The sequence below is a fragment of the Butyrivibrio proteoclasticus genome (assembly GCF_900115735.1).
Classification (GTDB): domain Bacteria; phylum Bacillota; class Clostridia; order Lachnospirales; family Lachnospiraceae; genus Butyrivibrio; species Butyrivibrio proteoclasticus_B.
This window is the reverse complement of the sequence record NZ_FOXO01000001.1, coordinates 1-230,686: the sequence shown is the minus strand read 5'-3', so window position 1 is coordinate 230,686 and position 230,686 is coordinate 1. Positions and strand designations below refer to the sequence as shown.

The 230,686-nt window shown below is 37.5% G+C and carries 182 protein-coding genes and 1 pseudogene (1 of these 183 cut by a window edge); 9 read left to right on the top strand and 174 right to left on the bottom strand.

The annotated features are described in order from the left end of the window. The 57 genes from BM146_RS00935 to BM146_RS00645 all read right to left on the bottom strand — a co-directional run. Window positions 1-738 carry the 5' portion of a hypothetical protein gene (locus tag BM146_RS00935; RefSeq protein ID WP_207649883.1) on the bottom strand. It extends 87 nt beyond the left edge of the window, so only the first 738 of its 825 coding nucleotides appear in the window; the start codon lies at window positions 736-738; the stop codon falls past the left edge of the window. A 201-nt stretch (window positions 739-939) separates the two neighbouring features. Beyond that, window positions 940-2,109 carry a glycosyltransferase gene (locus BM146_RS00930; protein WP_074882980.1) on the bottom strand — a complete coding sequence of 390 codons (1,170 nt, stop codon included), beginning with the start codon at window positions 2,107-2,109 and terminating at the stop codon, window positions 940-942. Beyond that, on the bottom strand, window positions 2,106-3,218 hold the full coding sequence (locus tag BM146_RS00925) for a glycosyltransferase family 1 protein (protein ID WP_074882978.1): 1,113 nt from the start codon (window positions 3,216-3,218) through the stop codon (window positions 2,106-2,108). The genes BM146_RS00930 and BM146_RS00925 overlap by 4 nt, the downstream gene beginning before the upstream one ends. A 269-nt stretch (window positions 3,219-3,487) precedes the next feature. Then, window positions 3,488-4,507, bottom strand: coding sequence for a glycosyltransferase family 39 protein (locus tag BM146_RS00915; protein WP_083413339.1), 1,020 nt, complete (start codon window positions 4,505-4,507; stop codon window positions 3,488-3,490). Between the two features lie 170 nt (window positions 4,508-4,677). Then, entirely contained in the window at window positions 4,678-5,082 is a 405-nt protein-coding gene (locus BM146_RS00910) for a hypothetical protein (protein WP_177201550.1), read from the bottom strand. Between the two features lie 258 nt (window positions 5,083-5,340). Continuing rightward, window positions 5,341-7,596: a YfhO family protein gene (locus BM146_RS00905; protein WP_074882971.1), complete on the bottom strand. Its 2,256-nt coding sequence runs from the start codon at window positions 7,594-7,596 to the stop codon at window positions 5,341-5,343. Window positions 7,597-7,627: 31 nt separating this feature from the next. After that, complete coding sequence (locus BM146_RS00900) at window positions 7,628-8,461, bottom strand: SDR family NAD(P)-dependent oxidoreductase (protein ID WP_074882969.1); 834 nt, start codon at window positions 8,459-8,461, stop codon at window positions 7,628-7,630. Between the two features lie 9 nt (window positions 8,462-8,470). Further along, on the bottom strand, window positions 8,471-10,213 hold the full coding sequence (locus BM146_RS00895) for a thiamine pyrophosphate-binding protein (protein ID WP_074882967.1): 1,743 nt from the start codon (window positions 10,211-10,213) through the stop codon (window positions 8,471-8,473). Window positions 10,214-10,218: 5 nt separating this feature from the next. Beyond that, window positions 10,219-11,637 carry a lipopolysaccharide biosynthesis protein gene (locus BM146_RS00890; protein WP_242949314.1) on the bottom strand — a complete coding sequence of 473 codons (1,419 nt, stop codon included), beginning with the start codon at window positions 11,635-11,637 and terminating at the stop codon, window positions 10,219-10,221. A 71-nt stretch (window positions 11,638-11,708) separates the two neighbouring features. Further along, window positions 11,709-12,836: a polysaccharide pyruvyl transferase family protein gene (locus BM146_RS00885; RefSeq protein WP_074882963.1), complete on the bottom strand. Its 1,128-nt coding sequence runs from the start codon at window positions 12,834-12,836 to the stop codon at window positions 11,709-11,711. Between the two features lie 72 nt (window positions 12,837-12,908). Then, complete coding sequence (locus BM146_RS00880; protein ID WP_074882961.1) at window positions 12,909-13,523, bottom strand: hypothetical protein; 615 nt, start codon at window positions 13,521-13,523, stop codon at window positions 12,909-12,911. Further along, a complete protein-coding gene (locus tag BM146_RS00875; RefSeq protein ID WP_074882959.1) occupies window positions 13,516-14,841 on the bottom strand; it encodes an ATP-binding protein in 1,326 nt (441 codons plus the stop codon). Before BM146_RS00875 ends, BM146_RS00880 begins: the two co-directional genes overlap by 8 nt. A 103-nt stretch (window positions 14,842-14,944) precedes the next feature. Then, the gene (locus BM146_RS00870) at window positions 14,945-16,066 is read right to left on the bottom strand and encodes an EpsG family protein (protein WP_074882957.1); all 1,122 of its coding nucleotides are present in this window, start codon (window positions 16,064-16,066) and stop codon (window positions 14,945-14,947) included. 12 nt (window positions 16,067-16,078) lie between these two features. Next, entirely contained in the window at window positions 16,079-17,152 is a 1,074-nt protein-coding gene (locus BM146_RS00865) for a glycosyltransferase family 2 protein (RefSeq protein ID WP_177201549.1), read from the bottom strand. Between the two features lie 34 nt (window positions 17,153-17,186). Next, complete coding sequence (locus BM146_RS00860) at window positions 17,187-18,323, bottom strand: glycosyltransferase (protein ID WP_083413338.1); 1,137 nt, start codon at window positions 18,321-18,323, stop codon at window positions 17,187-17,189. Window positions 18,324-18,559: 236 nt separating this feature from the next. Beyond that, window positions 18,560-20,152 (bottom strand): YveK family protein, encoded by a 1,593-nt coding sequence (locus BM146_RS00855; RefSeq protein ID WP_074882954.1) that lies wholly within the window; start codon window positions 20,150-20,152, stop codon window positions 18,560-18,562. 47 nt (window positions 20,153-20,199) lie between these two features. Beyond that, a complete protein-coding gene (locus BM146_RS00850) occupies window positions 20,200-24,147 on the bottom strand; it encodes an MraY family glycosyltransferase (RefSeq protein WP_074882951.1) in 3,948 nt (1,315 codons plus the stop codon). Between the two features lie 549 nt (window positions 24,148-24,696). Further along, entirely contained in the window at window positions 24,697-26,667 is a 1,971-nt protein-coding gene (locus BM146_RS00845; RefSeq protein ID WP_074882949.1) for a hypothetical protein, read from the bottom strand. Between the two features lie 4 nt (window positions 26,668-26,671). Then, on the bottom strand, window positions 26,672-28,675 hold the full coding sequence (locus BM146_RS00840; protein ID WP_074882947.1) for a hypothetical protein: 2,004 nt from the start codon (window positions 28,673-28,675) through the stop codon (window positions 26,672-26,674). A 62-nt stretch (window positions 28,676-28,737) separates the two neighbouring features. Beyond that, window positions 28,738-32,088 carry a glycosyltransferase family 2 protein gene (locus BM146_RS00835; protein ID WP_074882945.1) on the bottom strand — a complete coding sequence of 1,117 codons (3,351 nt, stop codon included), beginning with the start codon at window positions 32,086-32,088 and terminating at the stop codon, window positions 28,738-28,740. 4 nt (window positions 32,089-32,092) lie between these two features. Next, entirely contained in the window at window positions 32,093-33,334 is a 1,242-nt protein-coding gene (locus BM146_RS00830; RefSeq protein ID WP_074882943.1) for an ABC transporter ATP-binding protein, read from the bottom strand. Window positions 33,335-33,342: 8 nt separating this feature from the next. Next, window positions 33,343-34,305, bottom strand: coding sequence for an ABC transporter permease (locus tag BM146_RS00825; protein WP_242949313.1), 963 nt, complete (start codon window positions 34,303-34,305; stop codon window positions 33,343-33,345). Window position 34,306: 1 nt separating this feature from the next. Next, window positions 34,307-35,845, bottom strand: coding sequence for a class I SAM-dependent methyltransferase (locus tag BM146_RS00820; protein ID WP_074882941.1), 1,539 nt, complete (start codon window positions 35,843-35,845; stop codon window positions 34,307-34,309). Between the two features lie 42 nt (window positions 35,846-35,887). Further along, a complete protein-coding gene (locus tag BM146_RS00815) occupies window positions 35,888-36,979 on the bottom strand; it encodes an acyltransferase family protein (protein ID WP_074882940.1) in 1,092 nt (363 codons plus the stop codon). A gap of 26 nt (window positions 36,980-37,005) precedes the next feature. Continuing rightward, window positions 37,006-39,672: a glycosyltransferase gene (locus BM146_RS00810; RefSeq protein WP_074882937.1), complete on the bottom strand. Its 2,667-nt coding sequence runs from the start codon at window positions 39,670-39,672 to the stop codon at window positions 37,006-37,008. Next, window positions 39,635-40,792: a glycosyltransferase gene (locus BM146_RS00805; RefSeq protein ID WP_207649882.1), complete on the bottom strand. Its 1,158-nt coding sequence runs from the start codon at window positions 40,790-40,792 to the stop codon at window positions 39,635-39,637. The genes BM146_RS00810 and BM146_RS00805 overlap by 38 nt, the downstream gene beginning before the upstream one ends. A gap of 266 nt (window positions 40,793-41,058) precedes the next feature. After that, on the bottom strand, window positions 41,059-41,979 hold the full coding sequence (locus BM146_RS00800; protein ID WP_074882934.1) for a glycosyltransferase: 921 nt from the start codon (window positions 41,977-41,979) through the stop codon (window positions 41,059-41,061). 25 nt (window positions 41,980-42,004) lie between these two features. Next, window positions 42,005-43,114, bottom strand: a complete 1,110-nt coding sequence (locus BM146_RS00795; protein WP_074882932.1) for a glycosyltransferase family 4 protein — start codon at window positions 43,112-43,114, stop codon at window positions 42,005-42,007. Next, window positions 43,111-44,505 (bottom strand): sugar transferase, encoded by a 1,395-nt coding sequence (locus tag BM146_RS00790; protein ID WP_083413337.1) that lies wholly within the window; start codon window positions 44,503-44,505, stop codon window positions 43,111-43,113. Before BM146_RS00790 ends, BM146_RS00795 begins: the two co-directional genes overlap by 4 nt. A gap of 100 nt (window positions 44,506-44,605) precedes the next feature. Continuing rightward, a complete protein-coding gene (locus BM146_RS00785; RefSeq protein ID WP_074882930.1) occupies window positions 44,606-45,361 on the bottom strand; it encodes a glycosyltransferase family 2 protein in 756 nt (251 codons plus the stop codon). A gap of 118 nt (window positions 45,362-45,479) precedes the next feature. Beyond that, window positions 45,480-45,779 (bottom strand): hypothetical protein, encoded by a 300-nt coding sequence (locus BM146_RS00780; RefSeq protein WP_074882929.1) that lies wholly within the window; start codon window positions 45,777-45,779, stop codon window positions 45,480-45,482. Window positions 45,780-45,789: 10 nt separating this feature from the next. Beyond that, window positions 45,790-46,131, bottom strand: a complete 342-nt coding sequence (locus tag BM146_RS00775; RefSeq protein WP_074882927.1) for a DUF5674 family protein — start codon at window positions 46,129-46,131, stop codon at window positions 45,790-45,792. Window positions 46,132-46,251: 120 nt separating this feature from the next. Further along, window positions 46,252-49,455: an O-antigen ligase family protein gene (locus tag BM146_RS00770; protein ID WP_074882925.1), complete on the bottom strand. Its 3,204-nt coding sequence runs from the start codon at window positions 49,453-49,455 to the stop codon at window positions 46,252-46,254. 68 nt (window positions 49,456-49,523) lie between these two features. Beyond that, complete coding sequence (locus tag BM146_RS00765; protein WP_074882922.1) at window positions 49,524-51,395, bottom strand: hypothetical protein; 1,872 nt, start codon at window positions 51,393-51,395, stop codon at window positions 49,524-49,526. 71 nt (window positions 51,396-51,466) lie between these two features. Beyond that, entirely contained in the window at window positions 51,467-52,699 is a 1,233-nt protein-coding gene (locus tag BM146_RS00760; RefSeq protein WP_074882920.1) for a lipopolysaccharide biosynthesis protein, read from the bottom strand. Beyond that, entirely contained in the window at window positions 52,689-53,522 is an 834-nt protein-coding gene (locus tag BM146_RS00755; protein WP_074882918.1) for a glycosyltransferase family A protein, read from the bottom strand. The genes BM146_RS00760 and BM146_RS00755 overlap by 11 nt, the downstream gene beginning before the upstream one ends. After that, window positions 53,509-53,865 (bottom strand): DUF2304 domain-containing protein, encoded by a 357-nt coding sequence (locus BM146_RS00750; protein WP_074882916.1) that lies wholly within the window; start codon window positions 53,863-53,865, stop codon window positions 53,509-53,511. The genes BM146_RS00755 and BM146_RS00750 overlap by 14 nt, the downstream gene beginning before the upstream one ends. Next, window positions 53,862-54,575, bottom strand: coding sequence for a glycosyltransferase family 2 protein (locus tag BM146_RS00745; protein ID WP_074882913.1), 714 nt, complete (start codon window positions 54,573-54,575; stop codon window positions 53,862-53,864). The genes BM146_RS00750 and BM146_RS00745 overlap by 4 nt, the downstream gene beginning before the upstream one ends. Before the next feature lie 37 nt (window positions 54,576-54,612). Next, entirely contained in the window at window positions 54,613-55,812 is a 1,200-nt protein-coding gene (locus tag BM146_RS00740) for a class I SAM-dependent methyltransferase (RefSeq protein WP_074882911.1), read from the bottom strand. A gap of 85 nt (window positions 55,813-55,897) precedes the next feature. Next, entirely contained in the window at window positions 55,898-57,013 is a 1,116-nt protein-coding gene (locus BM146_RS00735) for a glycosyltransferase family 4 protein (protein WP_074882909.1), read from the bottom strand. Then, on the bottom strand, window positions 57,010-58,098 hold the full coding sequence (locus BM146_RS00730) for a glycosyltransferase family 4 protein (protein ID WP_074882907.1): 1,089 nt from the start codon (window positions 58,096-58,098) through the stop codon (window positions 57,010-57,012). The genes BM146_RS00735 and BM146_RS00730 overlap by 4 nt, the downstream gene beginning before the upstream one ends. A gap of 22 nt (window positions 58,099-58,120) precedes the next feature. Then, window positions 58,121-58,780, bottom strand: a complete 660-nt coding sequence (locus tag BM146_RS00725) for a DUF4214 domain-containing protein (RefSeq protein ID WP_083413336.1) — start codon at window positions 58,778-58,780, stop codon at window positions 58,121-58,123. 12 nt (window positions 58,781-58,792) lie between these two features. Further along, window positions 58,793-59,236 carry a hypothetical protein gene (locus tag BM146_RS00720; protein WP_074882903.1) on the bottom strand — a complete coding sequence of 148 codons (444 nt, stop codon included), beginning with the start codon at window positions 59,234-59,236 and terminating at the stop codon, window positions 58,793-58,795. 19 nt (window positions 59,237-59,255) lie between these two features. Next, window positions 59,256-60,443, bottom strand: a complete 1,188-nt coding sequence (locus tag BM146_RS00715; RefSeq protein WP_074882901.1) for a glycosyltransferase family 4 protein — start codon at window positions 60,441-60,443, stop codon at window positions 59,256-59,258. A 2-nt stretch (window positions 60,444-60,445) separates the two neighbouring features. Continuing rightward, entirely contained in the window at window positions 60,446-61,618 is a 1,173-nt protein-coding gene (locus BM146_RS00710) for a glycosyltransferase family 4 protein (RefSeq protein ID WP_242949312.1), read from the bottom strand. Between the two features lie 36 nt (window positions 61,619-61,654). Continuing rightward, window positions 61,655-62,929, bottom strand: a complete 1,275-nt coding sequence (locus BM146_RS00705; RefSeq protein WP_074882898.1) for an ABC transporter ATP-binding protein — start codon at window positions 62,927-62,929, stop codon at window positions 61,655-61,657. Continuing rightward, window positions 62,929-63,705, bottom strand: coding sequence for an ABC transporter permease (locus tag BM146_RS00700; protein WP_074882896.1), 777 nt, complete (start codon window positions 63,703-63,705; stop codon window positions 62,929-62,931). The genes BM146_RS00705 and BM146_RS00700 overlap by 1 nt, the downstream gene beginning before the upstream one ends. Window positions 63,706-63,713: 8 nt before the next feature. Beyond that, window positions 63,714-64,649: a GDP-mannose 4,6-dehydratase gene (locus BM146_RS00695; protein ID WP_074882893.1), complete on the bottom strand. Its 936-nt coding sequence runs from the start codon at window positions 64,647-64,649 to the stop codon at window positions 63,714-63,716. Between the two features lie 194 nt (window positions 64,650-64,843). Beyond that, entirely contained in the window at window positions 64,844-65,551 is a 708-nt protein-coding gene (locus BM146_RS00690; protein WP_074882891.1) for a glycosyltransferase family 2 protein, read from the bottom strand. 21 nt (window positions 65,552-65,572) lie between these two features. Then, window positions 65,573-67,537: a hypothetical protein gene (locus BM146_RS00685; protein WP_074882890.1), complete on the bottom strand. Its 1,965-nt coding sequence runs from the start codon at window positions 67,535-67,537 to the stop codon at window positions 65,573-65,575. 156 nt (window positions 67,538-67,693) lie between these two features. Further along, window positions 67,694-70,897, bottom strand: a complete 3,204-nt coding sequence (locus BM146_RS00680; protein ID WP_074882888.1) for a leucine-rich repeat protein — start codon at window positions 70,895-70,897, stop codon at window positions 67,694-67,696. 267 nt (window positions 70,898-71,164) lie between these two features. After that, window positions 71,165-72,271 carry a glycosyltransferase family 4 protein gene (locus tag BM146_RS00675; RefSeq protein WP_074882886.1) on the bottom strand — a complete coding sequence of 369 codons (1,107 nt, stop codon included), beginning with the start codon at window positions 72,269-72,271 and terminating at the stop codon, window positions 71,165-71,167. Further along, entirely contained in the window at window positions 72,268-73,398 is a 1,131-nt protein-coding gene (locus tag BM146_RS00670) for a glycosyltransferase family 4 protein (protein ID WP_074882884.1), read from the bottom strand. Before BM146_RS00670 ends, BM146_RS00675 begins: the two co-directional genes overlap by 4 nt. Before the next feature lie 13 nt (window positions 73,399-73,411). Next, window positions 73,412-74,512: a glycosyltransferase family 4 protein gene (locus BM146_RS00665; protein ID WP_207649881.1), complete on the bottom strand. Its 1,101-nt coding sequence runs from the start codon at window positions 74,510-74,512 to the stop codon at window positions 73,412-73,414. Between the two features lie 46 nt (window positions 74,513-74,558). Further along, entirely contained in the window at window positions 74,559-77,168 is a 2,610-nt protein-coding gene (cps2T, locus tag BM146_RS19925) for a beta 1-4 rhamnosyltransferase Cps2T (protein ID WP_083413334.1), read from the bottom strand. A 210-nt stretch (window positions 77,169-77,378) separates the two neighbouring features. After that, the gene (locus tag BM146_RS00650; protein ID WP_074882878.1) at window positions 77,379-78,989 is read right to left on the bottom strand and encodes an AAA family ATPase; all 1,611 of its coding nucleotides are present in this window, start codon (window positions 78,987-78,989) and stop codon (window positions 77,379-77,381) included. Window positions 78,990-79,460: 471 nt separating this feature from the next. Then, complete coding sequence (locus tag BM146_RS00645) at window positions 79,461-80,540, bottom strand: DUF6236 family protein (protein WP_074882876.1); 1,080 nt, start codon at window positions 80,538-80,540, stop codon at window positions 79,461-79,463. A gap of 420 nt (window positions 80,541-80,960) precedes the next feature. Here BM146_RS00645 and BM146_RS00640 point away from each other — a divergent pair, with 420 nt between their 5' ends. From BM146_RS00640 to BM146_RS00630, 3 genes are all read left to right on the top strand, one after another. Continuing rightward, a complete protein-coding gene (locus tag BM146_RS00640; RefSeq protein ID WP_074882874.1) occupies window positions 80,961-81,905 on the top strand; it encodes a tyrosine-type recombinase/integrase in 945 nt (314 codons plus the stop codon). A gap of 285 nt (window positions 81,906-82,190) precedes the next feature. After that, complete coding sequence (locus BM146_RS00635; protein WP_074882872.1) at window positions 82,191-83,615, top strand: IS5 family transposase; 1,425 nt, start codon at window positions 82,191-82,193, stop codon at window positions 83,613-83,615. A gap of 288 nt (window positions 83,616-83,903) precedes the next feature. Continuing rightward, complete coding sequence (locus BM146_RS00630) at window positions 83,904-84,884, top strand: D-alanine--D-alanine ligase family protein (protein ID WP_074882870.1); 981 nt, start codon at window positions 83,904-83,906, stop codon at window positions 84,882-84,884. Here the strand turns inward: BM146_RS00630 and BM146_RS00625 are convergent. The 13 genes from BM146_RS00625 to BM146_RS00560 all read right to left on the bottom strand — a co-directional run bounded on the left by BM146_RS00625 (window position 84,868) and on the right by BM146_RS00560 (window position 97,007). Beyond that, on the bottom strand, window positions 84,868-85,824 hold the full coding sequence (locus tag BM146_RS00625) for a hypothetical protein (protein ID WP_143087382.1): 957 nt from the start codon (window positions 85,822-85,824) through the stop codon (window positions 84,868-84,870). The genes BM146_RS00630 and BM146_RS00625 overlap by 17 nt on opposite strands. Beyond that, window positions 85,791-86,996 carry a hypothetical protein gene (locus BM146_RS00620; protein WP_074882867.1) on the bottom strand — a complete coding sequence of 402 codons (1,206 nt, stop codon included), beginning with the start codon at window positions 86,994-86,996 and terminating at the stop codon, window positions 85,791-85,793. The genes BM146_RS00625 and BM146_RS00620 overlap by 34 nt, the downstream gene beginning before the upstream one ends. A gap of 4 nt (window positions 86,997-87,000) precedes the next feature. Further along, window positions 87,001-87,825 carry a TIR domain-containing protein gene (locus BM146_RS00615; RefSeq protein WP_083413332.1) on the bottom strand — a complete coding sequence of 275 codons (825 nt, stop codon included), beginning with the start codon at window positions 87,823-87,825 and terminating at the stop codon, window positions 87,001-87,003. Between the two features lie 2 nt (window positions 87,826-87,827). Further along, window positions 87,828-89,486 carry an AAA family ATPase gene (locus BM146_RS00610; protein ID WP_074882863.1) on the bottom strand — a complete coding sequence of 553 codons (1,659 nt, stop codon included), beginning with the start codon at window positions 89,484-89,486 and terminating at the stop codon, window positions 87,828-87,830. Window positions 89,487-89,714: 228 nt separating this feature from the next. Then, window positions 89,715-90,278 (bottom strand): toll/interleukin-1 receptor domain-containing protein, encoded by a 564-nt coding sequence (locus BM146_RS00605; protein WP_074882861.1) that lies wholly within the window; start codon window positions 90,276-90,278, stop codon window positions 89,715-89,717. Window positions 90,279-90,287: 9 nt separating this feature from the next. Further along, window positions 90,288-91,718, bottom strand: a complete 1,431-nt coding sequence (locus BM146_RS00600) for an SIR2 family protein (protein ID WP_074882858.1) — start codon at window positions 91,716-91,718, stop codon at window positions 90,288-90,290. A gap of 21 nt (window positions 91,719-91,739) precedes the next feature. After that, window positions 91,740-92,225: a TIR domain-containing protein gene (locus BM146_RS00595; RefSeq protein WP_074882856.1), complete on the bottom strand. Its 486-nt coding sequence runs from the start codon at window positions 92,223-92,225 to the stop codon at window positions 91,740-91,742. Window positions 92,226-92,237: 12 nt separating this feature from the next. Continuing rightward, a complete protein-coding gene (locus BM146_RS00590) occupies window positions 92,238-93,401 on the bottom strand; it encodes a toll/interleukin-1 receptor domain-containing protein (protein ID WP_074882854.1) in 1,164 nt (387 codons plus the stop codon). A 328-nt stretch (window positions 93,402-93,729) separates the two neighbouring features. After that, window positions 93,730-94,311 (bottom strand): hypothetical protein, encoded by a 582-nt coding sequence (locus tag BM146_RS00585; protein WP_074882852.1) that lies wholly within the window; start codon window positions 94,309-94,311, stop codon window positions 93,730-93,732. Continuing rightward, window positions 94,277-94,657 (bottom strand): hypothetical protein, encoded by a 381-nt coding sequence (locus tag BM146_RS00580; RefSeq protein ID WP_074882850.1) that lies wholly within the window; start codon window positions 94,655-94,657, stop codon window positions 94,277-94,279. Before BM146_RS00580 ends, BM146_RS00585 begins: the two co-directional genes overlap by 35 nt. A 110-nt stretch (window positions 94,658-94,767) precedes the next feature. Further along, window positions 94,768-95,454 (bottom strand): TIGR02391 family protein, encoded by a 687-nt coding sequence (locus tag BM146_RS00575; protein ID WP_074882848.1) that lies wholly within the window; start codon window positions 95,452-95,454, stop codon window positions 94,768-94,770. A gap of 816 nt (window positions 95,455-96,270) precedes the next feature. Next, complete coding sequence (locus BM146_RS19805) at window positions 96,271-96,798, bottom strand: GNAT family N-acetyltransferase (RefSeq protein WP_207649880.1); 528 nt, start codon at window positions 96,796-96,798, stop codon at window positions 96,271-96,273. Between the two features lie 50 nt (window positions 96,799-96,848). Continuing rightward, entirely contained in the window at window positions 96,849-97,007 is a 159-nt protein-coding gene (locus BM146_RS00560) for a rubredoxin (protein ID WP_074882847.1), read from the bottom strand. 249 nt (window positions 97,008-97,256) lie between these two features. On the opposite strand from BM146_RS00560, the pseudogene BM146_RS20375 reads away from it, so the two are divergent. Continuing rightward, a pseudogene (locus BM146_RS20375) lies at window positions 97,257-98,198 on the top strand (Rieske 2Fe-2S domain-containing protein); the annotation flags it as partial. Between the two features lie 93 nt (window positions 98,199-98,291). After that, entirely contained in the window at window positions 98,292-98,933 is a 642-nt protein-coding gene (locus BM146_RS20370; protein ID WP_074883160.1) for a flavin reductase family protein, read from the top strand. Window positions 98,934-99,115: 182 nt separating this feature from the next. Here BM146_RS20370 and BM146_RS00545 read toward each other — a convergent pair whose 3' ends face one another. The 15 genes from BM146_RS00545 to BM146_RS00475 all read right to left on the bottom strand — a co-directional run bounded on the left by BM146_RS00545 (window position 99,116) and on the right by BM146_RS00475 (window position 119,441). Further along, window positions 99,116-100,198, bottom strand: coding sequence for a hypothetical protein (locus tag BM146_RS00545; protein WP_177201546.1), 1,083 nt, complete (start codon window positions 100,196-100,198; stop codon window positions 99,116-99,118). 55 nt (window positions 100,199-100,253) lie between these two features. Next, window positions 100,254-101,987 carry a glycosyltransferase family 4 protein gene (locus BM146_RS00540; RefSeq protein WP_242949311.1) on the bottom strand — a complete coding sequence of 578 codons (1,734 nt, stop codon included), beginning with the start codon at window positions 101,985-101,987 and terminating at the stop codon, window positions 100,254-100,256. Continuing rightward, entirely contained in the window at window positions 101,984-102,751 is a 768-nt protein-coding gene (locus BM146_RS00535) for a glycosyltransferase family 2 protein (protein ID WP_074882843.1), read from the bottom strand. The genes BM146_RS00540 and BM146_RS00535 overlap by 4 nt, the downstream gene beginning before the upstream one ends. A gap of 52 nt (window positions 102,752-102,803) precedes the next feature. Next, window positions 102,804-104,345 carry a hypothetical protein gene (locus BM146_RS00530; RefSeq protein WP_074882841.1) on the bottom strand — a complete coding sequence of 514 codons (1,542 nt, stop codon included), beginning with the start codon at window positions 104,343-104,345 and terminating at the stop codon, window positions 102,804-102,806. Window position 104,346: 1 nt separating this feature from the next. After that, window positions 104,347-105,570 (bottom strand): hypothetical protein, encoded by a 1,224-nt coding sequence (locus BM146_RS00525; protein WP_074882837.1) that lies wholly within the window; start codon window positions 105,568-105,570, stop codon window positions 104,347-104,349. A 15-nt stretch (window positions 105,571-105,585) separates the two neighbouring features. After that, window positions 105,586-106,710 (bottom strand): hypothetical protein, encoded by a 1,125-nt coding sequence (locus BM146_RS00520; RefSeq protein ID WP_143087380.1) that lies wholly within the window; start codon window positions 106,708-106,710, stop codon window positions 105,586-105,588. Window positions 106,711-106,844: 134 nt separating this feature from the next. Next, complete coding sequence (locus tag BM146_RS00515) at window positions 106,845-107,519, bottom strand: retron system putative HNH endonuclease (RefSeq protein ID WP_074882833.1); 675 nt, start codon at window positions 107,517-107,519, stop codon at window positions 106,845-106,847. After that, window positions 107,516-108,817, bottom strand: coding sequence for an AAA family ATPase (locus tag BM146_RS00510; RefSeq protein WP_074882831.1), 1,302 nt, complete (start codon window positions 108,815-108,817; stop codon window positions 107,516-107,518). The genes BM146_RS00515 and BM146_RS00510 overlap by 4 nt, the downstream gene beginning before the upstream one ends. Window positions 108,818-109,117: 300 nt before the next feature. Further along, window positions 109,118-110,299 (bottom strand): hypothetical protein, encoded by a 1,182-nt coding sequence (locus BM146_RS00505; protein WP_074882829.1) that lies wholly within the window; start codon window positions 110,297-110,299, stop codon window positions 109,118-109,120. Next, window positions 110,287-111,342, bottom strand: coding sequence for a hypothetical protein (locus BM146_RS00500; RefSeq protein ID WP_143087379.1), 1,056 nt, complete (start codon window positions 111,340-111,342; stop codon window positions 110,287-110,289). Before BM146_RS00500 ends, BM146_RS00505 begins: the two co-directional genes overlap by 13 nt. Window positions 111,343-111,479: 137 nt before the next feature. Next, entirely contained in the window at window positions 111,480-112,490 is a 1,011-nt protein-coding gene (locus BM146_RS00495; protein WP_083413331.1) for a hypothetical protein, read from the bottom strand. A 2-nt stretch (window positions 112,491-112,492) separates the two neighbouring features. Then, complete coding sequence (locus BM146_RS00490; protein ID WP_074882825.1) at window positions 112,493-113,821, bottom strand: flippase; 1,329 nt, start codon at window positions 113,819-113,821, stop codon at window positions 112,493-112,495. A 142-nt stretch (window positions 113,822-113,963) separates the two neighbouring features. Beyond that, on the bottom strand, window positions 113,964-116,639 hold the full coding sequence (locus BM146_RS00485) for a YfhO family protein (protein WP_074882823.1): 2,676 nt from the start codon (window positions 116,637-116,639) through the stop codon (window positions 113,964-113,966). After that, entirely contained in the window at window positions 116,626-117,867 is a 1,242-nt protein-coding gene (locus BM146_RS00480; RefSeq protein WP_074882821.1) for a hypothetical protein, read from the bottom strand. The genes BM146_RS00485 and BM146_RS00480 overlap by 14 nt, the downstream gene beginning before the upstream one ends. Before the next feature lie 2 nt (window positions 117,868-117,869). Further along, window positions 117,870-119,441: an ArnT family glycosyltransferase gene (locus BM146_RS00475; RefSeq protein ID WP_074882817.1), complete on the bottom strand. Its 1,572-nt coding sequence runs from the start codon at window positions 119,439-119,441 to the stop codon at window positions 117,870-117,872. 360 nt (window positions 119,442-119,801) lie between these two features. On the opposite strand from BM146_RS00475, the gene BM146_RS00470 reads away from it, so the two are divergent. Next, the gene (locus BM146_RS00470; protein ID WP_143087378.1) at window positions 119,802-120,692 is read left to right on the top strand and encodes a hypothetical protein; all 891 of its coding nucleotides are present in this window, start codon (window positions 119,802-119,804) and stop codon (window positions 120,690-120,692) included. Between the two features lie 16 nt (window positions 120,693-120,708). On the opposite strand, the gene BM146_RS00465 is transcribed toward BM146_RS00470, so the two are convergent. From BM146_RS00465 to BM146_RS00410, 12 genes are all read right to left on the bottom strand, one after another. Further along, on the bottom strand, window positions 120,709-121,593 hold the full coding sequence (locus BM146_RS00465; protein WP_177201544.1) for a hypothetical protein: 885 nt from the start codon (window positions 121,591-121,593) through the stop codon (window positions 120,709-120,711). Between the two features lie 68 nt (window positions 121,594-121,661). Continuing rightward, a complete protein-coding gene (locus tag BM146_RS00460; RefSeq protein WP_074882811.1) occupies window positions 121,662-122,390 on the bottom strand; it encodes a hypothetical protein in 729 nt (242 codons plus the stop codon). Between the two features lie 191 nt (window positions 122,391-122,581). Then, on the bottom strand, window positions 122,582-123,874 hold the full coding sequence (locus BM146_RS00455) for a DUF6020 family protein (RefSeq protein WP_143087376.1): 1,293 nt from the start codon (window positions 123,872-123,874) through the stop codon (window positions 122,582-122,584). A gap of 23 nt (window positions 123,875-123,897) precedes the next feature. Beyond that, on the bottom strand, window positions 123,898-124,383 hold the full coding sequence (locus BM146_RS00450) for a hypothetical protein (protein WP_074882808.1): 486 nt from the start codon (window positions 124,381-124,383) through the stop codon (window positions 123,898-123,900). Window positions 124,384-124,617: 234 nt separating this feature from the next. Beyond that, complete coding sequence (locus tag BM146_RS00445; RefSeq protein WP_074882806.1) at window positions 124,618-125,631, bottom strand: hypothetical protein; 1,014 nt, start codon at window positions 125,629-125,631, stop codon at window positions 124,618-124,620. Window positions 125,632-125,635: 4 nt separating this feature from the next. Beyond that, complete coding sequence (locus tag BM146_RS00440) at window positions 125,636-126,577, bottom strand: glycosyltransferase (protein WP_074882804.1); 942 nt, start codon at window positions 126,575-126,577, stop codon at window positions 125,636-125,638. Window positions 126,578-126,620: 43 nt separating this feature from the next. Continuing rightward, on the bottom strand, window positions 126,621-127,160 hold the full coding sequence (locus BM146_RS00435; RefSeq protein ID WP_242949310.1) for an acyltransferase: 540 nt from the start codon (window positions 127,158-127,160) through the stop codon (window positions 126,621-126,623). A 38-nt stretch (window positions 127,161-127,198) separates the two neighbouring features. Further along, window positions 127,199-128,803, bottom strand: coding sequence for a hypothetical protein (locus BM146_RS00430; protein ID WP_074882800.1), 1,605 nt, complete (start codon window positions 128,801-128,803; stop codon window positions 127,199-127,201). Further along, window positions 128,785-130,800, bottom strand: coding sequence for a hypothetical protein (locus BM146_RS00425; RefSeq protein ID WP_207649878.1), 2,016 nt, complete (start codon window positions 130,798-130,800; stop codon window positions 128,785-128,787). The genes BM146_RS00430 and BM146_RS00425 overlap by 19 nt, the downstream gene beginning before the upstream one ends. A gap of 56 nt (window positions 130,801-130,856) precedes the next feature. Beyond that, window positions 130,857-133,118 (bottom strand): 6-pyruvoyl-tetrahydropterin synthase-related protein, encoded by a 2,262-nt coding sequence (locus BM146_RS00420; protein ID WP_207649877.1) that lies wholly within the window; start codon window positions 133,116-133,118, stop codon window positions 130,857-130,859. 134 nt (window positions 133,119-133,252) lie between these two features. Continuing rightward, window positions 133,253-134,314 (bottom strand): hypothetical protein, encoded by a 1,062-nt coding sequence (locus tag BM146_RS00415; protein WP_074882795.1) that lies wholly within the window; start codon window positions 134,312-134,314, stop codon window positions 133,253-133,255. Between the two features lie 13 nt (window positions 134,315-134,327). Continuing rightward, window positions 134,328-135,617 carry an MBOAT family O-acyltransferase gene (locus tag BM146_RS00410; RefSeq protein ID WP_242949309.1) on the bottom strand — a complete coding sequence of 430 codons (1,290 nt, stop codon included), beginning with the start codon at window positions 135,615-135,617 and terminating at the stop codon, window positions 134,328-134,330. Between the two features lie 256 nt (window positions 135,618-135,873). Between BM146_RS00410 and pseC the strand changes: the two genes are divergently transcribed. Further along, window positions 135,874-137,067 carry a UDP-4-amino-4,6-dideoxy-N-acetyl-beta-L-altrosamine transaminase gene (pseC, locus tag BM146_RS00405; RefSeq protein WP_074882791.1) on the top strand — a complete coding sequence of 398 codons (1,194 nt, stop codon included), beginning with the start codon at window positions 135,874-135,876 and terminating at the stop codon, window positions 137,065-137,067. Window positions 137,068-137,129: 62 nt separating this feature from the next. Here the strand turns inward: pseC and BM146_RS00400 are convergent, their stop codons facing one another. The 3 genes from BM146_RS00400 to BM146_RS00390 form a co-directional block, all read right to left on the bottom strand. Beyond that, a complete protein-coding gene (locus BM146_RS00400) occupies window positions 137,130-138,602 on the bottom strand; it encodes a glucosyltransferase domain-containing protein (protein ID WP_074882788.1) in 1,473 nt (490 codons plus the stop codon). 124 nt (window positions 138,603-138,726) lie between these two features. Next, window positions 138,727-138,924, bottom strand: coding sequence for a DUF6465 family protein (locus BM146_RS00395; RefSeq protein ID WP_074882787.1), 198 nt, complete (start codon window positions 138,922-138,924; stop codon window positions 138,727-138,729). Window positions 138,925-138,975: 51 nt separating this feature from the next. Continuing rightward, window positions 138,976-139,161 carry a hypothetical protein gene (locus BM146_RS00390; RefSeq protein ID WP_074882785.1) on the bottom strand — a complete coding sequence of 62 codons (186 nt, stop codon included), beginning with the start codon at window positions 139,159-139,161 and terminating at the stop codon, window positions 138,976-138,978. A gap of 100 nt (window positions 139,162-139,261) precedes the next feature. On the opposite strand from BM146_RS00390, the gene BM146_RS00385 reads away from it, so the two are divergent. Further along, on the top strand, window positions 139,262-140,503 hold the full coding sequence (locus BM146_RS00385; protein ID WP_074882783.1) for a sensor histidine kinase: 1,242 nt from the start codon (window positions 139,262-139,264) through the stop codon (window positions 140,501-140,503). A 9-nt stretch (window positions 140,504-140,512) separates the two neighbouring features. Here the strand turns inward: BM146_RS00385 and BM146_RS00380 are convergent, their stop codons facing one another. The 9 genes from BM146_RS00380 to BM146_RS00340 all read right to left on the bottom strand — a co-directional run bounded on the left by BM146_RS00380 (window position 140,513) and on the right by BM146_RS00340 (window position 150,701). After that, window positions 140,513-141,244, bottom strand: coding sequence for a lysophospholipid acyltransferase family protein (locus tag BM146_RS00380; RefSeq protein WP_074882781.1), 732 nt, complete (start codon window positions 141,242-141,244; stop codon window positions 140,513-140,515). Beyond that, the gene (locus BM146_RS00375) at window positions 141,237-142,280 is read right to left on the bottom strand and encodes a 5'-3' exonuclease (protein ID WP_074882779.1); all 1,044 of its coding nucleotides are present in this window, start codon (window positions 142,278-142,280) and stop codon (window positions 141,237-141,239) included. The genes BM146_RS00380 and BM146_RS00375 overlap by 8 nt, the downstream gene beginning before the upstream one ends. A gap of 30 nt (window positions 142,281-142,310) precedes the next feature. Then, a complete protein-coding gene (locus BM146_RS00370) occupies window positions 142,311-144,590 on the bottom strand; it encodes a 6-pyruvoyl-tetrahydropterin synthase-related protein (protein ID WP_074882777.1) in 2,280 nt (759 codons plus the stop codon). Further along, window positions 144,587-145,225 (bottom strand): cytidylate kinase-like family protein, encoded by a 639-nt coding sequence (locus BM146_RS00365; protein ID WP_074882776.1) that lies wholly within the window; start codon window positions 145,223-145,225, stop codon window positions 144,587-144,589. The genes BM146_RS00370 and BM146_RS00365 overlap by 4 nt, the downstream gene beginning before the upstream one ends. 211 nt (window positions 145,226-145,436) lie before the next feature. Beyond that, on the bottom strand, window positions 145,437-146,147 hold the full coding sequence (locus BM146_RS00360; RefSeq protein WP_074882774.1) for an ABC transporter ATP-binding protein: 711 nt from the start codon (window positions 146,145-146,147) through the stop codon (window positions 145,437-145,439). A gap of 233 nt (window positions 146,148-146,380) precedes the next feature. Next, complete coding sequence (locus BM146_RS00355) at window positions 146,381-147,136, bottom strand: ABC transporter ATP-binding protein (RefSeq protein WP_074882772.1); 756 nt, start codon at window positions 147,134-147,136, stop codon at window positions 146,381-146,383. Beyond that, window positions 147,136-148,185 carry a branched-chain amino acid ABC transporter permease gene (locus BM146_RS00350; protein WP_074882770.1) on the bottom strand — a complete coding sequence of 350 codons (1,050 nt, stop codon included), beginning with the start codon at window positions 148,183-148,185 and terminating at the stop codon, window positions 147,136-147,138. Before BM146_RS00350 ends, BM146_RS00355 begins: the two co-directional genes overlap by 1 nt. Before the next feature lie 36 nt (window positions 148,186-148,221). Continuing rightward, window positions 148,222-149,106: a branched-chain amino acid ABC transporter permease gene (locus BM146_RS00345; RefSeq protein WP_074882768.1), complete on the bottom strand. Its 885-nt coding sequence runs from the start codon at window positions 149,104-149,106 to the stop codon at window positions 148,222-148,224. Window positions 149,107-149,492: 386 nt separating this feature from the next. After that, window positions 149,493-150,701 (bottom strand): ABC transporter substrate-binding protein, encoded by a 1,209-nt coding sequence (locus BM146_RS00340; protein ID WP_074882766.1) that lies wholly within the window; start codon window positions 150,699-150,701, stop codon window positions 149,493-149,495. A gap of 175 nt (window positions 150,702-150,876) precedes the next feature. Between BM146_RS00340 and BM146_RS00335 the strand changes: the two genes are divergently transcribed. Continuing rightward, complete coding sequence (locus tag BM146_RS00335; protein ID WP_074882763.1) at window positions 150,877-151,389, top strand: hypothetical protein; 513 nt, start codon at window positions 150,877-150,879, stop codon at window positions 151,387-151,389. A gap of 271 nt (window positions 151,390-151,660) precedes the next feature. On the opposite strand, the gene BM146_RS00330 is transcribed toward BM146_RS00335, so the two are convergent. The 65 genes from BM146_RS00330 to BM146_RS00005 form a co-directional block, all read right to left on the bottom strand. Then, entirely contained in the window at window positions 151,661-151,927 is a 267-nt protein-coding gene (locus tag BM146_RS00330) for a hypothetical protein (RefSeq protein WP_074882761.1), read from the bottom strand. A gap of 316 nt (window positions 151,928-152,243) precedes the next feature. Further along, window positions 152,244-153,110, bottom strand: coding sequence for an ROK family protein (locus tag BM146_RS00325; protein ID WP_074882759.1), 867 nt, complete (start codon window positions 153,108-153,110; stop codon window positions 152,244-152,246). 47 nt (window positions 153,111-153,157) lie between these two features. Continuing rightward, window positions 153,158-154,405, bottom strand: coding sequence for a glycoside hydrolase family 88 protein (locus BM146_RS00320; protein ID WP_074882758.1), 1,248 nt, complete (start codon window positions 154,403-154,405; stop codon window positions 153,158-153,160). A 158-nt stretch (window positions 154,406-154,563) separates the two neighbouring features. Beyond that, a complete protein-coding gene (locus BM146_RS00315) occupies window positions 154,564-156,087 on the bottom strand; it encodes a lipopolysaccharide biosynthesis protein (protein WP_074882756.1) in 1,524 nt (507 codons plus the stop codon). 142 nt (window positions 156,088-156,229) lie between these two features. After that, window positions 156,230-157,159 (bottom strand): alpha-1,2-fucosyltransferase, encoded by a 930-nt coding sequence (locus BM146_RS00310; protein ID WP_074882754.1) that lies wholly within the window; start codon window positions 157,157-157,159, stop codon window positions 156,230-156,232. A gap of 39 nt (window positions 157,160-157,198) precedes the next feature. Next, window positions 157,199-158,416, bottom strand: coding sequence for a polysaccharide pyruvyl transferase family protein (locus BM146_RS00305; protein ID WP_242949308.1), 1,218 nt, complete (start codon window positions 158,414-158,416; stop codon window positions 157,199-157,201). A gap of 33 nt (window positions 158,417-158,449) precedes the next feature. After that, window positions 158,450-159,550, bottom strand: coding sequence for a glycosyltransferase family 2 protein (locus BM146_RS00300; protein ID WP_074882750.1), 1,101 nt, complete (start codon window positions 159,548-159,550; stop codon window positions 158,450-158,452). Continuing rightward, window positions 159,550-160,956, bottom strand: a complete 1,407-nt coding sequence (locus tag BM146_RS00295; RefSeq protein ID WP_074882748.1) for a DUF3329 domain-containing protein — start codon at window positions 160,954-160,956, stop codon at window positions 159,550-159,552. The genes BM146_RS00300 and BM146_RS00295 overlap by 1 nt, the downstream gene beginning before the upstream one ends. Window positions 160,957-161,013: 57 nt before the next feature. Then, window positions 161,014-161,970, bottom strand: a complete 957-nt coding sequence (locus BM146_RS00290; RefSeq protein WP_074882747.1) for a glycosyltransferase family 17 protein — start codon at window positions 161,968-161,970, stop codon at window positions 161,014-161,016. A gap of 40 nt (window positions 161,971-162,010) precedes the next feature. Then, on the bottom strand, window positions 162,011-163,075 hold the full coding sequence (locus BM146_RS00285) for a glycosyltransferase family A protein (RefSeq protein ID WP_074882745.1): 1,065 nt from the start codon (window positions 163,073-163,075) through the stop codon (window positions 162,011-162,013). Continuing rightward, on the bottom strand, window positions 163,072-163,833 hold the full coding sequence (locus BM146_RS00280) for a DUF5672 family protein (RefSeq protein ID WP_242949307.1): 762 nt from the start codon (window positions 163,831-163,833) through the stop codon (window positions 163,072-163,074). Before BM146_RS00280 ends, BM146_RS00285 begins: the two co-directional genes overlap by 4 nt. A gap of 29 nt (window positions 163,834-163,862) precedes the next feature. Continuing rightward, a complete protein-coding gene (locus tag BM146_RS00275; RefSeq protein ID WP_074882743.1) occupies window positions 163,863-164,906 on the bottom strand; it encodes an alpha-1,2-fucosyltransferase in 1,044 nt (347 codons plus the stop codon). A 19-nt stretch (window positions 164,907-164,925) separates the two neighbouring features. Then, on the bottom strand, window positions 164,926-166,719 hold the full coding sequence (locus BM146_RS00270) for an ABC transporter ATP-binding protein (protein WP_143087374.1): 1,794 nt from the start codon (window positions 166,717-166,719) through the stop codon (window positions 164,926-164,928). A gap of 18 nt (window positions 166,720-166,737) precedes the next feature. After that, window positions 166,738-167,610 (bottom strand): alpha-1,2-fucosyltransferase, encoded by an 873-nt coding sequence (locus BM146_RS00265; RefSeq protein WP_074882740.1) that lies wholly within the window; start codon window positions 167,608-167,610, stop codon window positions 166,738-166,740. Between the two features lie 146 nt (window positions 167,611-167,756). Continuing rightward, window positions 167,757-168,845, bottom strand: a complete 1,089-nt coding sequence (locus tag BM146_RS00260; RefSeq protein WP_074882739.1) for a hypothetical protein — start codon at window positions 168,843-168,845, stop codon at window positions 167,757-167,759. A gap of 49 nt (window positions 168,846-168,894) precedes the next feature. Continuing rightward, window positions 168,895-170,421: an MBOAT family O-acyltransferase gene (locus BM146_RS00255; RefSeq protein ID WP_074882737.1), complete on the bottom strand. Its 1,527-nt coding sequence runs from the start codon at window positions 170,419-170,421 to the stop codon at window positions 168,895-168,897. 25 nt (window positions 170,422-170,446) lie between these two features. After that, complete coding sequence (gene asnB / locus BM146_RS00250; RefSeq protein WP_074882736.1) at window positions 170,447-172,363, bottom strand: asparagine synthase (glutamine-hydrolyzing); 1,917 nt, start codon at window positions 172,361-172,363, stop codon at window positions 170,447-170,449. A gap of 15 nt (window positions 172,364-172,378) precedes the next feature. Continuing rightward, the gene (locus BM146_RS00245) at window positions 172,379-174,169 is read right to left on the bottom strand and encodes an HAD-IIIC family phosphatase (RefSeq protein WP_074882734.1); all 1,791 of its coding nucleotides are present in this window, start codon (window positions 174,167-174,169) and stop codon (window positions 172,379-172,381) included. 19 nt (window positions 174,170-174,188) lie between these two features. Continuing rightward, window positions 174,189-175,397 (bottom strand): glycosyltransferase, encoded by a 1,209-nt coding sequence (locus BM146_RS00240; protein ID WP_074882732.1) that lies wholly within the window; start codon window positions 175,395-175,397, stop codon window positions 174,189-174,191. 26 nt (window positions 175,398-175,423) lie between these two features. Beyond that, the gene (locus BM146_RS00235) at window positions 175,424-176,173 is read right to left on the bottom strand and encodes an SDR family oxidoreductase (RefSeq protein WP_074882730.1); all 750 of its coding nucleotides are present in this window, start codon (window positions 176,171-176,173) and stop codon (window positions 175,424-175,426) included. Beyond that, window positions 176,170-176,607 carry a MaoC family dehydratase gene (locus tag BM146_RS00230; RefSeq protein ID WP_074882728.1) on the bottom strand — a complete coding sequence of 146 codons (438 nt, stop codon included), beginning with the start codon at window positions 176,605-176,607 and terminating at the stop codon, window positions 176,170-176,172. Before BM146_RS00230 ends, BM146_RS00235 begins: the two co-directional genes overlap by 4 nt. A 15-nt stretch (window positions 176,608-176,622) precedes the next feature. Next, window positions 176,623-176,862, bottom strand: coding sequence for an acyl carrier protein (locus BM146_RS00225; protein ID WP_074882726.1), 240 nt, complete (start codon window positions 176,860-176,862; stop codon window positions 176,623-176,625). Window positions 176,863-176,939: 77 nt separating this feature from the next. After that, window positions 176,940-178,844 (bottom strand): asparagine synthase (glutamine-hydrolyzing), encoded by a 1,905-nt coding sequence (gene asnB / locus BM146_RS00220; RefSeq protein ID WP_074882724.1) that lies wholly within the window; start codon window positions 178,842-178,844, stop codon window positions 176,940-176,942. Between the two features lie 39 nt (window positions 178,845-178,883). Then, window positions 178,884-179,639, bottom strand: coding sequence for a polysaccharide deacetylase family protein (locus BM146_RS00215; protein WP_022772706.1), 756 nt, complete (start codon window positions 179,637-179,639; stop codon window positions 178,884-178,886). 15 nt (window positions 179,640-179,654) lie between these two features. After that, window positions 179,655-180,809 carry a glycosyltransferase gene (locus tag BM146_RS00210; protein WP_242949306.1) on the bottom strand — a complete coding sequence of 385 codons (1,155 nt, stop codon included), beginning with the start codon at window positions 180,807-180,809 and terminating at the stop codon, window positions 179,655-179,657. Beyond that, a complete protein-coding gene (locus BM146_RS00205) occupies window positions 180,766-181,701 on the bottom strand; it encodes a methionyl-tRNA formyltransferase (protein WP_074882720.1) in 936 nt (311 codons plus the stop codon). Before BM146_RS00205 ends, BM146_RS00210 begins: the two co-directional genes overlap by 44 nt. A 421-nt stretch (window positions 181,702-182,122) precedes the next feature. After that, entirely contained in the window at window positions 182,123-183,322 is a 1,200-nt protein-coding gene (locus BM146_RS00200) for a glycosyltransferase (RefSeq protein ID WP_074882718.1), read from the bottom strand. Next, window positions 183,322-184,767 carry a glycosyltransferase gene (locus BM146_RS00195; RefSeq protein ID WP_074882717.1) on the bottom strand — a complete coding sequence of 482 codons (1,446 nt, stop codon included), beginning with the start codon at window positions 184,765-184,767 and terminating at the stop codon, window positions 183,322-183,324. Before BM146_RS00195 ends, BM146_RS00200 begins: the two co-directional genes overlap by 1 nt. A gap of 101 nt (window positions 184,768-184,868) precedes the next feature. Further along, complete coding sequence (locus BM146_RS00190; protein ID WP_074882715.1) at window positions 184,869-185,612, bottom strand: DUF2334 domain-containing protein; 744 nt, start codon at window positions 185,610-185,612, stop codon at window positions 184,869-184,871. Between the two features lie 180 nt (window positions 185,613-185,792). Next, the gene (locus BM146_RS00185; protein ID WP_074882713.1) at window positions 185,793-186,767 is read right to left on the bottom strand and encodes an SDR family oxidoreductase; all 975 of its coding nucleotides are present in this window, start codon (window positions 186,765-186,767) and stop codon (window positions 185,793-185,795) included. Between the two features lie 226 nt (window positions 186,768-186,993). Beyond that, window positions 186,994-188,310, bottom strand: coding sequence for a nucleotide sugar dehydrogenase (locus BM146_RS00180; RefSeq protein ID WP_074882712.1), 1,317 nt, complete (start codon window positions 188,308-188,310; stop codon window positions 186,994-186,996). A 146-nt stretch (window positions 188,311-188,456) separates the two neighbouring features. Beyond that, window positions 188,457-189,548, bottom strand: a complete 1,092-nt coding sequence (locus BM146_RS00175) for a glycosyltransferase family 4 protein (RefSeq protein WP_074882708.1) — start codon at window positions 189,546-189,548, stop codon at window positions 188,457-188,459. Window positions 189,549-189,565: 17 nt separating this feature from the next. Beyond that, the gene (locus BM146_RS00170; RefSeq protein WP_074882706.1) at window positions 189,566-190,555 is read right to left on the bottom strand and encodes an ATP-grasp domain-containing protein; all 990 of its coding nucleotides are present in this window, start codon (window positions 190,553-190,555) and stop codon (window positions 189,566-189,568) included. 27 nt (window positions 190,556-190,582) lie between these two features. Beyond that, window positions 190,583-191,224: a sugar transferase gene (locus tag BM146_RS00165; RefSeq protein ID WP_074882704.1), complete on the bottom strand. Its 642-nt coding sequence runs from the start codon at window positions 191,222-191,224 to the stop codon at window positions 190,583-190,585. Window positions 191,225-191,330: 106 nt separating this feature from the next. Continuing rightward, entirely contained in the window at window positions 191,331-192,602 is a 1,272-nt protein-coding gene (locus BM146_RS00160) for a DegT/DnrJ/EryC1/StrS family aminotransferase (protein WP_074882703.1), read from the bottom strand. After that, window positions 192,602-194,539 (bottom strand): polysaccharide biosynthesis protein, encoded by a 1,938-nt coding sequence (locus BM146_RS00155; protein WP_074883147.1) that lies wholly within the window; start codon window positions 194,537-194,539, stop codon window positions 192,602-192,604. The genes BM146_RS00160 and BM146_RS00155 overlap by 1 nt, the downstream gene beginning before the upstream one ends. A 2-nt stretch (window positions 194,540-194,541) precedes the next feature. Next, on the bottom strand, window positions 194,542-197,166 hold the full coding sequence (locus tag BM146_RS00150; protein ID WP_074882701.1) for an O-antigen ligase family protein: 2,625 nt from the start codon (window positions 197,164-197,166) through the stop codon (window positions 194,542-194,544). Between the two features lie 63 nt (window positions 197,167-197,229). After that, entirely contained in the window at window positions 197,230-198,906 is a 1,677-nt protein-coding gene (locus tag BM146_RS00145) for a DUF6020 family protein (RefSeq protein WP_143087373.1), read from the bottom strand. Window positions 198,907-198,926: 20 nt separating this feature from the next. Next, on the bottom strand, window positions 198,927-199,871 hold the full coding sequence (locus tag BM146_RS00140; protein WP_074882697.1) for a glycosyltransferase family 2 protein: 945 nt from the start codon (window positions 199,869-199,871) through the stop codon (window positions 198,927-198,929). Further along, window positions 199,868-200,383, bottom strand: coding sequence for a GNAT family N-acetyltransferase (locus tag BM146_RS00135; protein WP_074882696.1), 516 nt, complete (start codon window positions 200,381-200,383; stop codon window positions 199,868-199,870). Before BM146_RS00135 ends, BM146_RS00140 begins: the two co-directional genes overlap by 4 nt. A gap of 30 nt (window positions 200,384-200,413) precedes the next feature. After that, complete coding sequence (locus BM146_RS00130) at window positions 200,414-202,177, bottom strand: glycosyltransferase family 39 protein (RefSeq protein ID WP_074882694.1); 1,764 nt, start codon at window positions 202,175-202,177, stop codon at window positions 200,414-200,416. Between the two features lie 15 nt (window positions 202,178-202,192). Then, the gene (gene rffA / locus BM146_RS00125; RefSeq protein ID WP_074882692.1) at window positions 202,193-203,329 is read right to left on the bottom strand and encodes a dTDP-4-amino-4,6-dideoxygalactose transaminase; all 1,137 of its coding nucleotides are present in this window, start codon (window positions 203,327-203,329) and stop codon (window positions 202,193-202,195) included. Between the two features lie 26 nt (window positions 203,330-203,355). Continuing rightward, a complete protein-coding gene (locus BM146_RS00120; protein ID WP_074882689.1) occupies window positions 203,356-203,811 on the bottom strand; it encodes a GtrA family protein in 456 nt (151 codons plus the stop codon). Between the two features lie 13 nt (window positions 203,812-203,824). After that, window positions 203,825-205,570, bottom strand: coding sequence for a hypothetical protein (locus BM146_RS00115; protein WP_074882688.1), 1,746 nt, complete (start codon window positions 205,568-205,570; stop codon window positions 203,825-203,827). Beyond that, window positions 205,564-206,676 carry an acyltransferase gene (locus BM146_RS00110; protein WP_074882686.1) on the bottom strand — a complete coding sequence of 371 codons (1,113 nt, stop codon included), beginning with the start codon at window positions 206,674-206,676 and terminating at the stop codon, window positions 205,564-205,566. The genes BM146_RS00115 and BM146_RS00110 overlap by 7 nt, the downstream gene beginning before the upstream one ends. Further along, a complete protein-coding gene (locus tag BM146_RS00105; protein WP_074882684.1) occupies window positions 206,673-208,421 on the bottom strand; it encodes an ABC transporter ATP-binding protein in 1,749 nt (582 codons plus the stop codon). Before BM146_RS00105 ends, BM146_RS00110 begins: the two co-directional genes overlap by 4 nt. A 20-nt stretch (window positions 208,422-208,441) precedes the next feature. Next, window positions 208,442-209,512, bottom strand: coding sequence for a glycosyltransferase family 52 (locus tag BM146_RS00100; RefSeq protein ID WP_074882682.1), 1,071 nt, complete (start codon window positions 209,510-209,512; stop codon window positions 208,442-208,444). Between the two features lies 1 nt (window position 209,513). Beyond that, window positions 209,514-210,572, bottom strand: a complete 1,059-nt coding sequence (locus BM146_RS00095) for a glycosyltransferase family 2 protein (RefSeq protein WP_074882680.1) — start codon at window positions 210,570-210,572, stop codon at window positions 209,514-209,516. Then, window positions 210,569-211,654, bottom strand: a complete 1,086-nt coding sequence (locus BM146_RS00090; protein ID WP_074882678.1) for a PseG/SpsG family protein — start codon at window positions 211,652-211,654, stop codon at window positions 210,569-210,571. The genes BM146_RS00095 and BM146_RS00090 overlap by 4 nt, the downstream gene beginning before the upstream one ends. A gap of 11 nt (window positions 211,655-211,665) precedes the next feature. Beyond that, entirely contained in the window at window positions 211,666-212,739 is a 1,074-nt protein-coding gene (pseI, locus tag BM146_RS00085) for a pseudaminic acid synthase (RefSeq protein ID WP_074882676.1), read from the bottom strand. After that, the gene (gene pseF, locus BM146_RS20255) at window positions 212,740-214,668 is read right to left on the bottom strand and encodes a pseudaminic acid cytidylyltransferase (RefSeq protein ID WP_083413327.1); all 1,929 of its coding nucleotides are present in this window, start codon (window positions 214,666-214,668) and stop codon (window positions 212,740-212,742) included. Window positions 214,669-214,739: 71 nt separating this feature from the next. Next, complete coding sequence (locus BM146_RS00070) at window positions 214,740-215,957, bottom strand: ATP-grasp domain-containing protein (protein WP_074882674.1); 1,218 nt, start codon at window positions 215,955-215,957, stop codon at window positions 214,740-214,742. Between the two features lie 43 nt (window positions 215,958-216,000). Then, window positions 216,001-217,566 carry a hypothetical protein gene (locus BM146_RS00065; protein ID WP_074882671.1) on the bottom strand — a complete coding sequence of 522 codons (1,566 nt, stop codon included), beginning with the start codon at window positions 217,564-217,566 and terminating at the stop codon, window positions 216,001-216,003. After that, window positions 217,563-218,570: a glycosyltransferase family 2 protein gene (locus tag BM146_RS00060; protein WP_074882667.1), complete on the bottom strand. Its 1,008-nt coding sequence runs from the start codon at window positions 218,568-218,570 to the stop codon at window positions 217,563-217,565. Before BM146_RS00060 ends, BM146_RS00065 begins: the two co-directional genes overlap by 4 nt. Then, window positions 218,563-219,798: a hypothetical protein gene (locus tag BM146_RS00055; RefSeq protein ID WP_074882665.1), complete on the bottom strand. Its 1,236-nt coding sequence runs from the start codon at window positions 219,796-219,798 to the stop codon at window positions 218,563-218,565. Before BM146_RS00055 ends, BM146_RS00060 begins: the two co-directional genes overlap by 8 nt. 10 nt (window positions 219,799-219,808) lie before the next feature. Continuing rightward, entirely contained in the window at window positions 219,809-221,002 is a 1,194-nt protein-coding gene (locus BM146_RS00050; RefSeq protein ID WP_074882664.1) for a glycosyltransferase family 4 protein, read from the bottom strand. A 9-nt stretch (window positions 221,003-221,011) separates the two neighbouring features. Continuing rightward, window positions 221,012-222,289 (bottom strand): glycosyltransferase family 4 protein, encoded by a 1,278-nt coding sequence (locus BM146_RS00045; protein WP_074882662.1) that lies wholly within the window; start codon window positions 222,287-222,289, stop codon window positions 221,012-221,014. Next, window positions 222,286-223,230, bottom strand: a complete 945-nt coding sequence (locus BM146_RS00040; RefSeq protein ID WP_074882660.1) for a glycosyltransferase — start codon at window positions 223,228-223,230, stop codon at window positions 222,286-222,288. The genes BM146_RS00045 and BM146_RS00040 overlap by 4 nt, the downstream gene beginning before the upstream one ends. Window positions 223,231-223,240: 10 nt before the next feature. Beyond that, entirely contained in the window at window positions 223,241-224,353 is a 1,113-nt protein-coding gene (locus BM146_RS00035; RefSeq protein ID WP_074882658.1) for an EpsG family protein, read from the bottom strand. Continuing rightward, entirely contained in the window at window positions 224,354-225,163 is an 810-nt protein-coding gene (locus tag BM146_RS00030) for a glycosyltransferase (protein WP_074882657.1), read from the bottom strand. 15 nt (window positions 225,164-225,178) lie between these two features. After that, window positions 225,179-226,264 (bottom strand): YveK family protein, encoded by a 1,086-nt coding sequence (locus BM146_RS00025; protein ID WP_074882655.1) that lies wholly within the window; start codon window positions 226,262-226,264, stop codon window positions 225,179-225,181. A gap of 29 nt (window positions 226,265-226,293) precedes the next feature. Further along, window positions 226,294-227,700 (bottom strand): sugar transferase, encoded by a 1,407-nt coding sequence (locus tag BM146_RS00020; RefSeq protein ID WP_074882653.1) that lies wholly within the window; start codon window positions 227,698-227,700, stop codon window positions 226,294-226,296. A gap of 18 nt (window positions 227,701-227,718) precedes the next feature. Further along, the gene (locus tag BM146_RS00015) at window positions 227,719-228,468 is read right to left on the bottom strand and encodes a glycosyltransferase family 2 protein (RefSeq protein WP_074882651.1); all 750 of its coding nucleotides are present in this window, start codon (window positions 228,466-228,468) and stop codon (window positions 227,719-227,721) included. Beyond that, on the bottom strand, window positions 228,468-229,400 hold the full coding sequence (locus BM146_RS00010) for a glycosyltransferase family 2 protein (protein WP_074882649.1): 933 nt from the start codon (window positions 229,398-229,400) through the stop codon (window positions 228,468-228,470). Before BM146_RS00010 ends, BM146_RS00015 begins: the two co-directional genes overlap by 1 nt. Before the next feature lie 168 nt (window positions 229,401-229,568). Beyond that, complete coding sequence (locus tag BM146_RS00005; protein WP_334292721.1) at window positions 229,569-230,510, bottom strand: GDP-L-fucose synthase family protein; 942 nt, start codon at window positions 230,508-230,510, stop codon at window positions 229,569-229,571. Window positions 230,511-230,686 lie beyond the last annotated feature (176 nt).

The window sequence follows — 230,686 nt, the reverse complement described above, 5'->3', positions numbered from 1 at the left end:
TTGCGTATTCTTTATAGATATTTCCGGATTAAAAAATTGTTTGCTTTTTTTATGTGATTTAACCTCTAGCCCCAACCATTTAATTAAATCAAACGTTGTCTCATCATATCTATAAATCAAATCCTCAAACTGAACAAAATGTACTTGTGTGGTATACATATTCTCGGTTTTTCTATGCGCTCTGGTATACTCATACCAATCACAAAATACTTCAGCCTCATGTGGAATAAGACCTGATTTCCAAACATACTTATCAAGAACAAAAACGTCTCTTGGATCCCGGTCTACTACCACAGTCTGTATATTGCCATTAAAATAGCGCAAGTATCTTTCAAGATTATTAGGTGGTAGTAACTGATCAACCATAACAATATCTTTGTCATTTGGTTTCACGGATTCAAATAACGAATCAATATAGTTACGGGTTGCTTTTAGAAATTTTTCTTCTGTTGGATGAGAACAATACGTAATCTCATTTTTCATTGTATTAAGCTGTCTATCTGGATTATTCTTCCAAATTGTCATATGAAGCAGCTTATTTACTATTCTCTTCTTGAAATAAAACCAATTTCCGCGGTCATATAAATCATACATCCACCACCCAGCATATGAAAAATCCGTCAATGCATCAATGTATTCATAAGAAGCCTCTTTCCATTTATCTCCAAAAAAGCCTGTATATTTAGAGCCAAACATATTGCCACTATAGAAATCCACAAGCTTTTTGTATCTTTTCAAAGCGTGTCCAGAATTGTGTCTATTAAAACACTCTACCAAATTGAACTCAAGATCTGATATACCATCCGGATCCTGGATAAATCTAAATTCCTCATTTGTAAAGTCAAAAACGTTATCAAATTCCGATACAAAATCAGTTATAGCACTGGAACCAGTCCCATAGTAACTTGAACAAGTAATAAATCGCATTTCTTTTCCCTTTTAAATTTCACTGATGAACTTTTCTAGTTTGTCTATTGCAACTTCAGGCGCAAAATCTTTAATACGTTTTCTGCCTTTTTCTTGCAATTCACTTCTCAGATTCTGATCATCATACAATCTCCCAACATTGTCTCCTAGCTCTTTCCAATCATATATAGGACTGATCAATCCGCATTCATTATTTCCAAGGATTTCTCTTACTCCAGGAATACTATCCGTTGAGGCGATAGGAACTCCATATGCCATAGCCTCTAACAAAACTGTAGGAAGTCCTTCCATAGGGCTTGAATGAACATATACATGCGCAGCTGAATAGTAATTTTGCATATCAAAACAATTACCCAAGAAATGAATATAATCATCAGCCTGTTGCTCTTTTACAAATTTTTCAAGCATTTCTCTATTAACACCATCACCCGCCAGTAAAAGATGTATATTCTCATTTCTCTTTTCATTAAGATACTTAACTGCTAAAATAGCAGTTTTCTGATCCTTATCATGCGCAAGACGCCCCGCCATCAATACAAACTTGCCGTATTTATCTTTCAAATCCTGTATTTTTGCTTTATCCAGCTCTTTATCCTTAATTGCAACAGGGTTATAGATAAGTTCCTTTTTTATTCCGTTTGAGTCATTAAATTTTTTGCAGGTAATGTCACATAATTCTGAAAGACATACTAAATTTTTGATTTTATTATATAAAGCAAAATATCCATCAGATATCACCTTATACTCAAATTCAGAGCCATGGAGCCAAGCTATCTTTTTCTTAGCCCCACCACAAGATGCCACCAACATCAGATCATTAAAATGTCCAGAAAAAGCAATAGCTACATCTGCTTTTGCAACAACATTTCTTATCCTCACGTTCACTAACTTTCGTAACTGATAAAGAAAGGATAAGCCAACTGCTATATTAGCATATAATAATGCTCCACCAATCCCTTTTTCAACTATTCTGGCATATCGATATGGAACCATATATCTTGGAAGATTCATCTCATAAACTTTACATCCTTTTGGTAACTGTGGATACATATCTTTAAGCGAAGGCGTAACATTGATTACTGAAACGTCATGTCCTCTATTTACCAAAAGATTAATATAGTCAATACCAACCCTCTCTATACCGCCTACCTGCAAACCATCAAAAACAAAAACTAAATTCATCTATTTCCTCTGTAAATTTCCGTTAATCTTTTTACTGTAACTCCAATATCATATCCTGATGATATTATACAATCTTTTACATTCCGTCTATTATCATCGCCAATCATCTCATCCAAAGCTTTAGCCCATTCCTCAGCTGTATTATTCAAGCTCATTCTTCTTAGTTTGGGACTAATATCAGTTTCTGTAGTTATAGCATCTGATATTAGACAAGGCAAGTCAGCTGCCTGTGCTTCAACTAGTGTAACAGGAAGCCCTTCATAGTGAGACGGAAAAAGAAGTACATCAAACGCACTAAATAATTTATTGGCATCTCCACGACTACCAAGGAAGCGGACATTATCAGATATTCCGAGATTTTTTGCTTTCTGAATTGCCTCTTCCATTAAAGTCCCCTTGCCTGCCAGCGCCAAAACAGCATCAGGGTGTTTTTTTAAAAAAACAATGAAAACATCAAGAATAAAAGAATGATTCTTGGGATATGTAAAATTCCCGACATGTCCTATAACAATCCTATCATTCCAATGTTCTTCTTCTCTAATAGTTTTTCTAGAATTATCATCATATAAAAAGTTATCTGTAATTATTCCGTTGCTGACTATCTCATAATTGCCATCATCACCATATAGCCACTTTCCTGCTGCATCTGAGCAAGCTAACCTTACTATCGGCATTTTATTCAAAATAGGGCGACACAAAAAATGAGCCCTCAAATGATATAGCGTACTAGTAGAATGTGAGTGAACAACTACTGTCTTAAAACCAGCTAATTCTGCAGATAATGCATCAAGCATAGCATCCATAGCATGCTGAGTATGTATATGAAAAGTAGTATACTCCTTACTCAAAGGGGACAGATAACGCTTTAATTTGAAAAAATTAAGGAAGCGCTTGATTGGCCCTCCACGCATTATCTTTGAAAAATGCCTTACATTACCGCCAAGAGATCTTATTTCCTTGTCATAATCACCTTCACGATTCTCGGTGACAAGAAAATCAAACATAACTTGATTTCTATCTATACTTCTAAAAACATTCATTATAAATGTCTCTTCACCAGCTCTGTCCATAATAGATACGTAATGAAGAACTTTATTTACATCTTGCATTTTCACACCATCTTACCATCTGTATTCGCCACTTGATCGGGCAAATACACTATTATCATTCTAAATATGATTGAAAACGATACAACCATAAAAGGAATAATTATAATGAACAGTCGTCCCCAATCACCAAATGAACCGCTAATATTTCCAACAATTATTGATAACATCCCACCAGCCAAACCCATAGTCAATAATGGTACTTCTCTATCTTTTATCCACTTATATATAGACATCACTAACATAAATAAGCAAATACAAAATGATAAATTTTATTTTGTAAAGCCTCCATTGATAATATTAAAATATGCCCTTATCCCTTTGGGATGAGCAAAAACCGCAAAGCTAGACCTTCCAGCATCCAGCATCAATCCAAAATTATATTTCAAAAATGCTATTCGATTAGAATTAATGCAATAATCTGCAAACTCTTTTAGCTCACGATATCCCCCTACCAACTCAAGTACTTTATCTGTAGCTTTAAACACACTTGTGTCAGTCTCTAAGACAGATGATATACTATTCACTATTTCAGCATCGTAATAATTCATATAAAGACCCGAATCTATAGCTTTATATGCAGGATGATAAACTTGAAGCGTAGAAAAGCCCCATATTCCTGTTTGAACTCTGACCCAGTATATTACTGCAATATATATAACCAAGATCGTAGCAGTAAAAGCTGACACTTTTGCTAAATTCTTCCTTCCTGACATTTTCATAAGAACAAGTAGCATCAAAAAATCTATAGTATATAAAAACAATGCCGTCTTTGTAAAAAATCCAGTCAAACTGAATATGACTGCAAGCAAACCATCTTTTTCATTTTCTTGAACAATATATCGAACAGAAAAGAAAATAAAAAAACATGTAATTGATAGAGCAAGCGATTCAGAAAGAATTACCAAGTCCCAGTTAACCACTACTGGTGAAGTTCCATATATAAATGCTAAAATGTAACTAATATCGCTGTTTACTTTTGATTTCATAAAGATAGCATTTAGCGCTTCTTCAATAGTCTTCCTCAAAACAACTACAGCCACAAAACCTATTACAATCTGAAAAAAAATAACACCTAAATAGTACTTTTCGTCAAATATGTATTGAAAAAAATCAATGAAAACCGGATATAGTGGCCCCCTTAAACATCTAGAAAGGCTGTAATCTATATAGCTTTTACTATCGTTATACAGCACTGGTATCTCTAAAGAAAAGTGCAAAAACAAGCGACAAACAATCAGTGTGCTCCAATACAGCACAGTCTTCGAAATATTATTATTACAAAGCTTCATATACTTTCCTCAGTTGTATTGTATTTGCTATAAGCTCGTGTACATGATTTAACAACCCTTATTTATCATAAATATTCTTTCTTGGCATACTCAATATATGCTATCAGTAATATGTTGAGCAGCCTTATAAATTGAAGCACAGTCTCTGGTAATAATTCCTGAATAATACACTACAGAAAGCATAACACTAAAAAAAGGGCAATGCCTAACATCATACAAACAATCAATCTATCTCGTCTTAGATTTCCGTTTTGTAATGCATTTGATTCACAAAATTTACGCTTAGCCCATTTTTCAGATGCCCTTGATACAAACTCATTCCAATACAAAGCCAAAACAAAAAGTGAAAAACCAAATACTATATTGCCTTTTTCAAATGTTCTAATTATTGGGAGCCCAAAGAATATGATAGCAATAACAACATCCCCACAAAGTACTTTAACATTAAAGCCGTCCATATATTTATTGTTCTTCCCATCTCTTAAAACATATACTGATACCAACACTAATATTATTTGAAATAGTTGAATTGAAAAATATCTGTCGTATATTGTTATACACTCATTACCAACCATGGAAAAAAAGTAAAAAAGATAACCAGCGAAAAGTCCATTTTTCTTGTGTATAAAGAGTATATATGATAACTAGTAACGTGATTATGATAAAAGGAACTCTAACAACATTTTGATAAAGTGTTACATACACAATAATCATACATATGGCAAGAAAAATAACATCAAAACATTTTAAAAGTTGTCGTATAACATGATTAAAGTATATGTTTTTTGTCAAAATAGAGCCTCCCTCAAACACATCCTACATGTATGATTATTTCATTTATTATCATTCTCTTTTAAAAACAAGGAAGTAAAGCAATATATACAATACAAAATTAAACACATAATACTAACGATTATTCCCAATGTAAATCCTGGTGTACTATATGTAAATTCAACAAAATGATTACCTGAAGGAACCTCTATCACCATCATTCCTGCAGAATTAATGATATTTGTTTCATTCCCATCAACCTCTGCCTTCCATCCTTGCTCAAATGGAACACTAAAACAAACTAAACTATTATCTAGAAAATTTGTTGTACAAGAAAAACCATTTTTGTCTCTAAAAAATTGACTGACTTGTTTTTCTTTTGTCTTTTCAATAAGCGTTTTTAGATCAATTGTATTGATATTTTCTTGTGCAACAATGTCATATTCTTCGCATAAGAATGAATTACTGTCATTAACAATCACCGCCGACATTAAAACTTTTGCTCTATTTTCAATAGGCAAACTCTGAATATCCTCTTCTAACACAACACTATTAACAGCAAATCCTATTGGGCATGCTTCAACTTCATGTAGATATAATGTCATATCACCTGATGAGTATTCTCCAAGATTTGTTTCTCCTTCATCCCTTGATAAATAATACTTTCCACCTAATAGTTCTGATAATCCTTCTATTGTAGATTTTATCATTCTTGTATTTGACGATTGCGTATACCCAAACAATCTATCAAGTTCAACTATTGATGCCTCCACAGTAGAAGAAAATGAACTCGTACCATTTGCCTCTCCTGGAAGCGTGATGAGATTATCAGATGCTATAAATCTATATTGTTCGTTTGGCGTTTTTATATTTGTCGCAATACTGTACTTATTTATATAATTTATCTCATAGTCATCAGCATTTTTTACACAATAATCCTTTATAGAAAAACTTGTTGTAAACAGGCAAAACAATGATGTCATAATTAACAATAGAATATAATTATTTTTCATGTATGATGCTATAAAAATAATTACTGCACCAAATATAGTTATCATACATAAAAAAAACAATTTGTTATAATCAAAAATAATACTCTCATCTGATTCTTTAGACCAAGAAACATTACATATTATTACTGTATATAATAGCGCACTTAAGCCATATAAAACACTAACAAATCTAAGCTCAATAGAATTGTCACTATCCAATACAGTAGCAGTAGCCAGCGACATTAACAGTACTAATCCAAACCACCACCTAAAGTTCCCCTCTCTAAATAATAGAAATACCGAGGAGGCAATTGGCGAAAAACTTATAAGTAATAGTACAACAATCATTTTCCCCAACCATGAGTGAAAATCTTTTTTTAAATATACAAAAACAGGAATTAATCCAAACATAGGAATGTACAAAGACATCGATTTCCAATTATATTGATTTAATATAGAAATATTATTTTGAGCTTCAGCTGGAAATATAAAATTCTTAATAAGGAACAAAAAATCTCTTGAATTCCAAACTATATTCTCCAAATAAATGCCCAAACTATTTCTAGGATTGCTCATTATATAAATAATATTGGGCAGAAATAGCATTGCAGCCATTCCAACTCCTAGTACCCCCCCGATTAATGGATAGGCAATTTTACTAAGAGTCAAACCATATTTTGGAGACTTTATAACAAAATAAAAAATCATAAAAATAACTTCTATGACAAAGAAATAATAGTTGCAAACACAATTAATAAAAACTGCAAGTGGGAAAATAAATCTATACCTAGATTTATTTTCCATAAGTAAGTCTATGCCCAATAATAACAATGGAAAAAAAGCTACTACGTCATGAAAATGATAAAATTCAATATTTATACTCTGAAAACCAGAAAATGCATACAGAAGCGCACCTATTATTGCCCACTTTTTATCATTAAGATATCTAACAATATAAGCAAATGATGTTATACTCGCTGTAATATACTTCAACACCCAAATAAAAGTCACAACATATGGAAAACTATTTGCAGGAAAAAGCATCGATAGCCAAAAAAAAGGACTTCCTAATTCATAGAAACTCATTCCATGTATTGTAGATGTACCCAAATCAAGGTTCCACATCCATGAATTAATTCCATAATTTTGTATTTGCTTGTGCAGAGCAACTGTAAAAGGAATTTGCTGAGCATTAAAATCATCTGCCAGGAGAAAAAAGCCATCATTTTCTATTGCCCTTGGAATTAGAGCACCGCCAGCACATATCAGAGTTAGTACAACCAATAAGCCAATATATTCAAGCTTCTTTTTACCTTTTATATCCATATATACCTCAAAAAGTATTTTAGTAATACTATTATTTATGTAGACTAATCGTCCCAGATCCACCAGAAATATAATATGTATCGCCTACTATCAAATCACCATATCCGCTAACCATAAAACCAGCAAGTCTCGCAACTTCTTGCGGTAACGCGTACCTTCCAATTGGACTGCTAGAATGACTAATATCACCATCAGAATCTTTGCCAAGCATAGGAGTTGCGGTTGGACCAGGCGCAAGTGCATTAACAATGATGCCATATTTAATAAGTTCATCTGCCAATCCTTTTGTCATTCCTGTTATAGCCCATTTTGAAATAGCATATGGTTGAGAAGCTGGCCTTAACGCTGAAGCTGATGACAGGTTTAATATATGTCCCTTTATTTTCTTACTTATCATAATTTTGGCAACTGATTGAGAAAGAAAATAAGTACCTTTTAAATTAATATCCAAAATGTCGTCAAAAGTACACTCATCAACTTCTAAAAATGTTTTTGAATTGTTGATTCCAGCGCAATTAACCAAAATATCTATTCCATCATTTGGGGACATCTCACAAACTTCCCTAACCTTTTCTGAAAACAGCTGAATTTCTTTCATATTTAGAACAATATATCTCAGATTATTTAAGCCCTTTCCATTACAAATCCTAGCAAGTTTATCTTCGCTTGTTCCTGCAATAACCACAAAGCATCCTAGCCTGAGTAGTTCTTCAGCTATAGCATAGCCGATGCCTCCGCTCCCACCTGAAATCAATGCTGTTTTCCCTTTTAGTAATTCCTCCTCCTTGACCGGACTTGGTACAGAGATTATTTCTTTTGTTCTTAGTAGGCGTAATGTATTTTGAACTTTTGATTTGATTCCCATATTTATCCTTCAATCTCTACCCAATATTCTTTTTAGCACATGAACACCGCTTTCACCAAGAACACTTTTTGCCATATCTTTTGCCGAAGAAGCCACTCCACCACATGCATTGATAATTAGTTCAAGTGCTCTACTTTCATCTTCTGTAGTGGTAAATACCTCAAGAAGAATTGGTTTATCTTTTTTATCAGCACTAAAGAATTTATCTTTCACTTCTTTGAATTCATCTTTATTTGATGCACAAAAATAATCAAAACCTAAATCCTCTGCATAATGCTTAAGAAGATTGCTAGATTTGTTCCCAAAGTGCCGTGCAGCACAAATGAATTCATCTGCATATTCACCTATTGGTGCGCACCAATTTCCATAATTTCTGAATTCGTTACCTTTTCCATTATTAACCACAATCAGTCTGATATTTGCCCCTATATCCCTATTTCCAATAGCATTTAAATCATAAAAGAAAGCTAAATCCCCTACAATGCCAAAATATAGCTTGTTTTTATCCGCCAAAGAAGCACCTATCATCGATGAGACACATCCGTCTATGCCAAATCCTCCAGTATTACAGAAACCGAGTACTCCTTCATTTAGCTGAAAATAATTCCACGTTCTTAGTGAATTAAGAATGCCAAAATGTACAGCAGATCCCTTAGGAATCATCAACGATGATTGACTTGCTATCCATGCGTTGGAAAATGGTAACTCTGGAAGCTGTTTCTCTATAACTTCACATTCCTTTTTCCATTCCTGATAATACGTAGTAAGCTGGACTGATTTCCCTCTTCTAATCATTTCCTCAAAAAATGCTTCCTCATCACTTTGAACAAGCACTCTTAAATGCTTAAATGTATCCTTATGGCGTCCATCAGGACTAACTCTCCATACAATATTGGGTTCAATTTGCATATAGGCACCTGACATTTCCCCAATATGTATAAGGAAATCAATTTTTAAGCATGCAGATCTATTCGTCCTTTGAATAGACATCAAGTTAGGAAGAACACGATATTTCCCCCAATAATTGCTAGTATGATCACATAAAACCACTCCGTTGTATAATTCGCAGAATTTTTCGAGTAATTCTATCTGCTTTTGTTCCCATTTCAAATGGGCCCCTACAAATACGGCTACTTTATCCTGTTTTATATCTGGAATGTTCTCTGTATTAGAATAAAACTCCACCATAGGAACATCTGGTAATTCTTTCACACTGAAATCTGGTGAATACGTTGTTTCCAAATCAATATGAACTGGTCCTCCGCCGTTTTTTCTGAGATCAATTAAGGCATGATTTATTAGATTGATAGCTGCCCATTCCTTTTCTTCATTGAAAATTGTCTCAATATAGAAGCTTGATTTTAGAATATCGTTAGGTTTCGATGATCGATCTAATACTTGTGGTATATTTTGCCCCACACGCTCCCTTGGTTGCGTTGAAGTTATCGCCAAAACCGGAAGATTTCTATAAAAGGCTTCTGTTAGTCCAGGCATATAGTTCCTAGACGCAGTAGCTCCAGTACAGTTGATTACAACTGGCTCTTTAGTTTCTGCTGCCAGTCCACATGCCATATATGCAGCAGATCTTTCATCTACTGAAGAATAAAGATTAAAATATGAATCATGTTGTACACTAGCTGTAAAACATATATTTGTACTTCCTGGGCTTATTATTATATTTCTAATATTATGTTTTTTCAGCAAGGAAATCAGAATTTGTGTATTTCTTTCACTTGTGTAATTAATATCCATATATCTCATCCTTTTCTTTCAGATAGTATTGCTTTTACATGTCTAATAATCATTTTATGTCTCACCAATATAGTACCAATAAATGCTAAAACTGAAACATATCTGACAAGTGGTAATTCATAAGTGAATAGCAGTGCAAAACCTGCTATTATAAAAACAAACGACATTAGCAAGATAATTCTAACATCATATACTTTTTCATTTTCTAAGTTTTTATTTATTAGTATTCGCATAAATAAATAATGAAAAACTGCATAGAATATAAAACATACCAAAGTAGTATAGCCCGCCGCATAATATCCATATATCTTTAAAAATATAAAGTTCAGAATAATATTTAATATTGCCCCTATCAAAGTTGCAATAGTTATGTATTGAGTTTTTTCATAGTAAAATTCAAAGACAGCGAAGAATGTATACAAAAATGAAAAATAGACACTCATTGCTACTGGCGGAATTACCCATATTGCTTCAGCATATTCACCTGGAGCAAAAAAAGCAACTAATTCTGGAGCTAATGCAATTAGTGCTAAATTCACTATAGCAATTACCGCAAATGCAGGATATGCAACCTTCTTTATTGAAGAAGCTTCATTATTCTTAATTTTTTTGTAAAGCCATGGCTCAATTGTTTGCATCATAGCAGAATTAAACACTGTCATAATTTGAGATATAGAATATGCCAAACTATATATACCAGCCTGACTAGTCCCGATCATTCGCTCAATCATTATTCTATCTGCGCTATTAAGAACAGTTTGAGATAAATAATGCGGAATAAGCGGAATGTTAAAAGTTAATGCATATTTCCATATTTCCAAAGAAAAAAAACAATGTCCACGTATCATGTGTTTAGCAAATAACAAAGGGTAAAATGCTACGTTTACCAAAACCATCCCTATTATTCTTGCATTTACCTTATCATCAAATGTGAACATAAGTACCATCTGAACGACAGGCAACAATATCGATGTAATTATTGATACTATCGCCAATCGCCTATACTCTAAATCCACTCTCTGTTCTGCAGCCCAAAAACTAAAAACACCATTAGTCCATATTATTATCAGCATGCAAAGCATCTGAAAAGTTGTTAAATGAAGTAGATTATTAAAATATCTATGAAAAAGCAAGTAAAAACAAGTCCATACAATCACAAGAGTAAACATTAACCCTTGCATTGAAGATGTAAACCTGTTCTTATCTTCCTCATATATCACCAAACCACGAACATATACGCCAAAAAAAAGGTTGAACGTGGTTATAATTGAAATAATACCAAACCATGAATAGAATACGCTAAATTCTCCATATTCTGATGTTGTCATCAGCCTTGTAAATATAGGAGTTGTAATAAAAGATATACCTCGCTGAAGAAAAGCACATATCAAAAACCAAAAAGAAGCCTTAATCTCTCTTGGCATTACGCTATATTTTACTTTTATTTTATTAAACATTTTTTCCACGTTTGCTGCGTTTAACAACAAACACCTTTCTAAATACTATCTATCAAATCTTTTAAAGCCATTTTATAAAATCTCTCATATAACACACTGTCATTCATAATTCTAATATTCTCGTCTTGTATTTCCTTCGCCATTTCATACGCTTCATCCAAACTTGAGGCAAAACGAACAGCCTTACTATCATATAATCCCTTAAACCACTCAATCGCAGACGTAACCTTGTGATCGTTTGTTTTTATGACTATAACTGGTGTGTTTGAAATCAGTGAAAAAATTGTCCCATGATATCTATCAGTTATGATGCATTTGTATTGAGCAAATTGTGTAATTTTGTCATTGATTTCTTGTTCAAGATTTTTAAATACCTTTTCTGCACTATGTAAACTATTAGTATCAGTTTCATCTACTCTCTCAAATGCAAAACCAAGCTTTCCTTTTAGATTATCAAGTTGCTCTCTACTGTAATACTTTTCATCATCATCTCTTACGCAAAGAAGCACTCCCTTGCGTTCTCCCTCAACTCTTATACGTCCTATCAGTGATGTTACAATATCAGGAAAGCATGCAAGTCTAGACTCATCAATAAAACTCAACGCTTTTTTATACGATATATTATCTCTAGTGATAAACCTTAGTCTTGAACAATTCTCAAATATCTTCTTAGTGCATTCCACATCCTTATTATCATCCAATTTCACTGTTTGAGGCAGGACAATAAGAGCGTTATGCGAAAATTTCTTAGCAATATGCAAGTGCATGAGATGATCCGGGTTATTGTGTCTTGTGCAATACCCACTTTGAAACAAAATTAAATCATCATTACTTATTATGTTCTCCATAAAAGTAATAAATTTGCTATCAAAAGTTACTCTTGTTTTTGCTTCTATTAAAATGCGATTTGGATAATTATCATTAACCCACATTCTAGTACAATATGTCTGAGCTATATCACCCAAATTATTATGTTCGGGAATCCCGAAATAAAACACCTTAAAATCCTCTCTCCTTACTCTCCTATACTTACCTATAAGTTCATTAGCCATTCTTCGTCTACAAATATACTCTTTAATAATCCTAATAGGTGTAAAAAAGAAACGAGCAACACAAAAAGCTGCTTCGTTTTTCATAATTGTATTTCTAATTGATTCATAATTCATATAACTTCTCTACTCTCCAAAATAGTCCAATATATATTATTGGTATATTGTAAAAGAACAAAATCTCTAAAACTACTCCAATCTTTCTTTGAGAATTTTCCTTAATTCCGATTCCGTTGCAACAAATGCTTCTTTGTATAGATACTTTTCAATTTTCAACATAAAATCAGTTTTGTAATGTAATCCAGCTAATTCAGCCTCTTCAACTCTCTCCTTCGATAAAAAATCCTTTTCCGGATTAAAAACCAAAATGTAAGTAATATGCTCCTTTGCAAACAACAACGGATTATCAGTATATAGCGGAATATTACTTTTCATTTCATCAAGTATATCCATAATCATGTGCCATACTTGATAAGCTTTTTCATTAACACTATCTTTAGTGTTTCTTACCGACTGATTTTTGAACTCAATAAATATCCAATCTTTATTTTTATCAACAAGCATCGCATCTGTAGATGCTATAGAGTCAGATTTTTTATTTGACTCAGGCCATCTTGCAATCCTATATGGATATTGCGCTAAGGTATCTAATGAAATTGCTTTAAACTCTCCTTGCTTATGATATACTAGGACACCGTTATTATCGTCCAAAGACAGCGTACTTAAATCACCAAGTAAAGGACAATTATCATACTTTCCCGCAAATTTTTCAAAGACTTCTAATACATCCTTCTGGTTATCCATTCATACTCCAACTTTCCCACTCTTCTTCTTCCAAATCAAGATCCATACTCGGTTTAACCATATGCTTATATATTTCATTTAGATTAGCCGTTGTGTCGCTGAATGAAACATCCCCATTCGGATCTATGTTAGAAATATAGTAATTGCATCTATTAGCTATAGCATGCTTTCTTGAATAGAATTCTAGAGAACGCAAAAACTTCGAGCTATGTGTAGTAACTATGATATGAAAATCAAAGCATTTCTGAAGAAGAACGACTAATTCTGCATAAACTTTCTGCCACTCAGGATGCAAGTGTATTTCCGGTTCATCTAATATTACTACATCCTTATCATTCATAATTCCTGTATCTATCAATCTTTTTATAATAGCAAAAGATTTTAGACCAGTAGATAAAGAACGTATATCCAAAAAGCCTTTTTCAGGTACTTCATACTCATATTTTTGTCTGCGCAGAATTTTTCCAGGTATGACTTTATTTAACACACTAATTATGTCATTAGTCTTCTTATCTGCCAGAATTTCTCTGAGAGCTTTATCTGAATCATCAACCGCATCATCCAACATTCTACTATACAATCTGTTTTCGTACGAAGGCTGTCCTCCCATACCAACAAAGTTGCTATCTTCTGTGTTTAACCTGTCTATAACAAATGGGTTATCAATATAGAAAGCCTTGTTTTTCAAAACCACTTCAGATTTGAAATCATTACAAATATTATTCTGAAATTCACATCGTATCTCTTTATCCTTTATATAAATAGTCAAATTTGCTGGCTGATTATTAGCAATATTATTAATGTTACCATTAAACATACTGTCAAAATTATTTGTTATTATTCGCCTTTCATACACATCATCAGATACATCCATTACACTTTTTATCGTATTTGCCAAATCATCGATAATCTGATTTTTCTTTGTAAGATAAGCATCGCTCTCAGATACCATCTCAAAAAAATACTCATTGCAAATCGTATCTATTTTTTGATACAAAACGCCCTTTATTTCATCTTTAGTCATCTTATCTGTTAACTGTCGCAAAAATCCATACGTATACCCTGTAATATCAAATCCGCCAAAAGGTAATTCTTCCAATCCAGTAGAATCCAACACTTTAGCCATTCCATTTAGCATCATATTCAACTTACTGGTTCTCATTTTCCCTTTGATATCAGTAACAGATGCAAATACAGCATCGATAGCCTTACCAACTGTACTTTTCCCTGAATTATTAGGGCCAACAATTATGGCTATACCATCAATATTTATTTCGGCATCACTAATTTTGGCGAAATTGGTTAGTCTTAATCTCATATATTGTCCTCGTTTATTATATGTAAAATTAGTCCGCTTTTTAATATAATATATTTTTAAGTTTTTTCTTTAAAAATGCCTGCTTCACCAGATTTGATTATTTTCAAATTGATAATCCCCATATTGTTGTATATGGCATTAATGTTTCACCAAGGTAGTACTGCGAAATCCATATATAAAATCTGGCAGAGCAATATACATACAATGCCATATCAAACAACATTTTGCTATCTTTCACCCATTTATACGAACTGCGAAAATAATACGGAGCAATAATAATTAGCGGCAACATTATTGCTTGCATTCTTCCGAAAATTGTTATAACATATCCCATCAGCCCAAATAAAAATCCCATACAAAGATAAGCAAAACTTAATCTATCAAAATTATTATCTTGTTTTTTAGCTTTACCATAATGATAAAGAATGAACAATGGAATATAATACACAAATTGTTCAAGTCCAAAACTAATACTTTCTGTTGCTTTATATACATAATAACGTTCAGATGCCGCAAATTTAGCATACACATCATTTCTAAGGAGAGCAGAAGAAACAAGCATAACAACAATTCCCATAATCAAATGTCTTTTTTTGATTTTATTGAATGTCATATATATATAAGGTATCACTAAAATCAATACACTCCTATGCATAAATGCCGCGGCAAAAATTAGCAACAAGCTTTTAATGTTTTTCTTTTCATAAAGTGCATCAAATACAAAAAAAGAAATGGATACAGCCATATACTGTCTAATTGCAGAAAAACTATTAAAATAAAACAGGCAAAGATAAACAAACACTGCCTGCGAAACATTAGCCTTATCCCTATATTTCCATATCAAATAAACAGGTGGAATTACTGTTATGACAGCTACCAGCATCAAAAAAACGCAGTAAGAATTAAATGTATTTTTTACTACTACATTCAACAATATATAAAGTGGCTCAATAGCATAATCGCGAAAGCCATGAAATGTATCGGCACTCATGAAATCTAGCCAATACCCTGCACCAATCTTGACATCCGTTCCTGTCAAACTTATGCCCTTAATTGTTATCAGCAATATTGCTACACAAGATAATCCTATAGGAATATGTCTGCTCGCTCCCACTACTTGGACAGAAAAACATCTTGTACCAAATGTCCTTGTTAATAACACACAAAAAAATATAATAAAAATATAAAAAATAAATGTTGCATTGCTCCATTCAGCTGCTACCATCTATCACATTCCTCAACTAAACAACTTAAATATTTTCCTTGTAAAACCATATCCTAAAAGACTTGTCAAAATAGCCATCTTTACTTTCGATTTAGTTTTCGGATTTTTTAGTACTTGACATTTATTTCTATCAATAAATAATTCTATTTTCTTTTGGTCTTTTGATAAATAACTAGGTAACATCATCAATATTGTAAAAGCAATATTGACACACCTTGATATCAACGGTTCGTATATGCTTGAGTTTTTATTTACATCTATCAATTCTTCCAGCTTTTCAATTGTCTTCATCATCTGTGGTTTAAAGTTTCTAGAAATACTACCTTCATGTTCATAATAATTGTAGGCATTAAAATCTAAGTACTTCCCTCGACTACATTTCATGATATAGTCAAAGTTAAATTTAAAATCTTCTGCAATTATCATATCTGCATCAAAACGTTGGTTACCAATTATATCTTTTCTATATAGCTTTCCCCAAACTGCATTTGTTTCAATACATGCAAATTTGGGAGTCATGTAACAAAGATAATCTATACATCCAACTTGATCACGTATTTCATACCCTTTCATCACTGCATAAAATTGTGTGCAGGTGTTCTTAATGTGTCTGCATCCACATGCTACAAAATCAATTCCTTTAACGTTTTCTACCATCTCAGCAATTGCATTTTCAGCCATTGTGTCATCACTATCAATAAATATGATATATTCTCCATTGCATTCATCAATACCTCTGTTTCTTGCTACTGAGACTCCAGAATTATTTATATGCAAAACTTTTGTTCGCGCATCTGCAATCTCATCACACAATTTTGCGCAATCCCACTCAGAACCATCATCCACTATAATAAACTCAATATTGTGATATGTTTGTCTCTGTACACTACGAACAGCCTTTTTTAATAAGTCGCCTTCCGTATCATGCACAGGCATTATCACAGACACTAACTCCCGTACTATTTTATCCTCCTGAACAGTCTCTGAATAATTAGCGAAATGATCACTAGTTCTATCGCATACAAAATCCTCCTCCGCAGAGTATTCTGTGGATTTTAAATTCCTTATAGCTAACCGCTGCTTCATTAACTCATCCTTGCCTATACTAAACATCCATTCTTCATATGTTTGATTGATATTGCATTCTTATGGCATTTAAATACCAAGTTTCAAGTTTTGGAACTTGTGTTTTTATATTATAATTATCCGCACTCTTAGTTAGTTGTACATCCATATCAGCTACGGCGATAGCAACTTCAGCCCACTTATCAGGAGATGTATCCATGTCCATATATCTACATCCATTACTAATTACCGCTTCTCGCGGTATTGCCTTTGAGATTACAACCGGAACCCCCGAAACTTGACTTTCTATCGTTGTCATAGACAAGCCCTCAAAAACTGATGGAATAATCAATACATCGTTCACACGATAATATTTCTCAGGATTAGTGACTTTCCCCACCATAACAACATGTTTTTCTAACCCTCTTCTTATTATTCCTTCTTCTATCTCTTCATGAAGCTCTCCATCACCAACCAATAAAAGCACCGCATCGTTTCTTCTATTTAGAACTTCTCTAAATACATCAAGTAAAAACTGATGATTTTTAGCATATGTAAATCTTCCTATGTGACCTACTACAAACTTTCCATCCACCTTTAGGTCTTTCCTCAGCTGCCCAACTTCCGCATCAGATACTCTAAATTTCTCAAATTCCACCGCATTTTTAAGAACATACACTCTCCCCGCGTCAAAATCTTTATCACCGAACATCCAACGCCCAGCCTTTTCTGAGCAGGCGAAATAATGCGTAGAAAATAATTTTGCAAAACAGCGCAACAGCTGCTTGGCAGCATTCCTTTTAAATTCATTTCCACCTGGAACACTATGATTGTGCGCAATTCTTATAGGCACATGTTCTCTCCAAGCTGCATACAAAGGAAATACTGACAACGTGTTAAGATGAGAATGAACTATTGTATATTTTTCTGTTCGCAAAAAAACTCTAAGCTGTTTTATATACTCATTTAATTGTTGATACGGTGGAAGCTTAATAAATCTTGCTCCCATATCAATCAACTCTTGAGGCGGCTCTACTGTGGAATCAGCATCGTAATAAAAATCAAACTGAAACTTGTTATGATCAATTGCTCTATAATAATTAAATACAACAGCTTCTACTCCACCAGCCCACATCTTACCAATAATATAAGCAATTCGAATAGGTGTGCTATTCTCTATTTTATTTTTCACTTTGTACAACTCTCCCTACCCATCAATAGTGTAATCTTTAGCCTTTCCCACTATCTAGATATCCTTAAATCTTATTTTATTTTTAATGTAATGCTACATTCCTTTAGCTTCTATACTAATTCATTAGTAGAAAACTCACTCGTAAACACCCATTTATAATGTTCGTTTTTTTATTAAAGACATATTATTATACATCATTTTCTTCTCATTACAAACAAAAGCATCCGTTCCCACAATCATTCTAAAACAACTGTTCCTAAAACTATAATTCCAAACTTATCACATATTTCAAGCATCTTTGCAATACCGTCGTACCTTGACTTACCAGCTTCTTCGACCAATACCACTGCATTTGAATTATAAAGCTTCTCAAGAGATTCAGCATCAAATAAAGGTGAAGGTCCCGTACTATACTCAATGCCTTCAATGCCAGACTTCTCCTCGAGTCCTATCTTTAGGTTCTTCTTAAATTCTTCTGTTCTTTTAAAGTTTCCAACACTGGTTATGTAAAGGCTCTTATAACCATTCCTCTTAATCCCCAATTCAATGGATGAAATAGTTATATCCATCGCATCTGCTGCAGAAAGATTTCCATCATGCACTTCAAATAGTGCATCAATAAACCTATCAACTCCACTAAAGAATTTGTTATATCTATTCTCATCTCTGACAACGCCAAATACCGAAAGTTTGAACATATCCGTAATATCCCTCCTAGATTTAATCTTGGGAGACATGACATAAAGTATTCCATAAACGCATAGTATCAGAAAAAGACCTGCCAAAGCACCGATAAGTATCATTTTAACATTAAGAGAATTTGAGGGGACCATCACCACATTCTGTTCGCTTTCCTCAGCTTTTTCAGACACTGAAGCAGATGCTCCCTCTGTTGTTGCGTCAGTAGTAAGCGAAGCCTCCTCTGCAGTCTCTCTCTTTGCTATTGCAAGAGGATCCGCTTCTTCAGCATTTTGGCTTTCCTCCTTAACAGTTTTCAAAAGCGCTGCATAATATGCCTTTTGATCAGCATTCATAGCACTCGATACCTGCTGCATACTCTTCTCTATTCCTATAAGCGTATCATTATAAGCTTTTTGTTGATCCAAAGTTCCCACATTATATGACTCATAGTACGTTGACTGCACTTTAGAAATGTTGTGCTCATACTGGTTCTGAACAAACGTCACCACTTCATTGATTTTTTTATCAAGTATCTTGATTATAGCCTCGCACTCTTTTTTAGATGGAGCATTCGCCCACACCGTCATAATATCAAGGCCAGTCTTGTTACATCCGTAGATTTCCATGACAAATCCATCATCATATTCCCACCCATTTGCACTCTTTATTTCTTTTATAACTGATGAATCATAAATAGCATTTTTATAAAGGTTTACTATATTATCGACATTTGTGACAGTCGATTCATTAGGCACATTGTCATCATTAAAATCACTAATTTTATATGTATATACATAGTTAGGTACATGATATGCGTCATATTGAAATACTATTGATTTCTCTTTAAGGCTGGATCTGCTTTCATAATTTTTCTCATATCCAAGATAAGTCTCAACTGCATTGACAGCTTCTAACTTTTCATTAGTGGTTAGTTTTTTTCCAAGCACTGCAAGGCTACTCTCATCTATGGGTGTAACAAGTTCTCCCTTATCATTAATTACCACCGGCACCTTCTTATAGTATCCATATATTCCCATGGCAAGCATGCCTATAAGCATAAATGCAAAAGCCACCCTCCATTTTAAGAGAAGATAGTGCAAAAGGTCTATCAGATCAATCTCAACTTCATCCCTATAATCATAGCTCATAAAAATCTATTCTCCTCTAATTTACCAATCATACAATAAGCATATTTTTATTCTTCCCTTACAACAGAACCATCAATATCATTATATATCTTCTTTATAATATTTCCTGCCTCATCATAAATAAAGTCAATACTGCTGTACCCCTCTGAACGAATAGTTAGCTTTCCATCGAGACCATAAAACTCTTTTTGAATAAGCTGTTTTTTTTCATTGTAAGTAAGACTTACATACCAGAACTGCCCCCCGTAAAGAACCGGATTATTATTAACATCATAATACCTTTCAATTGTATTATTACCTGCACTATCATATTCATATTCTACAGAAGACCAACCTTCTGCAAAAATCACAGGCGAATCATTTTCATCATAATAATCCTCTCTGATAATCTGATTTAAGTCGTTGAATATTCGCCTTACAATAGCATACCCCCAGACGTTAGTTGTTAACTCACCATCTGCATCCAGAAATGCAATTGTAATGAGATTACCTTTATCATCATATTCCTTATTATAGCCATATGCTCCACTAGCAAGTGCTATAGGTTCATCATCGGTACCAAAAAATTCCTCATGAATGATTTGATTTTTTTCATTGTAAATGCGCTTTACACAATAGTATAGGTTATTGTATAGAGCAGGATTTCCATCAACATCATAGTAACACTCTGCAATACATTTTCCAGCCTCATCATATTCGTATTCAACTGCAGCACATCCATTTTCAAGCAATATTGGCTTGCCTTCAACATCACAATATTCCTCTCTAACAACTTTTTTATTGTCATTATATTCCATTTTCACACATGAATACCCTTTAGAAATAATGACCGGCTCCATCTCTGAATTCAAGAATGTCTTTGAAGAAATATTTCCTGCCTCATCATATTCAAAGTTAATACCAAAGTAGCCATCAGGTTGTTCGAACTGTTGTCCATCTAATCCATAATATTCCTCATGAATTTTTCTCCAGCTATCATCAACCTTAATATGTGTGTCAAAATCAGGTGTCTTTCGATATGTAATTGATTCCACTTCAATTATAGTATCGGAAAGAGGAGCCGCTTTAAACTCATATCCAGAACCACTCCCGTTTATCTGAATCTCACATGTACAATCGCCATTTTGATCAAACATATCTGATGTTATGACTTTCTGACCTAGAACATTTTGCCCCCACGAATTACTTACAGACACTATAGCTAGTTCAGCGTTATTGTCAGAAGATAATCCATCTACGTGTAATTCATAGGAAACTGTGTATTTACCAGAATCTAAGTTTAAGTATGGTCCCTTTTCTAACGTTTCGTTCTTAGCCGCCAGACTAACTCCACCTTTGTTGGTCATATTCAGGCCATTCACAGATGCTATATATTGCATATCTACTTTATTAGCAAAATTATGAAAACCGTACAGGTGATATCCATTATTCTCCAAATAATTAATTACTTCAGCATCATTTGTGTATATAGCACTTGACTCAGAAATTGGCATATAGAGAAAACCATTCGAAAAATAATCCAATCTATTATCACCTACATTAGTAAGTACTGTAATGTTATTCTTATATGCCAATTCATTAGCATGAAGATAGGACAATCTAATATTTTTAACCATACTATTGTAAAACAATGGCATTTTATCAGAATAAATACTACCAGTAGTGTTATCTACTATTTGTTCTAGTATAGGAATCTCCATGTTAAAATCACTTTCATTTTTCTTATTTTCTTCTTTAATAATAGTGGTTCCCAACATTACTGAACATATAACTACACAGGTCGCACCAATCAGCTTAAGTACATTTCTTTTTCGTATATTCTTATGTAATATAATTTCATTCAAAATGCCATAAAAAAGTTTTGATATCGAAAATCCAACTCCAATTGAAATTGCTATAATCAGAACAGCACTCTTATTATTCAGTGAGAATACCTCAAAAGCTGTTTTAAAAAAAGCAATAATTGTTGGCAATGCCAGTATCCATAAAAATGAAAACAACGTTATAACAATTGGATTAAAATAGTCAGATTTTCTTGCAAATGACGGATTTTCATCTTCATCAATTTTTGAGAAAGCCAAAAACGTCAATGGATTATTGATTGGGTTAATGGCAATACTTTCAGATATGGTAACAATTGAAATAGAAGACAGTATGAGCATACAAAAATATTGCTTTTTCTTCCATAGTCTATAATTCATAATGCTAGCTAATAAAAAAAAGCCTAGTAGCAATAGAAGACCATCATTAAAAAGAGAATTAATATAATAATTCTCAATAAATGCATCTTTACCATCTATGATAACAGGTATATCTTGCCCCCATAGACTTAAGCGATAATTATGAATTGCATAATTTGTCTTTTCAAATCTTAAGCCCAAAGTCCTTGTATTAAATAACAGTCCAAGAATTTTCATAGGAATGCTATTCCAATTTTTATCATATATCCAAGAGTAAAATACACTTCCAAAAAAACTGAACGCAAGCACACCTTGAACATAAATAAATGACAAAATTCTAAATTTTTCAAATACGAATTTAATCTTAATAGGTGCAAAACTATATACCAAAAATGCCAAAGTTATAGCAAGTATGTAATATACCCCTATTATACTTGTTCGTCCGCCTGTAAAATTAATTACGCCAATCCCAATCAATGATATTATAAGATTTTCAACAAGTCCTATTCTCTTTTTACTGTTAATTATATATATAGCTAGCATTATAATAGTAAAAAAGTGAATAGATGTTACATTAGGATCGGAATACCCTAATGCTCTTTTCAAAGCCTCGTCTCCAACACGTATAACATATGAATAAATATTCGTAGCTGCCATAATATACGTGAACAATACAGAAAATACAGAAATCCCCCAAAAAATAATACCAATTTTCTTTTCATTCACTTCATAAGCTAAAGCAGCAAATAGATAAAATGCGCATGTGCAATAAATCATTCCCTCCCCATGAACCCAAAAATCAATCACCATAGCTATCTGCATAATCAAAAGAATGACTGCCACTGCACGATTTTTTATCATCCTAAATTCAATTGAAAATAGAAAAAGCCCCAACGCCAAAAATACAGGCAATAAGTTATTACAAGTATCCCAAATAAAAGATAAACTAGTATCATAAAATGCAAGTAAAAAAAAGATAATTGAGATAACAATTATTTTCATTTTGCCCAAAATAGATTCTAACTGTTCTAGCGAATGAACCTTCTGACATGTATTATTTCTCAAATTAAAAATCCAGTAATCAACAATATTTACAATTGACAAGCACAGTAGCATGATGCCCAAAACCATATTATACTTATTATTGATTCTCAATTCTTTTAAAAAATATATCCCCCAAAAAAGAACAGTTGCTACAGCATTTTTTAGTATTTCCCTTAAAATGGCATGCCTAAAACTATCTCCCACCCCTAAATCAAACCATAAATTAATTATATTTATTAATAAAAACATCACAAAAGCAAATAAAAATAACGTAATATCAGCCTTTATATCAAATACATTTGCATCAAAATTTACTAGTGTAAAATTATTACCCGCCTCCGTGCCCCAATCAATTCTAAGAGATGTTATTCTACTTAAATTAATATTTAACACGACCCTGTCATCTTTTTCAGACACCCTTTTTATAATAGAGTTATCCTCATTCATACCAGTGTTGTCTATATCATAATAAACCTGTAATACCCAATCGTTTTTTATATGATTATCAAAATTAATTACTAATCGTCTTATATCAATAGGTGTGTCAAAATCGACCCACATATAAGAGTCATCAGATAGTGTTATGAACGATTTCTTATCTCCTATCCATTCAATATCATGTGTACCTGAAATTTCATTCGGAGATATTGTCATTCTTTTACAGCTGAATACATTCCCTGAGATGATAATAATAATGTATGCAAATACAACGCTAATGCAAATTGCTGCACAAGCAAATTTTATTCTTCTTTTAGACTCATAACAAATCATTTTTAATACTCCTATTGTTTATCAATCCTTTGGAATACATATTTTGCTTTAACTCACTATTATCTCCTACTCTATCAGAGAATATATATATAGGTCTATGCTAGACCTCCATAAATTTTCCCAATATACTCCCATAATCCAAAGACACACCAGTTAAACTCCGCATACAAAGCAGATTATACATGTTGTACTCACCCAACCAGCAACAAAGCTCCTGTTAATACCACTATGCTACCCGTATAATACCAACAAAACTAAATAATGCTACTATCCCACAATACTGATATCATATGTAACAGCTTGACACTTATACTTGTAATACAATCAAATACTAGCGGAAGTCATTTTCCGCAAAGGCTAATGGCTCTATCCGGCAATTCTTTTATGTCTTCCACGGAATACAGAACTGCTATTACCCATACACCTGGAATCATTCCTCTAAAAAACGATTAACTTCCTCAAATTGTGTAAATTCCTTTAGCACTCTTGCTAAAAGAAGACGATAGTTTGTATAATCAAAAAAATTCTGTTCCCATGAGATTCATGACTTTAAATAATCATTTTTGTCATAGATTCAAACCAAATTCGTATAAACTGCAAAATCCATAAAAAAATTATTGTTGCTGCCACTATATTCTTCATCAAACGATTTTTGAAAGATACTATGTCACTATCGCTGAACGTTACTATTGAGAGATTATCTGCCACAATTCCAAAAATAAATCCGACTAGTAAAACAACTATAATAACATATCTCCCCTGTGATTGATAATCACGGTAGTAAGATTGTATTACTGACAATATAAATACAACAATACTTGATAATGTCAAATTCGCAAAAATCAGATATATCAACTCATTTTGCTTTTTAAAAAACATAATTACAGCAAATATTATTGTTACAAAAACAATCAACGCATAGTACTCTCCATATTGCAAATCCGGAATTGGAATATTCAAGTACCCAAAACAGGCTATTAGGCTTCTTATCGTTCCTACTATCCACCCAGCATGATTCTGCAATAACATATCAATGATTGAATTACTATTCGCAGCTCCTGGATTATACTGTACCAATGTCTGACCTTGTTCAATCAATTCTTGACGTGATAATTCCTCAGACGCAATTCCAAGAAAATCCCCATTATGCAATAATGCATTTCTAACAAAAAAGAAGCCCGAAAAACAAATAGTTATTATAGCTATAAAAACAGCTCTCTTAAAAATAAATATAACTTTATTATCAATTGTTTTGTCTACTAAACATGAAATAATACAAAATCCACATGCAAAAGCCCCCCATAAGCACACTGTATAGTATGACAATAAGCAAAGTGCAAAAGCCGCTGCTAAACCAATGCAGCTTCCTAAATTCCAATTTAACTTATATCCTCTTACTAAAAAGTATACCCCCATAGCCACCGCTGTTAGGGATATGGAATCATTATTCAGATACATTCCGCAAAACATCACTTGTGGAACAAAACATGTAATTACTGCAAAAGAAAACGATGCAATTCTCCTTTCAAAGATCTCATTTCCAGTTTTCAGGCAAAAATAGCAAGTGAATGCTGTTGCTATAACACTTGGCATACGGGACATAGTTACAAGTACATTACTATTTTCTGTTATAACAGAAGCAATCCTCATAAAAGCAGCGCCTATTAGCGATGTCAAATATGGTCTTAATGCATATGAAAAACCCCAGCCAGGAATCATAACCTCTTGTTCATACCCTATTGGAAGTGTTCCTGTTCTAAAAATATAATCTGTCAAAATGAAGCGCGCATACTCATCAGGACAATATTTAGTGGATAACATTATCCCACCACTTAGGCAAATAAAAAAAACAATAAGAACTAATATCCTCTGCTCTGGGTACAGCTTTTGCCTTTTTATTTCATCTTGAATTGATTTATTTGACACGAGTATCACAGCCAATATGGCAAATAAATCTACTATTAAACAGTACATTATAGCGCATACAATAGTTCTTATTCTGATTATCGCAAAGTATCTTTCAATCGAATCATAACTGGAAATATCAATGCCAATGTATGGATCATCGCCATTAGTACAAATAACTAAACCATCTGGATCATCAAGTTTTACGATTAAATCATTCTGTATTTCTTGACTCACTACCCTATCAAGCTCTAAATCAAAATTTTCTGCACCTATTACTATGCTCATATCATGAATAATAATAGTATTATTGCCGTATCCTAAGTCCAACCGAAGATTATTAATATCCATCTCTATAGGAATTTCAAAATAAATTGCACTATCACCAGCATTTACATTCTGTGCAACAGAGCAATCTTCAGTAAAATCCAATTCGTCTTCATAGTAAACTTGAAACCAAAAACTATTATCCGACGTAACTATAGTCTCAAATCTTAATTTTTCATAATCAGGATTGCTGACAGTCATATTAAAAATGACTATATTAATAATAATCAGCATTACAGCCAAAAAAAAATAACTTCTATTATTCAATATCGTTACAAGCTTTCTCATAGTATCATACCTTCATTTTGCAAGTTCTCTTCCAATCGATACATGTGTTTATGCATAAACCAATTAGAATACAATAAAAGACATAAGCACCCGCTGAATAGCAAGCATAAAAGCTACTCCATTCAGAAAAATTCCTTTCTGACTGCATTAGAACAATTATCCACATTGTAATAATAAGACCAAGCTTTAATACCAGTGGTAATACGTCTTCTTTTTTCTTTTTTACAACACTGTTAATAAATATTACAATTTCACCAATTGTAACAGCAAAAACAAAGAAAACCACAAAACTAGACAACCTTTGAATAACTATCACTGCATTTTTAAATAACCTTTCATTTTCTTTATAGTTTTCTAATTTTTGTACTGCAGCTTCATTTGGTTGATAGTAAGAAACATCGTCGATGTAGTATTCAATGCCATCAATGCTAATTCCATTTACAAAGTTATTAAGATAGTCCTCATAAACAGGCTTGTTGTTAAGGCTGAGTCGAATCTTTATACTGCTCTCCTCAACATTAAAATCCTCATCTGTTAAAACATCTAATTTTACTCGGGAGCATTTTGCCTGCTCAACCTTTTTAGCATCATATACATCTTGGGAATCCACAAATTGAATCTGAATCACCTTACCTTCTTTATCAATCAGCAAGATTTCTAACTTGTCTTGTCCATTTTTAGGAAAAAACCATCCGGTAATTGTCATAGACTGACTAAGTTCATTTTTAGAAACCAATTCTTCATTAGTAAAATCCTCAAACAACAATGTATATTGATTATCGCTTGCAAAATCCGTGTATCGCCACTCTATATCAATAGGATTAAAATGAAAAACATTATCTAACCCCTCTACAACAGAATACTTAATCATTTGAGGAATGTCTTTGACAGTAAGTGGCGCACTAAATGGTGAAATAGCTATAATATTTCTTTTTTTTAGCTTTCCTGAATCAAAAGCATTCTTCAAATCATCACAGATTTGTTTATAATAAAGATCACACTCTATAGGATTAGTGTACAAATTCAAGTTATCTGCCGCATATCTTAAATTCCATGCGTATAAATCTATCCATACTTCTCCTTTTTCATTCTGAGAATCCCATCCTAACAAATCGCGATTATCTACAAGTTTCTTAAGATTTGGACTAACATCAGCAGCCTTATGTAACGTTTCCATCGATACATACACTCCCTCATATTCCTCGGTTGGCTCAATTGCCATTATATACTTACACATTTCTGCAAAATGCATTTCATTGAAATCCGAGGTCGCATATATACCATAATTAAAATAATTAATTGTCTTCAAAGTGGTTGTAATAGCAATTCCAATAATAAATGGTATTAACAATGCTATTATTTTTCTTAATACTATAAAACCTTCCGCATTAATAATAATAACTGCTACAACTATAGAAACTCCAATCATAAACAATGTCATCCATATGTGATCATACCTTACTATTCGATAAAAACCATATATTCCCCCCGCCAACAATAAATAGAGCAAAGAACTTTTCCTCATATTTACTCTTCCTATAATGCCTATATACAATGCCGCAATATAAACTGTCAGCACTGGCACAAGTGCTGTACAATAAATTCTCCCGCCGACCTTAGGCGCAAACATTACAGGACAAAAGAGTGTAATGAAAAAAGTCAAAAACGCTTTTAATGTATCTTGAGTCAAATCCTTCATAGTCTTAAATAAAAGCAGACATCCACTACTATACAATATGCCAAGTAATACAGAATACCTAGTATTTAATAAATTATTTAGCCACAGAAACATCCCATAGCCAGGAAGCTTTAGTAAAGTATAAAAGGAATAATCACCAAGAAAAAGGTTATCCTCCCCAAGTAAGTTAGCATATGATACCATTAGCATATCATCAACCCCAGCAGCATCGATTGGATAAAGGGGTAGCATACTCTGAATATAAACTCGCATGACACAAAACATCAATACTACAATACTAATTTTATTGACATGTAGCTTTCTAAACATTCTTTCCCGTACTCCTATTACTTTACTTACTCATTCTTTAATCACATAATATATAGTATTAATCACAAAATAAGTTCACCAACTCTGACATCCTGTATATCATCAAGCAAAACCACATTCACAAATCGCAAAAACACACTATACTTCCTATTTTTCTCAAAGGAACTATTAGAAAAACTCGCATCAAACCCTGTCTTACTTAAGAATTTCACCTCTGGTATAGCCACAGCTACATCTGAACGTTCCTTTAAAGGAAGCTCACACTCATAAGCACTTCCATCATCATTCAGAAGAATAAGAGACATTTTGTACTGATAATGCATATCTCCATTACAGAAGGCCCAGCCGTTAAATCTCAGACCCTCGTCACATTTTCCCCAATTATCAAAATAGTATCTAACATCGCACGTATGCTCATGATATTTGAAGTCAGAAATCCATTTGCACGAACAGTATTTCCTCCTAAACCATGGGTTTCTCATTACACGTCTGAAGTTTTCTTCCCAATAAATATGAGACGTACCATCTTTCTCGATTGTCTGAATTCCAAGCCTATATGGAATTATGTCCATCCTTATACAAGTTGCGTCAATTATGCATTCAAAGCCACACATTACTAAATCTTTACGGCCTTCAAATGCTTCAACCAAATCTTCTCTTTTCATATTTACTATAGGCGATTTAGATTTATATCCATATATATCCTCAAAAACAAGATAGCGTTCAAGATCAGCATTATCTGTTCTTCCCATTATGAATGACCACCCATAAATTCTAATCACATCATCAGCCATAATTACTTGATCAATGGAAGCATTTGTATGGGGAGCAGACTCATAATCATCAAAAACAGATATCTCATCAACATTATCACTTATGTCAATCTCCGCACCGTAATAATAATGAAGATTATGGTTAAGAAACGGATCTCCGTTCTTAAATAAAGGATGTCGCCTATATAGTCTTTGAAGTTCTCCAGAAAGCCTAAAATACTTATTTTGATCCTCAAAATCAGATCCTCTGCTCAATGACTCATAATGATATGCATATACATCCTGTCTTATAACAAGATAGTATCCAAGTTCATGAACTTTGAAGCAAAGATCAACATCGTTATATGCCACAGCGAAGCTTTCATCAAAGCCGCCAACCTGATTGAATACTTCTTTATCAATCAGTAGACACGCTCCCGTGACACAACTCACATTGTAATCTGATCTGTTAAATCCAAAATAACATATCTGTTGGTCATCTTTTCTTAGAAAGTTATGGGATGGTCCCTCTTTGATATTGGCTACCCCTGCATGTTGAATTATCGTTGACATTGGATAAAAAAGCTTAGCACCAACTACGCCAACATTTTCCTGAATTGCTTGTCCAAGTAAACGATCAAGCCAATCTTCCTGAAAAATCTCGATATCATCATTTAAAAACAGATAATATTCCTTTTTGGCTTTTTGAGCCCCAATATTACACATCTTAGAGAAGTTAAACTGAAATTTTTCATACACATATGCACAGTCGTTGTCTAAAAGATATCTTTGTATTAATTCTCTATTCTCATCAGAGCTTCCATTATCTACTACAATAATTTCATAATTCTTATATGTTGTATATTTTTTTATAGAGCTAATACATTGTTTTAATATAGGATAATTGTCTTTCGATGGAATAATAATGCTAACACCAGGATTTCCGACCGGTTCATATACTACACGATACTGGGATACATCACTTACGAACTCCAAATGTCCGGCGATATTTCTTCTTTTTAAAGCCTCTTCTTTTGCTCGCTTCGCAGCATCAGCAGCATAATTCTTAGAGCCCATAGCATATGCAACCGACTCTTTTCTTTCTCTCCAGTGATATAAAATTTTACTTATATGACCAACCCTTGCATTATCTGTATTTTCCATAAACCTCAGAACAAAGTCATAGTCCTGAGATCCATTAAACTCTGATCGTAACCCCCCAGTCTTTTTTACTATCTCCATCCTATATGCAGACAGATGATTAGTATAATTCAAACTCCAAAATAAGTCCGGAGACCAATCAGGCTTAAAGAACGGCATATGCCTAATTTTTCCGTCCTCTGTTATCTTATCTTCATCTGTATATATAAAATCCAAATTCGGATTCTCATTTAGTTTTTTAGCTATTTCATAGAGTGCATTTGCTGCCAGAAGGTCATCACAATCCATAAAAACCAAAAAGTCACCTTTTGCAACTGCAATTCCATCATTAGTTGCTGTTGATATATGGCCATTAGTCTGTCTATAAATTACAGTTACATGTTCATCATTTTCATATTCCTTTAGTGTAGGAACTACATTCTCCCATGTAGAACAATCATCAACTAAAATTAGTTCATAGTTGCCATATGTCTGTGATAAAACTGAATCAATAGCCCCTCTAAGTTGGCTATCCTCTGTATTATAAACAGGAACAACTATAGAGAAACTTGGAGTATTATCTAATACTGGGGCATCATCAATGTCCGAATTTTTCCTGAGCCACCTACGATACTTAATAAGATCATATTCATTCTCAAGATGGTATTCTTCTTTTTCATCTTCAGATTTAGATGTTTTTCCATTTTTTTGCTTTTTTAAGCTTCTGCTACCTGTTCCAATATATTCAATCAAATCTTCGAGAGGTACGCTATTATTGCAATCATTTTTAATACATTTCATCTGTTCAATATACGCAAGTATTCCATCAAGAACCTGCTTCTTTGACTCATCATCAAAAAGATTTCCAAAAATTATTCGATCATTTCCAATTCTTGATTGATTCTCACTTGGAAAAGAAAATAGCACATCATATAAATCGCTGTTTTCTCTTACTTCTCTCTGAAATCCATAATTATCATAGAAATCAAACATGAACGTCTTGTAGTGATTGCCATGCACGTTCTTTATAGCAGTCTCTGAGTTAAGAATTCCTGGATAAAGGAAATAACTGTTATATTTACAAGAAGCTGTTTTTTTGGCCTCGCCAACCACACGCTGTCCATCGCCATCCCAACTACTATCAAATATAAAAGAATCTGAATCAAACAATCCCATTTCACAAAAATATTTGTTTAATTCTTCTTTATCATCTTTCAGAGCTGAGATGCTTAAATATTTTAAATTCTGTACTCCATGTTTTTGTAATACATGATACAGATAATATCCCCCATCTAAAAAAAAGAGATTGTTATTGCCTTTGCTCTTCATAGTCCAATTAAATATTGCGTAATAGAACGGACCTCCAAAGAGTAATCCAAAAGTGTACCATATATTATCATTTCTCTCAAAGAGCTTATAAAATCCAGCTTTTATCTCATCTCTATGAGTTTCAGATTTAACATACCCACCTAGATTACTCAATGTTATCTCTATAAATCTATCCTTATTATTAGCTGACATTGATTTATACTCCCGACTTCCATGAATGATTAAGCACTACAATTCCCTCACCTACATAATCCATCTTAACAAAAAATGTCTTTATCTTAGCGCTGTAATCAAGATTTACTATCCCTGCCTGATCAAAAATTCCAACATCAAAATAGTATTCGCCACCAATAAGGTTGAAGCAGTCATATACCAGTTCAATTTCGTTGTAACCTTTTTTCCATGGAATCTTAACATTATCAAGTTTGGTATTGATTCCGCATATATATTCGTTATCTATCCTCCTGATGGCTACGCCAAGCAAGGGATTTTCTATGCTTTCGTCTGCAACCAGATAACTTACCTTAAGAACTACCTTCTGACCATGCTTTATTTCCTTGATTTCTCTTTTCATCGAATCCATCATGTAAAGGTCTTGGATCTTTACAATATCTATTCCAGAAACATCTATCTCTTTCTCGGGTTCAGTTAATCCTGTATTCTCATCTTTCTGTGCCAGATACTGCTCTATTGGCATCTCACTCTTTAAAAAATCAAGATAACGGTCAGTAACTTCATCTGTGTTACCATCAAGAATTAGTTTTCCTTGATTTAGCCAAATAGCTCTGTTACAGAACCTTTTTACTGCATTGATATCATGCGTTACAAAAAGGATTGTCTTACCTGCCTCAATAAACTCAGTAAACTTGTCCATACATTTTAGCTGAAACCTCACATCGCCTACTGCAAGTGCTTCATCGACTATCAGTATGTCCGGATCTACATTTATTGCTACAGCAAAAGCCAACCTTACAAACATACCGCTTGAATATGTCTTGACAGGCTGATCTATAAATTCACCTATATCTGCAAACTGTAGAATATCCGGTATTTTCTTTTCAATTTCCGCCTTACTGATATGCATCATGGTAGCATTGAGGTATATATTCTTTCGCCCTGTATACTCCATATTAAATCCAGCGCCCAATTCCAATAGAGCTGCAACCTTACCTTTAACTTCTACATTACCCTCAGTCTGGTTTAGTACTCCTGTGAGAATCTTTAAAATTGTAGATTTGCCAGAGCCATTTCTTCCTACAACACCTACAATCTCACCCTTACCAACTTCAAAAGACACATCATTGAGTGCATAATAGTTCTTGGCATATACTTTTCCTTTTCCGCCAATTCCCAGCGCTTCCCTAAATCTATCCTTAGGATCATCGTACATCTTGTAGATTTTTGTCACATGTTCCACTTTAACTACAGAGTTTTCCATAATATCTCCTACAGTACATCTGAAAAATGTACCTTTAATCTATTGAAAAATTTTACTCCACCAATATATATTGCAATTGCCACTATCCAAAAATATGCTGTCCAAACAGGTTTATCCCAAAACCATCGTTTATATAAAATTGCATCCCTGAAGCCATCAATTATGTAGAAAAACGGATTTATTTTGAAAGCAACAAGCAGGGCCGGAGACAGAGTAGCTTCAGCATTCCACATAATAGGTGTGAGCCATGTGCCAATTACAAGCAAAATATTTATGATCTGCGTCATATCTTTGAAGAAAGCTGTACTTGCAGCAGAAAAATAGGATAATCCCAATATAAGGAAAGCTGAAGCAAAAATGTAGTAAAAAATCTGAACTGTATATAAATCAATGCCAATACCGTAAACACATGCTACTAGCAGTAGAAATGCCAAGAAGAAAACATGGACAAAAAGTGCAGAGACAACCTTAAGTACAGGCAATATTCCGACATTAAAAACCATCTTTTTTACTAGATAGCTATATTCCATAAGAGAAGACGCTCCTCCATTGAGTGCTTCCTGAACATAAAACCATGGAATAAGACCTGACATAAGAAATAAAATAAATGGATAGTCACCTACATTTCCCGAGCGCAGTCCAACTTGAAATACAAACCAATATAACAAAAGCGTTATAATAGGATTAACAAATGCCCAGAACACACCAAATATGCTTCCGACAAATTTGGCCTGAAAATCGTTCTTGGCAAGATCCCAAAACATATCCCTGCTCCTATATATGTCTAGCGGAACCCTGAATATCGTTTCAATGTTCCTTAGACAATATATTCCCAAAGCATCAATCAACAGACACAAAAATATGCTAATATACATACTTATCCTGTCGTGTATATTAAATGCCAAAAATATATTGGAAATGACTGCTGCTAATATTATTATTACTGCTGCGATAATCTTCTTTTTTTTCATATTACTGCACCAAAGCCTTTATCCTTCTTTTTAATCCCCTCAATACTCTTTTGCCAAACCTTAGAAGTCTTACTCCCGGAAATCTTCTGTAATGCTCAACTGCCTGTTCAAACACGTTAATTAACCTATTTTTCTCATTGATGATAGCATCCTTTTCCGCAATGACTTTATCAAGGTTAACAATATAAGTATCCTTGCTATCAGCTAATGCCTGATATGAGCCAAGAAGAATTATCTTTTCATCTAGTTGCTTTCTCAGGTTTTGTGCTTCTTTTTCTGCCGTAGCACAATAAGCGATTTTTTCCTGTTCAAATTTATATCGAAGAACATCTTTTTCATTTTTATGCTCAGCCAGATTAGTATCAATCTGATTTTTTAAATCATTAATTATATTTTCTTTATCATTCAAGCAACTAGAATAGTCATCTACCAGTTTTCTTAATTCTGATGCTCTTTCCTCAAGAGAATCGACATATTCTTCACCCCGAAGAATAAACTCTGCATCAATTGTAATTGGTTCCTCATTTCCTTCAATAGAGATAATGACCTGCGGATCATTTCCCTTAAGTAGTACCTCTTTGCCAAAATCAATACAATTTAAGTACTGTAATGTAAGCACTTTAGTTCCCTGTCTGACATTGAGATATTTCAACAAACATCCCTGAAATTCAACAGGATCAAATCTCAAACAGCGTAGATCCTTAGTATTTTCTAACCTGTAGTTAACATAATATGCTCCATTATTGGATAACAATGCCTTTATAGGTATAATATCCCTCTCGTTAAAGCCCTGTCCTCTATCCAAATAAATATGACTATATACATAAGGTTTTTTTAAATGGTAGTTATCTTCAGTGGTATCTACCGGTGTTTTTTGCATGGTGATAATGAACTGATATATCTCACCAGTCTTTCGCTCATTGAGAATATTCAAAAATAACTGTGGTGCATTTATCTCTGCTCCTCTAAATTGCTCTGTTAGCCCGGTCTTCTCATATGTAGCTTCGACTGTCTCAATATATAAATCTGAATTCTTAGCAAAGTCTTCAAGATTTTCCAGTCCCCAAAAATGCACATGAGTGTCATCCATAAGTCCTACACTTGTATAATCAACCCTGTCCATGTATGACTTTAAAATAATATCATTGTGTGTGATATTAGGGATAGAAATAAGTACCTTCCCATCCTCTGCGAGCATATTGCCTGCTGCCTTTAGCACCTTAACAGGTTCACTAAGGTGCTCCAGTACGTCAGCAAAGATTATTGCATCAAACTTTATGTCTTGGAACTTAGTGGTCCACTCATATTTCTGAATATCTCCGCAAATGCCATCCTTAGCGTATTTTATCGCGCTTTCATAGGCTTCACTGTCATATTCAACGATATAAACAGTACAATCTAATGCCTCTTTCATATAGCGTGTCATTCTGCCGAATGAGCACCCAAATTCCAGCACAGTCATCCCACGCTTAAGTTTCTTAACAATTATTCCGGTGGATGTCGTTTCTGACAAATCCATCTCAAAATTATACTTTGACATTACTTATCTCCTGATTCTCATCCTATAGCATAAAATGCCTAGTTAGGACATTTCATTACGTATTCCATTTATTGCAAGTTGTATTATCCAAGACATAAGAATTCCTACAGCAGTAGCAAGAATTACAATAACTGCTTGTGCCAATATGTAATTCTTATTTGTGATAAGCACAATCAGTTCTGAATTTGATACAAGGTTCTGTATTACGAGTAAATGAAAAACATATATGCCATACTGATGTTTCGCTAGCAATCTAATGAATTGTGATATTCTGCTTGAGCCAAAAAATTCCGGCACTTCGAGTATGCACCAAAAAAATAGATTTATTGCTAGTAAGATAGCAATAACAGAATGCCAGCCATATCCAGAAACATTATCTGTATGAATACCATATTGCATTCCTAAAATCCCATAACCTATAACTCCGCATAAAGATGCTATTATTCCAATGCAACTAAAAAAATTTTTCCGAATAATACAAGTGCCATATTTATTCATTAAATGTGCCACAGCCATCCCAAGAACAAAGTTATCCAAGTCCGTAATTATCGTTTGCCTGCTCAAGTAGAATGAATCATATGTTCCATAAATCGGCCCCCAGTGTAGGAATATATACTTCATAAGTATAGTAATACTCACACTAAAAACTACAAATATGGTATTAAATTTGCACAGCATTTTATTGAGTACCGGAGAGACGATATAAAACATTGCAGTAACGGACATAGTCCATAAAACTCCATTTACTGCGCTAACTCCCGGTAATATATTTTGACAAAAGAACATGGTTGCAATAACACTCTTTATCCCCTCTTTCGACAACCATCCTGCACCACTCGAAAAAAACAATACGATAACAATCGATAAATAATACTCAGGAGCTATTCTAATGAACCTTTTTTTTAAAAACAGCCAATAATTCTCACTTTGTTTTTTCAGAGATTGGTATATAGACCAGCCACTTAATACAAAGAATCCGGTAACACCAACTTCCCCACCAAGTATAATAATAGAAGATATTATTCTGTTATCTATTGGAACGCTACCATTAATTACCCATGTATGATAGACCATCACAAGCATGAGCATCATAACTCTAAAGCAGTCAGCCCCCATATTTCTACTATATTTCATTTTAAAACAATCTCTTTTTTTAAGATTTAGTACTTAATTTTCATCAATTTCTTAATGATTTTTTTGGCAATTCTCAATCCAATAAAATTACTTCTGGATAATCTCTGTACAAATCTATAAGTTGCAGAATTTGTAATTTCAGCATATCGTCTGAGATCCACATCAGTTTTCATCTCTGAGGTATTCCCATTTCCCAATTCACTGTTAATATACAAATATTCATAATCTGCAGTCTTCGTACTATTTAAGTCAGCAAGTGCCATTTGCATATATAATTCATCATAGTCGAGACGCATATCATCCAGAGTACGAACTTTTAACTGACTTTGTTCTTCTTTGATTCTATCAAGCTTCGTTGGATTATCCATTAAATTCTGAATAGCTTCTTTTATTCTCTTATCAAGATTATCCAATGGCAAACAACACTCTTGGCAAAACTGTCCCATTCTTTGTCCCAATGCTCCCATATCAGAAACAAGCACAGGCTTTTCGCACAATATAGCCTCACTCAATGTATACGAATATGTCTCAGGCCATATTGATAGAATACAAACCAAATCCACATCAAACTCTTCCATAAGTCTTGGGAGATCGTCATTGCTATAACCGCCAAACCAATAATAATTCTTTTGTATCAATCCACTCAGCTTATCATATCCAACTTTTCCAAAGAGAAACCAATTAACGTCAAGACCCGAGCCTTTTATAATCTCGTAGATTACTTTTCCACCCTTTTCTTCATTTATGCCGCCAATAAATGCTACATTCAATCTCTTCCTGTAACTGTTTTTGCTCTTTTTTTCTATATGCAAAGTATCTACAGCACCAAAGCAACCTATGTCTGTAACACAAATAGCTCTTACTTCAAAATCCTCCGACAAATATCTAAATGGTACTAATACCTCAAATCCAGTATCTTCCCTTCCATATTTATCTTTTACGTCCTCGCGGCTTACTTTTGATGTTGGAATTATGGCCTTGGAATTATTGGATGTAATTTCAAGATATATTTCGTTCTTCTTATACTTTGTCTCTGATTGATATACTGCCCATCCTACAAATTTATATGTTTCACCATAGGCCATCTTATCTTCGAGTTTCCACACAACTTTATCTGAAAGCTCTACATTATCAAATTTTTTTCTGTCGAATTCGTATCCATGCTCGATAACTTCCATTTTATTGGCAAGATCAGAATAATATGATGTAAAAATTTCTTTTACACTTTCATTGGGAAGAATAAGCTTGTCGCAAGCCCTCAAAATATGATGACATTTTACTCTCCATATTTTGATATAATCTATCTTGTTATATATGTTTTTTTCTTTCTCCAGATATTTTGTCCAAACATTTTCAGTATCATTTTCTTTGGAAATATAAATATGTCTTTCATCCAGTAATTTCTCAGAAGGACAGATCATAAAGTAATCATGAAGAGTAAAAAGTACAGGAACTCCCAGCTCATCTGCTATTTCAACAACATCAAACGACAATGTACATAAATGATGAATATGTACCATCTCTATATTAAATCCAAGGATAATATTTTCAAAAGCATTTCTGATTCTCGCGTCATTGAATGTGTAATAATCAGGTTTTCTTCCTATAAAAAATCTCCACGAAAATTCTTTATCCCTATGATAAAATGTTAAATTCAAATAATCGCGATCTCTAGCAGCAACAAAAACATTATACTTGTCTTTCATTTTTTGAGTCAGATGCTTTACATGTAACTGTGTTCCACCTACATTATCATCCGCTCCCTGCTTAAAATCAGATTGTAAAACATACAGTATATTTTTTCTGTTTTCCCCCATAGCAAAATACGGTTTCAGATTGTCTGAAACGCATCTATTTGGATTATCTCTTACGTGAACATCATTCGCATGCATAAGCTGTGGATAACGTTCCCTTAATATTCTGTCATGCTCTCTAATATATTCTTCTTTTTCTTTACTCAAAAAAGACTTGGTACCTGTATGAAGAATATAGGTATCATCGCACATCACATGTCTATAGCCCACTTGAATGGCTCTATTACAGAAATCATTTTCCTCTCCGTAACCTCTCTGAAAAGTAGCAGCATCAAACATTCCTATTGCATTTATCACTTCTCTTTTTATATACATACAAAAGCCATGCGCAACAGATATTTCAGGATACTTCTTCAAACTTACCCTTTCAACTGTTTCCGCTGTCTTCTCAAGTGACATATCTTCCGGAAGGGTGTTTTCCTCACAAAAATTAGGAACAGAGCATAATGTTGCATTATTTGACAACGGAGTGACTGTTCCTATTTGCTTTTCACGATATGCGCAATTTTTGATTTTTTCTAACCAATTAAATGTAACAATGGTATCAGAGTTCAACAATAATACATCATTTGTTTCTGACAAACTCATTCCGGTATTAATATTTTTAGAAAAACCATTGTTTACTTCATTGTGTATAACAATTACATTTTCTTTCTTTTGAGAATCAAGATATTCCTTTATCCTGGGATCAGTACTGTTATCATTTATCAATACTAATCTATTCGTTTTAAGGTCTGTGTACTTATATACACTTTCAACACATAGAACTAAATCTTCATATGCATTATATATAGGAATAATAATATCACACATAACATCCATAATAGGAACTCCATCTATTTCAAAGCATTTTTCTATATCTGATTCGATATAACACATCAGCTATCCACGCAGTGCTAATATCGTTTGGAATGTTCATTCCATATTCTTGTGGCATTTCAACATATTTAAAGCATTCTTTATACGCATCATTGTGTTCAAGTATTATCTGGCGAAACGAAGCTCTTTTATAATATTCTCCTACCATTTTTTTGAGCTCACTTATATCGCTTAACACTTTAACTAAAGAATCCGTATCCGGTTCTATAATAATTCCATTTCTGTTTTCTTTGACCAATTTTGCAATATTCCCAGACAATCCATTGGTTATTACAAAACATCTAGCTTTCAAGGCTTCAAAAAAAGTAAAACTATATGTTTCAGGTACAACCGAAAACAAAACTGCCACATCTATTTTTTTTTGAATCAACTGCTGAGTCATGTAATCATTGCCACGAAGCGCATTTTCAATCGGAACACATATTATATTTTTATTATTGGGACTATGGCTTCCCATATGATAGAAATTGTATTTCTCTCTAACCTCTTCAGAAAGACAATCCAATGCATTGTACCATAAGTCAGCTCCTTTTGCATGAATTCCATCTCCTACAAAAGCAACATTAAGCTTTCCGTTTTCGGGTATTTTGCGTACAGTCTGTTCAATTCCATTACTGATACGAAAATGGCCTTCAACTCTAACATTACCGGCATACATAGGAAAAACCTCTTTCCAAAACCCTGCTGCCGTCTCCGAAGGTGCAATAACAGTCACTTTATTAAATGTTCCAAGAAACCATTTTATTTTTTCAACCATTTGTAATGATTTACTGTAATATACGCAATCACTGCATTTACTTGCATACAATCTGGCATCACCACAAAAAGCAACGTCATTCTTTAAAAGATTTGTCTGAAAGCAGCAAGAATAGTAATCATGTACAAAAAAAACAATTTCTTTTGAAAATGAAAGAATTCGTTGTAAAGCATCCAAATTACTCCATTTAAGATGATGTATAAAGACTCCACAGCACTTCTCACGAGCCATAAGATTTCTTATTAATGAAGAAATCCTCTTTTCACTAAATACTCCTATAAATTCTCCACAAAAAGCCAATCCCCATCCCGAAATTTTAATTCCAATCTTCTTTATTACCGGGAAAAGCACAAATGAATCCAATCCATTTTTTGAACAGTAATCCACCTGATATCGTATATACTGATCAGTCCCTGAACTGCCTATAAAAGGATTTCTATAATGAACTATAATAAAAAAACTATTATTTCCTTGCAGTCTCACAATACCTAACCTTGCTTCTCTTTCCTTGTTGACCTAGTGATTATAAACTATTGATCATGATGATTCAAGTTGATGTAATAACGTATGCCACATCCCCTAATCTGGTAATTTCACACGGAACAAGTATTTAAGGCGCTTATTCAATATTACCGTTTCCTCAATACCACAAACACATCCCCCGCCCAGGCTTTAAAACGTGTATAGCAATCAAGCATAGTCAGCAATGAAATGATTCCCATTACATTCCTCGCGGAGATATACCTTTCTCTTTTCCTGTTAACCGTCTTGGACTTTTCCAGGATTCTAACAGACGATTCCGATAAACCAAGGACTTTCTTATTCTCCAGAAGCATTTCAGCAATATCAGCTGATTTCTTAGCCAGCCCCGAGCGTATCTCTCTAGTCTTATCATTTGAAGGGGTACTGACATGCATATGCCTTCTGTGGCGTACTAATGGCCTATTATATGAATATAAGGTTCCCCTTGCAATTGCTATGCACCAAAAAAACTGGTCATGAGGCCAGTTCTCGTCCCACATATCATCGATATATTGAATCAGTTTTCTCTTCATGGCATATGTACATCCCTGCCGCAGAGTTTCCTGGAAGGCGCCACTAAACGGTACCTTAGTAACTTCATCTTTTCCAAGAGAGGGCTGATAAACATATGCCTCTTTCCCTGTCTTGTTCTCAAAAGGCTCATGCCTTGACACCAATAGTTCAATATCCGAATTTTGAGAACAGATTTCACTCATTATTCTGATTTTGTCTTTGTCCCAAATGTCATCCTGATCGGAAAGAAAAATCAATTCGGCAGAAGATGACTTTATAGCAGACATAAAATTTCTTTTCCAACCAAGGTTGTCACTATTGACGGAAAGTTTCCAGTTACTATCCAGATTATGTTCTGATATAAAGTTCCTGATAGTAGCTACCGTTTTATCAGTAGAACAATCATCCTGTATGATTACTTCATCCGGCTGCTTAGTCTGAGTATAAATTGACTCAAGTTGTTCCAATATATACTTTTCACCATTGTATGTGCACATTACTACCGCAGTCGTCATTTTATATTCCTTAAATAAGTATTTTTTATTTGCATACAGTTTCCAGCGCTCTGATGTATTCTTCAGAAATCACTTTGTTTGAATATTTTTCAAGCAATATGTTCCTTGTCTCTTTTTCAACTGCTAATCCTTCGTTTTCTATGAGATTAGCCCATTCCTCTGCATCCATGGGATCATGTACATAATCTGCCTTACCTTCTGTTACCTCCAAAAGGGACGTTTCTCTGGTTGTGACAGTAGATGCACCTCTTATCATTGCCTCTATGGGAGGCATTCCAAAGCCTTCAAAAACGCTTGGAAAAAGAAATTTTCTGCAATTATCGTACAAAGTATTTCTTTCTTCGTTGGAGATAAAACCGGTATAAACCACCAAATCATCCAACGCATTACTACTAATAAAGTCAAACACCTCATTTACAGCGTTTACTGTCACACCGGAAATAACAAGCTTATATTTGTACCCTCTGTCTCTCAATATCTTCATTGCCTTAAGAAGAGTTATCAGGTTTTTATGCTTAGCCAGCGAACATACTGTATAGTAATACTCGTTCTTTTTGATTCCATACTTTTCAGAAACACTATCAAAATCCACAGTTCCAGACATGCAAATCGGATTGTATATAACTTCAACCTTTTCCGGATTTACTGCAAAATTCCGAACGATATCATTTTTGCAAAATTCTGAGATTGTTATTATTTTCTGTGATATCTTACAGTCGTTCTTCCAAGCCATCTTAAAATATATGTTTCTTATTTTTGAAAAATACTCAGGATAATGCAAGCTCTGAAGATCATGAATTACTGTAATCGTAGGAACATTGCCCATAAAAAATGGCCTTGAATAAACAGGAAAAAACCATACATCAATCTTTTCTTTTTTTGTATATTTAAAAAAATGAATATTTTCCCAAATCACTCTTTTAACAAAGCTGGCCGTATTAACCGGGCAAATGACCATTTCAAATTGTCTACTGTTATATTTTTGAAATGACTCAGCATTATCTTTAGAAGTAAATAACACAAATGTATGGTCACTTATATAGCTTTGGAATCCATCCAGTAAATTTCGTACATATGATTCTGTTCCACCGTTTTTCCCGGGTTTCACCCAGAGAAGATCAACTCCAATTCTCACTTTTCCTGCATCTTTCCCACTTCGTCCTCACTAAATCCCTTTGTACTATCTTTCTGAACAAGAATCTTTATTGTTTCAAAGATAATCTGAAGATCCAAAAGAAGTGAATAATTTGTTATGTAGATCAGATCAAGCTTGAGCTTATCAAGCGCTGATGTGGCGTAGTTGCCATAAACCTGGGCATAGCCTGTAAGGCCGCCCTTGACCTTGTACCTGTAGCAGAATTCAGGGATTTCCCCGATATACTTATCTACATGTTCAACTCTCTCTGGCCTTGGGCCTACGATGGACATTTCACCTTTTATGATGTTGATAAGCTGTGGAAGCTCATCGATCCTGAATCTCCTTATTATCTTACCCACTTTTGTGATCCTGTCATCTTCATCCTCTGCAGGATGAGGAATGCCGTCTTTTTCTGCATCTACAATCATTGAACGGAATTTCAGGATCATAAAGTGCTTTAGATCAAGAGTGATTCTCTCCTGCCTGTAGAATACAGGGCCGCCATCCTCCAGTTTAATCGCTATGGCAACCACAACAAATAACGGACTCAGGACAATTAGAGCAATCAAACTTAAAGCTACGTCAAAGAATCTTTTCGTATATCGCATAAAAGGGTTGATCCTATTGTTGCGGTTCATAAAAAGAGGTGTATCAATAAGGTTCAGCTCTTCTGCGCTTCTGGCTATGATATCGGATATCTTTGGTACGAAATATATTCTTTTATCACGGCCATAGCACATCTTTACTATCTTATTTTTTTCAAAGTCAGGTATATCATTTAAGAATACTGCATCGTAAGATGAAAGCTTTTTCTCGATAGCTGCATCACCAATATCATAAGAAACGCTTTCCACGATTTTATATTTGTAGGGGATTTCATTAATCTTCTCACAGAGAGCATTTTCTATTCCGCCATGGATTTCCAAGACTTCTAGTGGAGGGAAGTGCTTTCTGTAGATGTTTACCATTGGTATTACAAGAAGACAGTTCACAACTGACTGAAGAATAAATACCACAGAGTAAATAACTACAAAGTTAGGAAAAAATCTGAACTGTCCCGTGATAACGCAGGATATAAATAACTCAAGAAACGCTACTGACAAAAGCGTAAGTACCTGACCTGCCAGAATGTTGGCCTTACGCTCGACGCCAATCTTAAAGGCATGCATCCACTTGCCAATAATGTAATATAGAGAAAGGTAGATTCCCGTTGCCATACCAAGGTTACCCAAGCCCAAAAGGTGTCCGGTCTGGTTATTTACCTGAACAAACTCATACCAGGCGTCAAAGAATATGGTTGTAGATATAATAACTAAGATTACAAGGCATACTCCTCTGTAAAGATATTTTTTATTTTTTCTTGAAGTGTTTGAAACATTCTTCATCATGAATTCTTTTATTTTATTTCCTTAATTGGGTGATTATTATGATATCTTGTTTATTTTATCACAATCCCATTGTACTAACCACCTTTACTTGCAGGGCACATCATGACTGCTTCGTTAACACATATTTTGCAAGTTCCTGGGCAATACACTCAATCATATAGAGTCTGGAATAACCATTCCTCTCATAAACTTCATATTTAAGGCCTATACGCTTTAAGGTATTCTTAAAAGACTTTTTGGAGCTGGCCCCACCAATGATAAAGTTAGTGATGATTTCCGGGATGATATGAACTTTTTTGCCCATTTTAAGCGCCCTGAGATACCATTCATAATCGTTATGGACGTTACCTACGATATAATCCCCCACTTCACTATAAGCCTTTTTGGTAACAAACATAGCTGGGTGATTAAAATTGCGTGATGTCTGATATCGTCTAGAATATTTCGCGTACTTACGAATTATCTGTGAGCCATTGTGAATATAAATACCGCCCATGTATATGTCAGCATCTTCGCTTTCTATTTCTCTAAGCAGTATCTCCATAGCGTTTTTTTCATAGTAATCATCGCTGTTAAGAAGTCCGATAATGTCACCTGATGAAGCGTGAATTCCCTTGTTCATGGCATCATAGATTCCATTGTCCGGCTCAGATATTACTCTTAAGGCGATTTCTTTTGCATCGTACTGCTCCCTGTAGCCTTCAATAATACTTAAGGTATCATCAGTAGATCCACCATCAACAATGATGTGCTCATAAGGGTGTATGCTCTGGGCAAGGATTGATTCAATTGTCCGACTGATAGTCAGCTCGCTGTTGTAGCAGGCTGTAACTATGGTTACTTTAATATTTGACACGTAAGGCTCCTATGTGATCATCTGTACTATAAACTATGACATTATTTTTTACCACGAAAAACAGCGATGTTTATATAACATCGCCTGATTATCCTGTCAATGTATAATTAATATATCATCAAAAGATGGCTGAAAAAAAAGAATTCCAATAGGACATAATACTATTTTTATCATTTTTATATTTATTTGAGCTGAAATAGTCCTTTAGTTCATCTTCAACTATAGTTATCTCTTCTATCCTATTGCGATTCTTGGGATCATCTTTTGTGAGTCTTATCCATTCTAAGGCCTTTTCAAGATAATCATTAGCCAATTTAGGCTCATTTTGGGCTTTTCTGTCAACAGCTCTTTGGATTTCGCCACCTATATTCAAAATTTGTTCACTAATGCTCATCTTATTCCATCTTGCACTTTCCATATATATCACCTCATCTGGCAATCCATCTATTCACTATGTCTGTTAAATAATTTATGGTATTTTCGTCAGTTATCACTCTACCAAATGTACCATTTTGAATTTTTCTATTTTGCTTTACATTCAATGTGGAACTCCACTCTATGGAATGATCCTCGTAATATATATTGGCACCAAATAAATCATTTTCATCAGATCCATCATCATAAAGCTCTATGCCCAGATCAGAATGCATTTCCATATTAACTGCAACAATTTCCCTTTTTGCATCTATAACTATCTTAACCATATCTTCAAAATACTGTGGCTGCATTTCGTGAATCTCATCAATACTTACTCTGTTTCTTAAAATCATAAAATCATTCCTCTTTATGCATTTAGGAAAATGCAATCGTCCTCTATTATTGGAATTATATTATTTAATAGTATAACAATTTATTCTCAACAAGAAAACAGCGACGCTCAGTAATTTTCGTCATTTTGAATATCTGGTAAATGTAACAGATTCAATCTCAACTGTGCCTGGTTCGTTCACATGCACAAGAAATTTATAATTTGCGCCGCCTCCGGCAAAATCAAAATTATAATTTAGCTCACCATTTTCATCAAACATGCTGCTGGTAATAACTGCTGAAGCCATCTGAGTCTCTGTCATATTGACCATATCTTTGGAAATAATCTCAATTGTGCATAAGTCGCGGTCTTCTGTAGATTGATCGCCGCTCAGATTTCGTAACTTAAATGTAGCTGTATACTGGCCAGGTAGCACTTCTATATCTGTACCTTCTACTATATCCTCAGCGCTAACCTCATAGCTGCCAGGGAAATAATCCATCGGTGTATACCCAAGACTCTTAAGTGCTGCAATTGTACCTTGATCATTGGTATATACAGCAGACCACTGAGATATAGGCTGATAAAGAAATCCTTCATTGATAAGTCGCTGTGCTTCAACATTTATATCTGTAATTATGGTGATATTTTGCATGGCAGCAAGACTTGCACCACTAAACAGAGTGCCTTTTATATCACCAAATCTCGTATTGTATAGTGCAGGATAAGTATCGCAGTAAATATCTCCGTCAGCCTCATCCTGAATGGCTTTAATTGTTACAGCCTCCGCCTCCATCTGCCATGTGATATCATCGAAAGCCATTCTGATCTGAACATTTCCAAAAACAATCAAGATCACTGTAAGAACAATCCCAACTGCCAATCCGATAGAAGACCAATCATCTGTATGCTTTGTAGTAACTAAAGATATAATAGTGCCGCAAGCACTCCATATAAGGATCAATATACTAACACCTAGTAAAAAAACAGTAATTAATGAAGCAAATCCCCCAATGTTCCCGCTTATAGAAACAACTACTGTTCTTATCCATGTGTAAAACCAAGGAAGCTTATATAGTATTATTGCAAAGATTGCACTAAATATAAAAGGCTGCCACACTAGCTTTTCATCTTTCTCGTACCTGACCATTCCCAACCATATACCGGCGAATATCCAAATAAAATATGAGACGTTTGCCCAGTATTGCAAATCAGCAAACAAGGTGGCTGACATTACTATGAATAATAGTACGGAAATAAATCTTGTCTGTTTTTCTTTAATGCAGAAAAAACCACGTATTGCTGCAATATAGATACCCAAATAAAATACAAAGCAAAATACACCGAAGTCCGCTAAAAGACATATAAAAGCATTCTCAACAGGTCCGGCAATCTCATTTTGTGAAAGAATTGTAGTATTGACACCTATGGTATTAAAAGTAGTCTTTAGTCCTCTTCCAAAAAGGATTTCAAGAAGGCTACCGCTTCTAGCCAGCCTGATAGTTTCAACCGGAGCAACTATCCTGTATCTGAATCCGATATCACCGAAATAGTTCAGGTAAGGATCCTGCTTAAAAGCTTCAAACATGGCAGTAAACCTGGAAGTTACGTTAGTTATTGCAACCATGTTGGTCTTAAGGCTGAAAATAATCAGTCCTATTATAAACAAAATTACAAGAACTGCACCCGCTATTATAGTTTTGGTTTTTGACCTATCAAATGATTTTGTTGATACCTTTTCTGCAGCTATGCTATTTACAGCATTTAACTTTCTATCTCTGCAGCTGATCACAGCATACGCTACAAATACCGCCGCAACCAATATCAAAGCGCTTCTTGTAGCTGTGAGAACAACACCTGCTATTGCAATTGCACTTCCAGCAAATTTGAAGACTTTTTTATCTATGAAGAACAACGAAAGCATCAGTAATACTATTGCTGCAGTTGCATCAGGGATTGGATTGAGGAAGTACATATTCATTCTATATGCAAAGTGATCGAAGAATACATACTTGATAATTGCTGAAGACACCAGCACCAGAAGCACCCCCCACAGCTTTTCCATTGATGTTTCCACACACTCTTTTCCATGCTGTGCAATGCAATATCCTCCAAATACCAAAAAGAAAACAGTCAGTGCAAATCTGTATGATGCAATTTCAGGTTTATATAATAATGCAAAGAAAGTTGTGGACATGACGGTGGCTGTCGTAAAAACAAGGTGTTCTACGGCAAATCGTTTTAAAAGATTCAGATTATCTTTTACCCCGGACATGGCAAAAAATATCACAAAGAATATCAGTTCATAGAATCCGTCGCTTTCTTCACCGCCAATGGTCATTAGAACAGCAAACAAAAGTCCCATGTAAAGGTAATCGCTCCAGACGAGCAATTCACTGTTTGTCTTTTTTTCCTTATTGATAAATACAATTCTCCCAAGCAATATTCCAATCCCTGTATAGATAAGGTATATGACATTGGTCCAATGTTCCATAGCATAGAACATGCTGCCAAACATCATAATTAACACGAGAATGGCCTGCTTTTTGGCCAATTTGTCTTTACATCTGACAATCACGACTATGGCTGTGATAAAAGCTGCCAAATATAAGATAAATGACAAAGCACCAAATTCATAAAGCATTGATGAGAATGTGTTATCGCAGTTATCCGGCAGGTGATATCGAGAGACCAATAAACCTCTTCCAAAAAGGATTTCTCTTTTTCTTCCTGACAAAAACGGAGTGATCGTATCCTTTATGAAAAGTGCATTAGTTATAGATAAAGCCCCACCTGTTAATAACTTAATAGCTGCAACAGCAGAAACCAATCCTCCAACGATTTTCTGCCAAATATCTTCCGAAAATATAAAAGTAATTGCAGCAAGTATCAGAACCGCTTCCAGTTCAGCCTGGGAATTCACAAAGTAACCTGATTTACCTGCAAAAATCATTCTTATGATACCAAGTATTATTACAGCCAATAATAATACCCACATCTTTTTGTAGGCATTTTCAAAATTCCTGCCGCCTGCTGCCACCATAAAGCCCGCGAAGATTGTTCCAAATGTTGAAGCAACAAATTTAAGGGAGTCAGGATTGTTGTTAATAACTTTATAATATACCGAGAACATCAGCATTATAGCTGTAAACCACCAATATCTTTTTAAAAAAACTACTGCCTTCCGGAGGTTGTCTTTTAAACCACTCAAAAGAAAAAAGACAATAGGCGCCATCAATAAAAAGAGGTGGTCCCTTGATATATCAAGGTATGTTATATATATTGCTACTGCCAATCCTATCGGCAGATAGTCATCCCAGGTTAAATATGTTTTTTTATCTGTCATGTCCCTTGTATCACCTATCTGTACTTTATCCTTATGTTACATAAGTACATTGTCTTTAAGTTACAGCCTTATTTTACATTCAAAGTCTTATTATCAACATTTCTGTAAACCGTAAATTCTGCTCCACTGCATTCCTCAACTTTTTCAAGGCCTTCATAGATTTCGTCAAGCTGGTTATAACCATCGCCTGCAATTATGTAGTCAATTGTCTCTGTATGATACTCATATTCCCAGATAGGAAGTATGAATGTAGCATCAGAAAGCGTTCCTGAATACGCTTCGTTACTAAGGACTGCCAATAAATCGTCCTGACTGATCTCATATTGATTATCTGTGGCATCAAAGTAAAAATCGTAAATCTTGGTATCGGCCGTAAACAGCCCCCCTCCAACAAACATAACATTGGAATTTGACAGATCATTATCCATAAAGAATTCATTAATCCGAGCCATTTCATTTACGTTGTCTTTCGATGCACCGTATGTATCCTTCACAATTTTATATGATGAAATGAAGTTTACCAGACATAACACTATAGCTACTATGCTAAAGGCATACATCAGTGTCTTCCTCTTTACCGTATTTCCAAGTCTCATGTATGCAAGCACAATTAAAGACGCCAAGCCTGTTACAATATAAGCAGCCGGATAAAAAAGGACCAGATCTGATCCATTTCCACATAGTCTCGGAAATCTTTCATTGAGTTTATAGCTATACATGAGAGATAATCCGCCTGTGGTGTTTATAATCCTAAGTCCCTTGAAAACAACAACAGAAATCAGAGAAATGATAGCCCACCAGTAATAATCTTCTCTTTTTACCTTATCCTTTTCATTTACTTCCATAGTCATGAATGAGAAAAACACGGGAAGAAAAACAAATATAAGCGGGAACAAATATCTCAAATGCACGGGAGGCATTGGATCTCCACGATACTCATTGGTAAAGATCATTATTCCAATTACCATTATCATGCCTATGAGTTCTATCATGCCTAAAAGATATGTCTTTTTCTGTAAAACAGTCAACTTGGCAAATCTTACAGCCGGAACAACCAATGGCAGGATAAAAAAGGCTATCATTGATGAAACAAGATAATATATTCCCATATAAAAGAGGAAATAGATTGTGTATGGTTGTTTCAATGCTTCAATAGAAGATGCACTCTTGTCAAAATATGGGTTAATCATATTTTTGACAACCAGAAGTTTAAAGGCCAAATAGCAAACAGCAAAAGTTAGAACAGCAGAAAAAATATGACTGTATCTGATATTCTTTAACCACTCTTTCAGCTCAGAATTTTTAGTTCCATCTTTTTTTGAAAAAATACCTGACAGTACTTCTACTCCAAGAAAGGAAAGCAATAAGCAAAGACCTATTTCTTTGCAGTTATAGGATATATAAGAAAAAATTCCTACAAGAATTGGCCATTTGAAGCTTGTACTTTTGAAGGATTTGACGCATAGATATGCTGTAAACACTACTAACGGCAAATAGAGATTTTCTGACATAAATGTCGCTGCAATAGTCATGTCAGGCCATATGAACAAAATTCCCATAATGATCCAGGTATAGACTTTTTTGACACCAAGCTCTTTACATATGAAATAAGCAGGATAAAATGTCAGTGATATAAGGATACTATTTATCAGAACAACTACTCGCATCCTAATCACAGTATCTGTGATCATAAATGCCGGCGATAGAACAAGAGGATAAAGTATGTTCAAAAATGGTATCGGGACCCCGTGTACTCTGAATGTTTCACCTCTTACCAGACTCTTTACTACTCCTATATATATAAGTTCATCCCTGTAGGTTTCAGGTTTAATGGAGTAATTACTGATAATATATAAAAATGCAACATGCATCAAAAATACCATCGTCAGTATCAAAATATCTTTATTATCACTCTTGGTTCTTACTGTGTTTTTACTCATGTAATGCCTTCCTATATGATTAAGTCCGTGTTCTTGCAACCTATATGCAAGAAGATATTGTTTTTATTACCTTACCTGGCTTCTTTTTTATCCTTACATCCGGTACTTAATATTATCCGGACTATCATTGCAATGACCAAAAAGCTATAGGGAATTATCTGGGCTATGCTGGCTCCATTCATCCCAAAAGTACTTATGCACCATTTTGTAATTATAACATTTACCAGCATACTTACCAAAATGATAGATATAAGAAATGCATTCTTTCTCATGCCAATGATAATAGCAGATAAAACCCATATAATACCTGTAAGAATTGTCACTGTAATTATGGGAATAAACAAATCATAATGTTCCAAAATCTTCTGTCCAAATAAAATTCTCAGTGCTATTTTCCCAAGTAGCGCAGACATTATATAACAAACAACTATAACTGCTGAAAATACAAGCAAAAGTTTCCTAAAGATCTCCCTAAAGTCCTTCATATCCCCGCACTGATATTTACGAGAGATATCCGGAAGAAAGGGATTAAATGCTACCATTGCAAAAACCTGGATTACAAGAGTCGGCGTTGCAATTGTTGAATAGATTCCAAGCTGCTCATTCCCCAGCATCTTGGACAAAACTGTTTTAGGATATAGGTTATGAACACTTAAGAGAAAAGAAAATACAACTATCGGGGCGCAGATTTTCAATAGTCTGAATACCCTGAGACTTATCACCGGCAAAATGTTTTCCAATCTGTTAGTGACTCTGTAATCCCATAAAAAAACACTGATAAGATTCAATGCCGCCACAATAACCAATGTTATCAACAGACTGCCTGTAAGTTTTAGTATACTAACATACGCTACTATGGATAGTAATCCCCTGATCATATAGGAAATTCCAATATAATCATATCTGTCATACTTCTGATCCTGTCCATGCAGCACATCTGCAAAAGCTTCTGCAATTCTGATAACCATGAATGCACACACGCAAGCCGACATATATACCGTGTTTTTCATCAAAGAAAATACGGTACAAGTCACAAGTGCAATAATATTTGTAAGGAACCTGCTGCCCACATACTCATGCACAGAATATTCTCCATTCACGTCAGAAATCTGATAATTCCTCATACTGAAAAGAGCAATAGCTGAAAAGCTACTGCTCATAGTCATTGCAATAGACAGAAATCCTGCATCCTCATAGGTTGATATATAGACCACCACAACTGTCATAAGCCACTGGCAAAAACTGTAGAAGATGCTGCCAACAGTATTCCACATAACATTTATATATTGCTTTTTAGAGTTCATTTTGAGATTCACCTTTGCGATAATAATGCGCAATAATTCGTGCAAACCACTTTGGCCAGAATTTGCAGAACATGTCATAATCTTCCTCAGAACGCTGGTGTCCCTTAATAATAGATGTTGTTGCCGACTCAACATGTATTCTATGGAGCATAAGAATCTCGTTTATAAATACAAAGTCTCCTTTGAGTCTGGAAAACCTCTCCCATGCCTGCCAGTCTATTCCACCAAGATAACCGGGGATAAACAACTCTTTAGGAAGGTTTGCCGGAACGTATGTAACAGAAGGACAGCAGATAGGAGAACCAATGGACAATATCCTTCTTCTTACAAATATTGAATGCCACAACACTTTTGCACGTAAGGGAAATAGCATTATTCTCTTAATATTTAGAAGTTTATTATCTACTACTTCTATGCCATCTCGTAATTCACCATAATCAGTGAATATTATAAGAGGCTTGCGTGCCTTATTCGCATTCTCCAATATTTTCAGGGTATAATTTTCCTTATAGACATCGTCCTGATGCGCTATAGTAACAAGCGGAGTCTTCGCGCAGGATACAGCAAAATTCCAATCGCTTGCAATATTGCTGTTACCTTCAAGTTCTTTATTTACAACAAGTTCAATTCCGTACTTTTTTGAAATTGCTTTTAAAAATTCATTTGGAGTCGAAGTAGTCATGCATATATTGGATTTCAAGCTTTGACTTTGAAGTGACTTTATACATTCTTCAATATATCTGCTTTCTCCATATGCACATATAACGAATGTATGATCTGATGCCTTGTAGTACTGCTTCTTCGACGTTTTATTTGTTTCCATTATCAGTTTCTCTTATCTTTTTTTCAAGAAGCGCAATCTTTTGACTTAGCTCTTTTATCTCAGAATTCATTTTGGATACAGTAATTGTCAGCGAATATATAATTGTAAGTGAGAAAATAAAACCGCACAAAAAAAGCATGTTTATAGGAAGCGCTATTCCAGCCAGAGTTGTTATAAATTCAACGACCTGAGGAAAAATAACAAGCCCGCCCAAGACAACAATCAGCAAAAACCACGGCAAAACATATCGAATATCAACTTTCTTTTTGTGAATCTGCCTTGCAAGAAACACGGCAAATACTATTAAGAGTATAATTAGTAAGATTCGTAGTCTTCCACTCATCGCTTTTTATTCCTAAGTTTTCTCAATCTGGCAAAAACAATCGCCAAAGACACTTTTATCATATAGTATACCGATTTACGAGGCTGTATCGATGATACTCCTCCCTGTCTTTCTTTCATGACAACCGGTATCTCTACCACTTTCTTTTTATCAAGCAGTACCTCGACAACACTCTCGGGTTCCGGATAATCCCCGGGGTAATCTTGTGAAAAGAGTTCTATCAGGCTTCTGCCTACCATTCTAAACCCTGAAGTCGGATCGGATATGCTATTTCCTGTCATCAACTTAATTAACTTTGTAAAATAGCTAATGCCCAGTCGCCTTGCAAAAGATGATTGAAATCCTTTATTTTCAATGAATCTTGAACCAATGACCATGTCAGCGTTGCGTTCCAGCAAAACATTTTCCATATCATGTAGAAATGCAGGATCATGTTGACCGTCTCCATCAATCTGAACAGCTATCTCATAACCATTATCAGCCGCATATCGATAGCCGGTTTGAACAGCACCGCCAATTCCAAGATTTATTGGAAGGTTAATATAATTAAAGCCCTCATCTATGCACTTTTTAAGGGTATCGTCTTTAGAACAGTCATTTACAATTATATAGTCATAATCCGAAGCTTTTTTCTGTATGTTTTTTATGGTATCAACAATGCATTCACTCTCGTTATATGCAGGTATTATGATAAGTTTTTTGCTTCGCATTTATATTATCCTATCAATTGCTTCCGTCTTTTTTAGATTATCTTCTGGCAATTATCGCATAATCCTGACTGCCAAAGAGCATGTTCTCAACTCTTCTCATCTCATTATTAAATGCAACAATATCCTCTGAATCGCCATTTAAGAGCGGTATCTTATCAGGCATTCTGCTGCTCTCTGTAAATAGTATATTAACCTCACTAAAGCCTGCTTTCTGAGTCAGATACTGAAGTGTAAGAGGATGAACAGGCTTACTGTGGGAAGGATCCATGTAAAAGCTATTAGTAAATACAGCGAGACACATAGGATTAGGTGTCTCCATAATGAGATATGAGCCCGGAAGAAGTTTCTCATAAGCAACATTCAAAACTTCTATCACTTTTTCAATCGGCATATGCTCAACAACCTGTCCAAGGAATATTCCATCAACCGATTCCTGACTTCTGATATACTCCAAAGCATCCCCATAAATAGCAGGAAGATGTCTCATCTTCATATACTCAACATATGGAAGGTACATGTCCACACCGGTAACACCGATACCATTTTCATGAAGCAACTCTGTGAACTCGCCTCTGCCACAGCCAAGATCAATAACATTTTTACAATTTTCAAAATATGGTAAATAAATCTTCTGTACTTCTTTTATCTGATCTCTCGGACCTCTAAAATGGTTCTCAAAATCAAAGTAGTCAATCTGATTATAAGTGTCTCCTGCCGGTGCCTTGATTGCCTCTACCGAAGTATTAGCTGCTGCACCTTCCAAAGAGTTACTATCTGCAGATTCTGCGACAAATGAAACCTTGTCAGCAACAGAATCTGACATAGCATCTTGGCTTAATCTTGCCTTAAGATTGCTAAATTCCATAGCAAGATCTGAAATAAGCTTTTTGTCCTCAGCTTCGTATGAGTTGACTATCCTGTCATGTCTTTTCCATATTTCATTATTGTTACGAAGATTAATACTGACAGTCTCAAGGTTATTACTCACAACCGCAAGATCATTTCTTAATCCTTCTATCTCTGACTGAAGCTTTTTATTCATTTCATGCACATTGTGATTGTGCTCATATAAATTATGAATCTTATCCTCTAAGTCTTTTATTATTGCTTCATCATTTGCAACTTTTTTATTATATGCCTCATTCAGCGCATCGAGTTCTCTACGCACAAGCCATTTCTGCCCCGGCATATATGCCTTGATAACTCTTAGTATTTTTTTGAGCGTAGTATTATCCATTACAATCACCTTCTGTAAAACTATGTTTATGTCATTTATTTATGAATATACCCCTCATGTAGCTAAAACACAGATATTGAAAAGATTAGTTTTCTTTAAAAAACTGCAAGAACTGTGCTTCGACTTTATCGTGAGCGAAATCTTTCAAGCGTATTTCTTCGTTTTTTAGCATAAGCTGCCTCAACTGATCATTCTCAACTACCATGTTGATAGCCTCAGCAACAACCTTAGGATCCTTGTCCTTAAGAAGAAGCCCTGCTCCACCCAGAGTTTCGCCAACTGCCGTTTTATCATATGCAATAATAGGTACTTTAAAATACATTGCCTCAACAAGAGGAACACAAAATCCTTCATGTTCACTAAGGCACAGGAACACATCTGCGACTCCATAATATGCCAGTATTTCATCAAACTTTATATGTCCGGTAAAATATACATCCTGAAGTTTCAGCTCATTCACATATTTAGCAAGTGCCCTATAATAATGGTCATTCTCATTGTATGCGCCAACAATAAATAATCTTGACTTAGGATTTATATACTCATGATAGTAGTAAAAAGAACTTATGACATCTTCCTGTTTCTTGTTTGGCGCTACTCTACCGGTAAAAACGATATTTACATAATCGTCATTACCATATTTTTCAAGAACAGCTGCATTCTGCTCTGTCTTATAATCATCAAAAGCAATCAGGATAGGAATAGGCTGCATCGGACATTTATATCCGTAGCTTATAAGGTCCTCCATATTGAATGTCGAATCACACACACAAGCCTTGGGAACATCTGAGAGCATCTTGACCTGCTCAAGGCCTGTTGCACAAAGCTGCCTTAAAACCTCATTGCTATCTTTGAAGAAAATCTCAGGAGTAATATTGTGGTAATTTATTATTATCCTGGCGTGATAATCTTTAATCCTATAGTTAAGTTCATCGCCTGTAGATAAATGATAGAGAATAACATCCGCATCATCCCTGAAATCATCAACTTTTTTCACTCCGGAATGCTTAACTCTTGGATCTATATTTTTAGCATAAATGGCTGTATCAATATTATTCTTTTTAAGTAAGTCATAAAGAGCTAAAACATGGTTGCCGATTGCATCTCCATATGCAATTGTCGGCAGTATCTGGACTATTCTGTTGCCCGAACCCGATTTAGTCTCTTTGGGAGCACATTTGGTCAAAAACGGGATATTCATAGCTCAACTCCTGTTATTATTCTAATCTGCTCTATGAATCTCTCCCTTATAACATTATATGTATAATTAGACTCGTAGTTTCTTTTTCCGGCTTCTTGGAGAGCAGATACATCATGTTCTTTTATATATCGTAGCGCTGCAACATATTCAAGCACGTCTTCATCAAAGACAAGCTGATCAGGGCCAATAGTATCAGGCACCGCGCTACTTCTTAATGCAACAACCGGCAGTCCCAGACTCTGCGCCTCGATTACAGGAACACAGAATCCTTCATGTTCACTGCAGCACAGCATCACATCACTGCCCTGGTAATATGCCATCAAAGTATTATCATTTACTTCACCGATAAATTCGACTTTAGAATCAAGATGATATTTTTCTATCAGATCAAGTATTATCTCTTTATATACTGATATAGCTGTATCAAACTTACCTACAAGTCTTAACTTTATCTTGTCATCATATCTTGCACAGTACTCCTGCAGGATATTTATAAGCATGAAATGTCCTTTATTTGGAACAACTCTTCCAACAAAAAGCACATTAAGGTCATCAGATTTATCAAGTTTTGACAATATCTTTTTATCCGGCTTAGCCTTGTGCCATTCGTCAATCATGTTAAATGGCGGACAGATAAACTTTCTATCGTCTTTTACATAATTAAGCTCGCTTGAATTGTATTCTGAGTCTGAAACCCATACAAAATCAGGAAATTCCTTCTGAAGAGTCTCTGTAAGCTCCCTTCCCTTCTCGCACTGCTCATAATACGATTCATTGTATGGCTCAAAAAACGCTCCCGGTGTAATATTATGGTACTTTACTATTACAAGTCCTTTCGCATTTTTTAATTTCTCATAGCCCTGTTCCCAATAAGTACTATGGTGATAAATAACTATAGTTTCTTTTGACTCTAAATATTCATCAAGCTTATCTTCATCAATGTACTCTAATCTATCATTTAGTCTATGTTTAGCGTATATATAACAATCATGTTTTTCTCTGATGATGTTAAACATGAACTCTATATCATTGCCTATTGCATCATAGCCTTTTACATTTTCATGCATCAATATAAATGTAGCCATTATAGCAAATTCTCCTGACCTATCAGTTAAGCTTTAGAACACGCTTAACAACACGCTTAATACGTCTTAAGAAGCCTCTGATCTTTCTGCGAATTTTAATAACTATGCTTTCTTTGAATGCCTTAGCATTATCCTCTGCAATGCCAATCAGTGCAACGCCTCTGTTCATACATTCAATTGAACCACTTATTTCCAGGAGTATCTTCTTTTTATCTACTCCGTGGTCTAATCTCTCCAGATTATCCTTAATAGCAGCATCTTCAGGTTCTCTTCCGAGAAGCCACATATAGGACTTTTCAATAAATTGAACTCCGTCAAGGCTTAACAAAAGATTTGCATCAACACTTTTAGCCTTGATTGCATATACTCTTGTACCTCGTGCTATTGCTTCAGATGATAAAGCAATTGTCTGTATGAGCAGTTCCTTACTCATGGACTTTGAATTCAATGCCTTGGCATATCGCTTATACTCTTTTTCATCAGGTTTTCGCCCAAGTATCCTAAAAAAGAGTTCCTGCACCAACTCACTATCATCAACTTTGGTTAAATCAGTGTACAAAATCGGCATTTCGAAAGCAGAAACTGATTTTGGGGTTGTTCTTAATCTGTTAGCTTCAGCAACGATTTCTGCATGTATGCTTGAAAAAGTATTTTCACTATTCATAGAATCATTCTCTTTCATAAGATGGCAACATCAACCATTTTTTTCAAGCTGTTCAATTCTCTTTTTCAGTTCAGCAATCTGCTTGTCTTTTTCCTTAATATCGCTTTCATACTTCTTGATAAATGCATGAATCTGATTGATACTCTGTGTTGCTGATCTGTTGTATTCATTAACCTGAAAAACTACAGGCGGAAGGGCAAAAGAAATCATTTTTCTGATACATCTTTTAACAAAGCCCTTTAATCCAGTGCCTATAGGAATCTCATAATAGTTGATATGGCTGTTGGCATTGGTCTGTTCAACTACCTTGCTGAAAACGCCGGAATTAAACACATCCATAGATACGTTCATATCAGCAGCAACATCCCTGAATTTGAGCATATCCTCGGTATAACCGCGCTCTTTTATCTTGGCACGGATCTCATCCATTATCTGTTCAATATCAATATTTTCAATAACTTCTGTATTATTCATCTATATTCCACCTCTATCATTACTGAGCTATTTCCTCAAAAAAGCTAATTGCCTTTTTCGTAATAACATCCCAGTCAAATGTTTCCAGGACATACTTTCTGCCAAGTTTACCCATTTTATCCGCAACTTCCGGATTGTTCAGAATATAATCCACACAGCCTTCGAATTCAAAGTAATTGTCAAAATAAAGTCCTGCATTAGATTCCTTAACAAAATTCTTGGTTACATCACATCTGTTATGAACTATAACCGGCCTCTCACATAACCAGCTCTCCATTATAACAAGTGAAAAGCTCTCATGAATTGAAGGCTGACACATCATTGAAGCTGCAGCACAAGCATCATATTTATCTTGTCTGTCAACAAATCCGATATCAATTACTTCACTGGCAATATCATCAGGTATAGTAACTTCGCCGCCGCCAATAAGAACAAGCTTCAATTTACTGTCTTTGTTTCTATCCTTATACTCTCTGAAATAGTTTATCAAAGTATAGATATTCTTTCCAACATCCTTACGTCCTGCATACAAAATAAACGGATCATTTACTTTATATTTTTCGCGAAAGCGCTTTTCATCATATGAGAAATCATTATCAAGGCCTATTCCAAGCGTAAGCTGTTTAACATTTGAGAAATCGAAGACTTCATTTGCCAAAATTTTCTCTGGTTCGGCATTATAAAGCATTCCGGCAGCCTTTTCGAAAACATCCTTGAAAATCCTCATATGTATATAGGATTCTTCGTGAAAACATGGAATAACAACAGCCTTCTCAGGACACGCAAGAATACCGTTTATAGTTGTTCCAAACATATATGGAATATAGACAAACAAACTATATTCATCCTGATGTTCAGATATATATTTATACATATCCGGACTGTTAACCATCTCACGAACAAAAGTCTCCTCTTCCTCATCGGTCAAAGAAACATTATTCATAAGTTTGGTATTAACAACATCAAAAGCATGTGTATCGCGCTTTCTGACCTTAAATCTTCTGGTCGGAATACCCATTACTGTATCCAGGCCCGGAGTGTAATAGTCAATATTCCAGTCAGCTGTAAACTGCTTAACACATGTTGTTAAAACTTCAATATCAATTCCTTTGGCATATAGATGTTTAATATGCTCTCGCATCGCCATCTCTGCGCCGCCCGGTATGTTTTCTCCAAACCATGGAGCTACAAAAGCTATCTTTTTCATAATCACTCTTTCACACTACTATCTTTAATCTTCTGGATCAGCTCACATATCCTTCCTGTGACTACATCCCATTGATAATTCTCATCAACATACTTAAGGCCATTAGCCCTTAAGGCATCACATACTTCAGGATGCTCTTTAAAATATTCGAGACATCCCTCAAATTCAGGATAGTTCACATAGTACAATGCACCATTACTCTTCTTGCAATGTGCTCTTAATACATCACAGTGGCCATCCACCAAAACTAATGTATTAAGTTTCATGGCTTCCAATACAACAATTGACAAGCTCTCAAATCTTGACGGTAAAACAAGAGCATTGGCAGCTGCTATTCCATCGAACTTATCCTGATCACTGGTAAAACCTGTTTCGATGATATCTTTGTTTTTGGGAATATCCAGAACTTTTTTACCAATGAGAACAAGCTTCAAATCATCATTATGTCTTCTCTTATATTCTAAAAAGAATTCTACAAGTTCGCGACAATTTTTGCCTTCATCAATTCTGCCAACATATACAAGAAATGGAGCGTCCCCAATTTTGTACTTTTGTCTGAAGTTCTCAGGATGAACTTCATCCGGCAATTCTATTCCAATGCCGCCCAGCTGTGACGGAATATCTGCATTGTTAAATCTCTTATGAACAAGCTCTCGTTCTTCTTCAGTATTAAACAAAAAGGCTTTCGGTGAACTAAACACTTTTTTAATTATCTGCATACTAAGATATGGTTCATCATGTGCTTCCGGTACAAGTATCGCTCTGTCCGCAACTATTGATAATCCCATAACAGTAGGGTAATAGATATATGTAAAAAAGACGAAAGCATCGTAATTGTAATGATTATCTTCAAGATACTTTAAAAGATCCGGTGAATATGGTCCCTGCCTTTTAGCCCACTCCTCTTCTTTATCTACAGGAAGTTTCTGCTCTCCGGCGATATCATTAAGCTTTCTAAATGATTTCTGATCACGTTCACGCTCAACTCCGAAGCGGATTACATGTACCCCATTAATATCCTCTTCATCAGCCGTATAATAATCCTTCCATGTCATATAATCCACGGCCTTAGTAGTAACAACATCAAGCCTGTTGCAATGTTTTACCATATGTTCAGCAAATTGGCGGCACTGTAATTCAGCTCCGCCATTTACTTCAAGTCCATATCTTTGCACAACAAAACAAACTTTATCAAACATCTCTTTTACCCTTTACAGCATATTTTCGCCATTATCCAGGATATCAGACTCCCACTTATGAGGAATCCTCATAATATAGGCATCGCCAACACTTGATACTACATTGAAACGAATTGCCTCTTTGTAATAGTCAATAGGAATACCGCCCTGCACTTCAATAGCAAAGTCAAGCCAATATCCTCCCTGAAGGAGCATTGTCTTTGGAAATGTGATTTTAAAACCACCATCTTCCGTTATGTCAAATTTATCAAATCGTTCTATCTGGGTATTGGTGCCATAACAGGCAACACCATCATTCCTAAAAATTCCAATGCCGATAACTGCATCCTTAATTGGCTTGTAAACTTTATAATCAACTTCAACAGAAAACTCTTTTTCTGTCCTTACTGTTGACGTTTCTTCACCATTTTCGTCCAAAAGACGAATATTAGTCATTACAACATCTTTTCGACCATATCTCTTATCGGTATCTTTATAAGGTCCTGTTTCCTCAGTATCTTTTTTATCTTCTGACTTCTCAGCCTCTTTAGCAGCTTTATCCTGATTGATTGTCTTCTGCGCCATGTAATCAAGATATTTAGGATCAACCTCTGATGGCTTGCCTTCAGCCATTATCTTTCCATCTTCAATCCAGATACTTCTGTCACAGAGCTGTTCAACCTGCCCCATAGAGTGAGATACAAGGACGATAGTAGTACCAGATCCCTTTATAGCTCTCATTCTGTTAAAGCACTTTGCCTGAAATGCGGCATCACCAACAGCAAGAATTTCATCAATAAGAAGAATATCTGCATCAACATTAATTGCAACTGCAAAAGCAAGTCGCATATACATTCCTGATGAATAAGTTCTTACAGGATTATCTATAAACTCTTCCAACTCAGAAAAGCTGATGATCTTATCAAGTCTGCTATCTATCTCTTTTTTGGACAATCCAAAGATTGATGCATTGATATAAATATTCTCTCTTCCGGACATATCCGGATGAAAGCCCGCACCAAGTTCAATAAGGCTTACTACTCTGCCCTTTAGTTCAACTGAACCTGAATTTGGATATATAATCTTTGTCAAAAGCTTAAGGGATGTACTCTTACCGCAACCATTTCTACCAATTAGCGCTACAGCCTCACCTTTTTTTACAGAGAATGAAATACCTTTTAATACTTCACGATAGCTGTACTTGCTGTTGTGATAAATAAGCTTTTCTTTTAAAGTCTTCCCTCTGTCGTAATATATCTTAAATCCTTTATAGACATCTTTTACTTCAATAACATTTCCGTTTTGCATTACATTTCCTCTGAAAATTTCTTTTTAAGGCTACCAAAAACAATTGCACCAATAGCGAATATAACAAGTGCAAAAATCGCTGATGTCGCAAGATTCTTCATATCCGGAACCACCTTGCTATAGATTATATCTCTATAAACCATCAATATAGGTGTTAATGGATTCATCATAAAAATTGGTCTAAGCTGTTCCGGCACCATATCAACGCCATACATTACAGGACTCAAAAACTGCCATGCCATCATAAACACAGCAAGAATAAACTCGAAATCTCTGAAAAAGATAGTAATAGAAGAAGAAAGAAAAGTAAAACCAAGTGCCATTAAATATTCTATTACTATAATAATGGGAAGGAATAGTATTGCTTTCAAATTGATTCCATGTCCGGTAACAATTACAACTAAAAAGATTACTATGAATGATAAAAGCATATTCACAAGCTGTGCTGTAACATGAGCAATTGGAAGTACTTCTCTTGGGAAGTATATTTTATTTACCAACTCTTTCTGATTCCAGATAACCGTTGATCCTGCGCTGACACTAAGATTAAAAAAGAGCCAGGGAACAAGTGCAACAAAAAGGAACAGGTAATACTTATCATAACCTGCCCTCATAATAACTGAAAAAACTATAGTATAAACAATTAACTGCAGCAAAGGATTAAGCAGGGACCAGAAAATCCCCAATACTGATCCCTTATATTTTCCCCTGATATCTCTGTGAACGAGACTGAATATCATCTCTCTATACTCATATATTTCTTTTAAAGTTTTCATATTATTACTCAACTACGCTTTCTTGACACAAAATCTTCATACATTTCCCTAATGGTATCCTTAAGATCTATTTCAGGTTCCCATCCAAGGTCTTTTGTTATCTTACTGTGGTCTCCAAAAATAGTATCATTTTCAACCGGGCGGATAAGCTTTTGATTAACTTCTATTTCAACAGGCTGTTCAGACATAGAAGTAATAAACTCCAATATTTTCTCCAAATAGATAGCTTTTCCGCTGCAGATATTATAAATCTGGCTGCAATCATCACTTTCAAGAACCATTCTATATGCTCTGACAACGTCTCTTACATCAGAAAAATCCCTTGCAACATTAAGATTTCCGACTCTGATAGTTCCCGGCTTGCCACTTACAGATATCTCCGCAACCTGTTTGCACCAAGAAGGAACAACAAAAGTATCAGCCTGTCCGATTCCGGTATGATTAAATGCCCTTACATAATGAACATGCATACCATAGTGATCTCTGTAAAGAGAAACCAGTCTTTCAAGCATAACCTTACTAATACCATATGGATTATTAGCATCAAGTCTGTCAACCTCAGAAATAGGTTCAGCCTTCGGTGCATACTCCTCACTTGATCCTATAAAAAGAATATGCGCATCAGGATTAGTTTCCTTAACGGTTTCCAAAATATTAACAGGACCCACAACATTAACATCAATAGTAGTCTGCGGAATCTTCCATGAGAGCCCTACTGAACTGATTCCAGCCATATTAATGATATAGTCAGGATTAACCTCAGCAATTACAGTCTTAACCCTGTCAACATCCATGATATCGCATACCATAGCTCCGGCATACCTTTTATCAGTAATCTTGCCATACCTGCTACAGCCATACACTTCATAATTATTACTGACGAGCTCATTTACAAGATGGCCTCCTGCAAATCCCCCTGCTCCAAACACTAATGCTTTCTTCATAACCATTACCTTTCTATGAAAAAACGTACACTAACGTACTTATTATATTATCTAAACATGCAGTTAACAAGTTTATACTATGCCGTTTTTTTTGTCAAACAGCCAAACAAAATAGCATAAATACACGGTACTTGCAAACAAGTATTCAAAAACTTACAGCTTGCAATTGTGTCATGATGTTTAACAAATCAGTATTAAACCATTTCTTTCCTAAACTTTATAAAATCTCCAAGCGCTTTAATGCCAATTTTCACAATCTTAGGTATGTTTATACTGTTAACGCCACCCTGTCTGGGTTTAAAAGAAACTTCCCTAAATGTTATATTTTCTTTATAATGAGCAAAAAAGGTGGTAAGCATTATATTAGGAAGATTATAATCTTCATTGAAACGCTCAATATACTTGCTGACAAGTTCAACCTTCATAAGCCTAAATGGTGCATTGGCATCAGGAACCCTGACTCCAAACACAACTCTAAGAAGGAAACAAACAACTTTTTCAACAAATGCTCTTGATGCACCATCTCCTCTTACAGTTCGGTTTCCAAGAATTGCATCATAGCGATCACGAAGGTTCCAGAAAGCCTCAAATTCTCCGGGATTTGTCTGATCATCTGAATCAGTTTGAAATACATAATCGATATTGTTGTCCCTGGCATATTTGTACATAGCAATCAGCTTCGGGCCGTGCTGTTTCAAAGTATCATCAAGTATTTCAAGCTGTGGCAACTCTTTCATCAGATTAGTCAGAATCTCATGTGTCCTGTCTTTGCTACCGCTATCTGCAACTATAAGTCTTGAATTTTCTGCCTTTCCTTCCAAAAGGGGATACCATTTCCTGACAACCCCTTCTATTGTTTCTTCTTCGTTGTACGCTGGCATTACGATGTAAAGTGAATTCATTTTTTCCTCTTTTCTTCTAAATCAATAGTCTTCAGCTTCTGATATTGTCATTGAATACAATCCCAAGCCCAAATCTCTTGTATCTGCTGACTCTATAACCGTGGACGGCGGAACAGAATCAGGCACTTCCAAAGTCATTTCAAAAATATCATCATTAGGCTTAGTGAAATCAAATTCAATGTCCTGATCACCACTTTCAATCACGCCCGAGTATACCTGATTTTCATCAATATATACATTTACATGCTGTGGCTGGTAAAAGATAGTTGCAACATCTATATTACAGTGCATATTTTGAACAGGCGAATCATTTGACACCTTAAATACTACAGCGTCACCGTCAGTCCATGTGAAATCATTTTCAGCTCTTGCCATTCCCTGTTGATAAAATCCCTTTAAGTTATAATCCGGGCCTGCAAAAACAACAGGATTTTCAATTTCTCTGGAGAATGCATGATAAACCTCACCAGTTAAATTAATATATTTGTAGTCTCCTCCATCCACCGACACTGTTTTTAACCCGGTTTTATCAATCAGATTGCCCTCAGCATCACATAAAATCCATTGATCTGAATAAAACAGCTTTTCCGCTTCTCTACTAAGAAGTATTTTTCTTATCTGTCCTTGAGCATTCGTGTAAACTGCAGGATAATCCTCATAATAGCACTCAATCCCCTTAGCCCTTGAGTAGAAGATTCCTCTTGTCGGATTGTATAATGCAGGCATTTTGTTAATAACCGCTTGGGTCCATGGAGCAAACTGATTTGCCGAATATCCCCATAAACCGCTCATAGTCATAACAAGCATAAAAGCTGTCCAGAATCCTTCAAATATTCCAAGTGCCAGTGCATTCCTTTGGTTTTCAAAAGTAACATCCCAACTGCATATCACAAAAAATATCATTATCTGTATAATCCATATATTATATCGCATGATAAAATTCATGCCACTGTTGATCTGAATCTGGTGAGCTATTATAAAGAGGATACCGCACACCCCGAGAATGTTGATTATTGATCTAAGCGTATTTTTCTTTAGTCCTATAAGAGCCACTATAAAAAATGCCAAAAGTATAAATGGTTCAAAAGGTAATATACCCAGATTTAAATCAAAGAGATAGTTCATAGCCTTGCTAAACAGATATTTATTCTCCATAGCATCATCTGCCACAAGGTTAATCGTGTTAAATCTTATATATGTTGATATCATCGGAATAAGTGCAGGAATATAGCATAACCCACATGGCAATACTTCTTTTACAAAATCCTTGATATAATTACCAAGTTCAAACTTACCATTTTTCTCGATATGCTTTCCAACACTCTCGATAAGTAGCTGAACTCCTATCACCATGGCAAATGCCAACACTGATAGATTTTGCATTGCAGCAATACTTACAAACAATATTGCTCTTGCATAGGACCTGTTATAATAAAAAACAAGCCCCATAACTGTAAATGCAAACATATATACTTCTGTATGCGTCCAGAACATATAGAACCACGCCGGATTTACAATAGAAAGAATTATTAGGATAAGTTTTCTTGTCTCATCAATTTTGAGGCAAAAGAAAATAACTAAAAGTGCTGACATATAAAGCAGTATATTTGTCAGATGAAATGCCCTTATCGGATAACATCCAGTAGGAGACAAAAGAATTTTTAAAGGCGCCACCAATGCTGAATACATCCCGTAGTGGTTGCTATATTTAGCGCCTTTATACTCATGAAGGTGATGAGCTACATCCACGTAATACTCGGTATCTATAAGCTCCGCTTCGTTATAAAAATCTGCTTTGGTTTTTTCCACATCCTCAGTCGTTATCCCAAAAGAAAAATGGTTCAAAAACGCCTCTACCTGCATCTCATACTCTATGCCATCACCAGTAAGGCTTCCTGGAGTTTTTATCATTACCCTGATACAAAGTACCAAAAATAACAATATAAGAACAAATGAGATTTTATTCTTTTTTATAGTTTCTATCATTTGGCTATTGCCCCTTCATATGGTTTGATTTTACGAGCATTTATTATATCAGAATATGTTTACTCTCACAACAAAATAAGAAAAGCCTTAGGGTATCAAATCATACCCCAAGGCTTATACTTAAAATATATTAACTAATATTATTCCTAATCTTTATTATAAAAGGCCATACTTTGCAAGTACATCATTCTTGAACTGCTGTGAGTCACCAAAGCCTTCACTCACAACTCTTCGCCTCGTCCAACCTTCTTTCTCAAGTTTATTAATCCAGTACTGAACACCTGAATCATCTCCATATGCGCCAAAGAATGTCATATATACAGTCTGTACAAAATTGAAATTAGGTAAGCCCTTTTGTGTGAACTCAGGTGATTCAAAGAAACCTGTGACAGCTACATTCACTGCTGTATACTGACCAGTACAAATCTTTGCTGCCCAATTTGCCCATTCTTCTTCTGAACCAGCTCTGCCAAGAGCTCTTTGATAGAGAATCTGCACGTATTCCTTAGCCTTTGCCTCATCAACTGTGTATGCAGAGAAGACACCACGTGATATCCCAAACTTGTTGCAAAGATTTGTAAACTCATCAGAATTTATAAAGCCTGCTAAAACAACTCTTCTGCTATAGCCATCAGCAAGCTTAGCCATCCAATCAGCTTTACCGCCTGCATCAGGATCTCTGTCAAAGAATGTGCGATACATTGTTATAACAAACTGCTCATCAGTAAGTTTCGCACCAAGTTTTCCACCCATAGATGATGGACTAAACTCCTGGCTATACATAAATCCCTGAGCTACTCCGGCGCCATCGCGTACACCTGTAATAAGCTGGTTTGCCCAATCACTAAGTCCTTCCGGATCAGATGCTCTGCCAAGGACATTTACGTACATACGCTCAACAAACGCTTTTACTTCACCTATAGAAACATCAACTTGAGCTGTAGCAACAGCGGATGGTACCCAAATAGCAGGGCGAACACCGGCGATGGTATTTCCTACTGCCATTCCATCATATTCAAATTCACCTGTGTAATGCACGTAAATAGCATCATATCCATAAATACCTGGAGTACGTACCCAATAATATGAGCCATCATTTCCGTTGGCGTCATATGATTCATAGTAAACAGGATCACTTGGGTTAGGGTTTACTGCAGGAAGACACTTAGCAATTCTATCATGTTCATTTGGAAGATATCTCTCAAGTTCATCTGCACTGAGAATGAACACAGTGTCTGTAACAGCAGATCCGGGATCCTGAATTCCGAATTTACTATTTCTTGATCCATTTACTGTAACTGACTGGAGCTGAGATGCCTCTGTTGCAGAAAATGCTTCGTTCTTAAAGCTACTATTGAGCCAATTTCTAAGGTCAGATCCTTCATATGTAATAATATCGCCATTGATTCCCTTTGTTCCTGCCTGTTCGCTATATTTGCGGAAATCAAGCACATTTTCGGTAATAAGGAGAGCTTTTCCATCTTCAACTGCCAGAACCTTCCATGTAAGTTCACTTCCCTTATAGTTACCAAATTTTACAATCTTACCAATATATGGGTTCTTCTTCTCAGCACTTGCATCATCTGTTCCCTGATATACAATTCGACCAAGAACCAGTTTATCATTGCCTGTACCCTTAATTATGTGCATCCACTGAGTTTCTGATCCTCTATAGATTACACTACGCTGAATAGATCCACCAGCATCGATACCATCGCAACCCTCAAATGCGTCCTTGCCAATCTCTTTAACATTAGTTCCAAGATTTACACTATGAAGATTTCCACAACCTTTAAAGCAACGAACACCAAGACTTGCATTTGCTGTTACTGACTTAATTCCTGTGAACGCAAATGCATATGGTCCAATATTGCTTACATTGTCAGGGATGTTCAAATCAGTATTGCTAAGCTGTGGTCCCTGAAACGCAAAGGCTCCGATTTCTGTGACTCCTCCTCCAAAACTAATGTTCTGTATTGAATCGTCATAGAATGCATAGTCGCCGATTTTTCTCACACTGTCAGGAATGTTCACAGTTGTAATATGTTTTACTTTTTCAAAAGCATATGAAGGAATCTCTGTAACACCATCTGGAATATTCAGCGTTGTCACTGCCTCTCCATTTACTACAAGTCTTGCTTCTCCGCCCGGTGCACGGAATGGACTTGAAAGGAAACCTCCAAAATAAGAATTACACCATGCAGTAAGATCTGAAACATTTACTGTTCTGATAGCATGACAATCCTCAAATGCACTTACTCCACATCCTTTAATTCCTGAACCAAAGCTTACAGTATCAAGTGCTTCGCATCTGATAAAAGCAGACTCACCAACAAATCCACTATTGATTGTAGATGCCCTAAGTTGTTTGTTACCAGCAAAAGCAAATGCACCAATTTCCTCAATACTTGAAGGAAGACTTACTGACTCAAATCCGTATGCTGTATCGCCCCCTTGCTGGTCTTCAAAACGGAATGCATTAGTCCCAATGTATGTAATTCCTTCATCAATCTGGATGTTTCTAATGCTGCTCTTTATATTTGCCCATGGCACACAGAGAATATTTGTAGAATCGTACTGTGAAGCATTATAAAGCTGGAAATCATACATTCTACCTGTTCCGCTAATATGCAGTGTTTCTCCTTCAAGAGCCCAGCTACATGATGTGCCACAGGCAGCCCCGCTACTACCAGCTATATATGCATTTGTAAGACATTCATTACCTTCTCCGATACTAATGTGCGATCTGATCTCTTCCCAAGTTGTTCCCTCACCCTCGTATACAACAGAGCTAAGTCCGTTACAATCTTTAAAAGCATAATCAGCTATTGCAGTAACATCAGCCCCAAGAGTCACTCTGGTCATACTGCCCATTCGATCAAACGCATATTCATCAACAGTACCTTTTTTGATAGTCATTGTTTTTGCGTTGCAAACTGCAAAAGCCGACTTTCCGATGTAAGATACGTTTGACAAGTCAATACCGTTTGATATTGGATCTTCTGCAAATGCTTCTTCCCCGATACTGGTAACTGAAGGAGCCAGTGTAACAGTTTGCACATTATGCATCTGATAAAACGCCCTGTTTCCTAACCTTGTAATCCCATCACTAACTTCGATACTGGTTACATTATCATTATCATCCTTCCATGGATGCCAGGCAGCATTTTCCCAGTCTGGCATCTCACCGGTGCCCTGAATAGTCAGCTTGCCATCTTCCAATGTCCAGCTAATGTCAGTACCATCAATGGTGCCCCCACTAGCTTTGGCTTCAATTGAAAATACGTGCACAACAGCAAACATAATCAATAAAAAAGCCATCCGTGTAAGTACATGTCTTACTAAACACTTAGTTTTCATACATTTCCCCCTTATTATTTGAGACTTTAACTCTTTTTAATAATTAAAATTATAATGATTATTCCACAATATATCAACACTATTTCACACACATGTACTATATATTGATAAAACCAGTAATATTTTCACATCCAGTTATATTTTTAAGTCATGAATTTCAAAAGTAAGTACCCAAATTATAGAAATATCGGGCATAAATTATGCCTTAATTTTCCCAAATAATAAGTGCATACCCAGTAATTGACTGAATATGCACAACCATTCTTTTTATATAGACAGCACTTCCATTATCTCTTCTGCATTTTTATCCCATGAAAACTTATTTCGCTGTTTAGTCATTCTATTAGCCAAATCCGCCTTTTCATTTTCAGTAAGTTCCATAACCTCTCGCATTTTCATACATAACGAATGATAATCTGTAGTTTTTTCTATATAGAAAGCTGCATCTCCTGCAACTTCAGGGAGCGATGATACATTGGATGTAATTACAGGAAGATTGTATTTAAATGCCTCCAGAACCGGTAATCCAAAGCCTTCATACAATGACGGATACAGAAATGCTTTAGCATTGGTCAGAAGATATTTCTTTTCATCAGAAGAAATATACCCCGGAAGTATTATCCTGTCTTTATATTTGCTATTATCTATAGCTGAGTATATGTTGTCGCAGTTCCACCCCTTTTGTCCTGCAAGAACTAATAGTTCATCGCCATCATACTTATTAAGATATTCTTCAAAAGCTCTAATAATAGTTATTATGTTTTTCCTTGGTTCTATGGTGCTAACGAACAAGAAAAAAGGCGCTTCAAACTTAAGTTCACTTCTAACATTATTAAAGTCAATACTACAATTTCCTTCATTGTCAATTCCACAGTAGCTGACTATTACTTTCTTATCATCAACATTAAAGATCTTTTTTATATCATCCTTAGTTGATTGTGAAATAGCTATTATCTTGTCGGAATTATTGACTGATCGGGGAAGATTCCTTTTCATCCTGTTAAGGTTCTTTTTCTCTCCGATACCTTCAATTAAATACAGAGCCATATCATAAATTGTAAGCACATATCTAACGCTTTTTACTCTGTTAGGTAAAAAATAGTTAGTCCCCCAAAAGACATCTACTCCATATTTCCTGATTGCAAATGACTCGCCGAACATGCGCCAGAATCTTCCAATCTTAATAGGCCATTTATCAACAACGTGCCAGTTGGATGGGTACTCGTCAAAAAGAGTTATTTTTTTATAAGCAAATAGATAATATTCATGTTCAGGATGGTTATTTTTCCAATAGTCAAGCACCTTGAAAACACTGTTCGGAATGCCTGTGCCATTAGGATTTATGAACATATCTGCATCAATTCCAATTTTCATTTTTTACTCTTTAACTCTTTCAATATTTTTTGGGCAGCATCATGTCTATTAAATGTAAGTGCACGTTTTTTGGCCCGCTCAGCATATAATTTAAGCTCAGCATCGCTTAAGCCCAGAGCTTTATTTACCTGCCTGGCAAGTTCATGCTCGTTACATATGTCCTGTTTATTCACATAGAATGCAACATCTCCGCCAACTTCCGGCATCGACGAAGTATCAGCTGTTATAACTACAAGTCCTACAGACATAGCTTCAACAATAGGAAATCCAAACCCCTCTTCAAATGAAGGAAACAGTAAACAACTTGCCTCCCTATAAAGACATTCTTTTTCAATTTCTGTAACATATCCCGTCACAACAATATCATCTTTGTATGTGCTATCCATAATTGTCTGAAAAATAGAATCACTCTTCCAGCCACGTTTTCCTGCAAGAACTAATTTACCTTCAAAATCCCCATTAGCTTTTAGAACATTAAACGCCTTTACAATTGTAGTAATGTTTTTCCTTGGCTCTATTGTACCTACATATAAAAGATACTTATTCGAGACTACATTCCACTTTTTTTGTATCTGTTTTTTTTCATAGTCACTATAATTTTTTTCTTTTCCATTGTAGGGTGAGTCTCCATTATGGATAACCTTAACTTTTTCTTCCGAAACTTTCAGTTCATTTAATATTTCTCGTTTGGTAGCTTCTGAAATAGCAATTATTTTATCAGCCGTTCTGCATGATTTAGCTATAAAAAGCCTTTCCATTACAAATTCTTTAAATGTCCCAAAGCTCGCGTTCTTATAGACAGCCAAATCATGAACAGTGACGCAATAATTTGTTCCACGCACTTTACGTGGCAAAAAATTCATAGGTTCCCAAAAAACATCTAATTTATCTTTTTTAATCAATTCAGCCAGACGCAACTGTACCCATATTGTACCTAGCCCATACTCATCTATAACAATATGCCAATTATCCTTAAGCTTAAAATCAAGTTCAAAAGGTCTGTTAGAGTATAAAAAGAATTCATCATCCGTGTTTTCTTCATTCCAGCACTTTAATACATCATACACAAATATCGGAATTCCGGTATATTCATATGAAAGTGTCCTGGCATCAATCCCTATCCTCATGTTACTCCCACAATTAAATTTCACTTTCAACAACTGCTAAATATGCCTTTTTTAGCAGTGCAGCATTATCATGCCAGTTAAATCTATCTATATTTTGTTCTTTTTCGATGCTGTTTTTATCAGCTTCTACCAATTCTGAAAGAGCACGCTCTATATCTCCGACATTATATGGGTCAAAAAATATAGCGTTATCCCCCATAACTTCATGCATCACAGGAATATCTGACACAGCTACTTTTGTCCCGCATGCTAATGCTTCAAGAGGCGGAATGCCGAAGCCTTCATAAAATGATGGGTATATAAATCCTTCCGCCTGATTGAGCAGTTCAATCAGTTCCTGCCTGCTTACGTATCCCGTAAGTATTATATTCTTCAGATCCTGACTGATAGAATCCAGCGTTTTGTCATACATCCAGGCTTTTTTACCAACAATCACAAGTTTAATATCTGACTGTTTATTCTTTTTATACTGCAAATATGCTTCAACAAGCCTTGGAATGTTCTTTCTTGGTTGTAAATTCCCTACACATATAATAAAGGGTTCACTCCCAATGCCAAATTTGCCTCGGATGATACTACTTCTTTCCTTATCCTTTGGCAAGATTCTAAATTCACTGTCTACTGCATTATATACAACGCTAATCTTCTTTTCATCAATACCATACGTATTCGCGATATCACCTTTTGAAAATTCTGATACTGTTACAATACGATCAGCGCAACGAGCAGCGTATGGTATTAATACCTTATTTCTGTAATATTCTCCCTTTTCAAAAATGTCGTTAAAATGTTCAAAACATATATCATGAATGGTAACCACTGTTTTACATGGTCTTATAAAAGGTATGTAATACTGGGTGTGTAAAACATCAAGTTTGTACTTTATACACAGATAAGTAAGCTCAACAAAGTTTCTGATAAAAGCATTATTACTCTTAAATCTCACTATCTTAAATCTGTCTCTGTAGGGTAAGTCATCTACCCCATCCTTTAGAAAAAGAATGTACTCTTTGTCTTTATCTGGCATAAATGCTTTAAGAATTCCTTCATAGAAACTCTCATTTCCACCCGAACAATCCCCAAGCATATGCGCATCTATTCCAATTCTTACCATCTGCATTCATTCCTTGGTCCATGATTTTTCTTTCTCATATGTGGTTTCAACAGAATTCTTCCTCATATTTTTGGGAAATATAATCCCAAGTATAATGATCCTTAATTCTTTTTTTAGCTTTAAAATCCATTGCTTTTCTACCGTCACTGCCTAGTGTTTCAACCTGCGAAATAACTTCCGCAAGGTTTCCCTCGTCCTTATACCAGTACAATCCTGCATCCTGCACAACTTCCCTGTTGTACTTAACATCAAGAACAAGATTCACAGATGTGCTGGCGAGAGCCTCAAGAAGTGATGGATTGGTTCCGCCAACTTCATGACCATGAATATAGGCAAACGCATTTTCTCTGATTTTCTTAACAAGCTCTTTGTCATAGATTGGCTTTGAGATTATTATTCGCTCATCATTTTGATAATTGAGCTGTTTATTGATAGTCATGGCCAATTTATCATTTGTTGTAGTAATGATTATTAGCTTTTTGTCTGTGGAAGTCTTCATGAATTCACGGATAATAATGTCAAAATTATTCTCTTCAACGAATCTTCCAACTACAATATAGTACTCACCTGCAGATGTAGAGTTGTCTTTTAACCAATTTACAAATACATCGCTGTCATCAGCATAAGCTGAAGCTGTCAGCTCCGCTCCATAAGCAATATATGTAGTATTAGGATTATAACACGCATACTCTTTGTTGATATATTTCTCGATTTCCTGACTGTCACAAACGATCCTGTCAGCATGCTTTACCATAAGCTTTTCAGACAATTTCCAATATGCTCGTACCGGCCTTGACCATTTTCTTCTTGACCAGTCATGTCCATCCGGATTTAAAATCACTTTTCCACCGAGCTTTTCTATTTTTCTCTTGTAATGTCCCATGAACGGTCCAATACGACAAGCCATTATAAAGAATATCGGGTCAGTGATCTCAGGTCTTTCCTTACAATAATTCACACACCTTCTAAGAGCTCGCAAATCATAAATAACAGCCCTTCCTGCTCCTACCTGAGGTGTTTTTACATCAAAGCATTTCGCATCATTATAAATGTAGCGACCATTGGAATCTGCTATTCTTGCAATATGATAGCGTATATCATCTCTGTGCCTGTATTTGGTCAAATTATCCATAAAGGTCTCAAAACCGCCGTATTCGGCAGGGACTCCCTTACAGCCAATACAGAATATCTGTTTCTTTTTAGTATGATAGTATTCTGCCTCTCTTGTTTTATCAGTCAGCAAATACACCATGAACTTTATATTGTTAACAACATATCTTTTAAACAGTCTTGCAGGTTCTTTAAATAATCTAAACAGCCATTCAAGGCCAACTCTTCTTATCCATAAGGGTGCGCGCTTAAGAGTACCTGCATGGAAATCAAATCCTGCTCCAACTCCCATCATAACGGCATTGATTTTGCCCTTGTGGTCACGCATCCATTCTTCCTGTTTAGGTGCTCCAAGACCAACCCAGACAATGTCAGCTCCGGATTCATTTATCATTTTGATAACTTCCGCATCCTCTTCAGGTGTAAGCTTTCTAAATGGAGGAGAATACATTCCCTTGACGTTTAATCCAGGATAAACCATCTGTAAATTCTCACGAAGATTTGCAAGTGTCTTTTCTGTAGAACCGTAGAAAAAGTGAGATACTTTTCCATCCATCGTATCCCTGAACATATTTTCCATAAAGTCCGGCCCTGCCACTCTTTCAGCGCCTACAAAACCACGCATTTTCTCTACGCGATATATTGGTGCTCCATCAGGAAAAACAAATGCAGCACCGTTTAATGTATTTAAATAATCATGATTTTCTCTTGCAACAACAGATGTATGAACATTTGAAAAGCATATGTACTGCCCTTTTAATTCATCAATATACTTCAGGACATGGTGCACTGCTTCTTCTATTCTGGAAATAGAGTAATTGATTCCAAATATCCTGCACTTTTCGCTTCCAACAAAAGCAGGCATTGCTTCATATGTATCTATATCAGTAATGATGCCGGATCTGATTTCATAATCTTCGTAATTCAATGAGACATAAGTTCTTATGCCCATTTTACGAAGTTCCTGAAGATATTCATTGGCTTTTTTTTCATCCATCATATTAGTAAAAAGGAGAACACTTTCATAATCGCCTATGTCTATCTCCTCTTTAATATGATTTATGTCAATATTGTCTGACTTAATCTTATAAACCATTGGGAAAATAGAATCACCATTCTTTTTGATATAATAGTATCTATAGACCATTCGTATAATATAGCCAAGTACTACTGATAGTACACTGAATATTCCAATAACTATTCTTGATGCAAGAATAGACCTTTGTACCACAAAAAGATACCCTAAAGACAGCATTTGTAACAGCACGCGGCTTTTAAATGCCATAAAAAAATTATCAATCGGATCCATTGCCACAATATTAGGACCACTATAATCATAAATGAAATACACGAGGGTCTCGAATATCAATGATGTTATGAAAAGGCTGACATAAATACCATAATTAAAATCTACCCATTTCATAATTTCTTTAAAACGAATTACAATAGCTAATAAGAAGGCTACTATAATAGACATTTCATCCATCATGAATGTAATCCTTCTAATTCGCTTGTCATTTCTAATTTTCATCTTGCTGTTGTACATGTACTTATTCCTATTATATAGACTTTATTATAAAGCAGGTTCCGTTACGAACACTAAAAGGGCGATGTCTTTTAACACCGCCTTTTAACTTGATTGGATTATCATAACATATATCAATACTAATCGCAAAACAATATAATTTACTTATCAAAATCAAATTCGTTATTATAATTAAATCTTTTTCTGCATTCCAAATACCGAAACCTTATGTTACACGTACTCCATTTCGATCCTACATGTATGCTTTTTACTAAACTTATCGTAGCTAATTCCGACTAGAACTACTTCTTTTACCTCTTGTCTATCAGCTACTTTTCCTTTAAATCTCTGAACATAGTTCTTATCTTTAATTTGTTTTAGTGCATTGTCTGCTGAATCATCAACTTTCAATTCCAAGATAATACCTAGCTCTTCTTTTCTCCTTGGGTAAAAAATGAAGTCAACAAATCCTTTTCCACTTTTATCCTCACGCTGAACATCGTACCGATCTCGCGCAGACAAATATGCCAAATTGACAATTGCAGATAAATCGGACTCATTATTGTACATAAGGATTGGTGCCTCTGTATCATGAAACTCCTCAAGAATCTGGGCTATCGTATTCTCTTCTCCGGTTAAAGTAGCCTCAAGCACCTTTTCAGACTCTAAAGCTAATCTATGAACATATCCCAATGATTCCTCTTTTTCAAGCATATCCGCAAACTGTCCCATTAGTTCCTGATTGGGAATCATTACAAAACCATCTGCATAGCTTAAAAAACCATACACTACCATGGCAGAAAGTATTTCATCTCTGGTCTTAAGATTCATTGATGTTGCCGCATATTCTTTAGCTTCACATCTAACCTTGTCACCTGTAATCATCCTTGCCAAGTCATCTTTTACACCATTGACATTATTTTTAATGTAATAAAAAATCTCATCATATGGTCCGGCACTAGTCCAATAATTCCCCAAATTGTTATTAGTAAGAGCCACTACCACTGATCTGGGATTATATACCCTGTCTCCGGCAAAAGTATGATAACCATCATACCATTTGCCAAGATCTTCAAGCGCTATCCTTGGATTGGATTCCAGTTTTAGATATCTTCGATATAATTCATCTACCTCGTTCTGCAAAAAACCAAAGTATTTACTGAAACGTTCTTCTAATGCCATGGTGTATTCAAGAAACATGTTGAGTTCTGAACCGCTTGAATACTTGGCTATAGGTAAAATACCGGTCATATATGCAAGTGCGACATATGCCTGATCCTTTAATAAATTCCTGAGAAATAAAAGGTACCTTGCTCTATCTTCCGCACCTATAAAACTCATATGGAAAACAGCATCCCATTCATCAAGTACAAAAACAAATTGTGTCCCCGTACAGTCAAAAATTTTCCTTAAGTCTTCAACCACAGAACTACCTTCTCTAAACTGAACTTCAGGGAATGCATTATATAAATCATTAACCAATATATCCTTAATTGTTGAAATATATTGATCATAGTTTTGACACATATCATCAATCTTGCTGAAGTCTATGCTTATCACATGATAAGAATTAATGAACTTATCATAATTAGGATTTTCTGATATTTTGCTACCATCAAATATTGCTTTTGAATCCAAATTTTGAGAAAAATAGGCTGCTATCATATTAGCGGCGACCGTCTTACCAAAACGTCTCGGCCTTGTGACACATATATAGTTTTCTGTAGTTCCAATTCTATCAATAAGTTCAGATAGTATTTCTGTCTTATCTATATACCACTTACTGTCTCGTATTTTCTTGTAAAGCGTAAGTGAATCTGATGAATCAAGATATAATCCCATAAATAATCTCACTTTCTAAATCCAATACCTATAACATCATATAACGCATTAGTATCATGATTCCAATAATCAAGATACTCGCAAATAGTAAGAGTACATATACTAAAAGTATATTATACTTTTAGTAATAATGTAACATACGTATGCCTTGATTTTTGGTAAACGTCAACTAAGAAAATAACAATATCGAGTTACTTTCTGTCACATGATCGACTCTGTTAAAAATGCTGAAGTTGTCAAAACACAGGTCTTTGCAACATTTATGACTCTGATGTCAGATACTCCGTAAACATGGCAAGGATGATTTTAAAAAGATAATACGATGAAACAGTATAAGCCACTTGGTTTCATTTTTTCAGAAACTAAGTGGCTTATTTGAGCTCATATTTCTACTTTAAATCTTTTAATCTCTTCTAAACAATAGAAAGATTTTTTTCCAGTGTAAATGCTCCCGTAAAAAATATCCTCTACTTATATATTATTATTAAAACCACTTCTTGGCATAGTTGTTGAAATAAAACCATTCTCTCGTGCATAAAATAAATATGCACTCTTATCTTCTATCTGCAAATCATCATTTACACAAAATAGAGAGGCTGTAGCCCCAGCTATATCTCCTAACAACGCACTTCCCCATGCTGGTATTCCCGTGCTTTCAGCCAATAATCCTATTCCTGCTGCTACTCCTATCGGTATTAAAGCTCGCATCGTTTTCTTCGTTCTTCTTATTCCTCTAAAACTCATCAATTCCTCTATTTCATGTAAATCATCGTCCATTTGACGTTGCAGCATTCTCGTTGTGTCTTGAATATCTTCCACATCTGTGCAATGCTTCAAATTCCATTGAAATGCTTCTATGCGTCGTCTAAAACATCTAAGCTCTCGTTCATGTCTCATCCTAAAATCTATAATATCCGCAAGCGAAACATTCATATTCGGCACTGGCAATATTTTCTGTAATGCCATATTTAAGTAAATTTGCTTTTCAGCATCTATATTTCCCTTACTTCCCGTAAAAGGATAATAGAATTTGATACCACTATCTGTTCCTATCTCTGTATTTCCGTGCACTTTTGCAAGATATTTTGCCAGAGTAGCCATATAAACATCTGCATCTTTTGAATTCATATTAATCCATGGTCCATCATAATTTCTCTGAGCAATTCCTTCATCCAGCAAATATTCTAAAATTGGTTCTGGTGTTTTATCAATATGTACCATATCAACCATATTAAGCTTTTCGACATGTACGCGAGCAGTGTGCCTTTTATTAATTTTTTTACTATATTTCAAGTTCTTCTTCACTTGTTGGCAAAACAACTCGCATAGTCCATCTTCTTGTTCCAATTCAAACGGATATATTGGATCGTATATTCCAGCATCTTGAAGATATTCTATTTCAATAGAATTAATTGCACTATAATTCACTCCTGGTACAATAGATGCTACTTTATCCCAATACAATAATGCATTTCTTAACCATGTTCCATCCTTAATTCTTATAGTAGGATAGTATAATATCGTCTTCTCTCCATAATTGTTCGTTCTCATTGTTTCTCCTTTTCGCATTATACAAACAAAAATCGTTCTATTAGACACTTTTTCCCTTATAAAGAAATCTAGATTAGTTTCTTTTAATGTTGAGCCATTTGTTTTTTGTTATATTAACATTTAATTATTATTCCACATTTAATATTGCATAAAAAATCTATAAACATATTATATTGCTCAATCCAATTATCTATATCTCCCATACCTAGTAGTTTTATAAAGATTATCCTGCTTTTAATTATTATGTTTGAAAAGCATTCTTAAATTGCTTGATAATGGAGTATTAGTCATAATTTCAAGACTCTTTTTGTCTTGCTTTCCCGATTTTTTATCATATTCAATAGCCAATTTCCTAATAAGTGTATTCATCTGTATGCTATAATTCTTCTCTATAATATCAACCATATCAAGGAGGTTATAATGAATAATTATGAAAAGATTGTAGAGAACTATTTAGATTTCTGTTCAAGCCAGAAAAAACTTAACGAAAAAACAGTTAGAGCCTACCTAACAGATCTCCAGCAATTCGGAAATTGCCTATCTTCAATGAAATTAACGGAGTTATCCACAGCAGAACTTGAAGATTATATAAAAAATCTTCACCGTCATTACAAACCCAAAAGCGTAAAAAGAAAGATTGCATCTATCAAAGCTTTTTTTTGCTATTTAGAAAACCATGACATCATTACATCCAATCCCTGGGCACACGTTCAAAGCAAATTCCGAGAACCAGCAACTCTTCCACGCATAATCCCATTAGATACCATAGAAATAATACTTACCCTAATTTATAAGCAAATTGAAAATGGGAAAACTAACTATCGAAGACGCAACGCCATCAGAGATGCCGCCATTTGTGAGTTACTCTTTGCCACCGGATTACGCATCTTTGAACTTTGCAATCTGATTCCAGATGATGTTAACTTATACGAAGATACTGTATTTATAAACGGGAAAGGATTAAAAGAACGTATTTTGCAGATAGGAAACAGTCAGGTACACGATGCACTTGTAAATTATAAAGAAGCCTACGATAACGAGATCCGCCTTTGCAACCATTTGTTTGTAAATCAACAAGGACACCCTATATCAGACCAGTCTGTACGCAGAATGCTTAACTACTACACAAACCTCGCCGGAATCAAACAGCATATCACTCCACATATGTGGCGCCACACCTTTGCCACCTCACTTCTTGAGGCTGATGTCGATATTCGATACATCCAGGCAATGCTCGGACACAGCTCAATTCGCACAACAGAAATCTACACCCATGTTTCTATGGCCAAACAGAAGAATATATTGTGCAGCAAGCATCCACGGAACAATTTTTCAATTTGTCCCAACGCATATATTTCGAATTAGTGTATATAATGTAAGCACTTACTATAAAAAAACTAAAGCAGATTGGCAGCATGTGATTCCAATCTGCTTTAGTTGACAATTCTGCCTAAAAAAATCCTCTATATTTTTATAATTGTTAACAGCATTCTCTAGAACAAATCCATTTATTTAGTGTTTGGTCAACAACCCTTTCAGCCCAGTAAACATGGGCGTTTATAACGATTTTTGATATGCTAAAGTGCAAGGAAATTTTTGCAGTTTAACGCATTTATGGGCTTTATAGCTTGCACTTTGAGGTCAAAAATCATGTATAAAACTCCAAATTACGACTACGAACAGTTAAGTTTCACCGGCTTTAATGCAACCTGCGGTTTGCAGTTGGATTCCCAAAATGAGTGGATTGTGATTGCAGGTAAACTTCCATGGCGAGCATGGGAAACTCTCTATGCCGCTATGTTTCCAACTGAAACAGGAAACGTAGCCAAGCCTTGCAGAATGGTGATGGGATCGCTTATTATCCAACAACATATGGGCTTTACTGACAGAGATCTTGTTGCTCAGTTGCAGCAGAACCCATACTACCAGTACTTTATCGGACTTGAAGCTTTCCAACATGACGCTCCGTTTGCACGGACTCTCCTGGTGACCTGGAGAAAGCGACTGACTTTGGAGTTTATTATCAAGGCAAATGACCTGCTGTGTGACGCTGCTCCCAAGACCTTTATGTTCCGCAAAGGGATGGCTCATTTCAAACGAGGTGTCCTCGTTGCTACACAGATATGTGATGCAACTGTTGCTCCGCAGTATATCAGGTTTCCGCAGGATACATCACTCTTAAATGAAGCACGCATGAAGCTTGAAACCATGATAGATTTCTTCTGCGAAGTTTACGGCTTTGATAAGCCAAGAACCTATCGTAAGGTGGCACACAAGGACTATCTTGCATTTGCTCGGTCGAAGAAACCGACCAAAGAAGCGGTACGCAAAGCAGTAAAAGCTCAGCTGAGCTATGTTCGTAGAGACCTGAATTACATTGATGATTTCATGCATGAGGGCTACGCTCCTGCTGAAAAATTCATAGACAACATCATCGTAATTCATATCCTGTATGAGCAGCAATTGTTCATGTATGAAAACAACACTCACAAGGTTGATAACCGCATAGTCAGCATCCATCTTCCGTTTGTCAGACCAGTCATGCGTGGAAAGGCTAAGGCTCCAACTGAGTTTGGTGCAAAACTCCATCTCAGTGTTGACGAGCTTGGCTTCGGAAGAATAGAAAACCTTTCATTTAACTCCTACAATGAAGGACCGATGCTGATTGAAGCGCTTACTGCTTACAAATACCGCAATGGCGAATATCCTGAGCGTGTGCTTGTTGATCAGATATACCGCACGAAGGCGAACATTGCATTCTGTAACACAAATGGTATCAGGATAAGCGGTCCAAAGCTTGGACGCCCAACTAAAGATGATGCAAAACTTCGTAAGGAACGCAAGGTTGCAGCAATTGATAACACTGACAGAATCGAAGTTGAGCGTTACTTCAGCACAGCCAAACGAAGGAATGGCATGGGCGTGATAAAAAGGAAAAGAGAAGATACATCTCTGTCAACAATCGCCATGTCCATTCTCGTAACCAACATTTTTGGAACATTTAAACTTGCAGTTGAGGAATATGAAAATGAGTCTTCAAATTCCTCGTCAAACCAGAAAAAATGTAAATCTTAACCCGGTCACAACTCCGAAAAAGGAGTTGTTGACCAAACACTATTTACAAAATAAAAAAGAAAACATAGTATTTTCAGCTAAACCATTCTTTTTCTCCAACAATCCTATAATCTGTAAATTCTATTTTTGAGCAACTCATTTTTCATTTTGGCTTTTTTATTCATACCACAGTTTGATCATTATCTCTCAGCTTTTTTAATTATTTATAATCGGTTTAATTATTTTCTCCTGTTTAGATATATGTTTTTTAATTGATAATAGTAGATTATCAATTAAAAGGAATTAGAAATGAAAATCGGTATAGCGTATGATACAAAGGAAATGTACGATGACAAGGACGATCTATACTATGATTTTGCGGATGAAGTGTCCATTAGTCAACTGGATGCCGCTTTTCGGAGTCTTGGGCATGAAACGGTACGCATAAAAAGTTTTGTTGAACTCTTGGAAATATGCAAGGGAAAAGAGCGCCCCTGTGATCTAGTATATAACACCATGGAGGGTATCTCTTCAAGGAACAGAGAAGGGTTTGCACCGTCATTGTTAGAAATGTATCGGGTTCCCTTCATGGGCACTGATGCATTTGGACTATCTTTGACACTAAACAAGTACATGACTAAAATAGTTGCCCAATATTACGGCATTGCAACCCCTATATCTGCACTCGTTATGCCTTCTGATTCACCCGAAATAGTATATGAGCGGATAAAGAAAGTTCCTCTCCCACACATATTAAAGCCAAATTACGAAGGGAACAGTTCTGGTATTGTGCGCTGTATATCCTTAGAAGAATCGGTTGAAAAACTTTGTAGACTGACGAAGCAATATCATTCTGAGATCCTATGTGAAGAATTTATATTTGGTAAGGAAATCACCATTCCTCTTATCGGAAATGATCCGGATAAAACTATGTGGGCTATAACTACAGTGGATGTCCAGAAAAACGATAGTTTTTGGCTGGATAAAAACTGGAAAACTATTGGTGATTACCACAATATCATTTACGATGTGCCTGATAAAGTCAATGAAGAAATCGGCTATGCGGCACTTACGCTATTCCGTGCTTTTGGATGTAGAGATTTTTGTCGATTCGATTTCCGCCTTTCTGCCAATGGGAGTCCGTATTTTATTGAAGCCAACCCTTTGCCTGCACTCTTTGAAGGTGGATCCTTTGATATAATGGGCAGGGCTAATGGCTTGGAATTTAGCGAAACACTGAAAATAATTATTGATACAGCATCAGAACGCCTTGCTATTCCCAATACCTGAATTCTGCAAGAAAGATCCTTTTCCGATTGATCTGCTCGTAGAAAAAATGACTATCCGGATAAGTGGCATTTTTGTTCGGAACAGATATCTGACGTGATAAAATATCTTTCCATATAGGAGAAAAGAACTCCTCGCCTTTTAACAAATGTTTATGGCATAGTTGAACAGCGCTTTTCCCTTGGTGTTCCAGAGTAATTGCCTCTAGTAGATCCTTATACTGGTTTTCATAGGCTGTAGTATTTTCCCTGGAGGCAATACTCTCATAGGCATTCATGAAATTATCGTGATCTTGGTAGAATACAAGTGGCTCAATATCAAGCAAGAGATCGCACATACAAATGTTTAAGTTGATTGTCATATACGTAAAATCTGAAAGTCCTAATAGTTTTGCTTTCTTGAAGTATTCTAATGCCTCTTTCGCATTTTCTTTTGCCAAAACGTAAAAAATTCCCATGTTATTATATACATATGACAGTTTCAGACTATTATGTCCAAAACTGTCAAGTGCCTTTTTAAAGTAGCTTTCTATAAGTCTATTTTCATATCCTCCATAAAATAGCATTTCTGTTGCAATATTAAAATATGCTTCTCCTGCATCAATTACACTATTGATTTCTTCAAAGTACGCCGCAGCTTCTTTTAGGCTTTGAATTTCCTCGTTGTGTTGGAAAAACATTCCACATTTTTTTAGACAACAGTAGTACTCGTACAATGTGTTTTCATGCAGTTTTCCTCTGTTTAGTGCCAATTTATAATAACGTGCACCCATATCTTCTATTGAAAGATGGTTTTGCAAGGTAGCCATAAGAGAATATACGTTGCAGACCATACGGTTCATATCATTATCTTCATTTGATATAGTTCTGATATTATTGACAAGTTCTTGCGCTATGGAAAAGGAATTGTCTATGTCACCGGAATCATAAAGATACATCGCCATACGATATTTGAATAAAAAAGGTTGCTATATTTTTTGTGTACTTTTCTTAAGATTTTTATTGCGGTTTTCGTCCTACCAAGTTCTTTTAGGCTCCTTACACATATCTCTTGTGTATAAGCTAACTGGAATCCATCTAACGGGTGAACTTTCTGATCGCATAAAGCCTCATTTGCCACAAAATATAACTTCTCCCAATCTTTAGTAATGCTATATAAATATAATAACTCCAATCGTATTTGCGGTATTATTTTACTAGATTTATCACACATTTTTTGCGCTTGCAGCATCCTGTTTAGTATTCTGATTTTTTCTGCTGTGGAAGCATTCGAACTGTATAGTTTGCTGTAATACGAAACCAGAATTTGCGCAGCTTTGTGTTTTTCTCCAATATTAATAGTATCAAATACAGCTTCATATATTTTCATCAAGGGAAATTCATACTGTTGCTCGGCGTTCTCGCATACACGAATCAGAAAACGTAGTTTTGTAGCTTCATTTAGGTATTCCTCCGCAGATTCAATCCCAAAGCCATCAACAGACTCTAGTGGAAGAATAGAAAAAACACTACCAATTATCGAAGATTTTTCTATAATAGAGTATATTTCTTCGGAAATATCCCTAAATTTCTCTGATATTGCTTTTTTTAAATAAGATTTTATAGCGGCTTCGTTTTTTTGGTTATTATTTTCGCCCGATAGTTTCATGCGAAACATGAGAGCATCTATTTCCAAATAATTATGTTCTGTTATACTGATAATCTCTTTATAATCATCATTTTTCAGCTCTGGATAGTTGTATTGTATATATGCTTTTAACTCTTCTTCAGGTGCAATAAACTCTTGGACATAAAGATTCCTGCTCACTCCCTCAATATCTGCAAGTGAGAGTATGTTTTGTGCCTTCAAGAGTTCATCATTAGTAAGATCGACGAGCAAAATAACCTTGTTAATATTATTTATTTTGCTGCTGTTTATAATTGTGTTAAAAACCGACGTGCAACACTTTTCCGCTTCGTCTAATATAATAGTTGATACATTAGAAAAAATGTATTGACTTATATTTGAAGAGTCCACGAACTGCTCTGCATGTATATATTTCTCATTAGGATATCTATTTTTAATATATGTTGTTTTTCCACAACCTTTTTTGCCATATATTATCTTCAGTTCCATTTTACTACACCTCAGAAAGACGAATAAGATCATCCGTTACTACTTTTACTACATCTTGTGCAGAATACTTCCTGTCGTCATCAGAGGTATAATCAAAGCTATGCATTATCGAGAATTCCATTTTGGAACATCTTTCCCATGTGATTATTATTTCAGCGCATAGATTTGTATTTAGCTCTCCTTGGAATATAAGTACACAAGGAAGATTTAGGAATTCGTCATTTGAGAACGTAAACACAGTTTTCACACCTTCATTTTCAATATAGAGCTTGTTTTGAAACGAACTTACCTTCAACCTATGTGCTTGCATCGCTTCACATACTTTTTCCAAAAAGTATTTCAGTATATTTTCTCTGTGTTGAATAATGCTGTTGTCTGCATATGGGATTCGTATTTTTTCCTTTATCAGTTCTGCAGTTTTCGAGATATCTGTATGTTTATAATAACCTATGAATGATGGGATATCTCGTGTTAAAGGCGAATTGTCAAGCATTATTGGAATAAGAAAGTCTGAATCAAAGAATGTGTTCATGAACCGTTCTCTTACAGCTGTAAATTCAAGGTTAGTCCAAATCTTTTTGTAATAATGTTCAGAGAAGAAACATGCTACATATCTTGCGTTATTTGCATATAAATTGCGTAGGTATCGATAGAGATCTTTTCCAACCAACTCGGAATGATTGTCATTGTCATAAAAGACACTGTATTCATTAGAAACTATTTCTTTTATCTTCTCTATGATTTCACGATCTTCTCCGGCAAATGAAAATGCCACATCGTACATTCTAATTCTCCTCATTTCAATTGATAATCTACTATTATCATTCATTTTTATGCTTCTTCAATTAAACAATCATGATGCTTATAACCTTGTTTACTACTTGCGTCATTTTCATAATTTATACCAACGATAATAATATTCCCCTTATATTTCTCAAGATTATCCGGATAATTACGTTTTCGAATCTGGTCTATTGCTGTTGCAGCATCTTTATCGTATTTTAGCTCTATTAAAAGCACTGGCTTGTCTGAATATTTAGGAGACGGTATATATACAAGATCAGCATATCCCTTACCAGTATCCATTTCCTGGATTAAAGTGTAATAATTCTGTGCGTTATAATATGCTAATTGTATTGCATAACTCAAGGCAGCTTCACTGTTATAGGTTTTATTGTTTGCTTTGTCATGCGCTTTTTCAACCAATTCAGATACCTTAGCTGCATCTTTTTTCCAGGTTGCTTCAAGTAGTTTTTGTGAATTCTCGAGAGCTTTGAAAACAACATTCCAATCATCCTGCTTTGTAGATGCCTCAAATTCAGCTAGTATTTCGTTATTTGGAATATAGACTTCTTTTCTATTAATGTCATAGGCAAGATATCCCAAATGAATCAATAAAGTAAAAATATCGTCTTTACTATGAAAAGTGGTCATATCATTTTGATAATTATCAATAGCTACAGAAATTCGGTTTCCTGCCATTAACACAGCAACATCTTCTTTTAAACCATCGTAATTTCTACAAATATACTCAGACAACGCCTGATATGTTTCTGTCTGATTCCAGTAATTCTGTATTCTACCAGTCTGAATTGCTTTCACAACTGATAAAGGACTATATATCGACCATTTTTCTTGACCAGGGTCTTCTGAGATGCTACTGCTCTGCTCTCCCATCGATTTAGGCGGAATTATTCCATACATTTCGTATCCGTCATACCAGTTTTTGATCTCCTCATGATTTCTTCCATACTGATTACACAAATCTTCTACCTCATCATCTGTGAATCCAGTATACTTCGCCATCTGCATAGGAAAAATCATGGAATACTCATCAAACATATTCAACGCTGAATGCTTACCATATTTTTTGATTGGAAGAATTCCTGTCATATAAGCAAGAGCAACATAGTCTTTGTCTTTAAGCCAATCACGCAAAAAATCCAAATACACTCGTTGACCTTCAGCATCCGATTTATTCTCTCTAAAGATTGCATCCCACTCATCAATGATGATTACAAATTGATGTCCTGTCTGCACATAAACATCAGACATCGACTGAATAAGGTCTTCTCTATCAAAAAAATCCACCTCAGAATATTGATTAAGAACATCTCTCATCACAAGCAGCTGGAGTTTTTTTAGCATTTCTTCAGCAGATTTATCTTTTTTTACAAAATCAGTCATTATTATTTTGACAACATCAAATTTTCCAAGATATTCATCCCATTGATCTATTCCTTTTCCATCTGTTGCAATTTTCTTGTTTTCAAACAGCTCCCTACTGTCAGCATACCTATCATAATATGCTGCAAGCATGTTAGCCGTAATTGTTTTGCCAAATCTTCTAGGTCTTGATACACACACATATTTTTGTTCAGTAAGAACAAGTGAATTAATATACATTATCAAATCTGTTTTATCTCTGTATATCTCAGATTCTATCGCTTGTTTAAAGCGCGTGTTCCCAGAATTAAGATAAGTTCCCATTAATGTTACCTCTAATTATATCGATAAGAGCATTCAATTATTATTTTCTGCATTGATTGCCGACATATATTCACTAAATACAATTGGGACTAAAACTGTAAGTCCTGGTATCCCATCGATATTTGATTGTACAGTTATCATTCCCATATTTATCCTTTCATTGTAATCATCCGCAGTCTTGATACGCCTACTAAACTATATTCAGTATACAAGCCTTTACCTCAGCAATTACTGATGAATTCTAGGATTGCTCCCATTAAGCCAGGAACTCAAAACAATGTATCTATTCCTATCTGCTTGATCATAAACCCAAAACTCGTCTCTAGTTTCCTTTGCTGTCTTTGAAAACTCTAAATATGGATACAGTCCCAAATATTCATTCCCGTTAAAGCGTCCACTCATAATCGGCAAAATACATGCCCTACCTATTTTTCCATCTGCCAACCCAAGCTCCCAAGGACACCACTTTGAATTTGTACTATTTGTGGTGGCAACATATGCAAGTCCATTGCAATGATCAAGTCTGTTTCTAATGATCTCTGCTGTCTTTGGTGTTACAGTTCCTCTATCCAGATTCTGGTCATCGATCCAATCTATGTAAACCGAATATCCACACTGTTGAAATTTATATCTTAGTCCTATTACCAGATCTTTATCCTTAAAAGAATGCGATATGAATAAATCATATGATTCTGCTTCATCAAACATTTTTTCTTCAAGCAATGCAAATTCTGTTGGATGCTTTCTTGCTTCACCAGCTGCTGTCCTTAAATCTGATTCTGTTAATATCATGTTTTACCCTCAAATTTGTGAGCTTTTCCTTATTATTTCCAGCACAGTCTCTACTATCTTTGATATATCAGTCGTTTTTTCAAGGATATCAGTATACCCTTCTAAATATGGATACCTGTTTATATCACTCTTGATTTCATCAAGAATTTTCTTTGCCACATAGCCTGTAGACCCTATGGGTATAATCACATTTCCATTTTCTTTAGAAATCTGAAACTCCTCCAAGCATCCATCGGCATCAACAATATCTTTCTTTGTCAAGTCCTTACTAACATTCTTATTACCGAATAGAAACACAGATACTCCAGTTTCGGCTATCATGTCTTTACGATACTTCGTATAAAGCCTTTTCCTCTCATCATCGTCTTTAATTCCTTGCGGAAATGGTCTTAGACACAAATGCTCCTCTGTGTGTTTATACTTGCTTCGATATATTTCATCCAAGGCACCGTTAACAACCGTTGATCCAATTCCAAATCCGAATCCTGAAATAATCCTAAAATCATCCCTAACCATCGACCTTGCAACTTCATAAGCCAGTCTTTCAGCATCATCTTTATTCCAAGTTCCATATTCTGCAGCGCTTCCTGAAATGAATACATTGTTATGTTTTACAGCGGTTTCTATTGCCATAAGCGTCTCTGTTATTTCAGAGTATTCATCTATAAAAACTGTTTGAATTCCATAACGAGCTAAATCTTTGGCTTTAAGTTCCTGACGAGCCTGAGCGTAGCCATAGTCTTTATCACTCAGCCCATCTTTCTTTACTCTTCTGAAAAAGCAATAGTGCTCATGGATATTCTCATCAAGAAGGGCATGAATCTGATTCAGTACATAATCCAAGTTAGGATCCTCAAAACTAAAACCTATAAACAAGAATGTCTTAGAAATCAAATCGCCTTTCAACACTGTCTTAAAAAGCTTTCTGCTCCTATCATAGAGAACGTAATCGTCTTTAGTGAGAACAGCTCTCGAAGGTCTTTCAACATCCCCATGCATCTTATAAACAACTGCATCTCGGTCATATTTTGAGCATGATAGTTGATCTACCTCAATCTTTACATCAGCGAGCCTATTTGATTTTTCAATTCCATTTTCAATTAGGTGGTCATAGTTTGTGGTCCAATACGTGCTTATCGGGAGTCTAGTGATAATGTCAATATTGGGATTCTCTTTTGCCTCCTTACTAAAGGCGCTCAGAATCGTCTCATTTACAGAAGCTCTACCAAATCTCTCATTACGATAATATTGTGCAATAGCCAAATAATCGTTTTCCTTTTCAATGTCTAATCCAAGCTGAGATGCAAAAGGCCTCAACAATTCTTTCCAATCAATATAACCAGAGGCAATTGATAATCCCGCCCCGGCAAATATAGCAGCATTTCCTTCTTTGATAGCTTCTGAATACTTTTTTATTAATTCTTCTTTCGTAGCAAACATAGATGTGCTCCTATTGATTCATTATTTCCCGTGCAACCTTGCTGCTCTCTCAACCCAATCCCCCAGGTTGTTATATCCATCATCACTAGTGTAATCATAAATAGCATCTGCAATATTTGAAAAAGGTATGGAACGACCATTTATCATAATTGGTGTCATGACATTCCCTGCACTCGAATAATATCCATTAAAGTCTTTGATATTATTGATTCTCACACCAATAATTCCATTCCCACGCTCAACACTCTTCTGAATCTCATACTGAACATACGGACGGATTAACGTTTCCGTTCCTATCAAGACAACAGTTACAGATGTATCGTTCATCTGACTATTAATCCATCGCTTTACCGCTAAATCACCTTGCCTTTTAACAGACTCAAACTCAGCACGATCTATAACTTGCGATTTCATCTGTCCGCCCTGAGTAACCCATCGGTTGCGCACGGTCATTACACGCGAAATATCTGGTTTATAATGGAAACTGTAGAATACTTTTCTTGCCATTGTTTCTCCTTGCTAAGTAATGTTATATTTATTACTTTCCTTCTCCTGTTGCAAAACATTCAGTCTTGCTATCTCATCTTCCTTAATCACATCAAAACCATGTATATCCTCACCATCAAGTAAAATCATATATATGGGTCTTTTAACCTGGGTCTTGTAGTAATCAAGCTCGAAGGATACCCAGTCAGAAGCTCTTGATTTTTCTGAGCTCAGGAACAATAGATATCTCGATTTCCTCATCCTTGCTCTAAGTACTTCCCTGGTATAGTCAGACACCATACTTCTTTTCAAAAAATCATCATCTGCGGTCCAATCTACATAACAGTTCATTCCAGCATCATTTGCTCCTCTTACGATTCTCTCAACCACAGCCTTATCTTGATAGCTATGAGAAACAAATATATCATACTGTTTTATATTCTGAACCGACTTCGATTTGCTCAGACGTTCAGCTAATGCTTCTGGTGTACCAATCAAATCGCTCTTCTCTGTCATATACGATTTCTTCTTGCCCTTAAACCCCTTCCTGAGCTTCACATAATGACCTGTCTTTTGTAGTTGTATAAACGCTAAATCTCGTATCTCATTATTTCTTTCACTATCGTTTATCTTCCAAAGGAATTCATCTGTCTTTTTACATTCATATTTTGATATCTCTCGCAATATTTCCAACTTATCACTTGTTGTATTACCTTTACGATGGTATGCATAAACGAGAGCATCGATGAACCCTGGATCTACTTTTTGGATATTTCTTGTATTATTTTCAACTCTCCTTTTTCGCTTTGATATAGCAGCATCTCTTTTCCTGCCAAACTGAAGCTCATATTCAAATCTCTCATTCTCTGAATAGATTGAGCTATGTTTCTCCCTATATCCTTTGCTTAGAACATGCTTTACTTTCTGTAAGGAAAAAAAGAATGACTCCGGTGAAAGCGGTTTATATCTTATCTTTTTCCCAACTTTTCGTAAGAATTGGTCTTTTTCCTCGTATTGACGCTGTCTTTCAACTATTTCATTCCATTCAAAAGGGTAGTATCTTTTATAAGCTTCCAATATATCCTGTGCTGTATAACCTGGTTTCAATGCCGGCATCATATGACGCAGCTGCTGAGTCACACTCCTTGAAATCCTTATATTCTCTCCAACAAACTTTCGTTTAGCTTTTCCTGGCATTTATATATAGACCCCTTTCAAAGAACATTTCCCTGTCATATAGATAATCCAGTCTAGTAAAAATCAATATTTAATGACTACACATCCTGATTATTGCAAACATAAGATTTTATTTTGTTAGTGTGTCTATACACCCTCCCAGGTATCTGACACACCTACGCTTCCTATGTACTATTAATCCACATTGTGGTCATCAAGGTCATGGTAAGGAACCGTGCGATTGTTGTTTTTCTTGTTTTGGGAGCTTAACCTCTGCGGTTCCGCTACGTTCATCTCCGCTTCACCGATGCCCACACGAGCCTTCAGCTCGGCGCTTCGCGCAATCGTCTTATGCTCCAGCCGCTGCTATCAACTCCTCTTCCTTCTGATTCTTCTTCCTCGGTATACAACCCACAATAATCAGAACTCCAGCGATTCCTATCAAAACCCATTTGTAGTTAAGAACGTTTCTGATCCCCCAAACAGCCGGTATCGACAGAACTTCCTCCTCATACATGTTTGCACTTACCAACGTTTCTCCTTGATCAGCGAGTGAGCGAACTACCAACCCTCCAGCATCTGTGTTCAAGTTATTCTCGTTCTCTCCCACATTAATAACATCCATGAAATCTACATACCGTAGAGTAAAGCTCTTCCTCTTTTTAATTGCTTCATCAATTCTATTATTGATGTATTCAATGAAGCGCTCGCAGCGGCAAATCTTTGCCATCTCATATTTTGTTATGTCCGGACAATAAATTGCCTTAAAAGTTTCCTCAATTGCATCATTGAGTCGTTCCATAGAGAACACTTCAACAGTAATCAGGTCGCTCATCTCTTTGATTCTGTCTTTTAGTGCTGTCTCATCTGTGCCTTCGATGTACTTCCTGTAGACCTTATTTGCGATAGAAGAAGCTTTTTTTACCTTCACCAGAAATAAAATAGTCTACAACCTTCCCAAAAACAGCATCTTCTCTATAATCAAAGTTGAGTGCATTTTCTAAAATGATTCTATAGTTTTGACACTCGTCTGCTATCAGTAGCCAGTTACCTATAACTTTCGCCCAACAATCCTGAGATACAATACCACTTTTCACCTGGACGAACTGATTATTGTAACCTCTTACAGCAGATATCCTGTTTTCTTCCGAAATATCAATATCATCAACGCCTTCATAAACAAAGAACCTTTCCATGCCAGCATTATCTAGTGCCAATTTGATAAAGGCATACCACTGATATAGGAATCCGTTTTGTGCTGTTATTCCTGATGGCATGGCTGTTCCTCTCTTTCTTCTATTCCATCTGCAGACCACTGATAATCCTGATCATGTCATCTCTACTATGGCAGTATCATACAATAATGATCTTCCGGGACTATCACATCTTAATTATCCAACACCTTCATGAGTTGACTTGCCAGCATAATCTGCTCAAGCGCCTCTGTTTTTGACAAAGTCTGGTTTTCATGAGATGAAGGATTCCTGTACGCTGCCATGCTACCCTCAAATAAAGATTGTATACCTCGTCTGTAATCCTTTCCGCTCTGTGTTGATAGATCACAGAATTGATATGCACCATTTTCAGAAAGCAATGCTCCGATTAGGTTCACAACGTTACCTGGAACGGTCGCACTTGGTTTCAGTTCAACAAACAACTCCCTGAGCCTGGTCTCCACTTCAACAAAGCTTCTGTTTGCAGCTGATGCATAATGACCATCAAGGTACTCTTCTTTTGCTATTGCAATTATTCTTGGATGAATCATTGTCCACACTGAAGCATCCTGTGGTTCGTTATGCAGGTGTTTTACTATGATGAACAATTCTCCAAAGGGCACCGTATTAAGATTGTAAAAACCTCCGCCAATGCAACGGAAAGTGTTATTCGCTATCTTCGGAAGTTCTTCTGCATAAAATGGGTAGTCATCCTTGATGGCATTACTGACCTCTGTTGTAAAGCTGACCATCCGACTGACATCTCTTTGCTGGAACATGAGTGGCTGATTCCGCATAAGGCAGCTATTTGTATTCAGCACCCATCCCCACAATTCTTCTAATCCGTTAATCTTTTTCATTTCAACTTCCGACCACCGTAAGCCCTCTATTATCAGTACCCTTATAATCTTACCACATTCATAAGATATTTGCTTTACAATAATTCACTCAACTTGTACAACTTGCGCAACTTGAGCATCTACGTGAAGAAGCAAGACAGCAAAAGATCTTAGGTGACAAATATGTTCCAGACCGAAAATATATCCAAGATCTTCTTCCCTGGTCCAAGAACATCCAAAAACAGTTCCATCTCCCGAAGAAAAAATGTAAGCGCTAAATTATTAGGCGGATAGCTGCCGCCACTAAACAAGTTCATAATGGATTTGAATAACGTATATTTTACTATGTTTAAAGTTGAATGATGAACATTTCACTACAACTTGAAAGGAGCTGTTATGTCGAATCCAAAGAAGTAACTGCCTCGCAGAACAGATGAGGACTGGTGCAGACTCATCATGGACTGTAGAAAGAGCGAATTATCCGATGCTCAGTTTTGCCGAGCAAATGGAATCTGTTGATTGTCATGTAAAATTGACCCACTTTTACACTTAAATCTGCCCCCTGATCCGCCGATGCGATTTGGAGGGCGGGTCAGTTTTATTTATAAATCTCGATTTTTACACTGTGAATTGACCCACCTTTTAGTGAGTTACCAGTGTGTATCCAGCATACTTTATCCATTTCCGCTTTTGTAGAAATATCCGGCATGAACACCGACCATCCTCCTCGCTCACAATACTTGTCATAGATTGAAGAGAGCGATGGACCGTAGAAATGAATCCATCGTAATGTCCAGAGATTAGATGGGGCTGTTGTATGAGAGTAAGTATAATGCTTTAATTGCTAAGCAATTTTGCCGCATATGAGCAAGTAGGTACTATCTTTTTGCACTCCCGGTCCGCTTCTTCGAAAACCTTATATACCAGTCTCTTCGCTATTTCGTTTCCACCGTATTCAGGCTTCACTTCTGTGTGATAGATAGTGATGGTGTCAGCATTTTCTTGATAATCACATTCACCGATAATCTGCCCTTCTTTATCCACAGCAGTGCTCCTGTTATTGTCTTTATCCAGTTTTACCATCACTTCATGATTATATATAATATCCAAAGCTCCCGATGGGCACTGCTTTATAGTTTGCCATATTCTTTGTGTCTCATCCTGACTTAGATCAATCCAAGGTTTTCTTTTAAAATCAAAAACTTCAGGGCAACCTGTCACGCATTTTCTGGCATGTCTGCATTTATCTGAATTCCAAAACACTGAAATATCATCAGTTTCGTATAATCTGTGCATATAACTCCCTCTGTCACTATTGAAGATAAGGCAGACACACCTCTTGGATGCACCTGCCTTTACTTGCATATCAATATTTTATTTGTCATCTGTTGTTCTTCGCGGCTATTCTTATCTTGTTATGCCTCTACAGAAAAGTCTTCCTTTCCAACTCCACACAATGGACAAGTAAAATCAGCCGGAAGATCATCCCACTTTGTTCCGGGTGCTATCCCGTTATCCGGATCACCTGCTGACTCGTCATAAACATAGCCACAAGTATTACATACATACTTCATAATCAGTTTCTCCTTTCATGCTCCAACCTTCAGTAAATGCGATTGTTATACAACATATCAACTAAGATCATTACTAGTGTAGCTACCTTCTCACTATTTCGTTTATAAATACATTCTATCATATAAGCATATATCTTTCTTCAACATTATTTAGAATAAATTGAGATTCGCGGTGGTAAACGGCATACAGTTTATAGTATAATTGTATTGTAGCCCGCCGTTTTTTCTACAAATCCGGAGGTTTTATTTATGATCAAAAATCAGTGGTATGCTGTTCTGTCTTCTAACTCTGTTAAAAAAGGCAATGTTATCGGAGCTAGGCGTTTCGGCGAAAACCTCGTCTTTTTTAGGAATGAAAACGGCGAATTCAGCCTTGTCAGCAGCCTTTGCGCCCATAGAGGCGCGTCCCTTGAAAAAGGCTGCGTCCAAGAGGGAAATATCAAGTGTCCGTTTCACGGAATTGAGTATGATTCCAATGGCAAATGCGTGCATATACCATCAGAAGGCAGAAACTCCGCTCAAGATTTCTCACGGTTCAACCTCAAGCATTACATGGTAAAAGAAATTGGTGGAATAGTATTTGCCTGGTACGGCGACGGTATGCCAACTCATGATCCTGACTACTTCGATGTTATCACTGATACAGACTATTCTTATGATCATATCGAAGATACATGGAACGTACAGTACTCCAGAGTTATTGAAAACCAGCTGGACGTATCCCATCTTGCCTTTGTTCACCGCACTACAATTGGCCGTGGCAATAAAACTTTGTGCAACGGTCCGAAGGTGGTATGGCTTGATGGCAATACCCTGCAAACCAGTGCCAATAACGAAGTTGACAGCGGGCAATTACCCAAATCATCCGCAGACAGCCTGATCAAAAGCACGAACTTAACCTTCAAATATCCTAATATGTGGCTCAACCATGTCACGGATAAAATACTGATTTTGGCTTTCTTTATCCCGGTTGATGACGAGCATTCGATCATAGCGCTTCGCTTTTACAATAAAATAACTGGATTAAAGCCTATCGACAAGGCTATTGCCTGGCTTGGAAGTCGCGCCAATAAAGTGGTTGAAAGGCAGGATAAAAGAATTGTTGAAACACAACTCCCCAAGAAAAGTGATGTTCCCATGAAGGAAATGCTGGTTGCAGCTGACCTTCCAATTATAGAGTATAGGAATAAGAGAAAAGAACTTCAAAAATCAGCCGATAAAGTCCAAGCACCAATATTGAAAACCAATACCATCTCTAACACTAACGAGAAAGGAGTCCCCACTATGTCAGAACTCAACCCAAAAGCTATGTACAAACTCTCTTACGGTCTGTTCGTTTGCACCGCAGTTCGAGGTAAAAAGAAAAATGGCTGTATTATCAATACTGCAATACAGGTCGCATCAGATCCTAACCGCATTTCAATTGCTGTAAACAAAGCCAACTACACTCATGACATGATAAAAGACACAGGCATTTGCAATATCTCAGTTATTAGTAAAGATGCATCTTTTGACCTTTTCAAGCACTTTGGTTTCCGGTCAGGAAAAGACGTGGATAAGTTTGATACATCTTTTCCTGCTTCATCATATGAAACTGCCGAAAATGGCATTCCATACATAACCGTCGGGACAAATGCATATTTTTCTCTTAAGGTTGAAAAAGAAGTTGACCTTGGTTCACACACTCTTTTTATCTGCGAACCGACATTTATGACTGTACTGTCAGATACTCCATCCTGCACATATGAATTCTATCAAAGCGATATCAAGCCAAAGCCCGAAAAAGTCGGAACGACGCCAAAAGGCGAAACAATCTGGCGCTGTCTTATCTGTGGCTATGAATATGTTGGTGAAGATATGCCTGACGACTTCATATGTCCGATATGTAAGCATGGCAAGGATGATTTTGAGAAGCTCATCAGATAATTACGCTGGTGAAGCTGCGCATCAAACCGGATTATTCTACGCTCTTTTTGAACTCATCATATTAATAATTTATTCGCTCCTAATACAGAAACAGGCAGCTCATATATTCAAGAGTTGCCTGTTTCTGTATTATCTGTTTAGAATAATACATAAATCACTTAATTTTCGAGTTTTTCAAGTCATTATTCTTGTTCGCGACCTTCCGCAGAAATGACCATCCCTGCAAAAAGCATCATAAACCAGCTCATCTGTAAGCTTTCCATAGTGTTAAATGTAACGCCGCTTCCAAGCATCAGGATCGCCACCATTACAGTTATATAAAAGCTCTTCCTGTCTTCTCCCCTATAGGCTGCCTTAAATACAAAAATCATAAACAATGCCACAAACAGCATTCCCACGACACCTATTGAATAAAGCGTTTTTAGGTATAAGCTCATAAGCGGAAGGTGGGTATTAAAGCTGATTCCGAACAGTATTTCCAATAAGGTTATAGGTTTTCTAACTTCAAAAGTCTGCTGCCACTCAACATACCTTGATTCCATGTTCGCTACATCAAGAACTGTGTTTCGTCCAAATATTGTCCACGTTCCGCTGGTATCCGAAGTCAAAACAGGAATATAGATAAGTGCGACAGCTACCATTAGTCCAATGATCAAAAGTCCTAATCCCGCCATCGCAAGTCTCTTTTTCTTAAGAGCAACTTCCATGACATACATCAAAAGAACTACCGCAATAACTGCGAGCAGGATTGTCTGGATGCCGGCGTCTGAGCAAATCACCATGTAGGGGCAAACGAGAAAAATTGTTATAAATTTAAAAACAGAGTTTCTTGCAAACATGGCGATGAAGATAAACGCCAGCACTATTGCGTAAGCCATATCTGTGTCGTAAAAGTAAAAATCCCCATCAGCATTCTTAACCTGTAGAAAATATCCACCAAATCTGACAATTCTGTGGATAAAGTTAATGTAAACTATAAAGTATGAGGATAACGCCAGTGCATCGTCACATTCAAGAATTCTGTCATAGTAAAGTCTGCCCATAAAGTATAAAAGAAAAGCAGACATAACCTTTATATATGCCTGATATGCACTGATATCCCTGATAAAACTGATGGTGGAAAGCAAAGCCAACGCTGCAACAACAGCATCCGCCGGCCTGAACTCTTTTTTTATTTCAGGTCTTATCAAAAGATACTGATATACCAGCATACCAAATGCCAACAAAACCATAGCAATGTCAAGCCACTGCCATTTGTATAGCATATCAACAAATTGTTTTATAAATAAAAAAATAGACAAGTTCTAGTCCTTTCGATGGTTATCTTATCTTCAAGATCTCATCAGCATATTTTTTTATTGAGACATCCCTTGTAAGATGCTCATCGAGAAATCTGCGGCCTCTCATACCCATATTGTGTAAAGAATCTTCCGAAAAATCAGTTGCATTAACTGCAAAACCATTCTTACTGCCACGATTATCAATAAAATACCTGATGACTTTCCTTATAGCATCATAGTCTCCGGGATCAGCAACAACACCGCACTGTGCCTCTTCAACAATAAGACGTGCCTCAGATCCTTCTTCCAATATTCCAAGAACCGGCTTTCCTGCTGCCATCACACCATAGAGTTTACTTGGCACAGAAACGCCCTTGATTCCCTTGGCATTAACAACAAAATGCACATCTCCGGCATTTAAGCTATAAACCAAATCTTCCTTATTCTGATATGGGATAAAGACAATATTCTTCAGTTTCTCTTTTTCCTGATAAGCCTTCATCTCTTCAAGAACAGTTCCCTGACCAACAAAAGCAAAAATAACATCGCTGAACTCAGGGGCATCAAACTCTTTTATAATCTTCTCTATTTCCAAAAGGTCATAGTAAAGGCCGATGTTCCCTGAATACATAATGACAAATTTGCCTTTAATACCATATTTTTCTTTAAAAGCCGTAACCTTCTCATTGACATCTTCAAGAGGCACAATTTCTTTTTCATTGATCCAATTATTGATATGAACGTAATCAGGCATATTTTCAGGAAATCTCTTTTTAAGAGTCTCCACCATGTCACGGCCAACGACGATAACTTTGTCAGAGAACCTGCAGCTCAGCTTATCAAGCCACATCATTGTTCCAAGCACAAACTTATTGCCGGTAAAAGAAACAGCCATTACCTGTTCCGGATTGAAATCCTGAATATTATAAATAAACTTCGCTCTCTTAATAAGCTTACCAAACACACCAAGAAGCCCTCCCAACACAGGCGGTTGTGAAATTGTATAGACATAATCCTGGTGGCCTACGCGTGCAGTGGCAAATATAGCACTTATAAAATAAGATATAATATTGATGATTCTGCTGGGGGAAAAGTTCTTTCTAAACTCAGGAACCCTGATTCTCAAGACATCAACGCCATTAATATTTTCATAATAATACTTATGTTTTTTGTACTCTTTGTCTATCTTTCCGGTGTAGCTTGGCACTGTGCAGATAACTGTTGTATGAAAAGTATCGTTAAGCCCCTCGGCAAGTTCAGTCAATATCTGACCTGTAGATGCCACATCCGGATAATAATAGTGAGCGTAAATAAGCAGATTCTTTTTATCACCGAGCCTTTTTCTCTGCCATTTGAAAGCATCGGGAATGGATTTAAGCAGGAACGTGATAGTGGAAGCTGATGTTGATTTACATGGAGACACAATGGATAACTTGCATTCATCAGCTCTATCTCCTAGAGCAATTGCCAATTGTTCCTTTAGCTTTTTCTCTCTGATTGCTTCTACAGTCTTAAACCCACGGAGCCTCTGAATCCATGCAATCGGCTCGCTTACAGGGATCAGCATTTCTGCATTGTCTAGTTCCTTTCGCTTTGCCTTATCAGTTTGCGCAGCGAGTAAGTCCTCAACTGAAACCAGCTTTATATAACGCTGTGACTTTTCTCTATCTTTTCCCGGCTCATCAATCTGATGAGCAATTAACTCTATTGTATCTTCCAGATTCGTGACGGCTACGTCTATCCCAAGTATTCTGTTAGTAAAACTTTTGTTCATAACCTCTTCACCCAATGCACAAAATCTATTATTCTGCTCTGAAGTATCACGTAGTTCATCCTCGTTCTGGAGTACACTCCGTACTTACATCTGACTCTGGCAGCTTCTCTGGCACCGCGACCTGATGCAGACATTCCACCAAGTTCGAAGTTGGATATAATGTGGTATACAGGAACGAATGTAGTATCTGTATTATTCTTTATTCTTAAAAGAAAATCCAGATCCGCCGCACTCTTATAATTTGTATCATAGGCTCCAAACTCTCTGTAAACCTCGCGGCTTACAAAACATGTGGGATGGCAGATCATTCCCTCCCCAAGAATCCTGTGGTTAACAAACTCGATCTCAATCTCTTCTCCGCCGCGAAGACGCCTCTGCATACCATATAGGATGACATGATGGTTATTTTTATTATCCTCGCCGGTCATCCATTCCATATATACTTTCTTCATATTCTCCAGTGCATCAAACTCATAGAAGTCATCGCTATTAACAAGGCCAATCAGTTCTCCTGAAGCCTTGGCTATTCCCTTATTCATGGCATCATATATTCCATTATCTTTTTCAGAAAATATATGAAGCCTACCCCTAAATTTAGGTTCATAACGCCTCACTACATCAAGAGTGCCATCCGTAGACGCTCCGTCAATTATGAGGTACTCATAATCCTGCTCAGTCTGATTGAGCACACTCTGCAGAGTTCTTTCTATTGTCTTTTCACTGTTATAACAGACAGTGATCACTGTAAACAATGGACTTGCCATGTAATGTCTCCTTACGTGGTGTTCCTTTCCATGCTTGTCATTTTACGTGCCATTATAACACATTCTGCCTAAAATTCACTATCAGCATAACAGCCATTCCGCTCCACAGTCCGCGGCTCATTGCACTGCGGAAAAACTCCCACTCCGGTATGGTATCAACTATACCTTCAACATTAGCGCGCCCTGAATAATAAGCAAAAGCAAAAATGATTATCGAAACCCCAATCATAATAACAAGTTTTCTTATTCCTTTGGTAGCAAATACTGATTTCAAAAACTCGCCAATTTCACCCCATACTGCGTATATACGGCTATTTGTGTAATAAAATTCTTTCCTACCTGATTTTAATAAAAAAATCTTCGCACTTAAAGCTTTTACTATTTCTTTCTTTAACGAAGAATTGCTAAGTTCCGATCTCTTAATCAATGTATCTTCAATTTCTGCCAACCATGCCCACAGCGTTTCCCCAGCAAACAGCATCATAATGTTCTTATAAGACAAATTGTAGAAAAACGGATCTGAAAGTCCCAGCACACAGAAACTAACAACAACAGCAAGCTCAATTCTTCTGTTTTCTTTTATAAGCTTACAGATTGTCGCCATCATTAGAGTTGTTAATACTACACAAGGCACTACTCCAAGCTGCAAAAATGAATAAAGGAATGAACTGTCAATTAGATAATTTTCATTAGGAGCCTGAGCAAATCTTGTTCCGAAAAGAGTCACAGGCTCGTGAGTCAGGTAATAATTGGCATAATTAAATCTATTGTGAAAAAGCTTATCAAGTATTTCAAAGCTCTCGCCACCTATGAGCAGAGGGCAAAGAATTGAAGCCACCATACCTAGCGGATATACCGACATGAGCAGAATCCTAATAAAGATGCCTAGGCCTCTATGCTTATCTTCAATACTTCCAGCTCTGCTTTTGGGGGAAGCACTTATCTTCATACTCTGCATAACAATATTCATCATCAAAAATACTGTCAACACGATCATTCCTGTATTGGAACAAGAATAAATATAAAGATAAACTCCGGCAATAAAAAAGAAAATACTGGATAAAATTAGCTGTTTTTTCTCCTGATATCCACAAACAAGCATGATCAGAGCAACTAAAACTACATAAGTTGTGAACATAGTGTTGAAATAAGGGTATCCCAAGGAGCGCCTCAGCATCTGTCCCGGAAGTAGTCTTCCATCCGCTGGATATGCGATGTCAGTAATAATTCCCGTCACTGACAAAAACACAAGTACTGGAAAACACACGCCTAGGATAGTCAATCCCACTTTTTCAATTTTTTGTAGAGACACGCCTTTCATTCCCAGCATCATGGTCATATATAGAAGAAGCCCTTTTTCTCCAGTGTTCTTATATACTAATAGACTCATTCCCAGTAGCAAGGCCATAACTAAATACTCAAATACCGTATGTTCTGTCATCGTAACTTTTATAACAAACAAGAGTATACCAATAACGAGGGTGATGTTATACAACAACATCCCCTCGTATAATCCTGCTGCCCTTGCACCAAACATAACAGTAAAGTAGAGCAGATACAACATCTCTGATAAATATACTTTTTGAGCACTCATATTATTGACTAATCTCACTTCTATCCAAACTCTTATTTTCAAAGAGCGATACTATCATCACTATTCCAAATATAACATTCACTGCCGCAAGAACAACTGTCGGATCCAGCACTCCGAGAATAATTCTGTCGAATCCTCCGGTAATGCCCCACACACCATAAAACACTGCAACATTTATATTAAACATAAACGCTGCAGCACAGAGGAACGAAAAAAACTCGTCCCCAACTTCATAATAGATCAGTACTGCAAGTAAAACACCTACAAAAAAGTGGTTCTCGTGAACATTCGTATTAAATAGATAGTACAGGATATAAACAATAAAACTGTTCTTTAAAATGTAAACCACACTCTTTTCACTTGTCAAAAGAGTCTTGATAAGTACACCAATATACCCCAATACAAAAACATACTTAAAAGCTACCAAAGCTTTAAAAGGTACGCTCCACATGATGTCGACTTTATTTCCTGCAAGAGTCCCTGTTATTTTTTCATAAAAAAACTGTACAATCCACCCAAAATTAAGACCGTTAGGTGAAATGAAATTACTATCTCTAAAAAGAGCTACATAAATTGACCAGAAAAAAGGCTTTTTATAGATGGCGAAAGTAACAATAAGCGGAATAACAGCACCCATACACATCTGTATTATCTTATCCCACTTAAACTCTAAACTCTTTTTTTCTCTGTTAATGTCTACAAATCCCACAGCCACAATTGGCATTATGATAAGCGGCTGATATTTCATAAGACACATCAGACATAGAAATAATCCACCTAATAGATAATTCTCTTTTTTGAAAAAATTATAGGCAATAAGCGCAAACGGTACTATAAAAATATCCAGATAACCATTTGTTACTGATAAGAAAGTCGTAAAAAACAATATATACACCATTTTGTCATTTTTAAATATGACTTTCGCCACCAAGCAACTGATCAGCATAAATGCTGCTGTACAGAACCTTATTGAGAAAAGAGCTGCATTAGGAACAAAAATAAAAAGTCGATAAACAAGATACAAAATAAGCGCAGAATATGGGGGATACATATCGTGATTCTCATTAAATCCATCTATTATCCCATACTTATCGGCATTTTCTATCCATCCCATAAAATACTGCGCATCGCCTGTTCCTCCGCCTCCTAAAAAAGCCAGAAGAATCGAGCCAAAAATGGCAAACATGATGAAGGTACTTAATTTATTTGACTTTATAATATTCATTAACAAATGCTCCGCTTATGTTATATTTTTAGTCCGGATCTTGTCTCTAATACACTCTATAGCAAAAGAAAAAATGGCATAATAAGAAACAACCATAAATGTCTTATCAAAATAGTGTCCCAAATGTCCACTGGTTAAATATGCCCATACAATGGGATAAAGAGCCAGCATAACATATGGAACAACATTTACAATATACTTTTTGTTCAATAATATTGCAATAAGACATAAAACCAATCCAGCAACTACTACTGGTAAAATATAGCTTGTCTTTATCTCATCTGCAATAAAACTCCTTAATACTACAAACCTGTATCCGTATGAATACTCATTGCCCATACGAAGGAGCAATTTGTCCGCACCATCGTCTATTCCCATGACCAAGCCAGCAAGAACAATCTTGACCAATATAGTAGACGCAAGTCCTACTGCCCAGCAAACTGATATTGATAAATAATCACGCAGTCTATATCCCAAAGCATACCTATTATCAATCGTCACCATATATATCAATGGCAGTCCTATCGTAATTACAGGATACGCCCAGTATCCCCAATATGCACTAAAAGATCCTATAAGAAAAAATCCAACCAAAAGAGGTTTCGCATCTTTTTTCACATATGCCCCGTAAACCAAAATAAAACCAATCAGTGTAAGCAATATATCCGGACTAAATGCCAGACACATTGATGAATACAGCATAATTTTCAATTCAAAGAGCCCCGCAAACACAAGGGCGCTTATAATTCCATTTGTCCTGAATATACAAAAACACGCTACTATTAAAAGCGCTAGCGTTACTGCTAACAGAAACACTCTTATCCCGCTAAGTGGCATAAAAATCAAAAGAAAAGCAAATAGAGTCTTACTCCCTGCCCAATATCTTGAGTAAAAGTCTATTTCCCCATTATCAAACTGTCCGTTATAAAGCGCCTCAAAATGGCTAGAAGAATCACCATAGACAGAAGCATTGGTATAAGCATTGGCAATAGCATTCACAAATGTTGAATCACTATACCTTGTCATGACTGAATTGATAAAGAAAGAATCCGTATAATTATCCCAACCGCCACCACGATGCTCAGGATACTCTCCCTGTTCCTGAAATTCTTTACCGGAAATCTCAAAATTTTCCCGCATCAAATCCTGTGGGATTGCATACCCAAGCATCAACCAACAAATATATATGTAAAATAAAATAATCAATCCTAAAGTGGAATATAAAACTCTCTTTTTCATCTCCATTTGTTTTCTGCCATAAGAATACTTTGCTTTTAATTCTTATAGGTTCCCTTAATCAATTCGTTCATAAGCACGATGAACATTCCACAGTATTCTTCGTATTCACCATTGTGTATGTTGTCATAATATCTAATAAAATCAGACCAATCCGAATCGCTATATTCAACCTCGTCCGAAAGTTCAGATTTACTTATCGCTAACCTTCTATTGCGCACAAGATAATCCGCATTTAATCCCAGTTTTTCAATCATTATCTTTTCAAGCTCATGGCGAGAATCATTTTTTTCGTGATAAGGTACGACTCTTCCGCTATATTGATACTTGATACATTTTTCTATATCAAAAGAAGTTAATTCCGGCATTCGTTCATCAAACCAATTATCTTTGCGCGGATCACAATGCCATTTTATATATTGAGCTTCGTTTTCCTGTCCAGTACATGATGCAAACATATTGTTGTAATCCATCTCAAGCTTTTTGTATTTTTCTCTTGGTTTAAAATGTTCTATATGTGATGCATTAAGATTTATTCTGCGCATGCAATAGCAGCATATTTTTCCCTGCTCACTAATAAGTTGCTCTCTTAGATTTCTACGCGTCATATTATCTAAATCTTCATACCCTGCATCGTCACCATTACTACTTTTATAATCATCTTTCCACTTTTCAAACCAATCCGGAGATGACATTTTGTTTATTTTCCTCATTTATTCATCACTCTCCGCTTCCTAGAAATCATAACTCGCATAGGAGCAGCACTATCATTATGCCCATTTGTGATATTATCTATTATATCTGCTTCTTTTTCAGCTTCATCTAAATTCTCATCTTCATATGCCTGATACATCTTCTCAACGTGCTCCAAGACAGTTTGTTCCATCCTTGGTGTCCCCATTGCTTCTTCCAATATAATATTAGTATCCCACCCAAATAATGAATCGGCTCTATTTACTAACACTTCATCATTTTCTCGTTTTATAGCAAAAACACTATATCGTTCAGATAATCCTCCTAAAACCTGAGGCGAATGAGTGGTCAAAATGAATTGCACATTAGGAAATGTCTCATTTAATGTTTTTCCAATTTCTCTTTGCCACGATGGATGAAGATGTAGATCAACCTCATCAATAAGTACAACGCCACTTACATTTAAAGGATTCACTAACACATTATCGTTTGCAATAACCATACGTCTTGCAATATCTCCAAAAAGTGCTATCATGCATTTCTCACCATCAGATAACTGATTCAATTTTAGATTGTCACCACTTTTTTCAAACATAAGAGTATTCATGGTACGATCAAATCTCACGGATGAAAATTCAGGAAACATTGACAACATGGCCGTTCTAACCGCCTCTAATCCTGGAAGTTTAATATCCTTGCCTATTTCCTTTTTGGTTCTGGCAATTATCTCATTTTCCAAATCTTCCTGCTGTCTAAACCATGTCAGAAAGTTCTTAAAATCAATCTTACTTTCTATAGCATTCTCAAATGCATCTAATCTTCCATATTTTCTGATAGAATCTGTAATAGGCATATCCAATACAGCTCTGTTTACACCATAATTTACGAATATGGGCATTGGATCAGTCTTCTTTAGTATTTGTGACGCCCCATTTTCATTCTCTACAATCTCATCAATATATTTCTTGATAAATCGACTTGTAATAGCATTTAACTCCTGTTTGTTATGAGTTTTTTTGCTATTCGTATCAATTTGTCTTCTATAGAAATATTTCTCCCCGTTGTCTAATACAAATTGAATACCCGCCTTCGCTACTGAGCTGTCATTATTAATATCATCAAGTTCAAGTTCAGCAAGCCTTTTTCGCGTGCCAAGTAATGTTCCGATAATATTTGCATATATTAAATCAATTGCACGCAGGATTGTTGTCTTGCCTGCTCCATTTATTCCGTACAGAACAGCACACTTTCCGTCAAGTTCAATTTTAGCATTCTTGATTCCTCTGAAGTTCATTAATTGTATACTTTTAATTTTCATATTGTATTCCTCGTCATAGTATTTAAATATGCTCCCATGTTATTTACCTAATAGTTTCTTACCAATCTGCCTGAATACCATAGCCATCTCCAGTATCTTCATTTGAGAACAAGGCAAATAGGCAAATTGTAAACTTAGATAATCATAATCCGGATTAGGATTAATTCTTACGTCATGAATATATGTACTGCAATCTTCTCAAGAGAGTTTTATATCATTTTTATCTATTTCAAATTATTATAGAATACTTCTGATAATTCAATTATTGACTCTATTCTTATTTTTCATTTACCTTAATTATCATACCAGCTTTGTTCTTTTCCACCAGGAATAGCCCAACCACCCGGCACAGAGTATAACAGCAAATAGAACCTTTGCTATTGAAATGCCGGTTTTTCCATATCCAAAGCTTACCCCTGTGATTATAGGAGTCAACTGGTCTTCTTCAATATACCCCGTGAAAAAGAACAAATCATATTCAGCCCCTTCTTCCAAATCCAAATCGGATACATCCCATATATAATGTTTATCATCTTCATAGTTAAGTGCATCAGATTGAACAGATTTAAATACTTCCTCGTGTCCATCTTGTATCGAAGCCACAAAAACTGCCGTATCATCAGAATAGTTGTCCATTTCTATATAAATATCATGCAGGTTTTCTTTCTCGACTTCGAATGTCAGTTGATAGCTGGAATGTTCTCCAAGTGTAATTCCATCTTCAAACAGACTATTATCCATATCGACAACCTTAAGTTTTCTGTAAAAGCTATTTTCGTCAATGATACCTGTAGCCAATAATACTGTTATAACTGTAATCAAAAACAGAACATCTTTTGCAAAATTCCCCTTTTTTGATCTTACGCGTCTTCTCACTTTCCTTGCACTTGCCTCAAATACTTTGTATATCAAAAATGAAAATATGCAGCATATTACAAGCAAAAATACTATGAATCCAAAATGCACATTTCTGCTTAGCACTTCAAATGCTATTACACGATTGTAGCTGATCTCTCCATATGTTAATGCTCCTATACTCTCGTTGCTTGTTTGAGCAGTGTATGTATATACTTCTCCCGTACTGTCTGTATAAATCTCAAAATAGTAATTGTCACAATACTCTATATGTCCACTCTCAGACATAATATATATAGGGTCGCTTAATTTATCAGGTATTTCGCTAACAGGAATTTCTCTCTCAAGCAGTACTTCTTTTGTGTCCTCATCTCCAATAGAGATATACACTTTCCCTTCTTGAGTTTCATCTTTTTTGTACAAATACAAACCAATTCCCTTAACGTTTTCAAGTGTAAAAACCTGATGAAACGGAACTGAATCTAAAATCATCTCTTGCGCATTTTTAGATGCAGGCTCCAATGAAATTCCTACTTTTCCATTAACTTTGGAATAAACTATTAAAACAATAGCAGTAACCGCAATTGTCACCATTATACAAACAAGCAGTTTTTTTATCTTTTGCATTTATTCTTTCCTTTTCTCGTTCCTGCAAACAGATAGATCCAAAAAATACTACACGCAACATTAACATGAAATCCCTCAGACATTCCAAGTATTGAGAGCGCCACCACAGCAAAAAATATCGTGTAGTGCTTATTTTTCAGAGCCTTGTATAGAACCGCCATAATAAGAGCTATCCACAGTATTACAACCATTAAGCCGTTTTGAACAAAGCTTCCTCCATACAGCGTTTCTCCACCATAATAGTTCAATGCGCCCGTTCCGGTAATTATATTAAAAGATGTATCAGCAACTCGTTCATAATTACTCTTCGGCAAATTAAATCCCACTTCTTCCAGTGCTCTGTCAATAAGCATCAGCCTGGAATTGAATGTGTTTGCTCCATACGGTGGTAATGTGATATTGAACCAAAGCACAAGACCGGCCAGTCCCATAGCACAGTAAATTGGCATGCCCACCAAAAAATATAAAAGTTTTTGTTTTACACTATATAAAAATGACCTTGGGGATAGTTTTTCAATGCCCTCATTTAATAGACACAACATGCAGCCAATTCCTATTATTGCCATAGACGTCAGGCTTGCAGTAAAGTAATATAAAGCTCCGGTAATCGCCATTACCAAAAACACTGCTACCATTCTGTGTTTTTTCACTACAAACAAAAACGCAAAGGCCCAGAAAGAAAAGAACAACATAAAACCATTATGTTCAACATACCCCAATGAATACACTTTTATCCCCTGCAATCTGGCAGTGTCCCCATAAAAATTTGGAATTATATCCAATAATGAGCATATTAAAATTACAGCTAAGAGACTCCCCATAAAGGAGGTGTAGACTATAGCAATTTTATTATAGTCAACATACATAAACATCACTATCACAGCGCCAAGATATACATAATCATTGAGTTCAAACATATTCATCAATGTAACCGTCAGCATAATTAATAGCGCTGCTATTGATCTTTTTTTATCGATATCAAAATAAATATAAATCTTAACTCCGGCCACAATACAACAGGCATCAACAGCAATTTTCCACAAGTTCCCCCACCATTTCGGCCAAGAAAGATAAAAAGCAAAAGAATCCGTAAGTTTATAAAAAATCATAAAGCATAGCAAAAACATGACAAAACAATCCAATACATGTATCAATTTGCTTCTGCTTATGCCTTTAGTAATTATTTCCAATAGCACCCTCCTTCAACATCAGCTGCTCCAAGCGGAATTTCTGTTTCATCGGGATAAATCCAATTTTCATTCATTGGTATGATTTTATCAATAGGGCTGTTAACCCATCTGCTGCCCTTTATTCCAAATAAACACTGAGTAACACCGCCAAGGTGTATTGTCTTTTTTCCCTCTTTTTTTAGCATTGAAGCAAGTGGCATGCCATAAGCCCCACAGCCTATTATGGCAACTTCAAAATCTCTTTTCATAGCTTCATTTTTCATATATTCCAACGCATCAAACCAGGTTCCAAACCCATATTCATTATTATCCCCTATAGATTGCACCGCCTTTAAAACATCCAAATTAAAGTCCGGTAAAAGTCCATTCGGGAATACTTCTTTTTTCTTTTCGTATTGTTCTCTTATTGACTTTTCGAAAGGATGTATGACCAGCACCTTTTTTCCTTCAAGCGCCCTGGTCCATGGTGTTTTACTATACCATGGTTCCAACCATCTAAGCACAGTTATTGAAGCATTTTTCATAGTAGCTCTAAGGTGATAATCCTCCATAGGTCTATTCCAAGTACCGAGAATGTCTACATTAGAAATACTATCTAACATGATATCTCCAAAATCATCCTGATATCTGCTATCAAAGGGAAAGAAGCCTGCTCCGGTATACAATAATTTCCACCACTCTTCCATCTCTGCTGCATTCTGAGCATTTTCCCCAAATAGCCGTCTGTCGATTACAGCATTCATAACATGTAGCTCAGTATTTCCGAAACGAGAGACCATAAAAGGCTCTTCTCCATTTATCAACTCAGCGATTTTTTGGTTGGCCCACTCAGCATTATGTAAAAATTTCCCACCATAAAAATAAATATGTGCTTCTTTGCCAAATAAGGGCATTGTTATATGTCTGCTTATAATTCTGTTAAGGTAATAGTCTCTGAACTTATATCTGCTTTTATAAAACTTCCATGCCGGCCTATTATAATTCATATAAACTTTATCCATATTTACATCCTTGACGAAATTGCTTCATATCCATATTTTGCAATTCTTACAAATGGGAACAAAGATTTCAACTGAGTAATATATAGTTTCCTATACTTTCCACGCAGTATAATCATCTGCCCAAATGCAACTATCATATATTCCAAAAGCGTAGCAAGCGCCGCACCAATTGCTCCCAGTTGCTGTATAAGCAGCAAATTCAACAGAAAATTAATCAGAGCTCCCGCTATATTTATTATCAATATAAGCTTTGTGTCTTTCTTGATAAGATATGTACTGTTTGCAGGCAACGCAAGACATGTAAAAACGCCAGACCATATATATATCATCAAAATCGCTGCACTACCGTCAAATTCCGAGCCATATAAAAGATTTATACCCCATCGCCCGCATATCATGACTCCTATTGCAGCTATATAACCGATAAATACAACCAAATCAGCAAATTTTTGAAGCCTGTTGTAGTAAGCATTTTCATCACCGGCGTTACTTGACAACACCGGCAGAAATGAGCTATTAAGAGATGACGGCACAAAATACCAGTACTCTGCCAATGTCACTGCAACAGAGTATAGCCCCAATTCCACATGGCCCATAAGTTTTCCTATCATAATCTGATCTATTTTCAGATAAACCGCCGAAGCAAATCCTGATAATATCATAGGCAGAGCCAATTTTGCCATTTCTTTGGCAAGATTAAAATCGACGCAAAAACTGCCTATAAAATGATCATCCGATTTTTTGTAACATACAAGCGCTGAAATTTCAACCAATGCACTTTCCAATATTGTTATGACTATAAAAAAAGTCAGTGGAGCCTTTAATGGCACACCAGCAACTCTTACAAAAAGGATAATTATATGTATTATAGACTGAGCTATAGCATAGCTCTTCGAATTGGATCTGCTGTAAAACCAGTATTCAAACACAAAAAGAAAGTGATAAAAATAGGGCAACGTGCATATAACAACATATATGAATACCTGCCTTGTCACTCCCAAACATAATGCGAATGCAAGCGTGACCACAAATGCCAAACTGCCTCCCAAAAGCATCAAAAACATGCCCGTCGCAGCTATTATTCCTGATTTCTGATATTCACTTGCAAATTTAGAAATCAGGATATCCATTATTCCAAATCCTGCAATAAAACCGAAAAGAGAGGATATCGCAGATGCATCTGCCATTATTCCCTTTTGTTCCGCTCCCAGATATCTAGTCACCAGTATGCTCGCAAATAAACCAATTACAATATTAATTATTTTAGACAGAATGACCCATACTGAGTTTTTTAGAGCTTTTTGGGTCTCGTTTTTCTCATCAGCTTTCATAATTTCAGATAAACCTTTTTGCAATATTCTGAGCTTGATTAATTATAGCGTATCTAGATTATTATATTTTTTTATTGCCAACTGACAGTATAACATTATCAATCTCTTTTGTATAAATTATTATTGCATAACCCTTTTACTATTAGCAGTTCTTAATATATCCTTTATTGTAACGTTTACTCATAAACATAAATCCAATTAAACTGGTTATGCTTATAATCCCCCCAACAATCATACCCGGGGTAGTATATTTTAATTCGATACTATGTTTGCCAGAGTCAAGCATTATACCCATTAATCCATAATCAGCTTTATAAACTTTCGTCTCATCTCCATCAACAATTGCTTTCCATCCTACGCTATAAGGAATAGAAAATAACATGAATGAATTCTCATTATTTTCGATTGTTCCACTAATTTCATTATTGATATAACAGAAATCTTTCATTGATTTATCTGTTAATTTATCTATAACCTTTCCATAATTACCATCATATATTTCCACAACCTTGATTCCGCCAAAGTTATAACTCCCTGCTTCTTCAAACACAATATCAACCGTTCCGTCATTCGCAACATCTGTAATATTTATATATCTGTCATAGTTCGGAAGGTAATTCTCATCTTCCATAGCACATATTCTGAGCTTTTTAATGCCTACCTTTATGTCCTCCGATTCATACGAATAAATATCGGGCATAACCAAATATATTTCATTCAGACTGCCTTTCGATTGTTCTTTAATTTTATCCATCGAAAATATAACCTTAATAGTTGCTCCTTCTTCAACATCCAGCTTTCCATTTAATATAGATATGCCACTTCCAATCTCTATTTCACATGGTATTTCTGTTATTTTTGTCTCTTCTAAATCCGGTAAATCACTTTCCTCCTCTTTTCCTGCCTCTGAATCAAAAGAAATCCCCTTCACATTCTTCGTAGCAACTTCTTCATAATCATCATCTTCAAGTACAACAGTTCTTGTTAACAACATTTGTTTTTCAAGTTGTGAAAGTTGGCTTATATTTTTATTTGATATAATGTTTGAAATACAAAATCCAATCGGCAATTTATAATCATTTTGCTCCACCACTTCGTCTTCAACCCCATTATTAAAATAGCTTGTAGAAAAGATTGACTCCAACACCTGTCTTTCATCTATTCCCTGATAAGCAAATGTACTTTTTATCGCTGTCGAGACGCCATATTCCGAAAGAAACCCAAGCATTTCTCCATTACAGATACTGTAATACGAATAAGTTGTCGGAACATCAAAATACAATGACTCATTAATAGAATTACCGCCTATATCCATTCTCTCAAATTCGGTATCATTATTTTGTTTTGATAGCTCTGAAAGTTGAGACTCTTCAATATCATTCTGCGCGCCATGAAGCCAGTAAGTGTAACCATTAAAACCTCTTCCTCCTTTTTCGAATGGAGCATTGTAAAAATATCCAAAAAGCGCAACGTGGAGCACACCAACGGCCGCAACGATTCTCATGTCGTACCCTTTTTGTAAACTTACTATCATGGTAAAAGCCATAATCACAAAAATAAAAATAAATACACCATCTTCACCTATTCGAGCGCCTGATGCTAAAACATATACATTCAGCATAATAAAGATTAAAGATATCAGTGAGTCAATCCAATCCCAAAGGCCATGCATAATCGGCATTATCTCGGCAACCATAAAAGAAAAGGCAAAAAATATAAAAAGATAATATCTGAAATAAATAGCGGAAAAAGAATTCATGACAAGTGCTGCACCATTACTAAACATTGCAAAAAGTGCAATTAAAACCATGACCAATGTTTTTGTTTTATGAATTCTCCTATGATGATGCAATAAAAAAAATCCGATGACTAATGCCAATGGTGAAATAAGCGGAAGCACAAACTGATCATATTCTACTCCATTATTAATGACTCTAGAAATCGTTGCGAAGAATAGATTATTATCCAAGGCATCTGTAAATTTCCCATACCCCAATAAATCCTGTAAAGTAACTGAAATACCTGATGTTCTTGTCGATTGTAAAAAATGTAACACCACAGGAATAAGTATAAATGAGGCAGATAGTATTCCAAGCGTTGAATTTATAACAACTCTCATTGCTTTTAACAAAATATTTTTGACGGCTTTTTTTCTAACTGCATCAAACACTATTTCTACAATGATTAGCACACCAAAAGATATTATTGTCATGTATAAAAAGTAAAATCCGCACATAGATAAGAAAAACACACCGCAAAACAACTTTTTAGAGATAACTTTTCTTTCAGATAAAATTTCTTGTACTCCTGAGAAAATCACCGGAACCCATACAATCGGTGTAGAAAAAATCAAAAATATAAAAGAATATTGAAATGTAAATGGGGAAAAGCAATACATTACCGCACCGGTGATTTTTGCATAATCAGGCAGATCTTTGTTTACAGCAAATAAAAAAAATAGCCCTGATAAAAACAGCCTAAAAAAAATTGAAAGCGTATAAGACACCTCCAATAAATTATCCGGTGCAAAGCAAAAAGGAATAAGTAATATATCCCCCAAGCCGTACCAACTAAGACTACCAATAACATCATCTCCATATCCTATGACAAAGTCATACATTTTGAAATTGCCTTTAAACAGTTCGCGATACCAATTTCCCAAGTATTTTAGGGCCGGATAACATTGATTAATACCATCATCAAATATTACAAGGCTCTTTCTTCCTGGAATAAACGGCAAAAAAATAACTATTGCACATAATATCCAGACAACACTATATTTAAATAATAATTGGTATTTCCCATTATTTTTTTTCATTCACTAATACTTCTTTCCTTGATCCAATCAATACTTTTTCAATAAAATCAAATGAAATCCATATATAGAATACTAGATATGCGACCGATAGTACACGCATATCAATATCATAACCAAACAAAAATCTACCATAAACACAGGCCGATACCAAATGTAACCCAAGTGTGGGGATAATAACCTCTTTCCTAAAAAAAACGGCAATAATTGTCATTATCATGATTGGCAGATAGTCATACCTATCATGCATATTGGGTAAGAATTCCACGCATGTCAAGGCACTAAATCCGGCTAAATATAGCCATTCAAATTCACTAAATTCTTTTAAAATATAGTATTTACTTACCACTAACAAAACAATTGCCATAACTGATATTGCTATTAGAATTGCAAGATTATTGAACAAAGATGAGGAAAGTCCAATGTTGTAAATCCCCGGAAAGCTTTCCGAAATTAGCTTCGTCGATTGATTATCACTCACCTGTCCAAAATAAATTCCATAAACAGAAAGCGCATTCCTTCCACATACAATAGCAGGAATTCCCGCAATAAAATAGCAAAGGGGTATGTATAAAAAATGCACGATGCTGATCTTATCTGTTAGCAAATAAGCTATTAGAAAGAAAGGAATTATAAAAATGCTCTGTAGTTTAAAGCAGAAAGCTATTCCCAAAAAAATAAAAGAAATATTAGTTTTATTCCTAAAAAAATAATATAACGAAAAAAGTACAAAGCTTGTGTATATCGAGTCACATTGTTTCCATAAAGAACTATTCAAAACCATGACAGGCATTATTGAGAATAGGATCGATGCCACCTTAACATACTGAGGTCGAATAGAAACTATTCCTCTTGTCATGAGCAGCTTTACTATTTTGTAAATAGCAAATACAGTCAGGTAATCAAAGAGTGCCGACACCGCAGCAATCAACATTGCAGGATTTCTTCCTGTTAAGGGTATAATTGCCAAAAAAAGATTATAGGGAATGTAATAATTTCCTATCCCTTTAGCCAATCCTCCCACAATCCCAAGTTGGGAATATTCTCGCACCCATGGCAATAAACTGGTATTGTAGTCCGAGAGTCCGCCTTCTATATCTGTCACAGGTGCATAGCTTAGTCTTATCCAAATGGATAAAACTGCAAAAAAAGCAAAAGCAATCCAATCCAATTTCTTTTTTACGAAATGTCTAATTATTTTATCAAAAATATTATTACCATCAATAGTCATAATTACTCCCTATAACCAACAACATAATATCCAAATTGCTTTATCTCAAGACCTTTTTCAACCATATAATTCAATGCACTCTCATTACTTTTACGGCAAATATATATGTCACTTGAATATGATTTCTCATTCGTAAAATCAGTAAACTTTATCTCCCCAACTTCAATAATATTCCTAAATGCAGCATTCTCATCTTCCCATTCAACTTCTTCGACATATTCATCGGTTGGGTATTTCATATATACCAAAATATTAGCGTAGCTTGCATCCATCACATAAATACTGCCATCTTCAACATTTTCTTTTGCAAAATCAACGCATTCTCGTAATCCCTCGCCAAAATTTTCCGCAAAAGTATTATTATAATTACATATATAATCCTGAACAAAAAAGACAAACAATATTACATATGCAGCCAGAATCACAAAAGTTAATATCTGATAATATTTCCTTCTATAAAAAAAACATAATGTATGATAAAGCCCTATACAGATAAAATATATAACAGGTATATGCACAATATTTATCCTGTTTACATTACAATCGATCAAAGCTCCTAATATGCACGCACATAAAAACTGCATTAATACTAGTATACGTGTTATATTTTTCTCTCCCTTAATGATACCAATAATTGTTACTATTATACCAACTATAAAAAAGGGAGTGCTGATTTTATAATAGATTCCGACGCTTGTAGAATTATGCGCTATTCCATCGCTCTGAAGTAAGACTATATCCTTAAACTCTGAGAGATTATGCAATATATTATCAAGGTTCACTTCATTCCCCCTGAAATATGGCATTTTGGGAATAGTCATCCCAATGAATGTAATTGAATTAATATATCCACAATTTATTAAAACAAACAGCATTAAAGGTAATGCCAAAATTACTAATATCAGCAGCGAAAGAACCAAATATTTATCAATTTTGATTTTTTCAAAAATTAGTAGGTATAATAGCTCCGCTACAATCAAAAACGGCATAACTATCCATGCTGCTGAGTATGCGTATAATGCCATTCCATAGAATATCGCAGCAGGTATAAAAAACTTGCTATTATCTATGCCTTTAATAATAAAAAAACATCCCAAAAGTAAAAATACAGGCAAAAGATTTGATTCCAACGCCCATCTGCTAGACATGACATTCCATGGAACTATCGCCATAAACAAAAAACAAAGAAAAGAAAACTTTCCGTCCTCATCATTTTTGTCTTTTCTTGCAAACAGGTAAAAAAATATAACAGTAATTATCCCAAGAACTGCTGATGGGAGTCTTATTGCTATATTGGTCAAATCCATTAGTCTTATCAAAGGCATCATAAGATATGATTCAAGAACATTCATCCCCGACCCCCAAGCAACAAAGTACACAGGAAATGAATATCCTTCAGCATCAATTCCATAATTAAGAAGTGACCATGCTTCATATCCAGCAAATGCCTCATCTTGATTGAGTGCACCATTACCAGGAAGAACATCTAATAACGCCACTCTTAGAACAATCGAAATTAACAAAACCATCAGCCAGGAAACCAGTCTTCTTTTTCTTTGGCTAACATTTTCCATTATTTTTCTCCTAGAATACAATACAGCAACGTATTATAATATAGCATAAATGCATTATACTAGAAAGCGAGTTTCCATATGTGTATAAAGAACAAAGATTTACAAAATAAAATAGTGAATACAATTTTTTATATAGCACTGACAATAGAACTTATTATTATGATTGTTGAAAAGAGCGACCTCAGTTTTTCTTTAGAAAGCTATGTTTTCCGAGTAACATTTGTGCTCTCACTTTTATGCGTTATTATAATGACGCATAGCATTAGCGAATGGGTATTACTGATAATGATATGGTCATTTACATTTTATTGCTATAAAACCACAGGTAATAATGATTTACTCAGAATAGCGATTTTCGTAATGGCAGCAAGAGATATCGATCTTGAAAAAACAATGCGATATATTTTAATCTTTACAAGCTTTGGGTTTGCGATAATTTCATTCCTTAGTTTATTAGGTATCCTAGGTTCAATATTCGTTATTGATGACTACGGACATGGAAACCCAAATGAATTAAGGTACGTATTGGGATTTGGTCATCCAAATACCCTTTTTAGCAGCATTTATTCAATTCTCCTTTTATGGGTATGGAACTACGGAAAAAAGGCTAAATGGTGGCATTTTGCTATCATTACTCTTTTTATGATAATTATATGTTTCATTACCTCATCAAGAACTTCCATAATAATAAGTTTACTAACAATTGTATTAACCGTTATTGCCAGATTTTTACCTAATATAGCAAAAAAAGATATTTCTTACATAACTGCCGGATTTATATCTCCCATACTATGCGTTATTTTTTCCATGTACAGCGCAGGCATCAGTCATATCATACCCTACTTATGGGAAAAAGACTGGAGAAGTATCTTGGATTCTTCACTCACCAATCGTATTAAAGATTTATACTATAGTAACGATAGGCACAGTGGAGCTATTGAAACTTGGGAACTGTTCTCAAACAGAACCAGCACCGAATATTTTGATATGGGTTGGGTTCGTATGTTTTATTGGTATGGAATTATTCCTACTACATTCATCATCATAGCTATAATTTTCTTGTTATATCTATGTTCAAAGGAAAAGGATATATGGACAACAATATTAGTGATATCGCTTGGGACTTATACCACCATTGAAGCCACTTATGTTTCCAGCTACATTGGAAGAAACTTTATGTTGATTATTTTGGGAGCATATATTGGAAAATGGTTAAAAGGCAATTGTATATCTAACTATCATTCCGAATAACGGTCATAGTTGTACTTTATATAGGATTATTCTCTAATTTCTGATCTGCTATTACATTGCCTCGTCCTGCATCTGCATTTTTCGTAGCTAAAAGATCCCTACACTTAGGATAATTGTCAATTATATTTCGCCACGCAACAGAATTTTTGTCTTCCAATGCATTTGAATAGAATAGCCCCGTTTTCTGAGTCCTTAATATTGAAAAATACACCTTTGCAGGTCTGTCCACTCTGACAGCTTTAGTATTATTTAAGAGCGCCATAGACTTAAGCCATAAATCATCAGCATTTAAGCAAAGCTTTATAATAGCCTCTTTGTTAAATACTTCATCAGAAATACAATGAGGTGGATAAAGCACTCCTCCAACTCCTGTAGGAATAAGATAATATGATGGATAGCTTCCATCCTCAGAGTGCTCCCACTTATCAGCAGAAAATACATCGCCATTTTCATCGGGAACAAACTCATGTCCCCATGTACAGACAACAGTATCCGGATATTGCTCTGATGTAGTCATCAATGCTTCTACAAGATTCTCCGGATAGAAAATATCATCATCAACAGTTATAACATATGAATCAGGGTTTTCTTTCATCGTATAATAATACTTTTTATGAGGACGCAGATCATCACAAAATCTAATAGTAAGTCCTTTTCTTTTCAGTTCCAACAACTTTTTCGGTAAATTACATTCTTCGTTTGGAAATTGATCTTTAGCAAGCCATAATATTACTTTTCCTGGTTTCACTGTCTGATTAAGGAGAGTAGTAATTGTTAAATGAACTGTACCAATTCTTGCAGGATAGCTAGTTAGAGAAATAATTACATTACTATCACTATCAATGCCATTACCACATTTTCCAAAAATGGGATAAAATATGTTCACTATACCTTTATTCACTTTGTAATGTAATGAAGTAATCATTGTATTTTTATGCTTCAATGGTGCTTCATATAATTTCTGTATATTCACTTATTACAAACCCTTCCATAAAAATTAAGTCTGCTAAGTACATCCCTAATCTTGCTTTTCCATTCAACATACTCATACTTTATACCGCCGCTTCCGCTTTGTCCCACTATTCTGGGATAAAGCGGAAAATTCCTTGTTGGCAAATGATTTCTTAGGACAACATCTCTATACACGCACTCAAGAATATACCCATTATTATCATCAACCTTCTTGTACTCTTCAAGAAAATACTTTTTAAAAACATTTACCGGCATTGCATAAAGCCTTGTGTCATAGATATCTCTTCTATGAATATTAGGAATATTGAAGTATATTCTGGTCTTATCCACTTTTTTTACAATGTGGGGCATGTTGTCCACAATAAGTCTGCCAGTAGTCTTGATAAGATAATCATCTTTCTTAGCTAAAATGCTGTTACTAAGAACATATTTCATTATTTCGCCCTCGCCATAGCCTTTTCCATGACGGACAACCGATTCATTGTCTCCCTTAAAAGATAATACTTCAAGCTGTACACCATTACCTTGAGCCAATCTGTGAAGATTAGCGAAGGCATCCGTTCCAAATCCACTATTATCACAAAAAATTATTTTTGCATCAGGCTTTGCTTCAATAAGCTTTTTTAAAGCCAATATATACTGTTCCAATCTGCTTTTATGATCCCTAAGTGCAAGTTGCCCTATGTGTTTTTCAGGAACAATTGTCCCAGTTATAATAATTACCATTTTGCTATTACCTTAGCCTTGTTACTGCATCACGATAAGAGATTAACCTCACTTTCAGAATACCTCGCAAAAATCTTCCTACATGTTGCAGCATCTTTTGCTCATTTTTCATTTCTAAGTTTTATATATGCTATAACAAGCCGAGCTATATTTTAGCATATTTCCGTTAATTTTTTCTCTTGCAATATTTATTACATAGCAATTGCGATTCCCACCATTAGCATATTAGTATAAATTACGGGGAGTGCATATCTAGCGCCGTTATTCATATATGTAGGACTTGCAAGACACACCATTATGCCAATTACTGATGGGATTAAAAGAAAAATAAGTTTATAATTTTTCCTCTGTATCGCCCAAAAAAGTATTCCTATGGGAATCCATAGTTGAATAGCCACATTTACAAACGGAAATATTATCGGAAAATTCTCATACGCACTAACATTATCTTTTATATCTTCTCTCACCTTATAGAGGCTATCCGGAACAATAAATTGAACCATCCTATCGTTCCAAACCTGACCATACATCCCGGATACTACAGGTGAATTTCCCATTCTGATGTCTGGGTACATGAATCCAATCGAGTTATGAAGAAAGGCATCTAAATATATATCAGGATTTCGAAAACCTTCCTTTAGCCACACTCCAAAATATTTCAAAAGTTTTCCAATATCATCTGAATGGTATGTTCCCTTCACAACATCAGAGAGTTCTGGGTCATATTCAGTTGATATTATATCAAGAGAAAGTACATCATTGATAATTTCAGCATCTTTATCACTTATTTCACTTCTTCGCCATGTAGCCAGACGAGCTGTTTGTTGGAACGGGACAGACAAAGCTTCTGCTTCTGATGTTCCTTTAATGCCAAGTGCAGGCAAAAGAGCCGAAGAGTAAAACATATATATTAAAGCACAAGCAAATAGCGAAAAAAAGAGCTTTTTCTCTAAAAAACTCTTTTTGAATAGTGATGCAATCACTAGCACAATTAGCAATCCTCCAACAATAAAAATACCATTATTCCTAAGAATGCATACTATAAATCCTGTGATTGCAATAAAAAAACCTTTGTCAAAACATTCTTCCAATACTTGCTGCACTACCAATAAAACAAATAGCAATACCGCACACGAAAATGGGGCATCTTTTACCACAGATGTAATGTATCCGGGATAATTGGGAACTAATGCAAAAACTATAACGCTCATATAAACAAATAGAACCGGCATTTTCAGCCTTCTCATAACAAGCGCAGCATATGAAAAAATAAATGCTCCGATTATAGTTTGAACAATGCAGTAAACAAATATACCAATATTTGCGCTTCCTAATAAGTTCTGTCCTGCTAAAACAAAAATGCCCATTGACACTGATGATGCTACCGGCCAATGATTAGTCATCGTACCTTCCAGAAAATCCGCGATCTGATGATAAGCATCACATTCAAATCCAGCCGGATATCTAAGAATAACGTATGGCATCCAACATATTGCCAATATGACCGCTACCAAATAAAACTGTTTCTTTTCAGAACATATGTACCCCCCCAATTTTTATTCCAATTTTCTAGCAAACATACATTTTTCATGATATGCATCAGTATAAATCTTGATATATAGTACATTCCCATCAAGAAAACTAAGTCAAATAGTATCATTCGCATACTATGCATGTTCTCAGCAAATTTTCCAACCGTTGAAATATTTAAACCGGCAAGAAACACAAAAGAAAAAATAAGTGCGAATGTTTTTTGCCACATTTCATTTGATAATTCATCTATCGACCTATTCACATACAATCCAATCATAAAAAAAACTATAGTTGCAATAAAAGAATACGGAAATATAAGCTTTATTGCTTCTGTCCAGACAAACTCTTCCATATCAAATATTTTTTTAAAAAAATCGTTAAGATACATACTCAAAGAAGAATATATGAGCAGCATAACAAATATCTTTTTTACCATTTTAAGCCTTTTAGCTCTCAACATTTTTATCTATCTCCCTATCGTTTCTCTATAGTAAGCTTCATGATAAGCCGACGTTTATTAGAAATAAATCATGCATTCTTGAATCAACAATTCAAGAATGCATCAACCAAGCCAATTTAAATCGACTTCGTCGATGAGGCTTGGTTGACTCTTCACTCATATTCTCACGAAATCCGCAGTATATGCGGATTTCTGGAATTTAGTTCAAGAAGTCATACCATTTCAGCTTAATAATTATGTACGTAACTTTCTAAGATCATAAAGATCTGAAATACTCTTCATTTTGAATCTCAAAATGTATTTCTGCACAAATTTGATAATAGGGTTGCTGGCATAGGACTGTGCCACGTAAAAAGTAATTCCGTATTTTTCTTCAAGCTCTTTTCTAAGTGATTCGATTTCCTTAAGGTATGGTCTGTAAATAATGTCTTTTGTCTTTTTTGAGTGCGTTTCAGACCTGATTATTATATAGTTGTGGTTTATATAACGCATGGACTGGAAATGATAAAAAATAATAGGGAATTCTTTTCCTGTGGATTTTTCTCTTAATATCGGTGACAGCTCATTTGATTTCCCTGTGTATTCGTACTGTGCAAGGTTCCAGGGAGCAACACCTCCGCCAAGGTTTTGAAGCTCGTGAACGCCTTTAAAAAGCTGCGGAAATTTCATCAGATATTTCTGATCACCCATCCTGTCTTTTTCATAAATATGATAGCACCATTCAAAGCAGCGCTCCTTCCACCAGGAAAGTGCTTCTCTTGAATTTTCCGAGTTATCAAAATAGTTAAATTCGACGCAGTATTTACCACTCCTGTCTTGCAGCCTTTTATCCTTGAGACTGTTTGAGAAGCGATGTGGTGTTATAACTACGTTTGCATCTGCTGAATTAATCTCATCAAACAGCACCTTAGGATCAGAAAAAAAATACAGATCCGAATCTATATAAGTGCAATTATCCTCATGAAAATTATCAAGAATATACTCAATACTAACCGGGGTACATGTCCAGCAGTATTCAGCTTTTGAACGCTCCTGTTTAATTTTTTTTAATATTGGATAGGCATTTTCAAGGTCTTCATTTCGTAGTATTACCGCATGTTCGAGATTCATATCGCAAAGAACTTCAAAAGCCTTATCATCAAACGCATAAATATATAGCTTAAAATCATCTGCCACCCTCTCTAAAGACCTGTACAAAGCCAGTGCCTTATCAAGATAGTAACTGTCAAACAATGTTGTAAAGATCATATTCTTAAAAATTCCTCTTCAAGTCATAAAGCTTAACATAGCACCTTTTTAGATAATACTTACATGATGTCTTAAATCCTTTTCTGGGAAATTCAGCAGCTTCTTTTTCAATCATCGCATCAGGTGCAACATTTTCAAAAACGCAATTTTTCCTATTCTCAATCAGGGGCGTAAAATACTGAGCATCCTCACTTGCATTTGAGTGAGTTCCACTTCCGTCAAAGCCTGCATTTGTAACGTAGCTGTCTTTAGGATAAACTGTCAAAAGATCTTTCTTTAAAAGGTTGAGCACCCACCTGACAGCCCAGGAACTAATTTTTCCCTGGTACTGCAGCAACATCAATAAATCCCAGCCATTTTCCGTATTCTCAAATTTTCTCCTAAGTTCCTTATCTCTAAAATAGGCATCAAAATCAACATCAGCCCATGACGCTTTATCCCATCTGTCAGCCCATGTAGCCCATCCCCAACAATCTCCCTTATGCATGATATAGATGTCTCTATCATAGTTTTTCAGCACTTTTAAGGGGTATGTATAGGCACTGACAGCACCGATATTGGCATTATCCTCGTAATAATCCAAAGCCCCATTCATATAGGACAAAAATTTATCCGACACGATCAGATCATCTTCAACAATAATTGCTTTTCCATATTTTTCCAGTGTTTGCGTAACGCCTTCAATTATAGATTTGGCAAGACCTTTGTTTTTGTCAGCTTCTATGACAGTAACAGACGCAAAACCAGCCCTTTTCTTGTAATACCTCAAAGCTTGTCGCACAGCCTTAACTTTATCTGCCCCTGCTTCGCTCTTTGCCCCATCTGAATAAACAATAAGATCTGTCTCTTTTGCTTCTTCATTTTTCTCAACAGATTCAAGGCACTTTATTATCTTATCTGCCCTGTTATATGCAAATGCCACAACAGGTGCATAAACCTCTTTCAATATTCTACCTCCAAACCGATATAACTTTCAGGTTGGCAAATCATCATTTTATCTTCCTTATAACTTTCGCCGGATTACCTGCTATAACAGATCCATCTTCAAATTTTCCGGCCACTACCGCTCCTGCTCCGACAACGCAACCGTCCCCAAGAACCGTTCCCTTGAGAATCAATGTGTTGCAGCCTATAAAGCAATCTTTTCCGATATGTATTTCTTTTGTTGGAACAAGGTCCGAGTCTCCGCCTTTGACATCAGCAAGGAGCTTATTTCTGCTTTCGGCCTCAATTGGATGAAAATCATTGTCCAATATTTTGCAATTTCCACCAACGCAGGTGTTATCACCAATATATATGCCTTTTCGAGCGTATATGGTTGCACCGGAAATTCCCACGTTATTACCAATTACGATTTTGGCTCCTGCTGCCCTTGTAACAATAATTGTTCTGCTATACAGCCCTACAAGATTGGATAAAAAACTGCTTTTTACAGTCACGTCATCGCCAATATTTATTTCAGCGCCTTTCTTGTTAAAAATAACAGGAATGCCCTTGAACTTCAGGTTCTTGCCATATTTAATTTTCATAAATGTCAATAATAGTTTTAGCATTAGGATTAACCCCATCAATTTCCGAACACGACATATCTGTCATCCTGATAAATCATACTAATTTCAGGATGTCTGTCTGTAAATTCATAATATTGATCATCATTTTTGGCAACAAAGAAATATCTTCCCTCAGGAAGCCCATTAGAATGTGCCACCTTCTGAAGCCATGGATCAATATCATCTGCTTGGTATTCATCAAGAATCCACATCTCAATATTACCATCAGAAAGTTCTGTCAAAAGATTTCCATCCCAGAATCTTGCCACCCCTTGCGTGTAGCCATTATCCTCAACGATATGAAGTACCTCATCATATCCCGGTCTTGCTCTAAAGTTATGTTCGACTTTTTCCATGTGATTCGCATTTTCCTCATCGAAAAATGTATTTTCATCAAACTGATTTGCAAGTGTCCCAACTGATGTGAAAAGCAACATAATAAAAGCCAAATTCAACAAAATTTTCCGACTCGCCACGAACACATATTTTTCCGTTTTTAGTTCTAGAACAATCAAAAACAGCCCCCATGGAACTGCCGACTGAAAATATTGGATTTCGCCTCCAACGTATGAAAAGATAAATATGCAAAATACAATTATCGAAATAGATATCGCTGTCAAGTACTGTTCCCAAATACACAGAGCGTTAAATCTCCTGATTAGACAAATTGCCGATACGACAGTTACTACTCCAATCAAAAGTCCAATCATTGAGGCAATTCCCTTAAAAGATAAAAGCTGCTTGCCATTAGCAAATCCAAAACTCCATATGTAGTATCTCAAACAATCCAGAACGGTTCTGCCATTTATTTTTGTATCGCCAAACTGCTGAAAATAATAGCTGCAAGCAAGTACTTTAGAGTTGATCAAATAACCAATAAATGAGAAAAATGTACTTAAACCAGCCAGTCCAAACATCCTCATCTGAGTAGTTTTAAACAGATTCTCTTGCTTTATTGTTTCTTTCCTTATGCCATACAAAAGCATAAATCCGGTAGCCAAGACAAAGGGAGCATAGAAAACCATGAGCTGCTTAACTCCATTCATACCTGACAACAAGCCGAGCAAAGCAATAACAGTCAACATACCAAACTGTTTTATTTTCTGATGTTTACTACTTATAACTTTACCTTTGCCACTACCGGATACTCTTTCTTTGTTTCTGACAATAGCAACAGACAATGTCATCGTAAAAAACGCTATAATAACGTATGGAAGATAATATCCTCCGTACAAAGTCTGCCAAAAATACCAGCTTCCACCGGGCATAAGCGCGATTGCCGCCCCATACTTAGCAGCATCTTTCATACCCAGACTATTAAACATCAGTACAATGGCTACTACGAATACGATAAGTGCAAGCGCCATCCCTATAGTTCTTGCCATATGCCAGTTCTTAGGAGACAGTAATAATCCTATCCTGTAAAACCATTGCATTTCCAGAACCCTTATCTCCGTAGAATAATACCAACTGTGAGTTAGGCCTGTTATAGATTTCTCAGAATTCAATATATCCGAAAGAATCATCTCTGATGCCATATCTGAATCTAAAAGTTTCTCTCCAAAAAAACTCATAAACAGCACATCTATTAAATATGCAATTGTCATCCAGATATATGCCATGTCTGTCCCTCTTCCAAAACTTCCGATGTTGTGAATATTTCTCCATTATCTGATACAGTGAGTATTCTGCCATCCTCGGTTTCTATAATATATCCGCCATCCGTTTCCGTGATTATCCAGCTTTGGTCAGCGTAATCATAAAAGTCCTCATAATCTCCGACAAAAACATCCACGCTGTTCCTGTCATTGCCATACTGAAGATACAGCATTTCATCAGGAAAATATATTCTGGATTTCCCCTGATAGCTCATAATTCTGACTATGCTGCCGGAATCTGATATTGTCACTTTTTGACTGTCGCCTTCAAAAAGCAATGTTATTTCTCTTCCATCTGCTACACCAATGGTATAATCACCATTTTCAACACCGGCATTCGTCGTATTTTCAGCAGCATATACTATGTAGCTTTCTGTATCTGCTGTCAGATAATCACATTTACCGCCATAAAGAAACATAAATACAGCCAAAACAATAACCGTCAAAAACAATTCTTTATTAACGGCAATTTTTTCTTTATCAGCCATAAAAGTTATTCTTCTATTTAAACTCTCGTAGCCCATTATCGCATAGGGCAGAAGCAATATAAAATAACTTATTGTATACTGGCTCTTGGCTTCCCAAAACAAATGGAACAGAAAGCCTCCGATAAACATCATTATAAGGGTCAGTGTCTTGTAATAGTCATTTCTTTTTCTGTTAAATAACACAAACAGAAATGTCCCACTAAGTACAAGTATCTGCGCAATTTTTCCAAGTCTTCCCACAAAAGCGTTTCCCTTTTGACTCGCTAGAAAATAAACCCAGCTGCTTATCCTAACCTGAGAGTTGCTAAGGTCATTACTAATAAGCCATATCGATTCATATGTTGGTTCATTCCACTGTGATGCTGTCTTTCTGGTAAAAAAGCTTACTGCTTCCCATGGATTTTCTTTAAAGTATCCAAGTCTATCCTTTATATTTTGAATGGCTTCTCTTTTCTGCCCATCAGTATCATAATTATGCCAAATATAGGTCATGTCGTTGTAGGCATTATACCAGCCCGGTCCCAGTCCTGACTCCTGAAGCCCCATAGCTATATAGGAAATAGGGCTTGATCCCTGTCCAATATCTTCACCTGTTATAATTTCAAGTGTCCACTTGGCAGCCTTACTTTGTCCTAAGGAAAATATCAGCAATGCTATTATAAAGCCAAAAGTCCATTTCTTGTGTTCACCAAAAAGATGAATAGCAGCATAAATCAGCATTCCAATCAGGAATATCATGAAATTGGATTTGAGCATCATCGCAAAAGCTATACATATAGAGGAAATAAGTATATTTTTGACATTCCTCTTTTCAAAAAAATCCATCTCACTATTTATAGCAACGAGTGTAAGGGCAAGTCCCCCCATATTTCCATAGACAAAAGAAACATAAATAATCATTGGGAGGTATATAATTCCAAAAAAAGGAATCAGGAGTTTTCCAAAATTAGACAGACCTATTCTGCAGCCAAATTTAACAAGTTCTTTATATATAACAATCAGTGCAACAGCATTGGCGAGCTGAAATACAATATAGTTTTCATTCCCAAATATAAATGAAAAAACATAGCTTACAAGCAACATTCCCACCTGATTGACATGTCCGCCTATGTAACCGTATTTTGCAAATTCTCTGTAGTCACCGAAATGCATTCTGTATGCAACAGATTGTATCTCATACTGATCAGCATTTGGAATATACTGGGATGTCAAAATCCAAAAAACAGATATTCCTCCCAGTATTAAAAACAGAATATCAGATATCTTCCTATACAGTTCATTGTTACTATTGACCTTTGTTATAAGCAATGTCACCCTATTATTTCTATTAATCACAAAGGAAATAATAATCGCAAGTACAACAACTGCTAAAGTCCATAAAGGTGAATCCTTAACAAGCATGACCTTTTCCGGAACAAGGATATATGTAGTGGAAAAAAGCCCGATAAACAAAAGAAATATTAATATCGGCACCACAAAAAGTGTAACTATGCTTTCATAAAATTTAACAATAAATTTACTAAAACCACTCATCCGTTTTTCTTTCTGTTCAAGACCGGTGTCAAACACTCAGGCCTTTTTATATAGCAAATGATTCCTAGGATCGTAACCAAAGAAATAATATAAGACAAATTCCAGTAAACAGGTGGGGCAAATCTGACATTCATGCTCCCACTGTATCTGGCAGGTATCATAACGCGCAGCTTACCCTCATCACTGGTAACTATATATAATCCATCATAGTCGCCCGATACCTTATAGCCATAATAGCCCTGAAGCGGTAAGTCTATATACTGTTCAGCGTCGGATGTATTTGTCACATTTGCGGTGACATTAAGGGCTTTTTTGCTATAGTCCGAAACTATAACCACAGCCTCATCAGATACCACAGGATCTTTTGACAATACAGGAGTCAGGTTATAAAGCGTATACTCACCGCTTGATTTTTCCCAATAAGCATCTCCTTCATCATGATCATACACTCTCTCCTCTGTGGGCTGCATTGAACTGTACTCAAACACATATCTGCTTGCGTAAAAGCAAGAAAGGGCAGCCAGGCATATAGCTACAGTTCTGATTGTTTTCCTGCCACTTCCTTCATTATACCTAAAGATAAGTGCCAAAAGTGTGCAGGCAAGTACCGGTCCAACAGACATGAATCTGAATGAAAACTGGAGATTTCTAAGTACAGGCTCCATTGAAGGAATGTTTTTATATATCCATGCATAAGGAAAGAAATTAGATGCCATGAATACAATGAGTCCAAATATTGCAATTATTACTCCAATACCTCTTTTTTTCTCTTTATTATCCTCTTTTAGCCACAAATAAAGAGAAAAAAGAACTATTAAAAGGCATGCTGGCCCCATTGTTATCGGAAGTTCTCTGTACATTCCGTTTGTAACCGAATTATTAAAATCAGAAAAATGATCCGAGAACATCTGCACAAGATAAATAGATGTCTCATTCAAAGGGCTGAATATAACTTCTCTTAGCTTATTATGGGCAAAGGAATCAAGAAAAGGTACTATAAAATAAAGATTAGCCAGTATCGCAATCCCCACTGCCTTTAAAAGCGTTAAATAAACATCTTTTTTCACTGTCTTTTTTATACAGATCAGCATAAAAACAATAATGAGTAAAACTGAAATAAGTGACGACAAAACATGTGTTGATGCAAGGCCGCAGGCACCAAGAACGAGGTATATCCAGGACTTTTTGGTCTCATTCTCATGATAAACTTCCCATAGTCCCAGTATAAGGAGAGGGAAAAATGAGATGGCAGTCCACTCACCCACATCTGCTCTCTGATACATATCAATCACTCTGTATACGCAAAGCACATAAGCGCTTGCAGCTATTTCACCGGCTCTTTTGGAATTTCCTATCTTTTTAAATGAAAAGTAGGCAATGAAAGCTGTCAATACATTAACCGATATCACCAAAAACCTGTACGCTGCCGCCAGAGAAAATCCGGCAATATACAAGAGCGCCGGAATAAAAAGAAGAGTATCTCCATAAAAAATACCGGAAGCGTAACCATATCCATTTTTCCAATCGGGCATAACATAAACCGGAAAATATCCCATTTTCAATGAATGTGCTATCTGGTATATTCTCTGCATATGAAATCCCAGATCATCTCCATAGCCTATGCTATCTCTCAGAATCGGAAAAAGCGCTATGAGCGTTGCTGTGCTCATAACTATAATAACTTCCGCATTATCCTTGATATATCTCCCTGCCCTTTCCCTGTAAAAGAGACAAAGTACAAGAATCAGATCTATTACAGCAAATATCGCAAATAAAACTATAGCGCCATGTGCTGCCGACTCGAATCTGCAATAAGATATCGATAAGCCGGTAATAAGGATATAGCAATCACTATCATCATCTATACCATTTTCAATCCTGGCAGTCACATTATCGCCGTAAACATAAACATGATAATTGATGGTATCAACGTCATCTACAAGTTTGGCAATACCGGAATTTATGTATCCCACAGGAATGTCTTCAGGAATCACCTTTGACCAGCAGCCAATATTTTCGTTGCGTCTTGTATTATTTGACTGATATTCTATCCTGACATTATAAACGCCTCTGTTCAATGTAAATACCGGTGACAAAAGGCTTTTGCTCTCACCATCGTAAGAGGCATCCAAATATGTCGATGGTTCAATTTCTTCTCCATAAGAGCTATACATCAGATCATCTGCCGAAATCGGTATGTCTTCTCTTGACTTGGCAAGTGCCATTGTGGTCGTAAATAATAATAAAATTTCTGCCACAATAACCACCAAAAATATCCATTTGTTTTTCATTTAAAATCCACGTTCCCTTCAAGCTATATGCTATAAAACTTCATATCAAAAAATCTTTTTTCCGCTCTCTTGGAGCGCTTTTACCCTCTTACAATTATATATTACTTGTTCTCTTTTATCAGCTTTTCGTAATCATATCCCGTATAGTATTCTTCCAACATATCAAAATATTCTTCATAATTATCCACGGTGAGAAGTTGCCTGTTTTCGCTTATTGATTGCAATATCACTGAGTTCAGCTCGTTTTTGTAATGAAATTCATCCTGATAAAGTGATATATCTGTCGTATACTCGGTCATATCCGCAAAGCTGTATAGTTTAATGTTGTCACATTTGAGCATCATTTCGGCAGAAATCCTAAGCGTTTCAAACATTTTATGCAGATCACCATTAACCGCATAGTCTCTCCAAAGAATTATCCCATAAGGCGGAATAAAATAAATGAATGTAGTTTCCGGATGATCTTTAGCCAAAGATATAATATTGTACTCAACATTCTCTCTAAGGCTTGTCATTTCTTCTTCACTAAGTTCTTTTTGCTCATCCGCAATCGGAAGCGGTTCTCTTTCGGATATCAAATCTCCCGACTCATACTCTCCATAAACATAATCATCAAAAGATGTATGTCCACCAGGAATTTTTTCCACAAATCTCTTTTTGAGCATAGGAATAAGATAATCCTTGAAAATATCTATATTACAAACGTACTGATAGTCATCAAAAATATTGTGATTGTATAGATACTGTGGGTAAACTCCAAGATCTTTTCTAACCCATTCCTTATCATCTGTAAGATGATTCATATCAAGAGATCTGAATACAATCTTCAGATTATGTCCCGTTTCAAATGATGTTCTTACAAGTTCAGCAGTCTCATAAAAAGTTGCCCCAGCAAAAGGCAGCTTAACTGAATCAGTTCCAAAAATGCTGTCAAATTCACTGCTACGATAATGCTCAGTAAGCGAAGTTCCCGTTATAATAGAATCGTATTCAAATTTTCCGGCAATTCCTATATTCTGCGATCGTTCATTGTCTAATACGTAGTAATAATTATTTAAGGGACTATGGTAGTGAAAAAATGGATCCAGATATACCGTGCAAAGTATTGCAGCGGCAACAAATAATATAAAACTGGTAAAAAACACAACAATTTTCTTTTTCATATATCACACCATATCAAAAGTTAAAGTAAAGGAATATTGATACTCTGTTAAGAGTCAGGAGACATAGCACCCAAAGTGCTGCCGCTCCGACTATTGCCGGGTATGTCATCCTTTTTTCCCTCACATAATTATTGGGAAGAAAAATGCAAATAGCAAATGCCATCGCCATCAGAATATCAGGTCTGATATACGAGTTGAAGCTCTTAAGCATCTCAGAGCTCACGGCTAGCTCATGAGTATTCAGACTCAACATCTTTTTAATCATTACTGCAAATTCTTTTAAACCCTTTGCTCCAAATAGAAGCCACAAAAAATTTATGGTCAGGAAATTCACCGACCATTTTATAAACTTTGGAATTCTTTCCGCAAATCTGCCTGTGTACCTATTGATGATTGATAGAACTCCGTTTAATATTCCCCACAGAATAAAAGTATAGTTTGCTCCGTGCCATATACCACTGACAGTAAATACAACCATGATGTTAAATATGGTCTTCAGATTGCCTTTCCTGTTTCCACCAAGCGGAATATATATATACCTCGTGAGAAAGCGAGTAAGCGACATATGCCATCTTTTCCAAAAATCTGCAATGGATAATGATTTGTACGGTGAATTGAAGTTCTGTGGAAGACTAAAATTAAACATTTTGGCAATTCCGCATGCCATATCTGAGTATCCACTAAAATCAAAGTATATCTGAAATGTATACGCAAAAGAAAGAATCCATGCATCAATAGCACTCAGAGCTTCAAGGTTTTCGTGTCCCCAGCTGACTCCGTTTCCCAGACAATCTGCGATAAAAACTTTTTTTGCCAGTCCCAATATAAACCATATAATTCCAGCTAACAGGTTTTCGTAATTAATTTTTCTTTTGCTTTCGTCCCTGTATTGAGGTATTAGTTCGTCATGATATACTATGGGTCCTGCTACAAGCTGTGGAAAAAAAGTAACGAAAAGCGCATATTCCCTTAGGCTGTACGTCATTTTTCTATCATTATATGCATCTACAAGAAAAGATATCTGCTGAATTGTATAGAAGCTAATTCCAAGAGGTAAAGCGACAGAATTTATGACAAAATCAGTTCCAAAAAAGTAGTTTACATTCCATTTAATAAATGAGAGATATTTAAAATATCCGATTATTGCTATATTAAATATAAGCCCTACTATTAACAGTACTCTTCTATAGCGGATTTTTTCTTCTTTAGCAATATAGCGCGCAAGAATATAATTTGCGATTATGCTGCCAACAATTATAAATACGTAAGATGGATTGTTATACCCATAAAAAACCAGCGACATTACAAACAACAATATTTGTGCGGCTTTATTACTGTAACGATTAATAAAAAAATATCCGCTTAGAGTTAATGGCAAAAAAACAAGGATAAAAATGAAAGAATTAAACAGCATCGGCCTAGCCCCTTTTTAATATCATATACATTATAGAGGAAAAAGCAGACGGTGCAACAGTTCATAAATCGATTTTTTTTACTCATTTCAGTCAAATAGTATATAATGGTTTAGTATTTATATATTCAATTATTAGGAGAAAAATATGGAAAAACTTGCAATAGATGGTGGAACGCCGGTTAGAAAAGAAAAGATATTTTATGGCCGCCAGTGGGTTGACGCAAAAGATGTCGAAGCAGTTTCAAAGGTCCTCACAGGTGATTACCTTACATGTGGTCCAACTGTTACAGCTCTCGAGCAAAAAATCTGTGAAGTAACAGATGCAAAATACGCTGTATCTGTATGCAATGGAACAGCAGCTCTTCACTGTGCCTGCATCGCAGCTGGTCTTGGAAAAGGCGATGAAGTTATTACTACACCTATTACCTTTGCAGCCTCTGCAAATTGCGCAGTTTATGTCGGTGCTACTCCTGTTTTTGCTGACATCAATCCGGAAACTTACAACATTGATCCTGACAGCATTGAAGCTCATATAACCGATAAGACCAAAGCCATAGTCGCAGTAGATTTCACAGGTCAGGCTGTTGAACATAAGAGAATCAGGGAAATTTGCGATAAGCATGGTCTTATTTTCATCGAAGATGCTGCTCACGCAATAGGCACAAAATATGACGGAAAACCTGTTGGGTCTCTTGCAGATATGACCTGTTTTAGCTTCCACCCAGTAAAAACAGTTACAGCAGGTGAAGGCGGAGCAATCACAACCAATGACCCTGAACTTTACAGAAAACTCCACCTTGCTTCACAGCATGGAATCGTCAGAAATCCTGCTGAAATGGTTGAAAAACCCGAAGGGCCTTGGGTATACGAGATGCAGGAGCTTGGATTCAACTATAGAATGACTGATTTTCAGGCAGCTCTCCTTATCAGCCAGCTTAATAAGCTCGATAAGTTCTCTGCTCGCAGAAGAGAGATTGTTAATAAATACAATGAAGCATTTAAAGATATCCCAGAACTGTTCATTCAGAAAGAGATTCCTGAATCCGATACAACAAGACATTTATACATCATTCAGCTTAAACTCGATAAACTCACCTGCACAAGAAGACAGTTTTTTGATGCACTTGCAGCGGAGAATGTTCAGCCTCAGGTACACTATATTCCTGTTTACTACTTCCCATTCTATGAGAAAAGAGGCTACAAGAAAGGTCTTTGCCCTGTAGCAGAGGAAATGTACAAGGGAATTATGAGTATACCTCTTTACCCTATGATGACAGATGAAGATGTTACAGATGTAATTGCTGCTGTAAAAAAAGTTGTAAATGCTTATAAGAAATAAATACACTAATAAAGCCGAGGATTACGCAATCCCCGGCTTTTTCGTGGTTTCGGATTATTTCATTAGTATATGCATAAATGAAGTTCATTTTCCTTAAATATTACCTGTTCTTCAGAATACATCCCCCAGTTATGCTCTGCAAAATACTCTGCCAGCTCTTCATCCTGCTGCCCCTCTTTGTAATCTCTTTCAAGGTATAGATTTATGGAATTAAGCGCACTCCAGCCTGTTGATTGAGCTCTAGTCATAAGCTCTGTATCGCCGTAGCCTTCATCCCACCATTTTCTGTCAGCATCTGTGTAAAAGCATATAGTATCTACAATATTCCCCGTTTCATCCTCATATTCCTTTATCTGTTCCCTAATGATCTGTGCATAATATCTGTCAACCGCATTGCACTGATACCTGTCTACAAAAACTGAGCTAAAATTAAGGTATTCGTAAGCAAGAATGATAATTGAAAAAATTATGGGAATATAATTTTTCCCACATTCCTTTTGTAAGTACATAGAGTAAAAGAAGACAACCCCAAAAATCATACCGTAGGTATAAGCTGTTCTAGGTGAAGGAAGGGCCGATCCGTTTAAAACAAAAACAAAGAAGCTTGCAAAAATGCATCCGACACATATATAGCAAATCGAAATCAACGAGATAAGCTTTGATGCTCTTGTTCTGATTATTGCGATAGCACTTATTACAATGAGCATCATGCACCAGATTGCAAATATTCCTTCGGGAAGGTTATAGAATTTTTGAAATGTAACTTCTTTTACAATTTCAATTCCTCTTTTAATTCCCTCAGCCAGTTCAAAGCTCATACTTGCGCGCTCTGTATGAAGGATATATTTTGCAACAAAAAAGGCAACTCCCATGGACAGCCCATACATAAGCGCAACATATACATTTTTCTTTATGAAGTCAGTTATGTCCTGACTGTATATCAATATAAATGGCAGGCATATGACAACAAATACCTGAACACTTGTCTGATAACTAAGAACAGCCACCAGCATACATGTAAGTGTTAATAACATTTCAGAAATCGTAATCTTAATAGATATAGATTCACTTTTTCTTTCCCAACTATTTATGGTTATGTAAGCCGCTAAAACATTAAGGAATATTGCCATCATGAAGATACCTTTTTCTTCAAACAGGAAATATTCAATTATTAAAGGATTCGAGATGGTTAAAAACGCCAAAATTGTACTTTCAATTTCTTTCTCAAGATGACGTTCGTAAACAATTGCCAGAACTGTGGTTCCCGCTGTAAGAAAGATAATTCCAAGAACCTGCATTATATGATAAATCATGCCTACGGAAATCGGCATTGCCTCCAAAACATAAAAGCACAATGCAAGAAACGGCCTTCCGTTCTCAAGACACGCTTTCCAGGCTCCCATTTGTATGAAATTATAATAGGTATCGGTAGCGTATTCGATTTTGTAATTAATCCCAAAGAAAAGGAGAGTCAGAAAAAAACTGTATAAAATGACTTTTCTGTTTTCTTTTAGCTTGTCTATTATAATTTCCATGTCCAATATTCCTCGTATCAGTTGTAGTTAAAATTACTATGTTCGCTATCATTATACAGAGAAAAACAGGTGGGAGAATAATCTCTTCCACCTGTTCCTGATTTACAAACTCAAGTGAACAAAATTAAAGTTCAAAGCTTCCGTTTACGTCGCCATTTACCACGTAATAAGCTCTGCCCTCTTCCGGCTTAACATAGATATCAAGAGACTTGATGTCTTTTTTGCCATATGCTTTCTTGGCTGCAGCAACGAGCTGATCCTCTGTAACTGCCTTATCGCCAAACTGAAGCTCGATTTTTGTGTTTACTTTACTAGCTGCCATCTTTATTTTCCTCCCCTTATCAGAAAATGAATTGTATCACAAAATAGTATACTACCAATTATTTCTGCATGCAATTGCGAGAACTACGCCAAGAATAATAATTATTATCGAGAAAACCTTCATCCATGCGTATGTCTCAGGTTCTTCCGTATTGTCCTTGTTAAGCTCTGCAAATGTAAAGAACACAACCCCTGCTATAAAAACAACAGTTGCAAAAACAGCAAATATCTTATTCATGCATTTCTCCTGAACACTTTTTATTAAAATTCTGATGATATTATTATACAATATAATTAAGGTATTTTGAGCATTACTTAATGTGTTTAGGAGAGACATCATGCGAAACATCAACTTTATTAGACCTAAGTATAGTCTTAAAGAACTTATTGAATTCGAATCAGATCCTATTCAGAGAAAAGAAAAAACAAAGACGACCATCATTCTTCTTGCCGGCTTTATCTTATACAGCATCATTGCCTCAATTCCGGCTGCTTTGGCTCAATACAAGCACGGTCTTGTTACAAACATTAGTATTGCATTTCTTTTTCTTGGACTTGGTATTGTCTTGTACAAAACACAGCGACATATCATCATTACGATAGTTGGCTCTTACATGCTCTCTATACTTCTTTTTATCCATCTTATCATGGAGACTGACTGGAACATTGGAATGGACGCTTTCTGGCTTTTTATTCTCATCATGCCGTTCATTACCGACTACCTTGCAGGTGTCTTCTTTGGAACCATAAGTTCTTTGAGCGGTTTAGTGTTAAGCCTGCTGTTATTCAAAACTCCTCTTATTTTGTACCTTCAGCCCTATGGAAAAAATATGATTGACTGGTTCTCGATAATCTATGTCGTAGTCATGGCTGCTGCCGCAGTTATGGAATATGAGCTTACCATGTTTCAGATGCATAAAAAAGCTTCCGATAAAGAAATTTCGTATTACCAGAATGCACGTAGCAAAAGATTAAAGGAGCAGCTCTCTATTTACGAAAGCAATGAGCTTATAATCAGAAAATATAAACATGATATCAGGCACTACAACAGAGTTCTGGCTGGTCTTATAAGCGACGGCAAGTACCAGGATGCTCTTTCCTATCTGAAAGACTTTGATTCCAAGTTAGAATTAGTTTCCGTGGTGTCATATTGCGACAATCAGATTGTTAATGAATTTTTGACAATTTATGGTGCAAGATGCCAGAAACTCGGTTTTAAGCTTCGTGCAAAAGCTATTGTGCCTGAAAGGCTTCCTGTGGAATCCACAGATCTCACAAGTCTTGTAGCAAATACTTTGGAAAATGCCCTGGAGGCTCAGGAGAGAATCCCTGACCCAAGCAAAAGAAGTATACAGTTTGAGCTGACTTACGATGGAAGAAAACTCAAACTCCTGTGCAAGAATCCTTGCATAATAGACACAAAATTTGATGAAAGCGGATTGCCTATAAGCACAAGAGCAGTCCCAAGTGGAATTGGAACTGCTCAAATAAAAAACGTAGCTGAAAAATATTGTGGAGTTGCCAGCTTTATCCAAGACAACGATTCCTTTATAGTAAAGGCAGTTATGACTGTTATGTGATAAATCTTTTCACTCCGATATCTTTTCAAAATGTTCTCTGATTTTGGCCTTGATACGTTCTTCTACCAGTTTTGCTATCTCCACAGTCTTAAGATCTTTGTACTCATAATAATTTATCGGGTTCAAATAGTACACGTAGGTCTGTGTAGGTCCATAGTGTGAATCAGAGTTGTAGACTTTATAGGAATCAACAAGGGCAACGGGCACTATAGGTACCTTCGCCATTTGAGCAACTTTAAAGCTTCCTGCCTTAAACTTCTCAACTATGTTTCCATTGTTTTCCTTGTATCCGCCTTCAGGAAAAAGAATAAACTTCCTTCCGCTTTTCAGTTCGGCTGCCATTTCATGAAAAACTCTTATGGTCTGTCTAGGATCATTTAAGACAAGCCTTTTTCCCTTAACAAGTCCTAAAAACTCAGAAACCAAAATGATATGGGATCTCTTTTCATCCATAACAAAGGAACATGGTTTTTTATGTGTTATGAAAATCCCCAATACATCGTATTTCCCCTGATGGTTGGGATATAACATATATCCGCCCTCTTTGGGGAGATTTTCGGTACCAAAAGCTTCCGTGCTATAACCTGAGGAACTGTTCATCTTGGTGACCATCTCATTGGCAAGAGCATATCTCTCTTCGTCAGTATGTCCATCGATATTAAGAAGCCAAAGCCTTGTTTTTATAACATAAAAGATTATTCTATGTAAATTTAATAATATAGTGTGGTAATAATTACGCATTGATCTTTTCCATAAGTGACTTAAATCCATATTTTTCAAACTGTTCTTTGGCTTTATCTACATTGATGTTTATCTTAAAATCATCAAGCTCTTTTTGGAAATCATAATCTCTTCTGATCATAGCAAGGTCTTTTGACAAGAATGCCATATCTCTGTATTCATTAAGAGCCTTCATGGGGCTCCTTGAAATACCCAGTTTTTCTTTCCAGTACGCGGCAAGTTCTTTTAGTTTTTTAGCATCACCGTCGCAGGAATCAATTGCCTCATATATTCCCTCAACAGTGCCATATTCTGCAAGTAGTGGCATTGCAGCGCTGCTAACTCCCTTAACTCCCGGGATGTTATCGCTGCTATCTCCCTGAATTCCCTTAAGATCAGGAATCTGGCAAGGCTTCACCCCGTACTCAGAAAGGCACAGCGGTGGTGTGACTTCAAAAGCCTTATCCGGAATTTTCACCATCTTGCTGTTCCAGCCATACTCTGTACTATATTTGGCCTGTAGTTCATCAGCAGTTTCCTGCTTGGTCTGGATCAGCCAGACTCTTGTATAATCACTTACAAGCTGAAGATAATCGTGATCCTTAGTGATTATGTAGGACGGGATCTCTTTCTCAAACTTTGAAACAACACTGCCCACAATGTCATCGGCCTCATACTTCATGTCGTACATGACCTGAAAGCCCATATCCTCAAGGAGCTTTTCCATGTTTTCAAACTGCTCCTTTAAAGGCTCGGGAGTCTCGCCACGGTTTCCCTTATAATCAGCGTATTTTTCTCTCCTGAAAGTATCCCTTGTCATATCAAAAGCAAACATCATATGAGTAGGCTTCTGCTCATCTATGATCTTAAGAATAGTACGCAACATACCATACATAGCGTTTGTGTACTGCCCCTCATCGTTGTGCATTATCTGGGAAAAGAGCTTTTCCTTTTTCTCAGGGTCTTTTTCAAATAAAAGAGCTTTTGGAAGGTTACCATAATAATTGGTAACAAGCATTGAACTTCCGTCTATCAAGATAAATTTATTCTGTGACATATAATAGTATCCTTATCATCAGTTTATATGTTAGGCATGCTTATACTTAAACATCTTGTATCCCCAGAAAATAAATGCTGCAAGGGATGCAAGTTCAGCAAGTCTCCAGTGCCATGGCTCTGTGAACTTGATTGTGATAGTTCCGCTAAATCCGGCTGGAACATCAATTGCAAGCTTAAAGCTGTCTGCTCTATAAGTCGCAAGTTTCCGGCCGTTGCCCTTAGCTGCATAGTATCTGTATCCCCACAGAGGTGCTTCAACAGTAACTGTCTCACCTGTCGGGTTATCTACCTGGGCTGTCAGATTAAGAGCATGTCTGGAAATAAGTGACGCTGTAGCCTGAGTATTCTCATCTCTTATTACCATGTCTGTTTCCGACGAAGTAAGACCTTCATCTCTTCCCGGAATAATGAATTCTGCATCGAAATTCGCTCTAAGTGAAGTCTTATCAAACATTGTAAAAGGATTAGCTTCAAGTGAAGTTTCCTTATAAAGCTCGCCCCCATGATAGATGCAGGTCATAAGGATTATTGCACCTGTGATCAGCGCTACGCTCTTTCCGGCTTCCTCTTTTGTGATCTCTTTTAAACTTGCTGCAAGAATAAAGATTGTTATTGCAGCCACTATATCAAGGATATGCCATGGATACTGAATCTCCGCAAAGTGCTCGAAAACGCCTGGCAGTCTATCCTTAAAGATAAAGTATACCTTGTTGTTAAGACACATATAGAAAAGAAATGCGTTAAACAGCACAACTCTGATATATACAGATGTCTTTTCCTTAAACTTTCCGGAAATAGCTATGGCGATTCCCAGAGCCATTATGGCAATAAATCCGTAACCTATTCCTGCCCAACCGCCTGAGTCTTTGGACTTATCTGCAACTTCAGTAAAAATAGTTACCATTTCATGGCCACGTTCCCACAGAATGTCGCTGTAATCATTTCCTCTCATATCCTCAAAGTAATCAAGAAGAGGTACAACAAAAAATGCGCTTGTAAGGAACGTAAGTCCACATGCCTTAAAAAGATCCAAAAGAACCGGTTTCTTTATAGTCTTTTCTATCATAAGAAGGCAGAAAAGAGGTATTGTAAACGCAAGGATATAAGGCGTAATTACATGATTTGAAACCACAAGAGCAATTCCAAATGCGAGTGTGATATAGCCGTATTTCTTTTCCCTTGTATATATATCATAAAGCCCTAATACAACCATTGGAAGGAAGGTGTAAGCACCATACTCTCCAACCGTTGCACCTGTGTAAACTGCCTGGAGTCTGAATCCGTTGAGGGTAAAGAATCCGGCGCATAAAAGTGCAATGTAGTCGTTTTGAGAAACGCGTTTGCCGGTATGATAAGAAATCCATGCAGTCAACACATTCATAAGGAAAATGTAGAACTTATATGCAAACTGAACGCTAAATCCAAGGAGTACCAAAATAGCTGAAGGGTATAGAAATACATCGCCGTAACCAACACCAACTGCGTATCCGTAGTCATTGTCCCAGCCGCTCTGGATCTTAACCGGGAACTGACCGCTCTTTAAGCCCTCAGCCAAAAATGCGATTCTTCTGAGATGGTAAAAAATGTCGTCTCCGAAATATATTTTTCTGTAAAACAGCATAAAACTTGAAAAGAAGATGATGAATATCATTCCAGCGATAACATATGCTTTTTTATTCAAATATTCTGCTGTTTCTTTCTTTTTGAACAGATAAAGGAAAAGAACTAAATCAATGAGAAGCAAAATGAAGAAGAACTTCGCAGTCTCGTGAAGTACAGTCATACCAGCCATGTAAGTAATGGTCACACTGTTTACAAGGACATAAAGGTCATCGCCTGTAGCATCCGTCTCAGGTCCCATTCTCACTGTGAAGTTTGTACCATAATGAACCCAGGAAAGATTGCTTGTAGAAGTATCTCCCGATGGAATTGCTGCATGATCGCTGCTTACAAGATTCGCAGACTGGGCAGTTGTGGGATCTCCCGAAGCCAAAAGTGTGCTGTAATTGGTATGCCATGTGCCTCCGTTACTTGAACAGTCTATTGTTACTGAATAGATTCCCTTTTTCAAAAAGACATCCGGCGTATAAACTACGCTCTCTGGCTTACTGGAGTGATCAGCGTAGAAACCGGGCTCAGTTACTGTTGTTCCCGATGCCTCATCATAATATGACAGTATCATATCATCGCTGATAAAAGAAATTTCTTCGTGCCTGTAAAATCTTAGGGCATTAACCACAAGAAGTACTAGCTCGAGAGCTAGTACTCCAATAATTAAGTATTTTTTGTTTGCAAAAAACTTTTTCATTCAAAAATATCCTCGCCAAAACGTACTTTAAGTTGGGCCTTGATGGCTCTAACAGTTCCTTCAAATCCAAGTTTGCTACTGTCAAGACACAGGTCGTAGTTCATGGCGTCGGTCCAGTTCTGCCCTGTGTGGTGATGGTAGTACTCGGCGCGGTATTTATCCTCTGTTGCTATGTATTTCTCCAGTTCTTTTCCTGTAAGAGGCTGAACCTTACCCGCCTGCTCCATAAGGAAATCATGGGGCGCATGGACAAATACGCTTAGCACATTTTCATAATCTTTTAAAACAAAATTAGCCGCACGTCCAATTATAACACAGCTTGTATTTTCTGCCAGTTTCTTTATGGATGCAGCCTGAAGATTAAATAGATTATCTTCAGAAGTAAAGTCCTTACTGTCAGGGCCTATAACTTCCCCCTTATATACGTTTACCGGAGTGCGCAAAAATCCCCTTTTCCTGCGCCTCTCATCAACCTCCAGAAAAAGTCCTTCACTTACGCCGCTATCTTCCGATGCAACCTTACTCAGCTCTTTATCATAATAGTGAATGCCCAGATCATTGGCCAGCATTTCTCCAACTGTACGTCCACCACTTCCATACTGACGGGCTATTGTTATGACGATGTTTTTTTTCATATATACCTCCAAGTAAGTTAAACTTCGTTTCACACAATTATATGGAAGTTAAACTTCGCTACACACAATTATATGGAAGTTAAACTTCGCTACACACAATTATATGGAAGTTAAACTTCGCTACACACAATTATATGGAAGTTAAACTTCGCTGCACTCAGTTTAACGCGCATTTACCAAGCTCAAAAACACTTCGCTAGGTAAATGCAGCTCAGCCTAAGTACGCCTTTTTAATTTCTTCATCATTTAAAAGATCAATGCCTCGTCCTTCCTTCACGATACTGCCGGTCTCAAGGACATAGGCTCTGTTTGCAATGGAAAGTGCCTTTTTAGCGTTCTGCTCAACCAAAAGAACTGTCACTCCGTCTTTGTTTACGTCCTCAATGATGTTAAAAATCTCATTTACAAAGATAGGTGAAAGTCCCATGGATGGCTCATCCATAAGGATAATATCCGGATGTGACATTAATGCTCGACCCATGGCAAGCATCTGCTGCTCACCGCCTGAAAGAGTTCCGGAAAGCTGATTCTTTCTCTCCTCAAGTCTCGGGAATCGCTTATAGATCATCTCCAAAGTGCTCTCAAACTCTGCCTTATCATTTCTGGTGTATGCTCCCATCTTAAGATTCTGCAGGACAGTCATCTCTGCAAATACTCGTCTTCCCTCTGGGACCTGTGCCATTCCAAGACTGACTATCTTGTGATTTGGAATCTTTGTAAGTTCTTTTCCCTTATACCGGATACTTCCACTGTCGGCCTTAATAAGGCCTGACAAGGTGTGAAGTGTTGTAGTCTTTCCGGCTCCGTTTGCACCGATAAGTGCCACGATTTCGCCCTGATCAACGTGGAAAGATATTCCCTTAAGAGCCTGTATAACACCGTAATATACACTTAAATTGTTTACTTCAAGTAAATTTGCCATTGGATAAATTACTCCTTGAGTTTTTTCATAAAAAAGAATGTCGCTTGCGACATTCTCGCGCCGAGCGCGGTTGCATTTATGCAACATCTTCCAATCACGCGAGTGCGCATCCTTAGCGGAGCGATCTTTTATATCATAGGAAGCAATTTCCTATGATATAAAGAAGTTCTGCTCTCACTATCGTTCGCCAGAACACGTTCGAACCAGACTCGAAAATACCTCGTCAGGTTCTCTCAGCCCAAATACGCTTTAATTACTTCAGGATCAGCCAGAACTTCTTTGGTTTCACCCTGACACAGGACACGACCAAAGTTGAGTACTGTAAGCTTCTCACATATTCCTGAAACCAGCTTCATGTCATGCTCAATGAGCAGGATAGTCATATCAAACTCTCTTCTTACAAGAGCAATTGTATCCATAAGTTCTTTTGTCTCATTAGGATTCATGCCTGCTGCCGGCTCGTCAAGTAAAAGAAGCTTAGGATTTGTCGCCATAGCTCTGGCAATTTCAAGCTTTCTCTGCTTACCATAAGGAAGATTAGAAGCCAAAATATCTTTTTCCCCATCAAGGTCAAAGACCTTAAGAAGGCGAAGAGCTTCCTCTTCCATCTCTTTTTCTTTTGCCCTGTAGCTGCCAATATGGAAAATACTCTCAAACAGGCTATATTTAATGCGCTCGGAAAGGCCAACCTTAACGTTATCTATAACTGAAAGCTGCTTGAAAAGTCTGATGTTCTGGAAGGTTCTTGCTATTCCTGCGTGATTGATCTCGATTGTGTTCTTCCTTGTAATGTCCTGTCCATCAAGCTTTATGATTCCTTCATCTGGCTTATAAACGCCTGTAAGAAGGTTGAAAACTGTTGTTTTTCCGGCACCGTTTGGTCCGATAAGGCCGTAGAGCTCGCCTTTTTCTATCTTGAGATTAAAATCTCCAACTGCACGAAGTCCGCCAAAAGAGATGCTTAAGTTATTAACTTCAAGTAAAGCCATTATGCCATCTCCTTTCCGCTCTTCTTTAATATATTGCCAAAAGTTCTTTTTCTCCACTCGATTACCTTAGGTGACCAGTTCACGATCATCATAACGATGAGTACGATTGAATAGATCAGCATTCTGTAGGTGTTAAGGCTTCGTAGAAGCTCCGGAAGAAGATAAAGGATACATGCCGCAATAACGCTTCCTCTGATGTTTCCGATGCCGCCAAGAACCACGTAAACCAGGATCATGATCGATGCGTTATATCCAAAGTACTGGGATGAAGCTGTAAGAGTTGTGATGTTATGCGAGAAAATAACTCCTGCAGCGCCGGCAATTGCTGCTGAAATTGTAAATGCCATCATCTTGTATCTTGTTACGTTGATACCTGACGCCTCTGCAGCTATATAGTTATCTCTGACTGCCATGATAGCTCTGCCGTCTCTTGAATTGATCAGGTTGAGAACGACAAAAAGTGAGATAAGAAGGACTGCGATTCCGATGGCAAAATTGGAATCATGTGGTGTTCCTGTGATTCCCATAGCACCGTTTACAATAACCTGTCCATCCTCTTCCATATTGAGTTCCATGGCGTTTTTCATAGAGAAGTGAAGTCCATGGCTATCTACTCCAATATAAAAAGCATTGATGACATTTTTTATGATCTCGCCAAAGGCAAGAGTAACGATTGCAAGGTAGTCGCCCTTAAGTCTCAGAACAGGAATACCAATGAGGAATCCAAAGAGGGCTGCAAAAGCGATGCCTATGATAAAAGCAATAATGAATCTTGGTGCGGTTGGAAGCACTTCCTCAGTCACTTTTGAAAAGAATGCGCTGGTAAATGCTCCGATGCACATAAATCCGCAGTGTCCGATACTGAGCTCTCCAAGTATTCCGACGCAGAGGTTAAGTGCCACAGCGATAACCGCATAATATGTCATTGGAACCAAAAGGCCTTTCATGTGGCTTGACAGGTTGCCTGTTGCCGATAACACCTGAAATATTATGAAGGCAAGAATAACTATTCCATATGTGATGAGATTGTCACGTTTTGTTTTGCTCATTTATATATACCCTTTCGTTAAGGATGATCGCTAAGATTAAACTTTTTCCAAGTATTTTTTTCCTAAAATGCCGGTTGGTTTAACAAGAAGTACGATAACAAGAATCCCGAACACGATTGCATCTGAAAGCTGTGATGAAATATATGTCTTACTCAGTATCTCAACGATACCGAGAACAAGTCCTCCGATCATGGCTCCTGGAATTGAACCGATTCCCCCAAGAACTGCTGCCACGAAAGCTTTGATACCTGGCATAGCGCCTGTATATGGTGAAAGTGAAGGATATGCTGAGCATAAAAGTGCACCGGCGATAGCTGCAAGAGCTGAGCCAATGGCAAATGTAAGCATGATGGTTCTGTTTACGTTAATGCCCATAAGAGCCGCAGCTCCCTTATCCTCAGATGCTGCCAGCATAGCCTGTCCCTGTTTTGTCTTATTTATAAAAAGCTGTAAACCGATGAGAATAACGATACTCACAACAATTGTAACGATCGTTACTCCCTGTATCTTAAGTTGTCCATCAAAAAGTGTGATTCCTTCCCATTTGACTACGGAAGTGAAAGATTTAATGTCAGCTCCAAATATTAAAAGTGCTATGTTTTCCAAAAGGTAGCTGACACCAATTGCAGTGATAAGAACTGCCAAAGGAGATGCTGCACCTCGAAGTGGTCTGTATGCCACGAACTCAGTTGTAATTCCCAAAAGTGTGCAAAGCACGATTGCAATAAGGATTCCTATAACAGGATTGCCTGAAAGTGCTGCGCTTACTGAGAAAATAATGTAGCAGCCCACCATTATGAAATCACCATGCGCGAAATTAAGCATCTTGGCAATTCCGTAAACCATCGTATATCCAAGGGCTATTATGGCATAGATACTGCCAAGACTCAGACCATTTATGAGATATGTCAAAAAACTCATAGTCTCCTCCAAATTATTGATATCTTTTTCATGATCAGAAAAACGCAAGAAATGCGGATTTCTCTAATATTTGATGGGAAAATAAGCTCATTTTTATATTAAATAATGATTTAATTCTTGCATCAATATAATGATAACACAGTAACAGAAAACGAGGGCATTTATTTCTAAGCGCCCTCGCTTGCATTTATTATTAAAAATTAGTTATTAACGGTCATACTTTTCTTCATCTCTATAACCAGATATCCGAATGTATGTACAAGCACTTTTGTTGTTTTTAAAAACGTCGGTACTTAGATACTGTTTTTTGTATCTTAGTACCGCTAAGTTTTTAATAAAACGAAAGCGGCAACAAAATGATTGTACATCTGAGGATATCGTCCGTTTTAGCTGGCAGAAACGTATGCACCATCCTTGATAACTACAGCCTTTGGCTCTTTGTTAGGTTCACCGCTTGCATCCCAAGTCATCTTTGTTGATGTAAGACCTGAAGCTTCAATCTCTGTCATAGCGCTCTTAAGAGCTTCACAAAGATCAGATGTGCTCATATCAGGAGTTGCATTTTTAGCCTCAAGAGCCTGCTTGATGATGAATACTGCATCATAAGCATCTGCTGCGAACTGGTTAGGTGTATCACCATATTTTTCTTTGTAGTTCTTAACAAAGTTAACTGTAAGATCATCTGTTGCATCTGCTGCGAAAGGTGTAAGAAGCATTACGCCTTCAGCAAGTGCTGTGTCAAAGTTCTCAACTGAAAGAATACCATCCATACCATCAACACCGAAGAATGTTGGAGCATATCCCATTGTGTTTGCCTGTGTAAGGATAAGTGATGCATCTTTGTAGTAGATAGGAAGGAATACAAGGTCTGCACCTGCATCTTTTGCCTTCTGAAGCTGTACTGAGAAGTCTGTGTTGTTGTCCTGTGTGAAAGCTTCAGCTGAAACTACTTCGTAACTCTTTCCCTCTGACTCCTGAACAAACTTCTGATAAATTCCGTTTGAATAAACATCTGAACTGTCATAGATGATACCAACCTTTGTAGCAAGGTTGTGATCTGAAATATATTGAGCAGAAGCAATACCCTGGTTAGGATCTGAGAAGCATACACGGAATACGTTGTCATATTTTACGCAATCCTCAGCTGATCCTGAAGGTGTAAGCTGGAACATGTTGTCAGCCTTTGTGTACTCTGAAACTGCGATTGAACAGGCACTTGTTGTTGAACCCACAAGGATCTGCATGCCCCAGTCCTTAAGAGTGTTATAAGCATTTACTGACTTCTCAGCGTTGAGCTCATCATCTTCTTTGCTGTACTCAACCTGATAACCATTGATTCCGCCTGCTGCATTGATCTCTGCAACTGCAAGCTCTGCTGCGTTACATACAGCGTTACCATAAGCTGCTGCGCCACCTGTAAGAGGTCCGATAGCACCAATCTTGAATGTAGCACCTGATGCACTGCCTTCTGACTGTGCTTCGCCTTCTGCTGTCTCTGTAGCACCTGTGCTCTGAGCATCACCACATCCAACAAGTGATGTAGCAAGGATCGCTGACGCCATGAATACGCTAAATGCCTTAGTGAACTTCTTCATAATATTTTTCCTCCTTCATAAGAATGTAAACACAATGTATATATGTATACAATCTCGTATTTACTTTTAAAGGTTAAAGCATTGTAGTGTAAAAGTCAATAGATTCCTGAGATTCACTTAAAAAATTGCAATATTCATTTATGATTGTTACAATTAAATAAAGGGGGATAAACATATGCTTCAGTTGTGTTATCTGGGGATGGCTTTTGCAGCGGTGTTTTATATAGTTTTTGGGCTCGCTGTAAAGCTCATGGATTTAGATGACAAGTTCCGTAATTATACCAGGCTGGTCATCTTGATAACATCTCTTTCTATTCTGGTGTTATCATCTTTATGTTCTACTATTCTTAATATGAGGGTTGGTATCTATCTGTATGGTATACTGAGCCTGATTCTTTTTGTGGCATCTTCGTTCATTCTGCTTTCCATTATTATTGAACTGCATCATATTAATACTAAAAATAAAGTCCGCAGGTTTATGATTCTTTTCGATAAAGTCGAGAGCTTTATCCGCGAGGGCAAAACTCAGGAAGAAATCATGTCTTATCTTACCGGAATCCAAAAGCTCACCAGCAAGGAAGCCAGTGATTTCCTTATGTTCATTTCAGATCCAACAAATCATCAATTTCTGTCTGACGTCAACGCCCAGATTCAGGCCGCCAAGGTTAAGTATGAGAAGAAGGGATGATGATAGTGAATGAAATCATAAAAAAGAATGTCGCTTGCGACATTCTCGCGCCGAGCGCGGTTGCATTTATGCAACATCTTCCAATCGCGCGATGTGCAGATCACTTGGCGAGGTTTTTTCGAGCCTAGTGAAATGTCATACACAGTAGTGCGCTTCCTTAGCGGAGCGATTTTTTATATCATAGGAAGCAATTTCCTATGATATAAAAAATTATCCCAGAACTATTTGCTAGTTCTGGGATTAGATGAGTACGGTAAAATCATTTAATAAGTCATACAATTCTAAATTCATCGAACTGCGGATCTTCGATGAAACTCTTAATAAGATTCAATGGTGTCAGGCCAATAGCTTCATGATGAATCTGCTCTCTGATAACCATCTTTTCGTACGAAGATAATGTTGAATACTCAGGGTGTGTCTTTTCGTACTTTTCGTTCAGCTGGTCAAAAAGATTATACTCCGGATCGCCCCACGCAAATACTTCGGCTGTCTTCAAGTTTGGTTTGAACGGAGAGTATTGCAGCTGGCTGTTACTCATAAGCAAGTCGCTCCTTTCTCTCTTTCCATTTATGTCCAACAATTGAAGTCTTTTCCGAAGGATAAGATTATCCTTCAACATAATTTTATCATAAATTTTAACTTTATTTCATAATTACTTATTAAAATTTAATACAAAATTTCAATAAAAATAATTAAATAGCACATCCTCCGAAAATAGCATTAGAGCGAGTAGTGGTGGGCTTTTTGCATTTTTTTTATCCAAATACAAAATTAAAAAATTTTTGTGACAATTGCCTTAATCGGTTTCGATACAAATATTTAGTATGACTTATTAAATGAAATTACCAACTAATTTAAGCTGCATCTATAGCGAGCTTCACAGCTCCCATTATTCCCTGATCATCGTTTAGACTTGCAGGAACAATATATTCGTCAATGTTCTTGATCTCATCAGTATTGATATAACCATTGAGTTGTTCAATGACTTTTTTCCTTATAAGTGGAAAAAGCTGCATCTGGTGCATTACCCCGCCGCCAAGAATAATTATCTGAGGACTGAGCGTAAGTATATAAGAACTGAGAGCCTGTGCAATATAGGCACTTTCAAGCTCCCATACCTCTTTATTATCAGCAAGTTCAACAGCTTTTTTACCCCAGCGTTCTTCTATTGCAGGGCCTGCTGCCAAGCCTTCAAAACAAGTGCCATGATATGGGCATTTTCCTTTGTATGAATCACCCTCTTCAAGAGCCAGCTTTATGTGTCCCATCTCGGGATGAAGCATGCCATGAAGGAGCTTGCCATTAGTCATAACTCCTCCGCCAATGCCGGTTCCAATAGTAAGATAGATAGCATCTGTCTTGTTTTGAGCACATCCCCATGTAATCTCACCAAGAAGCGAACCGTTAACGTCTGTATCAAATCCAACAGGAACATTAAGGGCTCGTTTGAATTCCCCGACGATGTCATAGTTTTTCCAATCAAGCTTTGGTGTTGATGTAATATATCCGTATGTCTTTGACTCTTTGTTCAGATCAATAGGTCCAAAGCAGGCAATTCCAAGACTAACGATTTCTTTATCTTTGAAGAAATCAATCATCTTAGGCATTGTCTCTGCAGGTGTGAGCGTAGGAAAAGACGCTCTCTCCAAGATCTTTCCATTCTCATCCCCAATTGCTACAATCATCTTTGTTCCGCCAGCTTCAAGTGCTCCGTATCTCATTGTAATCCCCTTCTCTTTCCTATTTTTTTATAATTTGCTAACCAATATTATCTTATCTCTGCAAGTGCCGCGAGTACTGCTCCTTGTCCCCAAGGATAATGCCCATAAGTCTGATAATGAACCCCAAAATCATCACATGAACTAAGCGCATCAAGCACTGCTCCTTTTTCAGTATGCGACAGCATACAGTCGATAGCCTTGTCAAAAGAGCTGTCTATATCTTCAACGTTATCAAGTATCCCCGCATTGTAACCCCGCGCCAGTGAATACGCAATCATGCCAGTTGCCGACATATCAATATGTCCTTCTGTTCCCTGAATCTGCCAGCTCCAACCGCCATCTGCACGTTGATATTCGAGAGCTGTTCTGCTCATTTGCCTGTACAGCCCGGTTATGTTGAAACCTGAATTCATGAAACAACGTTTTCTATCCGGACACTCTCTTACGCACTCAAAATTATTGAAAGTCTCGTTATTACCAGCCAATTCATCGGCACTACTCTTAACTGCAGCGCAGGCTGCCTCTGCGACTCCCATATACATCCATCCGAATGCCCTTCCCCAGCCAAGAAGACCTTTTTTCTGATTATCAGAAAGCGAATATCCATGGTAATTAAGACCACTTTTCTTATCCACTCCCATTTCAAAGAAATTTTTAATCTGTTTGCTGGCATCAAGCCTGGAACCCGAGCTTATAACAATGTCACTATCCGGAAAAGCACTAATGTATGCAGCCATGAACATTGAAACCTGTCCAACTCCGTCTGCAAAAATATTTGATGAATTTCTGCCCGGATTATAGATGACAGTCCCCTGCTCATCTCTAGGTGCAGTCAAAATGAACTGTGCTATCTTGTCAGAAGCCTCTTTATATTTATCTTCATGAGTCAACTCATATGCTCTGATAAAGCAAACACCAGCCAAGGCATCATCAACAAAATCTATCTTTCCATCATAGGATTTAAGCCACATGTCCAGATGGGCTGAAATAGCAGCCAGGCACTTGCTTTTTATCCCGCTGTCAAGTTTAGTAGATGATATATCCGGCTTGACGTCATTTAGGTCAGATGCAATATCCTGTTTGACGTCCGCCTGCTCTGCTGCAGATATCAGCCCTAGCATCAACATTCCTGCAGGCCAAAACAACGGATCCTTGGTTCGAACCGAGCGCCCCATAAAACTTTTCACTACATCCTTTGCCTGCTGAATCAAAGAAACATTCATGATTTCAAGCAAATCGTCAACTGTCCTGTCAATGACCATTTTGTATCTTTCATCTGTAACTCTGTAGCCCATAGTTTACACCTCTATATGCACAAGTACATCATGTTTACCGCTTCTATGCCCATTGGAGGGGATAGAAATGCTTATCATTTCATTTGCAAGCATAATTCAGCACGCTTTTCAAAAAGCTTTTTTTCTCACCTTCAAAAGAACTTTTCTAAAGCTTCCTCTTACCTTCCAACCTTCGCGAGGACTTTACCGAGAACATACCTAAACTCTGCTGTTCGGCCGTACAAGAGGAAATATACTCCGTTGAATACGACAGTAATGATAACAGCCATAACAAGGAAGGTAAGGATATTTAAATTTGCAAGAAGCCTGATACTGATAGCATTGCATACAACCAATACAAATACAAGGCTTGCAAGATATTTGCAGGTGTCTATAAAGTAGCTTTTCGCGCTCATGTCAAAACAGGCACGGTAGATAATAATTGGTTTTGTAATATTGGCAATAAGTCCTGAAACTATTGTTCCGATGTAAATTCCGGCAAGGCCAAGGGGCGTCTGCACCAGCGCAATTGATATCACAAGGTTTACTGCTCCCTGAATAAGAGCAAGGTACTTATCCTGCTCGAATACGCCGGCTGCAGTCTTATAGTTACTAAGGACAATTCGATCGCCCTTGAAGTAATAATCAATGAGAATACAATAGATTACCATCGGCGCAAGAGCCCAGTAATCTCCGTACATTATCCTGATAAGAGGAGTCAAAAGAACCATGAACCCCACACAGGAGTAGCCATAGACCCAGGATGCAAAAAATCTGTAGACTTTGAACATTTCATATTGCTTTTCCCTGGATTCGGTGGCTATGAGATTTCCAAAGCTTGATATTACTGAGTTAAAAATGATATTTACAAAATTTGAAACCGAACTGATAACCATGTTGTAGTTGTCAACAAAGCCAGCCATCTTAACTTCGATAAAAGAAGAAATGATAAGCGCATCGGTCTGGAGTCTGGCTACATCGCCAACCTTGTGGAAGACAAGCGCTTTCGTCTTTTTCCAAACTGTATCGCTCTCTTCTTTTGACAAAGGCGTAATATCTTTTTCTGTAAGATATGGGTACATCTTGTTAAGATATCTTGAAACAAATATCTTCTGAACAAGCTGGATCACTGCATCTGTTATCAGGAACAGATAGAAATTCTTTGTAGTAACAATTACAATTATCTGAAAAAAAACTGTAATAACTTTTGTTATTGTAAGAATGTTAGTCTGAACATAGTTCTTTTGTTCAGCATTGACCAGGCTATATTTATAAGCAACAAAGTAGCTGCTGACAGTATTAAAAAGAAAAATGAAATAGTAGAGAGTCAGATCCCGTAAAAGTACTCCATCGGGCTTTTTTACAAGATACTTAAGAAATGGTGCAAGAGCTGTACCCATAACAGCCACTACCAAAGCAATACAGTAATAAGCCTTTCTGTACATCTGCATGTAGGACTTGATCTTTTCTTTTTCGCCGCGGGATACCGGACCATAAAGGCTGAAATTAAGGGCTGTTCCAATGCCAAGCTCTGCCATGTTAAGGATTGAGAGAATATTCGTGTATGTGCTGTTTATACCAAGCAGAGTTTCGCTAAGATGCATGATAAAGATCTTTCGCAGCACAAAAGACATGATCATGGTCGCAACCTGACCAATATATCCAAATGCAATATTTCTTGTTGCCGACTTAACTCTACCCATTAAAACTAATTCCTTTATTCATCTTTCATATGCCAGACTTAACATATTTATGAATCTGGTGTATTTCTATTTTTATCAAGCTGCTCAATTTACACGCTCATACGTACTTGCGAACAATTGCGTTATACTATAATGCGCTTTTTCAAACAATCACTCCGTTCTCATCAATGAGAATCCAGTTTTTCCAGTATTTATGCATAACTTCAGGCAACGCTTCCTGATTATTTCGCATCTTGAGGGTGCGGACAAGTTCTCTGTCAGGACGCTTATTGAGCCTTGCTCCCCAAAAGCTAAATGTGGAATTGGCACAGATGTTGCCCTTGCAGTGGCTCATGAGCATAAGATCCTGAATGCTGTTCTTGCCGGTGTTCCAATCAATGATCGTGTATCGCATTTCATCGCTGTAGTGCTCTCTGGCATACTCATGATCACTGGTAAAAATATAAAAATGTGTATCCGGATTCTTTTGAAGGAAGTAATTCATGGCGCTCTCATAGTATTCTTCTGAAGCAATATTTCCAAGAATCTCCACATTTTCAGGGCTAAGATAGTCACCGCGCCTGATATGGACACTAACCGAATTTTCTTTTTCCATCCTCGCAGCAAGAACAGCATTGCGCTGATCAAGTTCCGGAATGGAATGCGGTGGAAATACAAACAGATCCTGAAGCTCTCCCATCACATCATCATAATAGTACTGGCAGGCAAAATATCCGGTAATATAAACATCATCCAAGTCAAAAATCTCTTCGTGGTACATCTTTTTTTCCACAAAAACCTTTGGATTGGAGCTGTCGCTTCTCCCCAGTTTCTGTGACAATTTTCCTAAAACCTTATTAAAAAGACTCTGCTTAACGAGAGCTTCTTTTTCCTCTTTTGTACAAATTTCGTATGGAAGGTCCTTAAAAAGAGACAGCTCAAACTCACGTGGAGCAAGCATATTCTTCTGAACTTCAGGCCCGAACCATGAAAGATCCAGCTTTACTGTTTTCCCACACTTTAAAAGTTTTCTATAAAGCGCATACTGCTGCATCTGGTTCCCCAAACCACCAGCTATCTGCAAAATTATCATACTCTCATCCCCAATTTTATCTTCTCGTTTTCCTCTTTATCATGAATGACTCATTACCCACTTATAGCCATTTATAAGTGCATCCGGATCGGAAAGTTCCTGCACCGGAAGGCAGTAATTCTCATAGCTCCCGAAAAGATCTGTCGCAATACCGCGGCTCTTGACCGAATAACCAATTACAAGAGTCGGTACACCACTTGAATAAGCTGCAATGGTGCTGTGTGTCCTTGCTCCTACAAAGAAGCTGCACTGTGAAATGTAGCCCTTTAGGTCCGAAGCCGGCATATCCTCAATCAAAAGAACTCTTCCACTATCCTTAAAAGCATCATAAAGCTCAGAAAGCGGCTTTCTGTCATCGCTGCCTGCCCAGACCACATGTGGGATCAGTACAACAGACTGATCAGTATTTTCCAGGATATAATGAATAAACCTCTTATAATTCTCCATGGTAATACCCGAAGTACTTTCCTTGGCAATTACCATAGGGCTTAAGTTTATACCGATATATTTCCCCGGCAACTCAAAAGCTCCATCACGTATCCCGGATACAGCATTTGTCTCAAGTTCAAAAGCCGGATCTTTTCTAAGTTCAAGCTTATCCACTGAGATTCCTGCCTCTAAAAGAGCATTATAAGAAATTGACTCTCTTGCATATATCCTGTCGAAATTCATAAGATCTTTTAAAAGAGCTGCATCCTTCAGGGAGTCAGGTTCAATTGAGCACCCCCAGAGAACTGTATCAAAGCCTTTTTTTCTGAAGTAATCATGAGCAAGTATCAGGTCAGAAACCATCTCGGGGTAGCAATAGTTGTCTCCACCTATCGATATCGCAAGAGGTGTATTGCCTGATGCAGTGCTCATATCTTTCTTTTCATCCGTTTTCTTATGATCACACCTGTTATGTTCAAGGGTATATGCCCTGTAACCGTCCCTGAATCTGTATCTCATAAAGGACTGCTTATCGCCCGTAACTTTGCGCCAACCATAATAAATTACATGTGCAAAAAAATCCTTATCAATATGTCTTTCATTTACAAGAATGCACAATCCCTGTTTCTCCAGATCTCCCAGGGAATACTTCCTGTCTTCATCCACATTGTTGGAAATCACTATAGGAATCGGAGTCTTATCCATGATGCAGCCCTGCTCAATCCTCTTTCTATGAATGAGCTTTAGCGTGCTGTTTGCAATCGCCTCGCAGCCGTGATTTCCACTACCTGCATGATAATATAAAACTATCGGTCTGTTTAGATTCATGCGAATTCTCTCTCACTATTTTTCATATATTTTTTATCTCTGAGATTTATAGTTTCCATACAGTTTAAGATAAAACTTCGGACTAAATCTGAAAAGTGTCACCTTTATTTTGTATCCCAACTCAAGAGCCGCAAAAGTGCCTCTTACTTTAAGCGCATGTCCAATCTGCTCTTTTACCTTTGAAATAACAAGTGCTTCCAACGCTTTGTCTCTTGTACCTTCATCAGTCCGTGCCAGCTTTCCTGCCACCAAAAGAGCTGTCATGATCTGGCTTACTGCGACACTTACAAAAGAATAACTTGAAATGTATTCCCTTGCGCCAAGAAGCTTCTCCTCTGCATTTCGCCAACAAACAATTTCATCCAGATAACTTTCCTTAAAGGCCTTTTTCATGGCGCCTTCTGGGTTATCCACATAAACATAGTCATTTGTTCCAACGCATTTAACTGTCTTTTTCTTTCCCTGCAAAAGAGCTAAATCAAGAAGAAAAAGAAGATCCTCTCCAATAGTCAGGCCTTCCTTAAAGCTGATATTATTGTCTTTAATCTCGCTTAGTAAAAAGAGCTTTCCCCATACATGTGTATTTCTGTTCAAGATAGAGTTCTCAATATACTGATAGCCACTGATATTAAGTCCTGACAGGTAGATATCTGTGGAATCTATTATTACAGGCTTATCTCCATCCAATGCACAATTTTCGAAAATATCGCCTGACTTATCCACATTCTTAGCTGAATTACTCTTAATAACTGTTGACTGTACATCAGCTGCAATATCATTATCCTCAGAAGCCAGAAGATTGGCCACAAAGTGTTCGTCTACATAGTCATCTGCATCCACAAAACAGATATACTTACCTGTTGCTTTCTCAATTCCCAGATTACGGGCATGAGAAACCCCCTTGTTATCAGTGTGGATAACTTTAACAATATAATTTCTGTCAAAAACACAGTTCGCGCTTTTTTCAAGCTCATCTGCAAGCTCACTGCTGCCATCTGTTGAGCCATCATCTACTAATATTATTTCCAGTTCCTCAGGATCTATTTCTCTCTGCCCCAGGCATGATTCCACGCATCTTTTAAGATATTTGACTGCCTGATAAACCGGAATTATGATACTTACCTTTTTATCCATCAGTACGCAGTCCATTCCTCTCTGTCCACACCCCAAATCGCATCTATTCCATAGTGCTCTGCATAGAAAACATTGATCCAGTTCTTATAATCATCTGAAAGATCAGACTCATACGCAAAAGAAAATCTGTTTTCCCAGTTAGGCCTTAGCATAGGTGCATAAACATCAATTTCCCCAGTCTCAACCTGCTGCCAGACATAGGCATCTCTCTCATCAAACTCTCTTTTTATCCTGGCAAGATTGGCCCCCTGCTCAATATAAGTGAAAGCAAGGACAATTCCCCAAACAGCAACAAGCGATGAAACAGCCGTCTGAAGCATCGTGTGAGACATTCCGCCTTTCCTGTCAGATGCACTTCCTGACATAAAAATAGTGTTAGCCACAATTCCTGCACCGTTAAGCACTGCCATCATCATGAAAAGACCTGCTCCATAATATGTTCTAAGCTGTGATGAAGGTACTGCTATAAGCGAGAATGCTGTCATGAGCGCTACAAAAGCAAGCATCCTCATGTATTTTGTGGTCTCAAGGAATTTCTTTTTATCAGCAGACATGTAGTAAATAAATATCAAAAGAACTACAAATGCTGCAACAAGGATAAAATAATTATCTCTTATGTTGATAACTATCTTAAGGAATCTCGCCATAAGTGCAAGAAGTCCTGTGTGCTCTTCCTCTGCAACTTCCGCTCTTCCAAAATTTCCCGGGGAAAGGATCATAACCGCAAAGCCAACGAAATTCCCAATAAAACCTGCGATCATCCATGGCTTTATGAATCCACATTTTTTATTGTTCTTAAGCCATTTATCCACAAACAGGATCAGGCCAAAGAGGATAACACCGCCCGATGTATTTTCATTGCACCATCCGGCAAGCAGTCCCAAAACGAACATTTTTATCATGAGAGAAATGCTGTTCTTACTTTCAAGCCTCATATGCCTTCTAAAATATGTGCAATAAGCAATTGCAATGGTACCTGTAAACAGATAATTGCAGGCTCCCGTCTCCCAGAAAACAGTGTTACTCATGGCAGGATCAAGGAACCACAAAAACAACAGAACAAGACCAAATAGCCTGATGTCATATTTTCTTTTACACTCTATATTCTCGTACATGAGAAGTGACAGACATGTGAAAACTGCGGCCGCAACTACATTGAACACACTCTTTGTCTTCATGAACAAGAACACTCTGAGTATAAAATGCGCTACGTTTCTGCCGCTATGATTCATGTAATGCTCATATTCCTGCTCAAACAGATCAAAAAAGTTCCCTGCTTTAGCCACAGCATCACCATATATGATGTCATCAGACATGTTTGGAGTTAAAAACTCATATACAGCAACCATCAGAAACGCTGTAAGTAGCAATATGTAAAAAATGTTTTTGTTCTTTTTTTCAGGCATTATGTGCTCCCCTGTATTTCACTTCATCTTCCCAACCTGATATTCATATGATGAATATCATTTCTTTCTCAACATCCTCATTACCTTGTAGTACGCTTTTCTGCAAAATCTTCCTGCAGTGATATCAACGTAGTGATAACACCTTGAAAGAGCTGTCACCTTAGGCATTACAAGATGGCTGTATTCTTCGATATGCTCTCTCAAGTACTGTGGATAGGTCTCATCAATCTCACATCTCTCAAAATGTGCATTTCTTCCAAAGATATCATGTCCAAGGATCAGATGATCCATGGTTTCTTTTAAAACTTCCCTATCGTTGTACTCCTGATGAGCTGCAGCTTTAACCTTGACACCAATTCTTTTTGTCGGGTCTTTTTCCTTTTGCCCACCCATATATCCAAAGTGCCATCCACCATTTGCAACACGTACGGATCTTTTATCGCACACGGAAATAAGATCACGAAGCCTTACAATTCCCTCTCTTGGGATATTGTTTATGGAAGTGATCTTGGTTCCAAGCCACTTTCTGTCTGCCTGCGGAACATTCGGAAACTCTCCTGTTATTGACATTAATGTCCCGGACTTTTCCTCATTGTTCATATAAACGTAAAAATTTCTCTGAGCAAGATGGTAAACTAAAGTGTTGTCAAAGTTATCCACAATTTCTTTTAACACTAAAGGGTTGGGGATTTCATCCGCATCACCGAAAATTATCACGTCATCCGCAGTTGCGCCAATCTGCTCAAGTCCCTGCTTTAAGTGATTTTTCTGAAAATAATCCCTCTCATGGGTTACCTTGAAATCTTTATCCTCATCCACAACAATGTATATAATCTTGTCCAAATACCCCTTGAACAATTCCTTGTTTTTCTCAAAGCAAAGCTCTTTGGGCTCACCGGAGAAAGTCGTGGTTGCTTCCTCAATGATGAACTTATCCACATATGGATCAAGGATTCCAAGCCTTAGCTTTAATATGTCTACTTCGTTAAAAAAAGGTATTAAATCGTAAACCATAGCTGCCTTTCATGGCTACCAATTGCATAACCATAGTTAGTTAAACATGCTTATTTTTTCTTTTAATTACTCGCTTAGCTGCTGACTTTGCGCTGTATTTTACTCCGGATAAAAAAAGCTTTTGCAAGGCTCCTCCCGATATCTGGAGCTTATGGATTTCCATGCTTTCTTCCGGAGCCCAGTCAGGAAGCGGCATTTGACTGTATCTTCTGTAAAATTCACTATTAAATATATTTTTCAGCTCTGTCTTTTTTATTGAAATGGGCTGGTCAGAATAAATGAGCTTTGCAATAGCAATGCTGCAGGTAAGAGCTTTCCTGCGATCAACTGTGGTAACAAAGCGCTCCCCACCCCATTTTTTCACATAGGAATCAAACTTATTCCAGGCTGTTTCCTGATTGGTCAGGTATTCAATATGGTAGCCGCCTGTAAGTCCCTTTTCATTGGGCCTGTAAATATACAGAATCTTATCCAGGTACACTATTCCTTTGGCTCTATCAAGAAAAGCGGCTGTCTGCAAAAGGTCCTCGCCATAATTAAGGAACATATCCTTGTCATCAAGAAGGACTTCTACGGCAAGTTCTCTTTTAACGCACTTATTCCACATAGCGTTGAGAGAGTCGCCCTCGCACATGACCTTGTAAAAAGAATCCTTTAAAGCACCACCATATACTTTATTTTCTTCGAAAGGAAAATTAAATTTCCTTTGAGAAGGATTGGTACTTGTAGCTGCGTTGTACAGAATAATATCAAAGGGCTTATGAGCAATAGACGCATCTGTAAGTCCTCTGCAGATATCCTCAATCGCTGTATCTACCAAAAGATCATCAGCATCTGCAAAAATGAGCCACTGGCCCATAGACTTTTTTATGCCCTCCTTGCGGGCTGCATATGCACCAATCTTTCCATAGTGATAGCAGAAAACAAATTGATTTTTGTCCGCATATTCGTCGCAAATTGCAGGAGAATTGTCCGTTGAGCCGTTTTCTATCAAAATCAGCTCAGCATCCATTCCGCTCTTTCCAAGCTGAGGAATAATGCAATCCATCATTTCTTTTATGTACTTTTCTGCGTTATGCACCGGAACTATAACTGAAAAGATCATTCTACGCCATGCTCCTCTTTCCACTTTTTGCTTCTTCTCCAAAAAAGAAGCGGTCTTACTGCCATTTTGTATCTCTTTTTGGGGCTGTAGAACTTAGGATAATCCGCATTCTCTCCCCACCATTTATGAAATGCAAAAGGCTCTATTCCCTTATTCTCCGTAAGTGGATGCTCTCTTCCAAACTTTACCGCAACTTCAATTGGAGCCCACTTCATGCCTTCAGCTTCCATGGCATTTTTGTGGTAACAGCAAAGGAAAATATCCTCATTATAAAATCCATCGTAGACCTTTTCCCATTTCAGGTTATGTGCCGCAGGATATTCCAAAAGCCTCTTAGACCTTATAGATACACTGTTTCCAACTCTGCATATCTCTCCTTTTGAATCTCTGTATGCATAATCATTTTTGGGAAGTGGCCATGGAGAGCCAATGTAATCATATTCCAGAAACTCATCACTCCAGTTTTCAGGATGAATAACAAATCCGTCGGCGTGGACAACCATACAAAAATCTGTCTTTATATGATCTTTAAGTTCATAGACCATCTTGTAATTAAATTTATCGATACTGTCGAGCCTGGATGTGTAGCTGAATCTTATGTTCTTTGGAAGATAAAAAGGTTTTTTATCTGAAATAAGAACCGCATCTCCAAACTCAATCTCCCTCATGCTGTACTTCATGGCCTGAACAGTCTCATAAACATTGACACTGGTCATGGCGCAAAGCGTAACCTGCTGGAGCTTTAACTTTTTCTCCATTTCATTCCTCTAAATATAATTTGTATTTTCTAGTATTGAAACCTCTTGATGATTCCTACACGTTTCTCAAGGCTCCTTAAGATCTTCTTTGAATAGAATACTCCATAGAGGCACTTTCTTCGGATTACCTGGCAAAAGAGCCTTATAGAGCCGGGTCTTTTATTTCTTCTTGCATAAAGAGCTGACCTAAGCTTATACTCCTCAAGCTCTTTTCTGCATTCATCCGCCTCAAATATTCTGCCCTTTTTGTCCTGATAGTGTAAAAAAGTATAGATGTTCTGCTCAGAAGACCAAAAGCCGTCTGAAATGTTATGTCTTGCCCAGTATTTTGGAGCAATTGCGTATTTAAGCTCTGTGCTGGACATTACCGGCATGATGGAGAAAGATGAATTGGAAAGAATCAGATATCTGGCATTTTTTAATGTCACATAATCTTTTCCCATATCAAAATGGTGACACTCATATTCAGGAAGGATTTTCCTTGCAGCCTCTTCATCCTCGGTCACTACCATGAATCTCATTGAAGGGTTAATCATCTTCATGTTTTTTATGGCATTCAGGAAGTACTTTCTGTCCAGATACAGTTCGGGGTGATTCGTATACTCACCGCCACGGATGTTTATAATGCACAAATCATCTGCTGTATACTCATAGGACTCATATTCAGGCTTAACTTTAAGCCAGTTTCTGATCTGATCTCTGTACTTTTCAAAATAGCTCTGATCCTGAAGATTACCATAGATCAAAGTATTGTCTTTTATCTCAAAAAGCTTCTTGTCAGGACCGCTTATATAGCAGCCATTTGCCATGTCATGTTTGGAATTTCCCATATACAGGCGGTCATCCTGCTCAGTAAAGATTGTATATTTATCTTTATCCGACATAGGGATTTCTTTTCCCATATCGATGTCCATGAAATACATGCCCTGATGGGACTGGGCAACATTCCCTACCTGCCCCGGATTTATAAATCCATATTCAACGCCCTTGTCAAGCGCCATGCAGCGGGTGACTATATAAAAAAACAACTGGTTACCGAGACCATACCCCGGTATAAACTCTGTTCCTATCATAAAAACTCCAAAATCGCTCTTACTGAATGATCATTCTACCTTCAAGTGTAGTTTTATTGATTTTCTCATCCTTAACTTCGTAGATTATATCGCAGTTAGCAATAGTATTAAGTCTGTGCGCGATGATGATCATTGTCTTTTTGCCATGGAAACTGTTGATAGCTTCCATAACTGCTGCCTCAGTCTCATTGTCAAGAGCACTGGTAGCCTCATCAAATACAAGAATCTCAGGATTATGATAAAGTGCTCTTGCGATACCGATACGCTGTCTCTGACCACCTGAAAGTCTGACACCTCTGTCACCAATCCTTGTATCGAGGCCTTCAGGAAGTGTTCTGATAAATTCAGCAAGCTGAGCCTCTTCGCAGACCTCCCAGATCCTGTCATCATTTATCTGATCAGCGTCAATACCAAACGCTATGTTATCTCTGATAGATTCATCAACAAGGTAGATAGACTGCGGAATGTAGCCGATCTGCGCAAGCCATGATTCGTAGTTACTAAAGATATTGTTGCCATCGCAGAGAATCTCGCCGCTTTTAACGTGCAAAAGTCCAAGGAGAATATCCACAATCGTGGATTTACCTGCACCCGACGGTCCGATAATACCAACAGATTTTCCTCTTGGAACCAACATGTTGGCACCGGTAAAGATATTATCTTCAGAATCCGGATAATGGAAAGTAATGTCTTTAAGCTCAATCTCTTTTTCCAGATGAAGTGCAGGTCCTGCAACCTTGGCTCTCTCTGCACGCATCTCTTTCTCCATTTTCATTGATTCTGTGAGGTTATTGTAAACAAAGTCCAGACTGTACTGGTTATAAGCAATCTGTGTAAGATACGTGTTTATCCTGTTTGCGGATGGCATGATCCTGATAGCCGCCATACCAAAGGCTGTTATCTGTGGAAGAAGTGCCTTCGCATCGCCACCGTTTAAGAGATAGATAAGCACATACAAAAGAACTACTGAAATGAAAACTGTCTCAATAAGAAGCCTTGGGATATTGTTCAGCACCGTGTAATTCCTGTCGATATCAGCGCCGATCCTACCTGACTCATAGTAGTTACGGATAAAGAAATCCTGTCTGTTTAATACTTTTACATCTTTAAGTCCATAGATTGCCTGAATTCTCCACTTTGCAATCCTTGACTGTGTTTCCTGGTTCTTTCTACCGATTGTATTAAGTCTTGGTTTCAAAATCTTGGTAATGATAAGTGTAAGTATTACCAAGACCACAAGTATTAGCACTGTCATCTGCCAGTTAACTGCAAGAAGGACGATTCCAAGGCAGATTGAAACTACCATTTCTGTTGAAAGTGACAAAAGAGAAAGCATAAGTGTAAATGTTTTTGGAATGTCGCTGTCAGTTATTCTAAATACAGTTGGAATGTCAGCTCCAAGATAATCTTCATAGGGCCTGTTCAAGAACTCTCTCATTACCCTGCTTATCATGTCGTTTCTTGCCCTTGATATAAATGTGTTCTGCTTATAAACAAGGAAGAGCAGGTAGAGATTTTTAAAGATAAAAAGAAAAATAAGTGAGATCAAAAGTGCACTGGCAAGTTTGAGGTCACTGTTAAGGCCAAGCGCATTTACGATGGTCTGAAGAATATCGAATTTTTCTATCTGTCGGTGAAGAGACTCAGGTTTCAATATAACTGAAATGACGGGGATCATCATTGAGACACCTAAAGTCTCGACAACACCACCAATCAGTATAAGGACAGCTAGTATGAATAGCTGTCCCTTTTGTTTTTTGTCAAATATATAATTTATCTTGGCAAGCAGACTTACCTTTTTTGTATTACTCATTAAGATATTTCCTATCATTTAAAGTGCTATTTTAGTCATGCGCTCTGTGTAGATGTCATCCATATCGCGGTCATTGATCCACTTCTGAGGTGCGATGACAATTTTTTCCGGTGAATCATTGAGCCATGCTGCCCACCAGCTAAATGAGCTGTTTGCAATAATGTGGTGTTTGCATCTGCTCATAAGAGTCATCTCTGCAATATCAGTGCCATCGCCTTCTTCAAGCTCAACCACTATAAAGTTTGGTCCCTTGAAATGCTCTCTGCACCATTCCTTATCATCTGTGAAAATAAAGAATACTGCCGATGGATACTGCTTTCTAATCTTATCAATAGCATTTTTATAGTATTTCTCAGTGCAGATGTTGTGGATATGAATATGCTCTTCATCCACATAGTCTGTCCTGCGGACATGAAGACTTACTGACTCGCAGCACTCAATCTGCTGAAGAGTTGACCAGCTTGACGCATCTGACATGAGCTCCTGAGGCTTCTTTTCAAATGCTTCCCGTAATTCCCTGATAACGTCCTTATCATCAAAGTACTTTTCACACTGCCAATAACCTACAAGATAAGCATCTTCCTTTTCAAGGATCGCCGGATTAAATTTGCCGGATTCCTCATCTATTCTATATGTTTTTCTACCGGTGAGTTTTCTTCTGATGCGGCTTAACAGATCCATCTTAGAATCAGTAAGATTTATGACTTCCTCATCTGTTGCCTTGTCATACTCAACTCCCCATCTGGAAAGTACCGGGATTCTAAGCTTGTCATTAACAAAGCCTGTTTTATCATCAATCTTAACTTCTTTGCCGCGTTTTTTAAGAGACCTATATAATGCGTACTGAAACATCTGATTGCCCAGTCCGCCCTTAAGCTGAATGATTATCATAGCTCCTCCAGGTTGATATCATGTGCATACTGTAAAAAGTCTGACGAGTCATAAAGCTTATCATGCAAGCATGAACGCATTATGACCTTTTGACCTTGTCGTCATATTATACCATAGTTGTAGTATCTATAAAACAATGCCCCTTGTTACTCGCCTTCTTCAAGGTCGTAGTAAATCTTGTTCTCGGCATTGTAGAAAACTTTCTCAGAACCGGTCTCATATGCATCAAGCCACAGTTTATAGGCTTCGTCCCAGGACTTATATCCGGAATCGCCTCTGTGGTCATCCAAAACTCCCTTATCCACATAATTCTCTTTAAGATAATCCTCAAAAAACTTAGTGACTTTATAGGCTCCTACAATATTGGTGTGGGTTCCGTAATCTTTAAAGTCCACATCATAGTCAAGTCCAATCTCATCTACATACTGGTCCATATCAAGGAAGCTGTATCCTGCTGTCGTTACCATATCGCTGATATAATTAATCTTTTTCTGCTCATCTTCCTGCACATCATAGGGTGTGATAACGAATAGGGCATTGAGATTTTTCTCTTTAAGATATGTCAAAAGATCTGTCAGATACTCTTCCTGCTCAGCCGGAATAGGCTCTCTGTCTGTGATAGCAGCATTGTCTGTCTTTGGAGCAGGACCAACTGTGGAAAAAGGAACAAATCCCTTGTAATCATCAGGATACTCATACATGAATGTGCGAAGCTGTGACCACAAAGCCAAAGTCTTCCAGTTTGAGTGATACTTAAAGATATCAAAATAATAGGAAAGCCTCTCTGACGGGTCCTCAACCATAGCATTTATGGTCTTTATCCTGTTGATCGAATACTTAAGGTTATCTGTAACTTCCCTTGTGTGGGCCATATTTCCAAGAAGGTTCTCATCCTCTGCAGTCCACATGCGCATTTCAAAGATAAAAAGATCAGGTGTCTGAGTCTTTAGTACCTCTTCTATAAGATACTTTGTTGCAACAGGTCTCTGCATGTTTGAAGCCAGAGGATACAGGGTTATTCCCATATCGCCGTAGATCATTGGATTGGATATACAAGGATATACAGGGCTTGATCCAATCATGACCGCATCAATCGTATTCTTCTTCTCTGAATAAAAGCCAACAAACCTGTCCTTAACATCACCATTTGTCCTGATGCAATAAGTCACATGCAAAAGGATCCAGGATACGATCATTATAAAAACTACTATTTTTGCTACTTGTTTTTTTGTCATAACTAAACTATGTTCTCTCTATCTGAATAAAACCGAATCTGCTCTTAAATCAGAAATCCTTATAAATAAACTCCGCAGCGCTGTAGCCAGGGCCGTACTCAGCGATCAATATCACAAAGAATAAAAACGCGATATAGATGCACCATCTAAGCACGATTGGCCTGTCAGCTATAAACTCTCTCACATTCTTATAATTGTTATCTGCTTCCGCCTTTGCATTCTCCATGCGATACTGCATAACAGAAGCACAAGCCAGAATGATCAGAGAAACTACAACAATTCCCCAGTCAACAATGTCGATTCCAAGATTTAACAGACTTCCATCCACAAATATCTGAGGGTTAAAAGTAGATACGCTCTCTTTTAACATACGAAGTGCGTGAGGAACGTTGTCTGCTCTAAAGAAAAGGTCACCAATACAAACGAGGATAAATGTCCTTACAACTCGCACCATATCGGCAAATTTCCCCTTCATATTGATTTTCAGCTTTTCGCCAAAGAGCCAGGTAAAAAAAGGCAATGTGAGTTCGCCGATTACGATGTATGCCCAATGAAGGAGACCGGAACCGATGACATATTTCATTTCACCGCCATGCCACAAACCTACAGAAAACCAGAGGATAAACATAGCCACATATGTGGTGTACTGCTTGCCCTTCTTTTTACCGAGCTTGCCCTTTAAGAACTTGCCAAGGTTCATGATCATCTTGCTTCTAAGAAGTGGGTAAAAGACATTTTCTCTCATCCACACGCCAAGAGTGATATGCCATCTTCTCCAGTATTCACTGATGTTCTTAGCAAAAAACGGAGTGGTAAAGTTCTCAGGCAATATGATTCCAAAGCACTCTGAAGCGCCGATAACTATATCCATACAGCCTGAAAAGTTAGTGTAGAGCTGAAGCGCAAATAAGACTGTCCCAAGCATGATGTAAGCGCCGGGATACTCTGTATCGTTATTGTAAATTGTGTTAACAACTACAGCCAGTCTCTCGGAAATAACAAGCTCTTTAAAAAAGCCCCAAAGCATTCTCTGAGCGCCAAAGGTTATGTTTTTATAATTGAGCTTATGTCTTTCAAAAAACTGTTTTCCTGTTTCTCTTATCTGGAAAATAGGGCCGGAAATCATCACCGGGAAATACATTCCGATGAGAGCAGTTTTTAAAAAGCTCTCACCCGCCTCTGCAAGTCCGTTGTAGACTTCGATAAAATATCCAAGGAGAATGAATGTATAAAAAGAAAGTCCAAGAGGAGTTGCGATGCTTCCTCCATGAATAAGCTTGGTATATTTAAGAAATATCAGGATTCCAAGGAGTGCTGCAAGCTCAAGACAAAGAACCATACGCCTTTTAGAAGTATCAGCAGTCTTTTTTAGAAACTTCAACAGCCCCCATGTCGCAAAGGATGCAAATAGAGGGTACAGTATAAGCACCCCATTGCCTGATAAAAGATAGTAGGCAATGCTTGCAAGAAGGAGCACTACCCACTGACCTTTTCCTTTAAACAAAAGAGGTACCGTATAATATACAGCTACTGTGATTACAAAAAACAACAAAAAATAAAACGAAGTAATTCCCATATTATCTCTCTAAGAGGTTACACTCTCAATTATTTCTATACTCAGTCTCCATCCACTGCTGGAACATAAGGATGTACCAGATCTGAATGCGGTAAATTCCGCGGTCTGTAAAATCTCTCCAGATTTTCTCAACAACATCAGGATTTAAAAGCCCCTGCTGCCTTATCTTATCCTTGTCCAAAAGAGCTTCCGCCCAGTCTCTTATGTCTTTTTCCAGGAGCCATTTTGAGATTGGAATTGAAAATCCTTTTTTAGGTCGCTCCATCATATCACGAGGAACGTATCTATACAACACATCGCGTAAAACAAGTTTGCCCTGCTCGTCACTTCTAAGGTATTCAATAGGAAGTGACCATGCAAACTCAACCACATCCTTATCAAGCATAGGTACTCTTGTTTCAAGAGAAACCGCCATGGCTGTCCTGTCTACCTTTACCAAAATGTCATCAGGATGATACATGCACATATCCATAAGCATAGCTTCATGGTTGACTTCTCCAAGAAAATCAAAGGGAAGGTCAAGACATTTATACTTTGCCTCGCCCTTTTTAAGCGCAATCTTTTTAATGATTGGATCGCTCTCATGCTCCATTCTATGGACTTCATAAGGAGACTTTGCACCAAAATACTGAGCCTTTGCGAATTTAACTTTATCCTTTAATTCACTTGAATTATCCGGTCCATAAATATTCATAAGAAGTGAGCTTACAGGCTTTCTCAAGGCATAAGGCATTTTCCCGGCCTTTCCCCAGACTCTTGCTACTGAATTATAGGACTTATATCCGCAAAAGAGCTCGTCTCCTCCATCACCTGAAAGAGAAACCGTTACATGGTCCCTTGTCATCTTACTTACAAGGTAAGTTGGAATCTGTGATGAATCGGCAAAAGGCTCGCCAAACATAAAAGAAAGCTTTGGAATAACTGCTTTTGCATCATTTTCATTTATGTACAGCTCTGTGTGATCAGTTCCAAGATGCGCCGCGATTTCTTTGGCTATAACCGCTTCGTTGTACTTCTCATCCTCCATTCCAATGGTGAAAGTGCGCACCTTTCCGGGAGCTATGGACTGCATAAGAGAAACCACAGTGCTGCTGTCAATTCCTGCAGAAAGAAATACTCCAAGAGGAACATCCGCTACCATCTGTCCCTTTATTGACTCTTTTAAAAGTCTTTCAAGCTCATCTGCCGCTTCTTTTCTGCTGCCTGTAAAGATATTGCTCTGTCCCTTTTTAGCTGCATCTGCCATTGACCAGTAAATATCTGTCTTAGTCTCTAATGTTTCTACATTCAAAGTAAGGATTGTTCCCGGCTCAAGCTTATTTATCCCTTTATAGATTGAATAGGGCGAAGGAATATATCCTTCCTCGAAGTAAATATCCAAAACGTCAGTATTTATCTCATTATCAAAGCCATCAACAACGCGAAGGCAACCTATGTCGGAGGCAAAAGCAAATGCTCCTGCTACATTCCCGTAATACAAGGGCTTTTCTCCGACTCTGTCTCTGGCAAAAGAAATAGTGCCTTTCTCAAGGTCATAGACTGCAATGGCAAACATTCCCTTGCAAAGAGAAAGAGCTCTTTTCATACCAAAGTACTCAATTGCTTCTACTAATACTTCTGTATCCGAAGTTCCGCGAAATGCACCAATGTCTGTGCCCTTTGCCGCCGCATCCGAAAGCAAAAGCTCTTTTACCTCAGCGGCATTGTAAATCTCACCATTATAAACAATGACGCTCTTTTTGCTATGTGATTCCATGGGCTGAGCGCCATTCTTGGAAAGATCAACAATAGCAAGTCGCCTGTGTCCCAAGGCGACTTTTCCATCATCACTTATGTATATTCCACCATCATCAGGGCCTCTGTGAAGCATCCGCTCATTCATCCTGCGGATGTTCTCCCCGGCATCTTTCTTATACTGTATCAGTCCTGCAATTCCGCACATAGTATGCCTCTAGTGTTACTTAACTTCAATCACTTTATTTTTGTTTTCATAGTTCTGACTTATATCCAGCTTATAGGTCTTATTTCCTTCTGCATCCTCAGAAACAAGCTCAAACCCCTGGATATCATAGAACTCTTTTACCATCTTGTTCTTGGCTGTTGGATAATAGTAGCCATAAATTGTCTTAACTCCGCGCTCCAAAGCCTTCTTAACAAGAGCATCCATCATGGCAAACTCCATATCTCGCTTTAAAACTCTGCAGCTCATTAGCCACAGATCAATGTGGAGTTCAGCATCGGAGCGGATATTTCCAATAACAAGTGATACGATTCCGTTATCACCAAATCTATCTTTTAGTCTGCCGTAAAGTGTTATGTTACTGTCATCTGCAGCAGTTTTCTCAATGTCATCCTGTGTGTAACGCTTTGTTGTCAGGTTGAACTGGTTGCTCTTATTGGTAAGCTGCGCGATACGAGGCATGTACATCTTCTCAAAAGGCGCGATCTCAGCCTCCATCTCAAGAGACTTGAGGTACTCGCTGTAGTCAGTAAAGCTCTCTTCAAGCTCAGTCCTCTTTTTGTTGGCCATGTACATCTCATTTCGCTTTCTGTCATCATCAGAAACAGATGTAGCCTCGAAAAAGCCTGCATGGTCAATTATCCTGATGTAGTGCTCAGGGCTGTCGATCTCCGGAACTGCTGCCCCTTTGATCTGTCCCTCAACAATAGCTCTCTCAGCAGGGTTGTCGTCCACAAATACCAGCGACTCAGGCAAAATATTCAGCTCTTTTGCTATAGCCTTCATATTCTCGCTCTTGGGCTCCCAGTTTGCCTTGATAGCCACGAAGTCTTCAGGCTTAAGGCTTCCGTCAGGATGATTAAGACCTGCGATTGCATTCTCCTGATCGTTCTTGGAATCAACAGTCAAAAGAACTCCGATGTTCTTCTGCATCTTCACATAATTTTGGAACTCTGCGTATACCTGACCAAGGTTGGTCTCCTGACCAATCTCAATTCCGTCAACGCCGTCATCACCTACAACTCCGCCCCAGAGGGTATTGTCAAGATCAAGCACAAGACCCTTTTTGTTCTTGCCATAGATTGACTTGATGATATTGGCAACGTTGAAGCTAAGAGTAGGAATAGCCGGAATGCAAAGGGCATATTTGTACATGTGCCATGCAAGCGGATCTGACCACTGATCAAGTCCGTAGCAGCTTGAAATGTAGTTTATATCATTTATAAAAAAGCTCTCTGCTGAATCTGAAGCTTTCCTTGCATACTCTGCAAACTTCTCGTTAAGTCTGTTTATAAAGGACAAGCGCCCATGAATATCAAAAAAGTCCCTGTTCCCAAGGAGTCTGTAAAACGGTGCCTCGAAATTGTTCTGGATAATAGGACAGTGATAGGTGTCAGATAATTTCTTCCACATTGTCTCGAAGTGCTGATATGTCTTCCGGAGCTTTTCATCTACTACCTCTTTGCTGTCATCCATTGTAGGGAATTCTGTGATATTGCGGTTTGATGTGTGAATATAGATTATATCCGGGCCAAAATCATTAAGCTCTCCGGGAAACATGGCATCCTGCCAGTACTGCCCATATTCAGACTCATAGAATTCAGGCTCAATTCCATAATTTAGTAAAAAAAGCTCCAAAATCCTTATTATGTCATGAGTAGTAGAACCGCCGAGAACTGCGATCTTTTTGTGAATCCTGTCACTCCCATCAGATAAAAGAGCCTTCTTTAGGCTCTTTGACTTTTTCATTATGTAGCTGCTATCAAAGGGGTATTCTAATTCTTTCACCTTTTACTCCTATTTCGAATCACATAAGTGAATCAAAGTATTCTTTCCATTTCTGATTTGTAACTTCAGGACTGCATTTTTCCTGAATCTTTACTGCTTCAGTTCCAATTTTTTCTGCAAAATCCTTATCTGTGATAAGTTTTTCAATCGACCTTACAAGAGAAGCTTTGTCATCTACAGGAATGAGTATTCCGTTTTCTCCGTTTGTTATAAGGTCTCTTGGTCCTCCGCAAGGACAATCCGTTGATATACATGGAAGTCCCAATGACATAGCCTCGATAAGAGAGTTTGGCATTCCCTCCTGCCTGGAAGCTAGAATAAACATAGATGCCTTCTCAATGTGCTCGGCAACGTGCTGCACACTTCCCTTAAATTCAACGTTTTTATCGATTCCAAGCTTAACTGCCATATTCTGAAGCTTTATCCTGTCAGGTCCATCACCATAGAATACAAGACTGTAGTCTTTATGGCCTTTTTCAAGGATTTCTTTAAATGCCTCCAGAACCATCGCCTGATTCTTATTGGCATCAAGCCTTGCCACCATCACAATTTTCTTTTCCCTCTCTCCTATATAACGCTTTCTGATAAAAGAAGGATTAATGGCATTTGGAAGAATTATACATTTCTTTTGTATGTATGCCGGAAATTTATCTTTTGCCCCCTGTGACTGAACTACAACACCTGCTGCCTTTCCAAACAGAGCAAGCATTGACGATTTCAAGGAAAGAGATGCATATTCCCTGTCAGGGTCTGAACGTACAGAAACTACTACCGGGATTTTCTCTCCGGTAGCAGTTGAAAGTGCCATAATATTATTTTTCCCAATAAAGCTAAGAATCAAGTCTGGCCCAAGGCTCTTCCAGATATCCTTAAGCTTTTTATGCCTCATGCGAAGGTTATAGGCACGTCCCTTTTGCTCAGATTTCAAGAGAGCAGAAAAGATACGGTCTATACCGCCTTTTTCACCGCCTTTTGGATCAACCCAGGCTGGATTCTCATCCAGGTCAGCCACAAGCTCAGCTCCTGGAGCTCCCGCAGGAACTCTTTTCCAAGCTGCATGCTTAACCTCATACTCGTTATCCGCAAGGTATGTAGTAACAAAGGTCACTCTGTAGCCCTGCTCGAAAAAGAAATCTGCAAGGTTCGTCATGACCCTCTCTGCCCCGCCCTTCTGAAGGGAGCCTATATACATCGCTATATGCTTTTTACTGTTGTTTCCTTGTTCCAAGGGATTATATTCCTTTCAAAATCTATTTAAAGGATCACATTACCATTACTTACGTTAAGATTCACACCGTTGATATAATTGCTATCCTCTGATAACAAAAATGCTATCGTAGGCACAACATCATCTACAGTTGCGTTCCTTTTTTCAGAACTGCCATCAGCTGCCATTTCTACCAGTCGTGAGTCGATCTCACTCAGAAGCTTAGTCTCAACCATTGAAGGGGAGACTGCATTTATATTTATCTTATTGCCCGCATTATCTGCAGCAAGCTGTCTTATAACACCATAAAGCATTGACTTTACCATGGTGTATTCAAGCATTGACTTTGCAGGCTGACCATTTACTACTGAAGAAAGAACCGCCACGACCTTGTTATGGTCTTTTCTTTTTACCATCGCAGGCAAAAAAGCTTTAAGGATTTCAACGAATGAATACACCTGTATCATGGCATTCCTCTGAAGTCTCTCAAGGTCAAAATCCTTTAGCCTTGTATATAAAAGCTTAGAGGCTGGGAAGTGAACTATGTGAGTTGGTATATTTTCCTCATCCTTAAGCTTTTGGATCATTGCATTTATATCAGAGGTAGAAGTGAAGTCTGCCTTTATCAGCTCCATTCTGTTTCCGTTTGACAGCTCTATTTTCTCAAGTTCTGTCTTATCAGAGTTGTAATGAAGGCAAAAAAGAGAATCTGTATAATCACTGTTAAGTTTTTTTACCAGACCTACGCCTAGATCTGAAGATGCTCCAAGTATAAGAAATGTCTTGTTGCTGTTCATTCAAGAAACCCCGCTAATATTTTGGCTTTTCCAACTTTCTTGCCATCCTGATTTACAATCTGTGCTGAAATTTCAATTGTTTTTGTGGCTTCATGCTTTACTTTTACAAATCCTGAAACCACTAATGTGTCCCCAATATAAACAGGTGATCTGAAAGAAGACTCTACGCTGTTAAGAATACAGTATTTTCCCGGAAGATAAACTCCTGCAAGAGTTGAATAAAATGAAGCTGTGAGCATTCCATAGACTACTCTGTCATTAAATCCCTCTGCTTTTGCAAAAGAACTGTCCATATGAAGAGGATTGTTATCTCCGCAGATCTCATAGAATTTCTCCATTTTATCCGCTGTAACAGTAGAAGAAAACTCTGCTTTAGTGTAATTGTCCTTACTTTCCTCTTTCGATACTATATCTTCGAATCTGTATTCGTTCATAAACTCCAGCCTTTATCAAAGTTTGCTGATGATAAGATCAGCCATCTCGCCTACATTTTTGAGAGAAACAATCTCTCCCATGGAGAACTTAACTCCAAATTCAGTCTCCATGGCATTGATAAGATTGATATGCTCAAGTGAATCCCAATCATCAATGTCGTCTGCTGTTGTCTCGTCTGTTACTGTGATATCGTCATCTTCAAAAACGTCTCTGAAAACTTCGTTCATTTTCTCAAAAACTTCTTCTCTTGTCATAATTAACCTCTTTCTTATCTATCTCAATATGTTTACTTGTAGATGATATACGGATTTCTGGAATTTAGTTCAAGATGTCATCCTATATAGTAGTTATACCACTGCTGGAAAATAAAGAATGACCAGGAAATCTTGCTGAAGTTAGCTCCTGTGGCAGGGCCTGCGTCTCCGTTCACAATGTAATTATTGATAAATTTGGAAACATACGCACTGTTGAAAATTCCCTGTTTTTCCAAAAATGAAGTGCTGCTGAAGTCCATGAGCTGGTCCTTTAACGGGCCTCTGAGCCACTGGTCCATAGGAACGCCAAAGCCAGTCTTGGGGCGATTAAGCAGCTCTTTTGGTATATAGTCATAAGCGATATCCTTAAGGATATGCTTCTTGTCACCGTCCATGTACTTGAACTTCTGAGGAATCCTGAAGGAGTACTCCATTACCTCTGTGTCCATGATAGGGCATCTGTTCTCAAGCGAATACTTCATGGATGCTCTGTCCATCTTCACCAGAATGTCATCCGGAAGGTAAGTGTCCATATCAAGTAACATTCGCCTTATCTGGAAGTCTTTTACCCCATATGAAGATTCAAACGGGAAAAGAACCGGCTGCTGCCCATCTGCGTCTCTATCAAGGCTCTCAATACCATTTATAAAGGCATGAGCAGACTTTACATAGCTTCCTGAAACAAGCTGAGTCTTGGTTTCAGGATTTCTGTTTGCAGCAACAACCTTAACCCTGAAAGGCATCTTATCTATAAGTTTGCCGCTTCCAAGAGGAATCTGGCCAAGAGCATTGACAATAGCTCCCGGAATCTCCAGTTGCTGAGCCTGTCTTACATTATCGTAAATATTATAACCGCAGAAAAACTCATCTCCGCCGTCACCTGAAAGAGCAACTGTTACGTCTTTTTTTGCAAGCTTACTTACAAGCATTGACGGGATCTGTGAGTTGTCTGCAAATGGTTCATCGTAGTACTGAGGAATGCTGCTTACAAGGTCAAACATCTCTTTTTCAGAGATATAGAGCTCTGTGTGGTCGCAGCCAAGGTGCTTTGCAACCTCTTTTGCATACTCAGCCTCGTTGTAGCTTGGCACGTCAAAGCCGATACAGAAGGTCTTCACCGGCTTATCAGAAAACTCCTGGGCCATGGCTGTCACAAGAGATGAATCATATCCGCCTGAAAGGAAGGTTCCAAGAGGAACATCCGCGATCATTCTGTCGGCAACTGCCTTTTTAAGTCTCTCTTTAAGCCCCTCTTTTGCCTCTTCGTAGCTCTCTATCCTGTCCTGGGACTTCTCAGCGTAAACCTTCTTAATATCCCAGTATTTCCACTTTGTCACTTCGCCTTTGTGGAACTTTAATACTCCACCGGCTTCAAGCTTGAAGACATTTTCAAAGATTGTGTCAGGAGCCAGAATATACTGCTGATACAGGTATCTTGAAATAACGTCTCTTCTGACTTCAGGCTTAAATCCGGGGCACTTCATGATAGGCTTAAGCTCTGAGCCAAATACAAGGTTCTCACCATCTATCCAGTAAAAGAGAGGTTTTTTACCAATTCTGTCTCTTACAAGATAAACGTCTGAGGTCTCTCTGTCGTAAATGGCGATGGCAAACATACCATGAATGTGGTCAACCATATCTATGCCCCACTTAAGGTAGGCAGCAATGATGACCTCAGTGTCACAATGCGACTTATATGGATAGTCTGACAATTCCTCTTTTAACTCAAGGAAATTGTAGATCTCGCCATTGAAAACAATCGTTATTCTACCATTGGCTGAATGCATGGGCTGGTGTCCTAATGGTGACAGATCAAGGATTGAAAGTCTTCTCTGGGCAAGTCCAACTGAATATCCGTCCTTGTCCTCGTAGATTGAAACACCGCTGTCATCCGGGCCTCTGTGGATCATTGTGTCATTCATGATCCTCAGCTCATCTTCACTTATTCTGTTTTTGGAAATATATCCGCAAATTCCGCACATTCTCTATGTCGTTTCCTTAACGTAATGTGTTATATACCATTAAAGTGGCAACTTTTCGAAGTTATCTCTAAGTGGTCCAAAATCCTTACACTCGTTGTCAATTGAATCAAGAAGCTCTACATACTTCTCATTGATAAGAGCCCTGTAATTCTCAAGGTTATCATATCCCTTCTTGGTCCATGCAAATGGATGTGTCAGAATCTGAATCTTTTGGTGCTTGCCAATTGTCTCAGCGTCAGGGTAACCGTATCTCCAGATGTGATTTGCATCTGACATGTACTTTACTTCAAGCTTTGACTCAGGTGTAGCCTTAGGGTCAAAAGAAAAGAAGTTGTCCTGATAAGCATTGATAATGCCGGGAATCTTGATGTTCTCTGCAAGTACATCAGGTGATGGTCTGTGAATTGAGAAAGAGTTGATCTCAAATCCAAGCATATTGCTGAGCATATCAATTTCCTGTCTGATACGCTCTCTTATGAGCTTCATATCAGTCATTCCGTTCAAAGCAAAGTGAAGACCGATTGTCTGGCCTCTTTCATGCATATCTGTGAGGATATCCCTGTTCTTTCTGGAAAGGATATTGTAGGAATTGTTAGTCCACTGGAAAAAGAATGTAGATCTGAAATCCATACTTTCCTCAACCTTTGACAGTGCATATGCTCTTTCTACTGAGTACTCTACGTCGTGTCTCATAATAATCCATGAATCTCTCTCAAGAGCTTCCTCATATGTAGCGTAAAGACCTGTCTCTTTTATTGCTCTAAGTATTTCTCTGTAATCTTCAAATGAAAACATGTTTGCTCCTTATCTTTATCTCTTTGATCTGGCGATCACTTCGTCAAGATAATCTCTCCACTGAACAAATACTGCGTCAGCGTTTGCTATTTCCTCTATCTTTGCAGCTTCTTTTCCGAGACGCTCAGCAAGCTCTCTGTCCTCGATGAGCTTGCTGATGCCCTCTGCCATCTTATCCTCATCTTTTATAGGAACTAAAAGTCCGTTCTTACCATCTGTCATAACGGTCCTGGGGCCGCCACAAGGGCAGTCTGTGGCAACAATGGGCATTCCCATTGCCATAGCTTCCAAAAGAGAGTTTGGCATGCCTTCCCAGTCTGATGAAAACGCATAAACCGCGCCCTTTGGAATCTCTTTTTCCAGCTCATCGCTGCCGCCCATTAGAAGTATGTAGTCTTCCGCATGATTTTCAGCAATTATCTTTTCAAGTATCTCTTTTGTTCCGTCAAAAGAATCAGGTCCATAAATCTTAAGCACGTAATCAGGATGTTTCTCATGAACCTTTATAAAGGCTCTGCAAAGCATAGGCTGATTTTTGAAGTCAACAAGTCTTGCATGATGAACAACAGCCTTTTCTCTTTCAGAAGGAGCTGTCACCCCAAAATACTTTGGATTAACAGGATTAAGGATTATCCTTGAATTGTCCTGAAGGTATGGCTTAAAGAACTCTTTTTGGCCTGTAGTCTGGAACACACAGCCTGCAGCTTTGGGGAATAACCATTTAATCTGAACCTTATCAGAAAGTGCATCGTAGTGCCCAACAGGGTCTGTCCTAATGGATATAACTACCGGAACATCGCTGTTTCCTGCTGCCATAAGCGCTCTGTAATTGGCTCTCTGAGCAAAGGCAATAAGGACATCGGGATGATATTTTTTAACGAACTCCTTTAAGTATTTAATACGTAAAAAGAACTTTGTTATACGGTTTTTCTTTTCATCGCCCTCACGAAGTCCAACATGAACGCGAGTAACTCTCTCATCGAGAGCAAATTCATTTTGGTCTACCCATTCAGTCGCAACATATACCTTGTAGCCCTCCTTGGCAAACTGATTGGCAAGGTTAGAAACTACTCTCTCTGCACCTCCCTGAACGAGGCAGTTTAAATGAAATGCAATTGTCTTCATATTACTTAAGTACCATTCCTGTGGATAATTCCACTTTACTATCAAATCTATCTATTCTCATGGATCCGTCAACAGTTCTTACTATTGGCTTTCCATCAAACATATCAACAATCTCTCCCGGAGCATAGGCCGAGAAATCGATCATCTCATCAAAAGGATGTGCCTCCCACACAGTAACTTTATGGTCTTCATCCTCAGTATCCGCATAGCAGAATGCCCCCGGGAAAGGAGCTGCCACACCGCGGATAAGGTTGTATATGTTTCTGGTCCTCTCATGGAAATCAATTTTTCCATCTGCCGCTGTACGCTTATTGTACCATGAATCAAAATCCTTTGAATCTGTGTGAATCTCGATTGTTCCTTTTTCCATGTAAGTCTTAACAAGCTTTCTAATGAGATTCTTGGAGCAGATCATGTTCTTGTACTGTGCTGTTCTGATATCATCGTGCTCATTAATCTGGAACATTTCTGTAGCAAAGATGTTAGGTGAGTCTGCATGCTCATCATATCTGAAGAGATTTAAGTTGAATCTTGTATCTCCAAGTATCATTGACCAGTTAAGCGGGCTTCTGCCTCTTCCGAAAGGAAGGTATCCGCAGTTGCCGTGGAATCCGTAGATTCCGGCTTTGAACGCGTCAAGGACTTCCTTGGGGATAAGTCTCTGCCATCCCATAACGATGCCCAGGTCAAAGATATTTTCAGAAATAAATTTCCTGGTCTTATCGTCGTTTAAGAAGTAGCTGTCTGCTTCAAAAACGGGGATACCGTATTTATCTGTTAAAAAGCTAAGTCCCTTAAAACCTGAAACCTGATTTTTCTCAGTGACCTTTGGTGCAATGGTGATGACAAGGTCAACAGGGCAAAGCTCTTTTTGAATGAAGTCTATAATATTTTCCGACGTATCTTTTACGCCAAAAACCACAACTTTGTAATGCATTTGTTATGGCTCCTTTCGTGAGGGTGTTGGGCAACTTGGGGATATATGGGGGTGTCGTGTTCGTGTGAGTATGTTTTTGCGGACGCTTTCGCTCCGTGAAAAACGCAGCGGTACTAAGGTGTCAAAAAAACGCCACCTAAGTACCGGCGTTTTTCAAGGCTCGCAAAAGGACATACTCGCACTCACACTCCCCCACCATATATCTCCCAAGTTGAATCTACGTTCCTTCCAAAATGTACCCGCCTCAGCAAATTGCTGGAGGAGGTACTATATGTGTAGCAGGAAGGTTTATTCTCTAGCGTTCAGTGTCAAACACTATACATATTATCTTGATATGTGTAATTTCATGTTTTATGACTGGCTTTGAAAATCATTCTTATCATTCATTTCTAGCGAAAAATATGAATGTATTTTCAAACTTTTATTCATACAGTCTAAATATATCATGAATGCTGTCACGGTATTTTTCGGGTGTATAATTCAAAGCTCGCTCGAAAGCACGTTCTGAATATTCATCTCTAAGGTTCTTATCATCAAGAAACATGCATATCTTCTCAGCAAGCATTTTCTCTTCTTCTGTTATATGAGTGATGTCCATATCCACATTTTCACCCATATCAGGTACTAGTATACCATATTTGCCGTTTATAGGCTCTTTTATGCTGTCGCCGCTTGGAATTCGAGTGATGAGATCGTTGTACTGAATATCATCAAGTAATATCTCTCGCGGGCCTGTCTTGCAATCGGCAGAGATAAGGGGCTTTTTAAGGGCCATTGCTTCAAGGACTGCATTTGGAAAGCCTTCGTGGTTTGAGCTGCAAACGTAGATATCAGACTTTGATACGTATGCAAAGGGATTCTTTCTGTTCCCGGGAAGGAATATTTTATCAGAAAGGCCCATCTTTTCTGCCATCTCTATGTAGGGCTCCCAGTTACCGGCACCAAGAACCATAAGGCGCGCCTTAGGATGTTTTTTCTCAACAAGCGAAAAAGCCTTTACAAGATGCCAGATTCCTTTGATATAGTCGTTTCTGCCCATGCAGGCGATTACTTTGCAATCTTTATCAAATGGAAAGTCATCTATGTCTTCGCTTCCTTTTTTCTGAATATCTTCAGTATCAAGAGGGTTATAGATATAGGTACTTCTGTCGTAGTTAAAATCTCTTTTCAGCTGTCTTACGATTTCTTTCGAACAGGACAGAACCTGGTCCGATTTTTTACAAAAAAGATTAACCTGGCCCCGGTTTTCCATGTCGGTCTGGCAGCGAAGTCCCGTGAGAACTTTTTCTTTTCCTTTGGAAAGGACATTCACATAGTTGGAAGAGCTGCCAAAACTGTACGAAATGTCTATATTAAGGTCTTTCTTTATTTTCTTAACCTTTTGAACTCGCTTCAGCACGTTTATAACTTTATTGATCTTTCCTTTTTTGGCGGGAACATCAATGTCGATCACATCAAGGCCCGTTATGTCAAAGTTAATATCCTTTGAACTAAAGATAAGGATGTGAACGTTATAAAAATCCTGCATGAGTCTGGCAGTTGTAACGCACACTCTCTCAAATCCGCCCTGATGGAGCATTGGAACCATAAGTAAGAGGTTCTTTTTGGAGTTATCCTGCATTAAAAACGTCCTCTCTCGTAAAAGTAAGTCATCATTTTTGCCTGGCTCTTAACGTCAAAACCTGCGCGACGAAGCTTACTCAAAATATATTCGGAAGATTTTTCTCTGTCTCCGATTGAATAATCATTTACATCATATCGTTTTGTTTTCATCTCTGATGGAGCATTGAGCTGTTCAAAGCCTGTATTCTTATCAAGAGCATCAAAATCCGGCATATCATCGGACTCAAACATGCTCTCCCTGCGCTCGCCTGCTATGGCTGTAAGTGTCTGGTTAAGCTTGATTTCCTCCATGAGAGGATTAATTTGAGAACTTTCTCTAAGGAGCAGATCATCGAGAATTTTCCTTGCCCAGTCTTTTGGCTCTGATTTTATGCTCATCATAGAAACAAGTTCAGTAACATTAACTTCAGTAGTTACCGAATCAGACACGAGACACTGAAGTCCTGCTGCCTGAGCCTCGATAACGCTTCCGGGAAGTCCCTCATATCTGGAAGGAAAACAGAAATAATCCATAGCCTGATAGTACTCGCTGGCATTACTTTTATTCCCCGCAAATATACATCTGTCATATATGTGAAGCTTTTCAGCCTTGTTCTTCATTTCATCCATGAGCGGACCTTTTCCAAGCATAAGGAGCCTTATTCTCATACCATGAAGCATGCTGTACTGATTTTTTTCATCATTGTCAAGGAATCTGCAAACATGAGCAAAAACCTCCAGCAAAAACTCGTGATTTTTGGCATATCTAAAGCTTCCTACATGGCCTATTACGATGGCGTTGGAAACGTTCAGCTCATCTCTTATTTTTTTCCTTACCTGCTCATTATATGCAAAGCGCTTAAGGTCAATGGCATTAGGTATTATACGAACGCTGCCTGCATCTACCATTTCCTGCCCAAAAACTGAAATGCCTGCTTCTTTGGAGCACGCAAAGCTATAATCAGCTATTCCCTCCTTATGGAGAGGTTTTCTAAGCACTCTTGTGGCAATGCCCTTTACTCCCTGATCAACTCCTGCACTTCTTGCATGAGCTATGCAAATTGGGATTCCGGCCTTTTTGGCTATCGGAAGGTAAATTGCTGCAGTGCTGGTCATGTGGCCCTGTACCACTTTCCATTCGTTTGGATGTTCTTTAAAGAACTGCTTTATGGCCTTTTTATATTCCACAAGGTTCGTTCCAACAAATCTAGGAAGACAGTAAATTCTGCCTCCCAGCTTTTTTACGCTTGCATCAAAATAGTCCGGCTCGCGAACTGCCATGAGTTCATCGGAAGTCGGACTCTTTTTACCTGTTTTTTCCGGAGAATAGTGTACAAGAAAATCAAACTGGATCTTGTCTCTATCCAGGTTTCGATACAAATCAATAATACGGCATTCTGCGCCGCCTACTCCAAGTCCCCCAAGAACATGAAGGACCCTTATCTGTCCATATCCTTCTTCCATATCATTTCTCCCGGCTTTTTAAGTTCAAATATCAATGCCCTTTTGACTCAATCTGTATCAATAAGGGAACAGCAAACTTTAAGGCTCACATAATCATAAATTTACATCATAGAACTTTTGAAACGAACGGCTATATACTTTCCCTTCGCCAGTACATATTCATATAAGTTTCCTACAAAACTCCGACTTCTTACATTATACTTTGAAAACTCGGAATAGGAAACAACCTGTGCTTTATCAAAAAGCTTTTCAAATCTTTCAAAATCTTTTTCATCCATCACATTGGGATGATATACAAAAGTCGTGATGCCATCTTTAGTTGATGCAACACTCTTAGACTTTTGAAGAGATATGGGATAAAAAGTAAGCCCGCACCTTCTGTATGGCTTGTCACCAAAACCATCAGTAATCGTAGTAAACCCACTTGCCTTAAGTGCTTTTAAGGTAACACGATCATAAGAGTGGGAAGGAGCCATGAAAATATCTGCCTTTATTCCATGGCTTTCAAATATTTTTCTACCGTTCTGAATCTTTTCAAGCTGAGTCTGATAATCGTAACCGGCAAACTCAGATTTACTGTTAAGCGGGAATATTCCTCCGTTAACAGTGGTATATAAATGATTGCATCCATGCATGGAAACAATCCAGCCTTCATCCTGAAGCTTTTTTATGTACTCCCAGAAACCTTTTGGAGCATCTGATATTTTTAATTTACTGTCCTTGTTATCAGGAATGACTCCAATAAGTGGCTTTATCCCGTGTTTATCCAGGATTGCCTTGAATCTATTAAAGTTTCTCCAATCAATTTCCGGAGCAATATCATCAATTCGGATTGTTATCTTCATGGTCATCCTCGTGTGTAAGATATAAGCATGACTTCGCTTCGCTCTCGTCATGCTACGAATATTCGGAAATCGATATGCTCATTCTTTGCATATCTTTTTTTCCTCATCTTCGTTCGGTCTTCAAGGTCATGTGAATTATCATGCAAGCATGAAATTCTCATGACTTTGAATCCCTATATCTTATAGGTTTTCTTTATACCAGTCGATTGCGAGCTTGATTCCTGCCTGGAAATCATAGGAAGGATCGTAGCCAAGATTCTTTCTTGCTTTTGAGATATCAGCATTGGAATCTCTTATATCACCGGCACGTGGAGGTCCAAATATTGGCTCTACATCCATGCCAAGTGCTTCTGTAAGGTGGTGATAAACATCGATAAGGAACTCTCTTCCACCTGCACCAATGTTGTAAGCTTCACCTGCTGCCTCTGAAGAAGCAAGACAAGCACGCAGGTTACCTTCAATAACGTTATCTACATATGTGAAGTCACGGGACTGTTTTCCATCACCATTGATTGTAGGTGTCTCACCGTTCATGAGCTGACGGAGGAACTTAGGAATTACGGCTGCATAAGCTCCGTTAGGATCCTGTCTTCTTCCAAATACATTGAAATAACGAAGGCCGTATGTATCGAGGCCGTAAAGCTTTTTGTAGAGCTTACCGTATTCTTCATCTGTCTTCTTTGTAAGCGCATAGGGAGAAAGAACGTTGCCTTCCTGTCCTTCTTTCTTGGGAAGAGTTGTGGAATCACCATAAACAGATGAACTTGAAGCATAGACGAACTTCTTAACTCCATTCTGCCTTGATGCTTCCATCATGTTAAGTGTTCCTCTGATGTTGATCTCCTCATACAAAAGAGGCATCTCAATACTTCTTGGAACTGAGCCCCAGGCAGCCTCATTAAGAACATAATCTACACCCTTTGTAGCTTCCATACATGCATCAAGGTCTCTGATATCCTTCTCGATGAATGTAAACTTAGGATTGCTCATAAAAGGCTGGATATTTTCAATATGTCCTGTTGAGAGGTTGTCCATACATCTAACTGTATAGCCCATATCAAGAAGAGCCTCACAAATGTTGGAACCAATAAAACCAGCTCCTCCGGTAACAAGGAACACTGAATTTTCCGGGAATTTTAACTCTTTATAACTCATGTACAACTCCTTATATCTCTAATGTTATCTAGTGTTTCACAATATAGTTCTTTGATAAACAGATTTTATAGATATGAGCAAGTGCATAGGATGACTTTGCCAGCCTTTGAGCTCGTCGGCACTTATGTCATGTTTTTTATGACATTAGTACCGCTACGAAGCTCATGGAGCGAAAGCGTCCGCAAAGCATCTATGCACGATTCATATCCATAAAATCGTCCGGTTATCAAAGCCTCCAGTAGTCAAATTCCGGAGCCTTATAGTCGTTCATGTCGTAGATGCCCTTAAGGTCCATAAATACCTTTGTGGCATGAGCAGGATTGAAGAACTTTGTAATGTCTGCCGGCTTGTAATTCTCAAACTCTTTGTGAGCCACAGCTACGATAACAGCATCCATGTCTTTTACCGCATCAAGAGTATCGAACTCAATTCCGTAAAGTCTCTCAGCTTCATCTGAATCAGCTTCCGGGTCAACCACTACAGGTGTAATGCCATACTCTAAAAGTTCGTTGTAAATATCAATTACCTTTGTATTTCTTGTATCAGGGCAGTTCTCCTTGAATGTAAAGCCAAGGATTGCCACCTTCGCATTCTTAACAGCAATGTCATTGGCGATAAGTCTCTTTACAGCAGACTCTGCAATATACTTACCCATATCATCGTTGATACGTCGTCCTGAAAGGATAATCTGTGAGTGATAACCAAGTTCCTCAGCCTTGTATGTAAGATAGTAAGGGTCAACACCGATACAGTGACCACCTACAAGTCCCGGTCTGAAGTTAAGGAAGTTCCACTTTGTGCCTGCTGCCTCAAGTACGCTCTTTGTGTCTATATCCATCTTATGGAAGATCATTGAAAGCTCGTTCATGAAAGCGATATTGATATCACGCTGTGAATTCTCGATAACCTTTGCAGCCTCAGCAACCTTGATCGACTGAGCCTTGTATACGCCTGCAAGAGCAACGAGGCTGTATACGTTTGCAATTTCTTCAAGAGTCTCTTCATCCATACCTGAAACAATCTTTGTAATAGTATCAAGTCTGTGAACCTTGTCACCCGGGTTGATACGCTCAGGTGAATAACCAACCTTGAAATCAACACCGCACTTAAGTCCTGACTCTTTTTCAAGAATAGGAACACAGATATCCTCTGTTACTCCGGGATATACGGTTGACTCGTATACTACAATAGAACCCTTTGTGAGGTACTTACCAAGTGTATGGCTTGCTCCCTCTACAGGTGAAAGGTCAGGTGTATGATCGTCATTAACAGGAGTAGGAACTGCAACAACGTGGAATTTACATTCCTTAAGTTTTTCAGGATCTGCTGTAAATTCAACAGAAGTCTCTTTTATGGCTGCGTCTCCAACTTCTCTTGTAGGGTCAATTCCTTTTTTATAAAGATCAACCTTAGCAGCATTGAAGTCATATCCTACAACCTTGATTTTTTTGGCGTAGGCAACTGCTATAGGCATTCCTACATATCCAAGTCCTACAAGTGATAACTTTTCCTCTCCAGAAAGGAGCTTTTCATATAAGCTCATCGTGTATCCTCCGCACTAAAAATTATTTCAATTAATTCAAAGACAAGACTCTGAAACATGCTTTCGCTTGGCTCTGAATAGTTACATGTCATTAACATACATAGGTATTATACTACGGCTGTCAAATATGACAAAGCGTCTGCTTATCAAGCAATTATCTCATCTATGTATGCCTTGATTATCTTTTTCCTGTCAAAATTGTTTTCAACCCAGCTTCGGCCATTACGTCCCATTTCTTTTCGGCTCTGTGCATTAAGCTGCATGAATCTGTCCAGCGCCTTTGCCAATGCTTCTTTATTTCTTGGTTCAGCCAAAAATCCGGATCTGTCTTTATCTACAATTTCCTTGCAGCCACTTATATCAGAGGCAATTACAGGGCGTCCTGTTGCAGCGGCTTCCATAAGAACATTGCTCATTCCCTCATGGTAAGATGGATGAACAACTGCATCAGCCTCTTTCAGGTATGGATGAATATCTTTTTGGTAAGGGATCATCTTAATGATTCCAGCCTTCTCAGCCTCTTTTACCCTGGTCTCGAAATCATCTTCACAATAACCGATAGCTGAAAATGACACCTTATCGCCATATTTCTCATGAAGCTTATCGGCTGCATAGAGGTACTCTTCAGAGCCCTTTTCCTTCATAATCCTACCAATATAAAGGAATCTTGTAACGTCATCGCTGTGGCCGGGGTATTCTTCAAATTTGTGTTTATCAAGATTAACGCCGGAGCCATTTACAGTCACATGCTTTTTGGCATGTATGCCACAGTTTTCAAATATCTGCCTGTTGTTCTGATTCTGGAAAAAGAGGCATTTGCATTCCTTTAAAGAAGTCTTGTACATGGCAATTATCATCTTTAAAAGAATACCACCGCGTTCAAAAGTGCTTCCAAGTCCTGTAATAGTTGAAAAATACGGAATCTTTGCAAGTCTGCAAGCAAAACCGCCGTAAATATTCGGCTTTATTGTATAAGTTAAAACAACGTCGGGGCGCTCACTTTTTAAAAGTTTTCTATAAGCGCCAAAAAGAGCCAAGTCCTGTACAGGATTGACTCCGCGTCTGTTTATGTCAGTATGAACCACCCTGCATCCCTCTGCAGTCAGTTCCTTCACCTTAAGATCATCAGGCAGACTTATTACTATTTCGTAGCCTTCCTTCATGAGTCCCAGAAGGAGTTCATTTCTGAAGTCATAGAGCCCGCTTGATGAATTTGCTAGTATTAACGCCTTTGGCATAATGTCACCTTTATGATTTATTTTGCTAACTTATCTTCAGGAAGAATACAGAGTTCATTGTATTTCATCATGTAAACGCCTTCCTGATAATCTCCGATATTGACCGGATTCTCCCTGCCGTTAAGGTTATTGATAATGCATCTTGGGAAGTTCACTCCGCATGCATATGCATGTGGATAACCACCGCCAAAACGAGGATTTACTTCTGAAAGATACCAGATATCCGTGGCATTGTCATAGAAAAGATCAATGTCGATCATTCCTCTGTAGCCTACAATCTCAACAAATGATGCAATCTGTTTAAAGAGGCGTTCATCCTTTACTGAAACAGACTTATCTGTCTCACCGGCTCTCATTTTTATCTTTTCCTTGAGGAAGATATCTGTGCACTTGCCGGAAATAAGGTCTATATAAACATCTGCACCATACTCCTGGCCTCTCATGTACTCCTGAATGATAAGGTCATCGAAGTCGTGGAAAAGAGCTATAAGCATCTCTTTTGACTCGACAGCATTTATATTTATCGATGCACTTCCGTTTCTGGGCTTTACAAACACAGGAAAATCAACCTCTCCTGCAGCCTGCGCAGTCTCAAAATCCTCCATTGAGAGATAACACTTTGCTGTGGGTATACCAAGCTTAACAAGCATCTCGTACATACGGTACTTATCAAGACTTGTCTCGCAAAGTTCATAGGAAGAGACAATAGGAGTAACTCCGGCTTCTGTAAACCTGTCAGCATTCTCAGCCAAAAGAGAAAGCTCAGGATCTATAAGACTAAATACTCCGTTAATATTATTTTTTTTGCAGACTCCAAGGATCTCATCAATGTAAAAAGGGTCCTTTATCTTTGGAACGATTATCGCTTCGTCCGCATCATATATGGCTGGTCCAATGTTGGAACAGTCTGTGGCAAACACCTTGCCATTATGCGCAAGTTCTTTTTTGAAAGCCTGCACTACTTTATTTCTGGTTCCTGCACTTAATATCAAAATATTAGTAGCCATATTCACCCCTCTTTTTATAAATAAAATTTATTTAAGCTTTCCTGTCTTTTCCAAACGCTCTTTTCTTATCTGAGCGAAATTTCCTTCAACTTTATTGGTATCTTCTGCGACCTGATCTGTGTGACCAAAGACTGTCCTGAAGGTAAGTCCGATAACTTTGAGATCCATGAGGAAATTCAGGTTTTCCACATACTGTGCATCGATTTCAAATCTTGTATCCCAGTCAACTGTGTTTCGGCCGCTTACCTGAGCAAGTCCTGTAAGACCGGGTCTTACGGTATGTCTTAATTTCTCGCGCTCTGTGTAATATGGAAGATACTCAACAAGAAGCGGTCTAGGTCCGATAAAGCTCATATCTCCCTTAAGGATGTTAAAGAACTCAGGGAGCTCGTCAAGACTGGATTTTCTGAGGAAATTGCCAAACTTTGTAAGTCTGTCCTTATCAGGTAGAAGCTTTCCATCAGCATCTCTTTTATCTGTCATGGTCCTGAACTTATAGAGGTTAAAAATCTTCTCATTCTTACCCGGGCGGGCTTGTTTAAAAAGGATCGGACTTCCAAGCTTAAACCTTACAAGTATTGCCAAAACCAGATACAACCAGCAAAACAGCACCAGCACCAACAGAGAAAGCAAAATATCAAGTAATCTTTTTATACATTTTTTATACATAAATACCTCGGCAAGATTGTTACTTCTGCTGCACTAAACTCGTAATAACCTCGTTAAGTGCACAGAAGTGGTTCGCACCAGCCTCGAAAACACCTCGGCAAGTGCTCTACACAAAACACATCTTAACAACTTCGATGATCACATCCTGCTGCTCCGTGGTCATCTTGTTGTCACTTGGAAGGCAAAGACCTCTGTTAAAGATGTCGCTTCCGACATCCTCAAAGCCTGTCTCCTTGATGTATGCGTTGCTTCTTGCTCTTCCGTTTCCTGCCTCTGTAACAAAGCCGTTCATTCGGTAGATTGGCTGCATATGCATAGGTTTCCAGATTGGACGACCTTCTGCATTTATAGCTGCGATTGCTTCCAAAATCTCTGTAGGACAACTCTTTCCAGGCTCTGAAACATATAGAACATCCTTTTCTCCACGAACCTGCCTGCACATAGCATCTTCATTTATAAGGAGACATGAAAGCCAGAAGTTAGGCTCACTGTTCTCAGCATCAAACGGGTTCATTGTTACAGGAAGATCCTTGAATCCCTCTTTATATCTTTCATAGATGGCTTTTTTCTGTGCAATATGCTCTTCAAGGTATGGCATCTGGCCTCTTACAACGCCTGCGATAACATTACTCATACGGTAGTTAAAGCCAAGCTCTTCGTGTTGATACCAGGCTGCATCTTCTCTTGACTGAGTTGACCATTTGCGGACTTTATGGGCATCATCTACATTATTTGTCAGGAACATTCCACCTGATGAACCTGTGATTATCTTATTACCGTTAAAAGAAATAACACTGTAATCACCAAAAATTCCTGTCTGTTGTCCTTTATATGTTGCGCCAAATGACTCCGCAGCATCCTCAACTATAAGAGCTCCATGAGCATCGCAGATCTTTCTGATCTCATCAACTTTGCCCGGAGTTCCGTATAGATGTGCTATTACTACAAGTTTTACCTCAGGATATATCTCAAAAGCCTTTTCCAAAGCCTTAGGATCCATATTCCAGGTATCTCTCTCAGTGTCGATATAAACAGCTTCGCCACCTTCGTAAGCAACAGGATTTACTGTTGCATCAAATGTCATGTCTGAACAAAAAACCTTTCTGCCCTCAAGGCTTCCGTGTCCAACCCTTGGCTGACCGTAAAGTCTTTCACCTGCAAGTTTTATTGCCAAATGAAGAGCTGCTGTTCCGCAGGAAAGAGCTACAGCATCTTTGCATCCAATCTTTTCTGCTACAAGTCTCTCAGTTTCATTTATATTGGCTCCAACAGTTGACATCCAGTTGGTCTCATAGGCTTCCTGCATGTACTTAAGCTCATCTCCGTGCATTGTAGGAGATGAAAGATATATTTTTTTCTCAAAAGGTTTAATTTCCATTACTCCTCATTAATCCTTTCCGCTGCCTTTTTAAGAGCCGCCATGTGCTCCGCTGTCTTGTCATCCTCATTATCTGTGGGATGATATGTTGTAACAATTTCGCGAACTAACATCTTAATATCAGGTGCCTCTGCCCTTGCCGCTTTGTGAAGTCTCTCAAGTTCAGCAAAAAACTTCATCTCATCAAGTTCAATAGGCTTTCCAATGTGGATCATCTTATTCGCTGTATCCTGGAGACCTTCCTCATCCATGAGCATTTCCTCATACAGCTTTTCTCCCGGACGAAGTCCTGTGAATTCAATCTTTATATCCTCTCCAACTTTGAATCCCGAGAGCTTTATAAGGTTCTCAGCAAGATCGAGGATTCTTACAGGCTCTCCCATATCAAGGACAAATATTTCTCCGCCCTTTGCAAAGGCTCCTGCCTGCAGTACCAGTGAAACTGCTTCAGAAATTGTCATGAAGTATCTGATAATGTTAGGGTCTGTCACTGTGACAGGTCCTCCTGCCATGATCTGCTTTTTGAACAGCGGGATAACTGAGCCGTTTGAACCGAGTACATTGCCGAATCTAACAGCAACGAACTCTGTATCGTAATGCTTGTTAAAGGTCTGAACTATCATCTCACAGATTCTTTTGCTTGCTCCCATGACGTTTGTCGGGTTAACAGCCTTATCTGTGGAAATTAAAACAAATTTCTTGGTTCCGTTCATGGCTGCTGCCATGGCTGTCTTCCAGGTACCAAATACATTGTTCTTGATAGCCTCTCCCGGGCTGTCCTCCATAAGCGGAACATGCTTATGAGCCGCTGCGTGATATACAATATCAGGCTTATACTGCTCAAAGATTGTGTTTATCCTGAGTGTATTTCTGACTGAAGCAATGAGAACAACAAGATCAAGGTCAGGGCACTTTGTCTTAAGCTCCTGCTGAATGTCATATGCGTTGTTCTCGTAAATATCTACAATTATAAGTCTCTTTGGTGAGTGCTGTGCGATCTGTCTGCAAAGCTCGGAACCAATGGATCCGCCACCACCTGTAACCATTACAGTCTTGCCACTAACATAGCCTGCTATGGAATCAAGGTCAACCGCAATAGGATCTCTTCCGAGAAGATCCTCAACTTCTACATCGCGAAGTCTTGATACATTGACTTCACCATTAACAAGCTGATACATTCCGGGAAGTGAACGAAGTTTACAATCTGTGTTCTTACAGATATCAAGGATTTTCCTTAGTTCCTGCCTTGAGATTGATGGCATTGCCACGATGATCTCATCGATATCATAGAGATCAGCGCACTCAACGATTCTCTCTCTTCCACCGACAACTCTGATTCCCTGAATATATTTGCCCCACTTATTAGTGTCGTCATCGATGATACACTTAATGGACATTGTGGAATAATTGCTTGTAATTATCTCTTTTATAATGATATTGGCAGCTTCTCCTGCTCCGATTATCATAACGGCCTTGGAGTTGTGCTTGTTTTCAGCCCTGTGCTTTTGGCTTCTCAAAAACCTGTATGAGAATCTGCTGATAAAGATCAAGGTTATGAGAAGGAATGTGTACAGGAAATAATAACTCTGAGGAACTGGCTGATCTTCGGATTTAAAAAACTGAAGACCAATTGCATTGATAACACCTGAAAGAACACAGCCCATTACAAGATTCTGCATTTCTCTTTCTCCGGCATATGCCCACAAGCTGTCATAAAGCTTAAAGAAATAGAACACAGCCAGGGTTATTAAGATATTAAGCGGTAAAAATTTAGTTACAGGATCAAGGAAATGGTCAGGAATAGTACCTATTCTGAACTCATATCTGATAAGTATTGCCACGTAGCTTGCCACGATAACGCTTATGATATCGTAGATAATAAGGCCTGTTCGTCTATATAGTTTTTGATAATTAAATGGTTCTTTTTCTTTGCGCATTTTTATTTTGCCTTTTTCTGAAATAATAATGGAGCAATTGCAAACATAAGAGCAAGTGTCATAGGATTGCTGAACATAAATACCCATTCACTTATTCCTGCCACAGCAAAACCCAGGACCACAGCAAAGGGCATAAGAGCGAGAGGCTCTTTCTTCTCTCTTTTATAATATGTCACTCCGCATACAATTCCACCAATTATGAACAGTATAAATAATGCTCCTACAATAACTCCGTGGTCATATGCCACCTGAATATATGTATTGTGAGCATGCACTGCTATCTCTCCATTTGGAAGCTCTGCTCCCATTTCGTCATGTCCGGTAAGGTTTAGTTCTTTTAAATAGGACCTGAATATTGTAATTCGGCCATTTGAAAGGACATCAACTATATTGGAAGAATCAACATATTCATTGACTTCTTCTGTAAGCATCAGTATTCCAAGTTCTGCTCTTGTAATTCCGATTCCAGCCAAAAGTTCATCTCTGTCATAATCTGTCACAAAGCCATATTTCTGCTGCTGTTCATCGCTGCCTTCATAATCGTTGCCATAATAGTCAAGGTAAGGATCTCCGGTCTGAGGGTCATAGTTATAAATGTCTATCGGATAATCATAATCCCCAACAGAAACTCCAAGGATTTTACCTGCAAAAAGGCCTGCAAATCGCTCAACACACATAAAATTCGGGCTTCCCCATGCTGCGCCGCCTCTAATGAACTCATCAGTATCATCAATCGCGTACAAAACAGGTCTTGCTACCATTGCAGGGATTATCCTCTGAAGAGTAAATGCGCCCGGGAAGCACACAATCACTGATACTACCATAACAAGAAGCATTCTAAAGAACTGCTTTTTATATCTTGCTGAAGTTACAATGAGCACAAGTAATACGCAGACTCCCATGGCAAGGTACGCTGTCCTTGATACAGTAAAAATCGCATAGGATGCAATCCATCCAAAGAGCACTATCTCTTTCCATGCAGTCTTTATAACCTGCTTTATCCCCACGTGATTAGGAAGCGCTACTATTTTTGCTGTCAAAAGAACTGCCGCAACAGCTCCCATGAATGTGAAATACTCAGCAGTCACTGTAACTGTATGGAAAAGAAATCCAAATCTTCCGCTTACATATCCTGCAAAATAGCGATGAAGCAGGCTAAATACAAGTGAAATAGCAAAGTTCATCATAAGTCCGCCGGATACGATTTTTATAAAGTCTTCTCTGTTTTTCCAAACTGACACTCTGATATACAGACAGGTAAAAGTAACTGCAAGAGCAACTCCCCACCATCTGGTATTTCTCATGACAACGATTGATGCAAGGAACACAAGCACCACAAATCCATATGGTGAAAGCCTGTATCCTGCGCTCTTTTTCTGAATGTCTTTTGACAAAACATCCATAACAAAACGCACAAGAAGTCTTATAAGATTAAGTGCCAGGATGCCCCCGAGAATTACAATAATAATCCCGTATTTAAGGATCAAATTGTGAAGATCATACTCTTTTTCAGTATCCGCAAGGGCATTTACATGATAATAATAGACTCCATAGATAACTGAGCCAATAAGCCAAAGGATATTGCATATGCTTAGCAGCTCTTTATAGGTGAGAGTAAATATCATAAAAATCAAAAGCCATATAAGCATTCTTCTCTCAGAAAGAGTGTGATAAATATCGTAAAGGTCATTCATGTAATCACAGGCATACCAGATAGCAATTGCCATTGAAAGCATCATAAGGATATATCTCAGTTTATTTCCGGAATCAATACCTTCCCAGAATGAGACGCCAACCTTATGTCTTACTGTCTTGTGATTAACTGCATAAAATGCAATTCCTGCACTGATAATTAGCCCGATCTCATAAAACACAATATCCAAAACTCTCATATCAAATATTCTGAGGGGGAATACCATAACCATAAGTGTTCCAAAGAATATCGCTATAATCGGATTAGCAACAACTTTCAGTGCCTGTCTTACAGTGACTAAGGTGTTTCTGTCAGGTCTTTTTCTGAAATACAGTCCTATTACTGCATACATGATGAGGGCTACAGCCACAATCCCGGCAATAAGCTCAAGTGAAAGAGTCCTGGAGATTGGAAGTCTGTAGTTGTAGATGGCAGCAAGATGACGGGCAGGTACATCAACTCCATCCCTGAATAGTCCTCCTACATAAGCTGAATCTGACTCAACACTCTCGTAAGCAACATGATATCTGGATCTGCAGCCGCTAAGAAGCAGGTAATAAACTTCGCCAACCTCTACATCATATTCGATGGGAATAGTCACATAACCCGGAATTTCAAACTTATTGGTATCAACATAAGCATAAAAGAGCTCTCCATAGTATTTATCCATGAGAGTTGCGCTTATATACCTTCCCTTTTCCACATCTGTTACATAAATCTGAATAGAGCTAAGCCTGTCATACTGAGTGACAAACTGCTGTGAGACGTGATACTCAGTATTGACGAATTCACTCTCATCAAGGCGTTGTCCTCCTGCTGAGAAGCTGTCGACCTTTGTCCAGATTCTAAAGGGAAATATACTAAGCACGGCAATGAGCGCCAACAGTAGTACCACGGCCCTGCATGCCGTTTTTTTATCTATAACTTTTCTCATATTTATCAAGCCTTTTCATCAAAAAACACTATCACTCAATAATACCATAGTGGTCCTGGCTTATCAAATCCCCGTACTGCCTGTATCAAGCAGCAAGGGTAGTGCAAACCATAAAATAACAACGTAGCGCACCAGGTATGTTGGCCCCAGGATTACGGTGAGCCAAACCAACAATATCGGTAAAAACGGCAGTATATTCCTGTAATCCTTTTTATACAGTCTGTAAGCAAGTACATACAAATAAATGATTATCAATAATCCCGGTGAAAACAGCAATGCCAAAGCTTTATAATCAGTATGAAACGATCCTATTGATATATATCTGTAGAGCTTATCAATTATAGGAATGAAACTATGACGCTCGCCCGGGAGCTCTACTTCGTATCCAAAGTAAGAGCTGTCATCATAAGTAAATGTGTAAACTGTGGTTCCTTTGTACACATTAATGTTGGCAGGTGGGTACCAGTATCCGTAGGATGTTAAAAGCCAGGCGTTCACATAGGTCATAGGGTGAGACTTAAAAAGCTTAATCCAAAGTTTCCAGAAAGCCGCTTTATCCTTCTCATAGAGCTCATTATTAAAACCAACCTTTACCAGATCCGAAACTCTTGGTGTGTATTTCACAAGATTTTCCTCCGGAACGTAGGACTCAAGAATAGTAATATCCTCTTTGGTCATAGAGTCTTTGTCATATGTATATACTCTCGCCATCTGCATGATAGGAACCGTGAGCATTTCCTGATGATGTGGCGTACTCGTTGTAAGAGCAGTCGACAACACTGTACTTATAAGCAGATACAGAATAACCGGTGTTACAGATATAGCCGCTATAGCCTTTGAGAGTTTTTTTCTAAAATAAAAAAGAAAAAACGGCACAAACACGATGTATGCATAAAAACCGTTATGTCTAAAGCAAGGAATCAAAACAGCGGCAGCTATAAAGGCTATGCATTTACCTTTATTTTTCAGAAACGCCTCAGGATTTTCTAAAAGTTCTACCAAAAGAACAGCCAAAAGAAGAAGCATTGCAGAAAAAAGCCCGTCTTTACTTGAACAGAGGGTATACATGACAATTGTAGGAAAAGCCCCATAATAAATTGTCCACAAAATTCGACTTTTCCTTCCAATACCTCTCTTTTGCATGTAGGCTATGACATAGGCAAGGACGCAGGTGATCACAATCATCTGCAAAAAGATATATACAAATATGCCAAGATTCCAGGAACCTGTTATTTTGTGGAAAAGTGCGATTGTTCCTCCAAGAAGCAGAACGTGAAGAAGTGGGTGATGCGTAGTGAAAGTCCTTGCCAGGACTTCATTAAGCTCTTCCTGTGCGTCGTAGACAAAAAAGCCGGGGAATTCTGCAAGAAGGACTACTAGCCCGAGGGATGCTAAAATGCCCCACGTACATAAGTGTTCCCTTGAAAGAAATATCTTTTTATCTGATGTATCAAGTGGTGATGCGCTCTTAAGTGGAAAGAGCCCAAAGAGTTTCTGCCCATTATGGGCCTCCTCATAATTGCGCCATACATGTCTGGTATCAATTGCAATAACTATAATAAGACAGGCCATTGTCAGCATTGCGTTCTTATCAGAAATATCCACTTTATCAAGCTTTTCAAGCTGATAGCCTATAACCAGAAAAAATCCTGTAATTATGCCAAATAAGCCTGACAAAAGCCAGGCTCTTAATTGAATCTTATTTTTGATTTTATTCCCCAATTTTCTTTCTGAATACACTTCTATGCCCCCAAGCAAAATCATTCCTCTTCGCACTCAGTGGTTTCCCTGATAACATACTGTGGATTCTTGTTCTGAGAGATGTAAACTCTTCCCAGGTACTCTCCTATCATTCCCAGCATAAGCATAACCATTCCGCCGATGAATATGATGGCGCTCATCATAGCTGAAAATCCCACAGGTACATTAGGATTTACAAATTTCTTTATTATAGTGTATATTCCGTATAAAAATCCCAAAAAAGCAAATATGCTGCCTGAAAGAGTCGCAATTCTAAGTGGCTTGATGCTGAAAGCTGTAAAGCCATTTATCCACAAGCCCAGGAGTTTGGCAAAAGTATATCCACTGGTTCCAACTTCTCTTTTCCTATGGTTAACATCTACGTTTACAATGTTCTTAGTGCTTCTAAGTACCAGACCGATCACATATGGGTATGAACTGTCATACTTAACCATCTCATCCACAACAAATCTTCTGACGCCAAAGTAGCTTGAAACAAAAAGATCTTTTGGCTTACCGAGCATCACACTTGCCATCCATTCATTCATAGCAGTTCCAAAGTTTCTGAAAAGATTGTGCTGCTTGTGACCATATCTTGCATAAACTGCATCTGAATCACCTTCGAGAGCAGCAAGAAGTTTTCCTACTTCATTGGCAGGTGTCTGTCCGTCATCATCAAGGCATATAACAAAATCACCTTTTGTCTGTTTAAGACCTGCCATCAGTGCTGCGTGCTGGCCAAAGTTTTTGGCAAAGGTTATGCCAAAAACTCTACCGTCAGTTCTTTTGCCTGCTATTTCTCTGATTTTCCCCCAGGTATTGTCAGGAGAACCATCATTGACAAGGATGATTTCGTAGTCATACTGCATTCCAGCCATTGTCTCATCTATTTCATTTATAACGGATTCCAGGGTTTTCTCTGATCTATAGCACGGAATCACAAAACTTACTGTTTTCTTTTTCATATTTTTTGCTCCATAAGTATCATATCACTTTTCTCCCCATCGCTGCATTCAACCATCGGAAGATCTTCTACCTTAACAAAGCCGGCGTACTCGTAGCTCTTAATTGCTGCCTCATTATAGGTAAATACTCTGAGGATGAGCTTTGTAAGTCCAAGTTCCTGCCTTGCATAGCCGGTGGCAAGAACAGCTGTCTCATTGCCATAGCCCTTTCCTATAGCATCATCCTCTCCAATAAATATACCATACTCTGCACTGTGGGCATCATTATCAATATCCCTGAAATACACGCTTCCAACAGGGCGATTGTTATTGTTTTTCTCACATATGATAAGCTGGACGACTTCGCCTGTTTCAACCTTTGTCTTTATCCAGTTCTCATGGATTTCTCTTGAAAAGGTTTCTCTATAAACAAAATTGTTCCTGACTCTCTTATTATTGCGCCACTTTACTATTAGATCTGTATCGTCTTTAGTCATAAGTCGCAGAGCTACATTTTCTCCGACAAGCAACATATCTTTTCACTCCTGAAATAATAATTCTTATCACTGCGCAAGGCTCACTTTGTAGATTGCAAAGGCATCTGCCACTGTATCCGCTTGTGTAATCTGAATATCATAGCCTTTCTCAACATAGTAGTCATTTAGCCACTGAATGTCCTCAGATTTATTCTGGACTATGTATACATTATCAAGAAGGATTGCATCCTGCATTGAATCAAAGCCAAAAGCTTTGAACTTCTTGTCTGTAAGAGGACTTTTTGACGCCCATCCTCCCATGAGATCATGGTTTGCATAGGAATTATCCACATTCTTGAACATTTTTTCTGAAAAGAATGTCTCCCCCTCCACCATATCTTCGCCGCAGGAAACACTTGTATATACATCTATAAAATAAAAATTATCTTTATTGTCTGCAAAATAATCATAGAGCGCATCGTAGTGCTGGCGCATCTTTTCCCTGGATGCCATCTCGGCTTTCAGGACAAAAACCTGATTAGGAATGGATACAATAGCAACAATTATAAGAGCTGCCAAAGCTCCCATGGCTATCTTAAGGCTCTTCTCTGCCCTTAAATAAAGCATTCCCAAAAGAACTACAATCTCCATAAGGTAAAGTGGGTGAGTAATCCTTATGGGGTCCCGGCCTCTTACGATTATATAGAGCCAGAGTGTCGTTCTACAGGCAAACAAAAGAGCTGTCAAAGCTACTGCAAGAATTGCTTTTTTCTTTTCTCTCTCTTTCTTAGGAAAAAGATACATCAAAATAACTCCGATATACAAAACAAATGCGACTACATTCCAGGGAAAATCTGTCACTGGATATTCAAAGCTCTTTTGAAAGGAAAAATGTCTTAATCTGTATAAATACTTACCTGTTGCCTGACAGAGACGTACCGTAAGCGGAAGCTCATCGGTTTTAAGCTTATCTGCGTACTCAGCTACAGCCCAAAGCGTATCCGCATTTATCTCTTCATCAAGCCCAAAATTGTAGTTCACAAGAAGCTGATGCTCACTTTCAGAAAGACCGATACTATCGTAGAATTCCTTATTCTCCGCATAATCAGGAATATACTGGAAATCATAGAGCTCTGTCCTTGCATTGAAAAGATCTGTAAAGTCCCTCCAACCAGCAGATGAATAGGCCAGCTTGTGGATAACCTGGCTTGCAACAATGATAAGTACTATGGAAACGAGGAGTTTTAAGTAGTTTCTAAACTCTTTTCCTGTAAGCGCCCATTTAATAAGTATTCCCACCATTACAACAGGAAGTGTCAGAAGAAGCATCTCTGAGCGAAGTAGATATGCTATGGCTATGAGAACTGCTGCCAAATATAGACTTTTATCTTTTTCCCTGTGAGAGAAAATCAAAATAACAGCTGTTGCCGATAAAAATCCGCAGGTGAAGGTATACTGAACAAACAGAAAATGTGCCCCAATAACTCCGAGCATCATAAACGGAATCGAAACAAGTGAAAATAGCCATAGTTTGCTATCCTTTGACATTTCAAGGAGTTTGTAAGTTATGACAAATACGCAAATGGCCTGGAGTAAACATAAAAAGATGCCGTACCAGTCAAGAGCACCAGATATTCTGTAAAGCACAGATATCAAGGCACTTATTGGATACAGCATCTGTATATTGTGTCCCTCCGGGACGCCTGTGTAGGCGCCGGAGAGCAGATCCTTCATCAGGACATCATCATTTAAGTCAAAAAAGTAGTCTCCACCAATAGCATTAAAGAGCATAACAAGGAAAGTAACTGCCGCACTCCCTTTCATATTTAAGCTTTTTGATGTATTCCCCATAATCCGGCTCCAAATTTAAGTAAATCTATAGTACTCCTTTACTCTCATTACAACTTCATCAAGATCTTCTTCTTTAAGGTTGTAGTACAAAGGAAGGCGAAGGAGTCTCTCGCTCTCTTTGGTAGTGTATTTGTCCTCTCCCCTAAACTCGCTAAAGCGAAGTCCTGCCTTTGAAGAATGAAGAGGAATATAGTGAGAAGCAGGAAGAATACCATTGGATTTAAGGTAATCGATAAGTCCCTGTCTCTCCTCAAAGTCCTTACACTTGATATAGAACATGTGAGCATTGTGAACGCACTCAGCAGGCACATATGGAAGCTCAATAAGTCCTTTTTCAGCCATATCTCTGAAGGCGTCATAATATCTGTTCCATGATTTAAGCCTGTTCTGATTTATCTCATCTGCAAGCTGAAGCTGAGCATAGAGATATGCAGCATTCATATCACTTGGGAGGTATGATGATCCAATCTCAATCCAACTGTATTTATCTACCTTACCAAGCTTGTAAAGTGTACGATTAGTACCTTTTTCTCTGATAATTATGGCATCGTCAACGTAGGTCGCATCTTTTAAAAGAAGTGCACCACCTTCGCCCATGCTGTAGTTTTTGGTTTCATGGAAGCTATAGTTACCAAAGTCGCCAATTGCACCAAGTGCCTTGCCCTTATATGTAGACATCACACCCTGAGCAGCATCCTCAATAACAAGAAGATTGTGGCGCTTTGCTATATCCATGATAGTGTCCATTTCACATCCGACTCCCGCATAATGAACAGGTACGATTGCTCGTGTTTTCTCAGTGATGGCAGCCTCAATCTTGGTCTCATCAATATTCATGGTATCAGGTCTGATGTCCACAAATACAATTCTGGCTCCACGAAGTGCAAAAGCATTGGCAGTAGATACAAAAGTAAATGAAGGCATGATAACTTCATCGCCTTCTTTTATCCCGGCAAGAATTGCAGCCATCTCTGTTGCATGTGTGCATGATGTTGTAAGAAGTGCCTTTGTTACTCCTGTCTTTTTCTCTATCCACTCGTTATCAAGAGCTGTATATTTACCATCTCCGCATATCTTCTGAGCTTCTACGCACTCTTTTATATAATCGAACTCTTTTCCTGTAAATGGCGGAACATTAAAATTAATTCTCATAATTCAAGCCTTTCTTCGCAAGTGAATCACTTCTTTTCAAGGAATATCTTTCTTGATATGAAATTATATACCATAACTACGCCTGTTGCACCAAACTTAAAGAATACATCTTTAGCAAAACCTGCGCTCATGATGCTCTGAAGCCATGGCCAATTCAGATAGATCATATCAAATCCGATGAAAAGACATATCTCATTGATTCCAAGACCAATGATACTAAGAACGAGGAAGATAACAAACTCTGTCTTCCTGCTCATATCCTCTTTTCTCTCAAAAACGAACTTAAAGCTGAGGATATAATTGGCTATAACAGAAACTGTGAAGCCAAGAAGCGCTGAGATCAGGTAATACTGTGGAAATGCGCTGCTAAAACCTGTAGTCTCAAAAACCACATTAAATATTCTGTAGATTACATAGTCAATGATGAATGCAATTACTCCAACAACACCAAATTTAGCTATCTGTGCCAAAAGTTTATTCATAATACAACTCCTATTATCTGTTTTCGGCGAATACAATAAAACGGTCGCCCTCGAAGACTTTATTATAATCGTGATTTACAATATAGTCCAATAAAATATCATATTTCATCCCTATGTTGGCATACTCTGCCATGTCTTTTCCAATGATTATGGTAGGTGTAGGCTCATCAGAAACTGACAATTCCATAAGCTGGTTATCGAAGTTATCAACGCTGTAACTGTCAAGATCCGGCCAGACAGTGTCAATAGCCGGGTACAAGTCAAAAAGATATGAAACTCCCGGAATTCCGCCGAATAAAATAACTTTCGTTTTCAAAAGATCGTTTTCACTAAGAATCCCCGAAAGTTCTTCTAAAGTCTCTGCATTATACTGTGTAGTAACCATATTTTGGGCCTTTTCCACATTTACTAAGGTATCCCTCTTTGTTCCGTCAGCACCATCCATAAATGAATATCCAAAATGGAAAAGAGCTCCCTGAATAAAAAGAACTACAAGAATAAATGTGAATATTGCTTCCCACGCAAAGTTAAAATGGGCCTCTCCTGCTCTTTGCATCATTCTTCTAAAGAGCCACAGAACTATTGGTGCAATGATGAATAAGTTGTTAAGTATCGGAAACGTATAGTTATTGCTGCCGATCGGTGTTACCAGTATAAGCATTAGGGCAGTAAACGCCAGGGTTTGCTCCTGTCTGCTTCCGTTTAAGATTCCAAGGCTTCCAATAATGGATAAAATGATGCCAAATATAATGAACATCATTGCTGCCTGAAACATGGAGTCATAATAATAATAGTTTCTTGTAAAGACTCCGGTTGCAAAATAGTACTTTGTAAGAACTAATATTCCGCAGATAAACAGAATCTTTTTTATCATCACGTACTTTTCAGGAAGAAGCAAAAACATAATAATTCCGGCTGCAACGCATGGCACCATTATGACCATATTAGAAATTGAAGTCATATAAGCTTCAATAATAAGACCAATCATACCACCTGAAGAATAATCAGATGCTCCTTCTGTCATACCAAAAAGGCCCATGATCCCGGAAACATAAGCACTAATGCCGTACTTTGCAACAGTAAATATAAAGGGAACAACAAATCCTGCCACAAATCCAAGTATACAAACGCCCGTCCTTTTAAGTATTTCCTGAAGTTTGTCCTTTGTTATACATCCGTAAAACCATAGAACCAGGATCAGTGCAGCTTCAACAATATTGGGGAACCTTACCATAACACTGAGTCCAAGACAAACTCCTGCCACAAAGAGGTAAAGATTTTGCCTTTTCCAGGCAAATATTCCAAGCAAAAGAAAAACCGTCCCAAGGGTAAAAAACAGATACGTCAGGTAATTATAGAGTATAACTCTTGGGCTAAAGCAGATGCTCTCTGCGATGAACTCACCGATAAATATCATCCATCCCGGCATAAAGCCCTTTAGGAAATAGTAAGAAACAAGGGCAATAATACTGGTTACAAAACTGCAATATATGCTAAAGCCAAGCATGGTATCTGCGCCGGGAAAGTGCATGATCACTGCGCCGAAAACGTTGCTCAAATATGTTGAAAAGAGCCACATAGGGTTTAGCGTCTCTATAAATTCATAATTGGTAAGGGAATACATGGTGTCAGATATATCAAGCCCCTGATTGACACCAATTAAAGGGTAAAATAGCAGAACCACCGGAAAGAGATATCTTTCCAGCGGCGATTGATACTTTTTGAAATTATAAAAATAGCTTCTGATATTTTTTAACATAAGTCCTGATCCAACTGTCTTATTTTGTTAAAGAGCCAAGTGTTATGCAAGACTCTGCCTACGTATTCAAAAATCATTTTGCGAACCCAGTCAACAAATACTCCCGCCGCGAATATGATCACAATCGAAGCTGCCAAATGAAGAGCATAGAGAGGTACGCTGTAAATCGGAACTTCGCCGATTATATGCTCAATCCACTCAACCCATCTGTCTTTCATTTCAATGTGCATATGAAGCAGATAAACACCAAATGTAAATGGCGCAACAAATCTGATAACATCCGCTGCCTTATTTTCTTTTACCCTGTAATATCTAAAGAATGAGAACAATCCCAGGGACCCTGTCAAAGTGAAAAAGAAATTAAGGTGAATAGGAACCTCTGCGTAATAGATAAAACCACCTGTTACCAGATTAATATAGTATAAAACAAAACTCATAACAGCAATTATGACGCCTGATACAAGGAAAACAATCATGCTGTTTCTTGCATTGTAAAATACCTTTACATTGTACTTGCGGATATATGCCGCAATAAGGTAAAGGACTATGAACCATCCAAAATCATAGCCACAGTGGTCCGTAACAAACATTACCGGAACAAAGCTCTTTATAAAACAGAACCATATAAGAAGCCCTATTATAACGGCTTTCATCTGCTTTCTTGAAAGATTATGAATACCTGCGTTAAGTACAGGTGACAACACGTACATGATGATATAAGCTGTCACAAACCAGTAGTGCTCGGAAGAAATCGGGAAAACATACTGCGCAATCTTATAGATATTGTCAGCAGGATGAACCACATATGTTCCCGCAATCATCAAAGAAATGGAAATAAGTATCGTATAAAAATAAACCTGACAAATAAGCTGAAGGATACGACTGACTTTGACCTTTGAACCTGAGAGAAAATAACCGCTTATAAATACATAGGTGTTCAGTCCCGTGATGCAAAAGGCTTCAAGGATAGTGGCATAGGCCTGAACTCCCGTGACATGCTCTCCAAGGTGAAGCAGCGTATCGCAGTGAGCGTTATAATGTAGTACCAATATCATAACCATTGCTATTATTCGCAAGAGTTCAAAGTTAGCATTTCTTTTTGTCATTTGATCACGGCCTTTCCGTCAGTTATGCTGTAAACCATATCACATTTTTCAATAGTCTGAAGTCTGTGGGCAATAATAACAAGTGTCTTTCTGCCATGAAGACGATTGATAGAATCCATGATAGCTGCCTCTGTCTCGTTATCAAGGGCAGATGTGGCTTCATCAAGAACAAGTACCTCCGGATCCTCAAAAAGAGCTCTGGCAATACCGATTCGCTGTCTCTGTCCACCTGAGAGTCTGATTCCTCTCTCGCCAATCTTGGTATCAAGTCCTTCAGGAAGGCTTCTTACAAATTCATCAAGGGATGCCTCCTTAAGGGCCTGCCAAACCTTGTTGTCATCGATCTCATCATCAGCGTAGCCAAAAGCCACATTTTTTCTGATAGTTGAATCGATCATAAAGATTGTCTGAGGAATATATCCAATATTTTTAAGCCATTGTGGATAGTGCTCCATTACATCGACGCCATCGGCATAGATGTGGCCACTAACAGGCTTTAAAAGTCCCAGCATAACATCGACAATAGTCGTCTTTCCGGCGCCTGATGTTCCAACAATACCAACTGATTTCCCAACAGGTATCTCCATATCGGCATTATCGAGAATGAGTTTATCTGTTCCCGGATATTTATAGGAAATCTTATCAAGGTTGATACTCTTAAGTACAGGGAGCTTTTCAACGTCTTTCTTTTTCCTGTAGTCTGCACTGTCATAAGATATAGAGCCATCGTGTATCTCCATCTGAAGATTGTCACTTACATTCATAAGAAATGGCTCAAAATAAGCAATTGATGTAAGGTAGTTATTTATTCTGTTGGCACTTGGAAGGAGTCTTGCTGCAGCAGCTGCAAGGACTGTAAGCTGAGGAAGGAGCTGTGTGAGGCTGGTTCCTCTAGCCATAACTACCAGCATATATCCAACCATTCCGGCAATAGCTATAGTCTCGATCAAAAGCCTTGGTGTTGAATTGTAAAGATTGTACTTCTGAACAGCATTTACATAGCCTGCTCCACAGTCTGCATATCCATTTATGAAGTAATTTTCTTTATTGGCAATCTTGATTTCTTTTATACCTGTAACAGACTCATCGATCCACTTATATAGTCCGCTGTAATAATCCTGGTTTTCCTGTCCTGCCTTGGTCATGACCGGCTTAATGAAGTACTTGATAACAAGCAGTACCACCACAAGGAGAACTGCGATTGTAATAGTCATCTCTGCGTCCTGACTGATAAGGATAGCTACAAGGCAGATAAATACGATAATCTCACTTATGAGCTGAAGGCTGCTGAGGATAAGGCCATACATGTTATTAACATCAGATGTTATGTTTCTCTGAATAACACTTGTGTCAGCATTTAAATAGTACTCGTAAGGTCTTTGCATGAAGTTGATCATCATGCGCCTTGATGTAGCAAACTGATTGGTATATACAAATCTGAGCTGAACAACGTTCATGAAGTAAAGGAAGATATTCTTAACTACAAACACAAAAATTAGCATTACCATGATCAGGGCTGCAAGTTGAGTTGGAGATGTAAAGCCAAACAGGTTATAAATAAATGAGAGCACCTTGCTCTTTTGGATTTGCTCAGGATCAACAACCACCTGCATAACAGGAGCTATAAGCGCTATTCCCATGGATTCAAGAACACCACCTATAAGCATCATTATAACTATGCCCACCATCTGCTTCTTTTGTCTGGCATCAAGGAGCTTCATAACCTTTTTGTAAATCTTACGCATAAAAATAAACCCTTCTGATTTTAATCTGTTATAGCCTCATTCTGTCTGTGTATCTCGGGAGCTTCATATTTGTCCATGAAGTCGTCGCCCAGATATATCTTCTCATCCACAAATTGAATGGAATCAACAACAGTGTACACAGAGACAAGTCTGTCAAATCTGACGTTCTCAATGAAGTTTAGCATTTCCATTGGAAAAGAACCATCAAGAAGACAAGCATCAGGAAATTCCTTTTTGTAATCTAAAAGATCCCTTGGATGTTGTTTTATAATAACACTTGATTTTTGACCATTTATTGTTCCATAATCCCGAATAATATCCTTAAATATTTTAGCCCTGGTGTCAAGGTCACATAAAGGTTCTGATAAAACAAGGAGAGTTTTTCCCTTTCCTTCCACTTTTTCCTGGATTTCTTTTGGGTTATCCACAAAAAGTTCAAGCATAAGGTTCTTTTCTTCCTGAGTAAGCCTGTCAGTCAATGCTTTTCTTGGAAGTTCCACGTACTTAGGGCACGGATATTTAAGCACGGATATATCATTTACTTCCATATCGATGCAATATCTTCCATATCCATTTTGAATGTGGATAAGTCCAAGGGATGCAATAAAGGCCTTAAGCTTAAAGTGTCCTCTGTTATCGTACCTTGCTGTGTCATAGTATCTTATGCAGTCAAGGCCATCCTCGATGGCATGGTACCTTATTTTTTTATAATTCAGATAATACCCTATAGGATCGGAATCACAGAAAACATAGATTTCCTTGTACTCATTAAAATCCACAGGTACATACTGCTCCTGAAGCTGACCAAATTTTCTGCAGAACTTTATCCTTTTGAGCATATTTACTGCGATGTTACCTGAGTTTTCCTTAAGAGGCGCAAGCTCAGGGAAAAATGTATCAAGCTTTTCATCGTATTCGTAAACTTCGTCAAATATGGGGCTCTTTTTAGCTCTCTCCACCATTCTGCCAAAGTTATTGGACATTTTGGAAAGAACAAGGGTAGCCTTCCCGCCGTCTGCAATCTGAAATTCTTTTAAACATGCCACATACACATGATAAAAGGTGTGGCATACATATATTCTGTCTTTCATTTCAATTCTTTTTTCCGCTTCTTAATCCCCTGTAGAACCACAGTAATCTGTAGTACAAATAAAAGAACAACTGTGATTTCATCTGATAAGCTATGAGCTTTTTCTCTTCAGGGTGGATCTTTTCTAAATAATATGAGTTATTTTGAAAATCCGGAAATGTCTCCTTCATTTCTTTTGCAAGTGCTTTGGTAAAAGAGTAACACCCTTTTAGCCTTGACTGCTTAGGCATAGCTGAGAACAACGTATTCACATAAAATAACACTGTATACTGAAATTCTATCTCAGGTCTATAGTCCTCAAAATAGCCATTATCTCTGGCTTCCTGTATTATCTGTCTTCCGGCACTCATCCTGTCTTCAAGATTTTTTCTGGAAATGCTGTGGACAGTTGATGCCTGATGCTGGTAGTAAAAATACAAAGGCTTTGGTATGTACTCAAAGTGTTTGGACCTTAGCATCCACGTATTGCTCACGGCATTGTCTTCATAAAAAATATTCTCAGGAAAAACCTCTAGCTTCTCTTTGGTTCCCGGCTCATAATCTCCGACTATGAGATCTCTTTTGTATACCTTAACTACAAGGCTTCCGGTTTCAAGAAGAAGATTTTTATAACGCTGTTTATCCATAACACCTGTTTGTGTTTCATTGTTGTTGTGGACTATCTTACCAACCTTAAAGCTGTGCTCATCTGTAAGGCAGTAGTCACATCCAACCATGTCTGCCCCTGTTTCCTCAGCTTTTTTAATGAGCCTTTCATAGTAATCAGGAACGATCCAGTCATCCGCATCAATAAATCCAAGCCACTCTCCCTTTGCCCTGGCAAGGCCAATGTTCTTGGCTCCCCCCTGATGAAGGTTAACAGGTGAATGAACAGCTATGAATCTGTCCGGATAATCTATTTGAAACTGCTGTAATATCTCATATGAATTGTCTGTAGAACAGTCATCAACTGCTATGATCTCATAATCAGAAATTGTCTGATTCACAAGGCTTTTTAAGCAAAAATCCAGTTTTCCATCTCCGGCCATATTGTAAACAGGCACTATAATACTAAGTTTCATAACATCTCCAATATCTCCCCGGCAATTCTTTCTGCGCCCTTACCATCGATAAGATTTCTGGCTTTATCGCTCATTCTTTTCCTAAAGCCTTTATTATCAACAGATGCAGTGCCCCAGGTAACTATTTTCTGAACCAGTCTGTGGTCATATCTTGCATCGCCTGCATACCTTACTGCTCCGGCCTTATCAAATGCTTTTACAAATTCCATCTGATTGTCTGCCATGCTGAAAACTACTGTTGGAACACCTATTGCGCACAGTTCATAAAGTGTGGTTCCTCCTGCGGAAATTGCAAGATCCGCCTGCCTCATGATATCAGCCATGTCTGAAACGCCTTCATACAGCGTAACCGATGGATTTGCTGCGGCAAACTCTCTTAATTTCTTTTTATAATCCTCTTCAAAAAGATCTCCAACTATGACAAGGCATCCAAAATCATTGTAAGCAAGCACCTTTCTGCAAGGGCTGTTCTCAGAATATATCTCCTCTAATATATTTCCAATCACGTGGTATGGATCTGTCCCACCAGATGAAAGAAAGGCTTTTCTTGCATGCTCCCTTACTTCGTAGTCGCTTTTTGAGAACTGACTTCTAAGGGGAGAATACTTAACTCCAAGGAGCTGTTTTTCTGCACTATAAAAGCCCTCAGGAATCTCAAGGTCATAATTTATTATCAGATCAACCGGGTAATCAAACTTATAGAGATCGTCTATATATCCGGTTTTAGTAGATAACGAATGCTTTTTTATAATGTCGTTTAGCTTGTCAAAAAACTCTTTTTCCAAATAATAGGAATCCATCAAAAAGAAATCCGGCTTTTCTGAAACAAACATATCTTCTAAGATTTTGAAATCTTCCATTGGATCAGAAAAAATTGTATTCAGAACTCTTGTCTCATAGCTCACGCCATCCTTTTGGGACAAAGAAGTTAAAATATCGCGGCTCTCTTCGTCAGACAGGATGAAAATGACTGTTGCCCCAAGGTCATTCAGCTCTTTTGCTATAGTCATACATCTTCTCATGTGTCCAAGTGCGATTGTTTCATTTGCATTTGCTTTGATCCAGATCTTTTTGCTTCCCATTGCGCCTCCATTCAGCAAAAATCTTCTTTGTGAAGTGGTTCACCTCTAAACAAATCTTTTGAAGCTATCTTACCTATTACATTATCATACTCTACGGGAGGAAGGCCATTTCCCTGCTGAGGTCTTATAGACCTTATGTTCTCAGGTGTAAGCGCCTCTCCCTTTTTAATGTCATTAACTATGAAAAGAGATCTTGCTCCTTCTCTTTCCTTTTCCTGAAATGGAGTCAGTTTATAATCCCTGCTTCCAAGAGCTTTTTCAACTATCCTGATACTCTTTACCATATCAGCAAACTCTTCAGGCTCCATAGAAAAAGCGCCATCTGCTCCGCCATCTGCTCTTCTTAAGGTCAGGTGTTTCTCAACCATTCTGGCTCCAAGAGCTACTGCTGCTGTAGGAACTGTTCCTCCCATTGTGTGGTCAGAAAGTCCCATGATACAGCCATATTCATCCGAGAGTCCCTGTATCATATTGAGATTAACGTCTTCGTAAGGAGTTGGATAAGCTGAAACACACTTAAGTAAGATGATGTCTTTATTGCCTTCCTGAAGACATGCCTCGATTGCAAGTCTGATGTCGTCCATTCTTGCCACTCCTGTTGCCAGGATCATAGGTTTCTTTTTGGCTGCGCAGAGTCTAATGAGCGGAATATCCGTAATCTCATAGGACGCGATCTTGATGGCCGGCATGTTCATCTCTTCTACAAAATCAAGGGAAGTCTTATCAAAAGGAGTTGAAAAACAGTCCATGCCAAGCTTATTGGCTTCTTCCATAAGCCTTGGCTGCCACTCCCATGGGGTGTAGGCTTCCTGATAAAGCTTGTATAAAGTCTTCCCATCCCAAAGGGTTCCGCCATCTATCTGGAAATAACTCTTGTCACTGTCAATTGTCATAGTATCGGCTGTGTAGGTCTGAAGCTTTACTGCATCTGCTCCTGCCTCTTTTGCCGCATGTATAATCTCAATTGCTCTGTTAAAATCATTGTTATGGTTTGCTGACATCTCAGCAACAATATACACAGGATCGTCCTTGCCAATGTAGTGATCAGCAATCCTGATCCTCTGGTTTAACTCAAATCTGGGCATTTAAAATCCTCCCTGGATATGGTTCTTCATCATGAATTCCTCGTTAGTCCATGGACTTCTGGCTTCGTAAAAAGAACCATCACTCTTTTTTACATATACCGCAGGAAAATAGTGTATAAAAAGTGGTGTAAGGCAAACTGTATATCCACCCGCATTTGTGAACACTACTCTGTCTCCTGCCTTTAATTCCGCAGCTTTTTCAACCGGGAACATTCTGTCGTATTCCATACATGTAGCACCGCAAACCATCTGATTTAGGATAACAGATCTGTCAGTTGCTTCCCCCTTATACTCAAGTCTGTGTGGATACCACCTTCTGGTAACCTGGGGATTCATATTGACTCTGCTTCCGTCAATTATTACATATCTATGCTCTCTTACATCCTTTGTATCAATAACACTCGTCACAAAATTAAAGCTTGATGAAACCATGGATACACCGGGTTCCATAACAAGTTTTGTCTTATTCACATCAAAATGCTCTGAAAGCACCTCTGCTATTGCAGGTACATAATCTCTAAAGTCGGGTTTTCCCTCTACTCCGCCGTAGTAGCCGCCTCCCATGTCCACATAGTCAAGAGAAAGGTCAAACTCTTTTGCCACAAGGACAGCGACTTTGGCCAGAGCTTTATAAGCCTCAGTAGATCTTGATTTTGTTGATGAGTGAAGGTGCAACCCCGCAACTCTTACATTTGAAAGAGATTTGATCTTGTTTATTACCCTTTCAAGCTCTCCGTTTTCATAGCAATAGCCAAATCTGCTTCCCTCTTCATCTGCCAGAACTTCATCAGGAATAAGCTTTGCTATGTCATAATTTACCCTGACACCTACATTAAATGTCTTATCAGGGTGTGACCCCGAAAGTTCTTTTAACCATTCAGGCTCGTAGTTTGAATCCATATTCACAAGGCCACCCTTTAAAAGAACTTCCCTAAAGGTATCCTTGTCCTTAATAGGTCCGTTATAGATAATATCAGAGGCTCTAAAGCCTATTTTTCTGGATAATTCGTACTCTTCCTTTGAAACGACCTCAGCAAAAAAGCCGTTATCCCTAAAGTGAGCAAGAAGCCATGGAAGGGAGTTAGTCTTTACTGAATAAGAACAGATGTAATTATTCCAACTGTCCTGCAGTGCGGTTTTCAGCATATTGATATCCGCATCAAGTGCGCTCTCATCGATCCTATAATAAGGTGTTTTAAGTGAGGCATCGTCAAAGAGCTTATTCTCAGCGCTAGCTTCTCTTTCCTTTTTGGCCTTGAGAGCTTTGAATTTCTCCTCGGCAATTCTCCAGTCCTCAAATGTATCTATATCCTGAACTTCATCTTCGCTTAGGATAACAGGGACCATATCATCCACATCTGTTGTGTTATCCCTGAAGAAAGCGTCAGTCCTGCAGGCATAGAACTGGCCGCTGTCGTGATAGAGCTTTTCAAGGTCCTGGGATCTTGTAGTTGCAAACTCAGGATACTTTCTCACAAGTCTCTCGTTTTCTATAACAAAGCCCCTCTGTGGAGGATATGAGAACTGTGTAACAGGCGTTACTGATTCATGTGTATCGAGACATTTCATAGCTTCTAAGAGTCTTTTTGCTGTAATAAAAGGAGCTGTTGGGTAAATGCAGCAGAATCTGTCAAACTCAATGCCTCTTTCTTTATAGGCACCTAGGACTTCAGCAATTACTTCGTCTGTTGTTGCAAAATCACCTGAAGTCTCATTGGACCTCATGAAGGGAACCTTCGCTCCGGCTTTTTTGGCAACTTCAGCTATAGCCTCGTCATCAGTTGAAACCATTACTTCATCAAATGCTCCGCTTTCAATAGCAGCAGATATTGAATATGCAATTATGGGCCTTCCGCAAAATTCCCTTATGTTCTTTCCGGGGATTCTTTTGCTTCCGCCCCTGGCTGTGATAATTGCAACGCTGGTCACTCCATTACCTCCTACGTATACATCAATTTATACCTATCTAAATCCGATCGGATGCGGATACCGTAACCGACCTAAATACGGTCGCTAACGGTAACCAGCTCCACTTCAAACTCGCTTTTTATCTCATCGCACAAACGGTCAAGTTCTTCTTTGGATGAGCCTTCAAGTATAAAGAAGCCTCTTCCCATGATTGAAGCACCGTTTGTCACTTTTCCGAGAGTCATGCCATTTTCTATATTGCAATTCCATGCCTTCAAAGGATATTTTTCCCTAAGAAGATTTTCATCCGGCACCTTATTTACTCTGACATTTTCAAAATCAAAATACCTAATCACCATGTGCTTTTTAACATTGGGTTCAAAAACATATCTTCTTCCAAGGTCAGGAAGTGCATACTTTATAAACTCTACAACCTCATCAACTCCGCTTGCCATTGGAGTAAAGAGATTGTGCAGATTGTGACCCGATGGTCTTGCTGAAGTCTCAATGATAAATGGCTTTCCATTTACGTCTTTGATGATATCAGCGTGGATAAGGTTATTCTCAAAGCCCAGAGCCTCTCCAGTCTTCTGCATAAGGTCTTTTACCTTTTCAAAAAAGGCTTTGTTTTCCTCATCCTCAATTATAGAATAATAGCCTACACACTCCCTGTAAGGTGGAAGTGTATTTCTCTTACCCCTAAGAAGAATCAGATGAAATATTCCGTCAGTGAATACCCCGTCAACTCCATATTCAGGACCTTCTATACAACTTTCAATGCAGTAATCCTCATCATAAGGCTGCTCAAGCAAAAAGCCTTTTACCAGATCTTCTCTTGTGTTGAATATCTGAACGCCTCTGCTTCCCGAGCCAAATCTGGGCTTAACCACAACAGGAAACTGCTCATTAAGCTCATCTGGATTGCTGTATTCACAACCCGCAGGAATAAGATAAAGCTCTGCGTTTCTAAGTCCTCTCTCGCTTAAGATCCTGTGAAACTCATATTTATCAGTGCAAAGCTTTGCCGCATGTTCTGAAACACCACAAAGTCCATAGTGGTCATTGACGGCTCCTGTAGTTGTAAGGTACCTTCCGATGGGCACCGGTAAGATCACATCCGGCCTGTTTTCATCGAGTACTTCCAGGACTTTTTCCACATCTCTTATGTCTACGACAAAGGACTTATCGGCTGCCTTAAGTCCCGGTGCATTAGGATCTCCGTCAAGGGCAACCACTTCAATGCCCATTTCTTTTGCTTTTCCAATTGTATATATTGACTCCGAGCTGGCGCCAATGACTGCTGCTCTCATATTTTCCCTCGCTTCATAATTATATCATGCCCTAGGCTGATTCTTAGTTTAATTCATAGGTGGTCCACATATCTTCACCGCTTATGTAGGTTTTTGTTCCAATACTCAAACAAGAATCCAAAAGATTCCTTATAGCTTTCTCCTGACAGTCTTCGTCAGCTACATAAAGAATAATCTTTTTTGCGTCTGTGACACCTGTGTCAGTTAGAGGCTCAAGGTTTTCTTCATTCATATAGAACACCTTGTCATACTCTAATAGTTCATCTGTTAAACGCCACACATTGTAGGGCGTTGCAGGATTATACATAACAACTGCTACAAAATCCTTGTTATCCTGAGCATACTGAATTTTGGCTACATCTTCTTTGTAGAGGAATAGCACATTTCCATCATAGATAAGGCCCTTCAAAAGAAACGCTGCCATAGCTGCAGTAAATGCGTAAAGGTAAGTCTTATTATCTGCCGCATCGAACACATAGTAAATATCCCAGAAAAGAAGAAGGATAATAAGACCATATATTGGCATCTCGTACCTGTTTGAAGCACTTCCAACCAAAAGAGCTGATTTTGCAGTCAAAACAAAATATCCCAAAGATCCAATAGTCAAAAGAACTGCTTCCTGTTTTATCTTTTTGTGCTTTTTATTTTTTATCATCAGAGCCATAATGGCCATTACCAGTAAAAGAACTGCTATTATAAGTCCTCCTGCAAAAACATAGTCATTAATAAGTCCGATGAAAAAAGAAAGCCTTAAAAGTGAGTTCTTTATATCAAAAAGACTTCCTGCTGCATCACTTCCCCTGTATCCTCCAAACATATGATGAACGCTTGCAGGATAAGTAAGCACTGCAAGTCCAAGAGATACAGCACAGGAAGCAACATAGATCAGTGTATTATAGACATCTTTTTTATAAAAGAACATCCATACCGCAAGGCTAAATCCAATACTTACAAAAAAGAAAATGTAGAAATATTGGATAAGAAATCCTACATAGGAAACGGCCATTACAGGTAGCATTAGTTTTATGATAAAATTTTTTACTCTGTTCTTATATCTGTCATATTCCTGCATTACCCTCACATGGGTGTAAGCGCAAAGAAATACCGCTGCTGTGAGCCAGGCATACATTCTGATGAGCATATTGCATGAAATGGTCGCCGGATTAATTCCCCAAAATATAAGAGTCATGACTTTTACATAGTAAGGAATCCCAAGTCTGTTCATCAGCGCTGTCAATGTCAGAAATGAGATAACAAAAGCTATCAAATTGGCAATAATCCCTGTCCACTTGGTAAATGTTCCCGGCACAAAGGAGCAGAGTGTATGGAATATCATATAATACACAGGCGGATGTACATCCCAGGACTGAACAAGCTTCACAAGCCCATAGTTAAAGCCTTCTCCCTCTTTTACTACGAATTCGTCAAGGATTGTCTGTCTGTCCTGCCACTGTCTGTCAGGTTCATAAAGGCCAAGGCTTCTGTTTGATGAGTAGTAGGTATAGTACTCATCCTCGTGAAAGCCTTGTTTCTGAAAACCATAGTACACACTGACTAGAAGCGATATGAACATTATTATGTAGATTGAAGCTCTTTTGATATTACTCATAGTCCTCTTACCCTGGCATGTGCCTTTCGAACAAATCTTGGGGCCGGCGCCAGTATGCAAAGATACATTTTCTGCTTTGTGGTCAATAGTGGGTTAGACACTATTTTTCCAAAGTTTGCCCTGATATTTTTAACAACATCCATGTAAAATCCATTGTCTTTTGTCATCTTGGAAACAGGTATGTGCAAAAGATAATCAAGCCTTTGAACAAAGCCAAATCTCTCAGCAACCTTTGTAAGTTCAGGGTAGTCCTTTTTCACCAGTTCAAGCGCAACATCAGCATTTCTCACAATGTCGGTAAAGACTGATGGAAAATAGTCCCTATCTTCCTTGTTTTTTCTGGAGTTGCTGCCAAGCCTGTAGAATACGTGATAATACTGCTCAGGCAGGATAACAAGCTTATTAACATACTTCATGACATGTATCATGAGGTAAAAATCTTCGTTGAGCTCGCCTTCAGGAAATCTAAAGCCCTGATCAAAGATCCTTTTCCTGGTTATCTTGGTGCAAAAAGAGGCATCTCCCACGTGCATAAGAAGCCTTTTCATCTGCTCTGCAGGACTTATTATCTCTTCGGTGGCAGGTGGAGTTACAACATTGGGAAGTCTTGTTCCATCTTCTGCTATCTCATCTCTTGAAATCTGCACCATATCCGCATCATTTCGCTCTGCGGCCTGCACCAAAGTTGAATACATACGCTCATCAACAAAATCGTCGCTGTCAACAAAGCCAAGGTACTCTCCCTTAGCTGCTTCGATGCCAACATTTCTGGCACTGCTTGATCCTCCGTTTTCTTTGTGGATAACTTTCACATTGGTATACTTTTTTGCGAGTTTTTCTGCAGTTATAAGTGTCCCATCCGTAGATCCGTCATCTACAACGATTATCTCAAGAAGGTCTTTTGGATAATCCTGCATTGCCACAGATTCCACACACTTTTCAAGAAGCTTCTCCACATTGTATGCAGGTATGATTACAGTCAGCGACTTATTTAAACTAGCCATTTACAATCTCCGTATTTTTTACAGGAACATTCATCTGAAGGTAAAGGTCATAACCGATGATCAGAATGATCACAAGCATAGCGCATGTAAGTGGCCACAGTGAAAGAACAGTTGAGCCAAACAAGAATCTTGTATATGTGATCATAGTAATAACCTGAAGTGCCGCGCATATAGGCATTTTCTTGTAGCTAAAAAGTGCATATACAACAGTGAGTATTTCAGGAAGATATCCATATCTTTCGTGCATTGCAGGAAGGCAGAAACAGCATACCTCCGCTGTAAATATAACAAGGGTTATCATAAATCTTGTGGTAACTTCAAACTTCTTTTTATATGAATAGTAAGCTATCATACCCATTATAATGACAGTAGCCATTGTTCCGGCTGAAATGATTATCTTTCTCATATCCTTAGAAAGGTCTGAAGCGATAATGGTGTAGATACTTGGATAGTTCATTGAAAGCCTCGAAAACATAGTTACCTGTTTTCCATAGATTCCAAGAAGGTCTGCCCAGCTTCTTCCGGCAATTGCGCATGGGATCATAGCTGCAACATGAACTACAGGAACCCATAAGATGTATCTGATCTTAATTCTGTTCTTGAGCCACATGATTATGATAAATGGCATAAAGAAAATGGCCTGCTGCTTGAAGCTATAAGATAACGCAAGATATATAAATGCTCTGTTGTCTTTTCCTTTGATAACACTGAGAAGAGATAAAAGAATGAATGATGTAAAGATAGAATCATTCTGAGCCCAGGCTGCGCTGTTTAAGACAACTGAAGGAAGGAACATAACTGCCGCAAAAGCCATAAGAGACTTCCTTACACTTCCGGCTGTAACATTATATGTAATTCGCATGATGGTAACAGCCGCAACATAATCAAATATCACAGAGACTGTTTTTACCAGGTACATATCGTCGATTCCTCCGCCAATGTAGTGAAGGATCACAATTATATACTGGAACATGCAGTTGTAATCGAAGGTGCTTGCATCACTGACACCGGGCTTTATTCCAAGGTAAGCAAAACCGCCGGCCTCATGACACTCTCTCATCCAATCCGCAAAAGCAAGAGTGTAGTCACCTGACGCAATGTCGTAAAGTGATAGCCTGAAGTAAAGTCCAAGACACGCAATGATCGTAAAAAAGAACAGATCAAAAAGCGTGATGTTCACTCCAAAAATAGTAATCTCTGTTTCAAAAAACTTGTCGATAGATCTCATAATTTCCTCATTATTCTAAGTGATTATCTTCCTGCATGGTCCTAATAAATCCTGCAGGTTTTATATTAATAGCTTCGCTCATGGGGCCGTCTGGCGAAGAGATAGGCTTTTTCCCTTCCAGAAATTCACTGCAAAATCTCACAAATTCCTTTGCTGCATTCTCGGCATTCCACAATTTTCCTATAGTTTCTCTTGCTTTTCCACCAAAGTTCTCTATGTTTTCCCTGTTTTCAAACAGGCTCAGGACCTTCCCGGAAAAATCCTCAAAGCTTCCATTAACATAAGAATATCCATTATAGCCATTCTTTATCAAAAATGGAACAGCACCCGCTTCTCTTGAAGCAACAACCGCGCAGCCACAGCCCATGGCCTCGTTTACAACTGCTCCCCAGCCTTCGAGGTAGTTACTGGTAAAAAGAAATACATCAGAAGCCTTCATGTAATCCAAAACTTCCGTAGGGCTCTTTTGTCCAACAAAATTCACAACATCTGTAAGTTCCTTATCTGCTGTAAGCTTTTCCAGTGCCTGCCTCTTGTTGCCATCTCCCACAATATCAAGAGAAAAATCATATCCCTTTTCCTTAAGTAGTCCTGCAACCTTTACAGCAAATTCGGGATGCTTTAATTTGATAAGTCTTCCCGCCCAGCAGATCTTAACTTTTCTGCCGGATATCGGCTCTTTATCCACATTTATGCTGCTGACTTCCGGAAAATATCCCCATTTTAACTTCTTATGTGGATAACAGTGGATAAGATCAAAGTCCGATGCCACGTAAGCCCCGGCACACAAAAGATATACCGGCTTATCCCTGTAAACAAAGTGCTGATGATACTTTTTAATGAGGCCTCTTGGGCTTACCGCCTTCCACTGGCCCTCTCTGTAGATTCTCTCACTGAGCCTGAATGAGAGCTTTCCTGATGAAAGTCTCTTTTTTTCAAGATTCTCAATAAGCTCATCGGACCAGCCAAAGATCACAACATCACTGTCTGAAATAAGCTTTTCGCACTTTTCCTGATCTTCGTAAAAAAGCTCAACATAGGAAAAAGCTTTTGGGTCAACAGCCCATCCCATCTCTATTCGCTCTTTTTCCATGGGACTTGTCTGGATAAAAGTAAAAGAGCCTTTTCCGGCCACCTTCTCCATAGCATTGCAGAAAGGGATCTGATGGTGATTTATATAATTGGATACAAAAGTAATTACCATGTTTTCCCCTTATTTACCGCTGATCTCATCATATATTTCAAGAAGCCTCTTATAATTGGCATCAGGATCATGAGTGACCCTTGCCTTTTTGGCTGCATTTTCTCCATAAACTGAAGAAATGACAGGTTCATCCCACACCTGCAATATGGCCCCTGCAAGTTCGTCCACATTTCCTCTTTCAAAAAGAATTCCGTCTTTGCCTGAACTTATAAGGCTAGGGATTCCACCGGCCATTGATGCCACCACGGGAACTCCCAAAAGCATGGCCTCTCCTACTGAATTTGGAGAATTTTCCAGAATTGACGGACAGATAAAGAGACTGCTCTTTAAGTATCTTTCTTTCATCTCAAGGTCGGATAATAGTCCCACCATAGTCACCTTATTTTTCAGCTTTCCTTCGGAAATAAGGGATTTAATGTATTTGCCGTAGGCACTGGCTCTCAAAAAATATGGGTACTTACTCTTTCCCTTGCCAATTATATTGTTGCCGGCAACGTATAGATGGGCATCAGGATATTTTTCCAAAATCTTTGGCATAGCCTGAAGTACAAAGTGAAAGCCCTTAAGGGGATAATCTCCCTGAGATAAAAAGATACTGTGGGGCTCCACATTTTTTTCATCCCACTTGCCATCATAAAAACAAGGCCTCATGGTCTCATTCATGGCAAAATAACTGGCATTTGGGTTGATGCCAGATGTGACACTTCTGTCAAAAGCAGTTCTGCCTGTGATATTTCCCGTTAGCAAAATCGCCTTTCTCTCATGGTCTGCTCGGAGTTTGTACTTTTCGACCTGATCAAGCAGGGAGTCTTTTTTTAACCAATCCCTGAAGGTTGCTGAGTTTTGAACCTTTTCAGGAATCTGCGCCATATAGTCTTTTTCTATTTCACAGCAAAGGCCCTGGATTCCCACAAGAGCTTTTTTAGGATAATCCATTACCTTAAGTATCGCAAGTGTATGTGGAAATTCCGTGCCAAATATATGGACAATATCGGGCTTAAAATCTTCTAATATATCGCGAAATCTTCCTTCAAGAGACTCGTCATAGTTTTCAGGGTGAGTAAGGTCCTCATCAAATCCATAAAATGTGATACCTTCTATTTCCTCTTTATTCTGAACTATCTCTGACTCTTTCGGAAAACAAATAGCTAATGTTATCTTATTATCATCAGCTTTTTTGAGCCTTTCAAGGCACCCTGACAGCCATCCCTCTCTAACGGAAAAAGAGATATCTTTTGCCCTGGCATATACCGGAAGCATGATGTTGCAAAGCCACAGTACTCTCAATTCTTTTTATCCTCTCTTTTCCCTCTGGCATTGTAAATTGCGTTCTTAACAAGATTGTAGCCCTTAGAGGTCACCTTGTTGGAATCAAGGAAGGTCCTGAATCCGGCCAAAGTCACAACTCTGAGGAAGTCGTATTTTCTGATCTGAGCTCCTGTAAGGTAGTGCTTTATAATCTCTTTTCTCTCTTCTTCAGATATCTTTTTATTCTGAGCTGAGTATCCACCACCCTCATAGTTAGCAATAGTTATGCCCATGTAGTCAGTTACAGCTTTTTCTCTGTAGAAGCACCTCAAAAACTGCTCATAATCGGCTCTTACCTTGTATTTAAGGTCAAAATGATTGTCAAACATCAGCCTTTCATCATAAAAGCAGGCCTGGTGTGAAGGAACATTTCTATAGCAGGCATAGTCGTCAATATGCGGGTTAGACGGAATCCTGTTTCCTGTTGTCTGGTCAAAAATGTCTCCATAAAAAATAGTAGGAAGTGTTGTGCCCTCTTTTTCCTGCCTACTCACAATAAAATCATGTACATTTTGCAAAACATTTTCATCTCTGAACTCGTCACCGCAATTTAAGAAATAGATATAGGAAGGAGCCTCGCCTGCTCTTAAGATCCTAACTCCATCTGTCTGCTCATCCCTGTACCTGCCTCTTGCATCAATTATCTTTTCCTCAAGATAGGAAACCGCGATATTCATGGCATGATAGATACCGTTGTCGCAGCTCTCAACAAGAGTTATCTTCCCTTCTGCGTCTCTACCTTCCCGGGAAATCCCATACTTTTCCCTGAGCATATCTATAGAGCCGTCAGTAGACATTCCGTCTTTAATCAGAACCCTATAGCTGTCATAGGTCTGCTTTTTGATGCTCTCGATGGTGCCGATTATTCTTTTTCCCGGATTATATGAAACAACAATTATTGTAAAAAAAGGCTTTTTCATATGTCGCTCCTTAGTAGCCTCTCTCTGAAAGTGTCAGAGGCATCTCATCAAAAAGAATTGTCTTATAGGGAAGGATTCTTACTCCATCCGCTGAAGCTCCCCTCATATAAAGGACAAAATACCCAAGGCAAAAAAGAACTGTGAAAACTGTCAGCAGTTTCTTTTTCCTATCGTCCCTGATATGAAGCAACAGAGCAGGTATAAACAGTATATGTGTAACTGTCAGATAATATCCTATTCTGGAGATTATAGGTAAAAAAGCTCCAAATATGTAAAGGGCAAGGGCCATGATATTACAGTGAAAATAAAACATATAGCGCTTGTCTGTTTTTACCACATCTTTAAACAGCCACAGGGATATTACCAGTATCAAAAAGCATCTCAGGATGCTGACGTAGCTTGTTCCGCCAGTAAGATATTCCGTGTCCTTGTAGGAAGGATATAGGAACACTACTACTTTAAGATAAAGGTCTTGCAAAAAGAGGCAGGATATGCACATAAGTCCAAAAAGTCCATACATCCACCTTCTCCATTTGATAGAGGCAAGAGGATATAACACCAGAACCACCAGTACAGATTTGTGGAAAAGAGCGCCTATCAAAACCAGCAGAATAAACCTTGGCCAGTCTTTTTTCAAAACGAACTTTACTGAATACAACGCCATTCCAAGTGCCAGATAATATCTGACTGTACTGATCGACTGGAAGTAGTAACCAAGCAGCATGAACATCATAAAGCTGAATGAAAACCACTCGCTCTGCTGCCACATGGCAGTCATAAAAAATAAAACCGTAAAAAATGTAAAAACAGCAAAAACAAGAATAAAATTCTCAAATCCGCAGAGGTAATAAATTGCATAGGTAAGAGCATTAAATCCGGGCTCAGTTGGCACATAAGCGTGGCTGAAAACCAAGTGCATGAACTCTACGTACTTGGCGTAATCATTGCCCACATTTACTCTCAGGGCCGGAACCCAAAACAGCGCAGAAAAAATAAAGAGCAAAACTATTGCATTTACTGCTCCCTGCCTTGTCACTGTGCCACTCCCGATATTAAATTTCGTCTGCCTAAGAAGTAGTGCCAAAAGCACAACTACTGCGGTAAGTGTAAGATATATAGCCATTTATACCTTCTCTAGTGTCTTGCCGTGGTCAACTCCGTCCCACAGTATCTTTACACTCTTAAAAAGTCCCATTTCATTGCACATGATATTTCTGTTTTTGAATAAATATCTAAAGCCCAGAACCTTGGCCATTTTCCCGTAAAGGAAATGATATAAGACTCCTCTGTCAAAAAAGAACTTGTCGTTATAGCCCTTAAACCAGGTGGACTCGTTTGGTCTTTCATGTCCCACAACTACTGTAGTTCTGTAAAGATTAAGTCCGGCCTTTAAGCAGTCATGTAAAAACAGGCTGTCCTCGCCGTTCATGTATGGAGCTCCGCCCCCAAAAAGCAGAGAAAATCTCACCTTTTTATCTATTATCTTTTCTCTCCTTGCAAATACTGCATAGGAGGGATATCTTCCATAATTTTTCCAGTTAACCTTTGCAAAGTCGGTATTCCAATAGGTTTCTCTACCTTCCTGGGCCTTTATGTTAAAAAGAAGAAGGTCAGCCTCAGGATGATTGTCAAATTCATCAAGGACTTTTTGCACATAGCCATCATCATAGATTATGTCATCATCAGCAAACTGGATAATCTCGTGGTCTGAATGCTCAAGAGCTGTATTTCTGGAAAGGCCAACTCCCTTCTCATTTCTTTGAAGGACCAGAATGTCTTTTCCCTTAAACTCTCTTTTTTCCTCGATGTCAGGCGCTTTTTCACCTATTCTCTGATTTACGATTACAGCATCTGAAGAAATGTTCATATTCTCAAGAAGGCTGTCTATATTTTTATTTACAGCTGAAACCAGTATTTGTAGCCTCTCTGGCATGCGTCTTACCTCTATTTATAGTCTGTAGTATTTTTTCAAAAACTTCTCATCTGCCCTGACAAGGACAACTCCCAGGATAGGACACTCATGTTTCTGAAGCTGTGCAACTATATGATCATTCATCGTGCCGCATCTTTTTCCTGCAGGGATTCCAAGTATAACTCCGTCGCAGGTTCCGATTTTTCTGTAGTTCTCAAGTACATTTCCCGGAGTTTCCATGGCCGTGATATTCTCTGTCTGTGCACTGAACCTGCTTCCAAGGGACTCTTTAACAGCCAAAAGATCTTTTTCTGAAACTGAAACATCAAATGCGCTGTCAGTTGAAATGAAAATCACCTTTTCAGCGCCTGCCACATGTTTTTCGAAGGCAGCCTGAAGTTCATTTTTAAAATATTCATTTTTGCCTGCAACTCCAAGTACAGGAATGCTAAACCTTTTCTCTATATCTTCAGGAACATAGACCGCATCATCAAGCGCATCTATAAGCAAAAGTACAAATATGGCAAGAACTAAACATGCCACTCCTCCAAAAGCTGCTGCCGTAAAGGTCTTATCGCTGTATGTTACAAGGGTAGCCTCTGACTTACTAAGGAGCTTAATTGATGTGAAAGCGTCATTGGTCTCGCCGTAGTTTTCAAGGGATTTATCTGTCGCATCAGTAATTAAATCCGCGTGGTCTTTATTATTGTTTTTTACTGTCACAAGAAGTAGTCTTACATCTGAAGGAATCTCGGCAGCAATAGAATCTGCCACCTCCTGCCTTGTTATCTCATCCTCTGAAGCTCCTGCCTTCCCTAGATTGTTCATGACTTCATCAAGAATGTCGTCAGTAGTCATCAAAAGGCTCCAGGTAAAAGCGTTATAGGAATCCACCTGGCTCTTTGCATTTTCATCGTAGGCAAATTTTATATAGAGCTTGGATTCAGTGCTATAGGTCTTTTCAGGGCCAAATGTCACGGTAACAAGCGTGTATATGCCGCCTGCAATTACCGCTCCGATAATCGCAGCAAGGGGAATGATCCATATTTTCTTAATAAGTCTTAAATAGAAACTCCTAAGATCAAGAGTTTCATCCATATGTCTTAAATCACTTCTTCCCATGTTGTCACCTCTGTAAAAGCATGTTTATGTCAAGAGTTCTTCTGTGCAGTGGTCTGTCCTGATTCAACGCCCTCTGTAGAATCAGGGGTAAAAAGAATCTTAACTGTAAGCAGCATCAGCTTGATATCAAGCCATACTGAATAGTTCTCAATGTAAGTAAGATCGAGCTTTAATTTGTCATAAGGAGTGGTGTTGTATTTACCATAAACCTGCGCATATCCGGCAAGTCCGGCCTTTACTTTCATTCTGAATGCAAACTCAGGCATCTCCTTAAGATACTGCTCAATGATCTCAGGTCTTTCAGGTCTTGGTCCGATAAAAGACATCTCTCCCTTGAGGATGTTAAAGAGCTGAGGAAGTTCATCAATTCTACAGGAGCGAATAAACTTACCGATTGGAGTTATTCTTGAGTCATTCTTGGCAGCAAGGCGGGCAACTCCGTCTTTTTCTGCATCAACTTTCATGCTCCTGAATTTCATGATCCTGAACTCTTTTCTATTAACAGTACAGCGAACCTGCTTATAGAGCACAGGACCGCCATCATAAGCCTTTATGATGATTGATGTGATCAGCATTATTGGCGATGTAAGGATTATGAGAACGAGAGAAATTACAATATCAAAAAATCTCTTGATTGCTCTCTGCTCAATCTTTATGGCGTATTCTCTAATAAGCAACACAGGTGTATCAAACAAGTGGAGCTGCGCTGAGCCTTTTAAGAGAACATCAGTTATCTTTGGCATTACATATATGCGAATGTTGTTGCCGTAGCAGTACTTAACAAGACCGTTTCTGAACTTACTTGGTACATCCCAGATAATCACTCCGTCATAATCACCAAGGCACTCTGCATATATTTTGTCGATGCCTTCGTCAATATTCATCTTCTTTTTGATATGATACTTGTCTTTTCTGGAATTGAACTTGGTAACAATATCATCAACTGAGTACTCGCCGCTTATAAGAAGAAGTTCTCTTGGCGGGAAAATAGCCATATATATGGCGTTGGTGATATATGCCCAGGCAAAAGAAATAATGAGCTGGATTACAAATATCTCAACCATTGGTACAACTTTTACCAGCCAGTTTCTCAATAGTGCAATTTGGAAATATGAGATGAAGTTCACCATAAACAGCGCAAAAATCTGTGAAAAGAACACATCCATGGGCTTAAGATATCCAATCTTAAGACCTCCATATGTATTTGAGAAGAATAAAAGCAATACAAAATATATTGCCAGAATCAACAGATGTCCACGAAAATACAGTTTTAATCCACTACCTAAATTGTATCCGTCGACACTGATACGAGTAGAAGAAACTATAGGATAATATGTACTAAACCAAAACCATGCGTACACAGCAGTCTGCATACTAAGTCCTAAAAATCCCAAAAAAAGCACAAGGATTCTCTTCACTGATTCCACATGTTTCATAAATTCCCCTTTTAGCGATCAAAAGAGCCTTCTAAGTGTAGCTCTTACCGCCCATCCTCCAAAGTAAAATATTGATTCCAAGACTGATAAATTAGCAATATTTCTGTATAAAAACCAAATTCTCTCAACTGCAACTAATTTATTAGAAGAAAGAGACTTTGCAGGCCTTCTGTAAATAGCAAGATTTTCATTAAGCCCGTAAGCGGTAATGCCGCTCTTTAGTATTCTCCACCAGGTGGCTGTGTCCTCACTTGGAACCTGGGGCATATGGATTATCTCCATATCTATCTTTTCTGTATCAAACATAACAGTTGTTGTGAATATAATTGTTCTGGAAAGAGCCTTCCTAAAGGTAAGCTCCTTTGGAACCTTTACAACTTTGCCTGTAGGTCTGGCATTCTCATCTCCAAACTCATAGGAATGAAAAGCAAAGGCTGCGCCGGTTTCTTCCATGAATGCAATCTCTTTTTCCAGTTTATCCGGTTTCCAGACATCGTCGGCATCAAGGAAAGCAATGTATCTCCCAGCCGAAGCATCGATACCGGTATTTCTTGCTGCTGCTGCGCCTTCATTTTTTTCTTTTCTGATGAGGCGGATTCTTTTGCCCATTGAAGAAATAAGCTCTTCAATGTAATCGGCACTTCCATCTTTGGAAGCATCATCTACCAGTATAAGCTCCCAATCCTTATAGGTCTGGGCGCAAACCATGTCTATACAGTCTTTAATATATTTTTTTGCGTTATAAACAGGAACTACAATACTGACCATTAAATTTCCTCTTTTACTATATAAAGTGGACGCTTTTTAACCTCAAGGTATGTCTTTGAAAGGTACTGGCCCACAATTCCTATACAAAAGAGCTGTACTCCGCTTACAAGCAAAATGATACAAACAAGTGATGGCCATCCACTTGTAGGATCTCCGTAAAGGGATTTTCTGACAATCGTAAAAATGATAAAGAAGAAAGCCAGTACACAGAACAAAACTCCGATGAGTGATGCAAATGCAAGGGGAACTGTTGAGAATGCCACAATTCCATCAAGTGCGTAAACAAAAAGCTTCCAGAAGGACCACTTTGTTTCGCCCTTCATACGCTCGATATTTTCAAATTCTATCCACTTATTCTTAAATCCAACCCAGCCAAAGATACCTTTGGAGAATCTGTTATATTCCTTCATTGAAAGGATGGCATTCACAAACTGTCTGGTCATGAGCCTGTAATCTCTTGCTCCGTCCACAATCTCAGTTTTTGAAACCTTATTTATAAGTCTGTAGAACATCCTTGCAAAAAACGATCTGATAGGCGGCTCGCCCTTTCTGTCTACTCTTCTGGTGGCTACGCTGTCATACCCCTCATTGACAATAGCCTCGTACATCTGTGGCAAAAGAGCCGGTGGATCCTGAAGATCACAGTCCATTATTGCAACATAGTCGCCCTTAGACTTTTCAAGTCCCGCGTACATAGCAGGCTCTTTTCCAAAATTTCTGGAAAAGTTAATGAGATGAACTCTCTCATCCTTAGCCGCAAGTTCTTTTACCTTTTCAACTGTCTTGTCCTTTGATCCGTCATTAACATAGATAAATTCAAAGTCAACATCATGACCTTTGAAATAAGCTTCGTTCTTCAATACCTCATTGTAGAAATCTGCAATGTTCTCCTCTTCGTTATAGCAAGGCACTATAACACTCAATAATCTCATTTTCTGCTCCCACATGATAATATATTAGTATCGCATAATAAGCGCAATTCTATTCAGTATTTTACACTTAAAGCTATGGTCTTTCAACCTGTGGACTTTATTGAACTAAAAAGGGCTGTGAAAAATGAGTTATCATTTTTCACAGCTCCTTCTGAATCTAATTATTTTTTATCTCTCTGCACGCATAGGATTGGTAAGGAAATCCTCGTAGGCAAGCTTTATACCATCATCAAGCTCTGTCTTGTAAGTCCATCCAAGGTTCTTAGCCTTTGATACATCAAGAAGCTTTCTTGGTGTGCCATTTGGCTTGGAAGGATCCCATCTTATCTCTCCTGTGTAGCCTATGATCTTAGCAACTTTCTCAGTAAGCTGCTTGATTGTCAGCTCTTTTCCTGTTCCTGCATTAACAGTCTCATTGCCACTGTAGTTATTCATAAGGAATACGCAGAGGTTAGCGAGGTCATCTACATAAAGGAACTCCCTAAGTGGGCTTCCGTCTCCCCAACATGTGACATAAGGAAGGTTCTGCTCTTTTGCCTCGTGGAAACGGCGAATGAGAGCAGGAAGCACATGTGAGTGAGTTGGGTGATAGTTATCATTTGGTCCGTAGAGGTTTGTAGGCATAACTGAGATATAATCAGTTCCGTACTGCTTGTTCAGGTACTCGCAATATTTAAGTCCTGAAATCTTGGCAAGAGCATATGCCTCATTGGTCTTCTCAAGTTCTGATGTAAGAAGGCAATCCTCTTTCATAGGCTGTGGAGCCATTCTTGGATAAATGCATGATGATCCAAGGAATTCAACCTTTTTGCAATCGTTTTTCCATGCTGAGTGGATAACATTCATCTCAAGGATCATATTCTCATACATGAAATCTGCAAGAGCCTCTGCGTTGCCCATGATTCCTCCAACCTTTGCAGCTGCAAGGAAAACATACTCAGGCTTTTCTTCTGCAAAGAACTTTTCAACCTGGTCCTGTCTTGTAAGATCAAGCTCTTTGTGAGTTCTTGTAACAATATTAAAATATCCCTGTCTGTGCAGTTCTCTGACAATGGCTGATCCAACCATTCCTCTGTGACCGGCCACATAAATCTTAGCATCAAAATCCATCATTGTTTTTTACCTTCTTTTAATTATTTATCAATACCTTTTTCAAGGAACTCTTCAAGGTTAAATTCAACATGCTCATTAGCTCTCTCAACAGCAACCTTGGCCATATCGTGCTCAACCATGATCCTTACAAGGTCTTCAAAAGATGTTGTCTGTGGATTCCAGTGAAGCTGCTC

What these genes read in the sequence shown, in the direction of transcription:
- BM146_RS00930 (WP_074882980.1), bottom strand. Translation starts at nt 2,109, where the DNA reads ATGAATTTAGTTTTTGTTTTTGATGGTTTGCAGGTAGGCGGTATAGAG.
- BM146_RS00925 (WP_074882978.1), bottom strand. Translation starts at nt 3,218, where the DNA reads ATGCAAGATGTAAATAAAGTTCTTCATTACGTATCTATTATGGACAGA.
- BM146_RS00915 (WP_083413339.1), bottom strand. Translation starts at nt 4,507, where the DNA reads ATGAAGCTTTGTAATAATAATATTTCGAAGACTGTGCTGTATTGGAGC.
- BM146_RS00910 (WP_177201550.1), bottom strand. Translation starts at nt 5,082, where the DNA reads ATGGTTGGTAATGAGTGTATAACAATATACGACAGATATTTTTCAATT.
- BM146_RS00905 (WP_074882971.1), bottom strand. Translation starts at nt 7,596, where the DNA reads ATGGATATAAAAGGTAAAAAGAAGCTTGAATATATTGGCTTATTGGTT.
- BM146_RS00900 (WP_074882969.1), bottom strand. Translation starts at nt 8,461, where the DNA reads ATGGGAATCAAATCAAAAGTTCAAAATACATTACGCCTACTAAGAACA.
- BM146_RS00895 (WP_074882967.1), bottom strand. Translation starts at nt 10,213, where the DNA reads ATGGATATTAATTACACAAGTGAAAGAAATACACAAATTCTGATTTCC.
- BM146_RS00890 (WP_242949314.1), bottom strand. Translation starts at nt 11,637, where the DNA reads ATGCCAAGAGAGATTAAGGCTTCTTTTTGGTTTTTGATATGTGCTTTT.
- BM146_RS00885 (WP_074882963.1), bottom strand. Translation starts at nt 12,836, where the DNA reads ATGAATTATGAATCAATTAGAAATACAATTATGAAAAACGAAGCAGCT.
- BM146_RS00880 (WP_074882961.1), bottom strand. Translation starts at nt 13,523, where the DNA reads ATGGATAACCAGAAGGATGTATTAGAAGTCTTTGAAAAATTTGCGGGA.
- BM146_RS00875 (WP_074882959.1), bottom strand. Translation starts at nt 14,841, where the DNA reads ATGAGATTAAGACTAACCAATTTCGCCAAAATTAGTGATGCCGAAATA.
- BM146_RS00870 (WP_074882957.1), bottom strand. Translation starts at nt 16,066, where the DNA reads ATGGTAGCAGCTGAATGGAGCAATGCAACATTTATTTTTTATATTTTT.
- BM146_RS00865 (WP_177201549.1), bottom strand. Translation starts at nt 17,152, where the DNA reads ATGAAGCAGCGGTTAGCTATAAGGAATTTAAAATCCACAGAATACTCT.
- BM146_RS00855 (WP_074882954.1), bottom strand. Translation starts at nt 20,152, where the DNA reads ATGAGCTATGATTATAGGGATGAAGTTGAGATTGATCTGATAGACCTT.
- BM146_RS00850 (WP_074882951.1), bottom strand. Translation starts at nt 24,147, where the DNA reads ATGATTTGTTATGAGTCTAAAAGAAGAATAAAATTTGCTTGTGCAGCA.
- BM146_RS00845 (WP_074882949.1), bottom strand. Translation starts at nt 26,667, where the DNA reads ATGAGAAAGCTTGTAACGATATTGAATAATAGAAGTTATTTTTTTTTG.
- BM146_RS00840 (WP_074882947.1), bottom strand. Translation starts at nt 28,675, where the DNA reads ATGTTTAGAAAGCTACATGTCAATAAAATTAGTATTGTAGTATTGATG.
- BM146_RS00835 (WP_074882945.1), bottom strand. Translation starts at nt 32,088, where the DNA reads ATGTCAGCTAATAATAAGGATAGATTTATAGAGATAACATTGAGTAAT.
- BM146_RS00830 (WP_074882943.1), bottom strand. Translation starts at nt 33,334, where the DNA reads ATGGAAAACTCTGTAGTTAAAGTGGAACATGTGACAAAAATCTACAAG.
- BM146_RS00825 (WP_242949313.1), bottom strand. Translation starts at nt 34,305, where the DNA reads ATGAAAAAAAAGAAGATTATCGCAGCAGTAATAATAATATTAGCAGCA.
- BM146_RS00820 (WP_074882941.1), bottom strand. Translation starts at nt 35,845, where the DNA reads ATGTCAAAGTATAATTTTGAGATGGATTTGTCAGAAACGACATCCACC.
- BM146_RS00815 (WP_074882940.1), bottom strand. Translation starts at nt 36,979, where the DNA reads ATGAAATATAGTAGAAATATGGGGGCTGACTGCTTTAGAGTTATGATG.
- BM146_RS00810 (WP_074882937.1), bottom strand. Translation starts at nt 39,672, where the DNA reads ATGTGTTATATCGAATCAGATATAGAAAAATGCTTTGAAATAGATGGA.
- BM146_RS00800 (WP_074882934.1), bottom strand. Translation starts at nt 41,979, where the DNA reads ATGACGACTGCGGTAGTAATGTGCACATACAATGGTGAAAAGTATATA.
- BM146_RS00790 (WP_083413337.1), bottom strand. Translation starts at nt 44,505, where the DNA reads ATGATGAAGAATGTTTCAAACACTTCAAGAAAAAATAAAAAATATCTT.
- BM146_RS00780 (WP_074882929.1), bottom strand. Translation starts at nt 45,779, where the DNA reads ATGGAAAGTGCAAGATGGAATAAGATGAGCATTAGTGAACAAATTTTG.
- BM146_RS00775 (WP_074882927.1), bottom strand. Translation starts at nt 46,131, where the DNA reads ATGATTTTAAGAAACAGAGTAAGTATTGATGAGATTCACGAAATGCAG.
- BM146_RS00770 (WP_074882925.1), bottom strand. Translation starts at nt 49,455, where the DNA reads ATGACAGATAAAAAAACATATTTAACCTGGGATGACTATCTGCCGATA.
- BM146_RS00765 (WP_074882922.1), bottom strand. Translation starts at nt 51,395, where the DNA reads ATGAGTAAAAACACAGTAAGAACCAAGAGTGATAATAAAGATATTTTG.
- BM146_RS00760 (WP_074882920.1), bottom strand. Translation starts at nt 52,699, where the DNA reads ATGAACTCTAAAAAGCAATATATAAATGTTATGTGGAATACTGTTGGC.
- BM146_RS00755 (WP_074882918.1), bottom strand. Translation starts at nt 53,522, where the DNA reads ATGGAAACAAATAAAACGTCGAAGAAGCAGTACTACAAGGCATCAGAT.
- BM146_RS00750 (WP_074882916.1), bottom strand. Translation starts at nt 53,865, where the DNA reads ATGAGTGGAAGACTACGAATCTTACTAATTATACTCTTAATAGTATTT.
- BM146_RS00745 (WP_074882913.1), bottom strand. Translation starts at nt 54,575, where the DNA reads ATGCGAAGCAAAAAACTTATCATAATACCTGCATATAACGAGAGTGAA.
- BM146_RS00740 (WP_074882911.1), bottom strand. Translation starts at nt 55,812, where the DNA reads ATGGATAATACTACGCTCAAAAAAATACTAAGAGTTATCAAGGCATAT.
- BM146_RS00735 (WP_074882909.1), bottom strand. Translation starts at nt 57,013, where the DNA reads ATGAATATCCCGTTTTTGACCAAATGTGCTCCCAAAGAGACTAAATCG.
- BM146_RS00730 (WP_074882907.1), bottom strand. Translation starts at nt 58,098, where the DNA reads ATGGCTACATTTATATTGATGCATGAAAATGTAAAAGGCTATGATGCA.
- BM146_RS00725 (WP_083413336.1), bottom strand. Translation starts at nt 58,780, where the DNA reads ATGAAAGAGAATGATTCTATGAATAGTGAAAATACTTTTTCAAGCATA.
- BM146_RS00720 (WP_074882903.1), bottom strand. Translation starts at nt 59,236, where the DNA reads ATGAATAATACAGAAGTTATTGAAAATATTGATATTGAACAGATAATG.
- BM146_RS00715 (WP_074882901.1), bottom strand. Translation starts at nt 60,443, where the DNA reads ATGAAAAAGATAGCTTTTGTAGCTCCATGGTTTGGAGAAAACATACCG.
- BM146_RS00705 (WP_074882898.1), bottom strand. Translation starts at nt 62,929, where the DNA reads ATGCAAAACGGAAATGTTATTGAAGTAAAAGATGTCTATAAAGGATTT.
- BM146_RS00700 (WP_074882896.1), bottom strand. Translation starts at nt 63,705, where the DNA reads ATGAAAACTTTAAAAGAAATATATGAGTATAGAGAGATGATATTCAGT.
- BM146_RS00695 (WP_074882893.1), bottom strand. Translation starts at nt 64,649, where the DNA reads ATGAAGAAAGCATTAGTGTTTGGAGCAGGGGGATTTGCAGGAGGCCAT.
- BM146_RS00690 (WP_074882891.1), bottom strand. Translation starts at nt 65,551, where the DNA reads ATGAATTCACTTTACATCGTAATGCCAGCGTACAACGAAGAAGAAACA.
- BM146_RS00685 (WP_074882890.1), bottom strand. Translation starts at nt 67,537, where the DNA reads ATGATAGAAACTATAAAAAAGAATAAAATCTCATTTGTTCTTATATTG.
- BM146_RS00680 (WP_074882888.1), bottom strand. Translation starts at nt 70,897, where the DNA reads ATGAAAACTAAGTGTTTAGTAAGACATGTACTTACACGGATGGCTTTT.
- BM146_RS00675 (WP_074882886.1), bottom strand. Translation starts at nt 72,271, where the DNA reads ATGAAAATTGGAATTGATGCAGATATGTTCATAAATCCTAATGGCACA.
- BM146_RS00670 (WP_074882884.1), bottom strand. Translation starts at nt 73,398, where the DNA reads ATGAGGATAGGGATTGATGCCAGGACACTTTCATATGAATATACCGGA.
- BM146_RS00665 (WP_207649881.1), bottom strand. Translation starts at nt 74,512, where the DNA reads ATGGTAAGAATTGGAATAGATGCGCATATGCTTGGGGATTGTTCGGGT.
- cps2T (WP_083413334.1), bottom strand. Translation starts at nt 77,168, where the DNA reads ATGTACAACAGCAAGATGAAAATTAGAAATGACAAGCGAATTAGAAGG.
- BM146_RS00650 (WP_074882878.1), bottom strand. Translation starts at nt 78,989, where the DNA reads ATGGGATTATATCTTGATTCATCAGATTCACTTACGCTTTACAAGAAA.
- BM146_RS00645 (WP_074882876.1), bottom strand. Translation starts at nt 80,540, where the DNA reads ATGAGAACGAACAATTATGGAGAGAAGACGATATTATACTATCCTACT.
- BM146_RS00640 (WP_074882874.1), top strand. Translation starts at nt 80,961, where the DNA reads ATGAATAATTATGAAAAGATTGTAGAGAACTATTTAGATTTCTGTTCA.
- BM146_RS00635 (WP_074882872.1), top strand. Translation starts at nt 82,191, where the DNA reads ATGTATAAAACTCCAAATTACGACTACGAACAGTTAAGTTTCACCGGC.
- BM146_RS00630 (WP_074882870.1), top strand. Translation starts at nt 83,904, where the DNA reads ATGAAAATCGGTATAGCGTATGATACAAAGGAAATGTACGATGACAAG.
- BM146_RS00625 (WP_143087382.1), bottom strand. Translation starts at nt 85,824, where the DNA reads ATGGCGATGTATCTTTATGATTCCGGTGACATAGACAATTCCTTTTCC.
- BM146_RS00620 (WP_074882867.1), bottom strand. Translation starts at nt 86,996, where the DNA reads ATGGAACTGAAGATAATATATGGCAAAAAAGGTTGTGGAAAAACAACA.
- BM146_RS00615 (WP_083413332.1), bottom strand. Translation starts at nt 87,825, where the DNA reads ATGAATGATAATAGTAGATTATCAATTGAAATGAGGAGAATTAGAATG.
- BM146_RS00610 (WP_074882863.1), bottom strand. Translation starts at nt 89,486, where the DNA reads ATGGGAACTTATCTTAATTCTGGGAACACGCGCTTTAAACAAGCGATA.
- BM146_RS00605 (WP_074882861.1), bottom strand. Translation starts at nt 90,278, where the DNA reads ATGATATTAACAGAATCAGATTTAAGGACAGCAGCTGGTGAAGCAAGA.
- BM146_RS00600 (WP_074882858.1), bottom strand. Translation starts at nt 91,718, where the DNA reads ATGTTTGCTACGAAAGAAGAATTAATAAAAAAGTATTCAGAAGCTATC.
- BM146_RS00595 (WP_074882856.1), bottom strand. Translation starts at nt 92,225, where the DNA reads ATGGCAAGAAAAGTATTCTACAGTTTCCATTATAAACCAGATATTTCG.
- BM146_RS00590 (WP_074882854.1), bottom strand. Translation starts at nt 93,401, where the DNA reads ATGCCAGGAAAAGCTAAACGAAAGTTTGTTGGAGAGAATATAAGGATT.
- BM146_RS00580 (WP_074882850.1), bottom strand. Translation starts at nt 94,657, where the DNA reads ATGCCATCAGGAATAACAGCACAAAACGGATTCCTATATCAGTGGTAT.
- BM146_RS00575 (WP_074882848.1), bottom strand. Translation starts at nt 95,454, where the DNA reads ATGAAAAAGATTAACGGATTAGAAGAATTGTGGGGATGGGTGCTGAAT.
- BM146_RS19805 (WP_207649880.1), bottom strand. Translation starts at nt 96,798, where the DNA reads ATGCAAGTAAAGGCAGGTGCATCCAAGAGGTGTGTCTGCCTTATCTTC.
- BM146_RS00560 (WP_074882847.1), bottom strand. Translation starts at nt 97,007, where the DNA reads ATGAAGTATGTATGTAATACTTGTGGCTATGTTTATGACGAGTCAGCA.
- BM146_RS20370 (WP_074883160.1), top strand. Translation starts at nt 98,292, where the DNA reads ATGTCAGAACTCAACCCAAAAGCTATGTACAAACTCTCTTACGGTCTG.
- BM146_RS00545 (WP_177201546.1), bottom strand. Translation starts at nt 100,198, where the DNA reads ATGCTATACAAATGGCAGTGGCTTGACATTGCTATGGTTTTGTTGGCA.
- BM146_RS00540 (WP_242949311.1), bottom strand. Translation starts at nt 101,987, where the DNA reads ATGAACAAAAGTTTTACTAACAGAATACTTGGGATAGACGTAGCCGTC.
- BM146_RS00535 (WP_074882843.1), bottom strand. Translation starts at nt 102,751, where the DNA reads ATGGCAAGTCCATTGTTTACAGTGATCACTGTCTGTTATAACAGTGAA.
- BM146_RS00530 (WP_074882841.1), bottom strand. Translation starts at nt 104,345, where the DNA reads ATGAGTGCTCAAAAAGTATATTTATCAGAGATGTTGTATCTGCTCTAC.
- BM146_RS00525 (WP_074882837.1), bottom strand. Translation starts at nt 105,570, where the DNA reads ATGAATATTATAAAGTCAAATAAATTAAGTACCTTCATCATGTTTGCC.
- BM146_RS00520 (WP_143087380.1), bottom strand. Translation starts at nt 106,710, where the DNA reads ATGCGGGAAAATTTTGAGATTTCCGGTAAAGAATTTCAGGAACAGGGA.
- BM146_RS00515 (WP_074882833.1), bottom strand. Translation starts at nt 107,519, where the DNA reads ATGAGGAAAATAAACAAAATGTCATCTCCGGATTGGTTTGAAAAGTGG.
- BM146_RS00510 (WP_074882831.1), bottom strand. Translation starts at nt 108,817, where the DNA reads ATGAAAATTAAAAGTATACAATTAATGAACTTCAGAGGAATCAAGAAT.
- BM146_RS00505 (WP_074882829.1), bottom strand. Translation starts at nt 110,299, where the DNA reads ATGCAAAAGATAAAAAAACTGCTTGTTTGTATAATGGTGACAATTGCG.
- BM146_RS00495 (WP_083413331.1), bottom strand. Translation starts at nt 112,490, where the DNA reads ATGGATAAAGTTTATATGAATTATAATAGGCCGGCATGGAAGTTTTAT.
- BM146_RS00490 (WP_074882825.1), bottom strand. Translation starts at nt 113,821, where the DNA reads ATGAAAGCTGATGAGAAAAACGAGACCCAAAAAGCTCTAAAAAACTCA.
- BM146_RS00485 (WP_074882823.1), bottom strand. Translation starts at nt 116,639, where the DNA reads ATGAAAAAAAATAATGGGAAATACCAATTATTATTTAAATATAGTGTT.
- BM146_RS00480 (WP_074882821.1), bottom strand. Translation starts at nt 117,867, where the DNA reads ATGACTATTGATGGTAATAATATTTTTGATAAAATAATTAGACATTTC.
- BM146_RS00475 (WP_074882817.1), bottom strand. Translation starts at nt 119,441, where the DNA reads ATGGAAAATGTTAGCCAAAGAAAAAGAAGACTGGTTTCCTGGCTGATG.
- BM146_RS00470 (WP_143087378.1), top strand. Translation starts at nt 119,802, where the DNA reads ATGGCAGCAAGAGATATCGATCTTGAAAAAACAATGCGATATATTTTA.
- BM146_RS00460 (WP_074882811.1), bottom strand. Translation starts at nt 122,390, where the DNA reads ATGGTAATTATTATAACTGGGACAATTGTTCCTGAAAAACACATAGGG.
- BM146_RS00455 (WP_143087376.1), bottom strand. Translation starts at nt 123,874, where the DNA reads ATGCCATACGTTATTCTTAGATATCCGGCTGGATTTGAATGTGATGCT.
- BM146_RS00450 (WP_074882808.1), bottom strand. Translation starts at nt 124,383, where the DNA reads ATGTTGAGAGCTAAAAGGCTTAAAATGGTAAAAAAGATATTTGTTATG.
- BM146_RS00445 (WP_074882806.1), bottom strand. Translation starts at nt 125,631, where the DNA reads ATGATCTTTACAACATTGTTTGACAGTTACTATCTTGATAAGGCACTG.
- BM146_RS00435 (WP_242949310.1), bottom strand. Translation starts at nt 127,160, where the DNA reads ATGAAAATTAAATATGGCAAGAACCTGAAGTTCAAGGGCATTCCTGTT.
- BM146_RS00430 (WP_074882800.1), bottom strand. Translation starts at nt 128,803, where the DNA reads ATGGCATATATCTGGATGACAATTGCATATTTAATAGATGTGCTGTTT.
- BM146_RS00415 (WP_074882795.1), bottom strand. Translation starts at nt 134,314, where the DNA reads ATGAAAAAGAAAATTGTTGTGTTTTTTACCAGTTTTATATTATTTGTT.
- BM146_RS00410 (WP_242949309.1), bottom strand. Translation starts at nt 135,617, where the DNA reads ATGTCGCTGGTTTTTTATGGGTATAACAATCCATCTTACGTATTTATA.
- pseC (WP_074882791.1), top strand. Translation starts at nt 135,874, where the DNA reads ATGGAAAAACTTGCAATAGATGGTGGAACGCCGGTTAGAAAAGAAAAG.
- BM146_RS00400 (WP_074882788.1), bottom strand. Translation starts at nt 138,602, where the DNA reads ATGGAAATTATAATAGACAAGCTAAAAGAAAACAGAAAAGTCATTTTA.
- BM146_RS00395 (WP_074882787.1), bottom strand. Translation starts at nt 138,924, where the DNA reads ATGGCAGCTAGTAAAGTAAACACAAAAATCGAGCTTCAGTTTGGCGAT.
- BM146_RS00390 (WP_074882785.1), bottom strand. Translation starts at nt 139,161, where the DNA reads ATGAATAAGATATTTGCTGTTTTTGCAACTGTTGTTTTTATAGCAGGG.
- BM146_RS00385 (WP_074882783.1), top strand. Translation starts at nt 139,262, where the DNA reads ATGCGAAACATCAACTTTATTAGACCTAAGTATAGTCTTAAAGAACTT.
- BM146_RS00380 (WP_074882781.1), bottom strand. Translation starts at nt 141,244, where the DNA reads ATGCGTAATTATTACCACACTATATTATTAAATTTACATAGAATAATC.
- BM146_RS00375 (WP_074882779.1), bottom strand. Translation starts at nt 142,280, where the DNA reads ATGTCACAGAATAAATTTATCTTGATAGACGGAAGTTCAATGCTTGTT.
- BM146_RS00370 (WP_074882777.1), bottom strand. Translation starts at nt 144,590, where the DNA reads ATGAAAAAGTTTTTTGCAAACAAAAAATACTTAATTATTGGAGTACTA.
- BM146_RS00365 (WP_074882776.1), bottom strand. Translation starts at nt 145,225, where the DNA reads ATGAAAAAAAACATCGTCATAACAATAGCCCGTCAGTATGGAAGTGGT.
- BM146_RS00360 (WP_074882774.1), bottom strand. Translation starts at nt 146,147, where the DNA reads ATGGCAAATTTACTTGAAGTAAACAATTTAAGTGTATATTACGGTGTT.
- BM146_RS00355 (WP_074882772.1), bottom strand. Translation starts at nt 147,136, where the DNA reads ATGGCTTTACTTGAAGTTAATAACTTAAGCATCTCTTTTGGCGGACTT.
- BM146_RS00350 (WP_074882770.1), bottom strand. Translation starts at nt 148,185, where the DNA reads ATGAGCAAAACAAAACGTGACAATCTCATCACATATGGAATAGTTATT.
- BM146_RS00345 (WP_074882768.1), bottom strand. Translation starts at nt 149,106, where the DNA reads ATGAGTTTTTTGACATATCTCATAAATGGTCTGAGTCTTGGCAGTATC.
- BM146_RS00340 (WP_074882766.1), bottom strand. Translation starts at nt 150,701, where the DNA reads ATGAAGAAGTTCACTAAGGCATTTAGCGTATTCATGGCGTCAGCGATC.
- BM146_RS00335 (WP_074882763.1), top strand. Translation starts at nt 150,877, where the DNA reads ATGCTTCAGTTGTGTTATCTGGGGATGGCTTTTGCAGCGGTGTTTTAT.
- BM146_RS00330 (WP_074882761.1), bottom strand. Translation starts at nt 151,927, where the DNA reads ATGAGTAACAGCCAGCTGCAATACTCTCCGTTCAAACCAAACTTGAAG.
- BM146_RS00325 (WP_074882759.1), bottom strand. Translation starts at nt 153,110, where the DNA reads ATGAGATACGGAGCACTTGAAGCTGGCGGAACAAAGATGATTGTAGCA.
- BM146_RS00320 (WP_074882758.1), bottom strand. Translation starts at nt 154,405, where the DNA reads ATGGGCTACAGAGTTACAGATGAAAGATACAAAATGGTCATTGACAGG.
- BM146_RS00315 (WP_074882756.1), bottom strand. Translation starts at nt 156,087, where the DNA reads ATGGGTAGAGTTAAGTCGGCAACAAGAAATATTGCATTTGGATATATT.
- BM146_RS00310 (WP_074882754.1), bottom strand. Translation starts at nt 157,159, where the DNA reads ATGATAATTTTGCAGATAGCTGGTGGTTTGGGGAACCAGATGCAGCAG.
- BM146_RS00305 (WP_242949308.1), bottom strand. Translation starts at nt 158,416, where the DNA reads ATGAATCTAAACAGACCGATAGTTTTATATTATCATGCAGGTAGTGGA.
- BM146_RS00300 (WP_074882750.1), bottom strand. Translation starts at nt 159,550, where the DNA reads ATGGATAAAAAGGTAAGTATCATAATTCCGGTTTATCAGGCAGTCAAA.
- BM146_RS00295 (WP_074882748.1), bottom strand. Translation starts at nt 160,956, where the DNA reads ATGCCTGAAAAAAAGAACAAAAACATTTTTTACATATTGCTACTTACA.
- BM146_RS00290 (WP_074882747.1), bottom strand. Translation starts at nt 161,970, where the DNA reads ATGGTTTACGATTTAATACCTTTTTTTAACGAAGTAGACATATTAAAG.
- BM146_RS00285 (WP_074882745.1), bottom strand. Translation starts at nt 163,075, where the DNA reads ATGATCTTTTCAGTTATAGTTCCGGTGCATAACGCAGAAAAGTACATA.
- BM146_RS00280 (WP_242949307.1), bottom strand. Translation starts at nt 163,833, where the DNA reads ATGGAGAAAAAGTTAAAGCTCCAGCAGGTTACGCTTTGCGCCATGACC.
- BM146_RS00275 (WP_074882743.1), bottom strand. Translation starts at nt 164,906, where the DNA reads ATGATAGGAACAGAGTTTATACCGGGGTATGGTCTCGGTAACCAGTTG.
- BM146_RS00270 (WP_143087374.1), bottom strand. Translation starts at nt 166,719, where the DNA reads ATGAGTAATACAAAAAAGGTAAGTCTGCTTGCCAAGATAAATTATATA.
- BM146_RS00265 (WP_074882740.1), bottom strand. Translation starts at nt 167,610, where the DNA reads ATGATAATCATTCAGCTTAAGGGCGGACTGGGCAATCAGATGTTTCAG.
- BM146_RS00260 (WP_074882739.1), bottom strand. Translation starts at nt 168,845, where the DNA reads ATGACAAAAAAACAAGTAGCAAAAATAGTAGTTTTTATAATGATCGTA.
- BM146_RS00255 (WP_074882737.1), bottom strand. Translation starts at nt 170,421, where the DNA reads ATGGGAATTACTTCGTTTTATTTTTTGTTGTTTTTTGTAATCACAGTA.
- asnB (WP_074882736.1), bottom strand. Translation starts at nt 172,363, where the DNA reads ATGTGCGGAATTGCAGGACTGATACAGTATAAGAAAGATGCCGGGGAG.
- BM146_RS00235 (WP_074882730.1), bottom strand. Translation starts at nt 176,173, where the DNA reads ATGAACAGCAACAAGACATTTCTTATACTTGGAGCATCTTCAGATCTA.
- BM146_RS00230 (WP_074882728.1), bottom strand. Translation starts at nt 176,607, where the DNA reads ATGAACGAATACAGATTCGAAGATATAGTATCGAAAGAGGAAAGTAAG.
- BM146_RS00225 (WP_074882726.1), bottom strand. Translation starts at nt 176,862, where the DNA reads ATGACAAGAGAAGAAGTTTTTGAGAAAATGAACGAAGTTTTCAGAGAC.
- asnB (WP_074882724.1), bottom strand. Translation starts at nt 178,844, where the DNA reads ATGTGCGGAATTTGCGGATATATTTCCAAAAACAGAATAAGTGAAGAT.
- BM146_RS00215 (WP_022772706.1), bottom strand. Translation starts at nt 179,639, where the DNA reads ATGTTTTCATTTGAAGATTACAGAGAAATACTTAGAGCAATAAAAGAG.
- BM146_RS00205 (WP_074882720.1), bottom strand. Translation starts at nt 181,701, where the DNA reads ATGCATTACAAAGTTGTGGTTTTTGGCGTAAAAGATACGTCGGAAAAT.
- BM146_RS00200 (WP_074882718.1), bottom strand. Translation starts at nt 183,322, where the DNA reads ATGCAGGATAACTCCAAAAAGAACCTCTTACTTATGGTTCCAATGCTC.
- BM146_RS00195 (WP_074882717.1), bottom strand. Translation starts at nt 184,767, where the DNA reads ATGGAAGAAGGATATGGACAGATAAGGGTCCTTCATGTTCTTGGGGGA.
- BM146_RS00190 (WP_074882715.1), bottom strand. Translation starts at nt 185,612, where the DNA reads ATGAAGATAACAATCCGAATTGATGATATTGCTCCGGAAATTGATTGG.
- BM146_RS00185 (WP_074882713.1), bottom strand. Translation starts at nt 186,767, where the DNA reads ATGAGTTATAAAGAGTTAAAATTCCCGGAAAATTCAGTGTTCCTTGTT.
- BM146_RS00180 (WP_074882712.1), bottom strand. Translation starts at nt 188,310, where the DNA reads ATGAGCTTATATGAAAAGCTCCTTTCTGGAGAGGAAAAGTTATCACTT.
- BM146_RS00175 (WP_074882708.1), bottom strand. Translation starts at nt 189,548, where the DNA reads ATGCCAAAGGCGTTAATACTAGCAAATTCATCAAGCGGGCTCTATGAC.
- BM146_RS00170 (WP_074882706.1), bottom strand. Translation starts at nt 190,555, where the DNA reads ATGGCTACTAATATTTTGATATTAAGTGCAGGAACCAGAAATAAAGTA.
- BM146_RS00165 (WP_074882704.1), bottom strand. Translation starts at nt 191,224, where the DNA reads ATGTATAAAAAATGTATAAAAAGATTACTTGATATTTTGCTTTCTCTG.
- BM146_RS00160 (WP_074882703.1), bottom strand. Translation starts at nt 192,602, where the DNA reads ATGGAAATTAAACCTTTTGAGAAAAAAATATATCTTTCATCTCCTACA.
- BM146_RS00155 (WP_074883147.1), bottom strand. Translation starts at nt 194,539, where the DNA reads ATGCGCAAAGAAAAAGAACCATTTAATTATCAAAAACTATATAGACGA.
- BM146_RS00150 (WP_074882701.1), bottom strand. Translation starts at nt 197,166, where the DNA reads ATGAGAAAAGTTATAGATAAAAAAACGGCATGCAGGGCCGTGGTACTA.
- BM146_RS00140 (WP_074882697.1), bottom strand. Translation starts at nt 199,871, where the DNA reads ATGAAAAAGAAAACAGTAAGTTTTGTGATTCCGTGCTATAGATCAGAG.
- BM146_RS00135 (WP_074882696.1), bottom strand. Translation starts at nt 200,383, where the DNA reads ATGTTGCTTGTCGGAGAAAATGTAGCTCTGCGACTTATGACTAAAGAC.
- BM146_RS00130 (WP_074882694.1), bottom strand. Translation starts at nt 202,177, where the DNA reads ATGGGGAATACATCAAAAAGCTTAAATATGAAAGGGAGTGCGGCAGTT.
- rffA (WP_074882692.1), bottom strand. Translation starts at nt 203,329, where the DNA reads ATGAGAATTAATTTTAATGTTCCGCCATTTACAGGAAAAGAGTTCGAT.
- BM146_RS00120 (WP_074882689.1), bottom strand. Translation starts at nt 203,811, where the DNA reads ATGAATAAACTTTTGGCACAGATAGCTAAATTTGGTGTTGTTGGAGTA.
- BM146_RS00115 (WP_074882688.1), bottom strand. Translation starts at nt 205,570, where the DNA reads ATGTTAAAAAATATCAGAAGCTATTTTTATAATTTCAAAAAGTATCAA.
- BM146_RS00110 (WP_074882686.1), bottom strand. Translation starts at nt 206,676, where the DNA reads ATGACAAAAAGAAATGCTAACTTTGAACTCTTGCGAATAATAGCAATG.
- BM146_RS00105 (WP_074882684.1), bottom strand. Translation starts at nt 208,421, where the DNA reads ATGCGTAAGATTTACAAAAAGGTTATGAAGCTCCTTGATGCCAGACAA.
- BM146_RS00100 (WP_074882682.1), bottom strand. Translation starts at nt 209,512, where the DNA reads ATGAAAGACAGAATATATGTATGCCACACCTTTTATCATGTGTATGTG.
- BM146_RS00095 (WP_074882680.1), bottom strand. Translation starts at nt 210,572, where the DNA reads ATGAAACTTAGTATTATAGTGCCTGTTTACAATATGGCCGGAGATGGA.
- BM146_RS00090 (WP_074882678.1), bottom strand. Translation starts at nt 211,654, where the DNA reads ATGGGAAGCAAAAAGATCTGGATCAAAGCAAATGCAAATGAAACAATC.
- pseI (WP_074882676.1), bottom strand. Translation starts at nt 212,739, where the DNA reads ATGCCCAGATTTGAGTTAAACCAGAGGATCAGGATTGCTGATCACTAC.
- BM146_RS00070 (WP_074882674.1), bottom strand. Translation starts at nt 215,957, where the DNA reads ATGAGAGCAGCAGTCATTGGCGCCAGCTCGGAGTCAATATATACAATT.
- BM146_RS00065 (WP_074882671.1), bottom strand. Translation starts at nt 217,566, where the DNA reads ATGAGTAATATCAAAAGAGCTTCAATCTACATAATAATGTTCATATCG.
- BM146_RS00060 (WP_074882667.1), bottom strand. Translation starts at nt 218,570, where the DNA reads ATGGCTAGTTTAAATAAGTCGCTGACTGTAATCATACCTGCATACAAT.
- BM146_RS00055 (WP_074882665.1), bottom strand. Translation starts at nt 219,798, where the DNA reads ATGAGATCTATCGACAAGTTTTTTGAAACAGAGATTACTATTTTTGGA.
- BM146_RS00050 (WP_074882664.1), bottom strand. Translation starts at nt 221,002, where the DNA reads ATGGTAATTACTTTTGTATCCAATTATATAAATCACCATCAGATCCCT.
- BM146_RS00040 (WP_074882660.1), bottom strand. Translation starts at nt 223,230, where the DNA reads ATGAAAAAGCCTTTTTTTACAATAATTGTTGTTTCATATAATCCGGGA.
- BM146_RS00035 (WP_074882658.1), bottom strand. Translation starts at nt 224,353, where the DNA reads ATGGCTATATATCTTACACTTACCGCAGTAGTTGTGCTTTTGGCACTA.
- BM146_RS00030 (WP_074882657.1), bottom strand. Translation starts at nt 225,163, where the DNA reads ATGCCAGAGAGGCTACAAATACTGGTTTCAGCTGTAAATAAAAATATA.
- BM146_RS00025 (WP_074882655.1), bottom strand. Translation starts at nt 226,264, where the DNA reads ATGGGAAGAAGTGATTTAAGACATATGGATGAAACTCTTGATCTTAGG.
- BM146_RS00020 (WP_074882653.1), bottom strand. Translation starts at nt 227,700, where the DNA reads ATGAAACATGTGGAATCAGTGAAGAGAATCCTTGTGCTTTTTTTGGGA.
- BM146_RS00015 (WP_074882651.1), bottom strand. Translation starts at nt 228,468, where the DNA reads ATGGTCAGTATTGTAGTTCCTGTTTATAACGCAAAAAAATATATTAAA.
- BM146_RS00010 (WP_074882649.1), bottom strand. Translation starts at nt 229,400, where the DNA reads ATGAGATTATTGAGTGTTATAGTGCCTTGCTATAACGAAGAGGAGAAC.
- BM146_RS00005 (WP_334292721.1), bottom strand. Translation starts at nt 230,510, where the DNA reads ATGGATTTTGATGCTAAGATTTATGTGGCCGGTCACAGAGGAATGGTT.